The 228047-nt window shown below is 69.2% G+C and carries 212 protein-coding genes, 1 tRNA gene and 1 pseudogene (2 of these 214 only partly in view); 108 read left to right on the top strand and 106 right to left on the bottom strand.

Translation table 11 applies throughout. The annotated features are described in order from the left end of the window. Positions 1–337, bottom strand: the 5' portion of a protein-coding gene (locus AA23TX_RS37655) for a DUF6640 family protein (protein ID WP_155547772.1). The gene continues 65 nt to the left of window position 1, outside the view; 337 of the gene's 402 nt are visible here — the first part of the coding sequence; it begins with the start codon at positions 335–337; its stop codon lies off the left edge, out of view. Between the two features lie 58 nt (positions 338–395). Next, positions 396–1148 carry a class I SAM-dependent methyltransferase gene (locus AA23TX_RS37650; protein ID WP_155547771.1) on the bottom strand — a complete coding sequence of 251 codons (753 nt, stop codon included), beginning with the start codon at positions 1146–1148 and terminating at the stop codon, positions 396–398. Positions 1149–1324: 176 nt separating this feature from the next. On the opposite strand from AA23TX_RS37650, the gene lysS reads away from it, so the two are divergent. Then, positions 1325–2836, top strand: a complete 1512-nt coding sequence (gene lysS, locus AA23TX_RS37645) for a lysine--tRNA ligase (RefSeq protein ID WP_155547770.1) — start codon at positions 1325–1327, stop codon at positions 2834–2836. Positions 2837–2971: 135 nt separating this feature from the next. Further along, a complete protein-coding gene (locus AA23TX_RS37640; RefSeq protein WP_155547769.1) occupies positions 2972–3322 on the top strand; it encodes a histone-like nucleoid-structuring protein Lsr2 in 351 nt (116 codons plus the stop codon). 109 nt (positions 3323–3431) lie between these two features. Here the strand turns inward: AA23TX_RS37640 and AA23TX_RS37635 are convergent, their stop codons facing one another. Then, positions 3432–4265, bottom strand: a complete 834-nt coding sequence (locus AA23TX_RS37635) for an AraC family transcriptional regulator (protein ID WP_155547768.1) — start codon at positions 4263–4265, stop codon at positions 3432–3434. Positions 4266–4330: 65 nt separating this feature from the next. Between AA23TX_RS37635 and AA23TX_RS37630 the strand changes: the two genes are divergently transcribed. Continuing rightward, the gene (locus AA23TX_RS37630; protein ID WP_155547767.1) at positions 4331–4894 is read left to right on the top strand and encodes a TIGR03086 family metal-binding protein; all 564 of its coding nucleotides are present in this window, start codon (positions 4331–4333) and stop codon (positions 4892–4894) included. Between the two features lie 156 nt (positions 4895–5050). Here the strand turns inward: AA23TX_RS37630 and AA23TX_RS37625 are convergent, their stop codons facing one another. After that, positions 5051–5818 carry a (2Fe-2S)-binding protein gene (locus AA23TX_RS37625; protein ID WP_155547766.1) on the bottom strand — a complete coding sequence of 256 codons (768 nt, stop codon included), beginning with the start codon at positions 5816–5818 and terminating at the stop codon, positions 5051–5053. 344 nt (positions 5819–6162) lie between these two features. Between AA23TX_RS37625 and AA23TX_RS37620 the strand changes: the two genes are divergently transcribed. Together AA23TX_RS37620 and AA23TX_RS37615 are read left to right on the top strand one after the other, a co-directional pair. Further along, positions 6163–8721 (top strand): ATP-dependent Clp protease ATP-binding subunit, encoded by a 2559-nt coding sequence (locus AA23TX_RS37620; RefSeq protein ID WP_155547765.1) that lies wholly within the window; start codon positions 6163–6165, stop codon positions 8719–8721. Positions 8722–8851: 130 nt separating this feature from the next. Next, a complete protein-coding gene (locus tag AA23TX_RS37615) occupies positions 8852–10564 on the top strand; it encodes an Hsp70 family protein (RefSeq protein WP_155547764.1) in 1713 nt (570 codons plus the stop codon). Between the two features lie 4 nt (positions 10565–10568). On the opposite strand, the gene AA23TX_RS37610 is transcribed toward AA23TX_RS37615, so the two are convergent. Further along, positions 10569–11027, bottom strand: coding sequence for a YbaB/EbfC family nucleoid-associated protein (locus tag AA23TX_RS37610; protein ID WP_155547763.1), 459 nt, complete (start codon positions 11025–11027; stop codon positions 10569–10571). 134 nt (positions 11028–11161) lie between these two features. Here AA23TX_RS37610 and AA23TX_RS37605 point away from each other — a divergent pair, with 134 nt between their 5' ends. Further along, on the top strand, positions 11162–11824 hold the full coding sequence (locus AA23TX_RS37605) for an Ig-like domain-containing protein (RefSeq protein WP_155547762.1): 663 nt from the start codon (positions 11162–11164) through the stop codon (positions 11822–11824). Here the strand turns inward: AA23TX_RS37605 and AA23TX_RS37600 are convergent. The 3 genes from AA23TX_RS37600 to AA23TX_RS37590 all read right to left on the bottom strand — a co-directional run bounded on the left by AA23TX_RS37600 (position 11821) and on the right by AA23TX_RS37590 (position 14365). Beyond that, on the bottom strand, positions 11821–12234 hold the full coding sequence (locus AA23TX_RS37600) for a hypothetical protein (protein WP_155547761.1): 414 nt from the start codon (positions 12232–12234) through the stop codon (positions 11821–11823). The genes AA23TX_RS37605 and AA23TX_RS37600 overlap by 4 nt on opposite strands. Further along, a complete protein-coding gene (gene pcp, locus AA23TX_RS37595) occupies positions 12231–12869 on the bottom strand; it encodes a pyroglutamyl-peptidase I (protein ID WP_155547760.1) in 639 nt (212 codons plus the stop codon). The genes AA23TX_RS37600 and pcp overlap by 4 nt, the downstream gene beginning before the upstream one ends. 65 nt (positions 12870–12934) lie before the next feature. Beyond that, complete coding sequence (locus AA23TX_RS37590; protein WP_155547759.1) at positions 12935–14365, bottom strand: M1 family metallopeptidase; 1431 nt, start codon at positions 14363–14365, stop codon at positions 12935–12937. Positions 14366–14526: 161 nt separating this feature from the next. Between AA23TX_RS37590 and AA23TX_RS37585 the strand changes: the two genes are divergently transcribed. After that, on the top strand, positions 14527–17703 hold the full coding sequence (locus AA23TX_RS37585) for an AfsR/SARP family transcriptional regulator (RefSeq protein ID WP_155547758.1): 3177 nt from the start codon (positions 14527–14529) through the stop codon (positions 17701–17703). A 72-nt stretch (positions 17704–17775) separates the two neighbouring features. On the opposite strand, the gene AA23TX_RS37580 is transcribed toward AA23TX_RS37585, so the two are convergent. Both AA23TX_RS37580 and AA23TX_RS37575 read right to left on the bottom strand, forming a co-directional pair. Continuing rightward, positions 17776–18582: an ABC transporter permease gene (locus tag AA23TX_RS37580; RefSeq protein ID WP_155547757.1), complete on the bottom strand. Its 807-nt coding sequence runs from the start codon at positions 18580–18582 to the stop codon at positions 17776–17778. Beyond that, positions 18579–19562, bottom strand: a complete 984-nt coding sequence (locus tag AA23TX_RS37575; protein ID WP_155547756.1) for an ATP-binding cassette domain-containing protein — start codon at positions 19560–19562, stop codon at positions 18579–18581. Before AA23TX_RS37575 ends, AA23TX_RS37580 begins: the two co-directional genes overlap by 4 nt. Before the next feature lie 162 nt (positions 19563–19724). Between AA23TX_RS37575 and AA23TX_RS37570 the strand changes: the two genes are divergently transcribed. Next, a complete protein-coding gene (locus AA23TX_RS37570) occupies positions 19725–20684 on the top strand; it encodes an endonuclease/exonuclease/phosphatase family protein (protein ID WP_155547755.1) in 960 nt (319 codons plus the stop codon). A gap of 25 nt (positions 20685–20709) precedes the next feature. Continuing rightward, positions 20710–21801 carry a beta propeller repeat protein gene (locus AA23TX_RS37565; RefSeq protein ID WP_155547754.1) on the top strand — a complete coding sequence of 364 codons (1092 nt, stop codon included), beginning with the start codon at positions 20710–20712 and terminating at the stop codon, positions 21799–21801. 15 nt (positions 21802–21816) lie between these two features. On the opposite strand, the gene AA23TX_RS37560 is transcribed toward AA23TX_RS37565, so the two are convergent. Both AA23TX_RS37560 and AA23TX_RS37555 read right to left on the bottom strand, forming a co-directional pair. Then, the gene (locus AA23TX_RS37560) at positions 21817–22620 is read right to left on the bottom strand and encodes an SIR2 family NAD-dependent protein deacylase (protein ID WP_155547753.1); all 804 of its coding nucleotides are present in this window, start codon (positions 22618–22620) and stop codon (positions 21817–21819) included. Next, the gene (locus tag AA23TX_RS37555) at positions 22613–22924 is read right to left on the bottom strand and encodes an antibiotic biosynthesis monooxygenase family protein (protein ID WP_155547752.1); all 312 of its coding nucleotides are present in this window, start codon (positions 22922–22924) and stop codon (positions 22613–22615) included. Before AA23TX_RS37555 ends, AA23TX_RS37560 begins: the two co-directional genes overlap by 8 nt. 51 nt (positions 22925–22975) lie before the next feature. On the opposite strand from AA23TX_RS37555, the gene AA23TX_RS37550 reads away from it, so the two are divergent. Together AA23TX_RS37550 and AA23TX_RS37545 are read left to right on the top strand one after the other, a co-directional pair. Beyond that, positions 22976–24364 (top strand): AAA family ATPase, encoded by a 1389-nt coding sequence (locus AA23TX_RS37550; protein WP_155547751.1) that lies wholly within the window; start codon positions 22976–22978, stop codon positions 24362–24364. 133 nt (positions 24365–24497) lie between these two features. After that, complete coding sequence (locus AA23TX_RS37545; RefSeq protein ID WP_155547750.1) at positions 24498–25148, top strand: Rossmann-fold NAD(P)-binding domain-containing protein; 651 nt, start codon at positions 24498–24500, stop codon at positions 25146–25148. Between the two features lie 20 nt (positions 25149–25168). Here AA23TX_RS37545 and AA23TX_RS37540 read toward each other — a convergent pair whose 3' ends face one another. Then, positions 25169–26575, bottom strand: a complete 1407-nt coding sequence (locus AA23TX_RS37540) for a M1 family metallopeptidase (protein ID WP_196425759.1) — start codon at positions 26573–26575, stop codon at positions 25169–25171. A gap of 75 nt (positions 26576–26650) precedes the next feature. On the opposite strand from AA23TX_RS37540, the gene AA23TX_RS37535 reads away from it, so the two are divergent. Next, the gene (locus AA23TX_RS37535; protein ID WP_155547748.1) at positions 26651–27397 is read left to right on the top strand and encodes an alpha/beta fold hydrolase; all 747 of its coding nucleotides are present in this window, start codon (positions 26651–26653) and stop codon (positions 27395–27397) included. On the opposite strand, the gene AA23TX_RS37530 is transcribed toward AA23TX_RS37535, so the two are convergent. The 5 genes from AA23TX_RS37530 to AA23TX_RS37510 all read right to left on the bottom strand — a co-directional run bounded on the left by AA23TX_RS37530 (position 27394) and on the right by AA23TX_RS37510 (position 31929). Then, a complete protein-coding gene (locus AA23TX_RS37530; protein WP_155547747.1) occupies positions 27394–28350 on the bottom strand; it encodes a peptidoglycan recognition protein family protein in 957 nt (318 codons plus the stop codon). The two genes, AA23TX_RS37535 and AA23TX_RS37530, sit on opposite strands and share 4 nt — an antisense overlap. Positions 28351–28412: 62 nt before the next feature. Further along, complete coding sequence (locus tag AA23TX_RS37525) at positions 28413–29288, bottom strand: iron-sulfur binding domain-containing protein (protein ID WP_155547746.1); 876 nt, start codon at positions 29286–29288, stop codon at positions 28413–28415. 24 nt (positions 29289–29312) lie between these two features. Then, entirely contained in the window at positions 29313–30170 is an 858-nt protein-coding gene (locus AA23TX_RS37520; protein ID WP_196425758.1) for a hypothetical protein, read from the bottom strand. 67 nt (positions 30171–30237) lie between these two features. Further along, complete coding sequence (locus AA23TX_RS37515) at positions 30238–30729, bottom strand: beta-class carbonic anhydrase (protein WP_155547744.1); 492 nt, start codon at positions 30727–30729, stop codon at positions 30238–30240. A gap of 99 nt (positions 30730–30828) precedes the next feature. Next, positions 30829–31929: a LacI family DNA-binding transcriptional regulator gene (locus AA23TX_RS37510; RefSeq protein ID WP_155547743.1), complete on the bottom strand. Its 1101-nt coding sequence runs from the start codon at positions 31927–31929 to the stop codon at positions 30829–30831. A gap of 178 nt (positions 31930–32107) precedes the next feature. On the opposite strand from AA23TX_RS37510, the gene AA23TX_RS37505 reads away from it, so the two are divergent. Genes AA23TX_RS37505 through AA23TX_RS37495 form a run of 3 tightly spaced genes read left to right on the top strand, consistent with a single transcriptional unit; the run spans position 32108 to position 34752 of the window. Continuing rightward, entirely contained in the window at positions 32108–33019 is a 912-nt protein-coding gene (locus tag AA23TX_RS37505; protein WP_155547742.1) for a metal ABC transporter solute-binding protein, Zn/Mn family, read from the top strand. 2 nt (positions 33020–33021) lie between these two features. Next, on the top strand, positions 33022–33873 hold the full coding sequence (locus tag AA23TX_RS37500; RefSeq protein WP_155547741.1) for a metal ABC transporter ATP-binding protein: 852 nt from the start codon (positions 33022–33024) through the stop codon (positions 33871–33873). Between the two features lie 3 nt (positions 33874–33876). Next, complete coding sequence (locus AA23TX_RS37495) at positions 33877–34752, top strand: metal ABC transporter permease (RefSeq protein WP_155547740.1); 876 nt, start codon at positions 33877–33879, stop codon at positions 34750–34752. Here the strand turns inward: AA23TX_RS37495 and AA23TX_RS37490 are convergent. The 3 genes from AA23TX_RS37490 to AA23TX_RS37480 are packed head-to-tail and all read right to left on the bottom strand — an operon-like array spanning position 34749 to position 38462. Beyond that, positions 34749–35957, bottom strand: coding sequence for a DUF445 domain-containing protein (locus tag AA23TX_RS37490; protein ID WP_155547739.1), 1209 nt, complete (start codon positions 35955–35957; stop codon positions 34749–34751). The two genes, AA23TX_RS37495 and AA23TX_RS37490, sit on opposite strands and share 4 nt — an antisense overlap. Positions 35958–35997: 40 nt before the next feature. Next, the gene (locus AA23TX_RS37485; protein WP_155549318.1) at positions 35998–37173 is read right to left on the bottom strand and encodes a DUF445 domain-containing protein; all 1176 of its coding nucleotides are present in this window, start codon (positions 37171–37173) and stop codon (positions 35998–36000) included. 59 nt (positions 37174–37232) lie between these two features. Next, positions 37233–38462, bottom strand: coding sequence for a DUF445 family protein (locus AA23TX_RS37480; RefSeq protein ID WP_155547738.1), 1230 nt, complete (start codon positions 38460–38462; stop codon positions 37233–37235). A gap of 129 nt (positions 38463–38591) precedes the next feature. Here AA23TX_RS37480 and AA23TX_RS37475 point away from each other — a divergent pair, with 129 nt between their 5' ends. Continuing rightward, the gene (locus AA23TX_RS37475) at positions 38592–39500 is read left to right on the top strand and encodes a coiled-coil domain-containing protein (RefSeq protein WP_155547737.1); all 909 of its coding nucleotides are present in this window, start codon (positions 38592–38594) and stop codon (positions 39498–39500) included. 151 nt (positions 39501–39651) lie between these two features. After that, positions 39652–40302 carry a class II aldolase/adducin family protein gene (locus AA23TX_RS37470; protein ID WP_155547736.1) on the top strand — a complete coding sequence of 217 codons (651 nt, stop codon included), beginning with the start codon at positions 39652–39654 and terminating at the stop codon, positions 40300–40302. Here AA23TX_RS37470 and AA23TX_RS37465 read toward each other — a convergent pair. The 15 genes from AA23TX_RS37465 to AA23TX_RS37395 form a co-directional block, all read right to left on the bottom strand. Then, the gene (locus AA23TX_RS37465; RefSeq protein WP_155547735.1) at positions 40299–40970 is read right to left on the bottom strand and encodes an HD domain-containing protein; all 672 of its coding nucleotides are present in this window, start codon (positions 40968–40970) and stop codon (positions 40299–40301) included. The genes AA23TX_RS37470 and AA23TX_RS37465 overlap by 4 nt on opposite strands. A 73-nt stretch (positions 40971–41043) precedes the next feature. Next, positions 41044–41682: a hypothetical protein gene (locus AA23TX_RS37460; protein WP_155547734.1), complete on the bottom strand. Its 639-nt coding sequence runs from the start codon at positions 41680–41682 to the stop codon at positions 41044–41046. A gap of 2 nt (positions 41683–41684) precedes the next feature. Continuing rightward, on the bottom strand, positions 41685–42698 hold the full coding sequence (locus tag AA23TX_RS37455; protein WP_196425757.1) for a hypothetical protein: 1014 nt from the start codon (positions 42696–42698) through the stop codon (positions 41685–41687). Between the two features lie 182 nt (positions 42699–42880). Then, complete coding sequence (locus AA23TX_RS37450; protein WP_155547733.1) at positions 42881–43462, bottom strand: transglutaminase domain-containing protein; 582 nt, start codon at positions 43460–43462, stop codon at positions 42881–42883. Between the two features lie 73 nt (positions 43463–43535). After that, positions 43536–44141, bottom strand: coding sequence for a histidine phosphatase family protein (locus AA23TX_RS37445; protein ID WP_155547732.1), 606 nt, complete (start codon positions 44139–44141; stop codon positions 43536–43538). Next, positions 44141–44503: a hypothetical protein gene (locus tag AA23TX_RS37440; protein WP_155547731.1), complete on the bottom strand. Its 363-nt coding sequence runs from the start codon at positions 44501–44503 to the stop codon at positions 44141–44143. Before AA23TX_RS37440 ends, AA23TX_RS37445 begins: the two co-directional genes overlap by 1 nt. Before the next feature lie 52 nt (positions 44504–44555). After that, positions 44556–45989: an MBOAT family O-acyltransferase gene (locus AA23TX_RS37435; protein ID WP_155547730.1), complete on the bottom strand. Its 1434-nt coding sequence runs from the start codon at positions 45987–45989 to the stop codon at positions 44556–44558. Between the two features lie 52 nt (positions 45990–46041). After that, positions 46042–46998, bottom strand: coding sequence for a 23S rRNA (guanosine(2251)-2'-O)-methyltransferase RlmB (rlmB, locus tag AA23TX_RS37430; RefSeq protein ID WP_155547729.1), 957 nt, complete (start codon positions 46996–46998; stop codon positions 46042–46044). A 28-nt stretch (positions 46999–47026) separates the two neighbouring features. Continuing rightward, positions 47027–48415, bottom strand: coding sequence for a cysteine--tRNA ligase (gene cysS, locus AA23TX_RS37425; RefSeq protein ID WP_155547728.1), 1389 nt, complete (start codon positions 48413–48415; stop codon positions 47027–47029). Between the two features lie 42 nt (positions 48416–48457). Further along, positions 48458–49144: an HAD family hydrolase gene (locus AA23TX_RS37420; protein ID WP_155547727.1), complete on the bottom strand. Its 687-nt coding sequence runs from the start codon at positions 49142–49144 to the stop codon at positions 48458–48460. 22 nt (positions 49145–49166) lie between these two features. Continuing rightward, complete coding sequence (locus tag AA23TX_RS37415) at positions 49167–49553, bottom strand: PPOX class F420-dependent oxidoreductase (RefSeq protein WP_155547726.1); 387 nt, start codon at positions 49551–49553, stop codon at positions 49167–49169. Positions 49554–49563: 10 nt separating this feature from the next. Further along, positions 49564–49959, bottom strand: coding sequence for a PPOX class F420-dependent oxidoreductase (locus AA23TX_RS37410; RefSeq protein ID WP_155547725.1), 396 nt, complete (start codon positions 49957–49959; stop codon positions 49564–49566). A gap of 28 nt (positions 49960–49987) precedes the next feature. Then, a complete protein-coding gene (gene ispF / locus AA23TX_RS37405; protein ID WP_155547724.1) occupies positions 49988–50455 on the bottom strand; it encodes a 2-C-methyl-D-erythritol 2,4-cyclodiphosphate synthase in 468 nt (155 codons plus the stop codon). After that, positions 50452–51081: an IspD/TarI family cytidylyltransferase gene (locus AA23TX_RS37400; protein WP_155547723.1), complete on the bottom strand. Its 630-nt coding sequence runs from the start codon at positions 51079–51081 to the stop codon at positions 50452–50454. Before AA23TX_RS37400 ends, ispF begins: the two co-directional genes overlap by 4 nt. A 52-nt stretch (positions 51082–51133) precedes the next feature. After that, entirely contained in the window at positions 51134–51625 is a 492-nt protein-coding gene (locus tag AA23TX_RS37395; protein WP_004559016.1) for a CarD family transcriptional regulator, read from the bottom strand. A 275-nt stretch (positions 51626–51900) separates the two neighbouring features. Between AA23TX_RS37395 and AA23TX_RS37390 the strand changes: the two genes are divergently transcribed. Next, positions 51901–52572 carry a hypothetical protein gene (locus AA23TX_RS37390; RefSeq protein WP_155547722.1) on the top strand — a complete coding sequence of 224 codons (672 nt, stop codon included), beginning with the start codon at positions 51901–51903 and terminating at the stop codon, positions 52570–52572. Positions 52573–52611: 39 nt separating this feature from the next. After that, positions 52612–53970 (top strand): DNA repair protein RadA, encoded by a 1359-nt coding sequence (gene radA, locus AA23TX_RS37385; protein WP_155547721.1) that lies wholly within the window; start codon positions 52612–52614, stop codon positions 53968–53970. Here the strand turns inward: radA and AA23TX_RS37380 are convergent, their stop codons facing one another. After that, positions 53971–55122: a hypothetical protein gene (locus tag AA23TX_RS37380; protein WP_155547720.1), complete on the bottom strand. Its 1152-nt coding sequence runs from the start codon at positions 55120–55122 to the stop codon at positions 53971–53973. Continuing rightward, entirely contained in the window at positions 55115–55708 is a 594-nt protein-coding gene (locus AA23TX_RS37375) for an RNA polymerase sigma factor (RefSeq protein ID WP_155547719.1), read from the bottom strand. Before AA23TX_RS37375 ends, AA23TX_RS37380 begins: the two co-directional genes overlap by 8 nt. A gap of 156 nt (positions 55709–55864) precedes the next feature. On the opposite strand from AA23TX_RS37375, the gene AA23TX_RS37370 reads away from it, so the two are divergent. Further along, positions 55865–56458: a C39 family peptidase gene (locus AA23TX_RS37370; protein ID WP_155547718.1), complete on the top strand. Its 594-nt coding sequence runs from the start codon at positions 55865–55867 to the stop codon at positions 56456–56458. Here the strand turns inward: AA23TX_RS37370 and AA23TX_RS37365 are convergent. Both AA23TX_RS37365 and AA23TX_RS37360 read right to left on the bottom strand, forming a co-directional pair. Then, complete coding sequence (locus AA23TX_RS37365; protein ID WP_230863007.1) at positions 56455–57738, bottom strand: alpha/beta hydrolase family protein; 1284 nt, start codon at positions 57736–57738, stop codon at positions 56455–56457. The two genes, AA23TX_RS37370 and AA23TX_RS37365, sit on opposite strands and share 4 nt — an antisense overlap. Before the next feature lie 18 nt (positions 57739–57756). After that, on the bottom strand, positions 57757–58323 hold the full coding sequence (locus AA23TX_RS37360) for an ArsR/SmtB family transcription factor (protein ID WP_155547717.1): 567 nt from the start codon (positions 58321–58323) through the stop codon (positions 57757–57759). A gap of 119 nt (positions 58324–58442) precedes the next feature. On the opposite strand from AA23TX_RS37360, the gene AA23TX_RS37355 reads away from it, so the two are divergent. Together AA23TX_RS37355 and AA23TX_RS37350 are read left to right on the top strand one after the other, a co-directional pair. After that, on the top strand, positions 58443–59246 hold the full coding sequence (locus AA23TX_RS37355; protein WP_230863006.1) for a helix-turn-helix domain-containing protein: 804 nt from the start codon (positions 58443–58445) through the stop codon (positions 59244–59246). 28 nt (positions 59247–59274) lie between these two features. Next, entirely contained in the window at positions 59275–59517 is a 243-nt protein-coding gene (locus AA23TX_RS37350) for a DUF397 domain-containing protein (RefSeq protein WP_155547716.1), read from the top strand. Here AA23TX_RS37350 and AA23TX_RS37345 read toward each other — a convergent pair. From AA23TX_RS37345 to AA23TX_RS37330, 4 genes are all read right to left on the bottom strand, one after another. After that, positions 59495–60022 carry a hypothetical protein gene (locus tag AA23TX_RS37345; protein ID WP_155547715.1) on the bottom strand — a complete coding sequence of 176 codons (528 nt, stop codon included), beginning with the start codon at positions 60020–60022 and terminating at the stop codon, positions 59495–59497. The two genes, AA23TX_RS37350 and AA23TX_RS37345, sit on opposite strands and share 23 nt — an antisense overlap. A gap of 85 nt (positions 60023–60107) precedes the next feature. Continuing rightward, positions 60108–62639 (bottom strand): trehalose-phosphatase, encoded by a 2532-nt coding sequence (gene otsB, locus AA23TX_RS37340; protein WP_439328798.1) that lies wholly within the window; start codon positions 62637–62639, stop codon positions 60108–60110. A gap of 38 nt (positions 62640–62677) precedes the next feature. After that, complete coding sequence (locus tag AA23TX_RS37335; protein ID WP_155547713.1) at positions 62678–64120, bottom strand: alpha,alpha-trehalose-phosphate synthase (UDP-forming); 1443 nt, start codon at positions 64118–64120, stop codon at positions 62678–62680. Between the two features lie 82 nt (positions 64121–64202). Next, positions 64203–65702: a threonine/serine exporter family protein gene (locus tag AA23TX_RS37330; RefSeq protein ID WP_155547712.1), complete on the bottom strand. Its 1500-nt coding sequence runs from the start codon at positions 65700–65702 to the stop codon at positions 64203–64205. A 191-nt stretch (positions 65703–65893) separates the two neighbouring features. Between AA23TX_RS37330 and AA23TX_RS37325 the strand changes: the two genes are divergently transcribed. Beyond that, a tRNA-Thr gene (locus AA23TX_RS37325) sits at positions 65894–65966 on the top strand. Positions 65967–67045: 1079 nt separating this feature from the next. Here AA23TX_RS37325 and AA23TX_RS37320 read toward each other — a convergent pair. Continuing rightward, the gene (locus AA23TX_RS37320; RefSeq protein WP_155547711.1) at positions 67046–67255 is read right to left on the bottom strand and encodes a hypothetical protein; all 210 of its coding nucleotides are present in this window, start codon (positions 67253–67255) and stop codon (positions 67046–67048) included. A gap of 210 nt (positions 67256–67465) precedes the next feature. Between AA23TX_RS37320 and AA23TX_RS37315 the strand changes: the two genes are divergently transcribed. The 3 genes from AA23TX_RS37315 to AA23TX_RS37305 all read left to right on the top strand — a co-directional run bounded on the left by AA23TX_RS37315 (position 67466) and on the right by AA23TX_RS37305 (position 70795). Beyond that, positions 67466–69502 (top strand): NACHT domain-containing protein, encoded by a 2037-nt coding sequence (locus AA23TX_RS37315; RefSeq protein ID WP_155547710.1) that lies wholly within the window; start codon positions 67466–67468, stop codon positions 69500–69502. Next, positions 69499–69753 carry a hypothetical protein gene (locus AA23TX_RS37310; RefSeq protein ID WP_155547709.1) on the top strand — a complete coding sequence of 85 codons (255 nt, stop codon included), beginning with the start codon at positions 69499–69501 and terminating at the stop codon, positions 69751–69753. Before AA23TX_RS37315 ends, AA23TX_RS37310 begins: the two co-directional genes overlap by 4 nt. An 832-nt stretch (positions 69754–70585) precedes the next feature. Continuing rightward, complete coding sequence (locus AA23TX_RS37305) at positions 70586–70795, top strand: hypothetical protein (RefSeq protein ID WP_155547708.1); 210 nt, start codon at positions 70586–70588, stop codon at positions 70793–70795. A 113-nt stretch (positions 70796–70908) separates the two neighbouring features. On the opposite strand, the gene AA23TX_RS37300 is transcribed toward AA23TX_RS37305, so the two are convergent. After that, positions 70909–71205, bottom strand: a complete 297-nt coding sequence (locus tag AA23TX_RS37300) for a hypothetical protein (protein WP_155547707.1) — start codon at positions 71203–71205, stop codon at positions 70909–70911. Positions 71206–71795: 590 nt separating this feature from the next. Between AA23TX_RS37300 and AA23TX_RS37295 the strand changes: the two genes are divergently transcribed. From AA23TX_RS37295 to AA23TX_RS37285, 3 genes are all read left to right on the top strand, one after another. Then, a complete protein-coding gene (locus AA23TX_RS37295; RefSeq protein WP_155547706.1) occupies positions 71796–72002 on the top strand; it encodes a hypothetical protein in 207 nt (68 codons plus the stop codon). After that, positions 71999–72877 (top strand): RNA polymerase sigma factor, encoded by an 879-nt coding sequence (locus AA23TX_RS37290; RefSeq protein WP_155547705.1) that lies wholly within the window; start codon positions 71999–72001, stop codon positions 72875–72877. The genes AA23TX_RS37295 and AA23TX_RS37290 overlap by 4 nt, the downstream gene beginning before the upstream one ends. Positions 72878–73576: 699 nt before the next feature. After that, positions 73577–74047, top strand: coding sequence for a zinc finger domain-containing protein (locus AA23TX_RS37285; RefSeq protein WP_155547704.1), 471 nt, complete (start codon positions 73577–73579; stop codon positions 74045–74047). Positions 74048–74771: 724 nt separating this feature from the next. Here the strand turns inward: AA23TX_RS37285 and AA23TX_RS37280 are convergent. After that, entirely contained in the window at positions 74772–76673 is a 1902-nt protein-coding gene (locus AA23TX_RS37280) for a 2-oxoglutarate dehydrogenase E1 subunit family protein (protein WP_230863005.1), read from the bottom strand. Between the two features lie 53 nt (positions 76674–76726). Between AA23TX_RS37280 and AA23TX_RS37275 the strand changes: the two genes are divergently transcribed. After that, complete coding sequence (locus AA23TX_RS37275) at positions 76727–76918, top strand: hypothetical protein (RefSeq protein WP_155547703.1); 192 nt, start codon at positions 76727–76729, stop codon at positions 76916–76918. A 143-nt stretch (positions 76919–77061) separates the two neighbouring features. On the opposite strand, the gene AA23TX_RS37270 is transcribed toward AA23TX_RS37275, so the two are convergent. After that, entirely contained in the window at positions 77062–77274 is a 213-nt protein-coding gene (locus AA23TX_RS37270; protein WP_155547702.1) for a hypothetical protein, read from the bottom strand. Between the two features lie 113 nt (positions 77275–77387). Here AA23TX_RS37270 and AA23TX_RS37265 point away from each other — a divergent pair, with 113 nt between their 5' ends. After that, a complete protein-coding gene (locus AA23TX_RS37265; protein WP_155547701.1) occupies positions 77388–77765 on the top strand; it encodes a tyrosine-type recombinase/integrase in 378 nt (125 codons plus the stop codon). A gap of 134 nt (positions 77766–77899) precedes the next feature. On the opposite strand, the gene AA23TX_RS37260 is transcribed toward AA23TX_RS37265, so the two are convergent. Next, a complete protein-coding gene (locus AA23TX_RS37260; RefSeq protein ID WP_230863004.1) occupies positions 77900–79012 on the bottom strand; it encodes a LysR family transcriptional regulator in 1113 nt (370 codons plus the stop codon). Between the two features lie 454 nt (positions 79013–79466). On the opposite strand from AA23TX_RS37260, the gene AA23TX_RS37255 reads away from it, so the two are divergent. From AA23TX_RS37255 to AA23TX_RS37245, 3 genes are all read left to right on the top strand, one after another. Then, positions 79467–80054: a hypothetical protein gene (locus AA23TX_RS37255; RefSeq protein WP_155547699.1), complete on the top strand. Its 588-nt coding sequence runs from the start codon at positions 79467–79469 to the stop codon at positions 80052–80054. 4 nt (positions 80055–80058) lie between these two features. Beyond that, positions 80059–80520, top strand: coding sequence for a hypothetical protein (locus AA23TX_RS37250; protein ID WP_155547698.1), 462 nt, complete (start codon positions 80059–80061; stop codon positions 80518–80520). 285 nt (positions 80521–80805) lie between these two features. Continuing rightward, positions 80806–81003, top strand: a complete 198-nt coding sequence (locus AA23TX_RS37245; RefSeq protein ID WP_155547697.1) for a hypothetical protein — start codon at positions 80806–80808, stop codon at positions 81001–81003. Between the two features lie 85 nt (positions 81004–81088). Here AA23TX_RS37245 and AA23TX_RS37240 read toward each other — a convergent pair whose 3' ends face one another. Together AA23TX_RS37240 and AA23TX_RS37235 are read right to left on the bottom strand one after the other, a co-directional pair. Next, positions 81089–82312, bottom strand: a complete 1224-nt coding sequence (locus AA23TX_RS37240) for a hypothetical protein (RefSeq protein WP_155547696.1) — start codon at positions 82310–82312, stop codon at positions 81089–81091. Beyond that, positions 82312–83175, bottom strand: a complete 864-nt coding sequence (locus AA23TX_RS37235) for an RNA polymerase sigma factor (protein ID WP_155547695.1) — start codon at positions 83173–83175, stop codon at positions 82312–82314. Before AA23TX_RS37235 ends, AA23TX_RS37240 begins: the two co-directional genes overlap by 1 nt. Positions 83176–84006: 831 nt before the next feature. Here AA23TX_RS37235 and AA23TX_RS37230 point away from each other — a divergent pair. Then, positions 84007–84180 carry a hypothetical protein gene (locus AA23TX_RS37230; RefSeq protein WP_155547694.1) on the top strand — a complete coding sequence of 58 codons (174 nt, stop codon included), beginning with the start codon at positions 84007–84009 and terminating at the stop codon, positions 84178–84180. Between the two features lie 72 nt (positions 84181–84252). On the opposite strand, the gene AA23TX_RS37225 is transcribed toward AA23TX_RS37230, so the two are convergent. Further along, positions 84253–84636 carry a P-loop NTPase family protein gene (locus AA23TX_RS37225; RefSeq protein WP_230863003.1) on the bottom strand — a complete coding sequence of 128 codons (384 nt, stop codon included), beginning with the start codon at positions 84634–84636 and terminating at the stop codon, positions 84253–84255. Positions 84637–84669: 33 nt separating this feature from the next. Continuing rightward, positions 84670–84960 carry a hypothetical protein gene (locus AA23TX_RS37220; protein WP_155547692.1) on the bottom strand — a complete coding sequence of 97 codons (291 nt, stop codon included), beginning with the start codon at positions 84958–84960 and terminating at the stop codon, positions 84670–84672. A gap of 386 nt (positions 84961–85346) precedes the next feature. On the opposite strand from AA23TX_RS37220, the pseudogene AA23TX_RS37215 reads away from it, so the two are divergent. Together AA23TX_RS37215 and AA23TX_RS37210 are read left to right on the top strand one after the other, a co-directional pair. Then, positions 85347–85907 (top strand): annotated as a pseudogene (locus tag AA23TX_RS37215) (helix-hairpin-helix domain-containing protein); the annotation flags it as partial. 20 nt (positions 85908–85927) lie between these two features. Continuing rightward, entirely contained in the window at positions 85928–86197 is a 270-nt protein-coding gene (locus AA23TX_RS37210; RefSeq protein WP_155547691.1) for a hypothetical protein, read from the top strand. Between the two features lie 183 nt (positions 86198–86380). Here the strand turns inward: AA23TX_RS37210 and AA23TX_RS37205 are convergent, their stop codons facing one another. Next, positions 86381–86782: a histone-like nucleoid-structuring protein Lsr2 gene (locus tag AA23TX_RS37205; protein WP_155547690.1), complete on the bottom strand. Its 402-nt coding sequence runs from the start codon at positions 86780–86782 to the stop codon at positions 86381–86383. A gap of 372 nt (positions 86783–87154) precedes the next feature. Between AA23TX_RS37205 and AA23TX_RS37200 the strand changes: the two genes are divergently transcribed. Next, positions 87155–87688: a hypothetical protein gene (locus AA23TX_RS37200; protein WP_155547689.1), complete on the top strand. Its 534-nt coding sequence runs from the start codon at positions 87155–87157 to the stop codon at positions 87686–87688. Between the two features lie 88 nt (positions 87689–87776). On the opposite strand, the gene AA23TX_RS37195 is transcribed toward AA23TX_RS37200, so the two are convergent. Continuing rightward, complete coding sequence (locus AA23TX_RS37195) at positions 87777–88331, bottom strand: alpha/beta hydrolase (RefSeq protein WP_196425756.1); 555 nt, start codon at positions 88329–88331, stop codon at positions 87777–87779. A 467-nt stretch (positions 88332–88798) separates the two neighbouring features. Here AA23TX_RS37195 and AA23TX_RS37190 point away from each other — a divergent pair, with 467 nt between their 5' ends. Then, a complete protein-coding gene (locus AA23TX_RS37190) occupies positions 88799–89653 on the top strand; it encodes a hypothetical protein (RefSeq protein WP_155547687.1) in 855 nt (284 codons plus the stop codon). Between the two features lie 264 nt (positions 89654–89917). Here AA23TX_RS37190 and AA23TX_RS37185 read toward each other — a convergent pair whose 3' ends face one another. Next, positions 89918–92305, bottom strand: coding sequence for a LuxR C-terminal-related transcriptional regulator (locus AA23TX_RS37185; protein WP_155547686.1), 2388 nt, complete (start codon positions 92303–92305; stop codon positions 89918–89920). Positions 92306–93073: 768 nt separating this feature from the next. Beyond that, positions 93074–93334: a helix-turn-helix domain-containing protein gene (locus tag AA23TX_RS37180; RefSeq protein ID WP_155547685.1), complete on the bottom strand. Its 261-nt coding sequence runs from the start codon at positions 93332–93334 to the stop codon at positions 93074–93076. A 382-nt stretch (positions 93335–93716) separates the two neighbouring features. On the opposite strand from AA23TX_RS37180, the gene AA23TX_RS37175 reads away from it, so the two are divergent. From AA23TX_RS37175 to AA23TX_RS37150, 6 genes are all read left to right on the top strand, one after another. Then, positions 93717–94565, top strand: a complete 849-nt coding sequence (locus AA23TX_RS37175) for an alpha/beta hydrolase (protein WP_196425755.1) — start codon at positions 93717–93719, stop codon at positions 94563–94565. An 829-nt stretch (positions 94566–95394) separates the two neighbouring features. After that, positions 95395–95958: a hypothetical protein gene (locus tag AA23TX_RS37170; protein ID WP_155547683.1), complete on the top strand. Its 564-nt coding sequence runs from the start codon at positions 95395–95397 to the stop codon at positions 95956–95958. After that, on the top strand, positions 95955–96713 hold the full coding sequence (locus AA23TX_RS37165; RefSeq protein ID WP_155547682.1) for a YczE/YyaS/YitT family protein: 759 nt from the start codon (positions 95955–95957) through the stop codon (positions 96711–96713). The genes AA23TX_RS37170 and AA23TX_RS37165 overlap by 4 nt, the downstream gene beginning before the upstream one ends. A 39-nt stretch (positions 96714–96752) precedes the next feature. Next, positions 96753–97259 (top strand): cupin domain-containing protein, encoded by a 507-nt coding sequence (locus AA23TX_RS37160; RefSeq protein WP_155547681.1) that lies wholly within the window; start codon positions 96753–96755, stop codon positions 97257–97259. 92 nt (positions 97260–97351) lie between these two features. Then, positions 97352–97558: a hypothetical protein gene (locus AA23TX_RS37155; RefSeq protein ID WP_155547680.1), complete on the top strand. Its 207-nt coding sequence runs from the start codon at positions 97352–97354 to the stop codon at positions 97556–97558. A 423-nt stretch (positions 97559–97981) separates the two neighbouring features. Further along, entirely contained in the window at positions 97982–98416 is a 435-nt protein-coding gene (locus tag AA23TX_RS37150) for an SH3 domain-containing protein (protein ID WP_196425754.1), read from the top strand. A gap of 445 nt (positions 98417–98861) precedes the next feature. Here AA23TX_RS37150 and AA23TX_RS37145 read toward each other — a convergent pair whose 3' ends face one another. After that, positions 98862–99029, bottom strand: a complete 168-nt coding sequence (locus tag AA23TX_RS37145) for a hypothetical protein (protein ID WP_155547678.1) — start codon at positions 99027–99029, stop codon at positions 98862–98864. Between the two features lie 474 nt (positions 99030–99503). Between AA23TX_RS37145 and AA23TX_RS37140 the strand changes: the two genes are divergently transcribed. Further along, positions 99504–100055 (top strand): hypothetical protein, encoded by a 552-nt coding sequence (locus tag AA23TX_RS37140; RefSeq protein ID WP_230863002.1) that lies wholly within the window; start codon positions 99504–99506, stop codon positions 100053–100055. A gap of 373 nt (positions 100056–100428) precedes the next feature. On the opposite strand, the gene AA23TX_RS37135 is transcribed toward AA23TX_RS37140, so the two are convergent. Next, positions 100429–101079 carry a prepilin peptidase gene (locus tag AA23TX_RS37135; RefSeq protein WP_155547676.1) on the bottom strand — a complete coding sequence of 217 codons (651 nt, stop codon included), beginning with the start codon at positions 101077–101079 and terminating at the stop codon, positions 100429–100431. A 66-nt stretch (positions 101080–101145) separates the two neighbouring features. Between AA23TX_RS37135 and AA23TX_RS49800 the strand changes: the two genes are divergently transcribed. The 25 genes from AA23TX_RS49800 (at position 101146) to AA23TX_RS37010 (ending at position 124073) form a co-directional block, all read left to right on the top strand. Continuing rightward, complete coding sequence (locus AA23TX_RS49800) at positions 101146–101736, top strand: hypothetical protein (protein WP_196425753.1); 591 nt, start codon at positions 101146–101148, stop codon at positions 101734–101736. Next, positions 101730–102749, top strand: a complete 1020-nt coding sequence (locus AA23TX_RS37125; RefSeq protein ID WP_155547675.1) for a hypothetical protein — start codon at positions 101730–101732, stop codon at positions 102747–102749. The genes AA23TX_RS49800 and AA23TX_RS37125 overlap by 7 nt, the downstream gene beginning before the upstream one ends. A gap of 101 nt (positions 102750–102850) precedes the next feature. Continuing rightward, on the top strand, positions 102851–103561 hold the full coding sequence (locus tag AA23TX_RS37120; RefSeq protein WP_155547674.1) for an SAF domain-containing protein: 711 nt from the start codon (positions 102851–102853) through the stop codon (positions 103559–103561). Beyond that, positions 103561–104478, top strand: coding sequence for a CpaE/TadZ family protein (locus tag AA23TX_RS37115; protein ID WP_196425752.1), 918 nt, complete (start codon positions 103561–103563; stop codon positions 104476–104478). Before AA23TX_RS37120 ends, AA23TX_RS37115 begins: the two co-directional genes overlap by 1 nt. Further along, positions 104475–105845 carry a TadA family conjugal transfer-associated ATPase gene (locus tag AA23TX_RS37110; RefSeq protein WP_155547673.1) on the top strand — a complete coding sequence of 457 codons (1371 nt, stop codon included), beginning with the start codon at positions 104475–104477 and terminating at the stop codon, positions 105843–105845. Before AA23TX_RS37115 ends, AA23TX_RS37110 begins: the two co-directional genes overlap by 4 nt. Next, on the top strand, positions 105842–106774 hold the full coding sequence (locus tag AA23TX_RS37105; protein WP_196425751.1) for a type II secretion system F family protein: 933 nt from the start codon (positions 105842–105844) through the stop codon (positions 106772–106774). The genes AA23TX_RS37110 and AA23TX_RS37105 overlap by 4 nt, the downstream gene beginning before the upstream one ends. After that, a complete protein-coding gene (locus AA23TX_RS37100) occupies positions 106771–107664 on the top strand; it encodes a type II secretion system F family protein (RefSeq protein WP_155547671.1) in 894 nt (297 codons plus the stop codon). Before AA23TX_RS37105 ends, AA23TX_RS37100 begins: the two co-directional genes overlap by 4 nt. A gap of 67 nt (positions 107665–107731) precedes the next feature. Next, positions 107732–107932: a hypothetical protein gene (locus AA23TX_RS37095; protein ID WP_155547670.1), complete on the top strand. Its 201-nt coding sequence runs from the start codon at positions 107732–107734 to the stop codon at positions 107930–107932. Beyond that, positions 107932–108408 (top strand): TadE/TadG family type IV pilus assembly protein, encoded by a 477-nt coding sequence (locus AA23TX_RS37090; RefSeq protein ID WP_155547669.1) that lies wholly within the window; start codon positions 107932–107934, stop codon positions 108406–108408. The genes AA23TX_RS37095 and AA23TX_RS37090 overlap by 1 nt, the downstream gene beginning before the upstream one ends. A gap of 49 nt (positions 108409–108457) precedes the next feature. Continuing rightward, on the top strand, positions 108458–109450 hold the full coding sequence (locus tag AA23TX_RS37085) for a hypothetical protein (RefSeq protein ID WP_155547668.1): 993 nt from the start codon (positions 108458–108460) through the stop codon (positions 109448–109450). A gap of 59 nt (positions 109451–109509) precedes the next feature. Beyond that, positions 109510–109914, top strand: coding sequence for a TadE/TadG family type IV pilus assembly protein (locus tag AA23TX_RS37080; RefSeq protein ID WP_230863001.1), 405 nt, complete (start codon positions 109510–109512; stop codon positions 109912–109914). After that, on the top strand, positions 109911–110360 hold the full coding sequence (locus AA23TX_RS37075; protein ID WP_155547667.1) for a pilus assembly protein TadG-related protein: 450 nt from the start codon (positions 109911–109913) through the stop codon (positions 110358–110360). Before AA23TX_RS37080 ends, AA23TX_RS37075 begins: the two co-directional genes overlap by 4 nt. 33 nt (positions 110361–110393) lie before the next feature. After that, on the top strand, positions 110394–110807 hold the full coding sequence (locus tag AA23TX_RS37070; protein WP_155547666.1) for a hypothetical protein: 414 nt from the start codon (positions 110394–110396) through the stop codon (positions 110805–110807). 17 nt (positions 110808–110824) lie between these two features. Next, the gene (locus AA23TX_RS37065; protein ID WP_230863000.1) at positions 110825–113755 is read left to right on the top strand and encodes an AfsR/SARP family transcriptional regulator; all 2931 of its coding nucleotides are present in this window, start codon (positions 110825–110827) and stop codon (positions 113753–113755) included. 999 nt (positions 113756–114754) lie between these two features. Next, positions 114755–115903 carry an AAA family ATPase gene (locus AA23TX_RS37060; RefSeq protein WP_155547664.1) on the top strand — a complete coding sequence of 383 codons (1149 nt, stop codon included), beginning with the start codon at positions 114755–114757 and terminating at the stop codon, positions 115901–115903. Positions 115904–115955: 52 nt separating this feature from the next. Further along, positions 115956–117725, top strand: coding sequence for a vWA domain-containing protein (locus tag AA23TX_RS37055; protein WP_155547663.1), 1770 nt, complete (start codon positions 115956–115958; stop codon positions 117723–117725). Positions 117726–117787: 62 nt separating this feature from the next. Next, the gene (locus AA23TX_RS37050; protein ID WP_155547662.1) at positions 117788–118147 is read left to right on the top strand and encodes a hypothetical protein; all 360 of its coding nucleotides are present in this window, start codon (positions 117788–117790) and stop codon (positions 118145–118147) included. A 79-nt stretch (positions 118148–118226) separates the two neighbouring features. Beyond that, positions 118227–118616, top strand: a complete 390-nt coding sequence (locus tag AA23TX_RS37045) for a hypothetical protein (RefSeq protein ID WP_155547661.1) — start codon at positions 118227–118229, stop codon at positions 118614–118616. Positions 118617–118656: 40 nt separating this feature from the next. After that, entirely contained in the window at positions 118657–119160 is a 504-nt protein-coding gene (locus tag AA23TX_RS37040; protein WP_155547660.1) for a hypothetical protein, read from the top strand. 39 nt (positions 119161–119199) lie between these two features. After that, positions 119200–119715, top strand: coding sequence for a hypothetical protein (locus AA23TX_RS37035; RefSeq protein ID WP_155547659.1), 516 nt, complete (start codon positions 119200–119202; stop codon positions 119713–119715). Positions 119716–120057: 342 nt separating this feature from the next. Then, positions 120058–120546 (top strand): hypothetical protein, encoded by a 489-nt coding sequence (locus AA23TX_RS37030; RefSeq protein ID WP_155547658.1) that lies wholly within the window; start codon positions 120058–120060, stop codon positions 120544–120546. Further along, positions 120543–121361, top strand: coding sequence for a hypothetical protein (locus AA23TX_RS37025; RefSeq protein ID WP_155547657.1), 819 nt, complete (start codon positions 120543–120545; stop codon positions 121359–121361). The genes AA23TX_RS37030 and AA23TX_RS37025 overlap by 4 nt, the downstream gene beginning before the upstream one ends. A gap of 464 nt (positions 121362–121825) precedes the next feature. Continuing rightward, positions 121826–122641: a hypothetical protein gene (locus AA23TX_RS37020; protein WP_155547656.1), complete on the top strand. Its 816-nt coding sequence runs from the start codon at positions 121826–121828 to the stop codon at positions 122639–122641. Next, the gene (locus AA23TX_RS37015) at positions 122638–123333 is read left to right on the top strand and encodes a hypothetical protein (protein ID WP_155547655.1); all 696 of its coding nucleotides are present in this window, start codon (positions 122638–122640) and stop codon (positions 123331–123333) included. Before AA23TX_RS37020 ends, AA23TX_RS37015 begins: the two co-directional genes overlap by 4 nt. 497 nt (positions 123334–123830) lie before the next feature. Next, the gene (locus AA23TX_RS37010) at positions 123831–124073 is read left to right on the top strand and encodes a hypothetical protein (RefSeq protein WP_155547654.1); all 243 of its coding nucleotides are present in this window, start codon (positions 123831–123833) and stop codon (positions 124071–124073) included. A gap of 334 nt (positions 124074–124407) precedes the next feature. Here the strand turns inward: AA23TX_RS37010 and AA23TX_RS37005 are convergent, their stop codons facing one another. From AA23TX_RS37005 to AA23TX_RS36955, 11 genes are all read right to left on the bottom strand, one after another. Further along, positions 124408–124626 carry a hypothetical protein gene (locus AA23TX_RS37005; RefSeq protein WP_155547653.1) on the bottom strand — a complete coding sequence of 73 codons (219 nt, stop codon included), beginning with the start codon at positions 124624–124626 and terminating at the stop codon, positions 124408–124410. 1143 nt (positions 124627–125769) lie between these two features. Continuing rightward, on the bottom strand, positions 125770–126672 hold the full coding sequence (locus tag AA23TX_RS37000; protein WP_155547652.1) for a prolipoprotein diacylglyceryl transferase: 903 nt from the start codon (positions 126670–126672) through the stop codon (positions 125770–125772). A gap of 824 nt (positions 126673–127496) precedes the next feature. Beyond that, entirely contained in the window at positions 127497–128477 is a 981-nt protein-coding gene (locus AA23TX_RS36995) for a C40 family peptidase (protein ID WP_155547651.1), read from the bottom strand. Positions 128478–128582: 105 nt separating this feature from the next. Next, positions 128583–129677: a replication-relaxation family protein gene (locus tag AA23TX_RS36990; RefSeq protein ID WP_155547650.1), complete on the bottom strand. Its 1095-nt coding sequence runs from the start codon at positions 129675–129677 to the stop codon at positions 128583–128585. A 141-nt stretch (positions 129678–129818) separates the two neighbouring features. Next, positions 129819–132377 (bottom strand): type IV secretory system conjugative DNA transfer family protein, encoded by a 2559-nt coding sequence (locus AA23TX_RS36985; protein ID WP_155547649.1) that lies wholly within the window; start codon positions 132375–132377, stop codon positions 129819–129821. After that, entirely contained in the window at positions 132374–134353 is a 1980-nt protein-coding gene (locus AA23TX_RS36980) for a VirB4 family type IV secretion system protein (RefSeq protein ID WP_230862999.1), read from the bottom strand. The genes AA23TX_RS36985 and AA23TX_RS36980 overlap by 4 nt, the downstream gene beginning before the upstream one ends. Before the next feature lie 4 nt (positions 134354–134357). Further along, positions 134358–135635 (bottom strand): PrgI family protein, encoded by a 1278-nt coding sequence (locus AA23TX_RS36975; protein WP_155547648.1) that lies wholly within the window; start codon positions 135633–135635, stop codon positions 134358–134360. An 11-nt stretch (positions 135636–135646) separates the two neighbouring features. Then, a complete protein-coding gene (locus AA23TX_RS36970) occupies positions 135647–137818 on the bottom strand; it encodes a TrbL/VirB6 family protein (protein WP_230862998.1) in 2172 nt (723 codons plus the stop codon). 122 nt (positions 137819–137940) lie between these two features. After that, positions 137941–138261: a pilin gene (locus AA23TX_RS36965; protein WP_155547647.1), complete on the bottom strand. Its 321-nt coding sequence runs from the start codon at positions 138259–138261 to the stop codon at positions 137941–137943. A 224-nt stretch (positions 138262–138485) separates the two neighbouring features. Further along, positions 138486–139568: a sigma-70 family RNA polymerase sigma factor gene (locus AA23TX_RS36960; protein WP_155547646.1), complete on the bottom strand. Its 1083-nt coding sequence runs from the start codon at positions 139566–139568 to the stop codon at positions 138486–138488. Positions 139569–140205: 637 nt separating this feature from the next. Further along, on the bottom strand, positions 140206–140388 hold the full coding sequence (locus tag AA23TX_RS36955; protein ID WP_155547645.1) for a hypothetical protein: 183 nt from the start codon (positions 140386–140388) through the stop codon (positions 140206–140208). Between AA23TX_RS36955 and AA23TX_RS36950 the strand changes: the two genes are divergently transcribed. From AA23TX_RS36950 to AA23TX_RS36910, 9 genes are all read left to right on the top strand, one after another. Continuing rightward, entirely contained in the window at positions 140378–141181 is an 804-nt protein-coding gene (locus tag AA23TX_RS36950) for a hypothetical protein (protein WP_155547644.1), read from the top strand. The two genes, AA23TX_RS36955 and AA23TX_RS36950, sit on opposite strands and share 11 nt — an antisense overlap. Positions 141182–141250: 69 nt before the next feature. After that, positions 141251–142354: a TRM11 family SAM-dependent methyltransferase gene (locus AA23TX_RS36945; protein ID WP_196425750.1), complete on the top strand. Its 1104-nt coding sequence runs from the start codon at positions 141251–141253 to the stop codon at positions 142352–142354. Positions 142355–142490: 136 nt separating this feature from the next. Next, positions 142491–143072 carry a VUT family protein gene (locus AA23TX_RS36940; protein ID WP_196425749.1) on the top strand — a complete coding sequence of 194 codons (582 nt, stop codon included), beginning with the start codon at positions 142491–142493 and terminating at the stop codon, positions 143070–143072. After that, the gene (locus AA23TX_RS36935; RefSeq protein ID WP_230862997.1) at positions 143069–143986 is read left to right on the top strand and encodes a deazapurine DNA modification protein DpdA family protein; all 918 of its coding nucleotides are present in this window, start codon (positions 143069–143071) and stop codon (positions 143984–143986) included. The genes AA23TX_RS36940 and AA23TX_RS36935 overlap by 4 nt, the downstream gene beginning before the upstream one ends. Beyond that, positions 143983–144930, top strand: coding sequence for a DNA cytosine methyltransferase (locus tag AA23TX_RS36930; protein WP_155547642.1), 948 nt, complete (start codon positions 143983–143985; stop codon positions 144928–144930). The genes AA23TX_RS36935 and AA23TX_RS36930 overlap by 4 nt, the downstream gene beginning before the upstream one ends. Positions 144931–145188: 258 nt before the next feature. Further along, positions 145189–145653 (top strand): hypothetical protein, encoded by a 465-nt coding sequence (locus AA23TX_RS50550; protein ID WP_230862996.1) that lies wholly within the window; start codon positions 145189–145191, stop codon positions 145651–145653. 94 nt (positions 145654–145747) lie between these two features. Beyond that, positions 145748–146428, top strand: a complete 681-nt coding sequence (locus AA23TX_RS36920) for a recombinase family protein (RefSeq protein ID WP_155547641.1) — start codon at positions 145748–145750, stop codon at positions 146426–146428. Then, a complete protein-coding gene (locus AA23TX_RS50545; protein WP_230862995.1) occupies positions 146425–147111 on the top strand; it encodes a hypothetical protein in 687 nt (228 codons plus the stop codon). Before AA23TX_RS36920 ends, AA23TX_RS50545 begins: the two co-directional genes overlap by 4 nt. An 840-nt stretch (positions 147112–147951) precedes the next feature. Beyond that, positions 147952–149481: a tyrosine-type recombinase/integrase gene (locus AA23TX_RS36910; protein WP_155547640.1), complete on the top strand. Its 1530-nt coding sequence runs from the start codon at positions 147952–147954 to the stop codon at positions 149479–149481. A 30-nt stretch (positions 149482–149511) separates the two neighbouring features. Here AA23TX_RS36910 and AA23TX_RS36905 read toward each other — a convergent pair whose 3' ends face one another. From AA23TX_RS36905 to AA23TX_RS36835, 15 genes are all read right to left on the bottom strand, one after another. Continuing rightward, the gene (locus tag AA23TX_RS36905; protein ID WP_155547639.1) at positions 149512–151395 is read right to left on the bottom strand and encodes a hypothetical protein; all 1884 of its coding nucleotides are present in this window, start codon (positions 151393–151395) and stop codon (positions 149512–149514) included. Between the two features lie 119 nt (positions 151396–151514). Further along, positions 151515–152018, bottom strand: coding sequence for an NUDIX domain-containing protein (locus AA23TX_RS36900; protein WP_196425748.1), 504 nt, complete (start codon positions 152016–152018; stop codon positions 151515–151517). 129 nt (positions 152019–152147) lie between these two features. Next, positions 152148–154106, bottom strand: coding sequence for an ATP-binding protein (locus AA23TX_RS36895; protein ID WP_196425747.1), 1959 nt, complete (start codon positions 154104–154106; stop codon positions 152148–152150). A 269-nt stretch (positions 154107–154375) separates the two neighbouring features. Then, on the bottom strand, positions 154376–154552 hold the full coding sequence (locus tag AA23TX_RS36890) for a hypothetical protein (protein WP_155547636.1): 177 nt from the start codon (positions 154550–154552) through the stop codon (positions 154376–154378). Positions 154553–154620: 68 nt separating this feature from the next. Continuing rightward, positions 154621–155298 (bottom strand): DUF3558 family protein, encoded by a 678-nt coding sequence (locus AA23TX_RS36885; protein WP_155547635.1) that lies wholly within the window; start codon positions 155296–155298, stop codon positions 154621–154623. A 40-nt stretch (positions 155299–155338) separates the two neighbouring features. Further along, positions 155339–155899 carry a hypothetical protein gene (locus AA23TX_RS36880; RefSeq protein ID WP_155547634.1) on the bottom strand — a complete coding sequence of 187 codons (561 nt, stop codon included), beginning with the start codon at positions 155897–155899 and terminating at the stop codon, positions 155339–155341. 67 nt (positions 155900–155966) lie between these two features. After that, positions 155967–156266, bottom strand: coding sequence for a dimerization/docking domain-containing protein (locus AA23TX_RS36875; protein WP_155547633.1), 300 nt, complete (start codon positions 156264–156266; stop codon positions 155967–155969). 26 nt (positions 156267–156292) lie between these two features. Beyond that, positions 156293–157129, bottom strand: coding sequence for an SAM-dependent methyltransferase (locus AA23TX_RS36870; RefSeq protein ID WP_196425746.1), 837 nt, complete (start codon positions 157127–157129; stop codon positions 156293–156295). Further along, entirely contained in the window at positions 157126–157791 is a 666-nt protein-coding gene (locus tag AA23TX_RS36865) for a DUF3558 family protein (RefSeq protein ID WP_155547631.1), read from the bottom strand. Before AA23TX_RS36865 ends, AA23TX_RS36870 begins: the two co-directional genes overlap by 4 nt. Next, on the bottom strand, positions 157788–158687 hold the full coding sequence (locus AA23TX_RS36860; protein ID WP_196425745.1) for an SAM-dependent methyltransferase: 900 nt from the start codon (positions 158685–158687) through the stop codon (positions 157788–157790). The genes AA23TX_RS36865 and AA23TX_RS36860 overlap by 4 nt, the downstream gene beginning before the upstream one ends. A gap of 402 nt (positions 158688–159089) precedes the next feature. After that, positions 159090–159416 (bottom strand): hypothetical protein, encoded by a 327-nt coding sequence (locus tag AA23TX_RS36855; protein WP_155547629.1) that lies wholly within the window; start codon positions 159414–159416, stop codon positions 159090–159092. A gap of 52 nt (positions 159417–159468) precedes the next feature. After that, a complete protein-coding gene (locus AA23TX_RS36850) occupies positions 159469–160131 on the bottom strand; it encodes a GNAT family N-acetyltransferase (RefSeq protein ID WP_196425744.1) in 663 nt (220 codons plus the stop codon). Beyond that, the gene (locus AA23TX_RS36845; protein ID WP_155547627.1) at positions 160128–161672 is read right to left on the bottom strand and encodes an APC family permease; all 1545 of its coding nucleotides are present in this window, start codon (positions 161670–161672) and stop codon (positions 160128–160130) included. Before AA23TX_RS36845 ends, AA23TX_RS36850 begins: the two co-directional genes overlap by 4 nt. A 49-nt stretch (positions 161673–161721) precedes the next feature. Further along, on the bottom strand, positions 161722–162384 hold the full coding sequence (locus tag AA23TX_RS36840; protein ID WP_196425743.1) for a GPP34 family phosphoprotein: 663 nt from the start codon (positions 162382–162384) through the stop codon (positions 161722–161724). Positions 162385–163573: 1189 nt separating this feature from the next. Further along, entirely contained in the window at positions 163574–164509 is a 936-nt protein-coding gene (locus tag AA23TX_RS36835) for a S1 family peptidase (protein WP_196425742.1), read from the bottom strand. Between the two features lie 530 nt (positions 164510–165039). Here AA23TX_RS36835 and AA23TX_RS36830 point away from each other — a divergent pair. Continuing rightward, positions 165040–166494: a helix-turn-helix domain-containing protein gene (locus AA23TX_RS36830; RefSeq protein WP_230862994.1), complete on the top strand. Its 1455-nt coding sequence runs from the start codon at positions 165040–165042 to the stop codon at positions 166492–166494. Then, on the top strand, positions 166491–167078 hold the full coding sequence (locus AA23TX_RS36825) for a GNAT family N-acetyltransferase (RefSeq protein ID WP_230862993.1): 588 nt from the start codon (positions 166491–166493) through the stop codon (positions 167076–167078). Before AA23TX_RS36830 ends, AA23TX_RS36825 begins: the two co-directional genes overlap by 4 nt. Here the strand turns inward: AA23TX_RS36825 and AA23TX_RS36820 are convergent. Beyond that, positions 167075–167557 (bottom strand): recombinase family protein, encoded by a 483-nt coding sequence (locus AA23TX_RS36820; RefSeq protein WP_155547624.1) that lies wholly within the window; start codon positions 167555–167557, stop codon positions 167075–167077. The genes AA23TX_RS36825 and AA23TX_RS36820 overlap by 4 nt on opposite strands. A gap of 170 nt (positions 167558–167727) precedes the next feature. Between AA23TX_RS36820 and AA23TX_RS36815 the strand changes: the two genes are divergently transcribed. After that, on the top strand, positions 167728–169023 hold the full coding sequence (locus AA23TX_RS36815) for a helix-turn-helix domain-containing protein (RefSeq protein ID WP_155547623.1): 1296 nt from the start codon (positions 167728–167730) through the stop codon (positions 169021–169023). Here AA23TX_RS36815 and AA23TX_RS36810 read toward each other — a convergent pair. The 8 genes from AA23TX_RS36810 to AA23TX_RS49790 all read right to left on the bottom strand — a co-directional run bounded on the left by AA23TX_RS36810 (position 169010) and on the right by AA23TX_RS49790 (position 178706). Further along, positions 169010–169693, bottom strand: a complete 684-nt coding sequence (locus AA23TX_RS36810) for a Type 1 glutamine amidotransferase-like domain-containing protein (RefSeq protein WP_230862992.1) — start codon at positions 169691–169693, stop codon at positions 169010–169012. The genes AA23TX_RS36815 and AA23TX_RS36810 overlap by 14 nt on opposite strands. A gap of 373 nt (positions 169694–170066) precedes the next feature. Continuing rightward, the gene (locus AA23TX_RS36805) at positions 170067–171047 is read right to left on the bottom strand and encodes a thiopeptide-type bacteriocin biosynthesis protein (protein WP_155547621.1); all 981 of its coding nucleotides are present in this window, start codon (positions 171045–171047) and stop codon (positions 170067–170069) included. Then, on the bottom strand, positions 171029–172183 hold the full coding sequence (locus tag AA23TX_RS36800) for a lanthionine synthetase C family protein (protein ID WP_155547620.1): 1155 nt from the start codon (positions 172181–172183) through the stop codon (positions 171029–171031). The genes AA23TX_RS36805 and AA23TX_RS36800 overlap by 19 nt, the downstream gene beginning before the upstream one ends. 32 nt (positions 172184–172215) lie before the next feature. Next, positions 172216–175365 (bottom strand): lantibiotic dehydratase, encoded by a 3150-nt coding sequence (locus AA23TX_RS36795; protein WP_155547619.1) that lies wholly within the window; start codon positions 175363–175365, stop codon positions 172216–172218. Positions 175366–175456: 91 nt separating this feature from the next. Next, positions 175457–175657 carry an FxLD family lanthipeptide gene (locus AA23TX_RS36790; protein WP_155547618.1) on the bottom strand — a complete coding sequence of 67 codons (201 nt, stop codon included), beginning with the start codon at positions 175655–175657 and terminating at the stop codon, positions 175457–175459. Positions 175658–175700: 43 nt separating this feature from the next. After that, complete coding sequence (gene fxlM / locus AA23TX_RS36785) at positions 175701–176948, bottom strand: methyltransferase, FxLD system (RefSeq protein WP_155547617.1); 1248 nt, start codon at positions 176946–176948, stop codon at positions 175701–175703. 769 nt (positions 176949–177717) lie between these two features. Then, positions 177718–178272, bottom strand: a complete 555-nt coding sequence (locus AA23TX_RS49795; RefSeq protein WP_196425741.1) for a DUF4254 domain-containing protein — start codon at positions 178270–178272, stop codon at positions 177718–177720. Further along, a complete protein-coding gene (locus AA23TX_RS49790; protein WP_196425740.1) occupies positions 178269–178706 on the bottom strand; it encodes a hypothetical protein in 438 nt (145 codons plus the stop codon). The genes AA23TX_RS49795 and AA23TX_RS49790 overlap by 4 nt, the downstream gene beginning before the upstream one ends. A 462-nt stretch (positions 178707–179168) precedes the next feature. Here AA23TX_RS49790 and AA23TX_RS36775 point away from each other — a divergent pair, with 462 nt between their 5' ends. The 7 genes from AA23TX_RS36775 (at position 179169) to AA23TX_RS51055 (ending at position 186314) form a co-directional block, all read left to right on the top strand. Continuing rightward, positions 179169–179996 (top strand): hypothetical protein, encoded by an 828-nt coding sequence (locus AA23TX_RS36775; RefSeq protein ID WP_155547615.1) that lies wholly within the window; start codon positions 179169–179171, stop codon positions 179994–179996. A 5-nt stretch (positions 179997–180001) separates the two neighbouring features. Beyond that, positions 180002–180826 carry a hypothetical protein gene (locus tag AA23TX_RS36770; protein WP_230862991.1) on the top strand — a complete coding sequence of 275 codons (825 nt, stop codon included), beginning with the start codon at positions 180002–180004 and terminating at the stop codon, positions 180824–180826. A 774-nt stretch (positions 180827–181600) separates the two neighbouring features. After that, positions 181601–182488, top strand: coding sequence for a hypothetical protein (locus AA23TX_RS36765; protein WP_155547613.1), 888 nt, complete (start codon positions 181601–181603; stop codon positions 182486–182488). Next, a complete protein-coding gene (gene shbA, locus AA23TX_RS36760; RefSeq protein ID WP_277875457.1) occupies positions 182481–183296 on the top strand; it encodes an RNA polymerase sigma factor ShbA in 816 nt (271 codons plus the stop codon). Before AA23TX_RS36765 ends, shbA begins: the two co-directional genes overlap by 8 nt. Positions 183297–183785: 489 nt before the next feature. Beyond that, positions 183786–184049 (top strand): hypothetical protein, encoded by a 264-nt coding sequence (locus tag AA23TX_RS36755; RefSeq protein WP_155547612.1) that lies wholly within the window; start codon positions 183786–183788, stop codon positions 184047–184049. Further along, on the top strand, positions 184039–185535 hold the full coding sequence (locus AA23TX_RS36750) for a sigma-70 family RNA polymerase sigma factor (RefSeq protein WP_155547611.1): 1497 nt from the start codon (positions 184039–184041) through the stop codon (positions 185533–185535). The genes AA23TX_RS36755 and AA23TX_RS36750 overlap by 11 nt, the downstream gene beginning before the upstream one ends. A gap of 545 nt (positions 185536–186080) precedes the next feature. After that, on the top strand, positions 186081–186314 hold the full coding sequence (locus AA23TX_RS51055; RefSeq protein WP_155547610.1) for a pentapeptide repeat-containing protein: 234 nt from the start codon (positions 186081–186083) through the stop codon (positions 186312–186314). A 536-nt stretch (positions 186315–186850) separates the two neighbouring features. Here the strand turns inward: AA23TX_RS51055 and AA23TX_RS36740 are convergent. Together AA23TX_RS36740 and AA23TX_RS36735 are read right to left on the bottom strand one after the other, a co-directional pair. Further along, entirely contained in the window at positions 186851–187453 is a 603-nt protein-coding gene (locus AA23TX_RS36740) for a hypothetical protein (RefSeq protein WP_155547609.1), read from the bottom strand. Between the two features lie 225 nt (positions 187454–187678). After that, positions 187679–191020, bottom strand: coding sequence for an error-prone DNA polymerase (locus AA23TX_RS36735; protein WP_230862989.1), 3342 nt, complete (start codon positions 191018–191020; stop codon positions 187679–187681). Positions 191021–191359: 339 nt separating this feature from the next. Here AA23TX_RS36735 and AA23TX_RS36730 point away from each other — a divergent pair, with 339 nt between their 5' ends. The 3 genes from AA23TX_RS36730 to AA23TX_RS36720 are packed head-to-tail and all read left to right on the top strand — an operon-like array spanning position 191360 to position 194837. Then, positions 191360–192475, top strand: coding sequence for a tyrosine-type recombinase/integrase (locus AA23TX_RS36730; RefSeq protein ID WP_155547608.1), 1116 nt, complete (start codon positions 191360–191362; stop codon positions 192473–192475). After that, entirely contained in the window at positions 192475–192795 is a 321-nt protein-coding gene (locus AA23TX_RS36725; protein WP_155547607.1) for a helix-turn-helix domain-containing protein, read from the top strand. The genes AA23TX_RS36730 and AA23TX_RS36725 overlap by 1 nt, the downstream gene beginning before the upstream one ends. After that, positions 192792–194837, top strand: a complete 2046-nt coding sequence (locus AA23TX_RS36720) for a hypothetical protein (RefSeq protein ID WP_155547606.1) — start codon at positions 192792–192794, stop codon at positions 194835–194837. Before AA23TX_RS36725 ends, AA23TX_RS36720 begins: the two co-directional genes overlap by 4 nt. Positions 194838–194950: 113 nt before the next feature. On the opposite strand, the gene AA23TX_RS36715 is transcribed toward AA23TX_RS36720, so the two are convergent. Next, positions 194951–195814 carry a LysR family transcriptional regulator gene (locus AA23TX_RS36715; RefSeq protein ID WP_155547605.1) on the bottom strand — a complete coding sequence of 288 codons (864 nt, stop codon included), beginning with the start codon at positions 195812–195814 and terminating at the stop codon, positions 194951–194953. A gap of 145 nt (positions 195815–195959) precedes the next feature. On the opposite strand from AA23TX_RS36715, the gene AA23TX_RS36710 reads away from it, so the two are divergent. The 3 genes from AA23TX_RS36710 to AA23TX_RS36700 are packed head-to-tail and all read left to right on the top strand — an operon-like array spanning position 195960 to position 198408. Continuing rightward, the gene (locus AA23TX_RS36710; protein WP_155547604.1) at positions 195960–196817 is read left to right on the top strand and encodes an NAD-dependent epimerase/dehydratase family protein; all 858 of its coding nucleotides are present in this window, start codon (positions 195960–195962) and stop codon (positions 196815–196817) included. Continuing rightward, positions 196814–197476 carry an alpha/beta hydrolase gene (locus tag AA23TX_RS36705; protein ID WP_155547603.1) on the top strand — a complete coding sequence of 221 codons (663 nt, stop codon included), beginning with the start codon at positions 196814–196816 and terminating at the stop codon, positions 197474–197476. The genes AA23TX_RS36710 and AA23TX_RS36705 overlap by 4 nt, the downstream gene beginning before the upstream one ends. After that, the gene (locus tag AA23TX_RS36700; RefSeq protein ID WP_155547602.1) at positions 197476–198408 is read left to right on the top strand and encodes an alpha/beta hydrolase; all 933 of its coding nucleotides are present in this window, start codon (positions 197476–197478) and stop codon (positions 198406–198408) included. The genes AA23TX_RS36705 and AA23TX_RS36700 overlap by 1 nt, the downstream gene beginning before the upstream one ends. Here AA23TX_RS36700 and AA23TX_RS36695 read toward each other — a convergent pair. Then, entirely contained in the window at positions 198385–199275 is an 891-nt protein-coding gene (locus AA23TX_RS36695; RefSeq protein WP_155547601.1) for an AraC family transcriptional regulator, read from the bottom strand. The genes AA23TX_RS36700 and AA23TX_RS36695 overlap by 24 nt on opposite strands. Positions 199276–199458: 183 nt before the next feature. On the opposite strand from AA23TX_RS36695, the gene AA23TX_RS36690 reads away from it, so the two are divergent. The 3 genes from AA23TX_RS36690 to AA23TX_RS36680 are packed head-to-tail and all read left to right on the top strand — an operon-like array spanning position 199459 to position 203013. Further along, positions 199459–200532: an aldo/keto reductase gene (locus AA23TX_RS36690; protein ID WP_155547600.1), complete on the top strand. Its 1074-nt coding sequence runs from the start codon at positions 199459–199461 to the stop codon at positions 200530–200532. 29 nt (positions 200533–200561) lie between these two features. Then, a complete protein-coding gene (locus tag AA23TX_RS36685; protein ID WP_155547599.1) occupies positions 200562–201320 on the top strand; it encodes an SDR family NAD(P)-dependent oxidoreductase in 759 nt (252 codons plus the stop codon). A gap of 31 nt (positions 201321–201351) precedes the next feature. Further along, positions 201352–203013 (top strand): CocE/NonD family hydrolase, encoded by a 1662-nt coding sequence (locus tag AA23TX_RS36680; protein ID WP_155547598.1) that lies wholly within the window; start codon positions 201352–201354, stop codon positions 203011–203013. A gap of 7 nt (positions 203014–203020) precedes the next feature. Here AA23TX_RS36680 and AA23TX_RS36675 read toward each other — a convergent pair whose 3' ends face one another. Then, positions 203021–203860: an alpha/beta fold hydrolase gene (locus tag AA23TX_RS36675; RefSeq protein ID WP_155547597.1), complete on the bottom strand. Its 840-nt coding sequence runs from the start codon at positions 203858–203860 to the stop codon at positions 203021–203023. Between the two features lie 125 nt (positions 203861–203985). On the opposite strand from AA23TX_RS36675, the gene AA23TX_RS36670 reads away from it, so the two are divergent. Next, a complete protein-coding gene (locus tag AA23TX_RS36670; protein WP_155547596.1) occupies positions 203986–204576 on the top strand; it encodes a TetR/AcrR family transcriptional regulator in 591 nt (196 codons plus the stop codon). Positions 204577–204585: 9 nt separating this feature from the next. Here AA23TX_RS36670 and AA23TX_RS36665 read toward each other — a convergent pair whose 3' ends face one another. Next, on the bottom strand, positions 204586–205152 hold the full coding sequence (locus AA23TX_RS36665; RefSeq protein ID WP_196425738.1) for a TetR/AcrR family transcriptional regulator: 567 nt from the start codon (positions 205150–205152) through the stop codon (positions 204586–204588). A gap of 82 nt (positions 205153–205234) precedes the next feature. Between AA23TX_RS36665 and AA23TX_RS36660 the strand changes: the two genes are divergently transcribed. Together AA23TX_RS36660 and AA23TX_RS36655 are read left to right on the top strand one after the other, a co-directional pair. Continuing rightward, the gene (locus AA23TX_RS36660) at positions 205235–206104 is read left to right on the top strand and encodes an aldo/keto reductase (protein WP_155547594.1); all 870 of its coding nucleotides are present in this window, start codon (positions 205235–205237) and stop codon (positions 206102–206104) included. Positions 206105–206107: 3 nt separating this feature from the next. Next, the gene (locus AA23TX_RS36655; protein WP_230862988.1) at positions 206108–208240 is read left to right on the top strand and encodes a DUF6351 family protein; all 2133 of its coding nucleotides are present in this window, start codon (positions 206108–206110) and stop codon (positions 208238–208240) included. Between the two features lie 81 nt (positions 208241–208321). Here the strand turns inward: AA23TX_RS36655 and AA23TX_RS36650 are convergent, their stop codons facing one another. Both AA23TX_RS36650 and AA23TX_RS36645 read right to left on the bottom strand, forming a co-directional pair. Then, on the bottom strand, positions 208322–209746 hold the full coding sequence (locus AA23TX_RS36650) for an amidase family protein (RefSeq protein WP_155547593.1): 1425 nt from the start codon (positions 209744–209746) through the stop codon (positions 208322–208324). A gap of 10 nt (positions 209747–209756) precedes the next feature. Continuing rightward, the gene (locus AA23TX_RS36645) at positions 209757–210287 is read right to left on the bottom strand and encodes a DUF302 domain-containing protein (protein ID WP_155547592.1); all 531 of its coding nucleotides are present in this window, start codon (positions 210285–210287) and stop codon (positions 209757–209759) included. A 92-nt stretch (positions 210288–210379) separates the two neighbouring features. Between AA23TX_RS36645 and AA23TX_RS36640 the strand changes: the two genes are divergently transcribed. Beyond that, complete coding sequence (locus AA23TX_RS36640) at positions 210380–210988, top strand: TetR/AcrR family transcriptional regulator (RefSeq protein ID WP_155547591.1); 609 nt, start codon at positions 210380–210382, stop codon at positions 210986–210988. Positions 210989–211506: 518 nt separating this feature from the next. Here the strand turns inward: AA23TX_RS36640 and AA23TX_RS36635 are convergent. The 3 genes from AA23TX_RS36635 to AA23TX_RS36625 form a co-directional block, all read right to left on the bottom strand. Then, entirely contained in the window at positions 211507–215670 is a 4164-nt protein-coding gene (locus AA23TX_RS36635) for a WD40 repeat domain-containing protein (protein ID WP_155547590.1), read from the bottom strand. Next, entirely contained in the window at positions 215660–216505 is an 846-nt protein-coding gene (locus tag AA23TX_RS36630) for a hypothetical protein (RefSeq protein ID WP_230862987.1), read from the bottom strand. The genes AA23TX_RS36635 and AA23TX_RS36630 overlap by 11 nt, the downstream gene beginning before the upstream one ends. 331 nt (positions 216506–216836) lie before the next feature. Continuing rightward, positions 216837–221015, bottom strand: coding sequence for a caspase family protein (locus AA23TX_RS36625; protein ID WP_155547589.1), 4179 nt, complete (start codon positions 221013–221015; stop codon positions 216837–216839). A 797-nt stretch (positions 221016–221812) separates the two neighbouring features. Between AA23TX_RS36625 and AA23TX_RS36620 the strand changes: the two genes are divergently transcribed. Both AA23TX_RS36620 and AA23TX_RS36615 read left to right on the top strand, forming a co-directional pair. After that, the gene (locus AA23TX_RS36620) at positions 221813–222022 is read left to right on the top strand and encodes a hypothetical protein (RefSeq protein ID WP_155547588.1); all 210 of its coding nucleotides are present in this window, start codon (positions 221813–221815) and stop codon (positions 222020–222022) included. Between the two features lie 820 nt (positions 222023–222842). Further along, a complete protein-coding gene (locus tag AA23TX_RS36615; protein WP_155547587.1) occupies positions 222843–224135 on the top strand; it encodes a sigma-70 family RNA polymerase sigma factor in 1293 nt (430 codons plus the stop codon). Between the two features lie 598 nt (positions 224136–224733). Here the strand turns inward: AA23TX_RS36615 and AA23TX_RS36610 are convergent. Continuing rightward, entirely contained in the window at positions 224734–225273 is a 540-nt protein-coding gene (locus AA23TX_RS36610) for a hypothetical protein (RefSeq protein ID WP_155547586.1), read from the bottom strand. 78 nt (positions 225274–225351) lie between these two features. Here AA23TX_RS36610 and AA23TX_RS36605 point away from each other — a divergent pair, with 78 nt between their 5' ends. The 3 genes in view from AA23TX_RS36605 to AA23TX_RS36595 are tightly spaced (at most 8 nt apart) and all read left to right on the top strand, a layout consistent with a single transcriptional unit that may run on beyond the window. Continuing rightward, entirely contained in the window at positions 225352–225999 is a 648-nt protein-coding gene (locus AA23TX_RS36605) for a serine/threonine kinase C-terminal domain-containing protein (RefSeq protein ID WP_155547585.1), read from the top strand. Next, the gene (locus AA23TX_RS36600; RefSeq protein WP_155547584.1) at positions 225996–227771 is read left to right on the top strand and encodes an AbeC-like domain-containing protein; all 1776 of its coding nucleotides are present in this window, start codon (positions 225996–225998) and stop codon (positions 227769–227771) included. Before AA23TX_RS36605 ends, AA23TX_RS36600 begins: the two co-directional genes overlap by 4 nt. 8 nt (positions 227772–227779) lie before the next feature. Further along, on the top strand, positions 227780–228047 hold the 5' portion of the coding sequence (locus AA23TX_RS36595) for an SEFIR domain-containing protein (protein WP_155547583.1). 458 nt of this gene lie beyond the right edge of the window; only the first 268 of its 726 coding nucleotides appear in the window; it begins with the start codon at positions 227780–227782; its stop codon lies beyond the right edge, outside the window.

Below are 228047 nucleotides of genomic sequence, written 5' to 3'. Positions count from 1 at the left end.
AAGCCACCACGGCCTGGGGGAACTTGGCCGTCCCCGGCGGGTCCACCGCCTTCGAACCCGGATAGGCCAGCGCGGAGATCTGCGTCAGCCAGTACAGGGATGCCAGGACCGCCCCCGCGTCGAGGCTCTCCCGGGTCGGGCGGCGCCACAGCTGCCAGAGGCTGGTGGTCCCGAGCGCGAGCCCGAGGCTCATCGTCTGGCCGTTGTGGAACTTCGCGTGCGGTGGCCAAGCGGGGTTCTTGACGTGCGTTTCGTTCCAGTCGGCGCGGTACGGGCCCACGGCCGTCACCAATGACACCAGCGAGATCAGGGTCCGCCCCAGTGATTTCCTGCTCATCACACCAGTGTCGAACCTCGAGCTTGATCGAGGTCAATGCGTGGTGACGAAAAATGTCTCACCGGCGTCGCGCGCGGAGAGCCCAGGTGATCAGGGGCAGGTCGAACTCGCCGTCCGCCGTCGCCGGATTCGCCGACAGGAACTCGCGCATCCGCGTCAGCATCGCCGACGACTCGTCCGGCGCCGAGACGATCACCATCGAATACGTCCCGATCGTTTCCAGCAGGCTCTCCGCCGTCCGCCGTTGCACATGGCGAAACCGATCGCTTTCGAACGCGGCGAACTCCGGGTGCGCCATCTCTCGCAAATCGTCCGTCCGGGCCGGCTTCCGGGCCCCATCGCGGCCGAGTGAGGTGAACTGCTCGACCCACGGCACCGAATCGTCTTCGTAGTTCCACATCGGCACCAGCACGCCGCCCGGGCGCAGCACGCGCGCGATCTCCGTCATCGCCGCCGGCACGTCGAACCAATGGAACGCCTGGCCGACGAAAACCGCGTCGACTCCGGCGTCGGGCAACGGGATCCGTTCCGCCCGGCCCTCCAGAGACGCCGCCCCGGGCACGGTCCGCGCCAGTTCGGCGCGCATTTCCGGGTCGGGTTCGACCGCCGTGACGTCGAGTCCGAGCTCGGCCAGGCCGAGGGTGAGCTTGCCCGTTCCGGCACCCAGGTCGAGCACCCGGCGCGGCGTTCCGGTCGCGCCCGAAAGGCCCCATTCGATCGCTTCCCGCGGGTAGCCGGGCCGGTGCTCGGCGTACGCGGCCGCTCGGCTGCCGAAGGAAGAAGCACGCTGGGCGTGCGTGGGGTCACTCACCGGGCCAGGTTACCGATCCGGCCGGAAGCGGGCCGACCTTCGAGCGGCGAGCAACCGTTGCCGCGAAAGCCATCGGCCGTGACTGTAGCCGGATCGCTAACGAACGACGCGGTATGGACGGAAAGGAAAGGTAATCCGGTTGGCGTAGCGCTCAGCCGGGTTCGTACCCTAGGGCCATGACCGAAAAGCCCCCTCCCACCAGCGAGCCCGCCGAAGACGAACTGCCCGAGCAGATGCGGGTGCGCCGGGAGAAGCGCGACCGGATCCTCGCGGAGGGTATCGATCCCTACCCGGTCGAGGTACCCCGCACGCACTCGCTGGCCGAGGTGCGCGCCGCGCATGAAGGGCTGCCCGTCGACACCGCCACCGGCGAGACCGTGGGCGTCACCGGCCGGGTGATGTTCCTGCGCAACACGGGCAAGCTGTGCTTCGCCAGCCTCCGCGAGGGTGACGGCACCGAGCTGCAGGCCATGATCAGCCTGGCGAAGGTCGGCGAGGACGCGCTGGCCGCGTGGAAGTCCGACGTCGACCTCGGCGACCACGTGTTCGTGCAGGGTGAGGTCATCACGTCCAAGCGCGGCGAGCTGTCCGTGATGGCCGACGCCTGGCGCATCACGTCGAAGGCGCTGCGCCCGCTGCCGAACGCCTTCAAGGACCTGGCCGAGGAGACGCGGATCCGCCAGCGCTACGTCGACCTCATCATGCGCCCGCGCGCGCGGGACGTCGTGCGCACGCGCGCCGGCGTGGTCCGTTCGCTGCGGGAGTCGTTCCACCGCCGCGGGTTCACCGAGGTCGAGACGCCGATGCTGCAGACGCTGCACGGCGGCGCCGCGGCCCGCCCGTTCGTCACGCACTCGAACGCGTTCGACATGGAGCTCTTCCTGCGGATCGCGCCGGAGCTCTACCTCAAGCGCTGCGTCGTCGGCGGCATCGAGAAGGTCTTCGAGATCAACCGCAACTTCCGGAACGAGGGCAGCGACTCCTCGCACTCGCCGGAGTTCGCGATGCTCGAGTACTACGAGGCCTACGCCACTTACGACACGAATGCGGTGATGACGCGGGAGCTGATCCAGGAGGCCGCGCAAGCGGTGCTGGACACCCAGGTCATCACCCTGCCCGACGGTTCGGAGTACGACCTGTCCGGCGAATGGACCACACTCGGAATGTACGAGTCGTTGTCCGATTCCCTCGGCGAAGAGGTGACGCCGGAGACGCCCGCCGCCAAACTGCACGGATTCGCGCAGGCCAGGGGCCTGGAAGTGGATCCGAAGCTGGGTCACGGGAAGCTGGTCGAGGAACTGTGGGAGCACCTCGTCGGAGATCACCTGCACGCTCCCACGTTTGTCCGTGATTTTCCGCTGGAGACGTCCCCATTGACGAGGCAGCACCGCTCGCGGGCCGGGGTGGCCGAGAAGTGGGACCTCTACGTGCGCGGATTCGAACTCGCCACCGGATACTCCGAGCTGGTCGATCCGGTCGTCGAACGGGAACGGCTCACCGAACAGTCGCTGCTGGCCGCGCAGGGCGATAGCGAAGCCATGCGCCTCGACGAGGATTTCCTGAGGGCCCTGGAGTACGGAATGCCGCCGAGCGGTGGCGTCGGAATGGGGATCGACCGGCTCCTCATGGCGCTGACCGGTCTCGGTATCCGGGAGACGATCCTCTTCCCGCTCGTGCGTCCCGAATAACCCGGCGGTGTCGTTTACCGCAATGAGATTTGCGCTGTCCTCCAGAAGCGGGTACTAATGTTCTAGACAAAGACTTCTGTCCCGGGGCTCGCCCCGTAACCAGATCATTGAGCAAGTCCCCGCAGGAGGAATCGGATGGCACAGAAGGTGCTCGTCTCGCTGGTCGACGACCTCGACGGCAGTGAGGCGGAAGAGACCGTCGAGTTCGGTTTGGACGGCGTGAGCTACCAGATCGACCTCTCCTCGGATAACGCCGAGGAGCTGCGGGACGCCCTCGCCCAGTATGTCGAGCACGCGCGTCGCGCGGGTGGCCGCAAGCGCGCTTCGGTTCGCCCGGTCGCGGGCAAGGGCTCGGCCCGGCCGGCCGCTGTCGACCGTGAGCAGAACCAGGCCATTCGGTCGTGGGCGCGCAAGAACGGTTACGCCGTTTCGGACCGGGGCCGGATCCCGTCCGAGGTCGTCGAGGCGTACCACAAGAAGAACTGAGGATCCTTCGCCTCTCACCCGGTGTCCGCAGGTCACCGGGCGGGGCCGGGAACTCCTCCACGCGGGGTTTCAGTCGAAGCCGCCGGGCGAATTCGCCCGGCGGCTTTCTTCATGTCCGATCGTTGTCCGGTGCGTGTTCGCGGTCCGCCCGGGTCGTGCGGGCGTACTCGGCCGGCGGTTGACCCGTCACGGTGTGAAAATCGCGGATGAAGTGCGACTGGTCGCTATAGCCCAGTCGAACCGCCAGACCGGCGTAATCCGGATCCCCTTCCGCGGCGATCCGCTGTGCCGCGTCGTTGAGGCGGTATATCCGGATCGCCCACTTGGGTGTGCAGCCGACGTGTTCGGTGAACAACCGCTGCACGGACCGGGTGGTTAGTCCAGTATCCGCGCACAGTTGCGCCACCCGGGTAATTCCCGGATCGCGTGCGATTGATTCCACGGCCTCGGCGGCGCGTCGCGCGGACGTCGACAGGCTGGTGGGTTTTGCGATCAGCAAGTTGTCGATCGCGCGGACCATTTGCACGTCATCGGTGGCGGTCCGCACCGATTCCGCGGCTTCGATCGCCGTCGGACCGAAAACGTCGGCGAGCGGGACAGCGCGGTCGGTGATGTCACTCACCGGGCCGCCGAGGAACGCGCGGAAGCACCCGGGCCGGAAACGCACACCCAAGCCTTGGACGCGGCCTTCGAGGCGGTGGGAAAAGACGTCGTGGGCCGGGCCGTACACGCCGGACGCACCGGGGAAGAACGCCGCGTGCACCGCGAGGTTCGGCAGGACGCGCTGTTCGTGGGGTGGTTTGCCGCGCAGGTCCCAGCGCAGCACCCAGTGGTATTCGACGAGGTCCGCCAGCTCGGGGGCGGGCGGATGCCTGGTCAGCGTGAACATCGTGCGCGCGGTGGCCTCGGCCACGATGCCGCGCGGGATCCGGTGCTCGCCCACGGCGTCCACGGTAGCTGTCGCGTTCTTTCAAGACGGCTGCGCCGGCGGGCGGATTGGATCGCGGGATGACTGCCGAGCTGATGCGGCCCGCCGCGGCCGAGTTCCTGCGGGTCGCCCACGCCGTGGCCGACCTGTCCGCCCCGACGCCGTGCGCCGGCTACGACGTCCGCGGGCTGCTGAACCACCTTCTGTATTGGGGCCCGTGGCTGGTCGCCGCGGGACGCCGCGAGGAGCCGCCATCTCCGTCGGCGGCCGAAGTCGTCACCGAGGATTGGCGGGCGGCGCTGGAGAAGCAGACGGAGACGCTCGTGGACGTGTTCGGGACGCCATCGGCGTGGACGGGCATGACGGCGCTGGGGACGACCCGCCTCCCGGCGCCGGTGGTCGGCGACATGGTGCTGGGCGAATTCGTTCTGCACGGCTGGGACCTGGCCCGGGCGAGCGGCCAGGAGCTCCGCTGCGCCCCCGAGGCGGCGACGGCGGTGTACGAGTCCGCGGTGGCCATGGGCGAGCAGGCGCGCTCGATGGGGGTCTACGGGCCGGCGGTGGCGGTACCCGCGGACGCCCCGGTGCTGGAGCGGGCGCTGGGGGCCTCGGGGCGGGACCCGCGGTGGACGCGCTCTCGCTGAGGGTTGTCCACAGGCCGGCTGGGATGTGGACAGCTTCGGCGCTTGAGTGGCGATCCGGCGGGTTTGTCGCAGGTCGCCGATAGAATGGAGTCGGGGTCGCCCCCCTGGGAGGGGCGGGGACTGTCCGGTGAGGCGGGGGCTGTCCTCGCCAGCCGGCTACCGGGCACAGGTGCGCGGGCAGCCGTCGCACTCCGGCTCTGCCGGGAGCAAGTACGAGAAGCAGCAGCTCTCCCTCCGCCGCGTCCACCCTCCGTCCACCCAGTGCAACGTCGACGCCGACGTCAGCGGCGGGTACCGCGAGTCGAGCACCAGGGCCGCGTCCGCGACGCCCGCCCCCTCCGCCTCCGGGGTGCCGCCCGCTCGGCCGGCTCCCCACAGGGCGTTCTCCAGCGCGTCGGTCGCCGCGGCCCAGAGGGTGCGGCGGCCGAAGCGGCTTTGGGGCCCGTAGGCCTGGACGAACCGGGCCGCGTGGGCCGTGTAGCGGGCCCGGAGGACCGCCGCCAGGGCTCGCTCGTCGCGGACCACCGTCGCTCCGGGCGCCGCCGAGGCCGGGTCGGTCGGCAGGCAGCAGAACCCGTCGGCGAGCACCGCCAGGTCGTCCGGGTACGGCTGACCCGCTCCGACGCGGAACGCCAGGTCTTCGGGGCGGAGTGAAGGCACCCGCCGCTCGTGGTGCAGCAGCAGCGCGCCCACCTGGGCCGGGATGTGCAGGTACCACGCGACCAGGTACGCGTCGACGGTCCTGGGTGGCGCCTCGCCGTACTCGCGCGCCAGCCAACCGGCCAGCCGTGTGCGCCACTCGTCGAAGGACCAGGCCAGGGCCGTCGAGCAGCGGATCCAGCCTTCGGGGACGTCCCGCCGCAGGTCGAGCCGTCGCAGGGAGGGCGCGAGGACGTCCGTCTCGCGGGTGCTCGGCTGGGTCAACGACGTCCTCCTTAGGTCTGCCTAACCTAACAGGACTCCGCCGATCGGGTGGCTGTCGCCCCGGTCACTCCCAGGTTGCGGACCTGTTCGCGGTGAGCGGACACCGCGCGGATGGCGGAATCCGAGTGGCCACTCGCACGTTGGGCTTGACGTAAAGGTGCAGGGCAACCTGATGATGGAAGCACCCGGAAGACCCCACGTCCGGGTGCGGGAAAGACCCAGAACAGCCGTAGTGGTACGCCAGCGCGACCGCTTGGCTACTAGAGTGGTCTCACGGTGCTGAATCCATCGCGGTGAAAGCACGATGGAAACGGGCCGCCGGCGCAGCAGTCGAGGGAGTGCACATGTTTGAGAGGTTCACCGACCGCGCGAGGCGGGTGGTCGTCCTGGCTCAAGAAGAGGCCAGGATGCTCAACCACAACTACATCGGCACCGAGCACATCCTCCTGGGTCTGATCCACGAGGGTGAGGGTGTCGCCGCCAAGGCGCTGGAGTCGCTGGGCATCGCCCTGGAGGGCGTGCGCCAGCAGGTCGAAGAGATCATCGGCCAGGGCCAGCAGGCGCCGAGCGGGCACATCCCGTTCACGCCGCGGGCGAAGAAGGTGCTGGAGCTGTCGCTGCGCGAAGCGCTGCAGCTCGGCCACAACTACATCGGTACCGAGCACATCCTGCTGGGCCTGATCCGCGAGGGCGAAGGCGTCGCCGCGCAGGTGCTGGTCAAGCTGGGTGCGGACCTGAACCGCGTCCGCCAGCAGGTGCTGCAGCTGCTCTCGGGCTACCAGGGCAAGGAGTCCACCGAAACCGGTTCCGGCGGCCGTGGTGAAGGCACCCCGTCGTCGTCGCTGGTGCTGGACCAGTTCGGCCGCAACATGACCGTGCTCGCCCGCGAGGGCAAGCTCGACCCGGTCATCGGGCGCGGCAAGGAGATCGAGCGGGTCATGCAGGTCCTGTCCCGCCGGACCAAGAACAACCCGGTGCTCATCGGCGAGCCCGGCGTCGGCAAGACCGCCGTCGTCGAGGGTCTCGCGCAGAGCATCGTCAAGGGCGAGGTGCCCGAGACGCTCAAGGACAAGCAGCTCTACACGCTGGACCTGGGCTCCCTGGTCGCCGGCTCCCGCTACCGCGGTGACTTCGAAGAGCGCCTGAAGAAGGTGCTCAAGGAGATCAAGACCCGCGGCGACATCATCCTGTTCATCGACGAGCTGCACACGCTGGTCGGGGCGGGTGCCGCCGAGGGTGCGATCGACGCGGCTTCGATCCTGAAGCCGATGCTCGCCCGCGGTGAGCTGCAGACGATCGGCGCGACCACGCTCGAGGAGTACCGCAAGTACATCGAGAAGGACGCCGCCCTCGAGCGCCGGTTCCAGCCGATCCAGGTCGGCGAGCCGTCGCTGGAGCACACGATCGAGATCCTCAAGGGCCTGCGCGACCGGTACGAGGCGCACCACCGCGTCTCGATCACCGACTCGGCGCTGGTCGCCGCCGCGACCCTGGCGGACCGGTACATCAACGACCGGTTCCTCCCGGACAAGGCGATCGACCTGATCGACGAGGCCGGCGCCCGGATGCGCATCCGCCGGATGACCGCGCCGCCGGACCTGCGCGAGTTCGACGAGAAGATCGCGAACGTCCGCCGCGACAAGGAGTCCGCGATCGACGCGCAGGACTTCGAGCGGGCCGCCCGCCTGCGTGACGAGGAGAAGACCCTCCTCGGCCAGAAGGGCGAGCGGGAGAAGCAGTGGAAGGACGGCGACCTCGACGTCGTCGCCGAGGTCGACGACGAGCAGATCGCGGAGGTGCTGGCCAACTGGACCGGTATCCCGGTGTTCAAGCTGACCGAGGAGGAGACCACCCGGCTGCTGCGCATGGAGGACGAGCTCCACAAGCGCATCATCGGCCAGGAGGACGCGGTCAAGGCCGTCTCGCAGGCGATCCGCCGTACGCGTGCCGGTCTGAAGGACCCGAAGCGCCCGTCGGGCTCGTTCATCTTCGCCGGCCCGTCCGGTGTCGGTAAGACCGAGCTGTCGAAGGCGCTGGCGGCGTTCCTGTTCGGCGAGGACGACGCGCTCATCCAGATCGACATGGGCGAGTTCCACGACCGCTACACCGCGTCGCGGCTCTTCGGTGCCCCTCCGGGCTACGTGGGCTACGAAGAGGGTGGCCAGCTGACGGAGAAGGTGCGTCGCAAGCCGTTCTCGGTGGTCCTGTTCGACGAGATCGAGAAGGCGCACCAGGAGATCTACAACACGCTGCTGCAGGTGCTGGAAGACGGCCGCCTGACCGATGGTCAGGGTCGCACGGTCGACTTCAAGAACACGGTCCTCATCTTCACGTCCAACCTGGGCACGTCGGACATCTCGAAGTCCGTCTCGCTCGGGTTCGCCGGGTCCAACGACACCGGCACCCGGTACGAGAAGATGAAGCAGAAGGTCAACGAGGAAATGAAGAAGCATTTCCGCCCGGAGTTCCTGAACCGGATCGATGACATCATCGTGTTCCACCAGCTGACGCAGGACCAGATCATCATGATGGTCGACCTGATGATCGGCCGCGTGGAGAAGCAGCTCAAGGCCAAGGACATGGAGCTGGAGCTGACGGCGAAGGCCAAGGCCCTGCTGGCCAAGCGCGGCTTCGACCCGGTGCTGGGCGCGCGGCCGCTGCGTCGCACGATTCAGCGCGAGATCGAGGACCAGCTGTCGGAGAAGATCCTCTTCGGCGAGGTCGAGCCCAGCCAGATCATCCTGGTCGACGTCGAGGGCTGGAGCGGCAACCCCGAGGACAAGGACGACCAGGCCCGGTTCACCTTCCGCGGTGAGCGCAAGCCGTCGTCGGTCCCGGACGCCCCGCCGGTCAGCATCGGCGCGGGCCACGAAGAGCAGGGCGGCGAAGCCGAGAACGAGTGATCGGCTGAGTGGTTCGTAGGAAGGGCGGTTCCCCGGAAGGGGAGCCGCCCTTTTTGCTTGTGTCCGACGCACCGAAAGCCGGGTCGGGGTCCGTGAGACGATGCCGGGCGGAGCTTGGGAGGGTATCCGCGTGGACGTGCTGTCGATCGACTTCGGGACCTCCAGCACCGTCGCTGTCCTCTCCGCCTTCGGGCGCGGGCCGCGGGCCGTCGAGGTCGATGGGTCCGTCACCATGTCCTCCGCCGTCTTCGTCAACGATGACGGCCTGCTCGTGGTCGGGCAGGATGCCGAACGGCGGGCGCGGCTCGATCCCAGCCGGTTCGAGCCCAACCCCAAGCGGCGCATCGACGAAGGCACCCTGCGGCTCGGCGATTCCACAGTGGAGGTCACCGACGCCTTCGCCGCCGTCCTGCGCAGGGTCGGGGAGGAAGCCGAACGGCAGCTCGGCCGGCCGCCCGGGCAGACGCGGATCTCGCACCCCGCCGGCTGGGGTGCCACCCGGCAGGACGCGATCCGCACCGCCGCAGCCAAAGCCGGGTTCGGTGATGTCCGGCTGGTACCCGAGCCCGTGGCGGCGGCCGCGCACTACGCGAGCATCGGCCATCGCAACACCGGCCCCATCGGCGTCTACGACCTCGGCGCCGGCACCTTCGACTGCGCCGTCGTCGGCGTTTCCCGGCAGGGCTTCGCCGTGCTCGCCGAAGGGGGCCTGCCCGACCTCGGCAGCCTCGACATCGACCAGGCGCTGCTCGTGCACATCGGCCGCTCGGTCTCGCACGCCGATCCCGCGCAGTGGCAACGGCTTCTGCGTCCGCAGTCCACCGCCGACCGCCGCACCCGGCGCGCGTTGCTGCAGGATGTCCGTGACGCCAAGGAAAGTCTTTCCCGCCACACCCAGACCCACGTGCCGATGCCCGAGCCGTTCGGTGACGTCCTGGTCAGCCGCGACGAGCTCGAAGCGCTCGTGCGGCCCAGCCTGCTGCGCAGCGCCGAACTGCTCGCCGCGACGATCCACCGCGCCGGCCTGACCCCCGCGCAGCTCGGCGGCGTCTACCTCGTCGGCGGGCCGAGCCGGATGCCGTTGCTGGCCACGCTGCTCGGGCGCCAGCTCGGCGTCACGCCGACCACGCAGGACCAGCCCGAAACCGCCGTCGCGTTCGGCCTCCACCACGTTCCCCTCAGCACCACCGCCGATCTCACCGTGCCCGCCTTCGCGCCGGTCCGGCCGCCCGTGACGCCGCCGCGGCCGCAGCCCTGGCAGCAGCAACCGCCTCCTCGGTACGCGCCGCCGTCGCCGGAGCCGAAGAAGACCACGAAGCCGTGGCTAATCGCGCTCGCCGTGCTCGTGGTCGTCGCCGTCGTGGTGACGGTCGTCGTGCTGGTCACCACGAGCGGCTCCGCCGCTGAGTCCACTGTGGACTGCACGACCACGGCTCAGCGCGACCAGGCCGGGTTCACCCCGTGCCTGCGCTCGCTGGCCGGCACCGTCCCGGACCGCGCCACCTGCCGGACCGCCGACTCCGTGGCCCGGTTGGTGCACGCCCAGACGGCCGTCACCTGCGGGTTCGGCCAGGGCGCCGCCGTGAGCTACTACCAGGGCGTGACCGTCGACGAGATCGAGGCGGGCGCGAAGCTGCAGATGGGCGACGGCACCGTCGAGCGCGGCACCTGGGACGGCGGCGGGCTGCACGGCCGGTACGTCGCCGGGGTCGGCAGCGCCACGGGGATCGTGCTCTTCGGCGCCGACGACCGCCGGGCGGCCGGGCTCTACGTCTCGATCGACCGCGGGCGCCGGACCCCGGACCTCGTCGCCTACTTCACCGGAGAGCTCAAACCGGCCTGACGGCTCACCAGGCCTGGTCCATCCGCGGGCCCTGGCGGTAGAAGTCCTCGTCCGTCACCGGGCCCGGCGGCGGTGCGACGGCCGGTGCTTCGGTCGAACGGTTCTTCAGCACCGCGCCGGTCCGCTCTTCGTGTCGGGGGATGGCAGGCGGCGGCGCCGGTTCGAACCGCATCCGCCAGCGCAGCCGGTCCATCAGGTAGCCACCGCTGCCCAAGGGCGCCAGCAGTTGCCCGGTCCGCTTCGCCGAGTCGCGCTGCGCCTCGACGTAGGTGCGCAGGACGGCGTCGGCGATCTCGTCCGGCGACATCCGCGACACGGCGTCGGTGAGCTGAAGCTGGGTCAGCACGCCGTCGGTGTTGACCGAGAGCGAGACGGCGCCGTCGGCGGACGTCGCCGTCGACGACAGCGCGGACAGCTCGCCCAGGAGCGCATCGCGGTCCGGTTTCGCCGGGTGGTCGGCCATTCGATCATGTAAACACCGTTCAGCTGTCCGGCGGAGGGATTCGCGAGCGGTGTGCCGCAGATCACCGGCGCGTCGCCGTACCGCCGAACGGGCGAACCTCGTACCTGCCCGGGGTGGCCGGCGCTCTTACCTGCATGAGCACCGTCACGAAGCCTCGCGCGCCGAGCGTGCGGCGGCAGCTGCGCGAAGCGAAACGCTTCTCCTGGACCGGGTTCGGCGTCACGGTCGCGGCGTCGCTGCTCGGCGCGCTCGTCCCGGCGGCGATCGGCGCCGGCCCGGACGCGACACTGGTTTCGACGCTGGTCGTCACCGTGCTGGCGGCCGGCGGGTTCACCGCCAAGGACGGCAGCGCGGCCCGCGGGATCAAGGCGATCGCGATCGTGCTGCTGGCCGTGGGCGCTTTGGTCCTGACCGTCACCGGGGTGACGGTGCTCGACGTCGTTCGCGGCCGCCCGGCGACGTTCCCGGTGGTGCCGGCCGGGGACCCGGCGGCGCTGCTGGTCCCGCAGTCGGTCGCCTGCGGCACGACACCGGTGCACACGACGACGACCTGCACGGTGGCGGTCCGCAGCGTCGGCGCGGCCCCGCTGCGGGTGAGCGGGACCGACCTGGACAGCGAGGAGTTCGCGGTGGACGCGAGCGCGTGCGTCAGCGCCGAGGTGGCGCCGGGCAGGCGCTGCACCCTGGTCGTGAGCTTCACCCCGGCGTGGAGCGGCGATCGGGTGGCAGACCTGACGGTCCACCACAACGTCCCGGGCCCGTCGGCGTTCGTGGAGCTCACCGGCCGCGGCGGTTAGCCGCGGACGAACCGGATCCGCGCGGGCCAGGCCACCACCAGCTGCAGCAGCACGGAAACCGCCGCCAGCAGCGGGATCCGGTAGCCGCCGAGCGCTTCGGTCACGTTGAAGACGACCAGGAAGGCCAACGGCGCCAGCATCGCGGTCAGCACCACCGGCAGCTGGGGCCGGATCCGTGTCACGCTCACCAGGAGCAGCGCGATCAACGCCGAGCCGGCCATGGTCGCCCAGAAGACGAGCAAGCCGAGGAACCACTGCCCGAACATGCAGAAGCCCTCGATGGCGTCCGCGCACATCTGCTCGTAGCTGCCGGACACCGCGACCCAGAACCAGCCGGTGGCGGCGCCGCCGAGCGCGCTCGTCACGCTCGCCGCGACGAGCGCCCGCGGATCGGCCTGCAGCGTGGTCAATGCTCCGCGCCCGCGCTGACCGCGAGGTCCGTCGTCGTCCGCAAAGCCGTGTCCACCAGCGCTTCCAGCGCGTCGGCGATGCGGTCGACCCCCAGCGACGGCACCGCCTTGCCGGACGCCGCCACCTGTTCGGGGCTGAACGGGACGTGCACGAACCCGCCGCGCACGTCCGGCCGGGCCGAGAGCAGGTGCATCAGCCCGTAGAAGACCTGGTTGCACACGTACGTCCCGGCGGTGTGGGACACCGAAGCCGGCACGCCCGCCGCGCGGATCGCCGCCACGCACGCCTTCACCGGCAACGTCGTGAAGTACGCCGCCGGTCCGTCCGGGACCACCGGGACGTCCACCGGCCGCGCGCCCGCGTTGTCGGGGATGCGGGCGTCGATCAGGTTGACCGCGACGCGCTCCGGCGTCACGTCGGGGCGGCCGCCCGCCTGGCCCACGCACACCACCAGCGACGGCCGGTGCTCCTCCACCGCGCGTCGCAAAGTGGGCAGCGACGCGGCGAACTCGCACGGCAGCTCCACCGCGGCGATGTCGTCCCGGCGCGCGCCGAGCAGCGAAACCGCCTGCCACGACGGGTTCACCGGCTCGCCGCCGAACGGCGCGAACCCCGTCATCAGCACCCTGGCCATGCACCCTCCCGAAACGCCGTGAAGGCCACCCTACGACGCGGGGTGGCCTTCACGAAGGGATCAACTCAGGCGGCGGGCTTCAGGCCACCAGGGAAGAGGTACTGGTCGGCGGGCTTACCGGCCCCGTACACCCAGGCGTCGAAGAACCCCTGGAGGTTCTTGTGCGCGACCTTCTCGGTGTACTGCTGGAACTCCTGCATGCTCGCGTTCCCGTCCCGGTGCAGCGACGGCCAGGTCCTGAGGACCCGGTCGAACGCGGCCTGCCCGACGTAGTTGCGCAGCGCGTGCAGCATCATCGGGCCCTTCGAGTACACGTACGTGAACTCGTTGCCGGCGCCCATGTCGTACAGCTTGCCGTTCCAGAAGTTCGCGGAAGCCTTCTTGACGTCGTCCGCGTACTGCTTGTTCAGGTCGACGCCCTCCTTGCCCTCGTCCCAGAGCCACGTCGCGTACGACGCGAAGCACTCGTTGAGGCAGACGTCGCGCCAGTGCGAAACGGCCACCGAGTCGCCGTACCACTGGTGGGCGTTCTCGTGGACGATCGTCGGGACCGTGCCGGCCCAGCCTGCGGAGTAGATCGGCCGGCTCATCGTCTCCAGCGAGAAGCCGATCTGCTCGTTGAGGAAGATGCCGCCCGCCGCGTCGATCGGGTACTTGCCGAACTTCGACTCGAGGAAGTCGAGGATCTCCGGCAGCCGCGCCTCGGCCTGCTTCGTCGAGTCGGGGACGCCCGGGGCGAACGCGCTGACGACCGGGGTGCCGTCCTTGCGCTTCTGCCGGTCGAAGGTCCACTTGTCGATCGCGACCGTCGTCATGTACGGCACGATCGGCGTTTCCTCGGCCCAGACGTGCGTGGTGCCGCCCGGTGCCTTGAACGACGGCTTCTCGCGGCCGTTGGCGATCACACCCCACTCGTCGGGCACGGTGATCGCGAGGTGGAACGTGGCCTTGTCGAGCGGGGTGTCGTTGACCGGGTACCAGGTCGTGGCCGACTTCGGCTCGCCGGCGACGAACGCGCCGCCCGCCTGGGCGTACTGCCAGCCGTTGTTGCCGAGCGACGGGTCGTTGATCGGCGCGGGCACCCCGTGGTAGTCGATCTTGACCTCGAAGTGCTCGCCGCGCCGCAGCGACCGCGACGGCGTGACGACCAGCTCGTGGTCGCCGGTCCGGCTGAACTTCGCGCCGCGGCCGTCGACCTTCACCGAGTCGACGGTCAGGCCGCGGAAGTCGAGGTTGAACGAGCTGAGCGACTGCGTGGCCCGGGCGGAGATGTCCTGCGCGCCCTTGAGCTGGTGCGACGCGGGGTCGTAGCTCACCTTCAGGTTGTAGTCGGCGACGTCGTAGCCGCCGTTGCCGTCCTGCGGGTAGTAGCTGTCGCCGGCGCCGTCGCTGCCCGGCTTCGCGCCCCAGTCGTTCCCGGCGGCGGCGACCCCGCTGCTCAAGCAGATGCCGGTGAGCAGCGCGGCGGCGAGCACGACCGGTTTCTGTCCCCTCATGAACGCTCCTGTCTGGGGGTGGACGTGGAATCGCAACGTATCGCCACGAACGTGCCGCCGGGCGGTCTGACGTCGTATTTGTCCGGAAAGTCAACACTTCCGTCGGTGCCGGTCCGGCCATCCGCCCCCGGCGCCCGGGTGCGGTCTGGAAAGCTGGACGCATGCGCGTCGCGCTGCTGGGCCCGTTGCGGGCGACCGATGACGAAGGCACGCCGATCGACATCGGCGGGGCCCGCCTCCGCATGCTCCTGGCCAGGCTCGCGCTGGACGCCGGGCGCGCGGTCCCGGCCGACGCGCTCGTCGACGGTCTCTGGGGTGCCGAACCGCCGGCCGACGCCGCCAACGCGCTGCAGTCGCTGGTCTCGCGGCTGCGCAAGGCGCTGCCGGTGGCCGTCGAGTCGGGCCCGGGCGGCTACCGGCTCGCCGTGGCCCGTGAAGACGTCGACGCCGAACGCTTCGAACGGCTCGCCGCCGGCGGCCGCCGGGAGCTCGCCGCGGGCCGGGACGCGCACGCGGCCGAGCTGCTGACTGAAGCCCTCGCGCTCTGGCAGGGCGGTGCGCTCGCCGACGTCCTCGACGCGCCGTTCGCGCCCGCGCCCGCCCGCCGCCTCACCGACCTGCGGGCCGAGGCGATCGAAGACCGGTTCGAAGCGCTGATCCGGCTGGGCGAGCACGCCGGGGTCCTCGCCGACCTGGCCGCCGCGGCCGACGCCGACCCGCTGCGCGAACGGCTGGCCGGGCTGCGGATCCGGGCGCTCTGCGCGGCCGGGCGGCAGTCGGAGGCGCTGGGCGTCTACACCGGGATCCGCCGCACCCTGGCCGACCAGCTCGGCGTCGACCCCTCGGCCGAGCTGCAGGAGATCCACCTCGCCGCACTGCGCGGCGAGTTCGCGCCGCCGGCCCCGGTGACCGACCGGCTGCCGACCCGGCTGACCACGTTCATCGGCCGCGACGACGAGCTCAAGCTGCTGGCCGAGCTGCTCGGTGGCGCCCGGCTGGTCACCCTGATCGGCCCGGGCGGGGCGGGCAAGACCCGGCTGGCCACCGAGTCCGCGTCACGGCACCCGGCGCACGCCCGCGGGCGCGTGTGGTTCGTGCCGCTGGCCGGCGTCCGCGACCCGGGCGACGTCGTCGGCGCGGTGGCCGGCGCGCTGGAGGTGCGGGACATCCGCAGCGCCGACACCGAGGTGCGGCGGCGGCCGGACCTGCTCGGCCACGCCGTCGAGGTGCTGGCCGGCGGGGAAGCGCTGCTGGTGCTGGACAACTGCGAGCACGTCATCGACGCGGCCGCGACGCTGGCCGACGAGCTGCTGAGCCGGGCGCCCGGGCTGCGGATCCTCGCGACCAGCCGGGAGCCGCTGGCCATCACCGGCGAGGCGCTGTGCCCGCTCGGGCCGCTGCCCGTGCCGGCCGAACGCGCGGCGCCCGCCGAAGCCGCCGAGCTGGACTCGACGCGGCTGTTCCTCGACCGCGCGAGCGCGGTCCGCCCGGACTTCGTGCTCGACGAGTCCACTGTGGACGACGTCGGGCAGATCTGCCGCCGGCTGGACGGGATGCCGCTCGCGCTGGAGCTGGCCGCCGCGCGGCTGCGGTCGATGACGCCGGCCCAGATCGCCGCCAGGCTCGACGACCGGTTCCGGCTGCTGACCTCGGGCAGCCGCACCGCGCTGCCGCGGCAGCGGACGCTGCGCGCCGTCGTCGAGTGGAGCTGGGACCTGCTCACCGAACCGGAGCTGGTGCTCGCGCGGCGGCTCGCGGTGTTCCCCAGCGGTGCGCCGATGGACGCCGTCGAGCGGGTCTGCGCGGACGAGCTGCTGCCCGCCGCCGACGTCCCGTACGTGCTCGGCACGCTCGTCGAGAAGTCCATCGTGGACACCGTGAACCGCGGTGGCGAGCCGCGGTACCGGATGCTGGAGACCCTGCGGGCCTACGCCGGCGAGCGGCTCGCCGAGTCCGGCGAGCAGGCCGCGTTCCAGCGTGCGATGGCCCGCTACTACGTCGGCCTGGCCGAATGGGCGGAACCGTTGCTGCGCACCGGCGAGCAGCTGTCCGCGATCGACGTCTACGAGGCGGAGTCGGCCAACCTGACCGGCGCCCTGCGCACGGCCATCGAGATGTCCGATGTGGACACTTCGGTGCGGTTGCTCAACGGGATGTTCTGGTACTTCACCATTCTCGGGCAGGGCGAGCGGGCCGAGGAGTTCATCGACGCGGTGCTCGCCTTCGGCGACCGGCTGCCGCCGGACGTCAACGCGGCCTACCGCGCGATCGCGCGGCTGTTCCACCAGGTGCCGTCCCGGCTCCCGCTCGAAGGCGTCCACGAGCTGGTCGACGAGTGCGTCCGCACCGGTGCCGTGGGGAAGTACCCGGGCCTGGCCGTGGCGCTGCCGATGCTGGCCTTCCTCGGCGGCGACCGCGAGCTGGCGATGCGGGAGGTGCACCGCGCGCAGGCCGACGACGACACCTGGATCCGCTCGGGCGGCCACTGGGTGGAGAGCTTCCTGCTCGACGACACCGGGGACGTCGAGGGCGCGGACCGGGCCCGTGACCGCGCGTACGCGGGGTTCCGCGAGGTCGGCGACCGCTGGGGCACGGCGATGACGTTGAGCTTCAAGGCGAACGCGCTGTCCCAGGCCGGCTCGGGCGAGAGCGCGATCGAGGTGTACCAGCAAGGGCTGGCGCTGTCGATGGAGCTGCGGTCGCACGAGGACGTCGTGCAGCACTGGTGGCGCCTGGCCGTCGAGCGTGCCCGCCTCGGGGACCTCGAGGGCGCGTGGCGTGACCAGGAGGCCGCCGAGCGCTACGGGCGGGGGAACGAGAACCCCCAGCAGCGGGCGTTCCTGATGTTCGGCCGGATCGAGTTGTGCCTGCGCGGCGGGCAGCTGGCCGAAGCGCGCGCGGCGCTCACCCAGCTCCGGGCGCTGACGTGGGAAGTCGCCTTCCCCGAGGGCATGGGCGAGGAGTGGGTCGGCGCGTTCGAAGGGCGGCTCGCGCTGGCCGAGCACCGGCCGGACGCGGCCGAGGCGCACTTGACCAAGGCCATCTCCGCGACCGGCGACCGCGGTGACATGCCGGACCTCGCCGGCGCGGTGGAGCTGCTGGCCCTCGTGCGCCACCAGCAGGGCCGGCCGGTGGAGGCGGCCCGCATGCTGGGCGCGTCGGCGCTGATCCGAGGCCGGTTCGACCTCGGCAGCCCGGAGGTGCGCGAGCTGATCGCCCAGCTGCGCGCGGAGCTTTCCGACGCGCGGTACGAGGAGCTGATCGCCGAGGCTCGCGCGATGTCCAAAGAGGACGCCATCGCCGGGCTGAAGACCCCTACCGCAAATGGTCGTGAGTGAGAAACAGTGTTAGAACACTGTTTCTCACTCACGACCTCCCCCTGGCGCGGGACACCCCCGTGCCCCCGCGCCTCAGACCCGCCGGCGGTAGGCCCAGGTGGCCAGCGGGAAGAACACGATCACGGCACCGGCCATCCAGGCGAGCGCCCCGGCCAGCGGACCGGCGACGGCGCCGCCGTTCATCAGGCCGCGCAGCGCGTTCGCCATCAGGCTCACCGGGCTGATGTCCGCCCACGCCTTCAACCAGCCCGGCATGGTGCTGGTGCTGACGAACACGTTGCTGCCGAACGTCAGCGGCATGATGAAGACGAACATCAGCGCCGTCGCCGCGCCCGGTGACTTCATCACCATGCCGACGAACACCGAGCCCCAGCAGAAGCACAGCCCGAACGCCAGCGCGAGCAGGATCGCCACGGCGAACTCGCCGGGGCTGGTGGCGATCCGGTAGCCCATGATCGTCGCCACGACCATCAGCACGGTCAGGCAGACCACGTAGCGGACGATGTCGGCCAGCACCGCGCCGATCAGCGGTGCCGACCGGGCGATCGGCATGCTGCGGAACCGGTCGAAGACGCCCTTGGTGATGTCGGTGTTGAGGTTCGTGCCGACCGTGAGGCAGGCCTGCAGGATGTTCATCACCATGATGCCCGGCACGACCATCTGCAGGTACGCGTCGGTCGACCCGGACAGCGCGCCACCGAACAGGTAGACGAACATGACCAGGAAGATGATCGGCATCAGCGTGACGTCGGCCAGCTGTTCCGGGTTCTTGCGGATCTTCAGGACGCCGCGCCAGGCCAGCGAAAGCGCGTGCTGGAAACCCTTGGCGGGGCTGATGTGCCGCGGCGGGGCCGGGCGGTCGAGCGCCAGCGTCGTCATGCCAGGCTCCCTTCGAGGTCGCGGGTGGTGTCTTCGGTCGGCTCGTCGGCGGTGTGCCCGGTCAGGGCGAGGAACACCTCGTCGAGGCTGGGCAGCCGCAGCGCCAGCTCGTCCGCGGTGATCCCGGCTTCGTCCAGCTTGCGGACCAGGGTGGACAGCAGCACCGGGTCGTTGACCGGCGCGGTCAGCAGCCCGCTGGCGTCGTCCCGGGTCGGCTTGACGCCGGACAGGTCGCCGAGGATCCGGTGGACGGCGTCCATGTCGGACAGCTGGGTCGGCCGGACCTGCAGCGTCTGCCCGCCGACGCGGCGCTTGAGCTCGTCGGCGCGGCCGTCGGCCACGACGCGGCCGTGGTCGAACACGGTGATCTTGTCGGCCAGCTGGTCGGCCTCTTCGAGGTACTGCGTGGTCAGCAGCACCGTCGCGCCCTCGGCGACGAGGTTGCGGACGACGTCCCAGACCTCGTTGCGGGCGTGCGGGTCGAGCCCGGTGGTGGGCTCGTCGAGGTAGAGCACCTCGGGCCGGCCGACGAGGCTGGCGGCCAGGTCGATCCGCCGCCGCATGCCGCCCGAGTACGTCCGGATCGGCCGCTTGGCCGCGGGCGTCAGCTCGAACCGCTCGATCAGCTCGGTGGCCCGCGTCTTGGCGTGGGCCCGGGACAGGCCGTAGAGCCGGCTGATGAGCATCAGGTTCTCGATGCCGTTGAGGTCCTCGTCGACCGAGGCGTACTGCCCGGTCAACCCGATCAGGCTGCGGACCCGCACCGGGTCGGTGACGACGTCGAAGCCCCCGACGGTGGCTCTGCCGGAGTCGGGTTTCATCAACGTCGCCAGGATGCGGATCGCGGTCGTCTTGCCCGCGCCGTTGGGCCCGAGCACCCCGACCACCTGGCCGTAGGGGACCTCGAGGTCCACCCCGTCGAGCGCCTTGGTGTCCCCGAAGTGTTTGACCAGGCCCTCGGCCTGGATCGCGTGCGACATGGGCGTTCCTCCTTCGCTGTCGCTGGTGAGCTTCACTGTGGCCGGGTCCGCTGGCAGCGCACGCACAGCGCGCTGGCAGCGGCTGGCAGGCGCTGGTGGAGATCTTGTGGAGGAGTTGTCGGCGCCCGGGCCGGGTGGCGGGCACGTCGGCATACTCGGCACATGACCGTTGCGGAAGAGACGCGGGTCCGGCGGAAGAACCCGCTGGTCACGGCCCTGCTGGTGGTGCCGCTGGTGCTGCTGGCGGCCCTGGTCGCGCTGCGCCTGATCGGCTACGACGGCGACTGGTACACCCTCGTCGCGTTGGCACTGACGCCGTACGTGGCGGCCGCGGGTGCGCTGCTCGGCGGGCTCGCACTGGCGCTGCGGCGCTGGTGGGTCGGCGGGACCGCGCTGGTGCTGGCCATCGCGCTGGCCGTCCTCGTGCTGCCGCGGCTGGCGGCGAGCGACCAGCGTGAAGTGCACGGAAAGACACTGCGCGTGCTCGCGTCGAACCTGCTCTACGGCCAGGCGGACCCGAAGGCCGTCGTCGACCTGGTGCGCGAGCAGCGGATCGACGTGCTGAACCTGGTCGAGCTGACACCTCGCGCGGTCGACGGCCTGACCGCGGCCGGGCTGTTCCAGGCCCTCCCGTACCGGGTGCTGCACCCGGCGCCGGGCGCGTTCGGCTCGGGGATCGTGTCGCGCTTCCCGCTGAAGGAGGTCAACCTGACGGGTGATTCGGCGGCCAAGCAGCCGGGCGCCCAGGCCGACCTCGGCGACGGCGTGGTGGCCGAGATCGTCGCGGTCCACCCGATCTCCCCGGACGTCGACACCCCGCAGTGGGAGCGCGAGATCAAGGACCTCTCCCGCGCGGCCGGCGAGCACGGCCTGCGCATCCTGGCGGGCGACTTCAACGCGACGCTGGACCACGCGGCGTTCCGCACGGTGCTGTCCCGCGGCTACAACGACGCGGCGGAGGAGCACGGCTCGGGGTTGACGCCGACGTGGCCGTCGTCCTCGCCGGTGGTGACGATCGACCACGTGGTGGTCGACAACCGGGCCGCGGTCCAGGACTACCGGGTGTTCGACGTCGCGGGTAGCGACCACCGGGCGGTGTTCGCCGAAGTCCGCCTGCCGTGACGCCGTTCCTGGCAGGGTGACCGGCATGCGAAGACTCGTGTTCGCCCTCGTCCTGCTGGCCGCCGCCTGCGGGCAGTCCACCGCGGCCCCGGCGGACGACGGCCCGAAGAGCGCACTCGGGTTCGCGGCGCACGCTGGAGCGGTGGAGTTCCCGTCCGACACCGACTGGATCCCCACGACCGGCGGGCTGAACGCCCTGGTCCCGCTGAACAGCTGTGTGCTCGGCATCGGCGACTACGCGACCGGCAACCGCATGCTCAACGCGAACTGGACCGGCGGCGCGGACTGCACGACGTTGCGGATCGGCCCGATCGGCGGCGGGCTGCCGGCGGTGGCCGCGGTGGCGGGTCCGGCCGGCTCGGTGCTCGGGGCCGGCGCGAAGTTCTCGCACCGGGACGCCGGCGGAACCGTCACCGAGCTCGGTGAGCTGCGCGGCCGGCGGGAGGTGCGGGGGCTGGCGCGTTCGGGCGCCAACCTGGTGGCGGTCGGGACGGCGTTCCTGGACGGGCGGACGACCCGGCCGGTGGCCTGGGTGTCGGACGACGGAGGCAAGACGGAACGCACGGTCGTCATGCCGCTCGCCGAGGGGGTGACCGGGGCGAACGGGCCGTGGTCGGTGGCGGCCGCCGGGCCGGAGCTGCTCGCGGCCGGTTATTCGAACCCGCGGCTGCAGCTCTGGGCCTCGCACGACGGCGGCGGCAGCTGGACGGTGTCGGAGCTCGCGACGCCGTCGGACGAGACGCTGGTGTACGGGATCCTGCCGGTCGCCGGGCAGTGGATGCTCTACGGCGAGACGACGAACGGCTACGCGCAGCAGCCCTTCGTGGTCACCGGGAAGCCGGGCGCCTGGTCCACAGTGGACACGCCGGGCCCCGGGGGAATCGTGGCGGGCACGCTGGACGGGCGCGGCAACCTGGTGCTGGCCGCGCGGACGATCGAACCGAACCGCGGCGACCAGCGCCCGCGCTCCTGCTCGGCCGTGCTGGCGCGCGACGGTCAGGGCTGGCAGCGCGGCGAGCTGGGCTGCGCGGAGTGGCCGGTGCGGGTGGCCACGACACTGGCCGACGGCCGGGTCATGCTCGCCGGGAACCGCGACCTGTGGCTGCGACCGTCGTGAGTGAGAAACAGTGTTCTAACCCAGTTTCTCACTCACGAGGGCTTGCAGTGTTTCCAGTGCCCCGGCCGCGATCGACACCCCGCGGCCGTGGCGGATCTGCGGCTCCCGCGGGTTGATGCGGATCAGCGCGCCGCTCGCCGCGCTCGCCAGCTCGGCGTAGCGGCGGACCGTCGGGACCGCCTGGCCCGCGCCCAGCTCCACCACCACGAGGTCACGCGCGGTCCGGCGCCACGCCGTCAGCTCGTCGAGCTGGGCCTGGCTGCGGTCCGGGACCCAGTCGAAGTCGCCGAACATGAGGATGTTGGGGCGCGCGAGCCCGCCGCACCGCGGGCACGACGGCAACGGCGGCACGGCTCGCAGGGTTTCGGTGTCCAGCACGACGTCGACGTCGGCGGGCCAGATGTCCGACGTGCACCCGGAAAGGCACTGGAGGTGGTGGATCGAGCCGTGCGCCTCGGCGACGTGCTCGAAGCCCGCCTTCTGGAACTGGCCGTCCACATTGGATGTGAAGACGCGCACGGACGGGGCGAAGCCGAGCAACAGCCGGAAACCCTCGTGCGGCACGGTCTTTCGATAAAGCGAAAGCCGGTGGCCGTAGAAGCCCCAGGCCAGCTCGGGGTCGTCGGCGAAGTGCCGCGGGTCGGCCAGCTCCTCGAACCGCAGGCCGAGGCGGGCGTACGGCGGGTACGCGCGCCAGAACCCCTCGCCGCCGCGGAAGTCCGGCAGCCCGGAGTCGACGCCCATCCCGGCGCCGGCGCAGATCAGCAGCGCGCCGGCGCCGTCCAGGAGCTCCGCGGCCCGCTCGAGAGCGTCACTCACCCGGCTGCGAACCGAGGACGACCTCGAACTCGAGCAGGTTCGCCCCGGTGGACACGGGCTTGGCGCGCTCGCCCGAGTGCGCGGCCGCGGCCGGGCCGCCCTTCGCCCACGCCTGGTACGCCTCCTCGGTCTCCCACTTCGTGTAGACGAAGTAGCGCGTCTCGCCGGAAACCGGGCGCAGCAGCTCGAACCCGAGGAAGCCCGGCTGCTGGTCGACGGAGTGCATCCGCGCGGCGAACCGCTTCTCCAGCTCGGCGCCGGCGCCTTCGGGGACCTCGATCGCGTTGATCTTCACGACACTCATGGCTCCCAGAGTAGTTGGCCTGGCACTGTGACCCGTGCCACTGTGGAGGGCATGGGGAGTACTGAGCGCGACCTCGCGACCGACCTCGCCCGGATCATCCGCGCCACCGCCGACGAAGTCGCGGACGGCCAGGGCAACGAGCTGATCGAGCGGGTGACCGGCCACCTGGGGGCACCGCTGCCGGAGGTGGTGGTCGTGACCCGCAACTGGCCGATGTGGGAGCACGCCAACATCCAGCGGGGAGTCGACGCCTACCTCGCCGAGCACGGCACGGCCGTGGGCTGGTTCGGCATCGCGGGCGGCCAGCGCACGCACGAGGACCTGATCGGGATGCTCGCCACCGCGCGCAGCAAGGGGATGTACGACCTCGGCTCGGTGGACTACACCACCACGGCGACCGGCCCGCACGACGCGACCGAAGCCGTCCAGCTGGGGCTGGTCGGCACGAGCGCGCCGGACGGTGAGCCGGTGCTGCTCGCCATTCGCGGGGCGACCCCGCAGTGGGGGCTCGAGCAGTGCCGGCTGGAGGTCCTCGCGACGTCTCGCGCGATCGCCACCGAAGTGCGCGACCGCGTCGAGCGGCTGATGGCCGAGCACGACCTCCTGCGGGGGCAGGTGGTGGCCTTCGGCACCAGTGAGCACCGCGCGAACGAGCTGCTCACGTTCCTCCCGCGGCCGACGTTGACCGGCGAGGAGGTCGTGCTGCCGGACGGCGTGCTCGACGCGATCGAGCGGCACACGGTCGGCATCGCGGAACACGGCGAGCGGCTGCTGGCCGCGGGGCAGCACCTCAAGCGCGGCCTGCTGCTGCACGGCCCGCCCGGAACCGGCAAGACGCACACGGTCCGCTACCTGATGGGCCGCCTGCCGGACACGACGGTGATCATCCTGACCGGCACGGCGATGCGGTTCGTGGGCAAGGCCGCGGAGCTGGCCCGCCGGCTGCAGCCGAGCGTGGTCGTGCTGGAGGACGTCGACCTGATCGCGCAGGACCGCAGCTACGGACCGATGGTCCAGCCCCTGCTGTTCACGCTGCTCGACGCGATGGACGGCGTGGGCGGCGACGCGGACGTGACGTTCCTGCTGACGACCAACCGGGCGGGCGAGCTGGAGAAGGCGCTGGCCGACCGCCCGGGCCGGGTGGATCTGGCGGTGGAGATCCCGTTGCCGGACGCGACCGGTCGCGAGGCGCTGCTCCGGCTGTACGCACGGGGGTTGAAGCTGACGGCGGACCTGGCCCCGATCGTGGCGGCGACGGAGGGGGTGACGGCGTCGTTCGCGAAGGAGCTGCTGAGGCGGGCATCGCTGCTGGCGCTGGCTTCCCGCCCGGAGGAGGACGTCGTCGTGGGCGACGAGGAGCTGGGGACGGCGCTGCGGGAGATGCAGGAAGCGCACAGCGCCTTGACGCGGTCGTTGCTGGGCAGCTCAGCTGCGCAGTGATGGCCGGGGCGAAGCAGCCCGATAAGAATGTCTCACCGCAGCTCGGATCCACGAAGGTGATGACCCTCGGTCCCCATTCAGTTCGCGCCAGATCGACGCTCGCCAGCTCGTTGTGGCTCTGTGGGAGCTGTGCGTGGCGGAGAAGCTGCAACAAACGGCGTTGAGGGGACTGAAGATGGAACAGGCTGTGATCGCTGAGCTCAGTCGTGCCCGGTCACGGTTCGACAAGGCCGTTCCCGATCTCCAGCAGATGCGGAACGGTTTGCTGCACTTCGACGAGTGGACCCGCGGGTCCGGTGATGGGCCACAGAAGAAGGAAGTGAAGGCTGGGGCGGATCCGAGGATCGTGGCGAGCAGGTACTCGCGCTTCGGTTACGATCCGGCGAAGGACGAGATCGAGTTCGGTCCGTACTCTTTCCAGGTAGCTGCCGCGGTCGAAGCAGCAAAGGACCTTTTTCGCGCCATTCACCACGCCGCGCAAGCTGTCGATTTGCGTGCGGCAGCTGACTTGCGGACCCGGACCGTCGAAGCAGTCGCTGCGTCAGGCATCGCGGCCGAAGGCGCTCTTCGGGTGTCGCCTGGTGCGGATACCAGAGTCTGGGTGTCACTGACCGACGCCACTGCCGAACCTGCTCGCGGCGCCTTGGCTGAAGAGGTGATCAGCGTTCTTGCTGCGGCGAAGCTGCAGCTCCTGTCGTTCAGGGAACCGCAGAGCGACAATCCAGCCGAGCGTCTTTGCGCCGGCGAGTCGTTGTACGTGGCGCCCGTCAAACCGGGGCCTTGACGCGGTCGTTGCTGGGCAGCTCAGCTGCGCAGTGACCCGGGGAAGAGGTCCGCGTCCGCGGGGAGTTTCGTCCCTCGGAACCACTCGTCGAAGAACGCCTTCAAGTTCTGCCCGCTGACCTGCGTGGCCATCTTCTCGAAGTCCGCCCACGACGCGTTGCCGTGGCGGTAGCGGGACGGCCACTCGTGCAGGAGGCGGTCGAACGCCGGGTCGCCGATCTGGCGGCGCAAGGCGTGCAGCGCCAGGATTCCCTTGTTGTACACGCCCTCGAACTCGTGGCCCTGGCCCATGCCGACCAGCTTCTGGTCCCAGAAGTCCGTGCTGCCGCGGGTGATCTCGATCGCCGCGCGGTAGCGGTCGTCCAGGCTCTGGCCCTCGCGCTCGGCCCACAGCCACTGCGCGTACGACGCGAAGCACTCGTTCAGGCAGATGTCCGACCAGCTCTTCAACGACACCGAGTCGCCGAACCACTCGTGCGCGTTCTCGTGGACCAGCGTCGGCAGGTCGGCCCACTTCGCGTATGTCGGGCGGGTCTGCGTCTCCAGGGAAAAATGGACGTCCTCGTTCAGGAAGATCCCGCCCGCCGCCGACTGCGGGTACGGGCCGAACTTGCCGCTCAGGAAGCCGAGCACCTCGGGGAGGCGGTCGCCGATCGCGCGGCGGTCCTCGGTGCCGGGCGCGTACCCCGTGACGACCGGGGTGCCGTCCGGCAATGTCGACCTGTCGACGCTGAACTTGCCGATCGAGATCGTCGTCAGGTAGCTCGCCACCGGGTTCGGCTCGGTCCACGTCCCCGGCGGGCCCTCGCGGCCGTTCGAAAGCACCGTCCAGCCGGCCGGGACGTGCGCGGTGAGCGTGAACGTCGCCTTGTCGCGCGGGGTCTCGTTCACCGGGTACCAAAACGCCGCCGAATGCGGCTCGCCGACCATGTACGCGCCGCCGTCGGCCGAGTGCTGCCAGCCGTTCTCGCTGCCGCCGTCGTGCGGGGTCTTCGCCGGGTCGCCGCCGTAGCGGACGCGCGTGCGGAACGTCGTCCCCGCGCGGATCGGCGCGGCCGGCGTGATGACCAGCTCGAACGCCTTCTCGCGGGTGAAGCGGGCCGGCTGCCCGTCGACCTCGACGCTGTGGACGTCGAGCCCGCGCAGGTCGAGGTCGAACCGGCCGAGGTCTTCGGTGGCCTTCGCGGTGACCGTCGTGTCTCCGTCGAGGTGGCCGCTCGGCGGGTCGTAGGTCGCGTCGACGTGGTAATTCAGCGCGTCGTACCCGCCGTTGCCGTCGTCCGGGTAATACGGATCACCGGCGCCAGGCGCCCCCGCCACCGGGTGTATCGGAGCAGGCGGTGGCGGTGCCGTGACGGCGTCACCGCTGCAGGCCGCGGCGACGATCACCGCGGCGCAGACGGCGAGGGCAGCGAGTCGGCGGCGCATGCCCACCACCATAGGTGATGGATTGCGATCACTTGGTCACGTTCCGCACCTGCGGTTTTGTGGTTAGGTGGCCGCGTGCTCTGTTTCGGCGGCACCGGCGTGCCGATCGTTCTGCTCCACGGACTTATGGGCCGCGCGCGGACGTGGTCGCGCGTCGCGGAGTGGCTCCGGCCCTACGGCGCGGTGTACGGCCTCGACGCCCGCGGCCACGGCAGCGCGCCGCGCGTCGGGCCCTGGACGACCGAGCGGTTCACCGACGACGTCGCCGACGCGCTGCGGACGCTCGACGCCGGCCCGGCGGTGCTCATCGGGCACTCGATGGGCGGCCTGCACGCGTGGACGACCGCCGCGAAGTACCCGGAGCTCGTGCGCGCGGTCGTGTCCGAGGACTTCGCGCCGGACCAGCGCGGCCGGACCGTCGAGACGTGGCGCGGGTACTTCGAGAGCTGGCCGGTGCCGTTCAAGTCCCTCGACCACGTCCGCGAGTTCTTCGGCGCCGCGGGCGACTACTTCGCCGACTGCGTCGAGGAGCGCGAGGACGGCTTCCACCTCGTCGCCGACCTCGAAGACCTCTACGTCATCGCCGCCGAATGGGGCCGCCGCGACTACTGGGACGTCGTGGCCGCGATCCGCTGCCCGCTGCTGCTGGTCGAGGGCGAGCACACGGCGATGCCGCCCGGTCAGCAAGCCGAAGTCGCGGCCCGGGTCCCGGGGGCGACGCACCTGGTGGTCCCGGGATCGGCCCACCTGCCGCACGACGAAGCCCCGGAGATCTACCGGGGTGCCGTCGAAGCCTTCCTGAGCCAGGTCCTGGCTCGCTAGGCGCGAGACAGGTCGGCTCGCCAGGCGGCCGTGGAGCGGTCGGACGGGACGATCAGCGGCCAGACGTCCGCGCCGAGGAAGCCGGTCTCGTCCGCCGCCTTCGTCGCGGTGCACGTGTGGCGCGGCAGCCCGGCCTGAACGGACAAAGCGGCCACGGCGTCCTTTGTGGACTTACCGAACACGCCGTCGGTCGGCACGTCGTACCCGGACGCGCGCAGGAACCGCTGGGCCCGCTGCACCTGACGGCCCGTGTCGCCCGGCTTCAGCAGCGGCCACTCGGCCTCGGCGCGCGCCACCGGGACGCCGAGGACGCGGCCCACCGCCGTCCGCAGCTCCGGCAGCCGGTTGTACAGCACCTGGCCGGGGCACTCGGTCGAGTTGAAGTCGCGGTGGCCCTTGATGAACTCGGGCGCGATGCCGTACTGGTGCGCGATGTAGGCGACCAGGTTCACCAGCGAGTTCCACAGCGCCTGCGGCACGTCCACCGTGCTGTACAGGCCCTCGTTCTCGATGCCGATGACCTCGCTGTTGTGGTTGCCGACGTTCGCGCCCTGGACGTGCTGGGTGCCGCCGCGCAGGATTTCCAGGCTGCGGTGCCTGCCTTCGGTGACGTACCCGCCGCGGCTGTTCGTGAACTGCTGGCCGCTGTCGATCCAGCCGTTCTTGTCCATGTGCAGGTCCTGGATGAACCTCGCGACGTAGAACGCGCGAGCCAGGGAGAAGTCGTTGTTCATCGGCGGATCGACGGCATGGTGCACGACGATGTACGTCGGCTTGTGGTTCTCCACCACGATCGGGCCGGTGGCGGGCCGCGCGCCCCACTCGGAGGTCGGGTGGATCGTCGGCGTCGGCACGGCCGCCGAGGCCGTACCCGTGGTCGTCATCCCCAGTGCGCCGGCCGCGGTCGCGGTCGCCCCCGCCTTGAGCAGGGTCCGGCGGTCTACGTGGACCATCCGGAAAAGGTAGCTCCGCAGCGCGCCGATGACAACTATTGACCAACTTTTGTTGTAGCGCGTTAGTGTTCGCCCGGCAGTGCGAAGAGCCCGCCGCTGGTCTGTTCGAGCAGGCCGTCGGCGAGCAGGGAGTCCAGGCAGCGGTCGCGCTGGCCGCCGTCGTGCCACACGAGGTCGAGCCGGGCCTTCTCCACCGGGCCCTCGGAACCGCGCAGGACGTCGAGCAGCAGCCCGCGGACCTGGCGGTCGGTGCCGGCGAACTTCTGCACGGGCTTGGCCGGGCCGGCGTACTCGGGGCGGCCGGCGAGCTGCCACGCGCATTCGTCGTAGACCGGGCAGTCGGCGCACCGCGGGCTTCGCGCGGTGCAGATCAGCGCGCCGAGCTCCATGATCGCCGCGGAGAACTTCGCGGCGGGCGCGTCTTCGGCGGGCAGCAGGGCCTCGACGTCGTTCATGTCCCGCGTGTTCGACGCGGGCCCGGCGTCCCCGGCCCCGTGCACGGCCCGCGCGACGACGCGCCGCACGTTCGTGTCGACGACCGGCGCACGCCGCCCGTAGGCGAACGCGGCGACCGCGCGCGCGGTGTAGGCGCCGATCCCGGGCAGCGCGAGCAGGGTGTCCACATCGGACGGGACGACGTCCCCGTGGTCGCGCGCGATCACCCCGGCGGCTTCGTGGAGCCGCAGGGCGCGCCGCGGGTAGCCGAGCTTGCCCCAGGCCCGCACGACCTCACCCTGCGACGACGCGGCCAGCGCGGACGGAACCGGCCACCGCGCCATCCATTCGTGCCAGATCGGCTGCACGCGCGCGACCGGCGTCTGCTGCAGCATGATCTCGCTGACGAGCACGCCCCAGGCCGAGCACTCCGGCTCGCGCCAGGGCAGGTCCCGGCCGTGCGCGGAGAACCAGTCGAGCAGTACGTCAGCGTCCACAGCCACGCCGCTGAGGTTAACCCCAGGCGGTCAGCCGGCCTTCAGGCCGGGGAGCAGGACGCCGAACAGGCTCGTGACCAGCGGTGCGAGAATCCCGAACGCGGCCGCCAGGGTCTTGGTGAGAGGCGCGTCGACTCCGGCCAGCTCCCGCAGGCGCGCTCGCCCGTCCGCCCAGTCCTCGGTCGGGCGCGCGTCGGCGGGAACGGGGTAGACCGCCTCTACCAGTGCGACGGCGTGGTCGCGCCACCGCAGATGAGCCGGGACGTAGATCAGGGTGACGATCGCCGTCACGCCGGCGCCGTAGAGCAGCACCGTGGTGGCCGGGAACACTTCGGGCTTCATGCCCTCGGTCAGGTAGGCCTTCCGCAGCAACGCGGTGTTGACCAACCCGGTCGAGGCGATGAAGCTCAGGGCGGTCAGGCACCGGCCGAGCTCGGTCTTGAGCGAAACGACCTGGACCAGGACGTCGCCCGGCTTCCCCCGCAGGAGAGCGGTGTCTAATTGCCGTAGCCGGGTGTGCACGAACCACACGGTGAGCACCGAGGGCGCGGCGGCGACCTCCGCCACCGCGTACAGCGGCGGCATCACCCGCCGCACGGTTTCGAGCCCGCCGGGCGGACCGTGGCCGCTCAGCGCGAAGAGCACGACTCCGCAGACGGCCAGGTAGGCGACGAGCGACATCACGAGTGACGCCCGGGAGAGCGGTCGTACCAGCCGCACAGTTCGCAGGAACACGAACGCATAGCCGATCACGCCGATCGACGCGAACGTCGACCAGGCGAGGAACTCCGGCGCGCGGGCCTGAGCCGCGTGCCCGCCCGCACCCAGGCCGAGCTGGAACGACTCCAGGACGAGAATCAGCCCGGCCAGCGCGGCGATCGTGCTCACTGCGGGCCGGACCTGGTGAGTCAGGGGCATACCGACATGAGTCCGGCGGACCCCGCCGGGATACGCCCTACTTGACCTCGGTGAGCTTCCCGGTCTTGACGTCGTAGACGAAGCCGCGGACGTTCTCCGTGTGCGGCAGGTAAGCACTCCGCCGCACCCGCTCCACCGACGTCCGGACGCTGTTCTCCACGTTGCGGAACGCCTCCACCGCCCACGTCGGCCGCAGCCCGGTCGCTTCCTCGAGCTCGTCCTTGAAGTCGTCCTCGGTGACCATCGAGAGGCCGCACTCGGTGTGCTGGACGATCAGGACCTCGCGCGTGCCCAGCTTGCGCTGGGACAGGGCCAGCGAGCGGATCATGTCGTCGGTCACCACGCCGCCCGCGTTGCGCAGGACGTGCGACTCACCCTGCAGCAGCCCGAAGAGCTTGAACACCCGGATCCGGGCGTCCATGCAGGTCAGGACGGCGACCTGCAGCGACGGCTTGGCCGACGACCGGTCGCCCGGCGTCACTTCGCCCAGTTCCTGGTTGCGCTTGAGCAGTACGTCGATCGAGGTCATCGGTCACCTTCCGGCCAGTGGCCCCGCCACGCGGGCTTGCCACTCCATTTGACCTGGTGAGTACCCCTTCGGGCAATGCACTACGAGCTATGTCACGGGTCAGCCCCCGAACCAGGGCTCCTCGACCGTCCTAGGGGGTGCGGACGTGCGCCCGATGCGCAGCTCGGTCGGCAGCGTGATGACCTTCGGCGCGCTCCGCTCGCCCGAGCTGAGCAGCAGCCGGCCCGCCGTCTTGCCCTTCTCGAGCACCGGCTGGTGCACGGTGGTGAGCCCGATCCGCTCGGCCTCCGAGATGCCGTCGAAACCGGTGACGGTCAGGTCCTGCGGCACCCGCAGCCCCCGCCGGTCGGCCTCGGCCATGGCGCCGAGCGCGAGGATGTCCGAGGTGCAGATCACGGCCGTGATCTGCGGGTACGCGTCCAGGAGCTGGCGGGCCGCGGACGCGCCGTCGTCCACCGTGTGGTCGAAGCGCTCGACCACCGGGACACCGGCCCAGTCGACGCCGGCCGCCGAAAACGCCACCGCGAGGGCTTCGAGCCGGGTGCGCTGGACGTGGAAGTGCGCGCCGCTCTGGCGCGCCGGGGAGACGAAGTCGTCGTTGCGCTCGCGGGCCAGCCGCATGCAGATCACGCCGACCTGCCGGTGGCCGAGGCCGACCAGGTGCTCGGCGATCTTGCCGACGGCGGCGGCGTCGTCCGGGCCGACGCGGTCGATGCCCTCGATGCTCGGCTGGTCGATGATCACCGTCGGCACCGGGCGTTCCAGCACGGCGGCCAGGCTCGGGTCGTCGTCGGGCACGGAGTAGACGACGAAGCCGTCGACGCCCGCGCGGTGCACCGCGGCGACGTCCTCACGGCCCGGGCTCGCCGGCACCAGGTGGAGGCCGACACCGGCGTCTTCGCAGGCCAGGGCCAGTCCTTCGAGCACGCCGACGGCGGCGGGGTCGCGGAAAGCGTAGGAGAGGTTCTCGGTGAGCAGCAGCCCGACGGCACCGGCCCGGCGGGTGCGCAGCGAGCGGGCGACGGGGTCGGGACCGGGGTAGCCGAGGCGGCGGGCGGTCTCGAGGACGCGGCGCCGCAGTTCAGGGGACAGCTGGTCCGGCCGGTTGTAGGCGTTGGACACCGTGGTCCTGGACACACCGAGCTCCGCCGCGAGCGACGCCAGCGTCGCCTGCCTCCGGGTGCGAATAGGACGTCCCATCAGCAAACCGTAACGGTTCAGAAGGAATTCATGAAGAGACACCCCGGGTGGTCGATGTCTCGATCCGCATGCACGAAGACGCATACACCAAACCGAGCGCGGATGGCCAGGAAGTCATCCGGATGGGGTAAGGTGAATCTGACAACGGTTTCCATTAGCGTCTGCAGGAGTCCTTGAGATGAGTTCCCGCCGCACCAGGAGCGTGCTCGCCGCCGCTTCGGCCCTGTCCGTGCTCGTCCTGGCCGGGTGCTCCGGTGGAACGTCCGGCTCCGACGGCGGCTCGCAGTCCGGCGGCTCGGGGAAGATCAAGGTCGTCGCCTCGACGGACGTCTGGGGCAGCGTCGTGAACGCCGTCGGCGGCGACAAGGTGGAGGTCAAGTCGATCATCCACGACCCGTCGGCCGACCCGCACTCCTACGAGACGACGGCTGACGACGCGCTGGCGGCGAAGGACGCGAAGCTGCTGCTGTCCAACGGCGGCGGCTACGACGAGTTCTTCGACAAGCTGACCGCGCAGGCCGGCGACGCGAAGAAGCTCGTCGCCTACGACATCGCCGCGACCGGCGACGAGAACGAGCACGTCTGGTACGACCTGCCCGGCGTCGACAAGGTCGCCGACCAGGTCGCGGCGCAGCTCGGGGAGCTGGAGCCGGCGTCGAAGCAGGCGTTCGCCGACAACGCGACGGCGTTCAAGGCGAAGGTCGACGCGCTGGAGAAGCGCCTCGGCGAGCTGGGCGCGTCGCACCCGGGCACGAAGGTCGTCGTCACCGAGCCGGTGGCGCACTACCTGCTCGAGAGCGCGAAGCTGACGGACGCGACGCCGAAGGCCTTCTCGGACGCCGTCGAGAACGACACCGACGTCCCGGCCGGCGCGGTCAACGAGTACAAGCAGCTCATCGCCACCAAGCAGGTGAAGGCGCTGATCAACAACGCGCAGACGGTCACGCCGCTGACCCAGGACGTCGTCGGCCAGGCGAAGGCCGCCGGGATCGGCGTCGTCGACGTGACCGAGACGCTGCCGCAGGGTGTGACCGACTACATTGGCTGGATGACCGGGGAAGTAGACGCGCTGGCAGGAGCGTTGAAGTAGCCATGCCTCCTCTCTCCGTCTCCGACGACGTACGCCCCGCGGTCCGGGTCCGCGGGGCGGGGCTCGCGTTCGGTCCCCGGACCCTCTGGTCGGGGCTGGACCTCGTCGTCGAGCCGGGCGAGTTCCTCGCCGTGCTCGGCCCCAACGGCTCCGGCAAGAGCAGCCTGCTCAAGGCGCTGCTCGGCATGCAGGGCCTGTCGGCGGGCACGGTCGAGATCGCCGGCGGCCGCCCGGGCGGCGCGAACCGCAAGGTCGGCTACATCCCGCAGCAGCGCGCGATCGACGAGTCGCTGACGCTGCGCGGCGTCGACCTGGTCGGGCTGGGCCTCGACGGCCACCGCTGGGGCCCCGGCCTGTTCGGCATGGCCGCGCGTCGCCGCCGGGTTTCCGAAGCCATCGAAGCGGTGGGTGCGACTCGGTTTGCGAAGCAGCCCGTCGGGCGGTTGTCCGGCGGCGAGCAGCAGCGGCTGCGGGTGGCGCAGGCCCTGGTCGGCGACCCCGAGGTGCTGCTCTGCGACGAGCCGCTGCTGTCACTGGACCTCGCGCACCAGCGCGCGATCAGCGAGCTGATCGACTCCCGGCGGCGCACGGCCGGGACCGCGGTGCTGTTCGTGACGCACGAGATCAACCCGGTGCTGCCGTTCGTCGACCGGGTGCTGTACCTGGTCAACGGCTCGTTCCGGATCGGCAAGCCGGACGAGGTCATGACCACCGGCACGCTGTCGGAGCTGTACGGCACCCGCGTCGAGGTGCTGAAGGTGGGCGGCCAGATCCACATCGCGGGCGCGCAGAGCGCGTTGTGCGAGGACGAGCCGCACCACCACGAACACGACCTCGAAGAACAAGTGGGCTGAGTCTTGGACCTGTTCGACTTCGGCAAGACGTGGGAGCTGATCACCGAGCTGGACGGAGTCCAGACGGCGCTGCTCGCGGCCGCGATCCTCGGCCTGGTGGCGGGGGTGCTCGGTCCGCTGATCGTGATGCGGCGGATGTCGTTCGCGGTGCACGGGACGTCCGAGCTGGCGTTCACCGGCGGCGCGGCGGCCCTGCTGCTCGGCATCGGCGTCGAGTACGGCGCGCTGATCGGCGCGGTGGTGGCGGCCCTGCTGCTGGGCATCCTCGGCGCGCGTGACGCGGACCGCGACTCGGTGATCGGCGTGATCCTGTCGTTCGGGCTCGGCATGGGCGTGCTGTTCCTGTCGTTCTACAAAGGACGGTCCGGGAACAAGTTCGGCATTCTCACGGGCCAGATCATCACGATCGACTCGACGAACCTGACGTTGTTCGTGGTGTCGTCGGTGGTCGTGCTGGCGGTGCTGGCGGTGGTGTACCGGCCGTTGCTGTTCGCTTCGGTGGACCGGAACGTGGCGGTGGCGCGCGGGGTGCCCGTCAAGACGCTGACCGTGGTGTTCGCGCTGCTGGTGGGTGTTTCGACCGCGTTGAGCGTGAAGGTGGTCGGCTCGCTGCTGGTGGTGGCGCTGATGGTGACGCCCGCCGCGGCGGCCGCGCGCGTGACGGCGTCACCGTGGAAGGCGACGGTGCTGTCGGTGGTGTTCGCCGAGGTGGCGGCGATCGGCGGGATCGTGCTGTCCCTGGCCCCGGGGCTGCCGGTGAGCGCGTTCGTGACGGCGATTTCGTTCTTGATCTACGTGATCTGCCGGATCATCGCCTGGCAGCGGGACCGCCGGACGCGGGTGAGCGCGGTGGAGCCGGCGCTCGTCGCGGCGGCCTAACCCAGCATCAGCAGGACCTGCAGCTCACCCACCACGAACCCGATCACCCCGCCGACCGCGATGAGCTTCCACTCGTCCTGCCGGAACGCCGGCCGCAGCAGTCCCTCGAACTCCAACGGCGTCAACGCCAGCATCCGCTGCTCGATCATCTTCGCGACGTCCATCGCCTCGGTCAGGTACCCCTCGGCGTACCGGGCCGTGTCCGGCAGCTGCTCCAGCGCCTTCCGCGCCGCCGCGTGCTTCATCTCCCGCAGCCGCGTGCCGCCCACCGCGAAGGACAACGGCATCTGCCTGTCCACCGCCGAGGACACCATCTGCTCCACCAGCGCCGCCAGCCGGTCGGCGCGGGGGCCGCGCAGCACCGCGTCCAGGAGGTTCTGGACCGTCAGGACCTCGGTCGCGATCAGCTCGCCGTACTGGCGCGCCACCTCCGCGCGCCGTCGCTGGAACTTGCCCTGGAAGATCACGCGCCCCACGCGGACCGGCTCGCGGGGGACGAAGATCAGCTTGATCGCCAGCCAGTCCGTGCACAGCCCGATCACGCCGCCGAACGCCGGGAGCACCCACGGCTCGCGCGTGAACGCCCACACGATCGTCTGCACCAGGCCGAGCCCGAAACCGAAGTAGATGCCCATCCGCGCGATGAACGCCATCTCCGGGCGGGACGTCTCGCGGATCAGCCGGACCAGCAGCGCCTTGTCCCGCGTCAGCCGCTGGACCGTCATGTGCTGGACGTCGAGGACCTCGTCGAGGTTCTCGCGGACGTCGTCGAGGAACTCGCGCACCAGCTTCGGCGCCGACGCCTGGACCTGCTTGATCAGCATCTCCTGGGCCAGTGTCGGCATGACCTCCCACAGCCGCGGGTGGTGCTCGGCGAGGACCTCGCGCGCGATGTGGTCGACCGCGCGCAGCAGCGGCTGCTCCAGCTCGCTCGTGATGATCACCGGGTCGATCCGGCCGAGCACCTCGCGCAGGTCGAGCAGGTTCGCCGTCAGCAGCTCGGTCGCCACCGCCGCCATCCGGCCGCCGTGCTTCGGGACGACGCCCTGCCAGCCGAGCAGCGGCGGGATCCCGAGGAAGTCCAGCGGCCGGAACATCATCTCGATGGCGACGCGCTTGGTGACGTACCCGATCAGCGCCGCGATGAACGGCATCGCCGCGTACAGCGGCCAGTGCAGGGCGAGGTCGTCCAGGACAGCGTCCATCCCGACCTCCCTCGCACACCCGAGAGCGAAACCGTACCGGCTACCCGAGCAGCGCGAGCACCTGCAGTTCTCCGACGAGCCCGCCGATCACCGCGCCGACCGCGATGAGCTTCCACTCGTCCTGCCGGAACGCCGGCCGCAGCAGCTGCTCGAACTCCAGCGCGCTCAGCTTCTTCATCCGGTCGACGATCGTGTTCCGCACGTCGAGCGCGTTGATCGCGTACTTCTCGGCGTACCGGATCGTCTCCGGGACGCGCTCCGCGGCCTTCGCCGCCGCCGTCTGCTTCATCTCCTGGAACTTCCGCGTCCCGACGGCGATGGCGACGAACGGCTTGACGACGCTCGCCTGCGCGTCGATCGTCTTCTGCACCTCGCGGGTGATCATCGCGAACAGCTTGTCGGACTTCGGCCCGCGCAGCACCGCTTCCAGCAGGTGGGGAATGGTGATGATCTCGCGCGCGATCATGTCGCCGTAGTCGGCGGCGACCTGGTCGCGGCGCTTCTGGAAGATGCCCTGCCAGGTGTAGAGCCCGAAGAACCGGCGCGGCTCGCGCGGCAGGAAGATCATCTTCAGGGCCAGCCAGTCGGTGAGCCAGCCGATGCCGAGGCCGAACAGCGGCAGCACGATCGGCGACTTCGTCAGCGCCCACACCACGAGCTGCACGCAGCCGAGGACGAACCCGAACCCGATCCCGGAGCGGGCGATGAACCGCATCTCGGGGCGGGAGATGTCGCGGATCAGCCGGTTGAGCAGCGCCTTGTCGCGGACGAGGTTCGTCACGACCATGTGCTGGAGGTCGAGGACGTCCTCGATGTTGTCGGCGATCTCCCGCATGATCTTGGTGATCGCCTTGGGTGCCTCGGCCTGGACGCGCTTGAGCAGCAGCTGCTGAGCGCCGTTCGGCAGCACCTCCCACAGCCGCGGCTGGTAGGTCTCCATGACTTCGCGGGTGACCTCCTCGACGACCCGCAGCAGCGGCTGCTCGATCTCCTTCGCGACCTGCTCCGGGTCGAGCCGGGCGAAGATCTCCTTGGGGTCGACGAGGTTCGTCGTCAGCATCGTGGTGGCCGTCGCGGCCATGCGTTCGGCGTTCGCCGGCAGCACACCCTGCCAGCCGAGGAACGGCTTGACGCCGACGAACTCCACCGGCTTGAACATCATCTCGATGGCGACGCGCTTGGTGACGTAGCCGATCAGCGCCGCGATGAACGGCATGGTGACGTACACCTGCCAGTGCGTGCCGAAGTCCACCCGCGCACGCTATCGGCCCGTGATCAGTGCAGCAGGAGCAGCACCTGGAGTTCACCCACCAGCCCGCCGATCACCGCGCCGACCGCGATGAGCTTCCATTCGTCCTGCTTGAAGGCCGGACGCAGGATGCCTTCGAACTCGAGCGGCGTCAGCTGCTGCATCTTTTCGACGATCGTGTTGCGGACGTCGAGCGCGCCGGTCGCGTAGCTCTCGACGTGTTTCACCGTTTCGGGGAGGTAGGCGATGGCCTTCTCGGCGGCCGCGCGCTTCATCTCCTGGTACTGCTTGCCGCCCATGGTCAGCGCGACCAGCGGCTTGGCGATGCTCGCCTGCGCGTCGATCGTGCGCTGCACCTCGCGAGTGACCAGCGCGAACAGCTTGTCCGCGCGCGGACCGGTGAGCACGGCCTCCATCACGTTCCGCACGGTCAGGACCTCGTCGGCGATCAGCGCGCCGTAGTCGGCGGCGACCTCCTGACGGCGTTTCTGGAACATGCCCTGCCAGCGGAAGAAGCCGAACCCGCGGGGCTCGCGCGGGTAGAAGATCATCTTGAGGGCCAGCCAGTCCGTGACGAAGCCCGTGACGAAACCGAAGATCGGCATGATCAGCGGCTCCTTCGTCAGCGCCCAGGCGACGAACTGGACGAGCCCGATCACGAACCCGAACCAGATGCCCGAGCGCGCGATGAACTTGAACTCGGGCGCGGCGACCTCGCGGATCAGCCGGCACGTCAGCGACTTGTCGCGGACCATCGCGCCGATCAGCATGTCGTTGACGTCGAGGACGTCGTCGATGTTGGTCGAGACCTCCCGCAGCAGCCGCTTGACGACCTCGGGGGCCTGCGCGCGGACCTGGTCGACGAGCATGCGCTGCGTTCGCGCGGGCAGCAGCTCCCAGAGCCGTGGCTGGTAGGTCTCCATGACCTCCCGCGTGACGTCTTCGACGGCCTTGAGCAGGGGCGCTTCGAGCTCTTTGACCATTTCCTCCGGGTCGAGCCGCGAGAAGATCTCCTGCGGGTCGACGAGGTTGCGGGTCAGCAGATCGACGGCGGTGGTGGCCATCCGCCGCGCGTTCGCCGGGATCACGCCCTGCCAGCCGAGGAACGGCCTGATGCCGCGGAACTCGAGGGGCCGGAACATCATCTCGATGGCGACGCGCTTGGTGAGGTAGCCGATCAGGGCGGCGATGAGCGGCATGGTGGCGTAGACGTGCCAGTGCTCGCCGATGTCCGCGAGGACTGCCTGTATGTCCACAGTGGCCTCCTCGCGTCAACCGCTGGTCAACGGACGTCAGGATGCCATGTGTTACCGGGGGTTCCCAAATTCGTGATGCATCCGTTTGGCGGTACGTCCTGAAGGTCCCTTGCTCATTAAGGTGGCCCGATGGTCGCGCCCGAGAAGCCCCACTCCGCCCCGAAGACCGCCCAGTTCGCCGTGGGTGTCCGCGGCTACAACCAGCGTCAGGTCGACGAACGCGTCGCCGAGCTGAGCAAGAACCTGCGTGAGACGTCCCGCAGCCGCGACGAAGCCGTCGCGACGTCGTCGGACCTCTCCAAGGCTCTCGCGTATGCGCAGAAGGAGCTGGCCGAGACGAAGGCCGCCCTGGCCAGGATGAGCTCGAGCCCGTCCGGCGCCGGCGCCATGGCCGAGCGCGTCCGGATGATGATGCAGCTGGCCGAGGAGGAGATCGCCGACCTCCGCTCGGCGGCGGAGGCGGACGCGGCGTCGACCCGCGACCAGGCCGACAAGTACGCGCACGAGACCCGCCGCACGGCCGACAAGCTGGCGAAGGACGCGGAGGAAGAGCGCGCGCGCCTGCGGTCCGAGGCGAAGGGCGAGATCGAGAAGCTGAACGCGGCGGCGGGCGCGAAGAGGGTCGAGCTGGCGGCGGCGGCCGAGCGGGCGCGCAAGGAAGCGGACGCGGCGGCGGAGGCCGCGGCGGCGGAGGCTCGCGCCGCGGCGGACCGCAAGGCCGCGGAGGAGCTGGCCGCGCGGAAGAAGGCGTTCGACGAGGAAAACGCCCGGAAGAAGCAGGAGACCGAGGCGGCGCTGGCGTCGGCCCGGTCGCAGCAGGCGACGGCGGATCAGAACCGGAAGCTGGCGCTGGACCTGCGGACGAAGGTCGCCGAGCGGATCGCGGCGACGGATGTGGCGGTCCAGGAGGCCATGCGGCTGCTGGCGCCGGTGGAGGAAGCTCCCGCCACCGCGAACGGGGACCGGAAGCCGACGCCGGCTCCGGCGTCAGCCCCTGCTCCTGCCGCGAAGGCTCCCGCCGCTCCCGCGAAGGCCTGACGCTCCACCCAGACGCCGGCGCCTCCCGGATCCTCGGGAGGCGCCGGGCCAAACTCACACAAATCCCCCGGCCGGGTAGGTGGCCGAAGCTCGTCGGTGGCTGGCAGTCTGCACTGCAGCTGCTTGATCACCCACGAGACGGGACCCACGCATGATCCTCGAGACCGAGCGGGCCGCCGTCTGCGCCTATGCGCGCCGGATGGTCGGGGACGGCCTGGTCGTCGGTACCTCCGGGAACGTCTCCGTGCGGGCCGGGGATCTCGTCGCCGTCACCCCGACCGGCGTGCCCTACTCCAGCATGAACCCGGCCGATGTCGTCGTCGTCGATCTCGGGGGCCAGGTCGTCGACGGCTCGCTCACGCCGACCAGTGAGCTGCCCGTGCACCTGTCCGTCTACTGGGACGTGCGCGATCCCGACCGCGAGCCCGTCACCGCCGTCGTCCACACGCACTCGCCGCACGCCACCGCCGTTTCGACGCTCGTGCGCGAGGTGCCGCCGATCCACTACATCGTCGCCACGATCGGCCCCTCGGTGCGCGTCGCGCGCTACGCCACCTACGGCACCCCCGAGCTCGCGGCGGCCGTCCTCGAGGCCCTGGAGGGGCGCCGCGGCTGCCTGATGGCCAACCACGGCACCCTCACCTACGGCGACGGCCTCGAAGCCGCCTACCACCGGGCCCAGCAGCTCGAGTGGGCCTGCCGGGTGTGGCTGCTCGCGCAGAGCGCCGGCCGGCCGAGCCTGCTGCCGCCGCCCGAGGTGGCCAAGGTCGTCGACCGGCTGCGCGGCTACGGCCAGAACTAGGACGCCATCGCGTCGACGGCGTGGACCGCTTCCAGCAGCTCCGCCACCGTCGGGTCGTCGACCGCTTCCTTGATGCACTGCCACAGCTGGAGGTTCGCCGTCGCCCAGCGCGAGTACGTCGCCGCCGCCTCGGGGTTGTAGAAGTAGTACCCCTCGTCGTGGACGTCGCACTGCTCGCCGACGATCTTGTGCGCCAGCTCGCGCAGGCTCAGCCCGTTCTCGCGCAGGTACCGGTGCGCGAGCACCACCGGCGTCACCGGCAGCGCCTTGAACAGCGTGTCCGCGTCGCTCAGGGCCTGCGCCTCCAGCGAAATGTCGCGGCCGCGGGTGGCCATTTCGGCTTCGTCGACGATCGCGTCGATCCAGCGCGCCACTCGCGGGGGGACCTCGCACTCCGCGAGGATCTCCAGCCGCAGGCTCCGGCCCGCCGCCGCGGGCGAGTTGCGGAGCACCAGGTAGTTGACGTCGTGCACCAGTGCCGCGACCTCGACGACGGCGCGGTCCGCCCCGTTGTGCTCGGCGAAACCGGCCGCCTTCGCGCGGACGAAGCTCACGTGGTGCCAGCCGTGGAACTGCAGCCGTTCGGCATATCGGCGGCACAGCCGGTGAACCCGGTTTTCGACGGCGTCGATGATCACATGGTCGATCGTGCTTTCCTGCGTGCGCATACACCTCTCCGATCCCGGCCGTGGTGTTCAGACGGGTGGAGTAATGGTAAGCGCCGCTGACGCCGGTGTGTAGCTAGATGCGGTCGGCCAATTCCCCCAATCGGACCTCTACCGGAACGTGACGATGGCCGATTCCCGTGGCGGGATCGAAAGAAAGGCTGAAACTGCTCACCGGGCGTGATTTCACGAGGAAAGTCATCGTGCCGTCGGCCGCTTCGGGGATGCGGTGGAACTCGTCGGCCAGCATGGTGATGCTGGTGCCGGCCCGGCACACGGTGCTGCGCCGCCGTCGCGCGGAACTGATCAAGCCGGTGCCGGCTTCGATCGTCGTCTCGTACCTCTCGTGGCGGTAGTCACCCCGGAGAATGGTGGTGCAGAAGTGGTACCTGTGGTTGTGCACGGAATCCGCGTACCCCTCCCGCCAGTCCTCCTGCGCCTTGTATTCGTGCAGCCAGAAGGAAAACGGGTCGGACGGCGAATCGAGCAGGCACCAGGCGAAGTGGGTCGTCGTTTCCCGGGACGAGCGCAGCACTTTCCCGGCTTCCGCGGTGGACAGCGCGCGAAGCTGCGAGCGCAGTTCCTCGCGCAGGCCGGACTGGGCGGCCCACGGGCGGAACCACTCGTCGACGGCGCGCCAGTCCGCGGCGAGCGGGTACCGGGCCGTTCGCAGGCGCGTGGCCAGTTCGGACAGGGGGGACAGGCGGGTGAGCAAGGTCAGCTCCCTAGCTCGGCGACTTCGGAGAACTCCGCGCGGAAGGCGTGGAACTTGCTTTCCAGCTCGTGGAACTGCTCCTCGGACAAGGGGGATCCGGTGATCTTTTCGAACAGCGCCAGGAAATCCGTCCGCGTGGTGGCGGACGTGATGCGGAAGTGGCGGCCGGTCCGGGACTGCGAGACGCGCACGAACTCGGCGCGCTCCATGTTGTAGAGGAAGGAACCTTCGGTGAACCGCAGGGTCCGCGGGTACAGCTTCGTGGCGCCGCGGACGTCGCTGTAGAGCGACACCCACACGCTGTCGTCGAACATCTCGAGCCGGTCCAGCGGCGGGTCGGCGACCACGGTGATGTCGACCTGCGCGCAGCGGCTGCGCGCCAGGAAGAGGCCGACGAGCCCGATCCGGATCTCTTCGTCGAGCCGGGTCTGGATCTGTTCGGAGTCGACGTCGCCGGCTTCGCGGCGCAGCAGGTAGCGGGCGCGCCCGCTGATCGCGCTGGCGTCACGCGGATCGGCGATGACGGCCCGCAGTTCGCGTTCCGTGCGGGAAAGCAGCAGGCGGGCGGCCGCGTGCCGCCCCGAAAAGCCGCGGAAGAAGTACTGCCGGGTCGCGTTGAGGTCGGCCATCAGCGCTCGGTTGAACGCGGGATCGGGGTCGGTGGTCGCCTCGAACACGTCGGTGGGGAAGAACTCCTTGTTCAGCGCGCGGTATTCGGAGCTCAGGTCCTCCAGCGCGCGCCGGCTTTCTTCGATCACCGGGGTCACCAGCGCCTTCTGCGAAGCGCTGGCGGTGATCAGGGTGGTGCCGAACCCCACGATCGCGGAGATCAGGGTGCCGGTGCCCAGCGACGTCACCAGGTTCTTCCCGGTGCCGGGGTCCATCAGGCCGGCGAGCCACAGGCTGAGGCCGGCGACGACGACGAGCACCGTGAGGAGCAAGCTCGTCCTGGTCCAGAAGATCTCCTGCAGTGGGGTACGGCGGCGGGATCCGCCTTCCGCGGCCACTTGCTTCACCTCCCTCGAGCCACCCGAACGGACGAATGCGTAAAGTGTCTGTTCGAGCGCGGGGAGTCACTTTACGCGCCTGACGGGACGTGCGAAATAAGAAGTTCGGGGGACAAGGATGACGGACAGACGTCACTCTCGGCAATAATTAACCAGGTGCGCGAGGTTTCCGAAAATCGCGGAAAACTGCCTCAAAGCGTGGCTGGGAGATCTTTTTCGTACCAGCCGGGACCGGGTTCGGCCGTCATCAGGAAATCCACGACGACCGGTGCGGGCGCCGGGTGGATCTCCGGGTGATCGCGCTCGCCGCGTGCGGTGTCCACCGGCCAGGCCAGTTTTTCCTCGCCGAGCGAAAACTCCCCGCCGGCACCCGTGCGGTTGCCGCGGGCGTCGAGACGGGCCCACCCGCCGTGCAGGTACACGGCATTCAGCCCGTGCAGCGCGGAGAGCTCCTGGTAGCAGAACCCGGCCGGGATCCCTTGTGCGCGCAGCAAAGCGGCGAGCAGGTGGGCCTTCGCGTAGCAGATCCCGACGCGCTCGCGCAGGACGTCCGACGCCCGCCACGTGACGCGGGTGTCGCCGGCGTCGATCACGTGGTCGACCTCGTCCCGGACGAAGAGGAAAGCGGCTTTCGCGCGCTCGACGGGATCTTCGCTCGCGGCCGCCAGAGCTTCGGCTCGCGCCCGGATGGCGGAGTGTTCGTGATCGACGACGGCGTCCGCGACGAGGTAGTCGCTCAGCCGAACGGACGTGGGCGACGGAACGGGACTCATCCGGCCATCGTGACAGGCTCGGCCATTCGGGCGAGAGTCATTTTCGGAGGCGGCAACGCTCCGCGTTCACCGATTACGGAACGTAGAAATCGGGCGGAAAGCCGGTCCAGCGCAGTTCGGCCGGAAGGTGGCTGAGGTCGTTGTACGTCAGCAGCGCCGCGGGCCGTCCGGGCGAGTACCGGATGACGGTGAGACCGGCGTTGGCGTGGTTGAGCGCGAGCCACCGCCACCGCGGCGCGTCCTGCGAAGCGCTCACGAGCCAGCCGACGAGGAAGTTGTGCGTGACGACGACGTCGTACCGCGGCTCGGCGGCGGGGACGGGTCCGGTGAACCGCCGCTCGGCCTCGGCCGCGAGTTCTTCGTCGGCCGGCGGGTGTTGGCGGGCGAAGGCCAGCAGGAGGTCTCCGGAGGTCTCGGGGAGTTCCTCGCGCCTGGGCAGGTAGGGGACGAAGTCGCCGGCCGCGCTTTCTTCGTGGACCGCGACTCCGGGCAGCTGGGCGGCGATGAGCTGGGCGGTCTGGGTCGCTCGGGGGAGCGGGCCGTGGTGGACGGCCGTGACGGGGACGTCGCGTAGGCGTCGGCCCAGCAGGACCGCCTGGCGCTGACCGGCTTCGGTGAGCGTGCCGTTCGGGCCGGCTTCGCCGTGGCGGGTGAGGAAGAGGAATCTCGTCGCGAGCATCAGGCGATGGGGACCAGCGTGCCTTCGGGGCCGTGGCTGGGCGCGAATTGCGCTACGAGCCGCATCGGCGCGGGGTGGGGCGGCAGGATCGTCGAGGCGAACGGGGTGATCGTGTAGTCGCGGCCGCTGTTGGTCTGGAGGTGGACGCTCACGTGGACGTTCCGGTCGGCGGGGATCTCGAACGAGACCGACCCCCAGGAGACGATGTACTGGCGGCCGTCGATGCTGGCTATGGGGGCGTACGCGCGGACCGTGTGGCCCAGGTGGGGGATTTCCACCGCCAGCAGGCGGCGGGGGCCGGTGTGGTGGTCGACGTACGGGATTACGCCGGGGAGTTTGGCCAGGTCGGGGGGCTCGGTCATAGGGGGATTGTCGCTGATCATGGTTGTCGGGTCTTGGGAACTGCCGCGTTCGTCAGAACTGGTAGTACAAGAACGGGCTGAATGTTCCTGTCGCTATCAGGATTGCCGCGTACAGCAGCCCTACCGTCATCACTCCGATGCGTAGCGCCGTCGCCGGCTTGCTTCGGGACGACTCCAGCAGGGGCCCGGTCACCGGGTGGGCCGGTAGCAGGAACACTGCCAGTGCGGCCAGGAGGAGGACCAGGCGCTGGTTCGTGAACGCCTCCTCGACTCCTGCTCCCAGGCCGTCGAAGTCGGGGATCAGCATGTGGCCGATCATCGACAGTGCGTGGCCCAGGTCCGGTGATCTGAAGAACACCCAGCCGAACACCACCAGGAGCATCGTCAACGCCCTGCGCAGGTAGCGCTTCCACCTCACCGCCGGGTCCAGGTCCAGGCCGAACCTGCGCTCGATCACCAGGAGCGCTCCGTGGTAGCAGCCCCACACCAGGAACGTCCACTGCGCGCCGTGCCAGAAGCCCGTCAGGACGAACACTATGCACAAGTTGCGATACGTGTGGGCGGCTCCGTTCCTGTTGCCGCCCAGAGGGATGTACACGTAGTCGCGGAACCAGCGGCTCAGGCTCATGTGCCAGCGGCGCCAGAACTCCGTGATCGTCACCGACGAGTACGGCCTCGCGAAGTTCTCCGGCAGCCTGAAGCCCAGCATGCGGCCCAAGCCGATCGCCATGTCCGAATAGCCCGAGAAGTCGAAGAACAGCTGGAGGGTGTAGCCGATCGCGCCCAGCCAGGCTGTTGCGAACGTCATCTGGTCGGGTGGCACCTTGAAACACGCCTCGACCAACGGGCTCAGGGAGTCGGCGATGATCGTCTTCTTGCACAGGCCGAGCGCGAACCTGGGGAAGCCCGCCGCGAGGTCGTCGAGGCGGTGGGAGCGCAGCTGGGGCAGCTGGTCCGCGATCTCCCGATAACGCACGATCGGGCCCGCCACCAGCTGCGGGAACATCGCGATGTACGCGGCGAACGACACCGGGTTGCGCAGCGCCTGGCGCTCGCCTCGGTAGATGTCGACCACGTACGAAATGTGGTGGAACGTGTAGAACGAGATGCCGATCGGCACCACCAGGCTCGCCACCGGCACACTGCCGCCGAACCAGTGCGCGACCGCCGCGATCTGCTGGGTCGCGAACCCGGCGTACTTCCAGATCAGCAGCACCGTGACGTCGAGCGACACCACCGCGATGAGGATCTTGCGCCGCCGGGCGCCGTTGATGTCGAACGGGTCCGGTGCCAGCAGCGGGCCGGCCAGGAAGTTGACGACCATGCAGCCGAGCAGCAGGAACACGAACGCGCCGGCGCCGATCGTGTAGAACAGCAGGCTGCCGACCGCGATGATGCCGTTCCGCCACGTCCGCGGGCACACCAGCACGGCGATGAGCACCGCCGGCATGAAGTACCACAGGAACAGTGGCGAAACGAACGACATCGGGTCCCCTCGAGTTATCCGACGGTGACCTTAACCCGAGTGGGTGGTGGTGTCAGACCCGACCGGCGACACGGCGGCGTCGCGCCACCTCGGCCAGCAGCACGCCCGCCGCCACCGACGCGTTGAGCGACTCCACGCCCGCCGCCATCGGGATCGACACCGTGGCGTCGCACGTCTCGCGGACCAGGCGCGACAGGCCACGGCCCTCCGAGCCCAGCACGATCACCAGCGGATCGGCGGCCAGGTTGAGGTCGTCGATCTCCACCGAGCCGTCCGCGTCCAGGCCGACCAGCATCAGGCCGTCGTTCGCCCACGACTTGAGCTGGCGGGTCAGGTTGGTCGCGACCGCGATCGGCAGCTTCGCCGCCGTGCCCGCGCTCGTGCGCCACGCCACCGCCGTCATGCCCGCGCTGCGCCGCTCCGGCAGCAGCACGCCGTGGGCGCCGAACGCGGCCGCCGAGCGGATCATCGCGCCCAGGTTCCGCGGGTCGGTGACGCCGTCGAGCGCGACGAACAGGGGCACCTCGCCCGAGTTGCGCGCCGCCGCCATCAGGTCGTCCGGGTGGGCGTACTCGAACGGCGGGACCTGCAGGCCCAAGCCCTGGTGCACGGCCCGGTTCGTCTTGCGGTCCAGCTCCTCGCGCGGGATCTCCAGGATCGAGATGCCCTTGTCGCCGGCCAGCCGGACGGCGTCGTTCACGCGGTCGTCGATCTCGATGTTCAGCGCGACGTACAACGCGGTCGCGGGGACGCCCGCGCGCAGCGCCTCGACCACCGGGTTGCGCCCGGCGATCAGCTCCGGCTTGTCGGCCTTCTTCTGCCGCGCCTGGTCGCGCTTGGCCTGGGCGTTGTTCTGGCGGTAGGCCTTGTGCCCGGGGCGGTCCTCCGCCTTCGGGGTCGGGCCCTTGCCCTCGAGGGCCTTGCGGCGCTGACCGCCCGAGCCGACGACGGCACCCTTCTTGGTGCCCGTCTTGCGGATCGCGCCCTGGCGCCGCGAGTTGCCTGCCATGGTGAAAGTTCCTTGCTTTGTAACGGGATCAGTCGGACTTGACTGTCCACTGAGGACCGTTGGGGGTGTCCTCCACCACGATGCCCGCCTGCTGGAGGCGGTCACGGGCGGCGTCCGCGCGGGCGAAGTCCTTCTCGGCGCGGGCCTGCTGGCGCTCGGCCAGAAGCCCTTCGACGATCCGGGACAGCGCGTCCTTGGTGGGCGAGTCGGAACCGCCCGCCTCCGACCAGCGCGCGGACAGCGGGTCGAGGCCCAGCACCTCGGTCATCGCGCGGACGGCCGCGGCGAATTCGAGTGCCTTGGAGGTGTCGCCCGCGTCGAGCGCGGCGTTACCGTCGCGCACCGTGTTGTGCACCACGGCGAACGCCTGCGGGGTGGCCAGGTCGTCGTTGAGCGCGTTCGCGAACGCCTCCGGGATCGTGCCCAGCGTCACCTCGCCGGACTGCGCGGCGCGACGCAGGAACGTCTCGATCCGCCGGTAGCCCTGCGCGGCTTCGGACAGCGCGCCTTCGGAGTACTCGATCGTCGACCGGTAGTGCGGCTGCACGAGGTAGTAGCGCAGCTCCGGCGCGCGGTAGCGCTCCAGCATCGACGGGATCGACACGGTGTTGCCGAGCGACTTCGACATCTTCTCGCCCGACATGGTCACCCAGGCGTTGTGCAGCCAGAACCGCGCGAAGGCGTCGCCGGCCGCGTTCGACTGGGCGCGCTCGTTCTCGTGGTGCGGGAAGACCAGGTCGATGCCGCCGCCGTGGATGTCGAACTCCGCGCCGAGGTACGACGTCGCCATCGCCGAGCACTCCAGGTGCCAGCCCGGCCGACCGTTGCCCCACGGCGTCGGCCACGACGGCTCGCCCGGCTTCGCGCTCTTCCACATGGTGAAGTCGCGCGGGTCGCGCTTGCCGCGGGTCGGCGTCTCGCCCTGCTGGACGTCCTCCAGCACCTGGCCGGACAGCTTGCCGTACTCGTCGAACGACTTGACCGAGAAGTAGACGTCGCCGTCCGCGACGTAGCCGTGGCCGCTCTCGATGAGGCGTTCCATCAGCTCGATCATCTGGGTGACGTGCCCGGTCGCGCGCGGGTTGACCGACGGCGGCAGGCAGCCCAGCTGCTCGTACGCGGTTTCGAAGGCGCGCTCGTGCGTCGCGCCCCACTCCCACCACGGCCGGCCGGCTTCGGCGGCCTTGGTGAGGATCTTGTCGTCGATGTCGGTGACGTTGCGGACCAGCAGCACGTCCAGTCCACTGTGGACGAGCCAGCGGCGCAGGACGTCGTAGTTCAGGACGCCGCGGACGTGCCCGATGTGCGGAACGCCCTGCACGGTGGCACCACACACGTAGATCGACGCCGTTCCGCTACGGACGGGGTGGAACTCCCGCACGCTCCGGGTCGCTGTGTCGAAAAGGTGAAGGGCCACCCTCAAAGGGTACGGGGTAGGCGTGAGCGAGGTCGCAGGCGGTTAGGCGACGCCGTGGGTGCGCAGGGCCGTGAGCAGGGCGTCCGGCCGGTCGACCGTGGGCAGCGGGTCGACCAGCGCGAACTCGCAGCCGAGCGCGCGGGCGCCGCCGTCGGCCTCCTCGCTGTCGCCGACCATCAGCGTCTCGGTGGCCGGGACGCCGAGCGCCTGCACGGCCTTGCGGAAGATCTCCAGCTCCGGCTTGATGGCGCCGACCTCGAACGACAGCACGAACTCGTCGACGTAGGCGTCCCACCCGCGGGCGGTGAAGGCCGGCCGGATGTCGAAGGCGATGTTGCTCAGCACGCCCACCTTGAGCCCGGCTTCGGAGGCGGCCTTGAGCGCGGCCTCGGTGTCCGGGTACGGCGTCCACTGGCTCGGCGTGATCAGCCGGTTGTAGAGGGCTTCGGCCTGGTCGGCGTGCGGGACGCCGGACTTCTTGAGGACCTCGAGGTAGACCTTCCGGTGCAGCCCGGGGTCGCGGTCGCGGTTGTGCCAGGCGTGCACGTGCTCGGCGTCGAGCTCGACGACCTGCCCGACGGGCGCGGTCATCCGGCGCATCAGCTCGGCCTGCGCCTCGATGTCGAGCGGCTCGCCATCGTGGTTCGTCAGTTCGGTGAGCCAGGACTCGTCCTGCTCGAGCCGGAACAACGTGCCGGAGAAGTCGAACAACACCGCGCTGATCGTCATGGGTTTCAGCCTAACGGGATCATCAGGCCGAATGCCCTGTGATGTGTTCGGGAACAAGCCGCACGAGCACGCGCACGACCTCCGGCGGCTCGGGCGGGAACTCGGTGCCGGTGTACTTGCGGGCCAGTTCGTCGTTCAGCTCGGCACCGCCTTCGACGGTGACCTCGGCGCGCCCGCGGATCTCGACGTAGTTCTCGGGATCGGCCAGGTCGAAGACGGAGAGCGAGACGCGCGGATCGCGCCGGATGTTGCGCTCCTTGCGCCGGCCCTGGACGGTCACGAAGACGACGGTGTCGCCGTCCCGCTTGGCCCAGACGACGGAGGTCTGCGGCGAGCCGTCGGCGTTCGTGGTGGCGACGACGGGGTAGTTGGTGCCGTCGAGGAGGGCCTTGGTGGCTTCGTTGAACATGGTCCGGACCCTATTTCACGTTGCCGGCGATCTTGTCGGTTTTCAGCCGGACGATCACGCGCTCGGTCTCGGGCCCTTCGGGTGGCGGGTCCTGGGCGAGGTACTTGTGGCTGAGGGTCTTCGGGAGGGCCTTGTCCGGGTCGGGCTCGATGGTGACCCGTCCGCGGAGCTGGGTGTGTCGGTACGGGTTTTCGGCGTCGCTGATCGAGACGCTCACGCGCGGGTCGCGGCGCAGGTTGCGGACCTTCCGGCGATCCTCGGTCGCGCTGAAGACGAGATCGCCGTCGTCGAGCCCGATCCAGACAACGGAGGTCTGCGGACCACCATCGGGATCCAGGGTGGCGACGGTGGCGAAGTTCTTCCCGTCGATCAGGGCGCGGACGGCGTCCGAGAGGGTGAGGGCCATATCACGCCGAACCGGCGCCGGCGTGGGGCTATTCCGCGGCCAGCAGCAGCGCCGTCGCGAAGGCCGCGATCCCCTCACCCCGCCCGGTCAGCCCCAAGCCGTCCGACGTCGTTCCCGACACGCTCACCGGGCCGCCCACCGCCTCCGACAGGACCTTCTGCGCCTCTTCGCGCCGCTTCCCCACCCGCGGCGCGTTCCCGACGATCTGGACCGAAGCGTTCCCCACCCGCCAGCCCGCCGCGGAGATCAACTCCCGGACCTCGACGAGCATGTCCGCCCCGTGAGCGCCGTCCATCCGGGGGTCGCCCGTGCCGAACACCGCGCCCAAGTCGCCCAACCCGGCCGCCGACAGCAGCGCGTCGCAGAGCGCGTGCGCGGCCACGTCGCCGTCCGAATGGCCCGCGCAGCCGTCCACTCCCGGCCACAGCAATCCCGCCATCCAGCACTCGCGGCCCGCCTCGACCGGGTGGACGTCGACCCCGTTGCCGATCCTCACAGCGTCTCCTCGTTCTTCGGTGCCGCCGCTATCGCCTCGGCCAGGGACAGTTCGAACTCGGTCGTGACGCGCATCGCGTCCGGGTGGCCGTCCACGAGAGCCGCGCCGGTCGTGTCCCACGGCGAAGCCGCCAGGAACGCCTCGAGCGTGTAGCCGATCGGCGTCTGGGCCGTGCGCAGCCGCGTCCGGTCCTCGGTTCCGACGATCAGGGACGAATCGGTCACCTTCACCGTGTCCGCCATCGGGAGCACCGGCACCACGACGGGGGAGTCACCGACCGCGTTCAGGACACCACGCACGGTTTCCGCAGGAATGAAGGCCCGCAGCGCGTCGTGGAGGAGTACAACTGTGTCACGGGCAAGATCGGGCTCGACGGTGGCGAAAGCCTCCCGGAGCGAGCCGGGCACGACCCGGCACGGGAGACCACGCTGTTCGAAGACACGGAGGGCCTCCGAAAACAACGAAGCACACCGCTGGGGGGCCGCCACGAGCACCAGATCGATCTCCGGTACTCCGAGCAGCCCCCGCACGGTGTGCGTGAGTAGCGCCTCACCATGGACCGGCGTGAGAGCGAGCTCTCCGTCGGAGGCATGATGTGCGACGGTCACGATCACGACGACGTTCATCGGTTCGCGATCGTAGAGGCACTCACCCGCCCGTCGGGCGAATGCCCTGGGCTCAGACCGTCGCGGTTTCCAGAACTTCGTCGAGGAGGACTTCAGCCTTGTCCTCGTCGGTGCCCTCCGCGAGCGCGAGCTCGCTGACCAGAATTTGCCGCGCCTTGGCGAGCATGCGCTTCTCGCCTGCCGAAAGCCCGCGGTCCTTCTCTCGCCGCCAGAGGTCGCGCACCACTTCGGCCACCTTGTTCACATCGCCGGAGGCGAGTTTCTCGAGGTTGGCCTTGTACCGACGAGACCAGTTCGTTGGCTCTTCGGTGTGCGGAGCACGCAGAACGTCGAAGACCTTGTCCAGTCCTTCTTGCCCGACGACATCGCGTACGCCTACGATCTCGGCGTTGTCAGCGGGCACGCGAACCGTGAGATCCCCTTGCGCGACCTTGAGGACGAGGTACTTCTTTTCCTCGCCCTTGATCACGCGGGTCTCGATGGCTTCGATGAGTGCGGCACCGTGGTGCGGGTAGACGACGGTCTCTCCGACCTTGAAAACCATGTGTCCTCTGCCCCTTTCGCTGACTCCATCCTATCACGGTCCGCCAGTGCCCACCTAGCGGGCCGGACTCGTCCTCGCAGGTCAGCGGCCTGGGCGGGGGTTGACAAACGTCCGACCCCCATGCTCACGCAGGTGGCCGGGGCGGGTGTCAACGGGCACAACGAATTCCTTTGTGGACGGTTGATCTTGGGCGCAACGCGGACCGGTTCGGTGCGGGAGATCGACCCCGGCTAGTCTTCGCGGGGACGAGGCCGTGAAAAGGGAAGGACTGCGACGTGAGGCTGCAGAATCGTCGCGTGCTCGGCGCGGGCGTGCTGGCGCTCGGTGCCGCGCTCGTGCTCGCCGGGTGCGGGGCCGGCCAGATCACTCAGACCGACTCGCAGCAGCCCGCCGTCAACGGCACGTATGCCCAGGTCAAGACCATTGTCCTGCGTGACGCCGCGGTGCAGTACCCGACTTCCGGCCCGGGCTACCCGGTCGGCGCGACCCCGGCGCTGACGCTGACGATCGTGAACCAGGGCGCCCAGGACGACTCGCTCGTCTCGGTGACGACCGAGGACGGCGCCCAGGCGACCATCGGCGGCTCGAAGGCCATCGTCGCCGGGCACTCCCTGGTGATCGGCCCGGACGACGCCGTCGAGTCCACCAACGAGGTGCAGACCACACCGCCGTCCTCTTCTTCGGAGACCCCGACCGCCACCGGCACCAGCTCCACGGGCACCAGCTCCACGGGCACCGCGACGTCGTCTTCGTCGGCCGAAACGCCGTCGACCAGCGCGACCCCGACCGCCGCCCCGGCGACCGTCGGCAAGGGCACCGTGACGCTGCCCGCGCTGAAGCAGCCGCTGTGGCCGGGCCAGACCATCAAGGTCACGTTCGTCTTCCAGGTCGCCGGCTCGGTCACCGTCGAGCTGCCCATCGCGGCGCCGGCGCACGTCAAGGAGTAGGTCCCCGGTTTTGTCGGTGGTCGCCGATAGCCTCGCGGGGTGAAGAAAGGGACCACCTACCGCTGCGCGAGCTGCGGGTACGAAGCGGCCAAGTGGCTGGGCCGGTGTCCGGAGTGCCAGGAATGGGGCTCGCTCGAGGAACGCGGCGCCCCGTCCAGGCCGGCCATCCAGCGCGTCGCCGCCGGAGCGCCGAGCGCACCCGCCCGGCCGATCGGCGAGGTCGACGTCGAAGCCGCGCGAGCCCGGCACACCGGCGTCTCCGAGCTCGATCGGGTGCTGGGCGGTGGCCTGGTGCCCGGCGCCGTGGTGCTGCTCGCGGGTGAGCCGGGCGTCGGCAAGTCGACCCTGCTGCTCGAAGTCGCCTACCAGTGGGCGAAAACCGTCGACCGGTCCCTGTACGTCACGGGCGAGGAGTCCGCGGGCCAGGTCCGGCTGCGCGCCGAACGCACGGGCAACGTCCACGACCGCATGTACCTGGCCGCCGAGAGCGACCTCGCGGCCATCCTCGGGCACGTCGACGACGTCAAGCCGGGCATGCTGATCGTCGACTCGGTGCAGACGATGGCCTCCCCGGCGGTCGAGGGCTCACCGGGCGGGGTGACGCAGGTCCGCGCGGTGACGTCCGGGCTGGTCGCGCTGGCCAAGGAACGCGGGCTGCCGGTCGTGCTGGTGGGTCACGTCACGAAGGACGGCTCGGTGGCCGGCCCGCGCGTGCTGGAGCACCTGGTGGACGTGGTGCTGCAGTTCGAGGGCGACAAGCACTCGACGCTGCGGATGCTGCGCGGCATCAAGAACCGGTTCGGCGCGTCCGACGAGATCGGCTGCTTCGAGCTGCAGGAAGAAGGCATCGTCGGGGTGCCGGACCCGTCCGGGCTGTTCATCAGCCGCACGGCGGAGCCGGTGCCGGGCACGGCGATCACGGTGTCGATGGAAGGCAAGCGGCCGCTGCTGGGCGAGGTGCAGGCGCTGGTGTCGTCGACGTCGGCGCCCCAGCCGAGGCGCGCGGTGAGCGGGCTCGACTCGGCTCGGGTGGCGATGGTCCTGGCGGTGCTGGAGAAGCGCGGTGGCCTGAAGCTCGGCGACAAGGACGTCTACACGGCCACGGTCGGCGGCATGAAGATCACCGAGCCGGGCATCGACCTGGCCCTGGTGCTCGCGCTGACGTCGTCGTTCGAGGACGTCGCGCTGTCGCCGCGGCTGGTGTCGGTGGGCGAGGTCGGGCTGGCCGGCGAGATCCGCCGGGTGCCGAGCGTCACGCGCCGCCTGGCGGAGGCCGCCCGGCTCGGGTTCACGCACGCGCTGGTGCCCCCGGACTCCGGGAAACCGCCGGCCGGGATCCGGGTCTTGGAGGTGGCCAACGTCGCGGACGCGCTGAACGCGGCCAGCCACGCCCGCTGATCATCCGGCGGTCCGGGTGATCGCGAAGGAGTACAGCGTCTCCTGGACCTGGAGCAGCTGCGGAGGCAGCGGCGCCGAGATGACGGTCGTCGTGGCCTGCGGAGCCCCGATGTCGCTCGACGAGGTCGGCCCACCCGTGGTGCCGCTCGACGGGGGCCGGTTCTTGGACGTGCTGACGGCCACCTCGCTGCGGGGGGTGACCGGCGTGAACATGGGGCCGGCGTCCCAGGCCAGCAGCTGCGCCGTCGCCGGTTCGAGGAAGACCCGCTGGCCCGAGTCCTTCGCGATGAGGACCGTGGCGGTCCGGCCGTCCGAGGTGTGTCCCGGTGTCACGAACGCGCCGGTGATCTCGGCGAACGCGTCGCGCAGCCCGAACCGGATGTCCTTCCGGACCAGGCCCGTCTCCAGCACGCTGCGCACCATGGCGAGTGACTCCGTGGCGGTGTGGGCTTTCCCGGAGTCGTGGAAGCTGATGGTGTCCAAGCCCAGTCGCTTGACCAGCTTCCGGCGGTCGGGCGTGAGCGAGGCGATGAAGGCCGCGTCCGGCGTCAGCCAGTTCTGGAACGGCGTGTTCCAAGTCGGATTCATCGTCCCGCCCGCGTTCGGGGAGCCGGGGAACGAGCCGCCGCGGCCGTACTCGTCGAAGGGCGAAAGGTTCACCCGGACCTTCCGCTGTTCATCGGACGAGAGCCCGTAAACGGCACCGGTCCACTTCGTGCGCCGGTGCCAGATGCCGGTGGGGTCGGCCGGGATCCACAGCTCGACCGACTGCTGCATCTCCGCCGGGCGCCCCTCGAGGCTCTCCGGCAGCCATTGGAGTTTCTGCGCGTAGTGGAACTCGCCGGGTTCGAGCGGGCGGTCGAGGTCGGCGAGCGTCGCCGCGGGCTGGGCCGGCTCCGGGGCCGGCGTCCGCAGCGACGTCACGACCGCGAGCCCGCCCACCAGCGCGACGACGGCCGCGGCCACCGCGATCCACCGCCAGGTCCCGCGGCGGGGAGTGGCCGGTGGGGTCTCGTACGTCTCGGCCGCCGCCATGAGGGACGCGCGGGAGAGGGCCAGCCCGTCGTCTTCGTCGACGTCGTCGTGCAGGTCCGACAGTGCCGCGTCGAGTTCGGCGTCGGACCAGATCTTCCGGACGTTGTCTTCACGCAAGGTCCTGCACCTCCTCTTGAGCCGGGGCGTTCGTCCTGAGCCAGCGTCTGATCCGGTGCAACCGGGACCGGACGGTACCCGGCGGGATGCCGAGCGCTTCCGCGACCTCGGCCGGTTCGAGCCCGGCCCACGAGACGAGCAGCAGCGTGTCGCGGTCGGCGGGGCTGAGCTTGGCCAGCGCACCGGCGAGCTGGGCGGCCCGGACCTGGGCGTCGACCCGCTCGGCGACGCGACCGTCGTGGCCGGCGTGGCTGGTGTCGCCGGCGCGGGCGAGCCGCGCGGTCGCCTGCAGGCCGCGCAGCTCGGACCGGATGTGGTGGCGCAGCAGGTTGGTCGCGATGCCGTAGAGCCACGACCGCGCGGTGCCCAGCTCCGGCCGGTAGCTCTCGCGGCGCCGGAGCGCGACGAGGAAGGTCTCGGCGACGAGGTCGTTCGCCGGTTCGGCCCCGACCCGCCGGGCGAGGTACCGGCGCAAGGCCGCGGCATGGGCGTCGAAGAGCCGGCCGAACGCCGGCCCGGGCTCGGCTCCGCCCAGGTCAGGGCGGTCGTGCCCCCAGATCTCCGATCCCTCGTGGATCACCTGCATGCCCCCAGTTGCCCGCAGCCCCCGCGAGCGTTCACGGGCGAACCTACCTTTGTCGTGATCCATCCGGGGTGGGTGAGAGACGGCGGGCGAATTGTGCCGAGATCATGGCTCGGTGAGGCGTTGACTCACTGGCGCCACAACTGGGGAAGGATAGTCATGCGCAGATTCCGCCTGGGATTCGTCACGCTCGTCGCCACCCTCGGGCTCGTCGGCCTGCCCGCCGTTGCCCAAGCCACCACCGAAGCCGTCCTCAACATCCAGTACCAGGTCCAGCAGACCGGGTACTGGTGCGGGCCCGCCGCGACGCGGATCGCCATGTCCGCGCGGACCGGGAACCTGCCCAGCCAGGGCACGCTCGCCTCCCAGCTCGGCACCACCACCAACGGCACCGACTGGGTCGGGCAGGTCACCGGCGTCCTGAACTCCGACCTCGGCACCTCCTGGTACGAGACCAAGGAAATGCCGAACGACCCGCCCACCCAAGCCCAGCGCGACCTGCTCTGGCGGGACATCACCCTCGACATCAACAACGGCTACGCGATCGTCGCCAACATCGTCGCGCCCGCGAACAACCACCCGCCCGGCTACCCGAACTACACGATCTACCACTACTTCACGATCATCGGGTACGACAGCTCGGACATGACCGTCAAGATCGCCGACCCGGCGAGCTTCGGCGGGAACCAGATCTACTGGCTGAGCTTCAACCAGCTCGCGACGCTGATCCCGCCGAAGGGCTACTCCGCCTAGATCCCCAGCAGTCCCCAATAAACCGCCCAGGGGACGAACACCACGCCGCCGGCCAGGAGCACGCCGAGCCGCGGGGTTCGGTGCCGCCACCACGCCACCGCCGTGCCGATGGTGGCGGCCACCACGCCCAACGACAGCAGCTGCAGGGCCAGCCACGGCAACGGCCGTCCCGCGAGAACCGGGCCCAGGTTCCGGCCCAGCGTCACCTGGATCAGCACGTCCACGACCAGGAAACCCACCACCGTCAGCAACCCGGTCGCCGCCAGCCAGCGGGACGGGCGGGCCGCGCCCCTGCCCAGTCCGAAGCCGAACGCCACCAGCAAGAACACCAGGACGGCGAGCTGCAGCCACGTCGACTCGTACCAAGCCAACGGCGTGACCACGAAGCTCGGCCGGTCCTGCGGGGGCGGCGCGTCGGCGGAAGACGCGGCAGGCGGGTGGTTCACCCACGTGCCCACCAGTTCCAGGTACCCCGGCGCGTACCCGGGCAGCTTGTCGTAGCCGTCCGTGGTGCGGCGCAGCTGGTGCTGCGCGTCCGGGAACACCCGCAACGTGTAGTGCTGCAACGAATCCCGGAAGATCGGCACCGCTTCACCCGGCGGCGTCAGGACGTCCTTCGCGCCCCACAACCCGAGCACCGGCTGACGCAGGCTCTTCAGCACCGCCACCGGGTCGTAGTGCGCCTCCGGGAACACGCCGCCGCCGACGAGCTGACGCATCATCGTCGACGACGCCATCCGCACCATCGACCCGTCCATTCCCAAGCGCCGCAACTGGTTCTCGATCGCCCACGCCTGCTGCCGCGACGGTTCGACGCCGTTCGCCCCCAGCGTCACGACGAAGGCGACGTGCGCGGAACGAGACGCCGCCAGCGGCGCCACCCAGCCGCCTTCGCTCAACCCCCAGACGCCGACCCGCGACGGATCGACGTCCGCCCGCGTCCGCAGCACCTCCACCGCCGCCAAAGCGTCGTCCGCCAGTGTCGTATACGAGCGCGAGAACTGCGAGTAGCCCTCGGTGCGCTTGTCGTAGATCAGCGTCGCGATGCCTTGCCGCGCAAAGGCTACCGCCTGCTCGCGGTAGTCCTCCCGGCTGTGTGCCCCCGAGCCGTGGATCATCACCAGGCCCGGCAGTTTCGTCCCCCCGGGCGGTGCGACGACCGTGCCGTGCAACGTCACCCCGCCGTTTGTGAACGTCACGTCCGAGCTGTCCGCGGCGGACGCCGGTGGCGCCGAAAGAGCCAGGATCACCCCGGCCAGTAGTAGAGCCCCTCTTCGCATACGAGATCCCCTGTCATGTCATTCCCCTGGTTCCGGGAACGCGAGCAGGCGCACGAGCACGCGCCGCGCTTCCGGTGACCGGTCGTCCTCGGCTCGCCAGTACCGGCGGAACAGCTCCATGTAGTCGTCCCAGAACTGCTTCAGCTCCTCGGCGGTGAGCCAGGTGCCGCCACGCGCGTAGAACAGCGAGTCCGGCCAGTCGCCAGGCAGTTCCTCACGTGTTTCCGCGAACCGGTTGAGCTTCGCGAGGTCTTCCTCGAACCCCTGGCGCTGCATGTCGTCGAACAGCACCCGGGATTCGGCGCTCTGCTCGCTGCGGCGCGGCCAGCGGATGTCCCGCGGCCGCGTCCGCCACCACCGTTCCTTGCCCCGCGCGAGCTCCGGGACGTCCTCGACGAACCCGAACCGCGCCAGCTCCCGCAGGTGGTAGCTGGTCGCGCCGCTGTTCTCGCCCAGGGCTTGGGCGAGCTTCGTGGCTGTCGCCGGCCCGGCCGACAACACGCCGAGTATCCGGCGACGGAGCGGGTGCGTGACGGCCTTGAGGGCGTCCGGGTCGAGCTCTTCCGGTGGTGGAGCGCTGGTCATGATGTCACTGTAGCCGTGCAAAGAAAGTTGTGCAAAGAAATCTGTGCACGCGGGAATCCCAGATTGTCAGACCCGGGTCTTACTATCCGTGCCCATGTGGTTCCGAGGGGTCAGACGTCGTGGGTGAGCCGAACCTGCCCGCCCGGCAGATGGGGCGCCAGCTGAAGCGCATGCGCGAACGGCTCGGCATGACCCAGGACGAAGCCGGCGCGCCGCTGCGCATGTCGACCAGCAAGATGTCGCGGATCGAGATGGGGTACCTGCCGCCGTACCACGACTTCCGCGCGCTGCTGGACCGGTACAACGTCGTCGTTTCGGGCTGGGGCGAGTACATCTCCGCCTACGACCGCGCCAAGGAAAAGGGCTGGTGGCACCACTACGGCGTGGGCAACCGCGGGTTCCTGCCGATCGAGGCCGAGGCGAGCAAGGTGAAGGTCTTCCAGTTCGGTTACATCCCCGGACTGCTGCAGACCGAGGCGTACATGCGCGAGGTCTTCGCGGCGGGGCGGCGGCCGATGAAGCCGAAGGTGCTGGAAAACGAGGTCACCGTGCGACTGCTGCGGCAGCTGCGGCTCACCGACGCGCCCATCCTGAAGTACCACGCGATCATCGACGAGCACGCGATCCGGAAGCCGATCCTCGGACGGGCGGACCAGGAGGAGCAGCTGCGGCACCTGGTCGAGCGGGCTCGGCTGCCGAACGTGACGCTGCAGGTGGTGCCGGAAGATGTGGGTGCCTACGACGGGCAGTTCGGGAACCTCATCGTCGCGAGCTTCGAAGATGCCGAGGAGCCGGATATCGCCTACGTGGAGCACATCTTTGGCTCGATTCACGTGGAAAGGAGAGTGAGGTCTCCGCTGCTAAGCTGGCGTTCAAGGATTTCGCCGATCGGGCCTTGGATGCGGAGGATTCGATCGCGCTGATCGAACGGCTCTGAGCGGGGAGGCTGCGATGTCCACTGTAGACGCACGGTGGTTCAAGAGCAGCTACAGCGGCAGCGGCCAGGGCAGCGATTGTGTCGAGGTCGCGTGGCTGAAGAGCAGCTACAGCACCAGTGGCAACAACAGCAACTGTGTTGAGGTTGCGTCCGGTGCGCCGGTGGCCGTGCGGGACTCCAAGGCGCCCGATGCGGGAAACCTGCAGGTGAGCGCCGCCGCCTGGTCGGCTTTCCTCACCAAATCGGGTGATCGCTGAACTTCCGGAGCGTCTGCATCGACGGTCGCACGTAGAACATCCCCACCAGGAAACCCATGGTGGCGAAGGCGAGCGTCGAGAACGTCGTGAGCAGGTCCGGTGCCCGCAACCGCGGGTTGTCGTGCCACACCCGGAACACGATCGGGACCGCGAACGACCCGAGAATCAGCACGAGCGTCAGCACGTACGTGAACACGAGCGCGTTGCGCGCCGATGCCGCGCTGGCGACCACCAGGTAGTTCCCGCGCAGGCACCGGCGGCTGCTCAGCACCAGCACCGCGATCGCCAGCACGCCCAGCGGGGGCAGCACCGTCGCCGCCTTGCCGACCAGCGCGTCCGGGAAGGCGTGGCCGTGGACGATGCCCTGCAGGAACGTCGTGAGCCCGAAGAGCAGCACCATCGCGGCGATCATCGAGCACCCGACGACCACCGAGCCCCACCGCACGCGGTCGGCGAACCGGGGCGGCAGAGGCACGAACTCGACCTGTCCGAACGTTCCCTGCATCCACCACCTCCGAACGCCGTCAAGGCCACCTTACGGGCGTCGGACGCTCGCAAGGTGGCCTTGACGTCAGTTCGGACCGAAAGGGCTAGCCCGCCGCCAGCAAGTTGGCGCACCGGATCAGCCCGATGTGCGAATAGGCCTGCGGATGATTGCCGAGGGACCGTTCGGCGATGGGGTCGTACTGCTCGGGCAGCAGCCCCGTCGGGCCGGCGGCCGCGACGATCTGGTCGAACAGTTCCTGCGCCTCGGTGCGCCGCCCGGTGAGCAGGTACGCCTCGATCAGCCACGCCGCGCAGATGTGGAAGCCGCCCTCGCCGCCCGGGAGGCCGTCGTCGCGGCGGTAACGGTACACAGTGGACCCACTGCGCAGCTCCGCCTCGATCGCGGTCACCGTCTGCTGGAAGCGCTCGTCGGCCGGGTCGATCAGGCCGGTGAGCCCGACGAACAGCGACGCCGCGTCGAGGTCCGTGCCGTCGTAGGCCGTGGTGAAGGCCTGGACCTCGTCGTTCCAGCCGTGCTCGAGGACGTCGTTCTTGATCTCGTCGCGCAGGGTCGGCCACGCGCCCGGCACGCCCCGGCCGTACTGCTCGCCGAGCTTGACCGCGCGGTCGATGGTCACCCAGCACATGACGCGGGAGTAGACCCGGTGGCGCGGCACGTGCCGCTCCTCCCAGATCCCGTGGTCGGGCTCGTTCCAGCGCCGCGTCACGGCTTCCGCCATCGCGCGGACCATCTGCCAGTCCTCGTCGCGCAGCTCGCCGCGCGCCGTGGCCAGGGTGCCGACCAGCTCGACGACCGGGCCGAAGACGTCCAGCTGGACCTGGTGGTTCGCGAGGTTGCCGACGCGAACCGGGCGAGAACCGGCATAACCGGGCAGCGACTCGATGACCGCTTCCGCGCCGATCACGCCGCCGGACAGGGTGTACAGCGGGTGCAGCCGCTCGGGGCCGGCCAGCGTGGCGAGCACGCCGTGCAGCCACTTGAGGTAGCCCTCGGCCTCGTCGACCGAGCCCAGGTGCGCGAGCTCCCGCACGGTCATCGCGGCGTCGCGGATCCAGCAGTAGCGGTAGTCCCAGTTGCGGACGCCGCCGATCTCCTCCGGCAGCGACGACGTCGCCGCGGCGAGCACGCCGCCGGTGTCGGTGTTGACCAGGCCGCGCAGGGTCAGCGCCGAGCGCAGCACCAGGTCGGTCTGCACCTTCGGCAGCTGCAGCTTCGCCGTCCACTCGCTCCAGTAGCGGCCCGCGCGGTCGCGGCGTTCCACTTCGGACAGTTCGTGGTCGCCGAGGTCCGTGGTGCCGCAGCGCAGCTCCAGCACCACCGGCTTGGTCGGCGTCGGCTGCACGAGCGCCGTCGCGGTGTCGTGCAGGCCGTCGGAGGTGAGGGTCCACTCGACGCCCGGCGAGTAGAGCACGAACGGCTCCGACGTGCCGAGCACCCGTAGGCCGCCCTCGACGATCTCCAGCTTCACCGGCACACCGCCGAACTCCGGGCGCGGCGCGAACTTGACGCTCGCCACCGCCTCGCCCGAGATGACGCGGACGAGGTCCGTCCGGTGCTGAGGGCTCTCCGGCTCGAGGTAGTCGGTGACGAGCAGGCGCGACCAGCGCGTCTCGACCGTCATCGTGTTCGGCAGGTAGCGCTGGCCGAGCGGGAGGCCGTTGCGGTGCGGCTTGATGGAGAAGTGGCCCGCGCCCTCGCCGCCGAGCAGGTCGGCGAACACCGCGGGCGCGTCCGGGCCGGGGTGGCAGAGCCAGGTGAGCTTGGCGTCCGGCGTCAACAGCGCGACCGAGCGCTCGTTGGCCAGCATCGACAGCCGCTCGATCGGCGGCGCCGACTCGCCGTAGAGCCAGTTGCGCCGCTCTTCCAGCAGGAAGCCGAGGACCAGCGCGACGTCGACGGTGTCGGGCACGCGGTAGCCGGCCAGCGTCTCGCCGTCGCCGACCTTGATGCCCAGGTCGGGGCCGGAGAGGCGGGCGAAGGCCTTCTCGTCGGTGACGTCGTCGCCGAGGAAGATCGCCGCGGTGGCGCCGACCTGGTGGCGGAGGATGTCGAGCGCGCGTCCCTTGTCCGTCTGGACGACCGCGAGCTCGACCACCTCCTTGCCGTCGGTGGTCGACACGCCGTCCCATGTGGACGGTCCGGAGTGGACGGCCGCGAGCACGCGCCGGCCGGCCTCGTGCTCGGCGCGGCGCACGTGCACGGCGATGCTCGCCGGCTTGACCTCCAGGGACACGCCCGGGACGTCCAGCACGAGCTGTTCGAGCTCGGACTCGAGCCGCCGGTGCAGCTCCCGCGCCTTCTCGTCGAGGGCGTGGATGAAGCCGATGTCGAACTCCGAGCCGTGGCTGCCGACGAGGTTCACCTCGGACGGCAGCCGCGACAGCGTGGCGAGGTCACGCAGGGCGCGACCGGAGATGACCGCCGTGGTGGTCTCGTGCAGACCGGCGAGCGATCTGAGGGCCCCGACGGACTCGGGCAGCGGGCGTGCCTCGTCCGGGTTGAGCGTGATGGGTGCCAGCGTGCCGTCGTAGTCGCAAGCGACCAGCAGACGCGGAGTACGGGCGATCTGGACGATCGCGCGCCGCAACTCGGCGGGCAGGGCCTCGGCAGTCAACACTCCTCCTCGGGAGCTCGTGCATGGTCGGGACTATTTCAGTCGACCGCTTCGGCACCCAGAGCTTGGAGGAACGAGCGCGCCCATCGATCGACGTCATGAGTGAGGACCTGGCGACGCATGGCGCGCATCCGGCGACGGCCCTCAGCCGGGTCGAGCGTAATGGCAGCCACCAGAGCGTCCTTCACCCCGTCCAGGTCGTGGGGGTTGACGAGGAATGCGCTAGAGAGCTCGGCGGCCGCGCCGGCGAACTCGCTCAGCACGAGCGCGCCCCCGAGGTCGTGCCGGGCCGCGACGTACTCCTTGCAGACGAGGTTCATCCCGTCACGCAGCGGCGTCACGACCATGACGTCCGCCGCGGTGAAGAAGGCGGCCAGCTCGGTGCGGTCGACCGATTGGTGCAGGTAGTGGACGACCGGGTGGCCGACGCGGGAGAACTCGCCGTTGATCCGGCCGACCATCTGCTCGATCTCGCCGCGCATCCGCTGGTAGTGCTCGACGCGCTCGCGGCTGGGGGTGGCGAGCTGGACGAACGTGACGTCGTCCGGCTGCAGCCTGCCCTCGTGGAGCAGCTCGTGGAGCGCTTGCAGGCGCAGGTCGATGCCCTTGGTGTAGTCGAGGCGGTCGACGCCGAGCATCACGATCTTCGGGTTGCCGAGGTCGCGCCGCAGCTGCGCGGCCCGCTCCTGGACGCCCTTCGTGCGGGCGAGGGTGTCGAGGCCGGCGGCGTCGATGGAGATGGGGAAGGCGCCGACCCGGACGGTCCGGTCGCCGACCTGCATGGTGCCCGGCCGCGACCGGACACCGACCGCGCCGCGCGTCGACTCGAGGCCGATCAGCTGGCGGCACAGCCAGAGGAAGTTCTGCGCCCCGCCGGGGCGGTGGAAGCCGACGAGGTCGGCGCCGGTGAGGCCGCGGATGATCGCGGCGCGCCACGGCATCTGCATGAACAGCTCGACCGGCGGGAACGGGATGTGCAGGAAGAAGCCGATGCGCAGGTCCGGTCTGAGCTCGCGCAGCATCGCCGGCACCAGCTGGAGCTGGTAGTCCTGGATCCAGACGGTCGCGCCCGGTGCGGCGACCTCGGCGCTGGCCTTCGCGAACCGCTGGTTCACCTTGACGTAGCTGTTCCACCACACCCGGTCGAACACCGGGCGCTCGACGACGTCGTGGTAGAGCGGCCAGAGCGTCGCGTTGGAGAAGCCCTCGTAGTAGTCGCGGACCTCGTCGGCGCTCAGCGAGACGGGGTGCAGCACCAGGCCGTCGTCGTCGAACTCGTCGACGTCGACGTCCGGGATGCCCGGCCAGCCGACCCAAGCGCCCTTCCTCGACCGCAGGAACGGCTCGAGGGCCGACACCAGGCCACCCGGGCTCGCCGTCCACCGGCGCTCGCCGTCGGTGCTGCGTTCCAAGTCGACCGGTAGCCGGTTCGCCACCACGACGAAGTCGGCCTGGTTCCCGTTCTCCTTCTGGTCACTCACAGCTGCTGCTCCTCGCGTCCTGGGTCGCGGCCCCAGAGTGAAACCCTATCGCGTGACCGATGAACAGCCGGTGACCGTCGGGTTACTCCAAGCGTCGATCGGCCGCTTCGAGCGGACCAGCCATGCGTGGTCCGGCGAACCGGCGCTCGAGCCTGCCCAAGCCGGTCCGTACCGGTTGGGCGAGCCATTCGCCGAGTACCACGCCCGCTGCCAGCGCAAGCCCGATAGCGACGGCCGTCATGAGCGTCGAGATGTTCCCGCCGGGCTCGACCCCGATCTGATACAGACCACGGTAGGTCGAGAGGCCCGGAAGCAGGGGAGTGATCCCGGACACGGCGACCACCAGTGGAGTAACGCCGAGTCGTCGCGCGAGCACGCCACCGCAGAAACCGACGAGCGTCGCGGCGATCGCGGACGAGCTGACGCCGTCCAGCTCGGACAGCATGAGCGCGCCGTAGACGGCGGCGCCGATGGTGCCGGCGGCCGCCGCGACCAGCATCGCGCGCATCTTGGAGTAGGAGGCGAGCGCGAAGCAGGCGGAGGCGCCGGCCCCACCGAGCACGACGAGCGGCAGCTGCTGCGGCGTCGACCCGCTGACCTCGGGCAGCGGCGTCCGCGGCAGGCCGAGCATGACGGCGATCCGCAGGGCGAGCACGACCCCGGCGATCAGGCCGGCGGACATCAGCGCGGTCTCCATGGTGCGGCCGGCGGCGGTGACGTTGTAGCCGGTGATGGCGTCTTGGACGGCGGAGACGGTGGAGAGCCCGGACAGCAGCACGGTGACCGCGGCGGCGACGACGAGCGTCGGTTTGTCGGTGGTCAGGAGGTTGCTGCTGACGATGGCCATCGCCGAGAGGGTCGCGACCAGCCCGCCGATGACCTGCTGGAAGAAGAAGGGCAGCCCGTAGCGGTTGACGAGCCGTCCGATCCGGTCGATGACACCGCTGATGACGAACGCGACGAGCGCGATGTCGATGCCGCCCCCGAGCAGGATGGTGATGAAGGCGGCGACCCCGCCCCACGACAGCGTCGCGACCCAGCGCGGGTAGGGGTGCGTCGCCGAGGTGATCCGCTCCAGCTCGGTCTGCGCCTGCTCGGCCCCGACGTTCCCCCGGACGATCTGCCGGATGAGCTTCTCGGTCTCGGTCAGCCGGGTGTAGTCGAGACTCCGGCTCCGCACGACCCGCAGCGCGGTGACGGGCGAGAGGTCGGTGCCCCGGTGACAGGTGACGGTGATCGAGGTGAAGATGACATCGACCTCGCAGTGCGGCAACCCGAGAGCGGCGGCGATGGCGATGATCGTCGCGGTGACGTCCGAGGCCCCGGCGCCGCTGGACATCTGGACCTCACCGATGCGCAGGGAGAGGTCGAGGACGAAGTTGACGGTGGCCTCATCGGGCAGCTGGGGCCCCATGGCCTCATCGGCGTCGACGGCGGGGAACTCCCCGGTGGGGGCCTCGAGAACGTGCCAGGGGCGGCGCTTGAGGAGGTTGGGGCGGTGGGTTTTCGCTTGTTGCGGCGGACCTTCGAGGAGGGGCCATCTGGTCACGGTGCCCCCGTTGGTGCGCTCGTTGATCTTCAAGATCCACCTCCTCGCTCTACGTGTCCTTCCACGTGTCTCTACGTGTCTCTCCCGGACCATCGACGACAGTGTGTCGTTCGTTGCAGTGGCGTGCACCACGTGGCTCCATAGTGGCCTGGAGCTGGGGATCATGCCTCTCGAGAGGATCTTGCGGACAGCCCGATACACTGGTGCTGGCGCTTGGGCGCTAGGCCGCTATAGCTCAGCTGGTAGAGCATCTGTCTTGTAAACAGAAGGTCAGGGGTTCGAGCCCCCTTGGCGGCTCAAGAAGGCAAGCGTTTGACCTGCTCGTTTCGTCGGCGGGAAGGTCTACTGGTGATAGCGGGTCCACTTGGGGGCTCCGTTGCGTCTCCGTTTTCACTCGCGTGCCGAAACCGGCCCAACGAACGCGACCAGCTGCTCGGCATCAGACGGGCAGTGGACCGAAGCGATGACCGCCAGCGTGCGTGGACTTCATCCGAGGCGGGTTTGACCTGAGGTCCGATGCCCGTGTGGTCAGAGTCGTGGGTGCCCGCGTGATCTGATGCAGTATCAATCGCCGATGTGTGCTCGACGCTCAACCGGCTCACCGAGCCTCCGGTTCGTCCTGCTGCGCGTCTGGGACGGCGGCGTCCGTGGTGCGACGACATCGGCGCCGGCAGAGCCGGAAGCTGGCCCAGACGATCCCGCCTGCTCGGCGCCCGCTACTCGTCCCTATGGCACCGGACAAATCGATCTTGGAGGGGAGCACTCGGTTTGCCGGCTCTCTCCCATCAAGGGCGTAGGTCGATTTGACGCGTCGTTGCCGGGATAGGAGCCGAGGCCTTCCGGCGGTGGAGCGCCGTGGCCTTCCAATCGAGGAACCTCGACGCGCCTGACGCTACCCCCACCAGACGGGTTCAGCCGCACAAATATGATCGCCGACTGCCACTCGATGGCCTCCGCTTGAAAGTCGTTAGCCAGCGGCTTGAGGCCCGGTCCTCGTCTAGGACCAGTGCGGTGAGGCCCGCTCCTGCTTGCCGTGGTTTTCCGCCGCTGCCCGCGGCATCGCCGCCGAAGCGGCTTCCGGAACCTGACGTTCGTTCGCCGCGTCGTGATCACAGATCAGGCATCGAGCGCCGGCACCCACGTTACGAGGAGACTCACGAGTTGGTGGTCGTGTCTCTGCCCGCGGTCGGTCGATGCCACCAGACCCGGTGACAGCCCCCCGGATCATGGGTTCGATTGGGGGTGCAAGTCATGCCGGGCCTGGTGACCACAACTCCTTGATCTGGAACTACGAAAAAGGTACGGGGAGAGCTGGCGGGTGAACGCGGAGGGGGGACGTACGCGCACCCGGGCGGCGTGATCGAGCTTGACCGCAACTAGCGGCGTCGCGTCAGCCCGATCACGGCGAGCGCAAGCCCCATGGTTCCTCCGAAACCGATACCCCCGGTGATCACCGCCGCTGCCGCCCCCTGGCCGCTGAGCCAACCGAGCACACCGGTTCCGGTGCCGATGAGCAACGCGACGACGGCGCTCAAGGCGAGCCACACAACGAGCCAGGGGTCGTGGGACGGGGGTTGGACGGACATGGTGATCCTCCTGGATCCCTCGAAGTGACTCGTAGCAGCATGTCAGACTCTGTAAGAAGTTGTAAACCTCGGGAGGTCAGGTAGCGTATGGGGGTCATACGGAACGATCAAGTGGGAGAGATGTCTAACCCCAGTGGCCGCGGTGATGATCTTGGCGAGACGTGGCGGCAGCTGCACGGCGCCTTGGAGCGCCTTCGTTTGGAGGCGGGCATGCCCAGCACGCGAGCAGTCGCGGAGGGCGTAAGAAACCGTGGAACAGAACTTAGTCATACGACGATAGCGCAAATATTCAGTGGTTCGCGTGTGCCGCGTTGGGGTGCCCTCAAGGCGGTTGTCGAGTTCCTTGGAGGAGCGGAAGAAGAGTTCCGACAGCTGTGGATATCTGCAAAAGGTGGCGATGATGCCACAGATGATTATCTGCGAAATTACCGCGAATTTGTGCGCATGGAATATGGTCGAACAACCGTTCCAAACTTTGCAGAAAGACAGCGCGCGCAGCTTCGTGACATCTTTGTGGCGCCGTTGTTCTCAAAGGGCGAGGGCGACAGCAGGGACGGATCAGTTTATCTTGATGATCTCCAGTCGACAGTTTCGGCGCCGGGTTCAAAGACGGTATTGCTAGCGGATCAGGGCGCTGGCAAGACGATGACGTGCCGCTTCCTGATGTTGCAGCACGCTGGTCTGGATAGCTCCTTCGTTCCGTTCTATCTGTCTGGTCGAGAATTCTTTGATCTTTCCTTGCCTCTTGTCGATCTTGTCGAGGCGTCTCTACTTCGAGTTATGCCATTGCGTCCGCCAAATAATTTTGTGCAGGGGTTGCTCGTTAAAGGTTCGGCGTTGATAATTATCGACGGCCTAGACGAGGTGTCTGATTTGGCGGTGCGAAGGACCTTGTCTTCGCAGATTGAGTCTTTCTGCAACGTCTATCCGATGACGCGTGTCCTGGTTACTTCACGATTGACTGACTATGGTGTCGTTCGGCTGGACCCGGCATTATTTCTCGAGTATAGAATACTTCCTTTGAGTCGTATGCAGGCTGGCGACCTTGTAAATCGGATATTTGCCCTGGATGATGCAGGTCATCCTGGCAAGCTGACTGCGGCGGAGTTCTTTGGTCTTATTGACCGAGTCACGGATATTTGGCGGACGCCGCTGCTCTTGTCGCACGCGGCAGCTCTCTCAGGGAGACTTCCTTCTGGGGAATTTCGATATCACTGCGCCGAAATCGTCAACAAGGTGGTGGAGCTAGCGACGTTCGACTGGGACGTTGTTCGCGGTATTCAAACCGCTGCCCTGAGCCGCTATCTCGTTCGCCGGGTCCTCGAAGATCTTGCTTTGTGGTACGCAAAACGTGGTGGTCAGGCTGTCGCATTAAGTCAAGTCAGTGATTATATAAGTGATACCGTTGCTGAAGCCGAGGGGCGTCGCGGATGGGCGCTTGTCGACAATCTTGTGGAGTATTTTTCTGGTCGAGCAAATGTGATTAGTGTAGTAGGTGTCAATGATGTCGGTGATGAGCTGTACTCGTTCACCCATACTGCAATTCTTGCTCACATGGCGGCTTCTCGTATAGTTCGTGAAGATCGCAATCCGAATGTGATTGCGCGATTCCTCGTCGAAAATTTGCAGTTGGAGCTACCGGCATCGGTGTTGGTCTTTGTGCTGCAAATTTTTGATGACAGCGTGATGCGCGGCGGCGAAATTCTTTTTGCTGAAATGGCTGACATTATCGCCCGGCTGCCGCCTGGTGAGGATGGTAATCTGGGAGCCATGCTGCTGGCAGCGTCTCGCTTTGTAAGGATGTCGAATCCTTCTGTTCTCAAATCGATCGCTAAAAGGATTACTCCAGCCGGCGCGGTCGTCGAGGGCTACTCTTTGCCTGAGGTTATCGAAAAGCTGGAACTATTACCGGGGCAGGCTGAACGCTGGCTTGATAGTGGAGAGATCGCAGCATCTATTAACGGTGTGCACCCCGGTGGTCGATATGCATTTAAAGATGTACTAATTCTGGCGGTCGCAGTGCGCCTTTGGGATTTGGGAGTTCGCGAGGATAAGATACGAGACGTCCTGAATTTCCTGAGGCAGATGCCATTGGAGCAGATAAGGAGCTCGTTTCTAATCGGAGATAGTTCGGGAATTCACGTAATGAAACCAATGCTGGCAATGTCTGCGGTTAAACGAGGTCAAGGTTTTTTCGGTATCGACCTCGAGCTCGTTGCAAAAAACGTGGGTGAGCGGCTCGCGTGAACCCGACCGAGGTGGCGTGCGATGCCAGCCCCGGCCGGCTCATCCATGCCAGCTTGCGCTTTTGTCAGCCATGCACGGCCTTCCTCCTCGACCGCGGACTGGTCGGCGGTGTGCAGCAGCGCGCGAACCCGTGCCAGCGGGCGTGTTGCGTCTCGTCGTCGAACAACCAGCTGGTACGCCACGACCGGCTCGCCGACCCCGGCCAGGGACACCTTGCCCTCGCCGTCGTTGCCGAGGCCCGGCGGTTCTAGCAGCGGGGCGACGTCGTCCTGCTGTACCCGGTGCCCTCGTAGCTCTCGTCTAGGTAGGACAACAGGTGGACCAGGGCGTCGTCGTAGCCGCCCAGCTCGCTGGCGCGGTTGTCGAGCAGGTTGATCCGGCGCGGTCTAGTCGTCGCAGGTGGTGACCTCCCACCGCGCCGTCGTGCGCCGCTCCCGCCGGATCGCCTCGAAAGCGTGGTTCCCCGCCAAGATCACCCACCAGCTGTCGCCGGTCTGCCGGACCGCCAGCGCCCGATACTGGCCGTTGATCGACTCGCGGACCTTCCCGACGTCGCCGCGATTGGTGTTTCCCTGGGGTCTTCGTCAGCTCGCCGAGCGGGATGTCTCTAGTCGCGACGTACGTTCTGCTCACCGGCCACCCCCTTGCTCGAGATTAGGTCCCCGGGCCGGCGGGGTGCCATCCGGCGGCTCTGAGGTTCGTGGTGCGTCGCGAGGTCGGCGGCGACGTGGGCGCGGTGCTTGGCGAAGTGGCGACGCAGCTGGCATCGGGGCCAATGAGACCAGCCCCAGGCGACCGACACCTACACGTTCGCAGCCAGGTATGGCCACACCGCAGCCCAGAGAAAGTGCAGGTCAAGGAGGTCGTGGCCTCGATTGCGTTATGCGGGTAAGGTGGAAAAAATGCCTCGGCCGACTACTGAACGTGTGGTGTGGTCGACACACCGCGTCAATAGGACCAATTCGGGGCACTGGGCTTTACATTCACTCCGCTTTGTGTATCAGCCAGGAGCACGGAACCCCGCCTGTGCCTGTCCTGAAAGCCGAGCCCAGCGGTTTCCAGGTCAGGTCGAGTGGAGACACTGTGTTGGCCTGGATCCTCGGCGGCTACGCCGTGCTGTTCCTGCTACTACTCGGTTGCGCCGGCTTCGTGGCCCTGTTCGTGAACGACCCGGACAAACGCGCGGATGCCTACAAGGTGCTCAAGTTGTTGACCGGCATCGTGCTCGGTTCCGGTGGCGCGGGCGGTCTCGTCGGTCTGCTGCTCAAGCTGCACGAGATGGGTGTCATCTGACCCGTTGGTCGGACGCGGTCGGCTACCCAGCCCCTCCAGGTAGCCACCCGCGTCCGTTGAGGCTGACAAAGTCTTCACCGGCACGGTAGCCTTGCCCAAAGGCCAGGGCGCGGTCATCGCGCGCCCGCTGCTGTATGGCGGTGGCTTCGCCGAAGCTCGACGCGATGGCCAGGCCGGGTGAGCTGGCCGGGTCGAAGAACAAAATATTGCACGATCAAATAGGTACACTGCACCGACAGAACGAGCGAAGTCGCTTGGGCGACGACGGCGGCCATGTCAGCCAGGACGTGCGTGTGGTCGGGCAACGCGGCCAGGATTTCGAGGAGCGTGTCGAAGCTGATTTCGGGCGAGGTGGCAGCTTGCTCGAGAGCGCGCAGGGGCGGAGCGGGTTGCTCGACGCGCACGGCCACCCGGACAGCTGCAACTAGCAAGCCCGGACGACGCACGCACAGCGACACCAAATTTCCTCAGCTCGAGGCAGCACGACGCCGGCGCCCAGGTGCGCCTGGGCGCCGGCGGGCTCGAAGCTCTAGAGCATCCCCGCTTCGTGGAGCTTCCAGAGGATGGTGGCGAGTTTGACGGCGAGCCAGCTCAGCCGTCGCAGCACCTTGTGGGCCTGCACGCGCTGGGTCTCCGTGGGGCGCCGAGAGGGCGATGTGTGTGGCGTATGCGATCAACACCGCGAGGTAGACAGCGCAGCTGCCCAAAATCCAAGCCCACATGGCTTGTATCCCTTCAATTCTCATTGAAGGGGGGTCGGCGGGCCACCTTGTGGCAGCAGCAGGGAGCGCCGACCCTATGTTCCAACGAGCGCCCTCCTGGAAAGTTCCCGGGCCCCGGGAGAAGCTGGGATTAAGCGGCCTTCCGCAGGTCAGACGCAGTCCTGCCACCGGAGGAGAAAATCGTTGAAACTCGCAGTGAGCGTTTCGCGACTCCATGACCACTCAGTCAGTAGAAGGCTGCTCAACCCGCGCAGCCGGTGAGACCGGAGGAAGTCGTCATGACGCTTGAGATCGTGGTCGCTGCGGGAGCGGCGGCGCGCTGTGCGCTGTCGCTCGCCCAGGCAGTGGCCTACCGGCACCGGTCGCGGGCACGTGCTGAACTGCTGACTGCGGCGGCGTCGCTGCCGGCCGGTTCCGAAATCGCTGAACAGACTGCCGGGGGCGACTGGTGGAGTGTCATCGTCTGCGGTGGGAAGCCCGCATGACTGGTGAAAGCTTGGCACTCCGACTCGGCTTGGATCCGGACGTGGGTCCGCGCGAACTGCTACGTGCCAAGGCGGCCTTGTTCGAAGACCAGTGCCCGCTCTGGAGCCCAGGAGGCGTCGAGCGGCGCAACCTCGAGGCGGGAAAGGTGGTGCTTTCGTACGAGCTCAGCCGCCCAAGCCTCGTCAACCACGGACCGGTCGGGACGCCGCCGGAGCCGATCTCCTTGACCGAGGCATTTCGGATGTGGGCGCCCGGCTTGATCCGGTTCGCCAGAACGATCGCGGTAGAGCGAGGACTGCCGGAATCGTATGCGGGCGCCGAGGACGTGGTGCAGCAGACGTTCGAGGCGGCATCGAAGATTGAGTGGGACTCGATCGTCTGGCAGCGTGCATGGCTGTACACCGTGGTGTTGCGGAAGGTCGTCGCTGAAGCCGACCGTTACAGCCGCGCCCGCGATGGGTTTGCGGAAGGACGCGGAATTCGGACGTGGTCCTCGCTCGTCCCGGAGTCGTCGGTCGAGACCCACCTCGACGTGCGGCTGGTGCATGACCTGCTGGTGCAGATGCCGACGCAACGCAAGCGGATCGCTTACTTGAACTTGTTCGAGGGGTACAGGCCTGTCGAGATTGCGGAGATCCTCGAGATCAGTGCTTCCAACGTCCGGAACGTCCTCAGTCGGGTTCGCGAAGATCTCAGCGAGCACGTGTCCTATCCAACGAACCGGCACGCCGTCGGCGACGAGAGGCGCTCGCTGCATGTTGATGGGAAGCGCATTTATGCGAGTGATCGGCGGAGGGTGCGCAGGATCGCGCTGGTGGCGGCGGTGATCGTCGTCGTTCTGGTGCTGGGAGGTCTGCTCGGCCTCGTTCTGTAGCTGAGGTTGTCGAGGGCTGGGCGGCGGTTGATGTGCAGGTTCTCCCACGACCGCCGCCCAGACAGCCACATTGCACAACGCCGGGCAACGTTGCGGCCCCTTTGGCCGTGCTGCGCGAAGCCGACTCGGCGCGGCCTGAGAGTCAACTCCACTCGTTGCGGCAGCGAACGGCAATGGGGGCTAGCGGCCATGAGCGGTGAGGTCGCCGGGCGGGTTGATCACCGCTTGGTCGTGCTGCCAGCACAGCAGACGCACTCGAGGTCGCCGGCCGGGCAGGCGCTCGCCGGAGACAGCCGGCCGGCCGCAGATCCAGCACACACCCTCGGCCGCGGGAATCCGCTGAACACCTATCTCTCGACGAGCGATCGTGCTCATGATCGGCATCGTCTCGCTGGGCAACGTGCCCGCGCGACCTCTGTCACCTGTTCGGGTGCCCAACGCCGTGTCACGTCCCTGCGCGGCTCACGATCATCACCGGTGGACCGATGGACCGGGTAGTGCACTCCTTTACGCGCCCCGCCCGCTCCGCCGCAGGCAAGGCGAGGCTCCGACCGAGGACCAGCAACCCGCCGTGCCGCCGGAAGCGGTGTCCACTCTTTCGTGTGATTGAACCTCGCGAATTGCGGCGCCGTGGCGTGATGAGGGTGATGGGCGCAGGTGCTGAATGTGCCCCGGTCCCTGAACTGGAAGGAGTCGCCGGTGTCGTACCTGGTGACCGCGGTCGCCGCTATCGCCGCGTCGCAGGTCCGGTTCGATGCGGACGACGAGGTAGGCGACAACCTCCTGCGGAGTCGCGGGCTCGGTGGCCGTGGCCTGCGCCAGCCGGACGGCGGTGATCTGCTCGGTCACGCCCAGGCGCTGCTGGTGACCGACTACTTCACCCTCGACCCGACGACGAAGGCGACCCGCGATCCGGCCGTCGTCAAGTCCGCGCTGCGCCGGGCCTGGAACGCCTGCGCCAGCGTGCCCTGCTCGAAGTGCGGCGTCGCGGCGGGGCAGTACTGCCGGAACAGGACGCGGGGAACCTGGTGGGTCACCCGGTTTCACCGGCCCCGCCAGGACGCTGCGGGCGCGACGCGCATCCTGGCCAAGGTCTGGATTCACGGGCTCAGCTGGGCGAAGGGGAACGGGACGTTCGCCTGGGACGACCGCGCCGTGCCGACGATGTAGCCGGGCGAGAGCCGAAGCAGCAGCTGGGCCCCGGATTCCTGGGTGACGATGCAGTTCAGCAGGATGTTCCTCGCCCTGGACAGTCAGGTTCGGGGTGGTGGGTAGCGGTCTCCGGTGCCCGGTCTGGACCGGGCACCGGAGACCAAGCCGCCTCGGATGCTCGGCGTGGGGTTCGCTCCGAGGGCTTCGCCGCCTGAGCGCGGATCGTCATCGATGACCAGTTGATGCTGATGGGGCGAGGCCAAGAACCAAGCGCAATCTCGGTCTGCAGTCGCTGAACGCCGAGACGGTGATGCTGGTTGCCGAGCGGGATAGCCGCGAGGAGATCGTGTTCGACGGGAAGACGCTGCCGCTACTGCCGCACGCGCTGCGCGGGTTCGAGGAGATGGCCACCGGCGCGCTGACCGCGTCGATCATGGCCGACGGGTGGCGGCGTGCCGGCCGGAAGCTAGCTCTCGTCCCGGCTTCAGCTGTCGAAGCCGATCGCGAACGACGTGCGCGACCTGATGAAGAAGCTGGCGACGGGGAACGCGAAGCTCGTCGTCGGCGAACCGGAGGTCGTCGAGCAGGCGCCGGTGATGCCGATGCTGAGCCGCGCCCTGTAAATCGAACGTCAGCGAGGCCCCACACCCGAGCGTGGTGTGGGGCCTCGCTGACGTTTCTCGAGGTCGAACACGCCTTCGACCGTGCGCCACCGGCGGTTGATGCCCCGGCACGACCTCACTCAAGGGGTCTGCGGGACAGCGAGCGTCGCGTACGGCAGCGGGCGCTCGCTGTCCAACCGGGAGAGGATCAAGGAAGCGGCGTAGTTGCCCTCCTGGCGAGCCTCCTTGAGCAGGATGCGAGCGGCGTCGTCCGGGGTGGCCTCGTTCTCGGTGTTCGTCGACAGAAGGTGGTATGCGCGCCGAACGAGAGGGTGGCCCGCCCTGCTCTTGTCGTTGATCAAGTCCAGACCGTGCCCCGGGTACTGAGCTTGGATGCCCTTGAGCTTCTCAAGGGCATCGTGTGGGTCACCTTCGATGATCGCGTCCTTGAAGGCCTCAACAGCTTGTTCGATGTTGCCGCTCGCCAGGTGTTTTTGCCCCAGGGTCAGCGCATGGTTCGCGCGTCTGCTCGACTTGTGCACCCAGTCTGTCGGAAGTGGACTGTTTCTCGTGCGGTTAGCGAGCTGACTTGCCGGGTCCAGGGTGCTCCACCTGTTGATTCGCTTGCTCGGCCCGGTGGGTTTTCCGTGGAGGGCGAGGAGCTCGGCAACCGTCCTCTGCCTCTGGTCCGGTTCTGGTGTTGAGCGTTTCGTCAACCCGAGCAGTTCGCCCACAGTCTTTTGCCCCTCTGGCACGGGCACGTGCGGGGTGCGGCGCACAGCGGCCAGAAACTCGCCGACAGTTTCAGCCGTCCTAAGCTGGGAAGGCTCGGCCTTCGCCTCGTTGTCGAACGGGTTGCCGAACGGCGCGAGGATGCTCTTGAAGGGATCCACAGGCATCGTGGTGCCGTCGGCAGGGAGATTCTCGGCCGGTATCACTTCCAACACCTCGGTACGCGGCCACTCGATGGCGTCCTCCTGGTCAAGCGCTTCCGCGCCGGACTCGGAGGCCACCCGGGTGGCTGCAGTTGCGGCTACGGCTACGGCCGACGGTGTGAACTCGGTGAACAGCTCTGCCCAGGCTGGGATGACCGAGGTCGGATCGGCGAGAAACTGCTCGTGCCTCTCTGTGAACAGCTCTGCCCAGGCTGGGATGACCGAGGTTGGGTCGGTGAGGAACTGCTCGTACATCTCTTCGACGAGCCATTGGTTGACCCCGAAGTCGGTGTCGGGCTTGGCTTTAGCGTCGAGGGGAACCTTCACCGCGTCTTCCTTAGTCACGACAGCGATGTCGGTGCCGTCGGGTTCCACGGTTACCGCGTCGGCACTGAAGGTCTCGCCGTCGTCGTTCCGCTTGCTCTCGCTGGATGACGCGTTCATTGGTGGGCTGTCGTTGGTCCGGCTTGGTGCTGACGGCTGTGCTTCGTCGACGGCGCCGGGTTCGACAGCTGCGGCTTCTGCTTCTCGATGCTCCGCCGCGGTGAGGGCAGGGTCCGGAGACGGTTCCGCGGTGATGGCGTTGTGCCAGTCGAAGGCCTGGACATATAGCTGTTCGATCTTGTCGCGGAGCGGGCGTCCGTCCCCGTCTCGGAGTCGGCCGAGCGCTATGAGCGCCTCGACCACGCCGATCATGACGGCCCGGTTGGGCAGTTCCGGCTTGATGAGGATGCCGTGCACCCGGGTGTGCGACGGCGAGGGCCAGTCGCCGTCAGGATCAACCTCGCTTCGGGCTTTCAGCCACGCTGCGATCCGGTAGCTGCTGTGGTGCCCGGTGAACGCGTGGAGTCGGTGCAGCTCGTCGTTCAGCTCACGCAGCGGGCCGGCGGGTAGGTCAGGTCTTCGCCACTTGCCCACGGCTCTCCTCGGTGCGCCTCTAGCAGCATGCGGAAGGCAGTGTAAAGCGCCATAAATGATCACTCTTTGCAGGGCCTGTTCAGGTGCCCTGCTGTACGGCCGAAAATCGGGCGAAAACTCTTTATTCAGGCATGGCGTGTTGTAAAGGATCAGCATTTTGATGGGTTGAGCTGCGTAGACGTTCTGCATCACCTCGCGCCGGTCGGGCTTGCGAGGGCAGGCAAACTCGGAGGACGACGGCGATGGGTAACTGGCTGTGGATCGGCTCGTCGATCGCAGCGGTGGGGGCCACGGTGACGCGATGCGTGCTGGCCAAGATCCGCGCGGAGAGCCGGCGTCGAACGCTCGAGGTCACCTTGGAGAACGCGACGCCGACCGAGCGTGTGGCGATACTTCGCGCCTTGCGTGACTGGGAAGGACGGGAGCGAAGGTGATGCGCGGTCGCGCCCCTGAGGCGTAACGCGACTGCTCCCTGAGCGTCTTTCCAGGTAGCGGCTTCACCGCGGCTGGCACGTCGGCGGGCTTCCCCCACCCGCCGTCGTACCGGTTCTCAGCTTCGGCGGAGGGTTACAGGGCCTCAGAGTGCGTCGCGCGGTTCGCTCGCTTCCCGGCGGATCCGGCGGACGTAGGCGGGCGCCTCGCCCCGGCGAACCTCATCGGGGCTGCGTTTCACGATCTCGTGCATCGCCCAGTACGACCCTGGCATGGGCTCGATGGCCGCGAGTTTGGCAGCCTGGCCCTGCTCGGACGCCGGCACCGGCGGATGCCCCGGGTTCTCCATCTCGTCCACGTCGAGCACCTTACGCGGCTGGCTGACGAAACCGCTGGTCAGCCGGTTCGCACTGTGTCGTCCTGCTCGTGCGAGGTTCGCTCACAGACGTTCGCCGGGGACGGGGAGGGTTCTTGGCCGGGGATGTAGCCGAGGGCGGCGGCCAGCTGATCGCCCGGATCCTCCGCTCGCTGTGCGCGAGCCTGCTGCGCGTCGCGGCGGCCAGCGGCTCCTCGACCATGCGGGCCCACGCCGCCGCGCTGCGGCCGATCGCGACGACGATCCACCCGCACTCCGCCCGGCACTTCTACGCCCGCGTCGCCCAAGCGAACGGCGTGCACATCCGCCAGATCGCCGCCAACCTCGGCCACTCGTCCGTCGCGGTCACCGAGGCCTACCTCGCCGCTGCCGACACGCTGGAGAACTCCGCCGCGCCAGTGCTGGCCGACCTCATCACCGCCGGTGAGGAACTCGTGCTCTTCCCGTCCGCTGCCGACACGACGACGGCATGACCATCGAGAAGGACAGCGTCCCCAGTGTGGTCAAAAGCTGGACAGTTTCGTGACAACCCGCGTCTGCCGGCCGGCGGCGGCCCGAGGTGCGTTTCCACCTCGGCTCGTCGTCGGCGGGAGGACGGCGGCACACATCACTGCTGGGGGCGGATCCCGTCCAGGTAGCGGCTGCCACCTTGCGGGTGCTTCTCCAGTTGCCGGTCACGGACTTCCTCCTGCACGAGCCGGAAGAGATCCTCGATGGCGTTGGCCTTTGACTTGTGCGGCCTGTCCGAGTGTGAGGCGAAGACCTCTTGGTAGATGAAGGTCCCGTCGGGCAAGCACACGGGCACCCACTTGAAGTCCGCGGTTTGCGGGCCGCCGTGGATGTTGCCGGCGAAGAACGGGTTGGCGATGTCGGAGGGCACCACCGGAGTACCGATGCCAGCCACCCCGTACTCGTGCAGCACCTTGGTGCCGAAGGCCTCGCGCTTCACCCGCAGGTCGGGGCGGCCCGCGGTCGGCATGTGCCCCAGGTGCTTCTCGATCTCGCGCTCCAGGACCTGCCGGGACCGGGTCTGCGGCGGCGGCACGAGCATGCGTCCATCCTCGACGAGCTCGGCCAGTCCGATCTGGTCCCGCGGGTCGCTCTTCGGGAGCATCGCCACCTGATGGGAGGAGTACAGGTAGCGGGTGGTCAGCTTCCGGGCCGTGGGTGATCCCTTGGTCGGTGGCATGCCGACCACGAAGTCCAGCGCGTGCCCGGCCAAGGCCGCGAGCACGACGCTCTCGAACCGGTCGACTGCCCGGTCTTCCTCGCTCAGCGGCCTCGACCGCACCCGGACACCGAGCTGACTGCGCTCCAGGCGAGCTTCCACGCTGGCCATGAAGAACACGTGCTGAGGCAGATAGCGTATGCGGAGCGTGTCGTCGCGCAGCCTGTTGATCGAGTTGTACTCGAACACCATCAGCCGCGCGCGCTCCAGCAGCTCCTGCGCGAAGGGATCGCTCGCCAGCCGCTGGACATCGCCCTCCTTGACGAACAGCCGTCGCCCGTCGACGTTGCGGTTGAGGGATTTCTCCAGGTTTTTGATGTTGTCGGAGACCGCTTGCCGCGTGATGCCCAGTTCGTCAGCAGCCTTCAAGTAAGTGCCCACCTCGGCCAGCGCAACGAAACTGAGCAACTGCGGAAAAGTGGACGCCGTCTTCTGGTCGGAACTGTCCAGTATCGACTTCTTCCGGCCGTTGTCATTGCTGGCCGCGGCCACCACGGAAATGATGTCTGTACTGTCTGGTTCGCCCGAAGGCCCAGGTCTCAGGAGGTCTGGGCCTGCACCGTTGCTCTGTGTCATCCGAGCACCTTGCGCCTTGCAAGCTGATCTGACTGCGCCCAGATGGGTGAAGTTGCATACCAATGCTCGTTACTTTTCTTGCAGCACAACCGTGATTTGAGTTGCGTAACACGTTAGAAGAATTGCACCCGGATGGCGCTAGCAGAACTGCACCACGTAAGCTTTTTCCGTATTGCGAAATTTTGAGGTATGCCTGTAACCTCTGATTTACCCGACCCCCATTTTAAGAGCGGAACTCCTGGTCAGAGGAGTTCCGCTCGGGTGTCGGCCAACCAAGAGGGAGCGCCTCATGAAGCAGCCGACAACCCCCAAGGGTAGGTCGAAGAAGCGCATCGCACGAGTCCCCGAACGCCCCCATTTTCAGGAGCTCGTGGCTCTGCAGGGCCTGTGGACCCTGCAGAGCATGGTTCTGCCGGGCAACGCGTCCGCCCTCGTCGCGTGCGTTCCGCTGGCCTACGTGATCGCCTATCTGGCCCGCCGGCGTCACGGCCGCGTTCCGACGCTGCTGAGCCAGTTCGCCACCTACATCCAGCTGTACCTGGCCGAGGCGGGCCTGAGCCAGGCCCACTGGGTGGCCGGGGGCGGCGCCGCGATCACCCAGAAGCTCGTCATCATGACGCTGCTGGGCGCTCTGCTGGGCGGGCAGGAAGTGGCGAGCCGACGCCGGGCCAACCGACAGGACGCGGCGGAGCCCGAGGACGGCGGCCGGCCGGCGCCGGGCGCGCCGACCATCGTGATGACCACGCCGGCGCGCGTACGCCCCCGGCGCCCGCGTGGCACCACCAAGCCGCGCCGGCCGCGGCGCACGCCGCGCCGAGTGGCGGGCCGCCCCGGCATCCCGCCGCGGGAGAACACCCGGCCGCGGCCGCGGCCCGCCGCCCCTCACGGTCCCAAGCCGAAGAAAGCCAAGCTGGCCGGTGACGCCACGGCGCGCACCGCGAAGAAGAAGAGGAAGTAGCGACATGCGCGTGCACGTGGACGTGGACAACGAGTTCGACGAGACCAGCGCCGACGCCTGGCGCGACGAGCAGTTCGACCAGCGGATGGGCGACCTCGGAGAGGACATCCGGCAGCGGATCTACCAGGGGTTGTGGGACGTCTGCATCATCGGCGGCGTCGCCCTCGACCTCGGGGAGATCGCCGGCCGAGGCTGGCTCTGGCGCGAGCACCGCGGCTGCGACCCCGACGACGAGTTCGCTGCCATGGTGCGCAGGCTGGCCCGGCGATCGCCGACCGCCGTGGAAGAGCGGATCGTGCTCGAGCGGGTGCAAGACAGGTTCGCGCTGAAGCAGGCGAAGATCGAGCTGCTCGCGGCCAGCGTCAAGGACGCCGGGGGGCTCTTCGGCGTCGCTATGTCCACCGACCTGATCTGCGGCTCCCGGATCACGATGGTGATGGCCGAGCTCGAGCGCATCGATCTCTGAGTTCACCTGGTGCGTGACAGGGCCGCTCCGGCACAGACTGCCGGAGCGGCCCTTGTCGTGAATCTTCCCGCAGCGGTGGTGCTCACGGCGACGCCGACCGCGCCGTTGGCTCGACGTCGACGAGCTCCGGGATGTCCTTCCGCGTCTGCGACCCGATCGCCCGCTGGGATTGCCCGCCGCCATTGGGTAGGCCGCCCTGCGAGGCCGTGGCGAGGGGGTTGCCGGTCGGCGCCGGCCTAAGACCTCGATAGCAGCGCGGGTGCGCTGGGTGAGGAGACGGGATCGATGGCAGGCAACAACTCCCCGGGGCCGGGGCAGCCGTTCACGGTGCGGACCGCGCTGGTGATGTTCATGGCGCTGGTGGTGGCGGTCGTGGCGGGCGCGCTGTTCTACAGCGCGGTCCACTCGGCCGGGCTGGCGGTGATCACCGGCGGCGCGGCGTTCGCGGGCGCCTGGCGGTTCTTCGACTGGCTGATCCGGTGACCGCTCGGCCGGTCCAGGGCGGCCGGCCATCGCTGATCTGCTGGCGGGACCGGCCTGGTGCGCAGGCCGGTCCCGCCAGCCGCATTCAGGGCAGGTGCCGGGCGAGCAACAGCAGGACGCCGAACAGCAGGATGCCCACGCCGCCGCTGGTGAAGGCGAACGAGAACCCGGACCAAGAGCCGACCGCGGCCAGCGCCTCCGGCTCGCGGGAGACGAGTCGAGCCGGAGCACCGGCGGGGCGCGCGGGGGCGCGCCGAGCCGATCGCCGCTGCCGCACCGATCGGTGCCGTCGCCGTGTCCCGCTGAAGGGTCTCCAGCGTGGTCGGCGCCGCGCGGCCGGTGTGTCCACTGAGGACACCCGATGCTCGGGTTGGTTCCGTTTTCCGCACGTGAGGGCCGGTCGTGGAGTGCCGAGCGGGCCCCGCTCGATCGCTTTCCAGCTACCCGCGCCCGTGAGGCGCACGAGCCAGTTCCTGGCCAACAGGTCGGTGTAGAACAAGGTCGTGCTCCGCCAGAACGCCACCTCCTCGTGCGCGGTGCCCGGCTCCTCCCGCGGCAAGGTGATCGCCGAGACCGGGAACGCGCTGATATCGGTCAGCTCGTCGGCGATCCCGCTGGAGGACACCGCCAGGCTGCACGCCAGCAGCAGCGCGACGGGTGTGTCCTCGTCGGTGCGGTCGAACCCGAGCTCGACGATCGAGCGCGCCACGTCCGGGCGCAGGTCGACGAACACGCCCTGGTACACCATCTTGTTGAGCAGCGTCACGGCCCAGGTCCGGTAGCGGGGAACGTGCGCGCTCAACCGCAGGTGGTAGGCGAACGTGGCGACTTCGCGGCAGGAGATACGGTCCTCGGCCGCCGCGTTCGGCGGCCACACCCACGGCAGCTGGGTGTAGATCGACAGTGAAGAGTGGTCACCGAGGACGCGGTCGCAGCCGCCGACGAGCTTCATCCAGGTGTCCGGCTCGATGTCCGGCAGCTCGTCGCCGACCGCCGAGCGCACGACGTCCAGGACGACCTCGTCGGTGTCCGGGCCGCCGCGGGCGGCAGCGGCCTCGTCCGGGTCGGCGGCGAGCCGCTGCAGCTGGGTGCGCAGCCGCTTGTGCACCCGGTCCGGTGTGAGCGCCTGGTAGGCCTGGGCCACGGGCGTGCCGAGGCTCGACTGGTCCAGCAGCTGGTCGAACTCGGCGTCTAGCTCGTCCTCTACGCGGTCGTTCGGCTCCTTCGCGCACATGTACGACACGGTGGGCCTCCATTCCTGCGTGCGGTCGCCGCGACGGTTCCCGGCCGGAACGTCCTGGTCGGGCATTACGGCCTCCCCTGGTCGTCGTCATCACGCATGTTCTTGCGGTGGGTGTGCAGGCGGCGCTCGACCGCCTTGGGGGTGAGGTCGACCGCGGTGGCGGCTTCGGCCTGGGTCTGCCCCAGGTAGGAGCGCCGCAGCAGCACCTCTTGGATCTTCGGGTCCTTCACCTGCGCCATGGCGCGGGCCGCCGAGTCGCGCAGCACGACCGCGTCGGCCGGGTCGACCGACGTGTCCGCGATCCGCTGGAGCAGGTCCTCGCCCTCCTCGTCGGCTTCGGCCGGCGAGGACAGCATCGCCTCGGCGAGCACCTTGTCCTTCCACCACTTGTTGCAGAACGAGGCGAAGCAGCAGGCGCACGCGCCGACGAAGTACGTCCCGGAGCTGGCGCCCTTCTGCGGGTCCCAGTTGCCCTTGCGCAGGCCGTAGTTCAGGAAGAACTGGACCCCGCCCTGCATCGCGTCGGTGCCGATGATCGAGTCGATCGCGAAGGCCTCCTGCTCCTCCAGCGTCCACTCGCTCGCCGCGGCCCGGGCCTGTTTGATGATCGGCCGCCGGAACTTCAGGCACTCGTCGAAGATGTGGCCGCTGCCGATCCAGTGCCGCATGATCGGGAACGCGTACCCGACGAGCCGGTGCGCCATCTTCCCGAACAACCGCTCGAACCGCGGCCCGGTGAACTGCTCGGCCCGCAGGATCTCCAGGATCCGGGCCTCCGCGGCCCGCTGGGCAGCGGGGTCGCCGGCAGTGCTCCCGCCGTGGGCCGCCAGTTCGGCCTCGACCTGGGCGAGGATCCCTTCCGGCAGCTCGACCAGCGAGGGCGCTCTGTCCGGGGCCGGATCCTCCGTCGGCGGCAGCTCCGAATTCATCGTCTGGCTCCCTCAGTAGGCGGATCCCCGACGCCCCAGTTCGTCGAGGTCTGACACTTCTCGTTGTAGGCAGCAACGCTGGAACACCCCCCACGGCTCCTCAAGATTTTTCCTGCGCCGCCGTCCCAGTAACCGAATCGGCTGTGTTCTCGCAGCTCCACACGCACTGGAAGATCGAATACGTGTGCGGGATTCGGGGTCGCAGGCGACGCCACGATGAGGCTCTGCTCGACGGATAAGGCGAGGCGATCGCGAACGACGCGCGGTTCCCGTGTGCTCGCGGCAGTTCGGGCTCGGTGAGACAAGGCGCTGCCGGGTACCAGGCAAAACAGCCGCTGAACGGTGAACCGCGTCCGTTCATCGAGCGCGGTCAGCACAGCCGAACTCCCATTTCCTTCGACCGCTCGGCGATTGCCGACCGCTTTTCGACCGTCCGTGACCGGTTGCCGAACGGGGCCGGAAGAGCCGGGACCAGCGGTGGTGTTGCGCTCTAGATTCGGCGTGACGTCGGCGACGCATGGGCGCGGGCGACCCCGGGGCAGGCACCCCGGAGCCGCCGGTGCGCCTCGTCGACGTCGATCCGTACGTCTTCCCGGACGGTGGCAGCTCGGTGAAAAGCAGCCGGCCGGGAGGGCCCGACATCGAGAGGAACGTGGTGACCCTACGACGAGAAAAGAGCCGGTTGCCAGGGCTGGACGCTGACCCGTACCTGTCGCGCGTCCGGCGGCCCCCCGGCCTGGACGAGCGGTCCGGCGAACGGCGGCAGCTGCCCACCCTCGCTGGTCAGCAAGCGACTAGCCCGGCCGAAGCCTTAGCCGTTGCGAGGCCGAGATGACCGGTGAGGGGCCGCAGAGCCTCCCGGGCGGTGCTGGCGATGACGAGACGGCGGCGCCGACGGACCCTGATGTCCGCTGGGGGCGCCGGGCTCGGCGGACGGTGGCGATCTCGCAGATCGTCATCGCGATCGCCCAGGTGGTCGACGTGGTGGTGAAGATCTTCAGCTAACCCGTGGAGGTGGCATGAACGCGTCGGTTCGTCCCCAAGTCCAGGGACGAACCGACGCCCTGCCTCCCATATTCAGGTGAGGTCGGCCGACAGGCCCCGCTTCAGGACGTAGCGCACGGTGTTCTCCATCGACAACGATGCTGAGATGATCAGTTCGTCGGCGACGCCCAGGCGGTCATCGGGCACGTACCAGCCGCGCATGTCCTCCGGCGTGAACTCGACGGCCTGGGGACGGCCGGTGTGGCGTCGCACGGTCTCCGCGAAGGGCACGTCGAGGTAGAAGAAGGTGCTGCAGCCGCGGTGGTCGGCGGCGAGCTGGCGCAGCATCGGCCCGTAGCGGGCCGTGCTGAGGATGCCTTCGAGGATGACATGGTAGCCGGCGTCCAGGCTGAATCGGCAGATCGTCGCGATGAGCGCGATGTTCAGCCCGCCGGGGACGTCGTGCTCGCGCAGCACGACCCGGCGCAGTGATTCCTCCCCTGCCGCGATTCACGCCAAGAGGTAACCGAGGATCAAGAAGCCGATCCCCACGGTCGCTCCGCCGGCCGAGCCACCGGTCACCAGGGCTTTCGTCCAGGACGCGTGCGTGAGCCGCAGCACGCATCCGGTTCCCAGGGCCACGATGAAAGCCGTCAGCAGCAGCACGAGGACCAGCAGGAACTTGATGCCGGTCGGGTACGCCAACAGCTCTACCGCGCTCGATTGGGTGACCTCCGCCAGCACACCGGGCAGCTGGCGGAGCTTGTCGTTGATCATGAAAAGCAGCGCGAGGATGGGCATAACCGGTCCTTCCAGTAGTCCCGCGCCGACAACGAGGGACTGGATCACCAGGAGTTCGTCATGCCGATACGGCGCCCTCGCTGACGGCGCATGACCAACCCTGGTATGTCAACAAAGTTGACGAGGACGGGTTAGCTCAAGGACGTCCGACACAGAGTGACGTGAGCGAGACGATTCCTGCTCGCTCACTGGACTGCGAAATGCGCTCGGGCGCAGGGAACCCCACGAAGAACCCGAGGAAGCAGTACTTGAAAACCTGTAGCCATTTGAAGAAGGCGCTGCGACCTGGCTGCAGGCAGAGGGTCCACGAGTCACGCCTGAAGCGCCTCTTCGTTGCCTTCGACGGTCGACCCACGGTGGACATGATACCGACTTTAGTCCGGTGAAGGGTCATGCAGATGGCCCGCGACGTCGCGAGCTTCACCGCGGCCGAGGCCGACCAGTTGCGCCGCGCGATGGGCGCGAAACGCTCGGACGCGAAGATGAAGGCCTTGATGGGCCGGTTCTTCGCCGGGTGCGCGGCCAACGGCATCGACCGCGAGCTGGCGACGCGGATCTTCGAGCAGATCCACGCCTTCAGCGGGTACGGCTTCCCCGAAGCCCACTCGATGTCCTTCGCGCTGCTGGTCTACGCCTCGGCGTGGTTCAAGCGCTACTACCCGGCGGCGTTCTGCGCCGGGCTGCTGCGCGCGCAGCCGATGGGCTTCTACTCCCCGCTGTCCCTCGTGGCTGACGCACGGTGGCACGGCGTGGTCACCCGCGAGCCGGACATCAACGCCAGCCTCGTGCACGCGGCGTTGGAACCGGGTCCGGCGGCGACGGGCGGGGTGGCGCTGCGGCTCGGGCTGGCCGCGGTCCGGCAGGTCGGGGCTGATGTCGCCGAGACGATCGTCGCCGAGCGCGAGGCCTCCGGCCCCTACGGGAGCATCGGCGACCTGACCGAGCGGGATTCGACATCGAATCCATCATGGATCCGCAGTATCTGAGTAGGCAGGGACGTCGACGCGGCGCAGGAGTTCAGGAGTTCGGGCCCGCCGCGGTCTTGGCCGAGATCCGCACCATGCTTGCCGAGATGGCCGCGGAAGAGTTGAGTGACGCTGAGGCCGCTCATGCCCGGCGGTATCTCGCGGATGAGCCACAGCCGCGGACGTTTATTTCCGAGCGTCGACCGGACCGCGCGAAGATGCCGACGGCCTTGATGCAGGTGTTCGGCGAGAAGGATGTCCCAAGCATCTAGGCGCCGCAGGGGTGCTGCAAGTCTGTGCGACCGGCATCACCCCAGTAGAGCCATCCGATTGCAGCGCAGGTCTTCACCCACCCCCGACCAATTCGTTTGGCAGGGCACTACGGCAAACGGATTGGCTCATCGGTGTTCCGGTGCGGGGCGTGCAACTGTCGTTCGCGCGCCCCGCACCGGGTTCTACCTCTTGGACGCGGCTACCTTCTTGCGCGGACGTCGCGTTCGCGTGGGCGCCGGGACAGGAGGAGCGGTCGTGGCCTGCTCGTAGGCTTCGATGATTTCCGTCGAGAGCCTGCCTCGATCTGACACGTTGTGGCCGTTCTCCTTGGCCCAAGTGCGGATCGCTGTCGACCGCTCGCGGTCTGCGGCTGCGCTGGGTGGTGCAGTGGCCTTCGTGCGCTTGCGTCCGCCGGTGCGCCGTGCCGCCTCGACGTAGCGAGCGAGTTCCTCGCGTAGCGCTGTTGCGTTGTCGTCGGACAGATCGATTTCGTACTCAACACCGTCCAGCGCAAACTTGACGGCCTGTGTCGCCGGAGTGCCGTCGATGTCGTCGAGTAGTTCGACTTTAACTTTCTGAGCCACAATGCCTCTTCGATGTGGTTGAACGTGGTCTGTGACAATGTCGAATATAGCGTACGCGGAATGAAAGTTGTACATGAACGGCGAACAAATGCGTGGGCGCTGCCATGGGTGGGCATGACCGGTCGAGAAATTTCGGTACGTCTCACGTTTTCTGCTTGAAAATGGCGCGAGACAGATTTACGGTCCGTGTGTTGGACCCGTAGCGCCTAGGGCGCGGATTGCGGCGCTACGCCTGGGCGCGGTCTCACTTGGAGGGTTCGTCAACGCCAGGCGCCCCGGGTTGGGCCGCCGTCCCATGGATGTGATCTGGCTGATTCAAACGTCACTTAGCGCGGCAGTGCCACTAGGCGGCCGTGCGAAGGGGGTAATCGAATGAGGTTTCGCACGCTATGGACTGCATTGGCCGACGGCGAACCCGGCATCATCCTCGGCACGTCATTGCTGGTGGCGGCGCTCATTGGGGTCGGATTGCTGATCGGCCGCCAAGTAGTGTCGTCACGCAATGTGACTGCCGACCCCGATCACCCGACGGTGTGGCAGTTGATGCGACAGCAGCCGCGCAACCACGATGAATGGTTGCGCCAACGCGTCGAGGCGTACCGAGCAGAATGCCACTCGAAGACTGACGGGTGCACACCCGATCGTACCGCCGAGCAAGCGATCGACGATCAGTTCATCGCGCTGGTGAACGCGGACGATTGGCCGACGGTCGCCGACCACGCCGCTGCTGTCGCGCAGTCAGGCGAGATGGCTCCGCATCCGCGGCATCCCATTGCAATACCCGGCACATGCCGACCGGCTGGTGGCAGGGTTGCCGGTCGCCTGTCGACGCAGTTGCAGCCTCGCGCACGTCTTCAGCGTCATTATTGCGCGGAGTACTGGCTGCAGGGGCAGATTCCGGCGTGACAGAAAGTTGCAGCTGGAACTCGGGGGCCGCCCTGGGGTGCTGCAGGTCGGCGCGTCGCGCCAAGTGAAAGCTGGCTCAACTCACGAGTTATTCCAACGTCGGTGTATCGACGTCCCAGCTCGGCCCGCGCCGAGTGCTGGCGACGTCGAGCGAATCGGTACCTGTTTGTCGAGTTATCGACAAAGAAGGCTGTCTGGACTGCTCACCTAGACGAAGCGTGGGCGCTGTCCTCGCTCCGGAGTTTGTTTCGAACTTCCCTGAAACAGAACGAGGCGGTGGCACACTGTGTCCGGCGAAGCGGAGGGGCGGCGGCGCGCAGAGTTGGAATCGAGACACGAAGCCTTGAGCATCCGGTCGCTCATCTCGCGGCAGCGCCGGTCTGTTCGGGCCGAGGGTCTCGATCACGGCGGGCAGCTCGTGGCGGGCGACATCGAGGATGCTGCGACTGAGGAACTCCGCGGCCGGGAGCCGCTCGGAGCGGCCGTGGTGCAGCCAGTCGAACACGACGACGTCCCAGCCGTCCTCGGCGAGGAAACGGGCGTAGCGCTCCCACACCCAGCCGGCCTCGTTGCCACCGTGGACCAGAACCACCGGAGCCCGCCGGACGTCGGAACCGCCCACGGCGTAGCGGGTGATCGCCACCCCCTGGTGGGCGTGGTGGGCCTGGGTCACAGGCGGAGGACTGTCGTTGCCGAGCCGCCGACGTCGACCAGGCCACCCGTACCGACCAGCTCCGCCAGGAACGGGCCGGTGGCCGGCACCTCACCGTCCGCGTCGACTGCTCGGCCTGCCCGAGCGCCTGACGGCTACCTGTGGGTCGATATCGCCGGCCACGAGGCCGTTACCGACACCGCCGGGCGCAGAATCACCATCTGGCTCCCCGGGGTGGCCCGATGAAGTCGCCCTTCCCCGCACCGACCGCTTTCCGTACCGGCTGTATCGGCATCTCTCCGATCTCGAAGCCTGGACCAGCGACTACAGCTCGTGATTGCGAGGCCGAAGAGCCAGGCACTACGCTGACGCGGCTGCCGGATCGGGGCCGCGCTATTCACGTCTTCCCCCGTAGGCTCGCCGGGAAAGTGCGTCACCCCACTCCGGAAGAGGAACTCGTGACCGACCTCGGTTTTGATTTTACGGCCGACAGCCTCCTGAGGGATGTGGACGATCTCTTCCATCCGCAGCGCACGGTGAACAGCGTGAACGAGCTGTGCGCGCTCTTCACGTTCTGCCTAACCAAGCTCGGCGAGGACACCACCCGGCTGTCGACCGAGTTGGGATCTGCGGGCCGAATCGAGCAGGCCCGTCTGATCCACGCGCTCACCGACACCTACGCCGCGCTGGGCGTGCATCTGTCCGCCCTCGGCACCGTGCTGATTGACGACATCGATCTCACCACGACGTTCGTCGAGGCGTTCGAACCTGCCCGCCTGGCCGGCGAGCAGCTCACGTCCCTCGCCGGGAAGCTCGATCCCGGGTGGTGTCTCCTGCCGCTGACCGACGACCAGCGACTTCACGCACCCTGCCGACCCGGTCAGTTCGCCGAGAAAACACGTTATCCCTTCACTCCTGAGGAGAAACGTGCGTACACCATCAGCTTTCTTTTTACGGCCAGCAGACTCCTGGGGGATGTGGAAGACATCCACCATCCGCAGCGCACGGTGAACAGCGTGAACGAGCTGTGCGCACTCTTGACGTACTGCCTCACCAAGCTCGGCGAGGACACCACCAAGGTGTCGACCGAGCTGGGATCTGCGGGCCGGATCGAGCAGGCCCGTCTGGTCCACGCGCTCACCGACACCTATACCGCGCTGGGCGTGCATCTGTCCGCCCTCGGCACCGTGCTCATTGACGACATCGATCTCACCACGACGTTCGTCGACGCGTTCGAAACCGCCTGCCTGGCCGGCGAGCAGCTCACGTCCCTCGCCGAGAAGCTCGACCCGGCCGGTCTCTCCCGCATCTGAACGACCAACGAGGACCCCAGTGGCCGATGGAGCCGGGCTCCTTCGCGCCGAAGGCGCTGAACGATCTGGTGGTCATGGCGGGCCTTCGCGAGGGGCGTCGGGTGGGCGGCGGTGAGTGCGTCGATCGGGTCGGTCTCGGGTGTTGGTTCCCGTCGGGTCATTGCCCCCGGCGGCCGGGGGCACGGCACTGCGGCCGAGTACAACTCGGCGACCGCCCCGCGATGGACCAGGTGCCCGGCGACCACCTGACGCACGGCGGCGGGCCTAGGACGTGGGGCGGACCAGCCGATGTCGCAGAACGTAGGCGGTAATCTCGGATCGGTTGCGGGTGTGCAGCTTGGTGTTGATGTGCCGGATGTGTTGTTCGATAGTGCGCTCGGACAGGACCAGCTTCGCGGCGATCTCGCCGTTTGTCTTGCCCTCGGCCACCAGATCGGCGACCTCTCGTTCCCGATCCGAAAGCACACTATGCAACGGGCCCGCTTGCGAGAGATTTTTCGTGCTCAAGTTCAGGGTCACCAGGTCGATGGGCTCGTCGGATAGAGCCAGTTTGAACGACTTCGCGGACTTCATCGCGTGGCCCGCCGCGACCAGATCCTCGAAGAGGCCGTCGCCCAGCTTTTTGCGTGCGATCGAGACGATCTGCTGCTGGACGCGCAGGAAGGTCCGCATCCCGGCCACATTGGCTTGGGTGGTCGCCTGCTCTCGGTCCGCGCCGCCGAGCAGTACCGCACCGCGTTCTATGTTGCCGTCCTTGAGCGCGCACAGGGCCAGCAGCCAGAGCGCCCAGATCCGGCCCCACCTGTCGCCGATCTCGAGCAGGATGGTGAGCGCTTCCTGCGCTAGGCGGGTCGCCGCGGCAGCGTCATCGCCGTGCATCAGCTCGGCCACGGCGAGGCCCCACAGCCCCCAGGCGATGCACAACGGTGACTGGGCGGCCTGGGCTGTGGCCAGGACGCGCCGATTCACGGTGAACGCGGTGTCCTTGTCGAGGTCGAACGCTGCGACGATCCCTTGAAACGACGCCGGCATGAACGCTTCACCGGGATTGCCCTCGCGTTGCAGTGCGGTCTCCGCTCGTGCCAGCAGGTCGATGGCGCTGCGTGCGTGCGTGGCGTCTGGTGCGGTGAGCCCGAGCAGGGTGCCGCGGGCGTAGAGCACGGACCCGGAAGTTTCCCAGCAATCCAGCTGCGTGGCCGCCTTCTCGATCTGGTTCAGCAGGGAGTCGGCGAGCGCCCGCTGACCTTTCATCACCGCCACCCAGAGCGTGATCGATAGCGCGGCGATCTGGCTCTGACTCGGTTCGGGGGGATGCTGGGCCAGGCCGGCCTCCAGCATCTGGAGGATCTCCTGAAGACGGCCATCGAAGACCAGCGCCCGCGTGGCTGCGGTGTTGAGCGCCAGGATTAGCCCCAGCGGCGCGGTATCCGGACGGTCCAGCAGACTTTGCTGGGCTGAGCGGATGTTCGGCCGGTCGAGGGCGACAGATCGCATCACGATCGGTTCGCGCGGGCCGAACCAGCTCCGGCGGGCTCGGGCGCTGGCTTCGAGGAAGTGATTGGCGTGAGCCTGGTCGAGCCGGGCGACGTCGACCTTGTCGGCCTGCAGGCGCTGCTGCGCGAACTCGCGCAGCACTTCCACCATCTTGCACCGTTTGCGGCCGTCGAGATTTGCCGCCACCAGCAGTGATCGCCTGATCAGGCGGGGGATCGCGCGTTCGATGTCGGCGGTGTCGATGTCGAACCGGGCCACCACTGCGACGGCGGCATCGAGGTCGAATCCCCCGCGGAAAACGGACAGCAGGGCGAAAACCTGTCGCTCGGTGGCGTTCAGCAGTTCGTAGGACCGGCTGATGCTGTCTGCCATGGTGCGGTGGTGTCGTTGCTCGGAGGTGCCGTCCACGAGTACAGGCAGAAGATTCTCGGCCTTGGCGCGGTCGACCAGCTTGTGCAGCGTCAGCACATCCAGCTGACCTGCAGCCAGTTCGACAGCCAACGGGATGCCGTCGGTCGCCTCGCACAGCCGCCGGACCAGAGGGTATTCCTCCGGCGCGATCGGCTCGCCGAGCGCTGCGGCTCGGTCGACGAAGATTTCCAGGGCGTCGTCGACTCCCAGCGGCGGGACGGTCACTTCCCACTCGCCGACACTGCCGAGACGCACCTGGGAGGTCGTCACCACGTACAGCTGCCGAGCCGAGTGCAACAGGAGGTTGAGCAGCCGCGGCAGCGGGCCATCACCGGCCAGCTGCTCGCAGTTGTCCAGTAGTAGCAGGGCCCGTTTGTGCTCAAAGTGCGTGATCAACCGGGCCAGGGCTGATTCGGGCTCGTGGTCGGCTCCCAGTACCCGATGTGCGATCGTCGATGCGACCGCCTCCGCCGAGGGGGGCACGTGAGCGAGCCGGACCATGGTGATGCCATCCGGATACGCTTTGGCGTCGTGCAGGTCGCCGGCCAGGTGTTCCAGTAGTCGGGACTTGCCTACGCCACCGATTCCGCGCAGCGTGACCAGGCGCTTTCCCTCGTGCAGGAGGAGATTCCGCGCTGCCTGGATCTCTGCCTCGCGCCCGACGAACGAGGTCATGTCGGCGGGTACCACGCCGTCGTAACCCAGCAGGTCGAATTCGTCGCCTCCGCCTGCCGCCTGCCCGTTCATACCAGGTCTCCCCGTCGATCTCCGCCGCTGGCGTGCGAGACCTTCTGCCCCGGTACCGCCATTCCGCGCGCGTCGTGCGCGTCAGCGCAGCGAAGACTGATACGCCCCGTTACACGCCTCGCTGCCGCCGGCGCCGCTTGCTGCGTTCACCCACGAATTCGGTCATGCTTTCACTGATCGCGTGTCGACTAATTCGACCGCTGACCAGCGTTGACAGGTAGTCGGCAACCGTGCCTGACCCTAACTGACAACGTCAGCGTGAGAACATGGTGAATTTCTCCCAGATCGTCGGCCGTGATCAAATTAGCTCGAATGGACTAGTTGAACGTTACCTAGAGTGGCCGCGGTGACGAAGTGTTGTTACCTCGGCGAACGAGCGTTGCCCAGGGCTTGGAGACTCAAGATGGCGGGCGGATCTTGCCGACCAGCGATTTCGGTGGTCGGCCGCGTAGGGGCTCGGTGCAGAGAACACGGACAACCCCGAGCAGTAGCCGACGCCAACGCCCGAGAGTCTCGCCGCCAAGTCGCACGGGGCGGATCTGGAGCAGCTGCTGCGCGCGTGGTTTGAGCAACATGGCGGCCGCGCGGCCGCCTGACGTCTGCAGGTTGCTCCGGGTCGGGAGCAGGGCCGCCCATCGCCGAGGTCGAGCTGTGGTTCGACGAGCACACGCCGCAGGTCAGGGCCTGCATCGCGCACGAGATGTGCTTTCCTCCGCGCCGGACATCTGACGGCACGTGACCATCTGGCTGGCAGCTCGGGCGGTGCTGCTACTCGTCGGGGTCCTTGCCCGGCGGCGGGGCCGGCAGCGCGGTGGTGAGCGAGCCGAGATCGACCTCCAGGGCGTGCGCCAGGCGTCCAGCAATCAGCAGGCTGGGGTTGACCTCGCCGCGCTCGACCTGCCCGATGTAGCTCCAATGCACCCGGGAGCGGCGTCCGAGCCGTTCCAGGCTCCATTTCGGCGTTTTTGCCAGGCGGGCAGCGCGTAACCGCTCACCGAAGGCGCGGGCGAAGTCAGAAGGTTGGGGCACGGCGAATGACTATCGACATTAGGTCTTTCAACACCAGAAGTGATAGACCTAATGTCAATCAACACTATGTCTATAGTCATCATTATGATCAGCACGACGCCTCCGAAACCCACCCGGCTACCGTGGCTACCTGCTGGCTCGCTGCCGCCCGGCTCCGCCACGAAGCGGCGCTGCCCGGAGGACGCCGGGCCTGCGAGTCCGCTCACGTCGTCCACCTGATCCCCTGCCGCCCGCGGCCACCCTCGCCGAGCCAGCGATAGTGGCTGCGCTATGCGGACTGCAGGTCGGGCTCGGGATGGCTGAGGTCGCCGAACGGCTCACGGAAGTGCCGTGCTCCGCCTGCCTGCTGCGCGATCATCGCCAAGTCAAGAAGGAGCCGTACATGCCCGTCGGCAACGACAGCCCTCCGCCTGTGACCCAGGCCCACCACGTCCACCAGGGGGTGGCGATCACCCGCTACGCCGTGGGCGGTTCCGACGTCCGGCGGGCTCCGGTGGTTCTGGTCCACGGTGGCAACGAGGCCGGCTGGGTGTGGGAGCGCTACGCCCGTTTCCTCGCCGAGGACGGCTGGGACGTCGTCGTGTTCGACTGGCTGCACCACGGCCGCTCCGAGCGGCTCCCGGCCGCGGAGTTCCTCAGTCGCAGCATCCTCGATGTCGCCCGCCACGAGCTGCCCGCCGGAATCGAGACCCTCGGCCCGAACAGACCGGCACCGATCCTGGTCGGGCACTCGATGGGCGCGCTCGCCGTGCTCGCCTTCGCCGCGGCCGCGCCGGTGCGGGCGGTGGCACTGCTTGCACCCACATGCCCGGCCCACGTTCACGCCGAGCCGCTGGTCGTTCCGGTGGATTCCGGCGTGCCGTTCCCGCCGCCGCCCCTGGACATGGCCCGGGAGATGTTCTTCACCGGCCTGGGCGAGGCCGAAGCCGCGCAGTGCTACGCCCGGCTGGAGCCGGAGTCACCGCGGGCGGTCCTGGAGGCAACCCGCGGGATGCTTCGTCCCGACCTGGACGCGGTGACCGTCCCAGGGCTGGTCTTGGCCGCTGAGCTGGACCGGCTCACCTCGCCGGTAGTCGCGCGGCGGCTGGCGGCGCTGCTGAGCGCCGAGTACGCGGTCGTTCCTGCGGTCGGGCACTGCGGCCTTCTGCTGGCCGAGGATGGCTGGCGCGTCGGGGCGCAGCTCCTGCGGACATTCGTCCGCGCCCATGGAGAAACGCCCACAGCCACATAATCGGCGAGCACGCCCGCCGCACTATGCGTGGAACCACGCATTCCGCCCGACCTTAGTACGCCCTTTGTCGGCGGCCGGTACGCACCCGACCTGCTTCGCTCACCTGCGTGCCGGTTTTGTCAATCCGTGAAAACGCGAGTTGTACTACCGTTTACGCAGGCGAGATTAATCGTCGATGCGGTGTGCGGTTTGACGGAGGGTCGCTGGTCAGTGGCTGATACCGTCAGGCAACGTTTTGAACTGAAATGACTACTGAGTGTTTCTGATTTGTGAAACTCTGTGTGGTTGCATGCGTGGAACCACTTGCCTTCCTGTCGTAGTGGTACGCATTTTCCGAAAATGCGTACCACTTGAGCGTTGACGGACAGAAATCCTGACCTAGTGTTTCGGGTGTCGACGGGAACGCTGAATGCCCGCCTCCTTCGCAGGGCAGGCGGACCCACCTCAACCCGGCAGGGAAATCTGGGACGAGTGAGGGAAACCCGCGACAGGGGAGCACGAAGGGGTGAATATGAGCAGGCGAGACAGCGTAGGACTCCCGGTCCATCCTGGCGCACTCGACCGGCTCGGCGTCATCGCAAGGGGGCGCAACACTCACGTGCGGGGGATCCCTCCTACTGGCCGCCAGCGGCCAGTAGGGATCCAGTCGGAGGAGCGCACGCTCTGGGCAGGGGCGCGCGCTATTCGGCGAACGGCCGGGATTCGGGATGTCGGCGGTAGAAGAGGCAGTCGCCCGGTCGAACCCGTTCACGCCGCTGAAGGGGATCGGCCGGATTGGCTCCACATGCCGGAGCCGCACGGTGGTGCGGCGGAGAAGAGGTACACCATCATGATCCACTTCGACGTGCGCGCGGACCTGGGCCTGGACCTGCAGCACCGGGCCGCCATCCTGACCCGGATTGTGCGCGGCAGCCCGTCCTTCACCGGCGCGCTGCGCTGGTGGCTGGGATTCGACCTGGTCCGGAACTCGAGCGAGCCCGATGCCGAGCACGAACTCGGCGAGCGCGACGCGTTGTTGCTGGACGCGCCGCCCGGGACGCCCGCGCTGATCTGCAAGGGTTACCTCGTCTCCCCGTTCCGCAGCGTCCAGCTACGCCTGGCCAAGGTGACCGCGCTGGTCCACATCTCCGTCCCCGGGCTGGATTTGCAGCAGAAGGCCGCGCCGCACGACGCGACCGTTCCGCTGGGGAAGTTGCTGCTCGACGCCAACCGCCACGCCCACTACGCCTACCGTCTCGACGGCCCTCCCATCGACGACCAACCGGGGCTGCGTTCGCGCGCGACGCTGCTGCGCGCCGGCCGCCCGGTCGCGCTTCTCACTCGCTGCGACCGGACCCCCGCCGATCTGCCCGGCTACGTCCAGGCGCCGATCCGGATAGGGCTGGCCTCGTGACCGGTCTGCGGCGGCGGTTTCCCTGGGTCCGGCTAGGCCGCCTCGGCCTCGGCACCGTTGCGATGGGCGTCGGGATCGCGTTGCTGGTCGCCAGCCGGCTGGGCGTGACCCCGATGGACGGTCTGCACCTGGCGATCGCGCACGCCTGCGGCTGGGACCTCGGCCGCGGCATCCTGCTCACCCAGGCGTTCCTGCTCCTCACGTTCATCCCGCTGCGCATTCGGCCCGGGGTCGCCACGATCGTCGGCTTCATCGTGCCTGCCTTCACCGCTGACGCCGTTCTCGCACTGCTGCCGACCCTGGCCAACCTCGCCGAGCAGCTGGCCGCGCTGGCCGTCGGCGGAGTCCTGTTCTGCGCCGGGGTCGCGATCTACCTGCTCAGCCGGCTCGGCCAGCTGCCACGCGACGGCTTAATGCTCGCCCTCGGCGGTGACCGGAACGTGGCCGGCCGTAACAGTCGACGCCTGGCGCTGTCGCGGATCGGCATCGACAGCGTCTTCGTCGGGCTTGCCACCCTGATTCTTGGCCCCTCGAACGCGGTCCACGCTGGCATCCTGAGCGTCGGCACCCTCGCGCTCGCCGTGCTCTGCGGTCCCATGATCGCTCGCGGCCTCATCGTAATCGCCCGTGTTCCCGGTTTCTCGCCCCAACCCGTGCGGACTTCGCCACGTCATGGAACCGATCGTCGCCGGCCCGTGGACCGCGCCAAACACCGGCGGCGACCGGGTCCACCCCAAACCGCTCCAGTCATCTAGCCAGACCGGAAAACACCCGCACACGCATAGGAGACGAACATGACTCAAGTCAAGCCGCACAACGACATCCGGATCACTACCGGGAAACTCGGCGAGCCCGTCATGGGACCACAGCGTCAGCAGCTCACCGTCGCGGTGCACTCCGGCCTGGCCCCGATCCGGTCCCTGTCGTCCGGGTTTGTGCGCATGCCCGGCGGCCACCACGCACTACCGCACATCCACGCCGACTCCGAGATTCAGGTCTACGTCGTCCGCGGCAGGATCGCCTCCCTGGTCGGCCCCGAGATGACGCCGACCGTGCACGGCCCCGGATCCCTGATCTACATCGCGCCGGGAGTGGAGCACGTGGGCGTGAACCTCGATCCGCACGAGCCCGCCGACTTGGTGGAGTTCCGCACCGATCCGGCGTTCAACGAGGACGTAGTCCCCATTGCCGGCCTCGACGCGCTCGCCGACACCCGCGTCACCCAGCTGCGCCGCCACTACCTGCTCGGCCGCTGCGACGAGCAGCTCGCCCTCCCATCCGTGCACGCCGTGACCCGCTGAGACCCACGGCCACCCACAGGCGCCCGCACCGTCTCGTGCGGGCAGCGGAAAACCCACCGCGGCCATCGCCGCATCAACCGAAAGGAACCGTCATGCAGAACAACCAGATCGTCCGGGCCATCCTCGCCGGAACATTCATCGTCGCCGGGATCGTCGCCGGAGCGGGCGCCGCCTCCGCCGCGACAACGCACCAGTCCGCTGCCGTCTCGGTTGGCCCCGACACCCGCGAAGGGTCGATCACCGACGCATTCGCCGCCGGGGCGCCGGCAGTGGCTCCCGACGGCACCCGAATCTGGTAGTAGAGCCCAGCTGTCCCGCTGGAACCTCGGGGCACAGCTCTCCCGCAGGTCGCGGCCAGGGCGCATCGAACATCTAGCGAATTCTGTCGCGCAATCCGCACTTCTGTTGGCGATAAATGATGCCCATAATCGGGTTTGCGATAAGGCGGGAAATTCGACCAGTTGCCCTTGGCTTTAATCGTTTCTCTGGGCAGCGTGGACGACATCAGCACTCACAGGCGCTGATCGTGGGGATCATCCAGCTAGTCCTGGGCTCGCGAAGGCCGTCAGGTTGGGGAATCTGGCAGTACGGCGTTCGCCCCGAAATGGAATTCAGGCGCATTTGTCTCGCGCATCCACATCGTGGCCGGTCCGGGTGATGGCTCCCTGCGACTTTCATTCCAAGAGAGTTCACAAGGAGATTCAATGTCATTGACTCGAATAGTGAGAACCGGGCTGATCGCCGTTGCCGCGGTCGCGAGCCTGGTCGGCGGGACAGGGCCCGCGTCGGCGTCCTACAGTTCGGCTGTCGCTTCCGGACCGGGCGGCACCCGCATCGCCGCGCTGCCGGGTACTCGCGAAGGAGCGGCGCCGCACGCCACCGCCGCGGTGAACGCCGCCCGAGCGGCCGCGGCAGCCGCACTGCCGGCGAGTTACATCGCTGGCGACGGAGTGCGCATTCGGACAGGCCCCGGTACGAACTACCGCATTGTCGGCCTCGGCTACTACGGCCAGCGATTCGTGCCCTACTGCTTCCGCACGAATCCCACCATGGCCGGCGTGTGGGTCTGGGGGCAGGTCAACTCCGGGCCGATCGGCTATGTGCACTCGTCCTACCTGCACATCGGCAACTGGAACATCGTCGGTCTCTGCGGCTGACCCGCGACCGCGTCGATGGGCTCGCGCCGCGCTCGTAGTGCGAGCCCATCGACGCCTGCCGGCCAGCGCTGGTGCCGAGTCCGCTGCGGTCCATGGTCCACCGCCTACGGCAGGTCACCTCGGGGCTCGTGAGCCGGCGGCCACCTCTCCCCACGTCGATGGTGGCCGCCTCCCGGGAGGCGGCCGGCGAATCCACCCTCCACCGCCGGCCGTCTCCCACCCCCTTCGCTCAACGAAAGTGCAGCCATGACCGAATCACGCGGCCACGCCACCTCACCGCAGTCGCTGACGCGACCCACTAGATCCGTGCTCACCGCGGCGGCGGCGTCGCGCGAGCTAGTGCTCGTTCTGCGCCCCAGGCCGCGGACTGCGGGCGTCGCCGGGAGGCACCTGCAGGCCGTGAGCGCAGGGGCTCGTCTGCGCGGCGTCGTTGCCGCGGGTGGCTTCAGTCACCGGCGAGGACCATCACGAGTGCCCTGCCGAACAGGCATGGCCCGAACGGCACCGTGGAGTGGCCCCGTTCGTCGCCACCGGGCGCCGCCTCCGCCGCAACGACCGCCCAGTCCGTCTCGGCCGCCGCGCTCAGTCCGGACACCCGCGATGGCTCGATCACCGCCGCATCCCCCCAGGGGCGCGGCGGTAGCGGCGCCCGACGGCACCCGGATCTGGTGATAGCGGCCGGAGCCAATTGCTGCCGCGAGCCGAATCTCTCTCGCCGGTCGCCGCCGGAACATTTACGCCGGCAAGGTACGTCACGCAATCCGCGTGTCGGATGGCAATAAATGTTGCCCTTAATCGGATGGCTTGACAAAACTAAATATCCGTCCTGGGTCCCTTGACTTCGGTTGTTTTCTTGGGCAGCGTGGACGGCATCAGCAAACACGGGCGCTGATCGTGGGGTCACCACAGCAACACCGAGCCTCTGCATGTGTCGACAGGTTGGGGAACCTGGCAGCTCGATGCACGTGATCGACGATGTATTGCCATTCTTATCCGCGGAGAGCAAAAATCAGTTCTCCGTGAACCGTCGGCTCGGGTGGGACTCCTCGAATTTCGGACAAGAAATTCCATCAGAGGAGCACAAATGATGTTGTCTCAACGAGTCCGTCTCGGGATCCTCGGCGCCGTCGCGGCGGCGACGGTGGTCGGGAGCGCCGGTCTGGCCGAGGCGGCCACCGCCCACGCGCCGGCGACGTCGCCCGCCTCGCCCAGCGCGAACCGTGACGTCGGGGTCCCGAGCGAGATCGATTCCTCGGCGCCGGCGATCGCACCGGACGGCACCCGGATCTGGGGGCTGACGGCCCTCCCGTTCGGCGGGCACCCCACCCGTGCCAAGGGCATGACACAGGACGGGCGGGCGCTGACGACGCAGAGCTCGATCGAGGTCGACATCCTCGCCTCGGGCGCCCGGCTCCGCAGTTCGGTGCCCAGCGGTTCCGTGATCGCTCTGGCCTACCCCGGCCAGACCGCCTGGGGAGGTTGCCAGATCCCCGGTCGCGACGGCTGGGTGTGGGGCTGGCTGACCGTTCAGACCTCGGCCGGCTGGCGATCCGGCTGGATGCGCCACGACCTGTGGTCGATCACCCAGCACACCTACCCGGGCGGCGGTTCGGATCCGAGCAGCCTGCCCTGGTGCTGAACCCGCAAAGGTCGATGACCCACCGGCAATGGTGACATCACCTCTGGGCTCGTGAGCCCGGCGGCCGCCTCTCCCCACGTCGATGGTGGCCGCCTTCCCCGGGAGGCGGCCGGCGAAATTCACCCACCACCGCCGGCCGTTTCCCCTCACCCCTTCCCACGAAAGCGCAGTCATGAACCAGCCTCGCAGCCACCCCGGTATCGCGCAGCACCCGCGGACGCCGCACACCGGATCCGGCCTCGCCGCACCTGACGCGTCGCGGCAGCCGACGTCGGCCCAACGCCCCGTGCTGCGCGTCGCTCGGGTGAGGGCGCGGCACTTGCAGGTCGTGCGCCCGCGGACGGAGTCGCGAGGCCCCGTCGTTGCGGTCGGCTCAGCCGCCGGTCAGGATCATGACCAGTGCGCCGCCGAACAGGCATGGCCCGAACGGCACCGTGGAACTAGCCCGCGTGGCGCCGCGGTGGGCGCCGGGGACGACGAGCAACAGCAACGCCAGTCCGGACGCCACCACCAGCGCACCTGCCACCTGCGGCCAGCCAGTCCAGCCGGTCACGGCTCCGACGACGGCCGCGACGACGATGTCCCCGGCCCCGACACCGCCCCGGGTCAGCACGGCCAGCACCAGGACCAGACCGCCGGCGGCCAGCAGAGCGCCGACAGCACGCACCCCGGGTCCCAGGTCGCGATGAGCCAGGCACACGACCCCGAAACCGGCGACCACGCCCGCCAGCTGAGGCACGGCCAGCCGCCGCGGGAGGCGGTGCTCGCACCAGTCGACGACGGCCAACGGCAGGCCGAGCACCGCCGCGAACCCGTACACCGCGAACTCGCCGTGATCACCGACCCGCCACGCCAACAGCGCCAGCAGCACCGCAGTGATCACCGCACCCAGCCACCACGAACCAGCGATCTCACGCGTGTCCCGCAACAGCCGACGAGTGGCGCCGCTCGCGGCAGCGCCGAGCCCGAGCCCGAGGACGGCAGCTCCGATGACCCACCACAGGCCGAACGCCGACAGCTGCATGACCCCTCCTGCTCGCGCCTGATCACTCTGCCCGCCATCTTGCCTGGTCGCACCGTCGTCCCGCTCGTGCGCAACCGGAGGGGGAGCGCACCGACGCGCGACCGCCGGCGCCTCATCGCCGTCACCGTTGCGGTACTCGGGTTCGCTGTGAGCGCCTGCAGCTCGGGCAGCGCCGACGCTCCGACATCGTCGGCAAACACCCCGACGGCCGGGGCTGCGACAGTCACCACCGCGTCGCCTGCCGGCACGGCCAAGCAGAAGGCGGTCGATGCCTACCTGGGTATGTGGCGCGACGTCGCCGCCGTCGCGACGACGTCGGACTGGCGGTCGCCGCGACTGGCCGAGCACGCCACCGGCGACGCGCTCTCGGTGCTGTCGCGTCAGCTCTACGCCGATCACTACAACGGCCTGATCAGCAAAGGCGCCCCGAGTAATTCCCCGGTCGCCCAGTCCGTCGACTCACCGTACGAGCCGAAAACGGTCGTGATCCGCGACTGCTCGGACGCGACCACCTGGTTGAAGTTCCGGGCGGAAACCGGACAGCCTGCCGACGACGAACCCGGCGGCAAACACCGGATCGATGCCGAAGTCAAGCTGGGCGCCGACGGTGCGTGGCGGGTGGCCCGGTTCGCCGTGGAAGGAACCGGATCATGCTGACCGCCGCCCGCAGGTTGGGCATCGTCGCCGCGTCGGCGTCGGCGGTGATGCTGATGAGCGTCGCGCCCGCGGTCGCGGGGGATTGGTACGGCGACGTCGACTGTGGACAGAGCTCCTACCCCGGCTGCGAGCTCGGCGCGGGCCAACGCACTCATGACGCGCCGGCACCCCGGCCCGATCCTCACCCCGGCGCGCCGGCGCCGAGAGGCGGGCAGCGCGACACGCTTTCGCCGCCGGGCGACCGGATTGTCGGGGGCGAGGACACCCGGGCGGCGTGCTCGTATGTCCGAAGCGACTACCAGCCACCGGCGGACGGAATCCAGACTGCGAGCCAACGCCTCCGCCGATCGAGGGTCGACGGCATCCAGTTGGTGGGCCTGTCTCAGGTCCGCTCGTCAGGCGTTCGGCTGGTACAGGAGCCTGGTCGGGGCGGGGCGTGGTACGTCTACCGCTGCTCCGGGCCGGGCTCGCGCGATGCGCTGTTCAGGGCGCCGGTGTGGATCGCCGACGGACAAGCCGCCGGCGCGGCCCCGCTGCCCTCGCCGCAGCAGCTGGCCGAGCAGGCCCGCTCGCAGCTGCGACTGCCCAGCCCGGTGATCGCGTCCAGCCCGGCCGGCACGCAGCTGGTCCGGCTACCGACGTGGCTGTGGCTGGACCGGGCGATGTGGCAGCCACACTCGGCGACGGCAGCAGTGCCCGCGGTGTCGGTCACCGCGACCGCCACCCCGACCTCGGTGTCCTGGTCCACCGGCGACGGAACCACCGTGACCTGCGCCGGTCCTGGAACCCCGTTCCCCGCAGGCGGTGCCGCGCAGGCCGCATCGCCCGATTGCGGACACACCTACCAGAGGTCCTCGGCAGGCATCCCCGGCGAGCGGTTCCCGATCACCGCGACGGTGTCGTGGCGCATCACCTGGGCCGGCGCAGGCGCTACAGGCGCCTTCCCGGACCTGACCACCACCGCCGCCGCCTCGCTGCGGGTCGCCGAAGCACAGGCGCTCGGCACCGGATAGATCCAGCCCGCTGTCCTCGCACCACATTCGTTTCCTGACCCCGATTTCGCGTACATCGCCGATGGCGCGGTACGGGGCGAGCGGCACCTTGGAGGGCTCCCGTGGCCAGCACCGACACTCCCGCACGCGGCCAGACGCCCGCTGGTGCATCCATGCAGGCGTCGTGGCTGGGCCGTACCGGCGAACCTGCCGCACCGACATCCGGGCGCGGCCCGCGGAAAAAGCCGCACCTGGTTGCCGGGTTGCTGCTGGTCGTGTTCTGCACCGGCGGAACCGTCTGGTGGACCACCAGCACCCAGGACCGAACGCCGACCTTGGCCGTGGCCAGGCCCGTCACCGTCGGGCACGTGCTGACCAGCGCGGACCTCCGCATCGTTGACGTGGCCGCGGCGCCGGGCCTCGCACTTGTCCCGGCCGAGGACGCTGCGACCGTCTTGGGCCGTCCGATGGCGACCGCCCTCGGGCCCGGAGCCCTGCTGACCCCGGATGCCGTCGGCGCCGCCCGGCTGCCCGCACCCGGCCGCGCGATCGTCGCGGTCGGGGTGAAGCCCGGGCAGTTCCCGCCTAACCTGACCGCCGGCGACCCGATCTCCGTGATCGTTACCGCCGCTGCGACTCAGCCCACGGCCACCGTTGTGGCGCCGGTGGTGGGAGCGACCTGGCGCGCCACCGTGGTCGGCGTCGCACCCGCGGGCATGGACCAGACCACCGTGGTCTCGCTCGACCTCACCGCGACCGACGCCGTGGCGCTGGCTCAAGCGCCGGCCGGTCAGCTCGCCGTGGTGCTGCAGCCCGCGGGCGGTGACCGCTGATGCTGATCGCCTTGTGCTCGGTCCACGGCTCGCCGGGGGTGACCACCCTGGCCGTCGCCCTCGCCACGCACTGGCCCGACCTGGCAGACACCCGCCGGCTGATCGCCGAGATCGACCCAGCCGGCGGCGACCTGGCGATCCGGTTGCGGGTTCCGACCACCCCCGGACTGGCCAGCCTCGCCGCCACCGCACGCCGGCACCCTCGACCCGAGGTGGTGTGGGACCACACCCACGTGCTGCCCGGTGGTACGCGAGTGCTGATCGCCCCGCCCGGCAGCGGGCACGCGCGCGCCGCCCTGCACCTCCTGACCAGCGCCCAGCCGCAGCTGCTGCCCGCGGCCGCCCGCGAACCCGGCGTAGCAGTACTGGCCGACTGCGGCCGGGTCGATCCCGGCACACCAGCCGAAGCGATCGCGCGCCAAGCGGACGCACTCATCCTGCTCAGCGGCACTCACGGCGAGGACCTCGCCCACACCGCGGCACGGCTGGGGGAGCTAAGCCGCTGGACGCCACGGCCCGGACTGCTGCTCACCGGCGAGGGCTACCCGACCGCCGAGGTCGAGCGCGAGCTGGGCGTGCCGACCATCGGGCGCCTTCCTCACGATCCGACGGCCGCAGCTGCTCTGACCGGCCATGCAGCGCCATCCGGGCGTCGCCGCCGAACCGGCGGACTGGCCCGCCACGTCGCCGCGCTCGCTCGCGCTCTCGCCGCCCCGAGCGCCGCAGCCCCACCGCCAACTGCCGTCGACACGCGCAGCGCAGACGCACCATCGCCAGACCCCGGCGCCCGCGGCGGCAGCGCGACCGCTCCACCGCCGCGCACCGACCTGGCTCCTGGACACCAGGAGCCACCGGCAGGTGACCTTTCCCGGGGCGGTCGCCCGTCGCACCCGACCGTCACGGAGCCACACACATGACCGCGAGCAGGAACCCCACGCCCCCGTCTCCGCCCCCGTCCATGGCCGCGCAGCGGCTCCGCACGCGACTGCGGCACGCACTCACCACCGACCTGCCTGCACGTATCGAGGCGATGACCCGCCCGGGCGAGGGCCCGCTGCCGCTTGCGCGGCGGCGGGAGATCGGCCGCGAGGTCCTGGCCGGCGCCCTCGCTGCGCACAGCGAGGCCGAGCTGGTCGCCGGCCGGGAACTGGCGGACTCCGGCACCGAGGCGCGGCTTGTCGAGCAGGTGCTGGATGAAGTGTTCGGGCTCGGCGGCCTGCAGCCGCTGCTGGCCGACCCGCAGGTGGAGACCATCGCGGTCAATCGCCACGACCGGGTGTTCGTCCAGTACGCCGACGGCCGCCGCGTCCAAGCCGCTCCCGTGGCCGCCTCCAACGACGAACTGACCGACCTGATCCGCACCCTAGCCGCCCGTGCGTCCTCGGAGGAGCGCCGCTTCGACCGCGGCTCACCCGCCCTGAACCTGCAACTGCCCGGAGGCGAGCGGCTCTTCGCGGTGCTCGGGCTGACCGCCGGCGGATTGACGGCGTGCACCATCCGCCGGCACGGCTACCTCACCGCCACCCTCGCCCGGCTGCGCCGCCGCGGCACCCTCGACGCCGGATTGGAGCGATTCCTGCGCGCGCTGGTCCGAGCACGCAAGAACGTGCTGATCACCGGCGGCACCGGCGCCGGGAAGACGACCATGTTGCGGGCCCTGGCCGGGGAGATGGATCCGCTGGAGCGGCTGGTGACCATCGAGGACGCCTTCGAACTGGGACTCGGGCTGGACCCCGCACGGCACGCCGACGTCACCGCGCTGCAAGCCCGCGAACCCAACGTCGAGGGCGAGGGCGCCATCGATCAGGCCGAGCTGGTCCGCTGGGGCCTGCGGATGAGTCCGGACCGGGTGATCGTCGGGGAGATCCGCGGGCCCGAGGTCATCCCGATGTGCAACGCCATGTCCCAGGGCAACGACGGCTCCATGGCCACCCTGCACGCGAGCAGCTCGAAGATCGCGTTCACGCGACTCGCTTCCTACGCCGCGCAGGGCCCGGAGCGGCTGCCGCTGGAAGCCACCGCGCTGCTCGTGGCGAGCGCAGTGCACTTCGTCGTGCACCTGGACCGCGCGGCCGACCGGACGACGCGGGTGATCGCCTCGGTCCGCGAGGTGGTCGACGCCGAGGCCGGGACGGTGATCTCCAACGAGGTCTACCGCCGCGGCCCCGACCGCCGAGCAGTGCCGGTCGCCGGGGCGCTGCGCACCGACACCCTCGACGACCTGGTCGCGGCCGGATTCGACCCGGACCTGCTCAGCCGCCCAGAGGGCTGGTGGACGCCATGAGCATCGACCTCACCTGGAGTGCCGGCGCCGCGCTGGGGCTGGGGACGGCCGCCGGCGTGCTGCTGATCGTTGCCGCCTGGCGCCCCGCCGCGGCCACGTCGGCACACTCACCCGGTGCGAGGCTGGTCCAGGCCTTTCGCAGGCAGGCCGGTGACCGGCGGGCACTCGCGCGACTGACGACGGTGGTCGCCGTGAGCGCCGGAACGGGATTGGTGACCGGATGGGTGGCCGGGGCGGCGCTGGCCGGCACGGCGGTGTGGTTCCTGCCCCGGCTGGTCGGCCCGGACCGCGCCCACGCCCGCCGGATCGCCCGGATCGAGGCGATCGCCTCGTGGACGGAGATGCTGCGCGACGTGCTCTCGGCCGCAGCCGGGCTCGAGCAAGCCATCCTCGTCACCGCCCCGCTCACCCCCGCCCCGATCCGCGCCGAGGTCGCCACGCTCACCGCGCGGCTGGGCAGCGGGCAGCGGCTGGCGCCGGCACTGCGCGCGGTGGCGCGTGAGCTGAACGACCCGACCGCCGACCTCGTCCTCGCCGCGTTGATCCTCGCCGCCGAGCGCCAGGCCCGCCAGCTCGGCGACTTGCTCGGCTCGCTGGCGACCACCGCCCGCGGGCAGGCCGCGATGCGGATGCGGGTGGAGGCAGGACGAGCTCGGACGCGCACGTCGGTGCGGCTCATCGTCGCCACCACCGTCGCGTTCGCTGCCGCAGTCGTGGTGGGCAACCGCGCCTACCTCGACGTCTACGACACCGCCACCGGCCAAGCGGTCCTGCTCGCCATCGGCGGTTTGTTCGCCACCGGGTTCGCCTGGCTCGCCCGCATCGCCGCCGGCAAGAGACAAGCGAGGGTGCTGGCGTTGGATGCCCCCGCTACGACACCCGCCAGCGACGGTGCCCAGGCCATCGCCGGGGAAGGCGAGCAGCCATGATTCCCGCACTCTTCTTCGGCGCTGGCGCCGGCGCCGGGTTGTGGCTGCTGCTGACCTGGGTCCTGCCGCCGCGCCCGGCATTGAGTGACCGGCTCGCCCAGGCCAGCACCCATGCGTCGGCCGCGCCGATCCCAGCCGCAGACGAGGTTCCCTGGCCCGCCCGGTGGGGCCGGATATTCGTGCCAGGCCTGCGAATGCTCGGCCCGCCCGGCGCCGCGATCGAGAATGATCTGCGGATCACCGGCCGCGATGCCGACACCCACCTCGCCGCGACGGCGCTACTCACCCTGGCCGGCCTGCTGATGCCGTGGCCGGCGCAGGCCCTGCTAGCCCTGGCCGGGCTGTCGGCAGGGGTGCAGGCACCCCTGCTGGTCGGGCTTGTCCTTGCCGGGCTCGGCTTCCTGATCCCTGATCTCGACGTCCGCGCGAAGGCCACCCGGCTGCGACGGGAGTTCCGCGCCGCGCTCTCGGCGTTCCTCGATCTCGTCGGGATCACCCTCGCCGGCGGCGCCGGCGTCGAGGCCGCCCTCACCGACGCCGCCGCCGTCGGAACAGGACCGGCGTTCGGCAAGATCCGCCGTGCGCTGCGTGCCGCGCAACTGACCCGCACCACACCCTGGGAGACGCTGCGCCGCCTCGGTGAGGAACTCGGCATCGCCGAACTGGCCGAACTCGCCGCGTCGATCTCCCTGGCCGGCACCGAAGGCGCCCGGGTACGGGCATCCCTCACGGCGAAGGCACAAGCACTGCGAACCCATCAAGTCACCGACGCCGAAACCGACGCCCACTCCGCCACCGAACGGATGGCGTTGCCAACAACCCTGTTGTTCCTCGGCTTCCTCGGATTCATCGCCTACCCAGCGATAGTCCAAGTCCTCAACGGACTTTAACCGCGAACCCGGCCGCCGACTGCAACCGACGAAAAGCATTGCCCGACAACCGAAGGAGGTTGATGCCATGGTGCACTTCATTCGCAACGCCTGGGAATTGGTGCGCGCGCGTGTCACGCTGTTGCGCGCCGATCCGGAGCGAGGAGAGATCACCACCACGGTCATCGTCACCGCCTTGATGGCCATCGCCGCGATCGTCATCGTCGCGATCATCGTCGCCAAGCTCACCGCCAAGGCGGAGTCGATCGACTTGGGGCTCGGCCGATGATGCTCGCCTCGCCCCCCGCAGCCCTCCGCACTGGTACGCAATCGCGAGATCGCGTACGACAGCTGTGGACGCGCCTGCGGCAGGCGGCGCGCGGGGACCGCGGCGAGGTCACCGTCGAACTGGTCATCGCGACTCCGCTGCTGCTGCTAACCCTCCTGACGATCATCCAGCTCGCGGTGTGGTCGCACGCCACGCACGTCGCCCAGGCCGCCGCTTCCGAGGCGCTGGCCGCCGCCCGCACCCAGGACGGCACCACCGGCACCGGGCTGGCAGCCGCCCGGGGCCTGCTCGACGACCTCGCCGACGGCCCGCTGCGTGACCCCGTTCTCGACGTGTCGCGCGGCGCGCAGATGGTGTCGGTGAGTATCCGCGGCGAGGCCGCCGGTGTCCTGCCCGGCGTGCACTTGCCGGTGCACGCCGAAGTCTCCGGCGCCATCGAGCGTTTCGTGCCGGACCTACCCGCCGCCGCTCCCTGACATTCCCTCGAAACCAGGACATCCGGTCCCAGGGCCGAAAGGACACCCGATGACGCGCCACACACCGCCCCGACCGGCCACCCCCGTGATCACGGGCTTATTCCCCGACGGGCCGGATTCCGTGCTCGTGAACCCCGCCGTCTCCGATCGGCGATGGCGCACCGAGTATGCGCGCGCAGGGCTGACTTTCCGCATTGTCCTCACTGGACTTCTCGGTACGGCCCTCGCAGTACTCGGCGGTCTTGCGGCTAGTTCCGGCGGAGGCGCCGTAGCGGGCGACGTCGTGGCTTTCGGAGTCCTCACCGTCGGCGCGAGCGTGGTGATCGGCCGGCACCGAGCCACCCGGCTGCTGGTCGATCACCGGCACGGCGCGGCGAGCCCGTGCCGTCTCGACCGCACGCGCGGCGAGTTCTTTATGCGTAGCCGTGACTTCGCCGACCTCGGCTGTCCGGGCGCAGCGGCGGTGCGGGAGCTGATCTGCGGTGTGGACGAACTGCATCGCAGCCCGGCGAGAGGCTGGTTCGGCCCCGAACTGTGTCGCGAGGTGCATAGAGTGGTGTGGGAATCCTTGTCTGTGCTCGAGCGCACCCGGGAGGCCCGCACGCTGGCGAGCGAACTCGCGCGCGACCCCGATACCGAGGTCGGTGACCTGGCCGCCGCGGCGCGCGAGGCTATCGCCGTGATCGACGCCGGCCTGGCCGAGGTCGTGGGGCACATGCGCGGCTGCCTCGCCTTGTCGCGGGCGTGGGAAGCGAAACTCCGCCACGCCGAGCTCGCCACCCGCACTGACCGCACACTTTCCACCGTGCCCGGACATGACCACGTCCTGGCCCTTGGACGGGCGGCAGAAGCGTTGCCGCGGACCCTGCACGCCTTCCTCACCGCTGCTCGCGATCTCACGGGAGCCGGACCGTTCCCCTGGGAACGGCCGGCCTCGTCGTGGCTGCAGGTCCCGGGCAGCCACGACGGCAGGGGAGGAGCCGCGACCGCTCGTCGCAAGCGGTTCCGCCGCGACGGACCAGATGAGACGAAGCTGCCGTGACCACGCAGGCTCCGGGACGCGCGCCGGCGCGACGGTGGTGGTGTGCCGAGCGTGGTTCGGTGACCGTCGAGGCCGTGCTGTTCGCCCCGCTGCTGGTCATGGTCGTGGTGTTCGTGGCCGTGGTGGTGCACCGCGGCGTCGATGCCCGGCTGCGGCTCGACGACGCCGCGCACCAAGCGGCCCGCGCCGCCACACTGCAACGCAGCGCCCCTGCCGCCGTCACCGCCGCGCGCGAGACCGCAGGCGCTGCGCTCGCGCACGCCGGAGTGGTGTGCCGCGACCTGGTCACCACGATGTCGGGCACCCTGGCCCCGGCCGCGACGATCACGGTCAGCGTGCGCTGCACCGTCGACCTCAGCCAGGCCCTGCTCCTCAGACTGCCTGGCGGGAAGACCCTGGAATCGACCGCCAGCGAGGTGGTCGACGCCTACCGCTCGGCCCCCGCGATCGGAGCGAGGCCATGACCGGTCGCCGAAATAAAGGCCGGTGGGGTGTGTGGTGGCGCGCCGAGCGGGGCCAGGTGTCGGCCTTCGCGCTGGTGCTGCTGATCGGGCTGCTCGCGCTGGCCGGCCTGAGCCTGGATGGCGGCCTCGCGCTGGCGAGCAAGGTCCGCGCCGGCGGGCAAGCCGAGTCCGCCGCCCGGGCCGGCGCTCAAGGCCTCGACCTCGCCGCCTACCGCGCCACCGGCGCCTTCCGGCTCGATCCCGTCCTGGCCCGGGAGCTCGCGCAGCGGTATCTGGCGAACATCGGCGCCACCGGCACCGTCGCGGTCGCCGGGAACACCGTCACCGTCGAGGTCACCGCCACCTATCGCACCCAGCTGCTGTCCCTGATCGGTGTCAAGGACATCCACACCCACGGGCACGCCACCGCCCACCCGCAGCGCGGGATCACCGGCATCGAGCCCTGACCCGCGAGCGAGCAGCAGGACAAGGAGACAGGCATGGTCACCTCGGAAGACGAGATCACCCGCCGCATCGAGCAACGAGATTCCCAACGCAGCACCCGACGGGCCCACGCGGCCACCCTCGTGGGCAAGCTGGCCCGCCAGCACACCGAGCTGGCCGGCCAGCTCGCCGAGCTCGAACGCGAACTCGGGACTGTCCTGACCGAGGCCGGCGACGTCATCGACGTGGCTGAGCTGGCACAGGTCACCGACGTCTCCCTCGCCGATCTCACCCGCTGGCTAGACCGGTCAGCCAAGCCGGCCCGCGGCGGCAAGCGCACGCGTGTGAAGTCCCGCGCCGCTGCCGGCCCGGCGATAGCCGCCGAGCCACGTGCCTCACGGGCGGCGCCACCGGCCCCGACCGCGTCCGGCGACATCACCGGCGCCGCGGTCGGGTCGGCGAGCAGCTGATGGTCGGCCCAACGCGGGTGGCACGCACCGTCCGGCTGCTGGTCCTGGGCGTGCGAGGGCTGCTCGCGCTCGGGCTGCTGGCTGCGCTGGTGGCCGGGCTGCCCTGGGCGCTCGTCTACGGCGTCGGGTGGCCACTGCCGGACCACCTGCCGAGCCTGGACGAACTCGGGTCCGTGCTGATGGCCCCGATGTCGACAACGCTGCTCCTCGACAGTCTCGCGTGCCTGCTGTGGGTGCTGTGGCTGGTGTTCGTCCTCGACGTCGCGGCCTGCGCCCTCGACGTCGCCCGAGGTGCGCGGTGGCCGCACGTACGCCGACAGGCAGGGCCGGTGCGGCGCGTCGCGACGGTGCTCGTCGGGGCCCTGCTCGTGGCCATGCTGGGCCGCACCGCTACCGCAGCACCAGCGGCCCTGCCCGAGGCCGGCCCGTCTAGCGGGGCCGCGCCGGCGGCCGCGAGCCGCCCCAGCACGATGCCGTTCGCCGACCAACACCCTGCCAGCCGGCCTGCACTTGCGGCCCAGCCGGGTACCGAACAGGTCCGGCCGCCGCAGGACGGCGTGCACGACTCACTGTGGCGCATCGCGCAACGCTGCCTCGGCGACGGGGACCGCTGGCCCGAGATCTGGTCACTCAACCGGGGCAACACCCAGCCCGGTGGCCGCGTGCTGAGCTCACCGAACCTGATCCACCCCGGCGACCTCCTCCACATCCCCGCGCCCGGCCCCGTGGCCGCCCCTGCCGTCCCGCCGCCCCCTCCCCGCGCCGTACCAGCACCCTTCACCGAACCGGCGCCCGCGGCGCCGGGCACGACCACCTCACCGCCTCCAGTGCCGGTGCCCTCTGGCCTGAATGTCGGTACGGACACGGCAACGGGCCACTCGGGTTGGGGCGCGGTGACATGGGGCGGCGGTGAGGTCTTCGTCAGCCTCGGCCTCGCCGCCGCGGTCAGTTCTCTGCTCGTGCTCGCTCGGCGCCGTCGCCAGGCCCACTACCGGTCGAGTAGCGGCCGCGGCGAGGACGGCGTACCGGTATCGCCGGTGGTGTATCAGCTGCGGCTAGCTCATCTGCGCGCACGCCACCACGACGAAGACACGGCCCTGGCCGTCGACGGGCTGCCCGACGACACCGGCGCTGCCGACGCCGACATCCCTGTGCTGCCGCGCCGCCGACGTCGTCCCGTTTACCGGGGCGACGAGGGCCCGGCGCAGGTGCGGCCCGCACATCGCCGTCGTGTGGTCACTGCAGCGGCCGTCGGTACCCGCACAGGACCGGAGACGCCGTCGTGGGCGGTCGACATCGCCCTCGACGCGACCGCACCGCACACCGATGCCGGGGGCACCGACGGCACAGCGGGCGAGGCCACCCACGTCGCACTCGACCTGGCCCGTGTGCACGGCCTCGGCCTCATCGGGCCCGGCGGCTACGCCGCGACGCGCGCACTGCTGCTGTCCATCCTCACCACCGCACGCGCCGGAACATCGGCACCGAGAGTGCTGGTGCCCACCGCCGACTTGGCCCGCCTGCTGGGCGTGCCGGCGCCTCGTGCGGGCCTGCCGCAGGCGCTCACCGTGGTGACCGATCTGGACACCACGTTGGCCGCCCTCGACACCCCAGAACCGCCGCCCCGGCCCGCCATCCTGATCGCGACACCACCCCGCGAACCGAAACAGCAGGCGCGGCTGCAACACCTGCTCGACAATGGCGCCCAACACGGCGTCACGGCCCTGCTGCTGGGTCAATGGCGCCCCGGGGTGACCGCCTATGTCACCGCCACCGGAATCATCTCCGCGACCGATCCCGGGCTCGGCGAACCCTTGCGCGGTACACGCAGCTTCACTCTGCCCGAGACCGCCACCCGCGAGCTGCTGCGCTTCTGTCACACCACGCAAGCGGCCGACCCTCGCGATGCTGCGAACAACGACACTGAGCCATACAGTGGGAAACCAGTGCCCGAGCGGTCGGCGACATCACCACAGGCCGCGCCAGCGCAGCCGGAAGCCAGCGGCGATAACTCCTCTGGCCGCCTGGAAATCACCGCTGGCCGGCACGTGCCCGAACCCGCCATCGCCGGCCCCGCAATAGCTGGCCGCGAATCCCGCCCGCTACCGAGGACTGAGCGCGCGCAGGCACCGAGACTCGCATCGCTGAGACTGGCAGTCTTCGGCACGCCGGCCCTGCACTGGCGACCCCACCCGGCTCGACCCGACTCCGACACGCGAGACCTGTCCGGAGAACTGAGCAGCCGGCCGGTCGAACTGCTGGTGTACCTCGCCGTACACCCCGGCGGAGCATCCCGGGACGGCATCGTCGACGCTCTCTGGCCGGACCAGCCGCCCCGCAACCCCGCCAGCGTCCTGCGTACCGTTATCTCCCGGGTCCGCCGCACACTCGACGCTGCCACCCTCGGCGCAGCCGGAAACCCGATCCACGCCGAACACGGCCACTACCGGCTCGACCCGGCCGTCGTCGAAGTCGATTACTGGGACTTCGCCGACGCGGTCACCGCCCGCCGCGCCGCCACCACACCCGCGCAGCGCACCGGCGCCTACGAGGCCATCGTGGCGCACTACGGCGGATCCCTGGCCGAGGGCCTGGACGCCGAGTGGCTCGTCGCCTCCCGGGAAGCCACCCGCCGCGACGCCCTCGAAGCCGTCGCCGCACTCGCGCGCGCCCGGGTCGCCGACGACCCGGACTACACCCTCGACCTCCTCGAAACCGCGCGCGCGTTCGACCCGCACAACGAACTGCTCTACCGCGACATCATGCGCATGCAACACGCGCTGAGCCGACACGACGAAATCTCCCGGACACTCACCCTCTTGCGGACCCGACTGGCAGAAATCGGACTCACACCCACCGCGGACACCGTCACCCTCGCCCGCCGGCTACGCGAACGCGAGACCGGAATACCCCTCGGCGAACCATCGCCCCGATTCACGGCACGATGAATGAACACGCCGACGTCTCGCGCACACGCGCGTCCGCGCCGTCGCCAACGATGCATAACTCGTTCCGAAGAGAGGCAATTCGCGGGAACAGCGAAATACCTCGGTATTGTGCCGCGACCTCTCCTGTGTCGATGCTAGCGTCGACTGTGGCAGCACAATCGTCGACGCCGAAGAAAAAGAATCCTGTGCGCACGCTCCATCTGTTCGCCGCAATGGCGTCACCGGTCCGCATCGAGCGTACTGCGCAACTACCGCACGCCGCGACAACGGCTCCGGATCGCGCGAGCGGTCACGGCATCGACCGCGACGCCAGTGCCCCCGGTGGCGATCGGAACAATCACTCGTGGACACCCACTGCCACGGCCGCACGCAAAGAGGATGCAGAGAGTGGTTGCCGAGCGGGGTTCCGTCCCGACTGCCGATCCGTGTCGCACTCCGCTATCCGCCTAAGCCGGATCCTCTCGTGTTACCCGTTATCGCAGCTCAGGGCAACCGTCGGGGGATCCGTCGGTATCCCAGACTCGCTTGACACCAAGCAGGTAAGCACATCAGGCCCGGCGGTGGTGCCATGCTGCCTCATCATCGTCTTCACCCGTCTCGCCAGAGCGTGCCAGTCACCTTCGGCAATCCCCTCCTCCTATTTATATTTTCTCAATGAAGTCGATTCATTCGCGGTGTCGTTTTGGGCCGGCGTCGACGTTCTTCAATCTGGTGACACCTGCCTGACCTGCGCAAACGTCCCGGGAATTCCATTGTTGTCGGCAAATTCCCTGGAATTGACCCCGGAAACCTATTGTGCGGGCAGCCGGGATCGAGCTACGTTTGTTGCGTCACCGGAGAAACGAAATCGAAAAACATTCGCCCGGCACGGCCGCAGGTTATCGATTCGGGAACCGGTAATTCACGATTGGGGACCGCTGTGTGCATCATCGAAAACGACGACGTGACCACGAATGACGACAGCACCGTGCCCCACCCGCTGCGAAAGGACCCGACACGATGACCACGCCAGCCACGACTCCGGCCCCGGCAAGTGCGCCCGCCGCGTCCGGCGCGGCCGCCCGGCTCCGCAACGGCGAACTTCGGCGCATGGTGGCCGAACAGCTCGCCAGCGAACCCGCCGCCGAACTCACCCCCGGGGCCATCGCACGCAAGCTCGGCCATTCGTCCGGCGCTGTTGGCAACGCACTGGCCAAGTTGGACGCTGACGGCGCGGCAGAACGCGTAGGCGTCAGCCCCGCCACCTACCGCGCGACGCCCAAAACCGCCGATGCCGCGACAAAGGCGACCGTTTCCCCACCGACCACCCCGCCACCGACCACACCATCAGCCCCCGCTGAGCCGCCCTTGGTGACCGGTCCGGTGCGCCGCCCGAACGGGCAGATGTACCACCCGCGCAAACTGTCGAACCTGCCGGACGTCACCGCGCTGCAGCGGCTACGCACGGCCGGGGTGGCCGCGCTCATGTACGGCCCGCCCGGGACGGGCAAAACCTCGGTTGTCGAGGCAGCGTTCCCCGACATCGTGACCGTGCAGGGCGACAGCGACACCATTGTCGACGACTTCGTGGGTTCTTACGTGCCGACACCGGACGGAAGTTTCGAGTTCGTGGACGGCCCGCTGGTGACCGCGATGCGCGAGGGACGCGCGTTGTTCATCGACGACGCCACCCTCATTCCGCCGCCCGTGCTGGCCGTGGTGTACCCCGCGATGGACGGCCGCCGCCAGGTCACGGTCAAGGCGAACAAAGGCGAAGTGGTCAACGCTGCCCCCGGGTTCTACGTCGTGGCAGGACACAACCCGGGCGTGCACGGGGCCATCCTGTCCGACGCGCTGTCGTCCCGGTTCGCCGCGCAGATCCACGTGTCCACCGACTACGACCTCGCCACCAAACTCAAGATCGAACCCAAAGCGGTACGCGTGGCCAAAAACCTCGCGCTAAAGCAGGAGAAGGGCGACATCGGATGGGCGCCGCAGCTGCGTGAGCTGATCGCGTTCGGCCGCATCGCCGACGCTCTCGGTACGAAGGCCGCCGCCGGGAACCTCATCGGAGTCGCGCCCGACGAGGACCGCGACATCGTCGCCGAGGCGGTCCGCAGCGTGTTCGGTCCCGACATCGCGCCGCTGTCGCTGGGGCCGCAGATCTGACACCGCGCCCACCACCCCGACGACCACGCCGACATCGCGAAAGGACGCCCCGATGACCGCGCACGTAGCCCCGCCCGCAGCCACCCCCACCGCCGTGTTCCCCGCCCCGACCGGGTGGCTGAGCATGTCCGCCGCGTTCGGGGACGAGGTCCCCGCCATCGCCGACCGCGACGACCTCGTGGTCACCGTCGCCCCGGGGGCGGGGCACGGCGCGCCGGCATGCTTTTTCCCGGACCTCGCCACGATCGAGGTCGACGGCATCCACCTCGCCCCCGGGGTCGACCCGGCAACGGTCGCCCCGCACCGCATCGGTGACCGCAAGCGCTACCGCACCCTGTGGGGGTTGTTGACACACGAATGCGGGCACGCCGCCCACACACGATGGCGCGCACCTGACGACGCCCCGCCCGGAGCGGTAGCGGCGGCGGACCTGTTGGAAGAGTCCCGCATGGAAGCGCAACAGCTCCGGCGCCGCCCCGCAGACCGGTACTGGCTACGAGCTAGCACCATCAACCTGATCCTCGCCGACACCGACGCGAAGGATCCCGCGAAAGCGCTCACCATGTCCAAACCCAGCGCGGCACGGACGGCGGCGCTGCTGATGGCACGCGTGGACGGCGGAGTCCTCAACGCCCGCGAAACGGCCACCGTCGCGCGGACGGTCGAGTACATCCTCGGTGCCGACACCCTGGACACCCTGCGCGAAATCTGGCGAGAAGCACACCGCACCGCCGACGACGACGCCGACACGATGATCGAACTCGGGAGGCGCTGGTGCGCCGCCATCGGCACCGACCCCGACGACGCCGACCCGACGAGCCCGACCTGCGGCGACGGCGACCCGGGCGACGCTGACCGTGGGGACACCGGACCGTCACCGCTGGCCACGGCGGTCACCGACGCTGTCAGTGCCATCGCGGCAACGGTGAACGCCGACACCGCACCCACCGACCCGATCACCGAACGGCTGGAAGCCGCCGCCCGCGACGAGGCGGCCCGCGAGGCCGCTGCGCGCACCGCGCGCGCGGTGTTCTCCGGCGGTGGCAGCCGGACGGGCAGCACCGCCACCCGGGGCACCCGTGCCCCGAGCAGCGCCGAACGCGCCGCCGCGCACCACCTAGCCCGCACGTTGGACACCGCCGGAGTGCGGCAACGGGCCGAGACCAAGACGACCTCGGTCATCCCCCCGGGGCGGCTGCGGGTACGGGGGGCGGTGGCCGCGTCCGCGCAACGTGCGGCGGGCACGATACCCACCGCCGAACCGTTCATCCGCACCAACCGCACGACCGTGCCCACGCCACCACTTCGGCTTGGCATCGCGTGCGACGTGTCCGGCTCCATGAAAGCCTTCGCCGGACCGGTGGCCTCGGCCGCCTGGATTCTTGCCCACGCCGCCCACAACACCCGGGTGCCCGCCACCACGGCCACGGTGATCTTCGGGCGCTACGTCCGGCCGATCACCCACCCCGGAAGTCCGCCCCGCGCGGTGACGGAATTCGCCGCAAGTGACGGTGTGGAAGCGATCGACAAAGCGATCAACGCCCTCGACGGTGCCCTCAACCTCTCGCACGCCGACGCCGCACGGTTGCTGATCATCGTGACTGACACCTACATCGTCGACGCGACCTACCGCCGCAACGCCCAGAAACACCTCGTGCGATTGCGCGCGACCGGGTGCGCCGTGTTGTGGCTGACCCCCGAAGGTGCAGCGCCCCTGCCCGACCTGGTCGGGAGCGACCTCGTGCACACGCTCACCGATCCGACAACCACCGCGAGGGAAATCGGGCGCGGCGCCACCGCCGCGCTACGCGCCACCCGCTGAACCAGTCCCGGGGGCGGGCAACCACCCACCCCCGGGGATACCGACACCGCCAGGAGGCAACCGTGTTCGCCACCACGCATGCGACACCACCCGCCAACGTCGACTCCGTCCCCGACAAGACCGGACGCGCCGATGCCGTTACCGGACGTGCTGCGTTCTTCCTCGGCCGGGGCCACCGGTCAAACCCCATCGGACTTGTCTCCGTCGGTCACCGGGTGGCATGGAACGGGCACGCTGCCACCGTCTGCGCGGGTGGGGCACTCACCCCGGGCCCTGAACCCTGTGAACTGGGGACTTCCGCCGTCTCGACGCTGGCCGCCAGCCTCGCGACTCCGGTTACGGTTGACGGTTGGCACCTGTGGCGCCACGAGCGCCACGACCGAACCCCGGCCCAGTTGCGCGCCGACCTCGCCAACGAGTGACGCCTTGCATTGCCCCGCCGAGAAAACCCCGCCCGCGACTCCGGACCCGATCCGGCATTCCACACAGGACGGTCACCCGATGCCCGAGCCTCAACATGACCTGGTTTCCCCAGCGCCAACGACGACCGACGCGCCCGCGTCGCGGTGCGGCGACGTCGTCGACCACGCCGCAGGGCTTCCACGGACGCTGGAGGACAAATGCCCGACCTGTATCTTCCGGCCCGGCAACCTGATGCACCTCGCCGACGGCGCAAGGGACGACATGGTCCGGGCCGCGCTCGCGCGCGGTAGCTGGATCGTGTGCCACACGACCCTGCCCGACGCCGGAATCCCGAGGGGGCAGCAGGCGATCTGTCGAGGCTTCTGGGACGTGCATGCCCGCGACTCCTTCGGCTGCCGCCTCGCCAACGCCTTCGGCGGCCCAGTCGTCGTCTCGCTCCCTGCGGCACCCGACCAATTGCACTCCTGAGGACCACCTCAGCTCCACGACATCAAGGGACTTCTCCACCATGACAAGCACAACTGTTAACGCACTGGCCGAGCGGGCCGTCACTGTCGCCCGCCGCTACCGCGAGGCCGCGCCGCGCGAATTCGCCGAACGCCATGCCGTGCCCTCGCGATGGTCGCGGCGAACGTCGTCCGTGGCTAACCTCGCCTCCGCGCTCGGGATTCCCGCCGACACGATCCTCGTACGCGACGATCCGCAGCGCCGCTACGGCATCGACGCCAGCCTGACCCCCGGCGACCTCTACGAGATCGCCAGTGACAGCGGCCACCGCTGGCAGTTCATCCCCGACTTGACCGGATTCACTCCGTCATGGGGGTGGCTGCTGCTCGGTGCGTGCCCGCACTGCGAGGCACCGTCAGTGCCGGTCGCGCGCGTCGCCGGCCTCGCCGACCTCGGCGCGCACCTCGACCCCGAGTCCGAACATCACGGCACCGACACCGCACCTTTGGAATTCGACGGGGATCCCGGCCACCACTCGCACTGTCCTTATGCGACCCGCGCATAGAACACCGCACCGTGCACGATTGCTGAAAGGAATTTGGCGATGACATTCGACGGAACGCCCGCGCACGTCCCGCCTCTTATGGTCGGCCACTTCTATGAGTCCTCCTACACTGAAGTCTTCACCGGTATCGGCGAGGGAGCGCTTTTTCGCGGCTACCTCGGATCGGCGTGGCCGGACAGGGTGGCCGACCCGGCAACGGTCTTCACTCTCCCCGTGGGGCGCGAGTTCCTGACCGCCGCGACCGAGCCCGATTTCCTCACCGCATTCGACAATGTGGTCAAAGCGTGGCCGTTGTGCGGCTTTGGGTGCGCGGAGTCTGGTCGCGCCGATGAACTCGCGACGCTGGACCGGTGGTGGCGCTCCGACCTCTACGTACACAGCGCCTACACCCTCCACGGCGGCGATGTCCTATATCTGCCGCATGGCCGTCCGCAACGCGACGACAGCAACAACGACTGGCGACGCGTCCGCCTCAGCCGTGGCGGCGCGGAGGCCGTCGCCGTAGATCTCATACCCAGTAACGCTCAGGACACCTCGGTGGGCGCATCGAGCTGATCCGCGATCGGCCATCCAGAATTCCAGCTCGTTCAACCCGACCGCTGGTTTTCTATCCGCCCGGCTAGATTCAAAGATTCTCGGCCTCGTGCCGTATTCGAGGAGAACCGTGAAGAACAGGAAAACAAGACTCCTGTGGACCGTGCTTGCCGTGCTCCTGCCAGGTCCGTGGACTCCGGCGATCGTATTGGCCTACCTCCTCGGCCGTGGCGCTGAGCGCAACCAGGACGCCGACTGCGTCTACTGGGCACCGCCCCACCGGCCGCCCGATCCCTACGCCTGCGTCTCGGCCCCCACACCACTCAACCCCTACGCGCCACCACGATAAGGAAAGAACCGCCGATGTCGAGCTACACCGACTTCTACCTCGGACGCGGCGAGAAGGCCGACTGGATCGGGTCCCTACGGGGAGAGTGCTACCCCGAGAACTTCCTCGTCGTCGCACCCCTGCGGATGGCCCTCACCGCGACCGACGCACGCACCTTCCGCGCAGCGGTCACCAACACCCTCAACTGCTGGGAGGCCGAACACCTCGGGCAGGCCTACCACCGCGAGCTCGGCTGGCCGTGGCCCTGGTACAGCAGCCACACCAGCAGCTGGATCATCACCTTTGACTCCGACACCGAGGCGGTGTTTGTCACCGTCGGCGGCGGCATCCGGTGGCACCGCATCAACCCGCACGCCCCCCGCTTCCCCGAAGGCGAGGACCCGCTCGGGCCGCCTGACATCCACGCGTGGCTGCGTGATCCGGCCGCCCCGCCGTCGGTGCCGATGCCGCTGATGCGCGAGAAGCCCGCCGACATGCCGATCATCGGCGGTGACGCCCGATGACGTGTGCGACTACCCATGACTTCTACCTCGGACGCGGCCCGGACGCCGACCGGATCGCCTCGATCGACCTCAACCACTGCGCCTGCACCAGCCTTGCCGCCATCGAGGACGCGCGCACCGCGGACGAGTTCCGCCGGCGAGTCGAGCGCCTCGGCGACACGGTCCACCGGCACGAACTGGGCTACGTCACCAGCACGCCGTCGGCGTGGTGGCCATGGTTGTGGCCGACCAGCCACGGCACCGACCTCACCTACGCCTTCGACGGCGACGCCGTCTGGACCTGCCAGCGCGGACAGCGGTGGTCGGCCTGCGCGGGCCACTATGTCCCGCCGGGACCGGACGAGGCACCGGTGGTGTTCCCGCCCGGACGCGATAGCTGCGGCTACACCGGGGTCGATGCCGCCGACACGATCAGCCGCCGCTACGGGCCGATGCTGGGTCGAACCCACGGCGACCGAGTCGAGGAGCTGGGCATGCGGATCCTGGCCGACCTCACCCTGCCACCAGGGCCTGGAACACCCGTCGAACTCGCCGCGCTCCACTCGCGGCTGGCACCGGATCTGCGCTACGCCGTCACGGTCGACTCCTCCGCGGCGGAGCTGGAGATCGAGGTCTTCGGCTATCGCGGCGGCGGCCTGGCCAGCGACCTCGCCCGCGACGCACTGGCCAGCGTGCCCGCCCTCTACGGATGGACCGACCTCGACGGCGGGCCGCCGCGCTTCGGCGTGCGCGTGCTAATCGCCGACGACAACCGCAGCCGCTCGCATCTGATCCTGGCCAACCCGCACATCCACGCGATCCTCACCACCCACTGAGCTCAGCAGCAGCCCACAACAACGACCGGAGGACCCCCATGCCCCCGAACGACCCTGCACCCGGCTCACCCGCCAGCTGGAACGACTTTCTGGAGGAGCGTCACAGCACGACGAGGAGGCCGCAATGACTCCCCGCCGCACCGCAGCGAAGGCAGCGTCGCTGGAACCGTCCTGCCCCGACTGCTATGTCGGGATCGGCCAAGTCCATCTCGAGGGCTGCGACGTCGCTCGCTGCCTGGCCACCGGACAGCAGCGACTCGGCCATGCCCGATCGTGCCGCTGTCCCCGCGACGTCTGGACCGGTCGATGGCCCGGAGAGGCCGAGTGCGAAGAGTTCGGCTGGATGCGCGGCCCGGGACTGCCCGACCTCAACCGCCTGCTCACCACCGCCACCTGGGACCCGGTCGCGTGCCGCTGGACGCGCCCCGGCACACCGCGACCTGACTGCTGAAGGGACCACGACCATGACCACGCTCAACACGACCTCGGATATGTCCGCGGTCGGCGCCCTCGCCACCGGCGAGTCCTGGATCGAGCTGGTGCCCGCAGTGCACGGCGATCCGCGCCAAATCAGCTTCCCCGCCGTGATCGAGCCTCGCCGCCACCACGGCGTGTGGGTCCGGCCACGGCTGCGCCGCAACGTCGCGGAAGCGATGTGCGAGTGGCTCAACCTCGTCTACCCCACCGATCCCGACTGGTATCCGCTGGCCCGCTTCGAAGGTGACCTGCTGGTGGTGTTCACCGGCGATTCCGCGCACCACCGTCACGAGATTGCCGCCGAGGTCGACGGCCGATATCCGCTGGGGGAGCTGGGCCGCTGGTTCCTGTCCGGCCCGACCCGCGCGCGCCGCAGCCGGCGCTGCGGCGCGCGGCGCCATCCTCGCCAGCCGAGCGAGGGCGAAACCCTGGTCAGCTGCGACCCTCGCACGCACAGTCGCAACGTGTTCCCGGGACGTGTGGAAATTCCGGCCGACACCGGACGCTGCGTTGTGATCCTGCGGCCTGAGGTCGCCGACGCCGTGGCCGACTACTGCACCCGCGCGAATCAGGACCTCCCCGACGACTATCCGCTGGTCCACTTCGACGGCGACACCCTGGTCCACGTCCATCAGCACCTCCGGGCCCGCGAGGGCTATCTGCCCTGGCGGATCGAGCCCGGCGCGGATGGCACCTACCGCATCGACAGCGACGAGTGGATTTTCCGCATGGCGCCCAGAAAATCCGAAGGAATTCCGTTCTCCTTCCGGCTACACCAGCCCCGGCGCGGGACGTGGGCATGACCGCACCGAGATTTGTCGACGAGCGGGTCGCCACCAACGGTGAGCACCACATGCTCGAGCGGCTCTACCACCACGGCCCCGACACGCTGCGCGTCCAGGTCGTGCGAGACCTGCACTCGGCGGCGCGATCCCGCGCCATCACCGAACGCCTCGACCGCCGCCGCTGGGTCCTGCTGGCCGAGCTGCCCGCGCAGGACTGGTACTACGCCACCGCCGCCTGCACGCTGGCCACCACGACGAGTGTGCTCGGCGGCGTCGCGGGCCGCGTGCTGCAGCAAGCGCTGCGCACACACGTGGCGGGCACGGTGATCGGCGCTCACTTCGAGGACACCGCAGGAATCGACCTTCCGCAGTTGGCCGTCTGGCTGACCGCCGAGGTCACCGCGTTGCTGAGAGATCACCTAGATCCGGTATGGCAGCGGGTGCGGTGCGCGACCGTGGCCCGGCTGACGCCTCGGGAAATCCGAGTGAACCTCCACGGCCTCGATGCGTCCGGTGAATGCGAACGCTGGGAGCCCAGCGAGACAGACCAGCGGGTCCTCGATGACATCTGGCAGCTAGCTGAGCAGCACAACTGGCACCGAGGCGACGAGCGCCGCTTCGATCTCGTCTTGCACGTCGTCACCGGTCGATCTGCAGCACGGATGTTCGCGCTAGGAGAACGTCCAGGCACGATCTGCACCGAGCCTTAAGACGAGGATCGCGACGGTGTAGGTCATGGTGATGCCGACTTCAACCTGCGGACCCTGGGCCTGCGGCTGCTGAAGACCACCGTGAACTTCGACGATCCGAAGGCGTAGTTCAGCACTCCTCCACACAGATCACAACCTCGCGACCCCGTCTGCTCCTACTGGAGGCGGGGTCGCTTGACGCGTCCGGTTCGAACGGAAGCTGGCTGCATGGAAAGAGCTGAAGTTCAGTCAAGTCCACTGTAAGGCTTGAAGTACCCTGGAACAACGAAAATGAATCGGCCTTATCCGCTTGGTGTCAGGAAGTTCGTTCGGGCGGAACGTTTTAGTTCCGGCTTCAACGGGTCGCCGATCGTGACTTTAGATTAAGAGCTACGCTTCTGTGTGCGATCGTCTCTGCTGGCCCCGGCCAGGCCAGCAGGGGTATACACCGCGACCGGCTTGTAGAAGGCCGCGATTTCTTCCCAGCGACATGAATCTGTGGGTGCTCGCGTGCCTACATGCTGGTCACAGACGAGGAGAAGGTCGTGGACGTCTTTGGAATCGTCGCGTCGAGCGCGATGATCGTGCTTTTCTGTGCGGTCGTCGTCGTCGCGCTCGTGCGAAAGGCGCCTGTGATGGCTGTGCTCGCGCTCGTTGGCGCCTTCATGTTCGGCGTCCTCGCCCTCGAGCTGAAAGATCCCGAGATGGTCCGGGCAGCGGCCGAGTTCGTGGAGACGGTCTTCAAGGAGCTGTTTGAGTGATCGCTGGGGCGGCGGGCTCGCCGTCGGTCGCGAGGGTGTGGCCCTCGCACCGGAAAGTCTCGCCCATGTATTCCAAGACCGGCATGATCGTAGGGCCCTGCTCGAAGGCGGGCCACTCGCGGGGCCAGCCGTTGTCAAGGGCGGCGGATGAACCCGGCGCAGCGGCTCCACGCGGCGTCCCATTCGACGCCGAGCGCGTTGAGGCCGAGCTGCCGGGCTGCTACGCCCCGTCTTCCGGCGCCACCGAAGACGTCGGTGGCACGAGGCTCTTCGCTGTGAGTCAGGCATTGCCGGTAAGTCTGCGCGACCTTCCGGGGCTCACTTTGTGGACCCGTTACTGGCCTGCGCTGGTTGAGGTACTGGACTCGCCGCCCTCGGCCTCGGCGGTCGGAAGCTTCTCGGGCGACCTGGTCTTGTCGGTCACCGTTGGTGGCCTGCCGTACTCGAACACGAAGAGACCGAATTTGATCCTGATGTAGCCGTTGTCCTTCCCCTTGACCAGGTGAAGAGACGCGAGAGAGAGGGTGGAAAGTACGACCACCAAGACGATCATGCCGACGGAGATACCTGACAACTGAGGCCCCAAGCGACCGGCCAGAACCCGGAGCCTGCTCGCCGGCCTGTGGAGAGACCGCACTAATGAGGGGATCGCGAACAATGATGTCGGCGTCCACACGTGGCCAGGCTCCGGTAGCTCGCAGCTAGACAGGCCACGTTGCTCAGAAGTCGAGTGTCGGTTCTCCTATGTTGCCCGGACGTGGCACCACGGGTTGGGGCCAGTCCGCATCAGCATTACACGTATCTCCACATGATCGCCAGCTACGCCGCGTCTCGAACTAGCGTTCTTTCCTCGTTCAGCTAGTGACCGCCGCGAGGATCGCGCGGGCGGGGCCCGGCGGGATCGCGTTGCCGATCTGCTGCAACGCCTTAGTCCGAACGCCTGCCACGGGTAGGCCGCAGGGCGGGGCTGGAGGGCGGTGTCCACCGCGACCCGTGACGCGGACCGGCTACGAGTCAACTTCCGTCCTTACGGCGAGCGGAGTCGGCTTCTGGCCTTCTCGGTGATGGTTGAAGGGCTCGGGTTGAATCGGTGCCCGGCGAGTACGGGCGCGGTTACTCGGTGCCGTTGATCGTGATGGCCCCGGCCGCCCTTGGCTCGACGATTCTGTGGGGAAAAGCCCCGGGCGGAGAAGCCGGCCAGCCAGCCGACCGCCTCGGCCATCGAGACGAAACGCAGGGGCCGGGTCGTCGTCGGCCCGGGGGCCCTTAGCTAGTGGTCATCGGTGGGGTCACCTCCGTTCATGTCTTTCGTGACCCGCCGTTGCTGGCCAGCCAAACCTCGGCCGACCAACTCGCGCGCGCGTTCGAGACAATCGATCGGTGGTAATCGCCCGGTTGACCACCGGGAAAGCAGGCAGCTCCAGCTCGATATCGACGAGGTCGCCCGTCGTCGGCTGCAGCACCGACTTCTGCTCGGCCGTGGTCGGGGGTTTACCGGCTCGCCCGATACGCGGTCTCGGAAGCCCACGAACGCCCCAAGGGGCTTGTCGCGGCCGTTCAGAGTTGACGACGCGAGTAATGATCGCGGTGCTGCGCCCGCCGACGTCCCCTTGACCTACGGACGTGAGAAGGCCGCCGCCAACCGCATCGGTTGGCGGCGGCCCAGGGTGTACCGGCCGTCGTCGGCTTGGTGGTCTTACCCGGCGGAATCGGTGGTCGGCGACACGTCGACCTTGTCCGGGTTGATCTTGAACCGTTTCGGTGCCTCGCAAGTCTTGATCGCGTATCCGTCGGCGACCAGCTTCTCCAGGGCGTTGTTGACCGCGCCGCCCGAACGACTGAGCTCCTTGCCGATTTTGGCGGGCCCGAAATCCTCGTGCGGGTGCTCAGTCAGGTACTCCTCCACCATGGCGCGCAATCCACCCTTGGGCAGGCGAGTCTTGTCCGTTGAGGTCGTGCTCGCTGGCTCATCGCTCTCGACGTTCGTGTCCGGCACCGGCGCGACCGTAGCCGGATCGGGAGGCGGGGTGGCTGCGTCGACGTCCGTGCCAAGTCCATGGGGCGCAGCCGGGCTGCCCTTCACGATCTTCTCGTCGCTAGGCTGCTGACCGTCGGCATCCGATGCGTCCGTTGGCACCCCCGTCGTTGATTCGGGCTCATTCGAAGGATCGTCGCCCGGCACGGCATGCGTGTCGGTGGTGTCCGGCCGCGTGCCCGTTTCGTCGGTGCCGCTGCTGGGGTCGGGGCTCGCCGCCACATCCGTGGGGGTGTCGGTGGCATCTCCTGCGGGGGCGGCGTTGTCAGACACTGCCAGCGTCCAGGTGTCAGGGTTGCGGGGTCCGTCGCCTGCGGTGCGCACTGCGCTGCCGTCGCGGCCCCAGCTCGCCAGGACCTTCGCGGCGGTGGAACGGCCGACCCCGGCCGCTATCGCCAGCGCGGCGGTGGTGGCGCCGGGATTGTCGGCCAGTGCCGCGCGAACTTTGTCGTTGGCGGTCACTGCGGTCTGCTGTGCGTGCTGTTCGGGTACCGCCTGCAGGTGACGGTCGCTGTCGGTGACGTCGGTGGCAGCTGTGCGGGTCTTACGGTTCTTGGTGGACATGACGAACTCCATAGGCGTATCGCGGAATGGGTGGTCATGCCCCGGCCGGGGCGATGGCCCGCCGGTGCGCATCCGGTGTTTCGGGCCACAAGTCTATGAACGCTTCGTCTCTGCCTTCGTGTCAAGTGATTCATCGAAAAAATCGTCTCTTGTGGACAGTGCAACAGCGTCGATCGAGACATATTGGAAGCCTTTCGGTGATCGGTAGCGTGACCGCTTGACATCGACCTACGCACGGAGCCTCGATGGACCCCGTCATGAGCCGATCCGCGGCCCGTGTGTCGCCAAGAATGGAGCGTTCGTGGACAACGACCACACCGCACGCGTCGGCGCCGTGCTATCCACCCGGCGAGGACTCTGTCACAAGGCATAAGCAACGACGAGATGCATGATTCCCATGCAGGTCGCGACTCCGATGCGCTGTCCCGATGGATTCAGTGCGTTGCTCGTGACCTGCGTCGACATCGCCGACGGGCCTGACCTCGACCACAACGGCGACGTCGAGTTCCTAGACGGACACTTGATGACTGCCGTCCCCCAGCCCGACCACGCCCACGACGGTGACGTCATCCTTCTGCTGCACGAGCCGATAGCGAACCGCATGCGACCGACGATGCGATCATGGCGGAGACGGGCCTGCCTTACGCCACAACGGAGGATGCGGGTGTTCTTGCCGACCAGCTGGCTCGCCCCGTGCCATAGATAGAGACAACGACTGAACCGTGGCCGTCGGGCTCGCGGCAGCTGCGACGCCGCCCGAGTCCGGCGGCCACACCGATCCAGGTTCCAGCGCATACTTTTGGACGGCGTCTGTTTCCCAGTGATCAGCGCGCGGGGCGTGTGGCGCCCACGTAGTTATCGCCCGGATAGCGGTAGTTGCCGACCTGTACGGGTTTACCAAAGTCCGGTGCATTCACCATTTTGCCGCCTCCTATGTAGACGCCCACGTGCCGGATTCTCGACGGTGCGCCGTAGTAGACCAAGTCCCCCGGCAGCAGAGGCTGCCCCGCGGCGACTCGCGGCCCGGCTTGGTACTGCGCGTGCGCGGTGCGCGGCAGGGAGATCCCAGCCGCGTCGTACGCGGCCTTCGTCAGGCCCGAACAGTCGAACCCTTGATCCCCGTTCAGGGGGCCATTTCCGCCCCATTCGTACGGCAATCCTCGTTGCCCGCACGCGTAGTTGATCGCGGTCATCGCGGCGGCGGTGGCGGCCTCGACGGCGCCGCAGTCCCCGCTGCCGACCGTCGCAGGCGCGGGTTCGCAGCGGACACCGGACACGGCGGCGACAATCGCGCGTGCCTCGTCCTCGTGCTGGGCATAGGCGTTCGGGAATCCCGATCCCTGAACCGCTTGCGCTGCGTCGTTGACGCTCATGGTCTGCCAGTGGGGTGTGGCGATGAGGTGTTCGAAGAACGTCGATGCCGCGTACGCCGGCGTGGTGACCTGCTGCGGGCTGCCCCAGCCCATCGAGGGCCGCTGCTGGAAAAGCCCGAGTGAGTCCCGGTCGCCGTAACTCAAGTTGCGCAACCCGGATTCCTGCAGCGCAGCGGCAATCGCAACCACCCACCCGGACTCGGGCACCCCCATCTGCCTGCCCACCGCAACGACGGTGGCCGCGTTGCCCAGCTGTTCGGCGGTCTTCCCCGGCGCTGCTCCGGTCGCTGCCCCGCCGGGCGCGCACGTCAGCGGTCCTGCAGATGAGCCGCTGGAGAACACCTGGATGGCGACGCCGATGATCAGGCCGCCGACGAGCAGCGGGATGACGAAGACGAGGGCGGCGACACCGGCCCAGACCTTGCTTCCCATGGCAGGATCGCGCTCCTTTCCGTTGTCGACGACGAACGGCCGATGGCGTCCCTGCGCGCGGGACGGCGGCCGGTTGGCAGAACGGGGTCCGCGGCCTCGCGTCCGTTACCGCCTCGAGCGACGCCGGTTGGGGGTGGCCGGTGGTGGCACCGAGCTGGGCGGCGGCAGCCGGTACGGCGAGGCCGCCGCGGTCGCGTCGACGTCGTGCTCCCCGGCAGCGGGTGAGGCTGGGTCGGCCGGCGGTGGCGCCAGCCCGGGCCAGGCAGCGGGGAGGTCGGCGAGCCGGTATCGCGGGCCGGCGTGGTTCGCGGGAGCCGAGGTCAAGGGCAGCCACATCGCCTCAGCGGGGCTGGGGTGCGGGACGGCCGGGTCGAGCAGGTCGGCCGCTGCGGTGGCCACCGGCACCGCGGCCGGGTCGTCGAGGCCGGCGTGCACACGGGCGAGGGCGGTGCGAGCCCCGGCTTCACGGCGGGTCGTGGGCAGCCACACCAGCACCGGGGTCGCTATGCCAGTGGATTCAGCCAGCCGCGCGTAGCCGTGCAGCTTGCGGCCGACCTTGGTCAAGGACTCGGTGCCGGTGTCGAACTCCAGGAACCACTCCACCTCGCGCAGGGTTTTGTCGCGGCCGGCGCGCCAACGGCCGTAGCCGTCGGGGATGACGAGGTCGCCGAAATGTCGCGCGCAGCGGGACTCCGACCACCACGCCGCCAGGGCCTCCCCGGTGGAGGCGCGGGCGTAGCGGGTACGGGCGATCAGGGACGTAAAGAAGTTGTTCACGCCGATGGTGTGGGCGAGGCGTTGGTTGTGGGCGATGCCCATGGCACGGTCGTGCCGGTAGCCCAGCTCTTTGACCTCGAGGCCGTGTTCGGCGGCGAGCACAGCTGCCCCGGCCGGGCCGAGGACGTAGTGCATTCCGGCCGAGCCGATCTGTCGGAAGGGCTGGAACCGCGACACCGCGCGCCACAGATAGAGCTCGCGCAGCCGCTGACGGGCCGAGCGGTCGGACGGGAACGCGGCGTCCTGGATCTGGCTGATGGTCAGGACCCGATGCTCGTGGAGGAGTGCCAGCAGCCATTTGTCACGGGCGGTGAGCCGGGAGGCGAGCATCGCCTGATGCTCGACCGAGCTCGCGGCCAGAGCGGTGTGGCGGCCGGGCAGGTGGGCGCGCAAGGTGTGCTGGCGGGTCGTGGTCGTGATCACGAGCGCATCCTTCGAGGAGTTGTGAACAGGGTGTGGATAGCTCCTGTGGGCAGCTCGAACTCGGGTCCCGGACGGTCAGGGCCCTCGCTGCTGTGCCGGGCGGTTCCGTGTGGTGCGGCCGACAGCCGCGTCGTCTCAGAGTCAGGGGCGGGTCCGACGCGGGTCGGTCTTGGGCGGGCGGGTCGGCGGCACTCGCCACTCGGTCGGCGCGGACCGGGTCCTGGTGACGGCGGCATGGACGCGAATTCCGGGATCGCCGTGGTGGTCCGCGGTACGCCGCGCGCGTAGCGCGGCCCGGATCTCGCGTGCCCGCCCGGGAATGGGGTCGGGCAGGGGAGTGGTGGTCATGGTGAACGGTTCGGTCTCTTCGCCGCCGACGACCAGGCGGGTAGCGGTGTGGTAGACGCCGAGGTGGGACAGGTCGTGTTCGGACAGCCGTGGTGTGGTGTGGCGGGCGAGTTCACGGGCGTCCTCGGGGGAGGCGGAGAAGAAGATCTTGTTGCGGGCGTTGGTGGAGATGCCTTCCTTGAGTTCGCGGGGGAGCTGGCCAAGGTGCTGGTGGGCCAGGGTCATGCCGACCCGGAACCCGCGGGCTTCGGCGAGCATGTCTTCCATCGGGTAGGGCAGGTTGAGAAAGTTGTGGCACTCGTCGATCACGAGGCTTGCGTCGGGGCGCAGGCGCTGGGGAATACGGGCCCGCGCGGTGGTGGCCTGCCATGTCCGGGCGACGACGAGTGATCCGACGAGGCGGGTGGTTTCCTCACCGAGGGACCCTTTCGGGATTCGGACCAGGCAGATCCCGCCGTCGTTGAGGACCTGGGCCATGTCGACGGTGGAGCGCCCGCCGGCGATGGCCGCTTTCACGAAGGGCCGCAGCAGGAACGCGCGCAGCTTGTTCATCAGCGGGGAGGTGACCTGAGAGCGGGAGCTGTCGGTGAGCTCGTCGTACCACTGCCAGAACCCGGTGAGGATCGGGTCGGCCAGGCCGGTGGTGATCCGGGATCGGAACGCCTCGCTTGTCAGCAGCGTGGGCAGGTCGGCCAGGGTCGGGATGCCGTCCTGGGCGCGCAGGGTGAGGCAGGCGGCGCGCATGAGGTCGTCGGTGCGAGGGCCCCAGAACGCGGAGTAGACCCGCCGGAAGACGGAGACGAGGTTGTCGACCTCGCGGTCGGTCTCGCCGCCTTCCAGGACGTTCAGGCATGGTGGCCGGTGCAGGGAGTCGGCGTCGAAGAGCACGACCCGGTCTGCGGCCGACAGCGGAATCCGGTTGAGGGTGTCGGTAACCAGGTCGCCTTTGGGGTCGATGAGCACCAGTCCGCGGCCGGCGTCGATGTCGTCGAGGATGAGGTTGCCCAGCAGAGTCGACTTGCCCGAGCCGGTGGCGCCGATGACGTGCAGGTGGTGGCGGGCATCGGCGACCCGCAGCCCGACGGGGCGGGTGTGGCCGGTGTCGGCCTGGCCGAGGGGCTTGACCTGCGGGCCGGGGGTGGCGACCCCAGGTGGCGGAGCGACGGCTTTCGCACCGGCGCGTTCGACACCAGGGATCTCCGCGTCGGTGGGCAAGTGGGCGAGCGCGGCCAGTTCCGGCACCGAGAGCAGGTCGCCGCGGTCGATTCGGCGCTGGGCGAGAGTTTGGGCGGGGTGGTGCAGGCGGGTGCGGGTGTAGTGGTTGTGGTCGGTGTAGGCGGCGAACGCGGCCGCCAGCGCGTGGGCTCGGCCGCGCGCGGTGTCGCGGGCCTGGCGGAGGATCTCGTCGGTGGTGTCGGCGGGCAGGTCGGTGGCGACGGCGTAGCGGATGAGGGTCTCGTACTGGGAGCCGCGCTGTTTGCTCACGATGGCCTTGTTCTGGGCGGAGTACTCCAGCGACAGCTGCGGGTCTTGGCTGATGCGCCGCGCGTCGGTGGTCCGCCCGGAGCGGGATGCCTTCGCGCCCGGGGTGATCAGGTCGAGGAGCCGTCCGCCCAAGTGGCGGGAGGTGCCGTGGTGGACGCGGCGGGCGGCGCGGCGAGCGTGGGCGACGCGGCGGCCGGTGACGGGGCGGGCCAGGATCTGCACGCAGGCGCGCTCGTTGCGGCCGAGCCCGACGGGGGCGCCGAGCAGTCCACGGATCGGGTCGGCGTCGAAGGCGGTCCGGATCGGCAGCGACTCGGGCCGGGCCAGGCGCAGTTGCCCGCCGACGGTGATGCGTCGCTGCCCGGAGCCGAGGCCCGGGAACGGTGCGGTGGCCGGGCTGGTGCGGGTGTGCGAGCCGGGCCATGCTGCCTCGATGGCGCGTTCGACCAGGCTGGGTGGGATGACGCCCGGTACCCAGAACTGGATGGTGACGCCGTGCTCACCGAAGAGGTACTCCAGCGCCAGGTGTGGCTGGCCGGCCCACCATCTCCGCCACGCGGGCCGGAACAGCCCGACGAGGTTGGACCAGACCGCGGCTCCGCCGGCCGGGTCCACGCTCGGTGGCGCGAGCACGGTGATCCGGCGCGCGTCGGCCAGCAGCGCCCGGTGCCGGCGCACGAGCCGCCATCGGCGGAGGACGACCCGGCCGGTGGCGGCGAGCGCGACGGCGGGAACGATGACCGGACCCCAGACCAGTACCCACTCCCGCAGCGCGGCGAGCAGGACACCGGTGGCGCCGCCCGGGTCGCGCAGGTAGTCCCCGACCCAGCCCGCGTGCACGCCCGCGACCGCGAGGTGTGTGGTCACGGCTGACTCGCCTTCCGGGCAGTTGGGCCGGGAACGGCGGTCGCGCGGGGCCCGACGTCGACCTGGCCGACGGTGGCGGGCTCGATGTCGTCGACGTGCAGGTCTGAGTCGTCGTCCAGGGCCGGCGGGTGGCTGCCCGTTGGCCCGAGGTCGATGTAGGTCTCGGCGAGGGCGCCCTCGACGGCGTCGGGGTCGGCGGCAGCGAACTGTGCGAGCTCGGCGGGGTCGGTGGTGACCAGGAGGTTCTCCGCTGGCGACGCGAGCGTTTGGAACGCCACTCGCTGCGCGCCGGCCGCCAGCAGCCCCTGCCCGCGGTCGGCGGAGAGCAGGAACTGTCGTTCTCCGGCGGAGAGGTCGAAGGCTGCGGCGATCTCGTCGATGGCCTGAGGCGCCTGGCGCATCAGAATCTGGGTGGCGGCGTTGGCGACGATGGCTTTGCCGAGGTCGCTGCCGAGTACGTCGCCGGCGTCCTGGCTGGCGACGATCAGGCCACCCCAGTGTTTGCGCAGCGCCTTGGCCATTCGGAACAGGTAGCGGGCGCCCTCGGGCTGTTGCATCAGCAGCCACGCCTCGTCGACCACCACCAGCCGGGGTCGCCGGTGCGCGGGGTTGGATACCCGCTGCCACACCGCATCGAGTACGAGCAGCGTCCCGACCGCGCGGAGTTCGTCGGGCAGGTCGCGCAGCGAGAACACCACCAGGTGCCCGTCCGGTGCTGCGGAGGTCGGACCGCCGAATGGGGCGCTGAAGGCGCCGTCGACGAACGGGTGAAGCCGCGCGGCCAGGTCGCCCGCGATGGTGTCGCCGTGGTCGCCGGAGTCGGCGAGGACGTCGCGCAGGTCGGCCAACAACGGCGCGGGGCGGGTCCAGGTGCGCGAGTCTGCGGTGATCCCGACGCGGGCATAGGTGGCGGTGACCGCCGTGTCGAGCACCGCCCGTTCGGCCGGGGTGATCGCGGCGCCGAACAGGACGGCGAGCACGGTCTGCAGGAACAGGCTGCGCCGAGCCAGCGCATCCTGCGGCGCGGTGCGCCGCCCGCCGGGGTCGGTGTTGATGGGTAGGTCGAACGGGTTGAGCCGGACTCCGTTCACGCCGAGGTGCAGGTAGGTGCCGCCGACCTGAGCGGCGAGGCGGGCGTATTCGTCTTCTGGGTCGATGACGAACGCCTGCACGCCGGTGTAGAGGCTGCGCAGGGTCTCGAGTTTGACCAGGTAGCTTTTGCCGGATCCGGAGCGGCCGAGGACGACGGAGTTGTAGTTGTCGCAGGCGAACCGGTCCCAGTGCACCAGCCCTGACGAGCCGACGTTGTACCCGTACAACACGCCCGAAGGCGCGGCGGTGGTCGGGTCGGTCGGCGCGAGATCGGGGGAGGTGAACGGGTAGGACGCGGCGACGGCGGGGGTGTCGAACGTCCGCGTCAGCCCCAGGGAATCCAGGCCGAGCGGCAGGGTGGACACCCAGCCTTGCAGGGCACGGTAGGTGGCGGGTTTGGCGTCCATGAGCAGCGACGCGCACAGCGCCCGCAGCGCCGACACCTCCTCGGTCAGCGACGCTTCGTCGGGGGCGTGCACCGTCAGGTACAGCCCGAACTGGAAGAGGCGTCCCTCACCGCGGGCGATGCGCCGGGACAGTTCGGCGGCGTCCTCGGCGGCGGCGTCGAGATCGGGGTCGTCGAGCCGGTCGTGGCGGGCGTTGTAGCGGCGGGAGGACTCGAGCCGTCCGCGCTGGCGGCGCAGCCCGCTGGCGGCGGTGGCCGGGTCGACCGGTGCGACGTGCACCGACACGTCGAGGCGGGCCGGGTAGGTCAGCAGCGGCGCGAGCCACCCGGGATAGACCTCCTGCGGATATCCGGTGATCCCGAAGGAGGCGACGAACTCGTTGCCGACCTCCAGATGCCGGGCCGAGACCGACAGCGAGTCCGGGGTGAACGCGCCCGCCGACCCGCTGTGTGCACTGTGGTGTGTGGTGCGAGCCATGGGGTTACCTGCTCTCGATCTCGTCGTCGTAGTCGAAGTCGTCGTCCTCGGACAGCCACGGACCCGACCGCGCCGGCGACGCGGGGGATGTCGCCGGTCGCGGTCGAGCCGTGGGGGCCTCGGTGGCGGGTGGCGGGACCGGGGCGCGGTGCTGCGGCTCCTGGCGGTGCACAGACGGCAGCTCCGGGACGTCGGTGTCCGGGGTGGCGCCGTAGAGGTCGGTGAACGTCGTCGTGCTTGTGACGACGTCGTCGGCCGCGGCCAGCTGTGCCGAGGGCGGCAGAAAGGTGTCGGGATTGCACGCTGCGGCCAGCACCCCGGTCGCCGCGGCCGCATCCAGCGGGGTCACCACGATCCCGGCGGAGGACAGCAGCTCGGTGGCCTCGTCGAGACGGCGCACCAGTCGCTGCTCGGCTGCCTCCCGCACTCGGCCGTCCACCGGCTGCGTGCTGCGCCGGCGCCAGCGCAGCATGCTCGAGAAGGTCGGCGCGGGCGTCGTGCGTAGGGGTTCGCGCAGCACGAGCAGGACCTGCCGGCGCAGCAGATCGGCGTGGGTGGTGAGCTGGGCGAGGTAGTCGGCGTGATCGAGCGCTGCGGCCTCGAGCGCCGGGTGCGGCAACCCGCCGGCCCGGGCCCGCAGTTGCGCGATCTGCGGGGTGAGGTCGAGGCGTTCCGCGCGGACCAGGATCTGCACCGGCGCGGTCAGGCTGTGCAGATAGCGGGCGAACGAGGCGACCAGGGCCTCCTGCTCGCCCGGTGTCCGCAGGGAGAAGTTCACCGTCGAGCAGACCGCGATGAGGGCGAGCCCGTCGACGCCGAGGTCGACGATCCCGGCCCGCGCGCCGGTGTCGGCGACGCCGCTGGCGGGCAGTTGCAGCGCCACCGGCGACACCGATGCCGGACCAGTCAAGGCCGGGCGCCGCGTATGGCCCCGGGTTCGGGTTGGCGGTTGCTGCGCAGTCAGCCATGCCGGGGCCGGGCGCACGCCGTCGGGCGCGGCGACGCGATGGCGAGGGGAGAGGTGCTGGCGGATCGCGGCGAGAACGAGCTGGTCCAACGGGACTCCGTCCCGCTGTCCGAGGGCCAGCGCGGTGACGGCGATCCCGATCGGCGCCGCGACGATCAGGAACACCGGCAGCGGCAGCCACGAGCGGGTCAGCGAGTACAGGCCGGTCAGCAGCAGGCCGGCGACGGCGAGGATCCCGAGTTGCCGGGCGGTTAGCGGCCCCAACACGCGGTCCGGGCGGTTGACGTCGGCGGGGACACGCACAGGACTGGACACGACAAGGGTCCTCATTTCTTCTTCGGGGACGGGGACGGGGACGGGGACGGGGACGGGGTACGGCGCGGCCGCTTCGGCAGATCCAGCGGCAGCGGCAGCTGCACCCCGACCCGCTGCGGCGGCTTCGCCGCCGGTGGCGGTGTGGTCGCGCGATCGGGTGGCGGCGGTTTCGGTTGGCGGCGCACACCCAGCGGCAGCGGGTACTGGCTGGAGGCCAGTGGCCGGTTGCCGGTGTAGGCGTCGCGGGGGCGGCGCCGCGGGGCACGGGCGGTGCGGTTGATCCGCCCGGACGGGGTGATCAACCCGGGCCCGGCCTGCCGCGCCGGCGGCGGCGCGGGTGTGTCGGCGAGGGTGTGCCGGGGTGGGCGCGTCGCGGTGGGGCGCAGATAGATCGGCAGCATCCCGGTTTCGGGTGCGATCAGCGCGTTCGGCAGCGAGGCGGGTGGGCGGGCGTTGCGGTTGATCCGCCCGTCGGGGGTGAGCAGCCCGGTCTGGCGCACCGGCGCAGCGGGTGGCCGGTCGGCGAGGTCGTCGGCCAGCGACCGGCGCCCGACCCGGTCCGGGTCATAGCGGGTGGTGATCGGCAGCCCGAGCTGATCAGCCGAGAGTGCGTTCGGTAGCGACTCCGGCGGCAGCGCGCGCGGATTCGGCGCCACGCGGCGCCGCTCGCCCGACCCGCTCGCGGTGAACAGCGGCAGCTGGCCCGGGCCGGGCCGGCGGTCGCCGAGCGGCTCAGCCGGGGCGAGGTCACCCAGCCGCGGCGACCGCGGCGCACCCGGACGCGTCCGGCGGACTTGCATCGGGAGCATGAACTGGCCGGCGCGGGTGGAGGGCGGATCCATCGGCGGCGGGCCGCCCTGGCCGCCGCGACCGCGTGGCCCGGTCCCGCGTCCTCGACCACCACCGCCGCCGAGGGCGGCGGTGGCGCCGCTGAGCAGCCCCATCGTCTTGTAGGCGAGCACGCCGCGCACGACCCGTCCGAGCAGGGAAGGCCGGCCGGATCGCAGCGGGGCGAGGAACCAGAACGGGATCTTGATCAGCACATAGATCAGCGCGATGCACAGCAGCAGGTTCACCAGCGCCGAGGGGGTCGGGCCGAGGACGGTGAACCCGCCGGTGGCGAAGAAGATCCTCACCGTGACCACCAGCGTCAGCGACTGGCCGACCTGGATCGCCAGTACCCCGCCGTAGCCTTTCCACCAGAGGATGGCGATGCCTTCGGTGTGCGGGAGGGCGTGGCACATCAGCGCGATCGGCGCGGCGGCGATCAGCAGGATCGTCACGATGACCCGCACGGTGAATACGACGAGCAGCACCAGCAGCAGAGCTACCAGCACCAGGCCGAGCACGCCGAGGAACAGGCCGCCGCCGTGCAGCGACCCCTGCACCATGGTGATCAAGCTGCTGGTCATTGCCGCGGGATCGACGCCCTCGCCCAGCATGGCGGCGGAGAGCGCGTTGGCGATCTGGATGCCCTTGGTGGCCAGGAACAGCGACAGCGTCCCGGCGAGAAACCCGGCCACCAGGCGGGGCGCGAGTTCTTTGACGGTGTAGCGGGTCTGCAGGGTCTGGTAGGCCATGATGATCAGCCCGGCCAGCAGCACCAAGATCACGTAGGCGGTGAGCAGGATGTGCCACGACCCGGTCCACGCCGCGCCGAGCCCGGGCAGCTGATACGGCTCCGGGGTGGACAGCAGGGTCTTGCCGAGCAGGTCCAGCAGCGGGTTCAGCCCGGCCGCGACGATTGCGGCGAACATCGCGCTCGCGGCGACCACCATGCAGCCGGCGAAGTCGGTCAGCCCGCAGGTCGCAGCGTCTCCGGTTCCGTTCGGTATCGGTTGCTGGAGTGGGGTGCTCGGGGCGAGGGTCGAGGGCTGGGGGATGCAGTCCGGTCCCGCACACGGTCCCTCGAGCGAGGGTGCGCACCCGGGCAGCACCGAGCCGGGGAAGCACGACGGCCCCGGGTCGGGCAGCGTGGTGACCGGCGGCAGCGGCGTCGCCGGGACCGTCCCGGGCGGGCTTGCCGTGGGCAGGTGACAGGCCGGTTCCAGCGAACCGGGCGCGCAACCCGGGTTGGGCGGTAGCGGCAGGGGCGGCACCTGCTGCGGCGCGAGCTGGCCCGACGCCGCCGCCGGTGCCGGCGCGGGTGCGGCGTTGGCCGTGGCGAGCGCGCCGAGGGCCATCGCCAGTAGCGCAGCCAGAAGGATGAGGATCCGGCGTCGTCGAGGCCGGGCGGTCCTGCGGCGGTGCGTGTCGTCGGCCGGTTGGACTATGCGGCGGTTCGGCCGGGCAGGGGTGGCCATGGCTACAGCCCGCCGACGAGGGTCTTGAGGATCTCGACGACCAGCGGCGCCAGCGCGGCCAGGCCGAACCCGATACCGGCGGCCTTGAACGCGCCCTTGGCCTTCTCGACTTCCCCGGGGTTGTCGCCGGCCATCAGGTAGCGCAGCCCGCCGATCGTGAAGAACACCAGCGCGACACCGGCCAGGATGCCCATGATCCAGTTGCGGATGTTTCCCAGGACCTGATCCACGGTCTGGGCGAGCGCGACGTACTGGACCGTCTCCGCCCGCGCCGCCGGCCCACTCAGCAGCAGCGCTGGGACAAGGACTCCGACGAGGAGCACCGTTCGGCGGAGCCGCGGGCCGCGCCTCGCCCGTCCCGCGGGATGTGTGGTCGCGAGATGCGTGGCGGGCTCGGCGGAGCCTGGACAGCGGTCCCCGGCACGGCATGGTGTCGCCGTCGCGCGGGGTCCCGGTGTGGTCCGCGATCGCGACGTACGGGCTGGGGAGACCAGGCCTGGCAGGAGGGCGCGGCGGCGTGGGGAACGGTGACGACGGTGAGGTGGTGTCAGTCGCATGAGCGGACCTCCCGACGGGGATGTGCGGCCGGACCGGAACCGGCGCGGCGAGCACGGGGACGGCGGTCTGCGGTCACGCGGGTCCCGCATAAGGCAATGCGGGATTTCGGGTCAGGTGGAGACACCTGCGCGCTGACATCCGCCGCCGAATCAGCCGCCACCTTGGCTACGTTGCGTAACGTCGTGCGGTGGGTGGAGGCGGCTGGCGCAGTGGCGGGCGACGGGTTCGCCCGGCGCTGCGCCGGGTGCGCGGGAGCGGTGTCTTGTCGCTGGTCGGCCTGCGTTTCGAAGGTCGCGTCGTTCTGTTCGTTCAGGAAAGCGACGAGGCGGTGCTCGGCCCGGTTGCGCCGCTGTTGCGCTGCCTTGTAGCGCAGGCCGCGGGCGTGCGCGGCCTCGGCCAGCGGCACGTCACCGACGCGGGTTTCGGAGATCAGGTCCGCTTCTTCGGCGGTGACCGCGTCGGCCTGGACCGCTGCGGTGAGCACCAGATCCGGGTGCTTTTCCTGGCGCGGTGGCGGTGCGGAGCCGAACTCGAGATGGTCGGTCGGGACCGGGCACCCGATGGCCTCGCGCAACGCCAGCTGTCCCTCGCGGCGGGCCGCCCAATACAGGCGCGCGAGGATCGCCGGCCGGACCAGATCGACCTCGTGCAGCCCTTGCAGGAACCCGGTCAGGACGGCGGCGTTGAGGTCGTGGGTGTCGCCGGTGAACCGGTGCGTCACGAGCGCCCCGACGCGCAGCAGGACCGGCAGCGCCAGCCCGACACAGGCCACCGTCCAGGTGCCCCGCTCGGCGCGGGCTCGGGTGATCAGATACGCCCATGCCGCGTCCCGGGTGGATTGCGGGCAGTCATCGGCGAGCAGCAGGGTGCCGAGCTCGTCGAAGGGCACCGGACGCGGCGGCAGCCCCGGAATCTCGCGGCCGTCCACGCCGACCGGCTCCGGCCCGGTGACCAGCCACTCGAAGCTGGCACGCGCCATCGTGAACACATCCGGAGTGGTGACGAAATCAGGAGTGGCGCGCAGAGAGAACGCGGGCTTTTCATTGGCGCCTTCGAGAGAGGGAAAATCCATGACGGCTCCACGGGTAAGACGAATGTGCGGTGAGGCATCAGTGAGCCATTGGCTGCGCCTCAAAACCGCCTCAAAACCGCCTCGCAAGCGCGACAAAAGCGCCTCAAGTCCACGTATGTGAAAATTCACCTACCCGGCCGCGCTCGGTTCGCCGGTCCGAGCTCGAACGTCGAATCGTGTCGTCTCGTGTGCCTTGAGCTGGCGGTGAAGCGACAAATCATCGCCTAGCGTCTCAGCGCCTCTCCGTAACATTCCTCGTTGAGGCGCTTGCTGAAACGGGGGCAAAGAAACCGAGCCGGTTCGGGCTGGTGGTCGTGCCGTCGGCGGCCGCTGCTTTCCTGGCTGCCGCTAGCGTGTTGTGGCGCCGCGTTCTGGAAATCTTCCCTGGGTGGCGCTCCGGAAAATCGGTTGGTTCGTGTTGGTGGCTGTCTCCAAAACAACGATTTCTCGGTATTGCCTTATGACAGCACCAGCCAAGCCGGGCACGCCCACCCCGGCTGTTCGCGCCCCATGGAGGACTTCACATGGCCCAGCGCTCGCCGTCCCCGGACGGCCATCCCCGCCGCTGCGGGGACTCGACCCACCCGCCGCGCACCCGGCGCGGCGGTGACCGCGCTCCCTACCCCGGAGCCCGCACTCACCCCGCCACCGCGGGCCCCCGCACCACCGCCGTGAGCTCGCGACCGGAAGGCACGCCACCGCAGTCACGGCGGCGCACGAGCACCGCGTCGCCGGAGCCGACCCCGGCCTCGGTGTGGACGTGCGGACCCGACCCGATCGACGCCAACGTGACGTGGCCGGTGCCGATCGTGGAGCGCATCACGACCGCGTTCACCGCACCCGGCGCGCACGTCGTCCTCATCGGCGCCGGCGCCCCCTCGGCGGCGAGAGCGGCCACCGGCACCGGGGTCACGGTGGCGACCGGTGAACGTGTCCCGGCGCCGGTACGGGAGGCGGTCCGCGCCCTCGGCCGCACCGTCACCTCGACCGTCGTAGACACGCGCCCGGATGCCGCTGTCACGCCGTCGCGGCCGTTCTGGGCCGACCTCGTCCTCGACGCGGCGACACCCTCGGCCGCGCTCGCCGGCCCGGCGCCCGTCCCCGAGCGCGGTACCGCCTCCGGCAGCGGCGACGCGCCGGGGTCGTTGCCGGCGGGGTCGGTGGATCTGGTGCTCGCCGCGCTGCCCGCGCACGCGGCCGAGTGGGTGCCGCTCGACCGGCTCGCGCTGCTGGCGGCGGGCCTGTTGCGCTACGGCGGCATCTTCGCGGTGTATACGCACAGTGACGTGAACGGGGGTCGGTTGGTCGACCCGACCGGCGCGGTCGTCGCCGCTGCGCAGCACGCCGATCTGCTCTATCTGCAGCACATCGTCGCGCTGTACACCCCGGTCCGGTCCGGGCGTCTGCACGCCGCGCCGAGCCCGACGGTCGCCGCGGAATACGACCGCACCGCACACCGCGCGACGGTGCGCGGGCTGCCCGCACCGCACCTGCGCGCCCACAGCGACATCCAGCTCTTCGCCCAGCCCGCCAACCCCGCATCCCCGCCCCCGGACCCCGCAACCGGGGCACCCGCCGCGGAAGACGAGCCCGGCCACGGAGGCCTGCGGTGAGCACGCCGTCGCCCCGTTCGCACGCGGCCGCCGCGGCCGTTCCCGCTCCCGTCGAAAGGCAGTCCAATCATGTCCCACTCACATCCGTCCCGCCCGAACCCGAGCGCCACGGCTGGCCCCGTTTCTCCTGGCGGTGACGAACTCACGGTGCCGATTTCGCGTGCGCTCATCGACGCGCTGGACACCAGGACCCGCGCCGCGACACGTGAGGAGACGAGCGTCGGGGCGAGCGTGCCACCCGACCTCGGTGCCGCGGCCGATCCGGCAGGCGGCGGCGAGGTGCCGCTGTCGGTGTGGGTGACCGCGCAGACCTCCCCGGCCGCGCAGCGCAAGGGCCGCTACGTGCCCGACTCCACCGCGCACCCGGCCAAGATGCTCCCCGCCGTTGCCGCGCACGCGATCCGCCACTACACCGGTCCCGGAGACCTGGTGTTCGACCCGATGGCCGGGTCGGGCACGACGCTGGTCGAGGCGATCGACGCCGGGCGCCGCGCGGTCGGGGTGGAGTACGAACCGCACTGGGTCGACGTCGCCCGCGAGAACCTCGAGCTCGCGCGGAGGCGCGGCCACGACCACGACGCCGAGATCGTGCGCGGCGACGCCCGCCGGCTGCCGCAGCTGCTGCCCGAGAAGTACCGAGGGCAGGTCGCGCTTGTAGTCACCTCGCCGCCGTACGGGCCGTCGTTGCACGGGCAGGTCGTCACGGCGACGACGGATTCGCCGGACGGGAAAGTGCACAAGTACCACCACCGCTACGGCAACGCCCTGGACCGCGGGAACCTGGCCAACGTCGGCCACCACCGCCTGCTCGCGGGCTTCACCCGCATCCTCAGCGGCTGCGCCGCGGTGTTGCGCCCGGGCGGGCACATCGCGATCACCGTGCGCCCGTGGCGCGAACACTCCGAGCTGATCGACCTGCCCTCGCAGATCATCGCCTGCGGCCAAGCGGCCGGCCTGATCCCGGTCGAGCGGTGCGTCGCCCTGCTGGCCCGCGTCGCCGACACCGGCCTCGTTGCGCGGGGGTCGTTTTTCCAGCGCGACTTCATCCGCAAGCAACGCGAGCAAGGCCTGCCGCTGCACCTGATCGCACACGAGGACGTCGTCGTCCTCCGTGCGCCGTCGGCCCAGAGTTCGGCGGCGACTGCCCGCTACGGCCGCGGGGTGTCGGCGTGAGTGCCCGCGCGCGATGCACCGCCTGCGGGTGGACCGTTCACTGCCGGTGGCCCGATCCAGCGCGCCGCGCCGCCGACCGTCACCGCTGCCCGTCACGACGCTCGGAGCACGGGTCGCCGGACGCTGGCGGGCGAGCATGACTGCGGCGGCGAACGTCAGTGGCGCGCTCGCTCCCTCGCCGTTGCCGGCGGGCCGCCTCGGAGTGCGCGAGTCGGCAGCGTCGGCGGCCGGGTGGATATCGGCAGGCTGCTACCTCGCGGCGGTGGCCGGGGCGAATTGGGCCAGCACCTACCACGTGCTCGTCGCGGGACCGTTGGTCATTCCGCTCGGCGCGTGCGTGGCGGGTGCGGCGTTCACCGCCCGCGACGTCGTGCACGACGCGTTGGGTGTGGTGGGCGTGTTCGCGGCCATCGCCGCGGGAACGGTGCTCTCGGCGGCCGTGGCCACACCACGGATCGCGGTGGCCAGCGCGACCGCGTTTCTGCTCTCCGAGCTCACCGACTCGTGGCTGTATCGCCGGTGGCAGCCACGCGGGCAGGCGGCGGCGATCAGCGGGTCCAACCTCGGCGGGCTGGTCGTGGACAGCGTCGTGTTCGTGCCGTGCGCGTTCGGGACGCTGACCCTGCTGCCTGGCCAGCTCGCCGGGAAAGCACTCGCCACCCTCGCGGCGGTCACGGTCGCGATCGGGGTAGCGCGACGGCAGGGGGTGCGGTCGTGAAGTTCTATCTCGGCATCCATCAGCCGGCGTGGCTGGAACGCGATCTCGGGATCCCGCTGCTGGTGTCGCACCGGCGCCTGGCCGGCCGCCGAACCCTGCCCCGCGCGACCCACCCGTGGGCCGTGGACTCCGGCGGCTTCTCGGAACTGTCGCTGTACGGGCGGTGGCGTAGCGACGCGCGCAGCTACGTCGCGGCGGTCCGCCGCTACGCCGAGGAGATCGGCAACCTGGAGTGGGCGGCACCACAGGACTGGATGGTCGAGGCGGCGGTCCGGGCCCGTACCGGGCTGAGCGTGCGCGCCCACTTGCAGCGCACCGTCCGCAACTACCTGCAGCTGCGCGACCTGGCGCCGGAACTGCCGATCATCCCCATCGTCCAAGGGGATCAGGTCACCGATTACCACCGCTGTGCCGATTTGTACGAGCGTCACGGTGTCGATCTGGCGGCGCTGTCGCTCGTGGGCGTGGGCAGCGTGTGCCGGCGAAGTCACACGGGCGAGGTAGAGCGAATTGTGCGTTCGCTGCACGCACGCGGCCTGGTTCTGCACTGTTTCGGCGTCAAGATACTGGGGCTGGCGCGCTATGGCGAGGCGATCGCCTCGAGTGATTCGGCCGCGTGGAGTTTCAGCGGCCGGTACGTGGCGGGCTGCACTCCCAGTCATCGCAGCGAGGCCAACTGCCTGCGCTACGCGCTGGACTGGCACGCACGACTGCACCAGAGGATCACCGCTACGACCGTAGCTGGGCCGGTCCGATCAGACCCCGAGGCACGCGCGGGGACGGTCACGCGACGATCCCCGCAGCGTCGTCGCGGATACACCCATCCGGACACCGCCCGCCCTGCCTCTCGACCGGCGCACGGACGCGCCGACGACGTCGCGGGTAGTTCGCCGGGGAGAGGGGCGCGGCGATGAGCGCACCGTATGGCGGCGACGCCGCGCATTTCGTGGCGACCGAGGGGCCGGTGATCGGGTCGCTGTGCACTGGGCTGGCGGGTCTGGATCTCGGGGTCGCCGCGGTTCTCGGTGGCCGGATCGCGTGGTACAGCGAACTCGACCCGCACGCCGAGCGGATCCTCACCGCCCGCCTGCCGGGCGTGTCGAACCTGGGTGATCTGCGGGCGGTCGACTTCTCCGGCGTGGAGCGGGTGGACGTGCTCACCGCCGGGTTCCCCTGTCAGGACATCAGCGCGGCCGGTCGGCGCGCGGGTATCGAGAAAGGCGCTCGAAGTGGACTGTGGAGCAGCGTGTTGGACGCCGTTCGCGTTCTACGACCCAGCCTCGTCGTCGTGGAGAACGTCGCCGCCCTCCGCTGGAGAAACGGCGGGCTCGACCACGTTCTCGGCGGGCTGGCCGAAGCGAGGTATGACGCGGTCTGGCGTTGCGTACGAGCCAGCGACATCGGAGCCGCGCACCGGCGGGAGCGGGTGTTCGTGTGTGCCGTCCCCCGGCCGGGACGGGATGCGGATGATGCCGACGCCGCAGGCTCGCGACGGCGAACCGCGCGGTCCGGTCGATCCGGCGCGGCGCCGCGCGGGCGGGCATCAGGTCAACCTCAACGACGCCGTCGACTCGGTGATCCGCCCGGCACAGCTGCTGCCGACACCGACGGCGGCGGACTCGCGGTCAGCGGCGATCCAGACTGTGCTCAAACCGGGCCGACCGATCCCGGCCGGGTGCGTGACACTGACCGACTCGGTACGGCTGCTGCCGACGCCGACGGCGTCGGATGCGAAGAACTGCACCCACGACACCCACGACGGCGGACCGTCGCTTCCCGACCGGGCACGCTCCCTCACGACGCCGGACCTGGCACGCGAGGGAACCTGTTGCGCAAAAACAAATTCCGGGGGTCGTAGCTGTCTTTCCCCCGGAGCGTGGGGCGCTGTTGCCGACACCGACCGCGCACGACGGTTCTTCCAACGGAATCTCTGCTGCCTCACGCCAAGGAGGTCCGTCCCTCTTGGACACCCTACGCCTGCTGCCTACGCCCCGGGCGACCGACGGGACAAAGGGATGCCCCGCGCAACGCGGTTCGAAGGGCGACCTGATGCTGCCGTCGGTCGTCATCGCCGTCACCACACCCCGCCCGAGTACGAGTGCACGGAAGGAGGAGGGTGATCGTGCCACCTGCCCGCGTATCGCGCGCCCGCCGCGGCACACGCGCTGAACCGCCACCGGTCGAGTGGGGCGAGTACGCCGCCGCCGTGCACCGCTGGGAACTCATCACCGGCCGCCCCGCGCCCTACCCGACCCAGCCCGGCCGCCACGGACGCCCCGTCCTCGCACCCGCCTTCGTCGAATGGCTCATGGGCCTGCCCCCGGGCTGGGCCACCGCTGACCACCTCGACCTGCCCCGCACCGCCCAGTTGCGCGCCCTCGGCAACGGGGTCATGCCCCAACAAGCAGCCCATGCCCTGCGCCTGCTGCTCGCCGACCTCACCCACCTCAACCATCCGCCGGCCGGCGTACCGCTGCCGGTGCCCGCCCGCCCGAGAGGCACCGCTCGTCCGAGCACGGGCACGTCCCGCCCTGCAGACGCCGCGCGTGCGCGCCGCGCCGGCACCGGCGCGCGTCCCTGAACTCGCGGCGCCGCGGGGTGGTGAGCCGACCCGCCACCGGCCCGTCCCGCAGCGCCGCATTCCACCCGCTCCGCCCGGAAAAGGAGTTCTTGCTATGCCCGCCCGCAGCACAACGCGCCGACTCAGCCTCCTGCGCCGCTGGGCCCGCGCCATCGGTCATCGCCTGACGGTGCGGCACCAGCGGTCGCCGAACCGAACCGGGACCCGCCACCACGTCGGTGTGCCGCAGCACCCGGTGACGCGGCGGTCCGCCGAGGCACTCGCAGCCCTGATTCGCGCCGGCTGGAACGTCCACCACCCGCCGTATGGCTACACCACGATGACCGTTGGCGAGGCCGCGGCGAGCCGACGCGGCAACCCCCGCACGCGCCTCACCCCAGACCCGCGCCGGGCACTGGTGGTGCAGGCGATCTTCTACTGGCGCGCGGTCACCGGCCTGTCGGTCGAGCGCATCACCGCCCGCCTCGACGCCGACCCCGACCGCTACCCGCCGCCGGGCACGCACACCTCGTGGCCGCCCACCGGGGTCACCGCGATCCTCACCAACCTCAAGTACACCGGTTACCAAGCTGTCGGCACCCGCGACGAGCACGGAGCCCTGCGGCCCGCCGAGCACTGGGTGCTCTCTGATCTGCCCGCGCACCGCGCCCTGATCACCCCTGCGTTGTTCTGGGCGGCCCAAAGCCCGGCGACGAGCGTTCGGCGCATCCCGCACCGTCTGCTCACCCCGGACCACGACCACACCACCGGTCACAACCGGGAGGAGACACCGTGACCACCACCTCCCGCGCATCCGCCAGCCAACACGCCGCCACATCACACCCGAACAACCTGACCCCGTCGCGGCGCCGCCCACCCGCAACCCGCCGACCCGCACGCCCGCGCCGCGAGCGCTACCGCGGAGCACCGCGAGGCCGGTACCTCAGTCTCGGCGCTGGAGTACAAAGCCTGTGCACGCTTCTGCTCGCGTGCGACGGGGAGATCCCGCTGTTCGACGCCGCCCTCTTCGCCGACACGGGCTGGGAACCCAAACAGGTCTACGCCCAGCTCGACACCGCCCGACGCATCGGCGCGCGGGCAGGGATCCCGGTGCGGACGGTGTCTCAGGGCAACATCCGCCGCGACGCGCTCAACCCGGCGTCCCGGTTCGTCACCATGCCGTTGTTCGTCAAGAACCCCGACGGGTCGCGGGGAATGGCACGGCGCCAATGCACGAACGAGTACAAGATCCGGCCCTTGAAGAAGGCAGTGCGGGAGATTCTCGGCTACCCGCACCCGATCCGCGTACCACGCGGGGTGTTCGTCGATCAGGCCATCGGCATCTCGACGGATGAGTTCCACCGCGCCAAGGACTCCGACGTCAACTACACCCGCAACATCTTCCCCTCCTCGATCTGGGGATGTCGCGTTCGGACTGCCTCGTCTACCTGCGTGACCGGGGGCTGCGGGAGGTGGTGAAGAGTTCGTGTATCGGCTGCCCGTACTCGGGAAACTCGCGGGTTCGGTTCATTCGGGACACCGATCCCGGTGCGTGGGCGGACCTGGTCGAGTTCGACCGGGCGATCCGCAACGGCAGCCCACGCGCCACCGTCGAAGGCAAGCCGTTACGGGGCCAGTTCTTCATCCACCGGTCGCTGCGTCCACTCGCCGAAGTCGACCTCGACGCCACCCGCGGCCGATCCGGCGCCGAGGAAGACGATCCTGACGGCTGCTCCCCGTTCTCCTGCCGTAGCGGCGCCGAGGCGACCGTTCCGGGCCCGGTAGGACTCTCCATCCGTCAATCGGACGCCGTTCCGGCGGCCTGACAGTGCCACACACCGGTCGTCGGCGACGCCGACGACAACCCGTTGCCGGAAGCGCATCGGCGCGGGGGAACCGCCGCGCAGGAGAACCGCATTCCAGGCTCGCACTTGTCTGGCAGTGCCCAACCACGAGGAATATTGCCATGCACGGTCTCGACCGCCTCACTCACGTTGACCCCGACACCCCGCTACCCGCCACCGCCCGGGCACGCGCCTCCCAACAGCTGGGTCACCTGGGTGTCACTACCGACTTGATGACCGCCGCACGAGTCCTGAAGATCGGACGAACCACCGCGTACAAAGCCGCTCGGAACGGAACCTTCCCCGTTCCCGTCGTCCGGGCCGGCCGCCAGTACCGCGTCGTCGTAGCCCGACTGATCGAACTTCTCGGCCTGGACGAAGAGCCTCGTAGCTAGCGCTTCCCCTCGACGGCCTATCAGAGCGTCGATGGCCGCTGTCCGAACCGACCCACCGGATTGCGGAAGGAACGAATCCGATGAACCAAAAGAACTTCTCGGGAAGCACCTTCAAACGCTGCTCATGCAAAAACCCCACAACCGGCAGACGGCTCGGCACCGCGTGCCCGAAAATCAAGCGACGCAACGGAGCCTGGAGTTCCGATCACGGCACCTGGTTCTTCCAAGCCGAGCTTCCCCATCAGCACGACGGAACCCGGCGCACCCGCCGCCGCGGCGGATACGCCACCCAGACCGAAGCCCAAGGCCAACTGGACAAAATGGCTTCGCTGGTCAAGGCGGCCGAGCCCCACGGATCCACCGCGGTCACCAGGGTCGGTGACTTGATCGACAACAAGCTGCAGACCGGAGAACCCTTTCCTCCGCCGGCGGACATCGCCAAGCAACTTCATGCCGAGACCCAGAACCTCGGGAACATCCCCACCGTCGCCGAATGGCTCACGACCTGGCTTTCGCGACGAAAGAAGCTCCGTGGCGCAACCAAGCTCTCCTACAGCGGCCATATCCGCCTCTGGCTCGAACCTCACCTGGGCCACTACCGCCTCGACGCGCTGACGGTCGAACACATCGCCAGCATGTTCGACGCCATGACCGAACGCAACGAGGCGATCATCGCCGCCAAGGCCAGCGACGACCCTGAGATCCGCAAGAGCGTCCGCGGCGTGCGTGTCATGGGACCGGCCACGATGCAGCGGTACCGCGCGACCCTGCGCACCGCACTCAACGCTGCCATCCGCGATCCGAATATCAACATCACGTTCAACCCTGCAGCGTATGTCGAGCTTGACTCCGGAAAGCGACCCAAGGCGCTGCTGTGGACACCATCACGAGTTGAACGCTGGCAGCGCACCGGGCAGAAACCGTCACGGGTGATGGTGTGGACACCCGACCAGGTAGGACGTTTTCTGGACCACGCCGAGGGGCACCCGTACTACGTGCTGTTGCACCTGATCGCCTACCGGGGCCTGCGGCGCGGGGAGGCTTGCGGCCTGCCCTGGTGGGACGTCGACCTCGCCGCCGGATCGATCACCATCACTACCGCGTTTGTCCAGGTCGGCTGGAAGGCTGAATTCGGCGAGCCGAAGAGCGAAGCCTCGGGCCGCACCGTCGCCCTCGACAGCGCGAGTGTCGAGGTCCTGCGAGCCCAACGGCGACGTCAGGAAGCTCTGCGGCAGCTCGCGGGCGCCGATTGGGTGGAGCAGGGAATAGTCTGTACCGAACCCGACGGCAGGCCCTTGCAACCAGCAAAGCTCTCAGACGCCTTTCACGTCATCGCCGAGGCTGCCGGGCTGCCGCCTGTTCGCCTGCACGACCTGCGCCACGGTGCCGCCACCCTCATGCTCGCCGCAGGAGCCGACCTCAAGGTCGTACAGGAACTCCTCGGTCACTCCAGCATTACTATCACCGCCGACACCTACACCCACGTCCTGCCTGAACTCGCCCATCAAACCGCCGAAGCCGCAGCATCCATGGTGCCTCGCGGCAAGGAGCGCAAGCTGCTACCCGCGCCACCGCGACGGCCCGGCAACGCAGGCGGGCACCGGCGTTGACGGAGCTGTCGACGAGACGAGAAGGGCTGCTTATCCCAGCTTTTCCCTGAGCCTCCTGATCTCGGTCCGGCAAGCCTCTACCGGGGCGCCGGACTCCTCGTCCAGGGCGATCAGCAACTCACCGCACAGCGCGTCAGCGGCCTGGAAGTCTCCGTACTGCTCGTAGACCCGGGCGACGACCAGTCTGGCTTCGACCAGATGGCGGACTGCGCCGGTCTGCTCGAAGTAGACGATTGCGCGGTAGGCCGCGTCCTGGGCACCCCTCAGGTCGCCGGCGGCGAGGTACCCCTGGGCGAGGTAGGTCAGCGAGCGCGCGTGTCCGGCCCGGTCTCCGGCGGCGCCCATCTCCTCGACCGACTCCCGCAGCAGCGGGATAGCGCCCCGCGGATTCATGAGGGCGAGGTGGGCCTCGCCCAGCCGGCGGAGCCGCAGTGCGACGCTGCGCCGATCGCCACGCTGGCGGTCCAGCACGAGCGCATCGTTGAGGTCGTTGATCGCGTCCTGAATCCACCCGGCCGCGGTGAGCGCGCGGGCCCGCGTCGACAGCGTCATGGCCTGGGCCCAGGAATCGCCGGTGCTCTGGGCGAGCTCGACCGCCTCCTCGGCTTCGGCGTGCGCCTTCTGGTTCTCGCCGAGTGAGGTCAGGGCGAAGGCGGCGCGTGCGGTCACCACCGCGGCGAACGCGGTGCTGACGGTTCGCGCGGCGGCCTTGGCGCGGATCTGGGTCGTGGCGATGTCGTCGAAGCGGTAGCTCGTGCGCAGCGGGTCCCATACCGCCTCGGCAGCCTCGGCGACCAGTTCGTCGAGGCCGAGATCGGCGGCGGTTGCCAGCGCGGCCATGATGTTCTGGCGCTCGGTGTCGAACCACTCCTGCGCCAGAGCCGCCGACGGATGCCGCCGGTGGTCGGCGCGGCCGGTGGTGAAGACGGGGGTGTAGCGGCGGGCCGCGGTCTTGATGGTGTCGGCGGCCCCCGCGGCGCCCTCGACGTACCAGGCGATCATTCGACGCACCTGTTCGTCGCGGATGGCGATGCCGTCGACTTCGAGGCGTTGGCGCTCGGCGTGTTGGCGGACGCTGGGTCCCAGCGCGTAGCGTCCGGCGCCGGTGTCGGACACCACGTGCGCGCGAAACAGTTCGTGCATCGCGTCGTCAACCTGGTGGTGCGGTTGGTCGAGCGCGTCGGCGAGCACGGGGACGGTGAAATCCGGGCCGGGGTGGTCAGCCAGCAGCCGGTAGAGCTGCTGGGCGAGCGCGGGCAGGTCGTCGTAGACCACGGTCAGCAGGGCTCCCAGGGATGAGCCGCCGACGGTCAGGGTGTCGGCGGAACGGCGGGCGAGGACATCGACGAGGTCGGCCGGAGTCGTGTGCCGGCGCATCGCGAGGAACGCGGCGGCCAGGCACAACATCAGGGGATGTCCGCGGCACTGCGCCGCGAGCTCACGCCAGCGGGACTGAGTCGGTAGGGACGGGGCGTCGCGCTGGTAGGCGGCAAGCAACGCCGCGGCGTCGTCGGCAGGTAGTTCGGCCACCGGGTAGAGCGCGAAGCCGTCCACGATCAGTTCGCCGAGCAGCAGTGTACTGGTGGCGACGACGATGCTCGAGTCTCCGCCCGGGAGGAGAGCGCGGACGTCGGTGACGTCAACGACGTTGTCGATGAACGCGACGACCGGTGTGTTCTGCGTGCGCTGCTGGAAGGCTGCGCTGCGCTGGGCGAGGCTCGGCGGGATGCGTTCGGGGGCAACGCCGAGGGTGCGCAGCCACTCCGCCAGAACCTCGTGAGCGGTGACTGCGGGCCCGGGCCCGGACTGCAGGGTCGCGATCAGCGGCACGCTTCCAGCCGGTGGGTCGAGGCCGGCCAGCCACGTCGCCGCGAGCGCGGTCTTGCCGATGCCCGGCAGGCCGTGCAGCAGCACTCGCGTCTGCCCCGGCTCACTGACGTGTGCTTGCAGTGCGACGAGGAGGTCACTGCGATCCACCCAGATTCGAGGTGCGGCCAGCGGGAAACGGATCGACCTGGACGACGGCTGCCGGATCAACGCGACCGCCTCCCGCTCGGGCGAGCCGGTGCCCGTGTAGGCGCCGGACGGGTGCCTGTGCTTGAGGTGTTGCGGTACTCGCCGTAGTGCCGCCCCTCAAGGGCCAGACCGACCAGGTGCCGGTCGCCGGGGTGCAGCAGCGTCATCGCCTCGGCTTGGTGAATCCAAGCGGTAGCCACGATTTCCGCGCGTTGCATGGTGATAGACAGTTCAGCGCCGCGGTGAACGCCGCAGTCGAACAGGAAGTTGACACGCCCGCGGCCGTCCTGCTCGGGACGGAGCGGCACCGTGAACGTGGTGACCATCAGATCTCCCGGCGTCAGGTGCAGGCCGAGTTCCTCGTGCAGTTCGCGGACGCAGGTGTCGGCCGGAGATTCGCCGGGTTTGCCTCGTCCACCGGGTATTCGCCAGCAGGAGCCACCGTGTCGGGGCCTGACCAGCAACCACTGTCCCTCGGTGTTGGTGATCAGACCCCGAGCGCAGGTTGGGTGGCCGAACACCGGCCCTCGCCGGGCCGTCACGAGGCCGCCGTCACGGTCAACGGCTTCCGGGTCGGCGTGGGCACCGCTGCGCGCGTGTGCCGGCCATCGCGAAGGAGACAATCTAGAAGCGACATCTTCGGCAAGTCCTTACTCGGATTCCTCTGTAGACGGCGGGGCTGTCGTGGGTATCGCTGGTTGCGCGGCAGGAACGGCGCGGTCCAGGGCCGCGAGGGCGTCGCGGGCTTCCTCCAGCACCGGTCCGCCGAGATCGCGGAGGAGCTCGACCGCCTCGGTCAGGAAGCCGCGCGCCTGCTCGGGGCGGCCATGGTGTTCATCGACTTCGGCCAGGGCGAGCAGCACGTACGCCTCGTAGACCACCGAGCCGGAGCGGCGCAGTACCTCACGCGCGGCCAGCAGAAGCGCGATCGCGGCCTCGGGCCGGCCGAACTGCCCCTCGAGCCGGGCCTCGCTGATAGCGACGCGGGCGAGGTCTTTGTCGTCCCCGGCCGTGGACAAGATCTGCCGTGCTGCGGCCAGGTGTGGTCCCGCCTCGGCCGCGCGGCCGGCCTGCAGCAGGGCGTCGGCGATCCGGCGATGCCGGTTGGCTACGCCGCGGTCGATGCCGAGTTCGGCTTCGATATTCAGACTCGTGGTGAAGTGCGTGATCGCGGTGTCGACGTCGCCGCGGGCTTGCCACGCCCGCCCGAGTTGTTCCAGGGCTGCGGACTCGTTGCGGCGGTCGGCTGCTTCGCGTGCCAGCTCGATTGCGCGCAGGGTCTCCGCCTCGGCCGCGTCCGGTTGCCCGAGGTCCAAATAGGCCCGGCCACGCTGGTATCGCAGCCGGGATTCGGCGACGGTGTGCCCGCAGCGCTGGGCCGCGGTGATCCCGAGTTCGTGCGCGCGCAGCGCCTCCGGCAGGGGCTTGCGGTAGAGCATCGGTTCCCAGAGCGCCTCGCACAGCTGCCACGCCAGCTCGTCGTGCCGGTCGGCGGCAACCTCCTCCAGCACTGCCAGCACGTTCGGCAGTTCGCGGGCCAGCCAGTCCAGGGCTTTTCGGTCGGAGGTGAACGCCGGGGGTTCGCCGGACAGCTGCTCGGCGGTGGGGCCGACCCGCCAGCGCAGCGTCGCCGGGATTACGGCCAAGTTCGCCCGGGTCATCGCCTCCAGGTACCAAGCGCCGGCGCGGGCAATGACCTCGAGCCGGTGCTGTTCGGGTTGGGCGCGGGCGTGCAGCCGGACCAGGTCGTGGAAGCGGTACCGGTCGGGACCGACTTCTTGGAGCAGGCTCGCATCGACCAGCGCCTGCAGACCCACGCCGACCTCGTGTGCTGCCAGCTGGGTCACCGCGGCCGCGACGCCGATCCCGAACTCGGCCGCGGGAAGTTGCCCCAGCAGGCGGTACAGCTCGGCTTCGTAGGGCTGGAGGTAGTGGTAGGACCAGTCGAACAGGGTGGTTATTGAGTCCTCGGGGCTGGCAGGGATCGAGAGCGCGGCCAGCCGCGACCGCTCGTCCCGTAGCTGCGCCACGACCTCGGACACCGCCAAGTGCGATCGGGTGATCAGCCGGGCGGCCGCTACTCGCAGCGCGATCGGAAACCGCCCGCACAGCTGGGCCAGTTCTGCCACCGCGTCCGGCTCGGCCCCGGGACGGTCTCCGCCGACGAGCTTGGTCAGCAGCGCGACCGCTTTGGCCTGCGGCAGCGGCGGGACTTCGACCAGCTGCGCGCCGTCGCCGACCAGGCCGTCCAGCCGTATCCGGGTGGTGACGAGAACGACGCTGCGGATGGAGGTGGGGATCAGCGGCCGGACCTGCTCCGCCGAGGCGGCGTTGTCCACCAGCACCAGCAGCTGCAGCCGGCGCCGGGCGGTGATCGTCCGGTACCGGCCCAGCTGTTCGGCCAGGGTCGCCGGCACCTGCTCCGGCTGGACACCGAGGGCGCGCAGGAACCTGCCGAGGGCGTCGAAGGGTGTCAACGCGGTGTCGGGGGAGAAGCTGCGCAGATCGACGTAGAGCTGGCCGTCGGGAAAGCGGTGGGCGTGCTCGGTGGCCCACTTCACCGCCAACGCGGTCTTCCCGACGCCGCCGGGGCCGATCACCACCGCCACACTGGCCCCTGACCCCGCGCCTCGCGCGGCGTCCGCCACCAACTTGTCCAAGCCGGCGAGCTCGTCGGTGCGACTGACGAAATGTGTCGCGACTGGCGGAAGCTCGCGGGGACCGGCGGGCGGTGGATCTGCCGAGCGCGAGGACCCCATCGGTGCACCCGGTCCTGCACGGTTGTCCTGGCGTTCGTCACCGTGGTCGTCGTCTCCGGTGCCGGCGAGCCGGCTTCCGCCGGATGCCGCTGCTGCATGATCGGGCCTGCCGGTGTCGTTCATCGCGTCTCACTGCCTTCGGCCTGCGGGCGGGTGGAGAGCACGCGTGGGGCGGTGGCTGTGCCTATTCCGGATACGGCGTCCGGGGGCAGCGATTCGAGGTTGGCGCTGAAGCCGGGCGTCGGCGGGATCGCCTGGCTGGCGGGGTAGCCGGTGGGTGGCAGAGGGTGCAGCATCGGTCGAGAATCTCCTTCGTGCCAGGGAATTGCTGCGACGGTCGGCGGTTGCCGATGTCGGAGAGCGGTCAGGTGAGCAGCCCGGCGAGGATGCTTTCGGCGAGATGTCTGGCTCGGGCGCACGACTTCTCGATGGCTTCTCCGGCGGGGCCGTTGACCAGGACACTGAATCCCTGGCCCGGGGCGACGTCGACGATGCTGTGGCAGGAGGTGGCACTGCCGTCGCGTCCGGTGCTGAGGATCCATTGCGCGGCGGGGTAAGCGCCCACGGACGTCGGGGTGGGGGCGGGGGTGACTCCGGTGAGCAGCGGCAGTGGCCGGGATGCCGGGTAGAGGCGGAGTTCGGCCACACCGGTCAGCGGCGGCGCGGCGGATATACGGCACTGGGCTTGGGTTCCGGCGCCGATCAGGACGTTCTCGTGGCGTTCTTCTCGTCGAGTCAGCCCGAGGCGTTCGGTCAGCGCCACCGGGACCATCGAGCACGGCGCAGGGACGTAGCGGGTGAGGTCGAGCGGCCGGGCGGTGATCGGAACCGGGGGCGGTGTGGTGCCGGGCGGGGCGGTGTCGGTGGGGCCGGCGCACGCGGCCGCGGACAGGACGGCTGCGAGTCCGGTCAGCGCCATGCGCTGGCGCGAGCCGGACCGATGCGCGGCGCGCGAGCGTGTTCCGCGGGGGTGACGACGTCCGCGGCGGTCGTCCTGAGCGCGCGAGGCGGAGGCGGTCAGCAGTGGCAGTGGCAGAGTCATGATCAGGTCGTCTCGTGGTCAGGTGGCGGATAGGGGACGGTCAGCGGCAGCCGAGGGCGGCCAGGATGGTGCGGGTCGGCTGGTCGGCCGGAACGACGCCGAGGTCGCCGATCTCGGCCCGGTCCGGCGAGGGCCAGGAGTAGCCGGTGATGGCGAACCGCAGATCGGGCCCTCGGCGGGGCACGACGGTGATGGTGTCGGTGTGCAGGGACAGCAACCGGACCGCGGCGCGGCCGTAGTCAGTTCCGCCCAGACAGCCACCCCGGTAGTCGTCGAGCGAGGCACGGTAATCGGGAACGAGGGCGTCGCCCTGGCCGTAGCCGATGCCGGCCAGCCACAGCGCCAGCAGGAGCGGGATTCCGGTGAGCAGGTATCTGCGCGCCCACCCCGTCGGCAGTCGTCGCCACGACGCCAGCAACCACCCCACCCCGGTGCCACCGCCACCGCCGGCGAGGACGACGCCGAAGTACTGGGGGAACGGGACGTACACGGCGCCGCTCCAGGTCAGCAGACCGGAACCGATCGCGCAGTACAGCCCCCAGACGTTGGCTACGATGCGCCGCTCGGCCGGTTCGTGCACCGGAGATGGGGCGATAGTCATCGGCGGCTTCCCTGCGGTGTTGGAGGAAGGAGAACGAGCACGAGCCAGGACTCTGGTGGCGATGGGGTCATCGCAGCACCATGGACAGGGCGAACGTGGCGCCGAGGATGCGCCAGGCCAGGCGGATGACCGGGTCGATGGGACGGCGTCGGCACAGCCGGGCGGGACCGGCGGTGAGGCCGACGAGAACCGCGGCTGCGGTGCCGTACGCGGGCAGGAACTGGTCCAGGTGCAGCCGCACCGGCCAGCAGCCGTCGCTGCCTGGGCCTGGATAGGTGAGGCAGCGCCCGTCGAACACGAGCAACGCCAGCGCCGACACGCCGCAGGCGGCGCAGCCTACGCAGGCCAGCAGTATCAGGTGCTGCACGAGCCGGACGCTCGGCCTCACGTGAGTCATGGGGTCCGCCCGGTCGACGCCGCTGCGTTCGCGGTCAACAGCATCGTCTGCATTCCCGGGGCCGTCGACGGTGACGGTGTCTCCGCGGCGTCGCCCTCGTCGACCGTGCTGCGGAGCCGGAACGGAGCTATCGCCGCGTCGAAGGCGCGCGGGGCGGCGACCGCGATCGGGATGCCGGCATCGGCGAAGCGGGCGGCAACCCCGGCGATGTCGTTGTCCGGGTGTCCGGTGGTGAGCTGGGTGAGGGCCAGCCAGCTGCCGGGCGGGGCCGCGGTGAGCAGGGACAGGATCGTGGCGAGGGTGATGCCGGCGGGCCGCAGCAGACCGGTGGCGAGGATGCCGACCGGCGTGCCGGACGCGAGCAGCTCCGCTACCTCGGGCAGCTGCGGCAGGACGTGGTGCCGCTCGGCGGGCACGTGCAGCACGAGCGCCCGGTCGGCGGCGTCACCACCGTCGACGAGGTCGTGCAGGTGTCGGGTGATCGGGTCGTGCTCGAGCACCACGATGCGCGCCCGCGCGGCGTGCAGGCTCGCCAGGGTGGTGTGGCTGGCCCAGAGCGGCATCCCGCCGGTGCCCAGGATCAGAAAGTGCCCGGTGCCCTGGTCCAGCATCAGCTGGGCGGCGTCGTGGTCCCAGCGCGCAGCGGTGGCGGTTAGCTGTGGGAGCTTCGGGTGGGCGGCGACGAGGTCGGCAGCGAAGGCTCTGTCGGCGGCGGAGTTGATGCTGCCGCCGAGCAGGTAGTCGCCGACCGGGTCCCGGCGCGGGCTCTCGAGATCGACGCCCACTTTCTTGTGGTGCAGGCCGGTTGTGGTGGCGTTGCCGGGGGCGGTCACGGTCGGCCCTTCGCGCGCAGGGTGGTGATCACGAGGTCGCAGATCTGCTGGAGCGGGTCTCCGCAGGGGTCGGCGATGCCGCGTTTGCTGCTGCCCAGGTGCAGGCTGATGTCGACGGAGAGGGTGTCGGTAAGCCCGACGCTGGCCTGGCAGAACCCGATCGGCGGTGTCTGCCCGCGGGTGCTGGCGTTGGCGACGGCGGGCAACCCTTGCACCGGTGGGAGGGGCCGCCAGATCGCCGACTGGGGTTGGGTGTTGGTGTAGACGCCGCTGAGACCGGTGTGGGTGTTGCGGGTGTAGGAAACGCTGACGGTGCCACCGGTCGTGTGGTTGGACCACGTGCACGCCGGACCGACCGCGGCCAGGTCCTCCCGCGTGCCCGGGACCCGGACGCCGGTCGCCGTTTCGACCTGGTCGGGCGTGAGGGCGTCGGTGCAGGGGTCGCCGTCAAGCACGGTCGCCGGGAGAGGGGCGGTGACGGCGGGTGCGCCGCCGTACGGGACGGACGGCGACGACTCCGCCGGGACGGTTTGCGGGAGCGGCGCCGGCGACGCGCACGCCGCACACGCCAGCGTGGCAGCCGCAGCGACGCCGAGCCGGGTGATTGCGGTCGGCGTGCCGCCCGCCGCTGAAAATGCCGCGCCGGAGGCGATGCGCGTCATCGGCGAGTCCCCAGTGAGCTCGTTGCGGCGTCCGTGGGCAGGGTTCTCGTTTCAGGGACCACCGCCACAGCGGCCAGGAACAGCGATTCGGCGTGGCGACGGGCCTTTGCCGACTGGGCGGGGCGCCAGCCAGTGGTGTAGGTGATGCCGGGGTCGATGAGGTCGAGTCCCGAGAGGATGTGTCGGAGCTCTTCGGCGGTGCGGAGGTGACGCTGAGGAGCGTGTTTGTCGGCGTAGGCCTTACAGACTTCGCGCATCGACTCGGCCAGTGCGCGGTCGGTCGCGTCCTGCGGGTCCAGGCCGTCGACGGTCGCGTGGGAGACGATCACCAGGCTCCCCGCGGGAAGCCGGTCGGTGTAGTCCTGGACCGCGGCGGCCAGCTCGTCGGTGTCCTTGACGGTCTCGAGGACGCCGCAGAGGACCAGGCAAATCGGGTCCTGGGGAGCCAGCAGCCGTTGGGTGGCGTCGTCGAACAGGACCGTGCCCGGGACGAGGAGGGTCCCTGCGACGGCATCGATCTCGGGCCGCTTGTCGGCGAGCAGATCGAGGTGGGCGAGGACGATTTGGTCGTCGTCGACATACACCACACGGCCGGAGTCGTACGTGAGCACAGGATCGTGAACGGCGTCGACGTAAGGCAGCCCGGTACCGATGGCCAGAAACCGGCGCAGGCCTCGCTCCTCCGTCGCGAAGCGGACGGCCCGCTGGAGAAACGCACGTTCCTCCCGGTACACACACTGCAGGCTCGGCAGTGTTCGCTTCTGGTTGGCACACCAGGTCCGTTCCAGCGCGTAGTTGTGGTCTCCGCCGAGCAGGACGTTCTGGATCCGCGCCCGGCTGCGGCAACACAGGTCCGACGTCGACTCCCACTGCCGCGCCGCGATCCTCAACGCCACGTCCGAAGTGGACGGTAAACTCACCAGCAGCCGGTCGGTGACTCGCGGCAACTGGTTCTCGGACGGCGATGTGGACGCGCCGCAGGTGTGCGTGCTCGGTTGAGATAGGCCTGCGTGGGCGACCGTTCGACGATCAGCGCCCGTTCGCTGAGTCGGTTCGGCGGGGTCGCTCGGCGGCGTTGGCATCGCGGTCATCACTGTCTTTCGAAAGGAGCGGTCTCGACTTCGGCGGCCGGTGGTCAGGGACAGCCGGACCGGCGAAGATGGTCCGGGTGAGGCGGTCGGCGGGCACGGCGCCCTCACCGCCGAACTCACCTCGGACCAGAGACGGCCAGCCGTGGCCGGTCCGGCCGAAACGCAGGTCTGGGCCGATCCGGTCGCGCAACAGGATTGCGAATGCCATCACCAAGGCACCCAGCTGAACAGGAGAACGAGAAGCAACTCGCTGAGGACAGCCGTCTGCGCTTGACCACTACCGGGCGCGCCGTCATCGGGGCCGCCGGCGGGCACCAGGTCAGCACCGATCGCGCTGACGTCCGTGGCGGTTGCGAGGTCGCTCCGGTGCGGGCTCCGGAACTCCGGAGGGAACTCCGGTGGGCTGGTATAGACCGCGGCACCCGCGCAGGCAAGCTCGGCGGCGCGCCAGTCCCGAGACCCGAGGCTGGTGGGCGTCGGCGGCTCGCCGGCGGGGACGCAATGCGCCGCGATGATGAACGAGGCGTCGGTCATCTCGGTCCTTCGATCATGAACAGGGGGATCATCTGCCCGAGGTGGACGGCGTCTACGGCCGCAACACGCTGACCTCGGCCTCGCCGCTCGGCGGGACGGCCGCGGGCGGATGGCGACGCATCGGATAGACGAACAGCTGGCCGCTGCCGGGGACCTCGGCCGGGTCGCCGGTGTGGAAGCCGAGGCGGGCGTAGAGGCGAGCGGCGTTGCCGCTGCTGGCGTGCAGGTGGATCTCCGGAAAGCCACGCTGCCGGTCGGCCCAGTCGAGATAGTTCTTGACCAGACGGGTACCCATCCCTTCGCCGCGGGGATCGGCGGCGAGCAGTTCAAGGTGATGATGCGGCGCTTCGGACGTCGTTTCCCTGAATGTGCAGTCCAGAGCACGGAACCGGCCGTAGTGGACCCCGGTGATCGCGCGCAGCGCGGCGTCGTAGCCGGGCGACTCGGTGACAGGACCCCCGGAATGGATGCTCCACACGGCTGCGGCGTCCAGCCGGCCTCCTCGCCGGATGCCCTGGACGCGGCCGCCGCTGTCGAAGGCGGCGCGGATCACCATGGTGAACTGCTCACGCAGGAGCCGAGTCCGTGTCGCGATGTCGTCCGGCACGAGCCACCAGGTGATCTCGACCTCGGCGGCGAACACCCGAGCGATCAGCTCGGCGATCTCGGCTGCGTCGGACACGTGCAGGTCAACGATCTCGTCGGAGGGGGTCATCGGGTCGCCTCCGAGCCCGAGGTGGCCCTGGCCGCCGGGGGTGGCCGGTGCCAGAGGTTCCATCCGACTCCGGCCAGGAACACGACGAGGTAGCTGACCCGCATGATGGTCGGCGCCGGCGAGTCCGGCGCGACGCCGAGCAGCGTGTCGAGCTTGATCATCACCGTCACGGTCAGCGCGCCGATCAGGAGTGTCGCGGCCAACGCGGCGACTACCCTCCACACTCGTCGGGCCGGGCTGGCGGTTCGGTCGTCGTCGATGGCCGGGCCGAGCCCTGCAGCCGCGGCGACGATGCGAGATTCAGCGGTGCGGTGATGGCGCCGCAGGATGATCACGGTCGACAGCGCGGTGAAGCTCAGCAAGGCGAGGATCGCCACGGCCCCGCTGGTGCCGCCGAGATAGAACAGCACCTGTACCGGGTCGGCCCCGGTGACCCACACCGCGGCGATGGCGGCGAGCGCGAGGATGGTCTGGGCGACCGAGGCGGCGGTGGGGCTGCCGTGCTTCGTGCCGGTCCTCTCAAGTATCGCCGGGGCGGCGGAGTCGCGGGCCAGGCGAACGCAGTACAGCGACGTGGTGCCGTGGAAGCTGATTGCGCCGGCGAGAACGCTGGTGGCGAACAGGATCTGCAGGATCGCGGCGAACTGCGGGCCGAGGTTGGCCTCCGCGGTGCGGACGAACAGGCCGGCCGGGTCGGTCTGGGCGGCGGTGACCACGCCGTCGATGCCGAGGGTCACGCTCAGCCCGGCCGGAGTGAGGACGTAGAGCACGGTCAGGATCGCCAGGACGGTGATGGTCGCGCGGGCGACGCCGCTGTGGCGGCCGCGGGCGTGGTCGGCGTGGACCACGGTGAGCTCGGTGCCGATGTAGCCGAGGACGGCGAGCGCCAGTTGCGCGGCGATCACCGGGGTGCCGACGGTCAGCTGGTGGGGGTCCAGGGCGTCCAGCGGCCGGGTGCCGGTGGCCGGGTGGAGCCAGTTGGCGACGGTGGCCGCGCCGATCATCGCCACCTCACACGTCACCAGGACGACGAGCACCTGAGTGGGGGTCTTGAACTTCAGCAGCCCGAGCCAGCCCACCAGCGCCGCGGCGGCGATGGCGACGGCCTGCCAGGGCAGGGCGATGCCGAACAGGTCCGACAATGGCGTGCTCAGGACGGAGCCGATCAGCCCGTAGAGGCCCAGGGTGAGTGCGGTGTAGGCGACGACGGCGAGCCATCCGGCGCCGACGCCCACGGTTCGGCCGAGGCCGTTGCGGATCAGGGCGTAGAAGCCGCTGCTGGCGTCCTGGGATTCTTCATCGCACACGCGGGCGGCCGCCAGGTAGCCGTTGGAGAACAGGCCGTACACGAGGGCGATCAGCAGGAAGACCAGCGGGAAGTTGTTGCCGGTGACCGCGATCCCGACCGGGTCGACACCGGCGACCACGGTCAGTGGGGTCGCGGCGGCGATCACGCGTCCCGCGATGGACCAGGCGGAGAGTTTGTCGGAAGCGTCCAGCTCCCCGGGGATGGGCGAGGTTGAGCCGCGGCGAAGCGACATCGGGGCTCCTTGGGGCCGTTGGGATCGGATGAGCGTGGAAGCGGGAAGGTCAGAGCGGGGTGGCCAGACGTGCCAAGGTGGTGTTTAGCGCGCTGAACAGGGGCTGCAGCTCGGCGGGCAGCGGTGTAGCGTCCAGCCGCTGCCCGATGGCGAGGTCCATCTCGAGGGCGCGAGCATCGAGGCGCAAGGCCTTCAGTCCGTGCCAGAGCGCGATCGCCGGTTGCGGGATGGCGTCGTCGACAGTGACGTTGCGGCTCAGGTAATGCGGTGCCCACGCGGTTGCCAGCAGTTCGGTCATGACGCGTCGTGGCCGGGATCGCCACCGCCTCTTTTCGGCCGGGGCGGCCACTCCGGCGTCGACCAGCCGTTGCCAGACCATCGTGATGGCGCGGTGCTGCTGGGTGAGGTAGTGGAGCCAGGAGAGAGCGGGGCGCGGCGGCAGCGCACCCCTGATCGCCGTCAGCAGATCCTTGAGTGCGGGGTCATCATCGGACGTGGTGCCCACCGGCCGGATCCTCCCGCCGGCGTCGACGCCGATGTTCCCGTCGAAGTACAGCTCGAGCAGCAGCATGCACCCGACGACACAGGCGATCCGGTCGTCGTCGTGCACGAGGGGACGGTTGCTGTCCCGGCACCACGGTGCGGTCAACAGAACGGATGCCAGACGATCGGAACCGTGGTAGCGCGACACGGTGAAACGCAGCGCCTTCACGGGGGCTGGATCGAGTTGCGGCGGATAGGCAACCGCGGAGTGACCAGATTGCGTTGCTGGTGCTGCGGACAGCTGGGGAGCAGGCTCTGTTCCGGTCCTCGCGGCGTGGTGACCGCCCGCGCACTGAGGTTGAGCGGATCGCTGGACAGGGACCGGCGCTCGGCCGCCTCGCACGGTTCCAGCTGCGAGCGCGGGGAACTGCTGCGTCGCCGCCTCGGCGAAGGACTGCGCGCCGCAGGGGAGCGGCGGTTCGGGGATCGGCTGGACGGCGTGGCGTCCCAGGGCCCAGTCCATCGGATCGTGAGCGCTGTGCGGGGACCTCGTGGAGCTGGCGTCGGCGACGTTCGGGGTCATCGAACACCTCCTGCCGGAGAAGCCGCCCCAGCAGGTCGGCGCCCGACCGGATCAGGCATGGTCGCTGGCGCGGGCCGTGCGGCGTCGAGCGCGGGGCGTCGGCGTTGCGCACTCAGGCTGCCGCGCCGTCTGGTGACGCGCGTTTTCCTGAGCTCCGCATCGGCGCGTACGCGCCGGATAACGCCGAGGGAGAGCACGACCGTGACGAGAACACAGGCGAGGCCGGGAATGTGACCTGGACGGCGTGTCCCCGCGTGGGCGGCGTAGTGGACGGGCGTGTTGAGGCAGCGGCTATCCTCTGCCGGACCACCTGAAAGGCTGATTGCCAGCAACGGTGGGCGCTCCTCTGTGACCGGGTTTCCGCGGAATGGCTATGAATTCGGCAGTTATTTTCGTGGCAGCTGGCACGGGAGGGAATGAGTTGTTGCTCCAGCGGTGCTACACCGACGTCATCGCGTCCGTTACCATTTGGTGACCTTGTGCTCGGCGCGGATTCGCTGAGGTGACTCCGGATTGCGATCGCGAAGTGGAGTTTTCGTTAGCACGAGGGCATCGGTTCCACAGGTTAAGGGTGGACGCTCCCGGCCGGTCGTAACCGCGCCTTGAGATCGACGACTTGACCGGGAGCGCCGGCCCAGTGAACTGTTCGACGGTTCCCAGAACCTGCTCACCGGGCGGTGTGCGGTCACCGCCGCTGAGGTGACCGCACACCGACCCTCTCGTTGACCGACGGACTGAGAACTTCGACCCGGGAGGGGATGTCCTTCGGCTCACGCTGGAGAAGCGTGCAGGTTGCCTTCGGACGAGCTGGCCTTCAGCCGTGCCGGAGGCTGTCTTAGCGGATCGGTGTGCCGTGGGCCAAAACCGGCGCGTTGCCGCGCATGGCGTCGTCCAGTTCGTCCCTGAATTCCGACGCCGAGGTGGCGACGTCGGGGGTCGCGCCGCAGATCGCGGAGCCGCCGCGGCTGGTCGGCCCGGCGTTGTAGAGGACCCCGTCTTGCTCGACGACATTCGGCCCGCCGGAGTCGCCGTTGCAGTCGCCGCTGTCGCCCGCGGGGTTGCCGAGGCAGATGTCGCGCGAGGTGATGCCCGCGTCGACACACTTCTTGGCGGGGACGACCTTGCGGTTGAGCTCGTGGATCTGGGTCGGCAACTCGCCGTTGAAAACCTGCTCGGTGCCACCGAACCCGAGGGTGAAGACGGTCTCACCGGACCGGGGCTTCCGGGGCGCGATCGGCAGCGCGTAGCCGTTGACGTACTCGTCGGCCCGCAGGAGCGCGATGTCGTCGCTCTCGGGGCCCTGACCCCAGTTCCAGCCGGGGTGCACGTAGAAGACCGACGCTCCGACGACGGTGCCGCCGGCGGTCCGGTCGGGCGAACCGACCCGGACCCTGAACTTCTTATCCGCGGTCGGGATCGCCGCGCTCGTGGCGTCCAGCCCGTAGAACCGCATCAGCGCGGCCTTGAGCGCGGCCGGAGGGTCGGTCACGCAGTGCGCGGCGATCAAGAAGAAGCGGCCGTTCAGCTGCGCGGTGGTGCAGGTGAAATGATCCTTGATGTCGTGGGCGGGGGCGTCGTAGATGAGCGCGGCGAACGCCCCGGCCGGGTACTGCAGGGAGGGCGGGTGTCCTCCGACGATGTTCGGCTGTACCGGGCCCCCGGTCGGAGGAGGCGGCGCCGCCTCGGCCGAAGCAGCGACGCCGCTGAGGGTGAGGCCTATCGCGACGGCTGATGCCGCGATTGCGACGGCCCATCTGCTGAAACAGTGCAAGAAACTAGTTCCTTCGATTGAGTGCGTTTACCTGAGTGCTCGCTGCCTGTTCCAGGCAGCGCTTCCCCGTCTTCCGGCGGATTCAGAAGTTGAAACCGGGAACGGAGGAGTTCGATCGGCAGCCGCGCCGGTCTGCGAGTGAGCGTGAGGAGCGCGGACCGGACGGGACGAAACGCTCGTGTTACAGCCGACTGCCGCCCCGCGTACCGCTCGTCAGAGGCAGTGGCCGCGGCGGGGATGGGGCCGCGACCTCCACCACTCGCAATGCCGCAGAACACCTTGGCGCGCAGTTGACGGCCACGGTGTTCTGACGAAGGAACGTGCCGCCGCCTCGCTCACCCAATAGGTTGTTGGTAGGCAACGGTGCGTGCTCCTTCTGACAGAGGTTTGGTGTTGAGATGACCTCGAATGAGTGGCGGGGGTTAGTTTCGTGGTCCAGGCGTCGCATGGGAACAACGTGCTGCCACAGCCGTGCTACACCCAAGCCACCCTGCTTCGTTACCTATCAGTGATCTGACGAAGGTTTGGACATGACCCAGCTGCATTGGACCGGACGTGAAGCGGCGATCCTGCGCGCCGCGATGCGGATGACTCTTCGCGAATTCGCTTCCAGACTTGGCGTGGCAGCCACGACGGTGAGCGGCTGGGAAGCTCGCGGAGAAACCATCACGCCGGCACCCGTGTCGCAGGCGATCCTCGACACGGCCTTGGCCAGAGCCGGAGAGGACGGGCAGGAGCGTTTCGCGCAAGGAGTGCGTGAGCATCGGCAGGCGACCGCGCTGTCAAAGGCGTCGGTTACTACCGTTGACAGCGCGCTGCCTGCCGACGTAAGTCTGGAGGTGCCGGGAGGCGAGTTCGACGCCTCGCTTGACGACACGGTGCGCACGATCGAGGAATTCGCGGCGAGGGACATGGCGACCAGGCGGTCGGTTCTCGTGGGGCTGTCGCTGCTGGCGGGTGAGCAGCTCGTCCAGCAGGTCCGCCGGTGGACGGCGTCGCTCCCGCTCGTGCAGGTGCAAGCCGATCAGCTCGGCGACCCGGAGATGGGAGGCTTGGAGCAGTCGGTGGTCTTCTTCCGACAATGGGATTCCTCCGGCCGCGGCGGGCTACACCGCAAGGCGGTGGTCGGTCAGCTGGTCGCGGTGGCCGAGGCCGCGAGCCAGCCGGCATCCCCAGCGACGCACCGGCGATTGCTGCAGGTGGTCGCCGAGCTGGCGCAGCTGGCCGGCTGGATGACCTACGACACTGGCGCTTTCGGGCTGGCCCAGCGCTATTACCTCCTCGCGCTCGACGCGTGCCGGCACGCGGGCGCCGCCGACCTCGGAGCCAAGATCATCGGCGACATGACGCAGATGTCGACGGCACTGGGGTGGTACGACGAAAGCCTGTCGCTGGTGCGTACGGCGGTCGCGACCCTGCCGCGCAACGGGAACGCGCTGGTCCGATCGGAGCTGTTCGGGCTCGAGGCGCGAGCCTGCGCGCAGCTCGGGCCCGCGGAGGCCTCATCAGCGCGGCGCGCGATCGACGCCTGCCTCGACACGTTCGACAACGCGTCATCGGACAAGCCGGATTGGGTTCACTACCTCAATCGCGCCGAGGCTGAGTGCCTGGCGGCCAATGCCTTCACCGAGCTGGCGCTGGCAGAACGGCGGCACGCGCTCTCGACCACCTACGCCGCTCAGGCTGAGCAGCATGTCGCCAACACCATCGACGCCCGCGGAGGAATCTACCTGCGCAGCCGGATCCTGGATGAACTCCGGCTGGGTCGAATCCGACTCGCTCAGCATGAGCCAGCGGAGGCAGCCCGGATCGGAATCAGTGCTCTGCGGCAGGCCAGTGAGATGCGGTCTACCGTGGTGACGAAGTGGTTGATTGGTCTGGCCGGTCCACTGAACAAGGACTACGGGGCCGTTGCGGAGGTCTCCGATTTCGTTGAAGCTCTGACTGCCTACGTTCAGGACTCCGCCCAGGGAGGGACTTCGTGACCGCTCCAGCCAGCGAAACGCCTACGTCGATCGACCAGGTCGCCGACCAGGCGGCGGGACTGAAGTCCACGTTGACCGACATCTACTCGAGCGTGTACGCCGAGCCGCCCTACTTCTGGGGTAAGGAGCACGCTCAGTTGTTCGCCGAACGCTTCGCAGCCCAGCGCCAGGCTCCGGGGTTCGATCTCGTGGTCGCCCGCGCCGGCGGCGACGTCGTCGGCTACGCGTTCGGCGTCACGCTGCAGCCGAACACTCCGTGGTGGACGACGGTGACGACGCCCGTCGACACTGAGCTGGTGACCGAGTGGCCTGGCCGGACGTTCGCGCTCGTCGAGCTGCTGGTGTCACGACCCTGGCGCCGGCGGGGTATCGCCAAGCGGCTGCACGATCGCCTGCTGGACGGACGACCTGAACAACGGGCCACGCTGACCGTGCTGCCCGACGCGCATCCTGCCCAGCACGCCTACCGTGCTTGGGGGTGGCACCGCGTGGCCCAGAAGTCCAACCCCTTGCCCGGCGCACCGACATTCGATGTAATGCTTAAAGATCTTCACGAAAGGCCGTATAACTCCGGCGGTCGCTAGCCGACGCGGCTCTGCGAATGGCTGGCAAGGCGTCTTTCTCGACTGCCCCTCCTTGCACTGGGGATCTCGACGTCTCCCAGCTTCGTCGCCGGACAACCCACGTTCTCGTACTCCTCCAGGTCAAGAACCCCAAGGCCTTGGTCACTATCCCAGCCCTCTAGTTGCAGGATCATCTGATCCTGCAAAAAGGGGTTGATGGCGAGATGGCGCAGGTTCGGCACGACAACCGTTCGCGACGGCGCGGACTCCAACGCGGTGAGCAGCTCGTCGAACGCACTGTGAGAACCGCAATTGAACTCCGAGAAAATTTGAGCCAGCGTCCAGCCGTGTCGATCCGCGAGGGCACGCATGCGCGCCTCCATCGCCTTGACCTTGCGGTCCGAAATCCTGCATGGAACTCGCATGTAGCCGTAGGCGACCTCTCCTAAGGGGCCGTACGGAACAGGCATTTCGGTAGGGTTGTTGTCGAAGTTGGTCACTCTGTCTCCGCCGTCTTCCCTCGTGCTCGGAAGGTCTCCGTCGTCGGGCTGTAAGCGCAGTGTGGGTGGCCCGGCTCGTCGGAGTGCCTGACCTGCACGATTGTGTGTTTCACTGGATGTCGTCGAGCAGACGTCGACAGTTGTCATAAACAGTCATGTGAGGAGACGCGATGCCGGGAGATACCGCCTTGGGTGCGGTGCTGCGGCAACTGCGTGTAACCCGGAATCTCACTCAGGGTTTTGTGGCCCGGCGTGCCGGGTGCGACCAGTCGCTCTTGTCGAAGATCGAATCAGGCCTACGCGCGCTGCCGCGCTGGTTAGCCATAGCGCTAGACGAGGTCTATCTGACAGGTTCGATGGTCACGGATCTGCTGCACAACGGCGACGTCACGAGTCACCTGACCGGCGGGCGGGTATCACCGGATGGATTGGTGTTGGTCCAGCTACCGGGAGGAGGTCCGCCGATGGCGGTATCGCGACGGCAGCTCCTGGCCACCGTTGGAGTGGGCTTGCTCGGCAGCTCGGCGGCCATCGCGCTCGAGCAGACTGTTTCGGCGCTGACGCCGACTCAGGGTCTGCTTGCCGACTACACTGCAGCGTTCGAGGGCTATCAGATTGCCGTCCGCACGATGGCGCCGACGCGGCTCATCGACGCTATGGCCGGGCGCGCCGTTGTGCTGGACCTACTGCGCCGACGCACTTCTGGCGCGCTGAGGCGAGCCTTTCTTGCCCTGCAGGGTCGCTACGCAGAGTCACTGAGTTGGCTCAACGAGGAGGCGGGACGGACGGAGGATGCGCTGTTTTGGCTCGACCGTGCGGGTGAATGGGCCCAGATCGGCGGTTGGAACGGCTTAGCCGGCTACACCTACGTCCGCCGGTCGATGCTGGTGCTCACAGCTGCGGATGACAGCGGCCGGGCAATCGAACTCGCCGAGACCGCGCTGGCCATGCCAGGCGTCCCTGCGCGCATCCGCGGCCTGGCGGCCAAGCAGGCCGCGTTCGGCCACGCCATCGCGCACAACGCCGACGCCAGTGCCCGCGCGCTGGATACCGCGATGGAACTGCTGGCTGCGGGCCACGACGAGAGTGCTGGCGAACTGGGCCAGCGAAGCGTTCCTGGCGACGACCTCTACGCAATCTTCCAGGCGACCTGCGCCGTCCATCTCGGTCGCGGTGAGCAGGCAATCGACGTCCTTCAGCCACGGCTGTCCCGACTGTCGGCGGCCTCGCCGCGGACTGCGGCGATCACTACCGGAAAGCTTGCCCACGCTTACGCGAACGTCGGTTTGCCGACTCAAGCAGCTCAGCTGGCCATGAACGCTCTCGAGCAGGCCAAAGCCATCGAGTCGCAGTCGACGTCGCGGGAAATTCGTCGCGCGCTGGTGCCGCTGCAGCAGTGGCACCGTCGGGACGACGTCGCCGAGTTGCTGCACCGGATGCCGCTGGGTGCCGTCAAGCTCGTTTGAGTCGACGCACTTCCAGTTGCGTTTCGTGCACACGCCCATCCGGGCCGCGGTGAACCTCGTAAGCGCCGGCACGCGGGCGGTCGCTGATCGCCGTGACCAGCTTGGCGCCCTCGAAGTGCAGCCCCGCACCGGCGTCAGTGGCATAGCCGGTGGTGATGCTGCCGTCGGCGAGTAGGTCGTGGAACTGTTCGCGCCGGTCGCCGTAATGCACTGAATTGGCGAATGGCAGGAGCCCGAGCCCGTCGTGATGCGGGCGCACTGGTCCGAAGGAGTCGGTGGTCGAAGCGCTGAACCAGCACAGCGAGCCGGCGGACTCACCGCCGAGTACAACGCCTTCTTCCCAGCACTCGCGTAGTACCTTGTCGAGACCGTGCGCGCGCCACACCGCGAGCAGATTCACCAAGCTGCCGCGGTCGCACCAGACGACGTCCTGAGCGCGGAGATGCTCAGAGACGTCCGTGACACTGGGACGGTCGAACAGCGCGAGAACGGAGAGCTCGACGTCATTCTCGGCGAAAGCCTGTTCGAACCGGGTGATCGTTTCGGCTTGGTCGCCGCCAGCCGTTGTGATTACGCACAGTTTCGGCGTCTTCGCCGGCTGCGCGAGTTCGATGGCGTAGCCGAAAACAGGGCCGGGAGCCCAAGGCTCGCGTGCGCGGTTCAGCCCCATGGACGTAGCGATGAGAGTAGGTTGACTGGCTGCCATAGGCACCCATGGTGCCGCATAGACGTGGTCATCCGCCTGGTGAATGAGCAGCGTCTGGCTAACCCGCGCGGCTCAGAGGTTTGCCCATCAGAGTTTGGTTTCGCGGACTGGCCGAACCAGCGGCCGAAATTGGTCCTGCCGAGCAATGTGTGGCGGTCGACGAGCAGGTCGATGCCGACGGTCAACCGCTGAGCAGGTTGCTGCCCGGCGGCGTGCGCGATGTCGGCGATCTGCGTGATTCGAGCGGTAGGAAGGGGCAGACGGGGCGGGGCCTTTAACAGCGGAAAGGCGAAGATCACGGCGGTCAACGTGGACGCGTTTGGCGTCGGATTGATGATTAGTTCCGGGGCAGGAGCGCTGTGGCCGCCGCGCGGGCGAGAATGCCCTGGCTAGTGGCGGAGAGGCCGAAGCGGTTCCAATGGAAGATCACCACGTGACTGATGATGGCCCGCAGGCCGCGGTCCAAGTGCCCGGCGGCGGCCGCATGACCGAGCCGTCCGCTAGCGGCGCACAACGCAGCGAGCCATGGCTCGGCGTGCGCTCCCGGCCCATCGGGGGCGAACAACGCGCTGTCGGCCAGGTCGGGGATCGACAGGAGCACACGCACGTTGTCCGCCAGCGTGTCGGTGCGCGCGGCGTCGGCTTCGGAAGGTGCGGGGCGCAGCCGTGCGACTCGGTCGAAGACGTCACCGCACTCGAAAGCGTCGAGCCCGGCGGTACGCATCAGTCCGCTTAGAAGCAGGATGGACAGTTCCCGGCGGCCGAGGCCGGGCGTGTCCTGGCGCAGATAGTCGAGCACGCCTGCACTGTCTGCGCAGAAGAGGTCGTGAACGCTGTCCATGGCGGTGGGGCCGCCAAAGGCGGCGGTCTCCGGCTCGTACATCGTCGGCCACCAGCGAGCAAGGACGCCGCTGCTGGTCAGTTCGTCGAGCGCACTGTCGACGGCCGCGGCGTCCGCGCGCAGCAGGCGCAGCCGCCAGCAGGGGTGTTTGCGCAGAAACCACCAGCCGGCCGTCGCGCCGTCGGCGCGGAGCCGGTCGAGGGCCGGGCCGAGAGTCGTCGCGCCGGCCGTCTCAGCGGCCGACCAGTCGGTGAACTGGACACGCACCTGGTACCAAGCGTCGTCAGCTCGTTTTTCCAACGATGCGAGTCCGGCGGCCTGGTAGGTCGCTACAGCGTCGTCGAGGTCGGCCAGACCCAGCGCGTGGCGGGTGGCGACGGCGGCTGGGTCGGCACCCGCGAGCACCGCCAGCACGGCTGCGTTGAGGCCGGTGGGCGGGGTCGTCTGGGGCGGGGTGGCTAGGTGATCAGCAGGCATGCGTCCCATCCTGTGTGAGGCGGCGTGCTGTGCCGCGCGGTCTCGAGTGCCAGGTCCACGCCGGCGCGTCCAGTGAGCAGTCCGTTCGCCTCGTCGCCAAGCGACCGCGTGTGCCTGGCGATTCGTTCGGCGAGCGCCGGAAGCCGTCGGGCGAGGGCAGGACTGCGGGCGTCAAGGCAGGCGCGGAAGGACGTCTGGAACACCCCGGCGATGCCGTGGCACAGACCCGGCTCGGTGATCCGGTCGAGCTGGGTGTCGGTCAGGCTCGCGGCCAGGGCGTTCTCGGCGGCTTCCTGACGCTGAGTGTCGCCAGTGGCCAAGGCGGCCAGCTGCTGGGCGCGGGCGATGCCGACCGTCCCGTAGCACCAGGAGGCCCGACCAGAACCGTTAAGGACCGGGCGGCCCGTGCGCAGCTCATCGCGGGTGATCCATTGCGGCCACCACGGTCCTTCCGGTCCGTCCTGGCGCCACCGATCGAACCACTGAGTGAGTGCGGCGATCGCGTAGTGCTGGCCGTCGACCACGCGGCAGCGCAAAGTGGCCAGGGCAATCAATGACAACAACCCTGCTGCACCGTGGGCCATGCCGAAGTTCGCGTGACCGCCAGGAGTCGGCAGGATCTCGTCCGGGTCGTGAGCCACCCACCAGCCCGGCAGCGCGACGCCGTCCTCGTGGCGAGGCCGCGTGACCAGAGTGACCACGTACCGCAGAATCCCGGCCAGCTCGTCGCTGTCAGGGTGACGGCGCAGCAGCAGAGCGCCGATGCCGGTGAGACCGTAGAACAGGTCGTATTCAGCGAACGTTGCGGCTTGGCTGCGGTCGATGCGGGTGGCGGCGGTGGCCAGCCGCCGGCGGGTCAGCCGCAGCACGTGCTCGTCCATCGTTTGGCTGGCCGCGTGGTAGCTGGGGTGGCGGCTGGCGGCGGCGTGCAGCAGGAACGCGACCGCGGGCGCCCCGTAGTACAGGCCGGTGTGGTCGGCGGCGTCGACCGGCCCCGCCGCCACCCGGCGGACGTGGGCCTGCGCCATGGTCCAGCTGCCGGTGCCGATCCAGGCGCGTTCGACGTGCAGCAGCGCCTCCGCGACCGCGCCGCGGGCCAGAGACTGACCGGCCACCTCGTCAAGGGTCAACGTCACCCCATCGTCCGAGCTCCGGTTCGGTTCGTGCGTCACCGGGCACCGGCCAGGGCGAGCAGACGCAGGGCGACGACGCGGGCAAGTCGGCCGGTGTCCTTCTCAAACGTCGGATCGACGCCGACGGCGCGGACGTGGTGCTCGTGCAGCAACGTCCGCAGCACTCCGCCAGGCTCTCGCCCCTGCTGGACAAGGGCGTCGTGGTAGGCGTGCAGCGCGGTGTCGCGAGCCCGCCAGGCGGTGCCGACCACGTCGCCACCCGACATCGCACGAACCGCGCGGTATTGCTGGTCAGGGTCGGCCAGCGTGAGCGCGTGGTCGCGCAGCTCACGGTCCAGCGGCCCTTGCTCCTGCGGTAGGCATCCCAGCAGTGCCCGGTACCCGGTCTGTGAGTCAGGTGCGAAGGTCCTGGCCAGGTGCGCCATTGACGTCGCTGCCAGCGCTTGGGCGGGAATCCCGGACACCTGCGCCGCGCTGAGCTGAGCGACAGCGGCTGCGGTGTCGGCGGCGAAGACCTGCTCCGCGGCGGTGCGCGCGGGGCCGTCGCCGTAGCGGGCGGGGTGCTGCGGCGCGGGGGCGAGCGTGAGCTGGCCGGGAAGCCCGCGGGAATCGAGGTCGGCCGCGAACGCGGCCAGCCGCGCAGCGACGGCGCCGTAGTGCCGCGGATCGGTCAGGCGCAAGAACACCGCGAGATGCTGGTCGGCCTCGGGCCGGATCATGTCGCGGTGCCGTCGCACCCACCACGACGCGACCAGGCTGTTCGAGTCACCGGCGTCGTGGAGTTCGGCGGCGAACCGGGGCAGGTGCGCGGTGAGGATCTCGTCGAAGCGTGCCGGGTTGCCGACGATCTGCGCGTGCACCAGGGCGGAGTCACCGGGCTGCAGGACGGCACCGGAAGCGGCGGTGGCGGGTAAGGGCCGGTCTGGCGGAGCGATAGCGGTCATCGGGATCAGCAGCTCTGCCGGTCGCCCGATCCACCCTTGCCCGTCCGGCGGGCCGTCTTCGTGCAATTCGACCCGGCCCGCTCGCGCCAGGCGGGAACGCAGCAGCGCGCGGTCGAGGGCCAGGTCGAGGTCTACGGGCAGGCGGAGCTCGCCGTGGACAAGCACCACCCGGGCCGGTACCCGCCATCGCTGCCGCCACGCCCGCAACGCCTCGTCATCATCTGCCGCAACGGGACGCACGGCCAGGTCGGTGTCGGAGAGGAGCCAGCGACCGGCGGCCAGGACCGAGCGGCGGTAGCGGATGCGAGGAACGTAGGGCAGAACCCGGGCGGCGCCGAGATCGAAGCCGCGAAACACCGCGCTGCGCGCGTCGGCGACCTCGGCGAGGAACCGGGCCAGCGGCGGGCTCTGCACCGAGGTGTCCAGCGCGTGCGGAATCCGAGGTACCACCCGCCGACCGGTGGAGAGCTGCACCAGATACAGCTGCTCGGCGTCGGCAGTGACCGCCAAGTCGTCCACCCCGATGGCGGTCAGGTCAGGGCGCATCGGATCGGGATGCTCCGACAGCGACACGACGTTGTCCAGCTGTGGCGGCACCCGCGCCACGTTCTCGTTGTGCGGTCGGCGCGGCGGGAACGACAGCTGCACGGCCACCACGTTCATGGCCGCCGTGGCCGGAACGTCCTGATGCGACGGAGACTGTGGTGCACTGTAGGTCGCGACCAGCCGGGCCTGGTCGACGTCGTCGAGCAGGTCGGCGAATCGGCCGGCCATGCTGGTGTACGCGCGGGGCGCGGCCATGACCTGCAACTGGAACTCGCCGCGGTCAATCGCCGCCGTCGATGTGGCATGGACGGCGACGCCCAATTCGATCCGTTGAGGCGGATTGGTGTCGGCGTGCTCCCCGACGGTCAGGGCCTCGACGTCGCTGTCGGTCAGTTCGATCTCCTGCGCTCCGGACAGGGTGGCCTGCTGGATCAGCGCGAGGAGGGCGGCGTCGCGGTCGGTCAGCGCACGCCACGCGGGCCGGGCTCGGGGTGCGCCGAGGTAGCCTGCCGGGTAGCCAAGGCCGGACTCGGCGATCAGGTCCCGCACCGGTACGAGCGCGCCGGGACCGTAGCGGGCGAGGAAGCGGGCCTGGTAGTCCAGCCATGCGGCCGTCCCGAACGGCTGTGTCGTGGTCTGCAGCAGCACGGTGGCGGCCTGCGTGGCCTCGTAGAGCACCCGCGCGGGCAGGGTGATCGCCGCGTCGAGGCGCACGTCAACGGCCAGTACATCGCGGGCATCGGGGACTAGGGCACGCATTCGGATCGCGATCGCCACGCGGATGTCCCGTACCTGATCAGGGTCCTCAACGCGGTTGTGCCGGGCGAGGTCGACGTTGAGCGCATCGAGGTCACGCAGGACCGCGGCGACGTCGTCGAGAGTGTCCGCTTCGGCCGCGCGCAAGGCATCGATCAGGTGGGACACGGTGTCGACGCTGGTCATCGGCGGCCGCAGGCTCGTGATCAGGGCGCCGGCGTTGACCAGGCCGTGCAGCAAGGCGTCGATCTTGCCGGGCGACGCGGACGGGAACTCGCCGGTCATACGATCGGCGAGGGTGTCGAAGCGGGTCGGCGCACCGGCCGCGGCCAGCGCGAACCGCACCGGGCGGGTGAGTCGCACCGAGGACTCCCGCAGCGGCCCGGGTGTAGCGGCACCGACCCCGGCCCGGCGATGCACGATCACCCGTTCATCGCGCACGATCCGCGCGTCGTCCACCACAACCGTCAGACGCCGGCGCAGGGCGGGATGCCGTTCGAGCCGGTCGATCAGCGCGGTGAGCCAGTCGCCGTCCACCCGTGCCACGGCCCGATGCCGCGTGCCTACGGCGGACCTCGCGGGACCGATGTCGACAATGCCGACGCCAGCGAACAGGCCGAACGGCGTCGACCGCCGCTGCCAGCGCAACAAGTAGGACGCCACAGACACCACGGCACGACGTAACTCCTTTACCGTGCCCCCGATGGCGCCGTCGCTGACGATGCGGTCGACGCGGGCGCCGAGGACGGGGCTAGCCAGCGCCACCGCGTCTCGCACCTCCGGGCGCGCCCACACTTTCGCCAGCCACGCGCGGCCTTCCTGCTCGACCGCGGCTGCGTCGGCCGGATTCAGCTGGGTCGGTGGGTCGAGGTCACCGGGGTCTGTGGTGACGCGGGCCAGGAGGATGCCGGCATGCTGGTAACGCGGGGACACGGTCATGGCGGTCGGCTTTCCTCACCTGGTCACGATCAAGGGCACCCTTTGCCGTCGGCGCCCGGGCCAGACCCGGACGCCGACGGCAGGGGGTGGATCAGTACGGGTCGTTGGAAAACGTGGTGCACGCGCTGGTGCTGCAGGTGCTGCCGCAGCCGTCGCTCGTGTCGCACATCGTGATCACGAGCTTCGTGGTGGACTCCACCACGCGCAGGTCCAGCTCGAACTCCGCGTCATCCACGGGGCCGGCCGAGGAGTCCGGGGACTCAACGTGCTCAAGTACCAGTGCTGCCGACATTCGATTCACTCCTTCACTTCTCGGGTTGTGCAGGGCGACCTGGTCACCGAGTGGCGTCGGCCGCCGGTGACCAGGAGATCGTGGCCACACCGTGCGTTTTGACCATCACGGCCGTGTCCTTGCCGAATTCGGGACGGTCGGCGCCGTTTGGCCAGTAGGTGAAGGTCGGCTCGACGGCGCGGGCCTGGCGATTCCACGCCTGGATCTGGTTGACCATCGCGGCGGCAGCAGCCTCACCGTGCGCGCCGTAGGCACGTGCGCCGAACTCCGCTTCGCCGCCTTCGGGAATGGGGCGGACAGCCAGGTAGGCGAACGAGTCACCGTGCACCATGCCGAAGGGGAACCAGCCCTTGCGTTCGGCGGCCAGGTCGGTGCCTTCGTCCACGGCCAGCTTGCAGAAGCCGGGCAGAGACACCGCGAGCCACAAGTGCAGGTCGGCGAAGGACACGCCGTGCTTGATCGTGACACCGGACCATGCCTCGGTGCGTTCGGTCGCCAGCACTCCGTCCAGCAGGTTCACCGCGTCCGGCACCTCTCCTTCGAAGCGCAGCTTGACGTGGTGACCGTTGCGGTCAGGTAGCAGGAAGACTCGCTCGTCGCGGGCGCCCTCGCCTTGCATCGCGACGAACCCGGCGACCTCGGACGACGTGCTCACCAGGTGGTCGCGCTCTCGGCGAAAGCCGATGACGCGGGTGATCCCGTTCATCCGCAATGGAACGACGATCGTGCCGCCCGCGGATAGGTGTTCCAGCCACGCTGGCGCCAGGTCCCAGGCCCCGACCGTCACCAGGATCGCGTCGAACGGTTCGTCCAGCCCCAGCAGCGGGTTCTCCGCGTCTGCGAGCACCACGTCGACCCGGTCGCTGTATCCGGTCTGCTTCAGCAGGTCGCGGGCGCGGTCGGTGACCTCCGCGTCGATGTCCACGCTGACCACCCGCCCCTGCGGACCGACGATCTCGGCCAGCAGAGCGGCATTAAAGCCACCGGATCCGATCTCCAGCACGCTCATGCCCGGACCGAGGGCGGCCTGCTCGATCATTCGGGCCTGGATGTAGGCCGCGCTGGTCGAGGAGATGACCACGCCGTCCGGGTCGCGCTTGATCGCGACCGAGTTGTCGACGTTATAGGTGACTTCCAGCGGTGTGCCCTCGACGACAAACAGGTGCCGGGGGACCGTGCGGAAGGCTCGCTCCACCAGCGGCGAGGTGATCATCTTGTTGGCGAGAAGCGTGTCAACCAGAGCATCGCGGAACGTCGCGGCGCTAGCGTCGTCGTGTCGGAGTGTGTTCACGTGGTTACTCTCTCAAAGAGGGGTGACAGTTTTGCGGCCTGCGCGCTCGGAAAGCTGGGGTGCGCCACGAGTGGGGGATGCGGTGTGCCCCGGGTCACGAAGCTTCCAGCGTCGCGACGGCCGACCGACCGGTGACAGTGGCACGTCTAAGTTTCGGGTCGCGGACGGACTGTCGGCTGCGAGCAAGTGCTGGTGGGCGATGGTCCACACGGAACAGGGATGGCGCCGGGGCTGGCGGCGGCCCGAGCACTCCGGGCACCGGCCGCGCTTGTCCGGCTGGTGTGCGGCCAGCAGGCTCCGCCACGCCTCAGTCAAGCGGGTGATCTCGGTGTTGGCGAGCGCGGCCTTGGACTGCTCATCGCCCTCGTGGCAGAGCCGGTCGAGGTAATCCAGCCGCCCGCACACTGCGCTCTGCAAGGCTGAGCTCAGAACTTCATCCACGGTCGGTCTCCTAGTCAGGGGAGTTGGATGGCCATGCATTCGTCCCGGGCGACGCAGAATTTGCGCCCTGCGGCCACAAGCGAGGGTGCAATTCCAGCGGGACCACGTCGCCGACTCGCAGCCGTGCGGTGTGCAAGCGATGGGCGGCGTCGTGGAAGTACGTGCAGGGCCAGAACCGGCCCGCGCACGTCGGACAGACCGCAGGTGCATCGGGTTCCGGCAGGTGCCGTGTCAGCTCGTTGATCGCCTCGGCAGCTCGCCCGGCCGGGCTGTCCGCCGCGACCATCACTCCGGCCATCGGCCGGATGTTCGCCCCCTCCATCGAGGTTCACGCCATTCCCTGTGGCCCGGTAGGCGTCTGCAGCTCCGGAAGACGGCGCCGCCCCAACCTCAGGTCGGTGATCAGGTCGTCGTAGGCGCGGCCCAGCTCACCCAGCTGCGCCGAGGCGACCCGCACCTGCGCGTCGGTCGCGGAGGTGCAGGTGTCGGCCAAGAGTTGGCCGCGCATCCAGACCGTCACCATCCGGTTGATGAGCTGCCCGAGCGACTCGGTGTGCAGCACCCCTGCGCGGCCTTCGGCGAGTTTCGTGGCGGCCCACCGGTCTATCCGGTCGACCAGCACAGCGCACTCGGCGTCCCGGGAACGCACAGTCCGCGCGGCCGAAGCGACTATCGGATCGTCGGCCCGGGGATCGCAGACGATCCGATAGTCGCTGGCGCGTAACCGGGATTCGGCGGCTAGCGCCGCAGCAGCCGCCAACACTGGGTGCTGGTAGCCGCCGGGCGGAATGGTGGTGAATGCACGGACCACAGCTGTCGCGTGCGGCGGCGCGGGCGAACCGCCCGCTGGCGTGCCCGTCGGGACCTCGGTTGCGAGAGTCACGAGGCCGATCCATGCGTCCTGGTTGTGACCGGAACCGGACGGCCATTCATCTCCCACTGGGTGAAGAGGACGACGATGCGGTCCCACAGGTCCGGTTCGCCGACCTCGGCGACTTGCATCCGCACGCGGTGCGCACGGTCGTCCCAGCAGGCCAGGATTCGCACTCCTGTCCGGGCAGCGACGTCGAGGAACAGGTGCTCGTCGATGCGCGGCTGCAGCGGGCGGCGGTGGTGTTCGATGGCGGGCAGGCCGGCGCGGATGATCGCTGCGGCGGCGTGGTGCTCGATGCCCGGCACGAAGCATGCAGGGGTCAAGCTTGATCGCCGCAGATCGGCGATCAACTTGGCCTCGTGATCGAGCCGGTGGTTCACACGCTTCATACGGGTGACGAGATCGGACAGGGAGTTCCTGGATGCAGTCAGGATTGCGGTCATCAAATGGGCTCCTTTCGCGATCGAACTCGCTGGGGGCTGAGGATGCGAGTCGGCAGGCGGCTGCATGTATTGCGACGCCGTGGTCTGCGGTCTTCTGTGTGCCGACTTGACTCTCCCTCGACTCCGCCGCTCGTCCGTGGTCGGAAGGTCTCCGTCGTCGGCTGGTCGATACGGGCAGCCCAGCCTCGTCGGATTGCCTGACCTGCACGATTGTGCGTCTAGTGGATGTCGTCGAGCGGACGACGCCAGTTGTCATAAACGGTCATGGAGTAGAAGGCGCTTTGGTGGGCGGTGCGGTCAGGTGCGCGTGGCGCAGTCGTCCTGCTCGTGTCATCCGGGTCCCTTCGCTACGGTTGATACCCCTCAACTCGATTCTCGTGTGTCTCAACTGCTTGGTTTAGGGGTGTCAACCAGATGCTAGGCGTCGGTGAGCGAGCTAGTCAAGGGGTCTAAACTCGCTGGGTGAGTATCGACCGCGAGTTCGATGAGCTGCGTAGTGACCCGGATCCGCTGCGCCGTGGGCGCCGTGCGACCGAATTGCTGACGTACTACAACCAGTTGGCCGCTGAGCTTGCCCGCATCCGCCGACACGCGATCGAGTGCGCTCGAACCGACCTCGACATGAAGGACAAGGACATCGCCCCGGAAGTCGGGCTGACCAAGAGTCGGCTCTCACAGCTGATGAAGACAGCACCGGTTGCCGAACGCCTCTTCTATGGCCATGGCCCGGTCAGTATCAGCGTCCCGTTCCGCTATCAAACCACCGATCGGGAAAGGCCTCTGATTGCAGCCGAAGACGCCGAGGCCGCCGGCCAGTTGGCCGAGCTGCTCCACTCCTTGTCCTTCGTTGTCACCCGTCGTCAGATCGAACCCGAGCAGGCAGCGCTCCCTGACGGCGACGCCGTTGTCGTGTGTGGACCGAAGTCGGCACCAGTCGGTGCGCATCTGCTCGACGCCGGCCCGGCGCTGCGCATGGTCCAGTCCGGATCTCGCTGGTGGATCGAGGAGGCAGGCAGCAGTGTTCGGCACGGCTCTCCGGCGGATGAACCCGCGCCGCAATCTGGCGACATTGCCTATCTTGCAAGGCAAATCCGGGACGGGCGAGTGGTCGTGCACATCGCCGGGATTCACACGATTGGCTCGCTCGGTGCCGCTCATTTCCTGGCCAACAATCTCGCAGCGCTGTTCGCCATGACCGGTGACGCGTCCTGCTCGATGGTGATTCGTTGCTTCGTCAACGACCGGCACGTCACTGCCAGCGAGCTCCTCGCCGGCCCCTTCATGTGGTGAGCCACGTGGAGACAGCATCCGCTCAGCTTCCTGCAATCCACACTAGCGACGACAAGATCGTCACCATGGCCAACGGGGTAATCATGCTCGACGGGGCCTCGGCGTTCGTGCCGGTGCCAGTTCCTCCGGCGGTCTATGCCGCGGAGCTCGGCGCACAACTGAAAGACCACCTCGTCCACGCGCCCGGGGCAGATCTTGTCGAGGTCCTTGAGGAGGCAATCCACGACGTCGCGGCACGCCTGGATCTTTGCCCAGGCAAGTCGCCCTCGAGCACGGTAACGATTCTGCGTGAGCACGACGGTTGGCTCGATCTGTTGCTGCTGGGTGACAACCTCGTCGTGCTGCCCGAGGCGGAAATTACGGACAGGCGACTGAGCCTGCTCGATCTTGAGCCAAGCAGGCGGTACCGGCGGCGCCTCGCCCGTGGCTTCGGGTTCGACGCGGCTCACCGAGCTATCCTGCGCGAGCTGCAGACGCAGCAGGCCGCTTGTCGCAACCGGCCGGGGGGATACTGGATCGCTGAGGCGGAGCCTGCTGCAGCCCGGAACGCCCTCGTTCACCGCTTCCGAACAATCGACGTTCCGTGGGTCGGTTTGGCCACCGATGGCGCGTACAGGCCTATGCAGCACCTTCACCTGGACGACTGGCCGCAGCTGGCATCCGTTGATCCTGAGGTCCTCGAACAGATCCTGCGTCGATGCGAGAACTGGGAGGCTCGGGACGACCCTGCGGGGGTGAACCTGCCGCGTGCGAAACGGCACGACGACAAGACCATCGCGATCGCGATGCCCACACCGCAACTTGAAATAGCCGGTGCGATCACTCAGTGACCTCGGCTGCACGAAGATCAAAGGCCTGCCCGCGCGATCGTCATCGAGGAGTCAGCGCAGCCCGATCGCCCCGTTCCAGCTGCGCTGGTTCCAGCTGCGCTGGCGGCAGGAAGCCTGCCCGCGTCGGTGTCCGGACCGGACAACCCCGATGGCGTCGCGGCCGGGTGCATCGACCCGCCTCCCCTTCAGGGGGCAAGCTCGCCCTGCAGGAGGACGACGTGGCCACCGCTAGATCGGCGACTGACCAGAACACCGGCGTGGCATGCCGCGAACGGCTGCCCGGCTAGCCTCCCAGTCCTGGCTGTAGCGAGCCTCGCCGGAACGGATCGACGCCCACGCCGTCGCCGAGCACTCCGGTCAAGGTCCCCAGCGGATCCCGCCGCTTCCAAGGATGCGCTCCCGACCGATGACATCGTCGCGCTCGCACTGTTGACGTGGCCCGCCGACATCATCCTCATGCCGTACCCCACGGGTTTAGAAGTCGACGTCATGGCTCGACGCTGGCACGAAAGCCGACGACCGCTCACAAGCGATGATCACGGATTGTGACGCGGTACGCACTTAAGCTCTGAAACCCCTCCAGCGGGGCCAGTCGCTAGAAGTGACTACATCAGGCTTGCGTTCGGTTGTTACAAGTAGAATATAACGAAAGAGTAACGTGATGGGCTGGCGTGCGTTCGAGCGCACCTATAAAGCTGACGTCCGGGTTTACCGAGGTCTTCGCGGGCGCCGGTAGCCGCCATGTCACCGCTCATCCACCGGAGAGCAACTTCTATGACGTTCGAGAAAGATCATGCGCTCGAAAGGGCGCCTCGCGGGCGGGGCCTGCCGCCACTGCGGCAGGTAGCGCCCGTGGCGGAGACTCGCCGTCGCGCAGAGCTGGAGGAGTTGCTCGACCTGGTGCTGCCGGACGGCCCCGCGCCGGCCGATGAGCTGTGGATGGGGCAAGGCCCGGCGCGGCGAATGTCGGTTCCCGACCTGGAGCTGCAATGCGCGCTGGAAGCCGACGGCTTCGACGGGCTGGTGTGGTCGGAGCTGGAGAACCGTCTTGCCGGCTACGGCGTCGGAGTCATCGGCGCCTGGATCAGCACGGGGGAGATCTACCGCCGGGCCACCGAGAAGGGCCGACCGGTACGGCCGCCGCGACCGGAGTTCGCCCGGGACGAGCAGATCGAGCTGGCGTACGAAACAGTCGGCGCAGGGGTTCGGCTGTTCCAGGAACGTGCCCTGCAGGATGACGGCTGGCGCCCGGACCGGGGCGCCCGGCTGTCCACCTACTTCCTCGGCTCGTGCGTGCTGTGCTTCGCCAACTCCTGTCGCAAGCAGCTGAGCACGCGCCGACGCGCCGAGCGTGACGTGTTCGTGTCCGGGTTCGACTGGCACGAAGCCAGCGTCCCATCGGCCGAGCGCGTCGCCCTCGCCAAGATGGACATCGACGTCGCGCTGACCGGCAAGCTCGGGAAGCTGGGCAAGCTGGGAGTGCCACCGGATGTGGCCCGCGTCGTGCTGAACTACCTGGTTCTCGGCTACGACGTCCCCGCCATCGTCGAGCTGATCAACAGCGAGACCGCGACTTACACACTCAAGGCGGTGCGCGGCGTTCGCGCCGCCTACCGCTCCTACATCAAGGAATTGCAGCGCGAAGGAGACCTGCATGCCTGAATCGAGTGCAGCGGTGATTTCCCGGGAACACGCGGAAGCACTGGTGAACCGGTCCTCGGTAGGCACCCGCGGCGCGCGCCAGCTGGCCGCGAAGGTCTCGCCCGATGCGGTGGCGGCCGTGCTGGATCGCGCACACCGGACCGAGCCCTCCCCCGGCACGGCCCGCACAACCGGTCACAGCGAGCAGTACATCAACGAGCGGTACGCCACGCTGGAGTCGCGACCCCGGCCCAGCGGGCGCCTCGCCAAGGAGGACCTCGATCCGGTAGTGAAGGACGCCGGTGAGGGCAACCCGGCTGCGATCCACTGCCTGCTCCAGATGATCGAGCCCGTGGTAGTCCGCTACTGCCGCGCGCGGATGGGTGGCCGCGACCTCTCCTACCTGTCGGCCGACGACGTGGCCCAGGAGGTGTGCCTGGCCGTGCTGAAGGCGCTGCCGGACTATCAGGACCGCGGTGGCTCGTTCCTTTACCTCGTCCACGCGGTCGCCGCCAACAAGGTCGCCGACGCCCGCCGCGCCGTCGCCCGCGACCGCTCCGAGCCCGTCCCCGAGCTCCCGGACCGTCCGCTCGTCGCAGGCAACGAACCCGAGACCCACGCGCTGCACCTCGACCTCGGCGCCCGCCTCGGCCGCCTGCTCGCCTCGCTGCCGCGGGTCCAGCAGGAGATCCTGACCCTGCGCATCGCGGTCGGCTTCTCGGCGCAGGAGACCGCCGAAGCGCTCGGCATCTCCGCGGGCAACGTGCGAGTCACGCAGCATCGCGCGCTGACCCGGCTGCGCGGCATGATCCGCGACGACGAGTTCTAACTTGGAAATGCCCTGCGGCTGGGCCTGGCACATCGGCCGGGCCCAGCCGGGGAAGCTCGGTCCCGCCGCCTCGAATGCGTCTCTGGCCGGAGTGCAGGAGCGGCGGGACCACCATCAACGGGAGTGACCCGTTGCACAGAAGTCTCGCTACCCGAAACCCCGTGCGTCCAGTAGTGCGTCGCGGGATGAGCTTGCACCATTAGTCCCATGTGATGTGAACCACATGCGAGAGTTCCGCCTCGGCTGGAGGGGTCAATCGACCCTCCGCTCGGAGGTGTCTCTCAGCAGGGGAAACAAGCATCAATGATCACCTTCCGCGGGTGCGTCAACCGCTTGTGATCCTTGCCACCCATTAGCTTGTGGGGGATCTTGTTGCCTTCCCCGCGAGCGGCTGAGGAAACTCAGAGTCACCAAACGCGGTTCGTCATGTCGACTTCTGGCCGGAGTGCAGGGGTGGCGGAGCGTGAACACCATCAACAAGGAGATGCTGTGCCCGACAACTCGGACGGCCCTCAGGGCCGCCGCTTCACCCTACCCGGCTTCATCGCCGCGCTCCCCACGCCGGGAGGCGGCTCGGAGCCGTCGCCGTGGCGGGACATCGTCCGAGCGATCCCGTGGCTGCTGATCGTTTTCATCGGGATGATCGCCCGCTGGTCGGTCACCGAGATCACCGGGCTCATCGCGTTGCTGATCGGCTACACCGCCCTCCCCCAGGGCGGGGCGAGCTCCACCGCAGCGGCCCATGGCGCCTGAGCAGCCCGGTCTGCTCGGCGCTCACGCTCCGTCGGTGGTGCCGGCCTCTCCCAAAGCCGGCACCACCTGGCGGGCGTTCCGGGAGACCGTTGGCCACCTCGTGACGAGTGTTCCTACGGACCCGTCAGCGCTTGAGCAGATCATGAGCCATACGCGCCGCGTGATCGCTGCGAACCTGCGGCGGCTCGGCTGGCCTGAGGACGGCATCGAAGACGCCCTCCTGGTCGCATACTTCGAGCTGAGCCGCAGGGCAGACACCATCGGCGACCCGGTGCAGGTCGTGGCCTGGCTCACGTCGGTCGCCAAGCGGCACCTTATGCGCGTGTCCACCCCCCGCGAGCTGTCGGCGGGGCTGAGCCAGGACCTCGACGAGGTCGCCGGACGGCCGATCACCCACCCGGTCTCGGACCCGGCCGCGTTTAGTGGGCTTCTGGATCATCTCAAAGCCGGGTTGTCCGAGACCGAGCTGGAGGTTGTCCAGCTGCTGGCCGCCGGGTGGAAAGTGCATGAGGTGGCCGCCCTGGTCGAGATCGCGCCCAAGCAGGTGGCTTGGGCGCGAGACCACGCTTGGCGCCTAGTCCAGGGCACAGAGTGGGACACTCGCGGCCGCGCCGCGGCGATCATCGCCGACCCCCAGCCAGAGGTTTCTCAGCACTCGATCGTGGAGAACACGATCCGGACGCTGCCACCCCGGCAGCGTGAGGTGCTGAACTACGCCGTTTACGGCGGGCTGTCGCCCAGCGCGATCGCGGATCAGCTGGGCATCACCCCCAACAGCGCCCGCGTCAGCCTGCATCAGGCCCGCCGGTCGCTGGCCGGCCGGCTCCAGCTGGGTCTCGACACCATCGACGACATGCTCGCGATGCTGAGCGAGATAGCGGCGGCAGAGCCGGACACGACCAGCGCAGCGGTCGTCACGCACCCCGAGATGATCCTGATCGCCTTCGACATCGCCCGCCTGAGCCAGCGCTCCAAGCGCCAGCGCGAGTGTGCCCGCGACCGCCTCGAGGAGATCGTCGCGGATGTCATTCCCAGCCCCGCCGGCGTCGTCCCGGCCGGTGACGCCCTGCTTGTGCTGCTTCCGCTGGACGCGTGGGCTCCCGGCTTCGTCGCGTCGTTGGCGATGCGCACCCAGCGGGCGCTGGAGACCAGCAACACGCGGCACACCGACCAGCTTCAGCTGCGGGTCCACATCGACGTCGGCGTCGTGAACGGCGGCGGCCGGGCCTTCTCCAGTCAGCTGGTCATCAACCAGCTGCGCCTGATCGAAAGCGACCCGGTCCGCAACGTCACCAACGTTGTCGGTGGTGCGCTGGCCCTGTTCACCTCGCCCCGCGTGCATAAGCGCACCGTCAGCGCCCCGGGCCACGCGCTCCCGCAGAACATGGCCTTCGGACAACCGATCACCGTCATCGACAAGAGCAACCAGAGCTTGGAGGCGTGGCCGCTGGTAGTGACCGCTGCAAGCCGGGCAATGCCAGCCTGACCAGCCGTCGGCGTCAGCTCCGCGGCGACGACTGTCGCCACCACATCGGCGTACGGAGTCCGAAGCACACCCAGGTAGCTTCTCGGTGCGAGCACGGGCTCGCCGGTGCTGGTGGGACTGACACTCGGCCTTCAACGCGGCACCGTCCTACTCGTCCGCCGGTTGCGTTCCAGCTGAAATTGTCACCCGGTGCTCTAGCTGTTCTGCTCGGCGAGCGCTGGGGGACTCATGGCGCCGGGCGCTTCGAGCGGCCGAGTTCCGTCAGTCGGTGTCCGGTGTCGACATTGTGCAAGTGCGCTGTCCGGGCGACGCGAGCGAGTTGGCCGGGAGGCCGTGGGTGAGCAGGTCCCACCCGGTGCGGTGCTGGTCGAACAGGACAGTGTGCGTGCCGACGCAGGGTTCGACGAGGCGGCGTTCGGCGGCTACGCCCGGTTTGAAGGGGTGAAGTTTGGCGGCGACGCACGGTTCCGTGGGGCGGGTTCGGCGGCGACGACCGATTCGACCAGCCAGAGTTCGGCGGTGCGGAGTTCGGTGGCGACGCTTGGTTGCCGGGGGCGGCGTTCGGCGGGGCGGAGTTCGGCGGCGACGCCTTGTTCGAGGGGGCGAAGTTTGGTGGCAACGCGCGGTTCGACGAGGCGAAGTTCGGCGGCAACGCGCGGTTCGAAGGGGCGGTGTACGGTGGACGCGCATTCGATCCGGCTGAGCATGGTGTACCGCGGCGGGCTGATGAACCTGCCGCTGCTGGAGATCCGGGACCGGGCTGGCAGAGCTTTTGCTAGCCGGCGTTAACACCATTTCTGCCTGCGGAGTGCGATGTGCAGCCCGGCGGCTTCCTGGTGCGAGCACGGGCTAGCCGGCGATCGCGGCGTCGCGATCTTCGCCCAGAACGCGGCTGCACCGGGTTCCTCCGGTCGATTCGCGCTCCAGGCGAACCCGGTTCCTCGGGCGGCCGCCGCGTGGGCCAGGACGCGGCCGACGCCGCGTCGACGGAGTCGGACCTCGACGTACAGGCCGAGCAGCAGACCGCATCGATCGACCGGACACAGCGACAGCTCGACCTGATCGTAGATCGTGGCACCCCCACCGCAGCTGGATCAGCCCGACCCCCGCCCGGACGTCGGGCGGGATCGCCACGAGCCGCGCCCCGACTCCAGCGCCGAATCGGCGCCATTCGTCGCCGATCTGCCGCTACCTCCGCTCCCGCCAAATCAGGCGTCGAGCCGGCCGGGTCGACACCGCGGGCGAGCTCGAGCGCGCAGGCATCGCCTTCGACCGGATCCCGATGGTGGATCAGCGCCCACCCGCGGCTGTTTACTCAAGCAATTCCTTGCACTTGCTTCATGTGCGAGCAGTAAACGGGATCACTGAGCTGCATGTTCTCGGGCAGGTGCTGCGCGGACCAGAACGCGCGAACGGTGGCTGACCTGCCGATGTCGGTGGTGGCCCAGCGGTAGCCGGGGCGGTGGTTGAGCGCTGCGAGGACCAGTGCAGTCCCGAATCGGCGAAGACGGTACGACGGGTTGACCTCGATTCGGGTGATGAGGCCGCGCTGGTCGACCCCGCACAGCGCCACGCCGAGGATCCCGACGGTCTGTCCGTGCAGATCGAGAACGACGTCGCCGATAGCCGCCGGCCGGCTCGGTGGCCGGGCCCGGATGATGAGCCCGGCTCGGTCCCCCGGTGGCTGGTGGGCGATGCGGAGATCGAGCTCGAGCCACGTCGCCCGGTCCGCGTGGGCTTCCAGGCAGGAGTTGCAGCTGGTGGTGTGCAGCCCGAGCGAGTGGTCGTAGCTGACGGTCTGCCCGCTCACCGCCAGGTGGTGCTTGCGGTTCAGGCATCTCGCGTGCGCACCTGCGGGGCGGACTGGCAGTCCGCTGTCGGTGCCGGGGCTGTGCCCGCCAGCCTTCATCGTGGTCAACGGTCACGCTCGAACCGGGTCCACAAGCACACGAGCTCGCGTAGGTGGTAGTCCTGGTTCGGGGTTTCCTGCACCAGTCCGGGCTGCAGCTGGTGCCCTGCGGGGCAGCGCCGGGGCAGGTTTTGCGGACCGTCCGGCGGGCGGACCCACGACCACAGCGGGACGTCGAGGTAACGCCCGGCCCGCGCGGCACCCGCCCCTGCACCGTCACGGCGGTCAGCCGGGTCAGCGGAAGTCACGGGACTTGCTGGCGAGGGCGCGCAGGTCCAGCGGGGTGATCTGGTCGGCGACTACCGACGCGGTGCCCTGGGTGACCTGGGCCTGGCCGCGGATCACCAGCGCCGAGCTGGTGGCCAGGATTTGTCGGAATTTTGTCCAGGTACTGGGGTGGACGATGACGTTGATCATGCCGGTCTCGTCTTCGAGGTTGAGGAAGGTGATCCCGCCGGCGGTCGCGGGGCGTTGCTTGTGGGTGACCGCGCCGCCGACGCGGATGCGGCTGCGGTCGGCGACGTCGAGCACGCGGGCGGCCGGGACGACGCCGAGCTCGTCGAGGTGTTCGCGCACGAACTCGACGGGGTGCCGGTCGGGGGTGATGCCGGTGGCCCACACGTCGGCGGCGGCGATCTCCAGGGCCGTCATGCCCGGCAGTGCGGGCGCGTCGACGCCGGTGGCGATGCCGGGCAGGTGCCCGGCCCGTGTCCGCGCGGCCGCCCCGGCGGCCCAGAGCGCCTGCCGGCGGTCCGGGCCGAGCGCGGTGAACGCGCCGCTGGTGGCCAGAGCCTCGGCCACGGGCTGCTTGAGCTGCACCCGTTCGGGCAGCTCGCCGATGCTGCCGTACGGGCCGTTGGCCTCGCGCTCGGCGACGATCGTCTCGGCGACGTCGGTGCTGACTTGGCGGATCCCGGCCAGCCCGAGCCGCAGCGCCACCCCGCCCGTCGACGCTGCGTCGGGTTCGAGCGTGGCGTGCACGAGGCTGGCGTTGATGTTCGGTTCGCGGGTGAGGACGCCGTGCCGGCGGGCGTCGGCGACCAGGGACTGCGGGGAGTAGAAGCCCATCGGCTGCGCGCGCAGCAGCCCGGCGCAGAACGCCGCCGGGTAGTACCGCTTGAACCACGCCGAGGCGTAGACCAGCAGCGCGAAGGACATCGAGTGGGCTTCGGGGAAGCCGTAGCCGGAGAACGCGTGGATCTGCTCGAAGATTCGCTCGGCGAGCGGGCGGTCGATGCCGTTGGCCGCGCAGCCGGCGAAGAACCTGCTCATCAACGCGAACATCTTCGCGTCCGAGCGTTTCGAGCCCATCGCGCGGCGCAGCTGGTCGGCTTCGGCCGCGGTGAACGAGGCGACGTCGCGGGCCATCTGCATGACCTGCTCCTGGAACAAGGGCACACCGAGCGTGCGGTCCAGGCTGTCGGCCAGCAGCGGGTGGGCGTGGCGCCAGGTCTCCTCGCCGCGCCGGCGCCGGATGTAGGGGTGCACTGATCCACCCTGGATCGGCCCGGGACGGATCAGCGCGACCTCGACGACCAGGTCGTAGAACTTGCGGGGCCGGAGCCGGGGCAGCGTGCCGAGCTGGGCGCGGGACTCGACCTGGAACACCCCGATCGCGTCGGCGTCGCACAGCATGTCGTAGACCGCCTTGTCGGCCAGGTCTAGCTCGCCGAGGTCGACCCGGCGGCCGTGGTGCTCGGCGACGAGGTCGATGGAGTAGCGCAGCGCGGAGAGCATCCCGAGGCCGAGCAGGTCGAACTTGACCAGCCCGATTTCGGCGCAGTCGTCCTTGTCCCACTGCAGGACGGTGCGGCCTTCGGCGCGGGCCCACTCGACCGGGACGATCTCCGAGACCGGGGTGTGGGCGATGACCATCCCGCCGGAGTGCACCCCGAGGTGGCGCGGGGAGTCCTCCAGCCGCGCGGCCAGTTCGCGGACGTCGTCGGGGACGCCGTGCCCGCGCTCGCCCGGGTTGTCGGCGTCGGCGACTGTGCGCCACCGGTCGATGGCCTTGGCGAAGGCGTCCTGCTGGCCGGGGCTGTGCCCGAGCGCCTTCGCCGCGTCCCGGACCGCCGAGCGCGCGCGGTAGGTGATGACGTTGGCGACCTGCGCGGCGTGCAGCCTGCCGTGCCGTTCGTAGACGTACTGGATCGCCTCCTCCCGACGGTCGGACTCGATGTCGACGTCGATATCCGGCGGCCCGTCCCGCTCCGGCGCCAAGAACCGCTCGAACAACAAGCCCCACCTGACCGGGTCGGCATTGCAGATCCTCAACGCGAAGCACACCGCGCTGTTCGCCGCCGAACCGCGGCCCTGGGCGAGGATCCCGCGGTCGTGGCAGAAGCGGACGATGTCCCACACCACCAGGAAGTAGCCCGGGAAGTCGAGGTCGGCGATGACCTTCAGCTCGCGCTCGAGTTGTTCGTAGGCCTCCGGCGCGTCGGCCGGCGTGCCGTAGCGGGCGGGCGCGCCCTCCATCACGAGGTGGCGCAAGTACGCGTTCTCGTCGGCATGGCCGTCCGGCACCGGAAACGGCGGCAGCTTCGGCGCGACCAGCGCGAGGTCGAAGCTGCACTCGACCCCGAGCACGGCGGCGCGGGCGACCGCGCCCGGGTAGCGGCGCTCGAACGCGCGCAGCTGCTCCTGCCCCGAGCGCAGGTACGCGGTCCCGGCCGCCGGCAGCCACCCTTCCAGCTCCTCGGCCGACCGCCGCGCGCGGATCGCGGCGACGGCGTCGGCGTGCCACGCGTCGTCCGGGCCCGTGTAGTGCACGTTGTTCGACACCACCGTCGGCAGCTTCAACTCGCGGGCCATCGCGGCGAGGTGGTCGTTATGCGTGGAGTCGAGCGGCTGGCGGTGGTCGATCAGCTCCACCGCGACGTTGCGGTGCCCGAACCGGTTGACCAGCAGCGCGAGTTCGTCGGCGGCCGCGGCCGGGCCGCGCTGGACGAGGGCCTGGCGGACGGCGCCCTTGCGGCAGCCGGTCAGCACCTGCACGTGCCCGGCCAGCTCGTCGACGACCTCATCCAGGTCGTAGACCGGGCGGCCCTTCTCCTCTCCCGCGAGCTGAGCGTGGGAGATCACCCGGCACACCCGGCGGTAGCCCTCGATGTCGCGCGCGAGCACCAGCAGGTGCGTCCCTTCGGGATCCGGGACGCCGGCCTGTGGGGCGGACAGCCCGAGGCTTAGCTCGGCGCCGTACCCGGCGCGGATCCCGAGTTCGCGCGCAGCAACGCTGAAGCGGACGGCGCCGTACATGCCGTCGTGGTCGGTGAGCATGATCGCGTCGAGCCCGAGCCGGGCGGCCTCCTCGACCAGAGCTTCGGGCGCGCTCACGCCGTCGAGGAAGCTGAAGTAGCTGTGGGCGTGCAGCTCGGCGTAGGGGCGCCGCAGCTCGCCCGCGCCGTCGTCGCGGCTGCGCCGCACCGGCACGTCCGCCGGCGCATGGTAGCCGTCGCGCTTCCGGCTCCAGGCCGGCGAGTCCCCGCCGTCGCCCTGCACCGCCGGGGCCCGGCCGGAGGCGATCCGTTCCAGCTCCCGCCAGCTTCGTCCCGCACCGCCGTTGAATCTGGACACCACGTACTCCCACACGCGCCACGAGCACCGCGGGGAAGGCGGTAGCCACACCGTCACAACCTGCTCGAACACTTGTTCCAGAGGTGTCGTCATCATGCGTCGGACCAGCAGCTACAGTCAAATCGAGACCGGGCAGAGTTGCATCAGTCACAACATGGCCAGATGGCCGGAAAGCCGCAGCTCACGCGCCTGGTAGCGCCACCCGAGCTGCGACCCGACAGGCGCGAAAGGTGGCAGCTGAGGCGGCGGCCGGCGCGTCGGCCTGCGGTTGTCACTCGTTAGGCTATCCGGATGGCGATCCGCTGGCTCGTTGCCACAATGTTGTGTTAAATGCAACGCATGGAGAACGGCACTGAGTTGACGGGCTCCGCCGGCTTGATGCTCGTCGACGGGGTCGCCTATCTCGATCCTGAGACGTCGGTCTTCGAGGCGATGTTGTCCGGCTGGGACCGACAGCAGCGTGTGCGTGCGGTCAAGCCGCAGGTGATCGAAAACCGGGTCGGTTTCGTGCGCCGTGTCGCGCGGGTGTCCAACCAGTACCCATGGCAGTGGACATCCGCGGAGGTCGAGGCGTTCTTCGCTGATCTGACCTCGAATGGGCGACCTTTGGCGATGTCGACGATGCGTGGCTACGAGTGCGTGCTGCGGCTCTTTCTAGGCTATGTCACGGATCCGCGGTATGGCTGGCCGGTGGTGTGCGAGCAGCGTTTCGGCTCCGCGCCGCAGATGGTGCTGCACGAGTTCAACAGCATCCGGCATGTCGCAGACGTGGAATGCCGGCCAGGACGGCGACCGCTGAGTTACGACGAAGTGCAGGCGCTGTTCGATACCGCCGATGGCCTGATCGAGCAGATCCGAGCGCGAGGCCGCAAAGGATCTGTGACTGCCATGCGCAACGCCCTGGTGCTGAAAGTGGTCTACGCGTTCGGTCTGCGGCGCCGTGAAGCGTGGGGAATTGACCTGCCGGACTTCCGGACCAACCCACACGTTCCACGGTTCGGCACCTGCGGTGGACTGTTCGTCCGGTGGGGCAAGTCGTCCAACGGCAGCCCGCCAAAACCGCGCACGGTACTGCTGGTGCCCGAGATGGACTGGGTGCTCGAACCGCTCGAGCAGTGGCTCGAAGAAATCCGTCCGACGCTGATTCGTAGGTCGCAGTCGGCGCTGCTGGTCACCGAACGCGGCAGCCGGCTCGCGCGGCGCGGGATCAGTGAGGCGTTCCAGGCCGTCAGGGATGCTGCAGGGCTGGATCCGGAGCTTGACCTGCACTGCCTACGGCACTCCTACGTCACCCACCTGGTGGAGTTCGGCTACCCGCCCCGGTTCGTGCAGGAACAGGTGGGCCACCGGCATGCCAGCACCACGGCGATCTACACGGGCGTGTCGGACGACTACCGGAATCGGCTGATGCAGAAGGCTGTCGCCTCGTGGGCACCGGAGCTGTGGGAGACCTGATGGCGAAGACGATGACGTTCGAGTGGCATCTACGGTTGCGGATGGCCGAACGAGGCATGTTTCAGACCTCTGACCTGGTCAAACCGCTGCGTGAGCACGGTATCTCCCTCTCGCGCGAACAGGTCTACCGATTGGTGACGTCACCGCCGCAACGGTTGTCGATGGACGTGTTCGCGGCGCTGTGCAACATCCTGGACTGTCAGCCCAACGACCTCATTGAGGTCAGGCCGGCAGCCGGCGGTCAGCGCAAGGCCGTGGGCGGCTCTAGTGCGGCGCCGACTGTGCGACGGAGCAAAATCCGTCGACCTGAGCCCTCATGACCGCCGACGCGATCACCTGGTCTCCGCCGGCTACCGGGCGGCTTTTGGCCGTTTTGCAGCTGCACCTGCCGCAGGCCGGTCGGCGGGACCTCGAAGCCGCGGTTCGCAGCGTCCTAGCCGATGTCGGTGACGTCGACGAGCTCGTCGCGTTTCTCCGCGCACACGACGATGCGCTCACCCTCTCGCGGTCGGCGGTTCCCGCGGGCTTTCCGGCGCTGGCGCACGTTCTTTCCAGAACCGTTGGCTCTTCGATTTCGGCACCGCACTGCGTGCGGTGCCGAAAGCCCAGCTTCTTCCTCGCGGAGCCGTTCGAGGACGGGCGAATCTGCCTGCGGTGCACTGAACTCGTGCGCCCTTGCAGCGACTGCGGCGCCACCGGCGGCGCGTGGCGCGCCACCACCCGCGGCCCGCTGTGTCCGACATGCCTGCACCGGATGCGTCATCCGCCGCGGCCACCTCGTCCTCCGCAGCCGCGTCGGCGCCCTTTGGTGACGTGCGCGCTGTGCGACACGTCGCGGCCTCCGGCCGTGCAGTGGCCGCTCGGTGTCGTCTGCAAGCCTTGCTACTACAGGACAATGCGATCCTGGCGGCCGTGCGACATCTGCGGAGAAACCCGTCCGCTGATCGCGCGGTCACCTTCTGGGAGCGAGCGGTGGTGTGGTCGATGCTCGGATTCCGCCTTTGATTACGCCTGCCTCCACTGCGACGCCAGGAACGACCTTTACACCGGGACGTGCTGCGCCGCCTGCGCGTTAACCGCCGAGGTGCAGCAGCTATTCGCCACGGCGGGCAGCTCGGCAGATCAATGGACCCCGCTACGCGAGGCACTCCTGACCACGGACGAACCACTGAAGATGATTAACTGGTTCAAACGCAGCCGTGTCGCGCGCTTGCTGCGTGAGGTGATCGCTGCGCAGTCGCCCGTCACCCACGAGATGCTCGATGAACTGCCGCACCGGTCTCCGGTGCACGACATACGGGATCTGCTGATGTCATGCGACATTCTTCCTCTGCGCGATGCGGAGTACCTGCAGCGCATCGATGCCTGGCTCCGGGACGAACTCGCATCTCTTCCCGCCTCCCATGTTCGCATTCTGACGCAGTATGTTCGCTGGTACGTGCTGCCCAAGGCGCAACGTGTTGTGGCACGCCGTGGTGTCGGTGGCAGTGTGCCGGCGCCGATTCCGCCGCTGTTTCGTGCCGCGGCACGGCTTCTCACGTGGCTTGACGAAGTGGGTGTCGGCCTTCCGGAGCTGACCCAGTCGCTCCTGGATGAATGGCTGACTGAGGGCCGCGGCTACTACCGCCACCTGTATCCTTTCCTGAACTGGGCCCGGACCCAAGGCATTACGGATCCGCGGGTCCGGGTGCCGCTACCGGCCTACCCGCAACGAGCGAACTATCTCGATTCCGGAGAGCGGCTGGCCCAGCTCCGGCGCTGTCTCGACGACGAGGCTCTGCCACTACACGTGCGAGTCGCCGGAGCGCTGACTCTGCTGTTCGGCCTGTCGATCACCAAGGTCGTCCAGCTACGCCGAGATCACGTCCGCGTCGACGACGGCGCAGTGTCGCTGCATGTCGACTGCCACCTCCTGGCGATACCACCAAAGCTAGGCAAGCTCCTGACGCAGCTGGCCACGCAACCCACAAGCGGAACACGGGCGCTCAGCAAATTGTCGGGCGTATCACCTCTGCCTTATCCCGGTAAGGCCGCTCACCGTCCCGTCCTGCCCAGCACGCTCTACAACCGGCTCCGTGAGCATGGCATTCCTGTCCTCTCCGCGCGCAACACCGCACGGCTCGCGCTCGCCGCGGAGCTGCCGGCGGCCGTGCTTGCCAGCATGACCGGTATCGAGGTCACCACTGCGGACGCGTGGAACAAGCGAGTCGGTCACCACTGGACGCCCTACATCGCGGCCAAAGACGACGCTCAGGGCGGTGCCTGTGCGGCGAACTCGTCAGCGTCGCGCGAGGAGGCCGAACGGCCGCGCCCGTCGTCAGCTGACCGGTCTGCGGCGTTCAGCCAGAGCGGCGACCGCTGAGTTGCGAGAAGGTGCTGGGCCTGTCCGAAGCGGATTCGATGACGCGGTGTGATGCCAGACATCGTCGCGCTGAGCGGTGCGTTCGCGGAAGCCGACTGGCGTGCTTGCCAGGTCTAGGGCACCAGGCTTGCAGCGGCGTCGAGGAAGGCGTCGATCAGGGGTGACCGGCGCGTCGTGAGCCAAGCCAGGCAAACCTGGTTCGGGCCGACGTCCTCGACCGGGATGGCGATGACGTCCGGGCGGGTGTAGAACGTCGCCGTCGACAACGGGATGACGCTGATACCCGCTCCGGCGGCCACCAGTTCCAGTTTCTCTTCGACACTGTGGATGCGCGGGACCTCGGGGCGGTCCGGCTTGCGCAGTTCGAGCGCGATGTCCCGCCACTCCGGGACGGCGTCGGGGTCCTGCAGCAGGTGCTCGTCGGCGAGTTCGGTGACCGACACGGACTCCTTCCCGGCCAGCCGGTGCCCGGCGGGCACCATCACGACGCGGGGTTCGGTGAACAGCGGCCGCACGGTCAGCCCGCGCTGGTCGATCGGCAGCCGGACGATGCTGACGTCCACGCGGCCGTCGTGGACGACCTCCACCTGGTCGTGCCAGCTCGTGCGCAGCAACCGGACGCCGACGTCCGGCCGCTGCCGGGCCAGCACCCGCACCGCCGGGGTGACCACGATGCCCGGCATGAACCCGACCGTGAGCACCGGCTTCGCCTCGCCCGCGGCTGTGACCCTCCGGTGCACGGCTTCGGCCGCCGCCAGCAGGTCGCGGGCGTCGGCCAGGAGCTGTTCACCGGCCACGGTGAGGACCGTGGTCCGGCGGTCGCGGACGAACAGGAGCGTCTTCAGCTCGTCCTCGAGGGCGCGGATCTGGCGCGACAACGCCGGCTGGGCGATGTGCAGCTGCGCGGCGGCCCGCCCGAAGTGCAGCTCTTCGGCCACCGCGACGAAGTACCGCAGCTTCCGCAAGTCGAAGTCCACGTCGGCGCACCTCCCGCTCTCGTCACCCATCATCGCAGGTCGGTGATGCCGTCAGGGCATCACAGCGCACGAAACGGGTCTTGGACGCACAGCGGGTGCCCGGGCCACCGTGGAGGAAGAACGGATTCCGGTTGAAGGGACAGCGATGAAGATTTTCCTCACGGGCGGTTCGGGTTACATCGGCCGGGCGACGATCGGCGAACTAGTGGGGCGCGGGCACACCGTCGAGGCGCTCGCGCGCAGCGAGCGTGCCGAGGCGGCCGTGGTCGCCGCCGGGGCGAGCGCGGTCCGTGGTGGCCTGACCGACCTCGGCGTGCTCAACCAGGCGGCGGCGCGGGCGGAAGCCGTGATCCACCTCGCCCAGGCAACCAGCGGCGAGGAGGACCTGGCGGCCGCCACCGCGATGCAGGACGGCGTCGGCGGCGGCACCTACGTCCACACCGGCGGCAGCTGGGTCTACGGCGACACCGACGGCGTGCAGGACGAGAGCGCACCGTGGAATCCGCCGGCCATCGTGGCGTGGCGCCGGGCCGTCGAGGACGCGGTGCTGGCCCGGGCGGCCGGCGGCGGGCGGCCGGTCGTCGTCCAGCCCGGCCTGCTCTACGGCGGCGACAACCGCCTGATCGACATCTTCGTCGTGCAGCCGGGCAAGGAAAGCGGGGCGATCCCGTACATCGGCGACGGCGGCAACCACTGGGCGCTGATCCACCTCGACGACCTCGCCCGGCTCTACGCGGCGGCGCTGTCGGCTCCGGCGGGCTCGGTGTACCTCGGCGTGGGCGGGGTCAACCCGACCGCCAAGGAGGTCGCCGAGGCGTGCGCCCGCGCCGCCGGGCTCGACGGGAAGACCGTCTCCCTCACCCTCGAGCAGGCCCGCGAGCAGATGGGTCCGATCGCCGACGCCTTCGCCCTCGACCAGCAGCTCACCTCGGCCAAAGCGCAGCGTGAGCTGGGCTGGACGCCCGCGCACACCGACCCGCTGAACGAGCTCGCCGCAGCATGAACCGGGAACCGGGGATGGACCGCGGGGCGGTGCTGTGGTCCGAAGAGGAGCGTGCCCGCGGGGCACGGCCGCTGCTGGTGATGCTGCACGGCTGGAGCTACGACGAGACGCACCTGTACCGGCTGGTCACGCCGCGATTGCCGGAGGAGGTCGTGGTCGCCTCGGTGCGGGCGAGGATTCCCGAAGCCGGTGGCTATGCGTGGTTCCCCAGTACGGGCAACCCGATCGGTGATCCGCGGCCGGCGGTGGCGAACGCGGCGGCGCTGGACGTGCTCTCGTGGCTGGAGACCATCGAGGCGCCGTCGATCGGGCTGCTCGGCTTTTCGCAAGGCGGCGCCATGGCCCATCAGCTCATGCGGTTGGCGCCGCACCGGTTCGCCTACTGCGTGAACCTGGCGGGGTTCGTCGTGCGGGACGAGCAGCCCGGCGACGCATCGCTCAGCGTCACGCGGCCGCCCGTCTACTGGGGGCGGGGGCGGGACGACCGGGTCATCCCGGCCGGCGCGCTCGTGCGCACCGAACGGTGGCTCGCTCGCCACGCCACCGCCGAGGTCCACGTGTATCCCGGGCTGGGCCACGACGTGCGCGGCCGGGAGATCGACGACGTAGCCGGCTTTGTCGGCAAGCAGATCCGCCAGCGGGTTTTCGAGGAGGAATGATGCGTCACGACATCGAATTCGATGCCGAAGGAGCGTTGCTGCGAGGCTGGTTCTACGAGGCCGAGGGGGCCGGCGGGCGGGCGCCGTGTGTCGTGATGGCCCACGGCTGGAGTTCGACGAGGCGGATGTACCTCGATCGGTTCGCGGAGGTGTTCGCCGCCGCGGGGCTGGCTGTGCTGGTGTACGACAACCGCGGCTGGGGCGATTCCGAGGCGGCGCCGGGGCAGCCGCGGCACGAGATCGACCCGTGGGTTCAGGTCGGCGACTACCGGCACGCCATCACTTACGCCCAGAACCGGTCCGAAGTGGACCCCGACCGCATCGGTGTGTGGGGGACGAGTTTCTCGGGTGCGCACGCCTACGTCGTCGCGGCGATGGACCGGCGGGTGAAGGCCGTGGTCACGCAGGCGCCGTTCGTCAGTGGCCGCGCGACCTACGCGAACCTGGCGCGGGTGGACAACCAGGTCGTCGGCCCGGACGTGTTCACGGCCGACCGCCGGGCTCGCGCGCGGGGCGAGGCAGCCGCGACCATCCCGGTGGTCGGGGCCGACCCGGGGCGGCTGGTCGGGCTGCCGACGCGGGACTCCCACGAGTGGTTCACCCACGCGCGGGCCGAGCTCGATCCGGCGTGGCCCAACGAGGTCACGCTGCGCAGCCTGGACAACTACTACTGCTACGAGCCGGCGAAGTACCTGCCGGAGGTCACGCCGACGCCGCTGCTGATGATCGTCGGCAGCGAAGACGGCCTGACCGGCGGCAACCTCGCCGCCGTCGCCTACTCCAGCGCCGCCGAACCGAAGGACATCGTCTTCCTGCCGGGCGGTCATTTCGACGCCTACACCGGCCAGGGCTTCGCCGTGGCCTCGCAGGCGGCGCGCGACTGGTTCGTGCGGCACCTGTCGGCTCCCCTATTCGCGGACGATCACGGCTGACTGGAGGCGGAGGGCGTCCTGTCCCGGTGGGGCGCCGAACGTCCGCCGGTACTCGCGGCTGAACTGCGACGAACTGTCGTAGCCGACCGCGTGGCCGATTGCCGCGACGTCGTGCGGTGCGGCGATGAGTTCCATCCGGGCTTTCTGCAGCCGGATCTGCTTCTGGTACTGGAGGGGGCTCATCGTGGTGACGGCGCGGAAGTGCCGGTTGAGGGACGAGGTGCTGGTGCCGATGTCGGCGGCCAGTTCGTCGATGTGGATCACGCGGTCGTAGCGCGCGCGGACCCATTCGGTCGCGCGGGCGACGAGCGCGACACGGCTGTCGGCCAGGCCGGCCTGCCTCATCAGGGCGGCGTGGGGGCCGTTCAGCAGTCGCCAGTGGATTTCGCGCCGGACGCCGGCGCCCAGGACTTTGAGGTCGCGTGGGTCGTCGAACAGCCGCAGGAGCCGGACCAGCGCGTCGAGCAGGTCGTCGTCCGCGTCGCTGATCGCCATTCCCGATCCGTCGTGCGGGCCGGCCGGGACCGGTCCGCCGTCGATCAGCAGCTGCGCGATCGTCGCGGGCCGCAGGCGCAGGCCGAGTGTGAGGAACGGCTTGCGCGGGCTGGCGTCGATGATCTGGGAGATCAGCGGCAGGTCGACGGTGAAGACGACGGCCTGGCCGGGGTGGTGTTCGAAGACGCGATCGCCGAGCGCCGACCGCTTCGCGCCCTGCACGACGAGGACGAGCATCGGTTCGGTCACCGAGCTCATCGGTTCGGTGACGTGGGCGGCGGTGAACAGCAGCACGTCGCCGAGCCAGGCCGGGCGCAGGTCGTCGCCGGCCAGCCGCGTGATGCGGCGTCCGAGCTCCGCGAGATGACTCACCGTTCGAGTGAAGCACAGCCGTGACTGGCTGGTCCATACCCACTATCGGGGCGAACTTGAGCGGATCGTGCATCGAGTCGAGCGCATCGGTCTAGGTGATCGACAGCGGCGGGGGTTCACTGGCGGTGCCGGGGGGATGACCTCGCCGGTGTGTCCCACCGCCCAGCAACCCGGAGGTCCACAGTGTCCCTGGACGACTACGTCACCCTTGGCCGATCAGGTCTTCGGATCAGCCCGTTCACGCTGGGCACGATGACGTTCGGGGAAGATTGGGGCTGGGGCGCGAGTCCCGATGAGTCGAAGAAGATCCTTGAGGCCTATGTGGACCGTGGTGGCAACTCGATCGACACCGCGAACCTCTACACCAACGGCCATGCGGAACACATCATCGGGGACTTCCTGACCGAGCGGCTGGGGCTGCGTGACCGGCTCGTGCTCGCCACGAAGTTCTTCGGCAACCTGTACGAGAACGACCCGAACGGCGGCGGACCCAGCCGTAAGGCGATCGTGCAACAGCTCGAGAACTCGCTGCGGCGCCTGCAGACCGATTACGTCGACCTCTACTGGCTGCACAACTTCGACCCCGCCACGCCGGTCGAGGAAACCCTGCGCGCGCTCGACGATCTCGTCAGCGCCGGCAAGATCCGCTACGTCGGGTTCTCGGACATCCCGGCCTGGGCCACCGCCGAAGCGGCCACCATCGCGCAGCTGCGTGGCTGGGCTCCGGTGATCGCCCTGCAACTGGAGTACTCCCTGCTGGAACGGACCTCGGAAGGTGAGCTGATCCCGATGGCCCAAGCCATGGGCATGGGCGTGCTGCCGTGGTCGCCGCTGCGGGGCGGGTTCCTGTCCGGCAAGTACTCCAGCGCCACCAGGACCGACGTCGACACCACGCGGGCGCGGATGCCCGGCGACGCCGAGCTGGTCGTGATCGACGCGCTCAACACCGTCGCCGGGGAAATCGGTGTCCCGGCCGCTCAGGTCGCCCTGGCTTGGGCGCTGCGGCGGCCAGGGATCAGCTCCGTCGTGATCGGTGCGCGCCGGATGGACCAGTTCGAGACCAACCTCGGTGCCCTGGCGGTGACGCTGGACGAGGCCCACCGCGCGGCGCTGGACGAGGTGTCGGCTCCGAGACTGAACTTTCCCGCCGAGAACAACGCGGTGCTGGCGCCGAGCATGCAGTTCGCGGGAGCCACCGTGGACGGCCGGCCTTCGGCGGTGTCCCCGTTGCTTCGCGCTGCCGACGTCCGGTACTGAGCACCGTCCCCGGCAGGAGGAGAGGCGACATGACACAGCAGTTCGCAGGCAGGACGGCGCTCGTCACCGGCGGCGGTTCCGGCATCGGGCGCGCGACAGCGCTCGCACTGGCCGCCGAAGGCGCGTTGGTCACCGTCGCCGGTCGCACCCGGGACACGCTGGACGAAACCGTGCGGCTGGTCCAGGCCAACGGGGGAGCGGCCCGCCACGTCGTGGCGGACGTGACCGTCGAGTCGGCCGTCGAGGCTGCGGTCGCAGCCGCGATCGGGGACACCGGCCGGCTGGACATCGCTGTGAACAACGCCGGCTACGACGGGGAGTACCAGCTCACCGCCGACTATCCGACCGACATGCTGGACAAGATGATCGCGATCAACGTCCGCGGTGTCTTCCTGTCGATGAAGCACGAGCTGAAGCAGATGGCGGCGCAGGGCTTCGGCTCGGTGGTGAACATGTCGTCGGGCGCGGGACTGGTCGGTGTGGCCGGTTTCTCGGGGTACACCGCGACGAAAGCGGCGGAGATCAGCATGACCAAGAGCTCGGCGCTCGAGGTCGCCCCGCTGGGTGTCCGGGTCAACGCGCTGTGCCCGGGTCTGGTCGAAACTCCGATGATCGCGTCCATGGATCCCGCGGCCGAGCCGATGAAGTCGCTCCTCGCGGCGCACCCGGTCGGCCGGATCGCCCAAGCCGCCGAGATCGCCGACGCCGTCGTCTGGCTCTGCTCCGACAAGGCCGGCTTCATCACCGGCGTGGCGCTGCCGATCGACGGCGGCTACACCGTGCCCTGACGCGCACCCGACCACGACCAAGGAGACTTTCATGCGCAGCGGTAAGCCACTCGGACCCGTCCAGAGCTTCCTCGGTGCGGCCGCCGGACGGCAGTGGCGGCTGCCCGCCAAGCGCAACCGGGTTCGGGTCGAGCGGAACGTCCCGGTGCGGATGCGGGACGGCGTGACTTTGCTCGCCGATCACTACATCCCGGTGATCACCGAGCCCGTTCCCACCATCCTGGTCCGCTGCCCGTACGGCCGCGGACTGCTCTACGCGCTGCTGTCGGCCCAGCTCTACGCCGAACGCGGCTACCACGTCCTGTTCCAAAGCACCCGAGGCACTTTTGGCTCCGGAGGCGCCTTCGAGCCGGGCGTCAGCGAAGCCGACGACGCCCACGACACCGTCGCGTGGCTGCGCACGCAGGACTGGTTCGACGGACGCCTCGCCACCGCCGGCGGCAGCTACCTGGGCTTCACGCAGTGGGCACTGGCAACGGATCCTCCGCCCGAGCTGAAAGCCATGGTCGTCATGATCGGCGTGCACGACCTCGCCGACGCCGCCTACCAGCAGGGCCCGCTCGACCTGTTCAACATGCTCAGCTGGGCCGATCTCCTGTCCCACCAGGAAACCACCGGCCCGGTCACCGGTCTGATCCGGATGGTGCGCGCCGAACACCGGCTGCGCGGCGCACTGAATCGGCTGCCACTGCGCGGCGCGATGGACGACCTGGGCGGCAAGGGCGCGCCCTGGTACGACGACTGGATCGACCACCCCGACGTCCACGATCCCTACTGGGAACGGTTCCGCGTCACCGAAGCGCTGACGCGGACCACGGTACCCACGCTGCTGATCGGCGGCTGGCACGACTACTTCCTCAACCAGACGCTGGAGCAGTACCGGACCTTGCGCTCACGCGACGTCGAGGTCGCGCTGACCATCGGCCCGTGGACGCACCTCACCGTCGACAACAAGGTCTCGATGCCGCAGGCGATCGCCTGGCTGGACACCCACGTCGCGGGCCGTTCCGCCGAGACCCGCGAAGCGCCGGTCCAAATGTTCGTCGGCGGAGCCGGCGAATGGCAGCAGCACCAGAGCTGGCCGCCCGAAAACACGACGCCGACCACCTGGTACTTGGGGGCGGCGCGGCAGCTCACCCCGGCGCCGCCCGCGGACGATGCCGGAACCACGCGGTTGCGCTACGACCCGGCGGATCCGACGCCGTCGGTCGGTGGACGTCTCATGGCTCCCAGCGGCGGAGCCCGGGACAACCGGAAACTGGAACAGCGCGCCGACGTGCTCACGTTCACGACCGCGCCGCTGATCGCTTCCGTCGAAGTGCACGGCCGGCCGGTCGTGGAGCTGCACCTGGCCTCCGACAACGCACACGCCGATCTCTTCGCCCGCGTGTGCGACGTCGACCCCGCCGGTCGCTCGACCAACGTCACCGACCGGATCATCCGATTCGCCGAGGCGGATGCGACGCCCGGCGAAGTCCGCAGGGTCGAGATCACGCTCGACCCCACGGCCCACCGGTTCGACGCCGGACACCGCATCCGGCTGCAGCTCTCGGGCGGCGCGTTCCCGCGGTTCGCCCGCAACCCCGGCACTGGAGAAGCACCGGGGACGGCGACGACGCTCACCCCGGTGACACACACCGTTCACCACGACGCGGCCCACCCGTCGAACATCGTCCTGCCCGTGGTGAAGTAGCCGGCGGTCAGTCGCGGAGGAAGTCCAGCGCCTGCCGGACGAACAGCTCGTGGTGCTGGAAGAGCGCCCCGTGGCCCGAGTCCGGGTAGATGCTCAGCCGGGCGTTCGGCAGCGCCCGGGCGAGGGTGAACGAGCTGATCGTCGGGATCATGACGTCGTTGTCCCCGTTGACCACCAGGACGGGCTGCGAGACGTTCGCGAGGCCGGCCGGTGTGCTGCTGCGCTCCCACTTGGCCAGCGCGGTGACCTGGGCCCCGATGGTCTCGTTCGTGGCCGCCGGGTCGCGGTCGGCGGTGCGCTGCTCAAGACGGCCGAGGAACGCGTCGGCGGCGGCCTGGCTGGTCTCCGTGGGGGAGAAGAACAGGAAGTGCTTGGGGTGCTTGCCCGCGCCGGTTGCCTTCTCGATGGCCTCCTGCAGCACCGGGAAGGCGTTCGCCGGTCCGGCGTCGCCCGCGGGTGAGGTGCCCGCCAGGATCAGGCGGCGGACGAGGTCCGGTTCCTGCCGGACGAACGCTTGCGCGACCATGCCGCCGAGGGAGAAGCCGAGCAGGTCGACGGTCGCCAGGCCGAGCGCGCGAACGAAGGCGACGGCGTCCGCGGCCATGGCCTCCACGCTGTCGGGTGTGCTGCCGCCCGTGGCGCCGACGCCGCGCAGGTCGACCAGGATGACCCGGCGTTCCGCGGCCAAGCCGTCGACCACGGCGGGGTCCCAGTCGTCGAGAACCGCCGTGAAGTGGTGCAGCAGGATGACCGGAACGCCCGATCCGGTGCCGAGTTCCCGGTAGGCGAAAGCGGTTCCGTCGACGTCCACCGTGCGGGTGGGGGCTTCGTTGTGGCTCGTGGACATGGGGGTGTCTCCTTTCTCTTCACGATCCGAGGAGCGATCCGCCATAGAATAACGATCGCTATATAACGATCGCTATCGTATGGTGGCGCCAGCGCGAAGGCAAGGGCGGAAGGTGAGGACCCGGCGTGCGGTACCCGAAGGACCACAAGAAGACGGCGCGCGCCGCGATCCTGGCCGCGGCGGCTCGCCCGCTGAAGGAGAAAGGTTTCGGAGGCGTCGGCGTCGACGGCCTCGCGGCAGCCGCGGACGTGACGTCCGGAGCCATCTACTCGAACTTCGGCAGCAAGGAGGCGTTCCTCGAGCAGGTGGTGGCCGAGCAGCTCGGGGCCGAGTTCGCGGTGATCGACGACCCGGACCCGGCTGAGCGGCGTCGCCGCCTCGCCGAGTTCCTGCACTTCTACCTGAGCGACGAGCACTGCGCGGCCGTGGCGGACGGCTGCCTCATGCCGGCGCTCACCGCGGACGTCTCCCGCGCGAGCGAGGCGGTCCGGGAGGCCTATGAGCGTCGCATGGCGACCCTGGTCGAGCTGCTCACCCCGGCGATGGCCGGCTCCCCGGCGGAACAGGCCGAGTCCGCGTGGGCTCTGGTGGCCTCGGTCGTGGGTGCCGTGACGATCGCCCGCGCGCTTCCCTCGGGCGAACGCAGCCGGGCGATCCGCGCGGCCACGCTTCGCAGCGTCACGGCTGCCCTCGGTGGTGCCCCTGTCGCCGGCTGACCGCCCGTGTCAGCTTGCCGCGGGGCGGATCCCGTCGAGCACGATCCCGATGACGCGCTTGCGCTGCGTGTCGTCGACGTAGATCCCGGCGGTCACCGCGAACACCAGGCGCATGACGTCATCGGCGTTGACATCGGCACGCACCACCCCGGTTCGCTGGGCCAGCTCGAACAGCGGGTCGGCGACGCCGTAGATCGCTTCGCGGCTGGGCAGGTACGCCGGGGACTCGCGGGTGAGGACCGTGGTGAGCACGTGCTTGGTCGCCAGGTGCGTGACGAACCGGCTCAGCCAATCGGAGAGAGCCGCCCACGGGTCGGACTGGTCGAGCTGCCGCCCGTAGCGGACGAGTTCGTCGACGGAGGTCAGGTAGACGTACTCCATCAAGTCCGTGCGGGTTGGGAAGTTGCGGTAGAGCGTGGCGATGCCGACGCTGGCGCGCCGGGCGATTTCCTCCATGGGCACGTCCGCGCCGAGCTCGGTGTACGCCTCGGTGGCGGCGGCGACCAGGGCGTCGAAGTTGCGCCGGGCGTCGGCGCGGTGTGGGCGGCGTTCGGCGAGCAACTCGGCGAGCGTCAACCGGGATACCTCCAGCTCTTGTAAGTGATAACTGGACTCCGTTAAAATGAGAAGTCGTCTATCACTCTATCAGGAGGTCCGGATGACTTCGAGAGTTCTCACCATCGGCGGTGACCTGCGGGTCGGCCGGATCGGTTTCGGTGCCATGCAGCTGACCGGAAAGCAGGTCTGGGGCGAGTACCCCGACCGCGACGGCGGCATCGCCGTGCTGCGCGCGGCCGTCGACGCCGGTGTCACGTTCATCGACACCGCCGACGTCTACGGGCCGCACACCAACGAGGTCCTCATCCGCGACGCGCTCCACCCTTACCCGGACGACCTGGTCATCGCGACCAAGGGCGGGTTCGTGCGCGGCGGATTCGACTACGCGACCCTCGGCGCGGTCGGCAATGCGAACTACCTGCGGCAGAGTGCCCACCTGAGCGCGCGCCGGCTGGGGGTGGACACGATCGACCTCTACTACCTGCACAGCGGTCGCGCCACGGACGTGCCGTTCGAGGACCAGGTCGCCACTCTCGCGGCGTTGCGGGAGGAAGGGCTGATCCGGCACGTCGGACTGTCCAATGTGACCCTCGAACAGTTCCGGGCCGCCCAGGACATCGTGGAGATCGCGGCGGTCACAGCCCATTTCAACGCCAGTGCGCGCACCGGCGCGGACCTCCTGCGGGCAGCCGAGAACAGCGGTGCGGTCTTCTCACCCTGGCACCCGGTCACGCTCACCGAAGGGCCGGACACGGACAAGGTCATGGCGGTGATCGAGCCGATCGCCGCCCGGCACGGGGTGACGGCCCGGCAGATCGCGCTGGCGTGGTTGCTGCACCGTTCGCCGGTGATGCTGCCGATCCCGGGCACGACCAGCGTCGCGCACCTGCAGGACAACCTGGCGGCAGCGGAAATCGAGCTGTCCGGCGAGCACGTCGCGGCGATCACCGACCTCGCCACGGAGGCGTGAGCCATGCAACCCGCACACAGCCGAACCTGGTCCGCCGCGGTGGGACTGGCGAGCGTTGCCCTGCTGGCCGCCGCGGTACCGGCGACCGCGTCAGCACACGACGGGCCCGGCGTCACCATCACCACCGTGTCCAACTCACGGCCGGACCTGGTCAGCGGCCCGGACGTGCTGGTCCGGATAACCGCACCCGGCTCGGTTGTCCTGCGGGCCGACGGGCACCCGGTGGAGGGCCTGACGCGACAGGCGGACGGGAGCTTCCTCGGGCTCGTGCGCGGGCTCCGCCCCGGAGTGCACCACCTCGTCGCGGAATCCGGTCGTCGTCAGGCCGCGGTGACGGTGATCGACCACGCCGCCTCGGGCCCGGTGTTCTCGGGACCCCAGCAGCAGCCCTTCTACTGCGAGACCACCGCGTTCGGCCTCGCCCCGGCCGCCGGCCCGTCATGTGCCGCATCGACCGTGGTCAGCTACCAGTACCGCACCACCGGCGGCGCCTTCCGTGCACTGACCGACCCGGACGACCGACCCGCCGACCTGGCCACCGCCAAGGTCGACGGCCACGCCGCACCCTACGTCGTCCGGATCGAAACCGGCACGATCGACCGCGCCGTCTACCAGACGGCCGCGCTCTACGACGGGCACGAGCCGTCCCCGCTGCGGCCGGACACGAGCTGGAACCGGAGCCTGGTCTACTCCTTCGGCGGCGGCTGCAACGGCGGGCACCACCAGGGCAGCAGTACCGGAGACGTCCTCGACGACCTGTTCCTGTCGCAGGGATACGCGGTCGCCTCGTCCAGCCTCAACGTCCTGGAGAACAACTGCTCCACGATCATCTCGGCCGAGGCGGCGATGATGGTCAAGGAACACTTCATCACCACCTACGGACCGGTGGCGCACACGATCGGCTGGGGCGGATCCGGCGGATCGATCCAGCAGTACGACATCGCCGACGCCTACCCCGGCATCCTGGACGGCATCATCCCAGGCTTCTCCTTCCCCGATCCCTTCACCGTGCTCGACGTCGCCGGAGACTGCCGGCTGCTCAACCGGTACTTCGCGAAGCCCGGCGTCGCGTTCACCGCCCCCGAACGGCAGGCGGTGGCCGGGTTCCTCGACTACGACAGCTGCACCTCCTGGGACAACAGCTACGCCAGCCGGCTCACCGCGGCCGGCAGCTGCAACCACGGGATCGCCACCGACGACAACACCGCGATCCCGGCGTCGGCGATCTACGACCCCGTCACCAACCCCGGCGGCGTCAAGTGCAGCGTCGCCGAACAGTACGCCAACCAGTTCGGCCGCGACCCGAAAACCGGTTTCGTCCGCGGCCTCGCCGACAACACGGGTGTCCAATACGGACTGACCGCACTGGAACAGGGCCGGATCAGCCCCGCGCAGTTCACCGCGCTCAACGCGGGCATCGGCGGGTACGACGCAGCCGGCACACCGGTCGCCGAGCGCAGCAAGGCCGATCCCCGGGCAGTCCACGCGGCCTACCGCGACGACATCGTCCCCAGTGGCGGCAACGGCCTGCGCACGACACCGATCATCGACCAGCGGGTCCACATCGACACGGCCGGGCCGCTGCTGGACATCCACACGAGCGAGTGGTCGTTCGTCATGCGCGCGCGACTGGAGAAGGCCAACCACACCGCAGCCAACCAAGTGATCATCGAGAACCAGTACACGCCCGACCAGCTCGCGGCGGCCAACGCCTACGAACTGGCGGCGATGGACCGGTGGCTGACCGCCATCGAGGCGGACCACTCCCCGCACAACCGCCAGGCCAAGGTGATCGCGAACAAGCCGCCCGACCTGACCGACGGCTGTTACCTCTCGGCGGCCGAACGCCTCGGGCAACCGCTGACCTACCCGGCCACCGGCCGGTGCGGCACCGTCTACCCGACCGGGGCCAACCCCCGGCTCCAAGCAGGCGGGCCGCTCACCGAAGACGTCGCTGCCTGCGCCCGCAAACCCCTCGATTTCGGCGACTACCCGGTGTCGTTCACCCGCACCGAACGCGCTGAACTGCGCGCTGCCTTCCCCAGCGGTGTGTGTGACTACGGCAAACCGGGAATCGGACCGCACGGAACGGCAGGCACGTGGCTCGGGTACGACAGCCGGCCTGGCGAGAAGTGAGCCGGCCCGCGGACGGGATGACCGCCCTGGTCACGGCGGATCATTTCGTCCGCGGCCTCGGAAGCAGCGCCTGAGCGCTTCTCACACGGGCGCGGGCAGAGTGCCGAGAACGGCCTGCGCTCGACGCGTCAAGTCCAGGAGCGCACGGTCGTGGCCGGGCGCGCCGTCGAACTCGATGCCGATCGGGAGCCCGTTTCCGGTCAGCCCGAGGGGAATGCTGATGCCGGGCAAGCCTGCTCCACTGGCGGGAACGGTGTTCTTCGCGAGGAACAGGTCACTGACCTCTTCACCCGCGACCGTGAACTTCGCCTGCCGGTCGATCAGCGGAGCGGGGCAGGGCGTCGTCGGGAGGATCAGCGCGTCGAATCCCTGCCGGGTGAACACTTCTCCGAACCTGCGCTGGAGTTCCGGGCGATCGATCGACAGCGTCGCGTCGTAGTCCCCTTGCGCCAAGAAGCCTGCTCCGGTCGGCAGGACCAAGTGGCTCCACACCTCCCTGAGTTCCGGCTTGAGGTCGTCATAGATCTGCTCGAAGGAAACTGGAAAACCGTTGTCGCGCAGGAACTTCGACACCGCGTCTCTCGCCTCGCGGAAGAAGACGTTCCACGTCGTCCGGTCCGCTAGTGCGGAGAAGTCGTCGCCGAGGTCGATTTCAGCGACTTCCGCACCCGCGTCCCGCAGCCGCCGAAGTGCTTCCCTGAACGAGGATTCCGTTTCCGGGTCGACCAGCTCGAGGTACTGCCTGGGCGCATAGGCGAACCGTGCTCCAGTCAGATCGGAACGATCCGAGGGAGGCGGACCCGTCTCCTTCGTGACGATCCGATCGATCAGCGCGCAGTCTTCGACGTCGCGAGCCAGGATGCCTGTCGTGTCGAGCGTGTGCGAGATCGGCGCGACGCCACGGCCCGGCCAGCGGCCCGTGGTCGGCTTGAAGCCCACTACGCCGCACAGCGCCGCGGGAACCCTGATCGAACCGACCGTGTCGCCTCCGAACGCCGCGGGCACGATCCGGGCCGACACAGCCGCTGCGGAGCCACTCGAAGACCCGCCCGGCACGCGATCGGGAGCGTAAGGGTTCTTCACCTGGCCGTAGCGCCGGTTGCTTCCGGTCAGCCCGAACGACATTTCGACGAGGTTGTTCTTGCCGAAGACGATGCCGCCTGCGTCCTTGATCGCGCCGACGACGACGGCATCGTCGCCCGGCTCGAAATCTGCGAGGGTTTCCACGCCCAAGGTCGTACGCAGCCCGCGCGTCGCGTAGCTGTCTTTTACTCCGAGAGGGACCCCGAGGAGTGGCGCGTCGGAGCCGGCTGCGCGTGCCTTGTCGGCGTCACCGGCCGCGGCCAGCACGGCGGAGTCGTCGATCGTGATGAACGAGTTCAGGTCGGCGTTTTCCCGAGCGCGGCGGAGAAGCGCGGAAGTGTAGGACTCGGAGGTGGTGTCGCCGTCACGGATCGCGGCGGCTGCCGCGGCGACACCGAGTTCGGCCAGGTTGTCGTCTGCCATGAGTACCTCGCTAGTCCTGGTGAACGGTGAGAGCGGCGGGCACCGGGACGTCCAGCACTCGCAGGAGGTTGACGACCTTGTGGTCCAGTTCGAGCCCGACGGACGTGATGTCCGGGTCGCCGAAGCTGGAGAAGCGGCTGCTGGGCCGGTCGATGGAGAACCGCGTGACGCCTTGCCGGTCTTCGTGGATCGTCGTGCGCAGCGGCGCGTAGAGCATCACGGCCGGGTCGTGCCGGTACATGCGTTCGGCGATGGTGTGGTTTCCCATCAGGTAGGTGGCGCAAGAGCTGTGATGGCCCGCGAGGCGCATGAGATCCCCGACATCCGTGCTCCAGAACCGCAAAAACCCGTGCGGGGCGCTCTCCGCGGCGTCGGCGAGTACTGCGTCCCAGCTCGCGTGCCCGGCGCGCAGCCGCGTCATCCGCTCGAGGTCCACCGCCGGCACGGCGGCCTCATAGCGCGCCCGGAATTCGTCGAAGGGTGCCTGGGTGTCGATCGACCACCGGACCACCTCGTGGCGGGTCTCAGTCAAGTGCTGCATGGGGTCGTGCTCCTCTCATCAAGTACAACGATCGCTGTACTTGAACGTAGCAGGCACCTCCGCAGAAGTAAAACGATCGATATACTTGCGTCATGGAGACGAGTGAAGCGACGGCCGGCGCCACCCGAGGTGGACGCGGAGCGCGCGAGCGCATCATGCGCGCGGCGGTCGAGTTGTTCGCGAGCGAAGGCATCCACGCCACCGGTGTCGCCAAACTGGCCGACGTGGCGCATGTGTCGACGCGGACCCTCTACCAGCACTTCCCCAGCAAGGAAGCGCTGGTCAGCGCATATTTGCAGCGCATCGAGTCCGACGGGGCGATCCTCGGGGAGACCGTTCTGGAGCGCCGTGACCTCGGCGCGCGGGAGCGTCTCCTGCGCCTGTTTGCCGAACGCCCGGCCGGCTCGCCTTCGGCGAAAGTGGTGCGCGGCTGCCCACTGCACAACGCCGCCGTCGAATCGGCCGGGACGCTGCCTGAGGCCTCGGCGGCGGTCGAGCGGCACAAGCGGGAGTTCGCCGCGCGGCTGGTCGAGACCGCCGCCGAAGCAGGCGCGCCCCAGCCCGAAGCCCTGGGTCGGCAGCTTGCGGTGCTGTTCGAGGGCGCTCGCGCACTGTCCACCTCGCTCAACGACATGGGACCGCTTGACGACGCCGAAGAGCTGGCGAAGACGCTCATCGAGAGCGCGAGCGAACCCGTCTGACCAAGGCCTTGATCCCACAGAAATGCGTACAAAATAGGCTAATTCGCTATTCTTATTTCGTGACGAGGCTCGCCGCCGCGCGGTACGGCGTCCCGTCAGCCCCGGGCGTGCTGGGGTTCGTCCACGACCTGCTCAACCCCGGTCCACCGGCCGCCTCCGACGGCCCGGCCTGCTCGCCGACGTGGCGTCGGCGCAGGCAGTGGGCCGACCCAAGGCGCTGGCGTCCCGGGCCGGGGCAGGACGTGTCCGCGGTCGCTGGTGGATCCCGACCACCAGGACGCTGATCGGCTAGTAATCCTGGTTGGAACGGGGACACGCTAATGCTGCTCGGCTTCGCTGCTGAGCGGCCACCCAGGCCGACGCGCCGACGGCTCATGCTGCTTCGAACACCTGGTCGTCGAAGCTTGTATTTCGCACCCTCGAATATGTGCATTACCCCGGCACACTGGGCAGAGGTATTGTCGGCGCGACGTGCTTCGCTGATACTTGCTTACCTTCTGCGGTGCTGCGACGGAGGGTCAGTGTTGCGCAACGCGGTCGAACACGATGAGGTCCCATCCCGCCGCGATCATGAGAACTCCGCCAGGCCCGAACGCCACGGCGCCGATACCGCGAATGTCGAAGACTGCGACCTCCTCACCTGTAGAAAGGTCCCAGATCCGCGCGGTCCCGTCGTGGCTTGCGGTGACGGCGACTGGGCGCCCGTCGAGGGTGTTGCAGGCCGCCGCCAGTACCGCGCCGGTGTGGCCAGTGAAGTCGGTGATGGTGGTGCCGGTGGCGAGGTCCCAGACTCGCGCGGTCCTGTCGTGGCTGGTGGTGACGGCGACTGGGCGCCCGTCGAGGGTGTGGCAGGCCACCGCCGTTACCGCGCCGGTGTGGCGGGTGAAGGTGGTGACGGTGGTGCGGGTAGCCAGGTCCCAGACTCGCGCGGTGTCGTCGGAGCCGCCGGTGACGGCGATCGATCGGCCGTCGAGGGTGTTGCAGGCCACCGCCAGTACTGCGCCGGTGTGGCCAGTGAAGTCGGTGATGGTGGTGCCGGTGGCGAGGTCCCAGACTCGCGCGGTCCTGTCGTGGCTGGCGGTGACGGCGACTGGGCGCCCGTCGAGGGTGCTGCAGGCCACCGCCCCCACCGGGTAGCGGCTGGTGAAGGCGGTGATGGTGGTGCCGGTCGCGAGGTCCCAGACCCACGCAGTCCCGTCGGAGCCGCCGGTGACGGCGACCGGGCGCCCGTCGAGGGTGCTGCAGGCCACTGCCCCCACCGGGTAGCTGTGGCCGGTGAAGGTGGTGATGGTGGTGCCGGTGGCGAGGTCCCAGACCCGCGCGGTCCCGTCGTAGCTGGCGGTGACGGCGACCGGGCAGCCATGGAGGACCGTGCTTGCCTGAGCATGGATTGCGCCTGAGTGACCGAGTGCGGCGGACGCCCGGAATGCCTCGGCCAAGAATGACCAAACCCGCACGGTCCCGTCGTAGCTGGCGGTGACGGCGACCGGTCGGCCGTCGAGGGTGCCGCAGGCCACCGCCACCACCGAGTCGGTGTGGGTGGTGAAGGTGGTGATGGTGGTGCCGGTAGCGAGGTCCCAGACCCGTGCGGTGTTGTAGCTGGCGGTGACCGCGATCGGTCGGCCGTTCAGGGTGCTGCAGGCCACCGCCCCCATCGGGTAGGTGTGGCCGGTGAAGGTGGTGATGGTGGTGCCGGTGGCAAGGTCCCAGACCCGCGCAGCGTCGTGGCCGACAGTGACGTCGACTGGGTGGCCGTTGAGGGTGCTGCAGGCCACCGCCAGTACCGGGCTGCTGTGGCCGGTGGTGGTGATGGTGGTGCCGGTAGCGAGGTCCCAGACCCGTGCGGTCTGGTCGGAGCCGCCGGTGACGGCAAGCGGACGCCCGTTGAGGGTGCTGCAGGCCACCGCCACTACCGCGCCGGCGTGGCCGGTGAAGGTGGTGATGGTGGTGCCGGTAGCGAGGTCCCAGACCCACGCAGTCCCGTCGGAGCCGCCGGTGACAGCAACCGGACGCCCGTTGAGGGTGCTGCAGGCCACCGCCACCACCGCGCCGATGTGGCCGGTGAAGGTGGTGATGGTGGTGCCGGTAGCGAGGTCCCAGACCCGCGTGGTGTCGTCGTCGCTGGTGGTGACGGCGACCGGTCGGCCGTCGAGGGTGCTGCAGGCCACCGCCACTACCGCGCCGGCGTGGCCGGTGAAGGTGGTGATGGTGGTGCCGGTAGCGAGGTCCCAGACCCACGCAGTCCCGTCGTGGCTGGTGGTGACGGCGACTGGGCGGCCGTCGAGGGTGCTGCACGCCACCGCTACAACAGCGCCGGTGAGGGTGGTGTGGAGGGCGTGGGTCGTTTGCCCTCCGGTCGCCCAGCGTGGCCGCCACACCAGCGGTGCAGATAACTCGTGGTGAAGCCGTGTGGCCCGGAAGCGGGCGGCATCGGCGGCCAGCAGCTGTCGACGTCCTAGCGGCGGCAGCTGGCGATGGGTATCTGCGGAGCAGCGGTAGACCGCAGCGATAAGCGCCGCGGCATCTGTGCTGGTCCGGTGCAGGGCCGGCAGGAGCGTGCCAGGCTCGGCGTGGACCAGGTACTCAGTGTCGGCGACGAGCGCGTCGATCTCACCGGCGAGGGCGGCGTGGGTGGCGAGGTGGCGCAGCGTGTAAGGGTGCGCGCGCGTCCAGTCCCGAGACCCGGCGAGTGCGCGCGGTACCCGGGTCAGCAGTACGTCGACGATGGCCTTGTGAGCGGCGGTCGCGTCGACGTCCTCGCGAAGGTAGTCGGCGAGGGCCCGGTGGTAAAGCCGGTAGGTGGAATGGCCGCCTTCGGTGGCTTCGACGACGTAGGACCCGGCATGCCTGCGCAGCCAGAACAGGTCGTCGTCGGTATATGAGGCGCCGGCCGCACGGGAGGCGACGGCGGCCCAGATGTCCTCCCAGGGCAGGCCTTGGCCTTCGGCGAAGGCCAGCGGGCGCAGCAGGTCTCGCACCATGGCCGCTTTGCGGCCGAGTCTGGTATCCAGGTCGCGGCGCATCGCCTCGCCCGGCAGCCGCGGCAAGCTCCGGCGCCAGGCCGGATCGCGTGGGTCGGCGGCGTCGGGTTGCGCAGCGAGGGTGGCGCTGGTGATCCGTGCGACCAGGAACGAGGGGTGCGCGGCCGTGGCGACGGCGTCGGCGACGGCGCGCAGCAGCTCCGGTGGCTGATCGCGGTAGGGGCTGTCGGGATGGGCCTCGAGCAGGCCACGAGCGGCGTAGGTGGTCAGGGCGAGAGGGTCGGCGTAGCGGTCGGCGTCCAGATCGATGGCAGTGTCGCGGCGCAGGCCGAGCAGGTCGAGTAGGAAGTCCCGGGTGCCCAGCAGCAGCCGCAGCCGTCCTGCCGCGTGTTCGGCTAGTGGGCGCAGCAGGCTGCGAACGAGGTGGTCGGGGTCGCTGGCTTCGTCGAGGGCGTCGACGAGAACCGTCAACGGTGTGTCCCGGCCGAGGAGGTCATCCAGGAGCCGGCCGGGGGTGTCGGCGCGGGAGTGCACGGCGGCGGCGATCCCGGCCAGCACCTGGTCGGTGGTCAGGCTCTGCGCGTAGATCGCGACATCCACCGCCCCGACCTGTGGGACCGCGGCAGCGGGGAGCGCGAGGCTGTGCAGGGGAACCGTGGCCCGGCGCTCGGGGTGGGTGAGGGTGGCGATGAGGCCGAGGACGGCGGTCTTCCCGGATCCGGGGTTGCCGGTGACGACCTGCAGCGGCCGCGCCGGGTTCGGATGCCGCAGCCAGGCGGTGACTTCGAGCAGTGCGGCGTGCCGGCCGGCGAACCACCAGCCGCCGGTGCCGTTGCTACTGCCGCCCATCGCCCGCACCAGCAACCGGGTCCGCAGTTCGGTGTCGCGGCGGTCGGCCTGCGTCTCGAACTCCCTGGCCTGCTGGATGGCCAGGTCGACCTCGGTCATCTGCAGGTCGTGGCGGGGGTTGGGGAGGAACGGCGGGATCTCGCCGGTCAGCCCGGTGACGCCGTACCCGATGGTCTGGTAGCCAGGCCGGCTCGCGTTGGTGTTCATCGCGGCCACGAGAGCGTCCAGGGGTAACGCGGCCGGGTTGGACCCGGCGGTCGGCAGTGCTTGGATCGCGTCGCGCAGCAGGCGTGGGAAGGCGCCGGTTTCGGCTTGCTGGGCTGGCTGGGCGGAGGTGATGACGGCCAGCCCGGATCCGGGTTCGTCGCCCCACCTCTGCGTCATGGCGGTGATGGCTGCGGCAGTGAGTTCGTTGCCGCCGTGGCCGGAGTAGCAGGTGTCCAGCATCAGCAGCACCCGCCGGACCCGGGTTCCGTGGAGCATTTTCTGAGCCAGGTGTGCGGTGCGCATCGCGTCTTCGACGTCGTCGGGATCGGCGTCGGAGGTCAGTAGGACGTGTTCGTGGGTGTCGTCGAGGACTTCGCCGTGGCCGGTGATGTAGACGGCCACGATGTCCTCAGGATGCCGGGCCTCGTCACGGCAGAAGGCGCGCAGCAGGCGGGGCAGCTGCTCTCGGGTCGGGTCGAGGCCGAGGGTGTGGACGTGCTCGTAGCCGAGATCCTCGGTGAACAGGGTGATGATCTGGTCACGGGCCTCGACTAGGCCGGGTTTGTCCAACTGCGGGGCGTTCGGGTAGTGGGCGATCGCGGTGGCGATCAGGTAGCGGCGCGGTCGCGTGGTGTCAGCGGACATGCAGGCCGTCCGCGATCGCGGTTCCGGTGAGCTTGTCGGTGAGGTAGGCGGTGACGGCGTGGGCGTGGGCGCCGTTGTGCACGACGGCGTTGTCCACCCGCGGCCCGAACCGGGGGCGCAGGTCTTTTTCCAGCGCGACGACGTCGCCGTGGTCGGCGATGTTCGTCCAAGTCAGGTCGTCGGAGCCGGGCCAGGCGCCGAGCCCGTCGCGGGGCGCCGGTTCTAGCCGGTCGAAGATCAGGTTCGCGATCCCCAGCGGCGACCCCAGTGTCACCAGCGCTCGCACCTGATGGCCGGGCATCGCCGCGAGCGTTTCGTAGGCCACCACCGACCCCAGCGAATGCGCCACCACTACCCGGGTGTCCTCGGTGATCAGCTTCCCCACCGTGGCTTGCGCCGCCTCCCGTAGGTGCGGATCGCGGAGGTAGCGGCTGACCTGTTTGAGGTCGAACACCATCGCTCGCAAAGCCAGGCCACCGAAAAAGCGGGAACGGGACAGCTGCCGGAGCGCCGCCTGCACCGAGCCGGGTACGCGCACGAGCGTGTCCGCTCCCGGTGGCGCGACTTTCGGATCCACCCGCGCGGCCTCCGTCCACCACGCCAGCAAGAGGTCCTCCTCGAGGCCTGTTTCGACGTCGTCGGCGGTGAAGAACGGATCGCCGACGGCCAGGCGTTCCCCGGCTGGGCGGAACAGATGCCCGTAGAACGCCATCGCGACGTCGCTGGCGTTAACGGCGTCGCGATGGTCGGCGCGAGTGAGTCCGTCCAGCAGGGCCGGCTGCCAGTCGCGGAGCAGCAGTTCCTCGCCGACCGCGTGCTGGCCGATGCCGTGCACGCAGACGATCCGCCCCATCATGCCTCCCAACACGAGTGCACACCACTTCACGGCACGCTACGGCTAGTGATCGTCGGCTACGGCGTACCCGTTCCTGCCCGGACTATCGAACACTCGAATGGCCCAGCGTTTCGATAGCGCGATCGAGGTGCGCCGTGTCGAACCAAGTGCCGCAGGTGCCCAGGGCACCCTCAGGGAATAGTGCACGCTCGAGTATAGGCCCGACCCCAGCGCAATCTGCAATGATTCGAACAACGTTCCGTTCGAGAGTAACGGTTTGCAAACATGAAACGGGAAACTGGACTCGTGGCCATGTATTGACCGAGTCAATTCATGAGTTCCCGATACGGTCGAGGACGACGAGGTCCCAGCCTGCTGTGATCATGAGTTCACCGCCAGGTCCAATCGCGACACGGCCGATATTGCGGAGGTCGCAGACGGCGAGCTCCTTCGCGGTGGCGAGGTCCCACACCCGCGCGATCTTGTCGCTGGCGGTAACGGCTATCGGGCGGCCATCAAGAACGCCGGAGGCCACCGCGTGCACCGAGCCGGTGTGGCCGGTGAACGTGGTCAGTTCCTCCGCGGTGGCAAGGTTCCACACTCGCACGATCTTGTCATCGCCGGCGGTGATGGCGACTGGGTGGCCGTCAAGCTCGGCGCAAGCCACCGCGTGGACGGAGCCGGTGTGGCCGGTGAAAATGGCAAGCTGACTGCCGGTGGCTAGGTCCCAGACCGGTACGGCCCCGTCGCCCCCGACGGCAACGGCGACCGAGCGACCACCGAGCTCAGCACAAGCCAACTGCTTCGCCCAACCGGTGTGGCGGCCGGTGAAATAGTCGAGTTCCTCTGCCGTGGCTATGTCCCACACATGCGTGGTCTTGTCGTCGCCGGTCACAGCGACAGAGCGGCCATCAAGCTCAGCGCAGGCCACCGCGCGGACCGGGCCGGTGTGGCCGGTGAAGGTGGCGAGCTCGCTGCCGGTGGCGAGGTCCCAGACCCGCGCAGTCTTGTCGCTGCTGGCAGTGATGGCGACTGGGTGGCCGTCAAGCTCAGCGCAAGCCACCGCGCGGACGGAGCCGGTGTGGCCGGTGAAGATGGCGAGCTCGCTGCCGGTAGCGAGGTCCCAGACCCGCACGGACTTGTCGTCGCCAGCGGTGATCGCGACCGGACAGCCATCAAGCACGCAGCTTGTCTCAGCACGGATATCGGCAGAGTGACCGGGACCTGCAGGCAAAACGACAGCTTCGATGGGCAATCGCCAAACCCGCGCAGTCGCATCGTCACCGACGGTGACAGCGACCGGGCGGCGGTCAAGGGCAGCACATGCCACTGCGTTCACCCAGTCGGTGTGGCCGGTGAATGTGGTTAGTTCCTGTGCGGTGGCGAGGTCCCAGACCCGCACGGTCTTGTCGTCGCTGCCCGTGATGGCGACTGGGCGGCCGTCAAGCTCAGCGCAGGCCACCGCGCGGATGGAGCCGGTGTGGCCGGTGAATGTGGTTAGTTCCTGTGCGGTGGCGAGGTCCCAGACCCGCACGGTCTTGTCGTCGCTGCCCGTGATGGCGACTGGGCGGCCGTCAAGCTCAGCGCAGGCCACCGCGCGGATGGAGCCGGTGTGGCCGGTGAATGTGGTTAGTTCCTGTGCGGTGGCGAGGTCCCAGACCCGCACGGTCTTGTCGTCGCTGCCCGTGATGGCGACTGGGCGGCCGTCAAGCTCAGCGCAGGCCACCGCGCGGATGGAGCCGGTGTGGCCGGTGAAGGTGGCGAGCTCGCTGCCTGTGGCGAGGTCCCAGACCCGCACCGTGTAGTCGTCGCTGCCGGTGATGGCGACCGGGCGGCCGTCAAGGGCGGCACATGCCACTGCGTTCACCCAGTCGGTGTGGCCGGTAAATGTGGTCAATTCTCCTGCGGTGGCGAGGTCCCAGACCCGCACCGTGTCGTCGTCGCTGCCGGTGATGGCGACCGGGCGGCCGTCAAGGGCAGCACATGCCACTGCGTTCACCCAGTCGGTATGGCCAGTGAAGGCGGCGACCTCGCTGCCGGTGGCGAGGTCCCAAACCCGGACAGTCTTATCATCACCGCCGGTGATGGCGACCGGGCGACCATCAAGGGCACCGCAAGCTGCTGCCCTCACCCAGTCGGTATGGCCCGAGAAAGTCGCGTGCAGGGCCGGGTCGGCTTGCTGTCCAGTCGCCCAGCGTGGTTGCCACGTCAGCAGCGCGCACAGATCGCGTTGGAGTTGTGTGGCCAGGAAGCGGGCGGCGTCGACAGCAAGAACCTGGCGACGGCGTGATGCTGGCAGGTGACGATGGATGTCGGCGGAGCAGCGGTACACCGCGGCGGCGCGCGAGCAGGTCTCAGTGGTGGTCTTGTGTAGAGCCAGCAAGAGCGCATCGGGCTCGGCGTGCACGAGATACTCAGTGTCGGCGACCAGATTGTCGATGTGGCCGGCTCGCGCGGCGTGGGTCGCGAGGTGGCGGAGGGTGTACGGGTGGGCATGCGTCCAGTCGCGGCGGCCGTCGAGCGCACGCGGAACTCGGGTCACCAGAACCTCTGCAATGGCCCTATGCATCGCGGTGGCGTCGACATCGGCTTGGAGGTGGTCGGCAAGGGCCCGATGGTAGAGCCGGTAAGTGGAGCGATCGGATTCGGCGGCTTCCACGACGTAGGAACCGGCGTGCTCGCGCAGCCAGAACAGATCGTCGTCGGTATAGGTGGTACCGGCCGCGCGGGAGGCCACGGCAGCCCAAATGTCTTCCCAGGGCAAGCCCTGGCCTTCGGCAAAAGCAAGTGGACGGAGCAGGTCGCGCGCCTTGGCGGCATTGGCGCCGAGCCGGCTTTCCAGGTCGTGGCGCATCGCATCGCCGGGATAGGCCGGCAATGATCGTCGCCAAGCATCATTGGCTGGGTCGACGGCCTCGTCCTGCGCGGCGAGGGTGGCGCTGGTGATCCGTGCGACCAGAAACGAGGGGTTGGCGGCCGCGGCGACAGCGTCTGCGACGGCTCGGATCATCGGCGGCGGTGCGTCGAGGTAGGGGCTGTTGGGGTTGGCTTCGAGTAGGCCGCGCGCGGCGTAGGCGGTGAGCGCGTCGAGATCGGCGTAGCGGTCGGCATCTAGGTCGACACTGTCTTCTCGGTCCAGGCCGAGGCGGGCGAGCAGGAAGTCCCGGGTGCCGACCAGCAGCCGCAGTTGCCCTTCGGCGTGATCGACCAAGGGGCGGAGCAGTCGGCGAGTGAGGTGGTCGGGGTCGGCAGCTTCGTCGAGGGCGTCAATAAGCACGGTCAGCGGTGTGTCCCTGCAGCTGAGCTCCTCCAGGAGCTGGCCAGGTGTGCTGGCGTGGGAACGCACGGCGGCAGCGATGCCGGCCAAGACTTGGTCGGTGGTCAGGCTCTGGGCGTAGATCGCCACGTCGACTGCGCCTAACCTGGGCACGGCTGCAGCGGGAAGTCTGAGGGCGTGCAGCGGAACGGTCGCGCGGCGTTGGGGGTGGGTGAGGGTGGCGATCAGACCGAGAACAGCGGTCTTGCCGGATCCCGGGTTACCGGTAACAACCTGCAATGGCCGCTCCGGATCAGGGGCGTGCAGCCAGGCGGTGATGTCCAGTAGCGCGGTGCGGCGGCCCGCGAACCACCAGCCGCCGTTGCCTCGGCTGCTGCCGCCCATTGCGCGCACCAGCAGCCGAGTCCGAAGCTCCGTGTCGCGGCGTTCGGCCTGAATCTCGAATTCACTGGCGTGCTGTATCGACAGGTCGACCTCAGTCATCCGCGGGTGGCGCCGCGGATTGGGCAGGAAAGGCGGGACCTCCCCGGTCAGGCCAGCGATGCTGTGTCCGATTGTCTGATAGCCGGGTTTGCTCGCGTTCGCGTTCATGGCCTTGACGATCGAGTCCAGTGGCAACGTAGCGGGGTTGTATCCAGCCACAGGCAGGCTGCGGACCGCGTCGCGCAGAAGCAGTGAGAAGGCGCCCGTTCCGGCTTGCTCGGACGGCTGTGCGGACGTGATGACGGCCAGGCCTGCCCCGTCGTCATCGCCCCAGTTGCGGGTCATCTTGGTGATCGCGGCCGCGGTGAGTTCACTGCCGCCCTGGCCGGAGTAGCAGGTGTCCAGCATCAGGAGCACCCGGCGGACCTTGGTGCCGAGCAGCATCTTGCGGGCCAGCTCCGCGGTCGGCAGCGCGTCCTCGATGTCGTCTGGTGTCGTGTCCGTGGTGAGTAGGACGTGCTCATGGGTGGCGTCGAGGACTTCGCCGTGCCCGCCGATGTAGACGGCTAACAGGTCGTCTTCACGACGGTCCTTGTGCCGGCAGAAGTCTCGCAGCAGCGTTGTCAGCTGTCCGCGAGTCGGGTTCAAACCTAAGTCGCTGATGTGCTTGTACCCGAGATCCTGCGTGAAGAGCCAGACGATTTCGTCGCGTGCTGCGCCGAGCCTGGGCCGGTTCCAGCTAGGCTGATTCGGGTAGTTCGCGATAGCGGTTGCGATCAGATACCGCCGCGGCTCGCTGTCATCGCGCATGCGAACCTCCCGCTATGGCGGCGCCGGTGAGTCTGTCGGTGAGGTAGGCGGTGACGGAGGGCGCATGGGCTCCGTTGTGGACCACGGCGTTGTTCACATTGGGGTCGAACCCTGGCCGGAAGTCCTTCTCCAGGGCGACGACGACCTTCTCCGGTACTGACAGTCGGTCCCACACGCTCGGCACCGTCGCCCCCCCGTTCCGGCCGGATGTAGGCAAGTCGCATGCCGGGGCTGCGCCGTTACGTCCGGCAGCTTGTGGCGCCATTACGTCATTCTTCGCGCTCGTGGGTTCACGTGGTCGGCGAGTGACTGCCGAGCCCCACAGGGCGTTCACCGGTCACCTCCTCGAGTAGTTGGTCCTCGGGCCGACGGGAGTGTCGCCCGGCGGCCCCGAGGGCGTGGTGGACCGCGATGTCAGCCGCCAAGTGGGCGCGGTGGTCGGCGAAGTGGTGGCGCAGGTGGCATCACTGCCAGAGCGACCGGCACTCACGGCACATTCGCGACCAGGTTCGGCCACACCGCGGCCCAGAAGTCGCGAAGCTAGGCACGGTCCTCCCTCCTGACCTGCAAAGAGGTGTGCCCGGAGTAGAGTAAGAAAAAATGCCTCAAAGCGATTACTCACCGTGCGTGATATCGCGTCCTCTGCAACCCGAATGGCCTAATATTTCGGCGAATGGCGGTATGAGGTACTGGGTTACACGAGTTCACAGCGCGCCCGTTTGCCGGACCAACCCCGCCTGTGCTTGACCGAGAAGCCGAACCCAGCGGCGTCCTTGGTCAAGCCGAGTGGAGAGATTGTGCTGGCCTGGATCCTCGGCGGATACGCCGTGCTGTTCCTACTGTTGCTCGGCTGCGCTGGGTACGTTGCCGTGTTCGTGGACGATCCGGATCAACGAGCCGACGCCTACAAGGTGCTCAAGCTGTTGACCGGCATCGTGCTCGGCTCCGGGGGAGCAGGCGGCTTGGTCGGCTTGTTGCTCAAGCTGCACGAGATGGGCGTCATCTGACGGGCCGGGCGCGGGCGCTGCCCAGGCCTCACTGGGGCAGCAAACCCGCGTCCGGTGAGGCTGACAAAGTCCTCCTTGGACACCGTAGCGGCCGGTACCGACAGGAAACGGCTGCCTCTGGGCTGAGTACGGCCGTTCGCGCTTTGGGTACACGTCTCCGTCATGTCGAGGCCTATTTGGGCACGCGGGGGGTCGACCGCGCCACGGCCGAGACTTTCGCGGCATGTGGCGGCCGCCGGTCCGCGTCGGCGTGGTGAGCGCTAGGTGGACGACGTCGCGTACCGAGTAGAGCGGCCAGCCGCGGTTGTTGCGGCGCCGGGCGACGAGCCAGCCGTTACGTGCCCGGGTATGAACGGTCAGAACGCGACTGCGTCGCGTCGTCGAGCAGGCCCTGGCGGCCGAGCACGGCGACGGCGCCGTCCCGTTGCTCTTGCGGCGGACGTTCGAGCGGCTCGTCGACGGGCTGATGAGGGTCGCTGTCGGCGCCGCACGGCTCGACGGCGACACCTAAGCGCACCTCTCTGACCTGCGGAAATTCCAGCCAGAACTGGGAACTTGCGTGAACCTGAAAATCGGCGGTAAAGGATCCGGCTCGCTCGCGCCACTTACTGGTGACGGCGCCACCACTCGGCTGGCGCCCAGAGCGCTCGGAGACCAACCGAAGTGAACGAAACGCTCATCGAGACCATTCTGGCTCTCGTGAACACGGTCCTTACTCTGACCACCGTGGTCGTGCAGCGCCACACGCTTAAGGACGACCGTCACGATAAGGGTGTAGACGAAGGGCAGGCTCAGGGTGACTAGCGCCGTAGATGGGCCAATGCAGCACTCAGCCGACCCTGCGGTCGCCTGCACCGTGTGCGGGTCGTTCAATTGCGACGCGGAGCAGGCCCGCATCCACGCCACGCTGGCGCGCCATGGAAATGAGTTCGACGCGGCGTATCGCGAGTATTGGGGAACTCTGCTTGCCTTTGCTAAAAACACGGCACGGAAAGCCAGGGCGAGCGACGTGGACGTGGACTGCGAGGGCGTAGTGCAAGACGCGTTCCTGGCACTCCTGGCCGGCTGGTCCAAGGTGGAAGAACCACACGCTTACCTGTTTGGTGTCGTCCGCAACCTCGTACGCCAGGGTGTTCGCTCGTCGTCGCGCCGTTGGGGTCACAGCTTGTCCGAGGTGCAAGACCAGGTCAATGTCTGGTGGACCTCTCAGGTTCTGCAGCCTCCGGTGCCGAAGGTCGTCGCCGTCCGACGAGTGTTCGAAGTGCTGTCAGAGTTGACCGAGAAGCAGCGGGTCGCGACGTACCTCAGCCATGTTGAGGGGATGAGCCACCCCGAGATCGCTGCGCTGCTGAAATGCGATCCAAAGACGATCGCCGTGCACGTACACCGCGCCGTGAAGAAGCTACGCGATGACCCCTTTGTCGTGGCGGCACCGGGCCGGGACTTGGACCGGGAGCCGGATCGAAAGCCGGAGCAACAGCGGCGCATCCGGTTGTACTTGGGCTGGCCGCGGCGACTGGCGCGACGCGTGGCCGGAGAGTTGCTCCTGCTGGCCAGGCGATCGTTCGTCTGGTTGGTGCAGGTGCCGCAGTCGTTGAGCCGTCGGATCGGCTTGCTCTACCCCAACCTCGCGATCCGAGCCCTACACGCCCACGAACCCACACTCCCGTCAGACTCCGCGGCGTTCGTTGCCTTCCGGCTGGCCGGACCGGTCTTGATCACTCAAGCGAAACTCCTCGCGCCGCGCTGGTTGACTCAAATACCTGGGGTGCCGCAGTGTGCCACCTGTGCGGCAGGCTGGTTGCGGTCGGACGGCACCTACGGCTGCTGGTGCTGCCGGTACCGCGCCAATGTCAGACCGGGAGTGCGAGTACGGGTCCACAGCGCGCTTCGGCGGGCTGCGGCACGCTCCCAGCCAGCCCGCCGACCAGCACGCCACCAGATGCTGCTCGATCGCACTCGCACGGAGCTCGCGGCTCTGCCCCGCTACCAGCAACCCTTTTACACAGGAGCCGTGCTGAGTCTGCTGCTCAAAGAGGGCCGCACATGCCGCCCGCCAAAGCGACGACGTGATCGCACCCCTCAGGAACCGACCTGGACACCGCCGGGCTGAACACTGGCTCGTTCATGCTTGAAGGGCGACGAGAGCGACCCGACTACAGCGAGCCGCCTAGCCGGTGTTACAGCAGCGGCGTGGGAGAGGTCGTGGGCGTAGGTCCACGACCAGTCTCGCGCCGGTCGGCTATCGATCCGCGGTGTAGCCGCCGCCGTTGGCTGCGCGCGCAGCCAACGGAGTGACTGAAAGTGATATAAATCACATCGCTGTTCATTGGGGTGCGGGCTGTTGACGAACCGAACTGATGCTCGACGCTGATGCTGATGGCCACTCGTGGACGCGGGTGTGTGGCTGGCTTGGATGATGTGGATGAGGCTCTTGGGAGCTGTCGCGGTGGTCCGGAATCGCGGCCAGCGCGTCTCCGTTGGGGCTCCGGTGCTGGACCAGTGCTCGGCACTGTGCGATACCGGGCGGCACTTGGCGAGGGTGAAGAGGTCGGTTGACCTGTACTTATTGGCAGATTGCGACCGATGGTGACACTTGTCGACATCGTTTTCCAGTGGACTTGTAAACAGAAGGTCAGGGGTTCGAGCCCCCTTGGCGGCTCCGAAAGGCACTACGCGCGCTTACGTGATCGTCGCGTTCGGTGCCGCTGCTACAAGCCGTTGCGGCAGACGAGCGCCGCGACCCGGTCGGCTTCGATCTGCCAGCGCCGCGTCCGGTGCCGCAGCGTCACGATGACGAGCGCGACACTGCTCAGCACACTGGCTGTGGCGACGTCGCCGACGTCCCCTTGCAGACCGCCGGTGACCGCCCAGACCAAGCCGATCGCCGCGGCCGCCGTGCTGAGCACGAACGCGTTGGTCGGCGCGCGCCACGTCCACGCCTCGCCTGCCTCGATCTCCTTCCGGAGCGATCGGGCCGCCGACTGAACGGCGTTGCCGCCCGCGCCGAGCTCGATGATCCGGTCGGCCGCGGCCGCGCAGAACTCCCGCTGCCCCCGCGTGGTCATGACCGGACGGCGATCGCGGGTCAGGCTCCGTACCCGCACGGTCGATTCCGCCAGCGCGCGGGCGAGCCGATCGCGGATTTCCTCATCGCCAGGATCTGCGGTCATCGCGTCTTCCAGACGTTTCAAGTCGACGAAAAGATCTTTCAGGGAACTGTTCACGGGAGGATTCTCCAATGTGTTCACATCGGGTCGGGGGCACCATGCTACGGTCTGCGCCCTCGGCTACGCGGCCAGATCACAGTTTTGGGGAGGATCTTGGAAATGTCCGCGAGCAACACCCGGTTCGCAGCTGTTCTCGGCGCGGCGAACTTCCTTGTTTGTGCGGCGGTCGGAACGGTACTGCTGCTGGTGAACGGAAGCGAAGGGCAAACCGTCCAGTCGGTTTCGGCAACGGACTCGGTTTCGCCCGGAACCACCACGGGCTACGAATCTTCGACCCCGGCGGCCGGGGTTTACCCGAGCACGCCGGCGCCGGTCGGTGAGAGCTACGAAACCGTCACCGCACCCGCGGGGTTCAGCACCGTCGTCCCGCGAGGCTGGCTGAGCGAACCGAAGAATCCGGGCTCCTTCCAGGCCAATGATCCGGTCGACGAATCGCACTACGTCCGCTACGGCGCAAGCGAAGCGAGCGGTGATCTCGTCAAAACGCACGTGGACGCGGAGAAGAGCGCGGCGACTCGGCTCACCGGCCTGCACCGCGTCCGGATGGACCGGACCGACGTGCGCGGCAGCGAAGCCGTCGACTGGGAGTTCACCTGGGAGTCGTCGACGGAGGGAACGCGGCACGTGCGCGCGATCTATTGGCGCACCGGAGGAACGGAGTACTTCGTGTACGTTTCCGCCCTGGACTCGGCGTGGGGGCCGATGCCGGAGCTGCTGACCACGATGGTCGACCGGAGCCGCCCGTGACCATCCACGAGCCGTCGACCGACTGGACACGCTTCGCCGCGGCCGAGCACACCCAAGCCGAACTGCCACCGCTCGACGAAAACACCCGCTACCTCGCCGCGGCGGCCCACCTGGACCGCCGTTATGCCGACGACGTCGTTCGCGAACTGCTGGTCGAAGACACCCGCCAGGTGCCGTTGACGCCCGGGCTGGACACCGCCACGGTGCTGACGGAAGTCGTCGCGGCGCGGACCCGGCGCAAGTTCCGCGACGGTGCTCTCGGGCTGCTGACGATCGCCTTCGTGACGACCAGCTTGGGAGGCCCTGGCCTGGCCGCGTGGCTGACCTGGGCCGCGTTGCTTTCGATCAAGCCGATCTGGAAATCGGCCCGGTGGGGCCGGCCCGGCTCGGGACTGGTCGTCTTCGGGAAGTTCCTCGCCGTGTTCTGGCTGCTCACGGTGGCCGCCCTGCTCCCCGTGATCGGTGAACTGGAGTCCACGCTGCAGAGTTCTTCGAGCCGGTACGCCCGCGGTAGCTCGGAGACCAATCCGCTCGATTTCGCCAACCTGCTTCCCGGCTGGTTCGGACTGGACGCGGACGTGATCTCCGGCTCCTCGGCATTGCTGATGCTGGTCATCCTGGTCGCGGACCGCGTCGTCGTCTGGCGGACGGTCAGGCGGTACTTCGGCCGCCGTGCCCGGGTGCCGGGCGCGGTGGAACGCCCGTCATCCGATCGCCTCTCGCTCCTCTGCAGCCCGCCCCGGCTCCGCCGGGCACTCGATCGCCACCGCGCCGGCCGAGTCGCCGAGTCGCCCGACGCCCGGGTACCGCTGGTCGTCTACCGGGGGCGCAACCCGTTCGTCGGCGCCGGGACCAGTGTCACTCCGTGGTCACTGGCGTTGCCGCTGGAGCGGCTGGGTGACGTCGCCTCGCCGGCCGTAGAGCCACTCACCACCGCGCGGTTCTACGAAGAAGTCGGGAAAGCGGTCGAGGAACTGCAGCGGCACGCGGCTCTCTCACCGGACGAACGCCTCCGGGACCTGCGGGTCGAAGGCATGGTGTTCAGCCCGGCCGAGGGCCTGATCGACCACGTGCACGAGCCGGTCACGAAGCCCTACCTCGGCAGCGTTTCCCAGCCGCCCGCGCACTACCTGCCGACGGAGGAGGCGGAGCGGATCTACCACCGCCCGAGGGAGTGGGCGCGGTACTACCTCTGCTTCCAGGTCGAGACGTGGAACCGTGAACTCGTCCTCTCCGCGTTCCTGCACGCGGCCGTCGAGGAGAGCACCCTGTACATCGAGTGGACGCCGTGTGTGCTCCCGCCGATCCGGCAGGAGTTCCGCGCCGGGGACACGATGACCGCGGACTGGTGGCGGCCGGTCTGGCAAGGCGTCCTCCGGTGGCTGAAGCTCCCGGTGACCGGCCCGGGCCGCTTCTGGGCCGCTCTCAAGGTGATCCGGCCGCTACCGCACGACGGGCACACGCTCAACGCCGATCGCTACGGCTCGGCGCGCACGTTGCGGGAACTCGGCGCCGCCGAGGCCGCCCGCGACTACTTCCAGGTCGTCGACGCCGAGCGGTACACGAAGCTGCTGGAAAGCCGGCTGGTGCCGGCGATCAGCAAGGTGCTCAGTGATTCCGGGTATTCGCCGGCGTCGTTCGAGCGCCGGGTCGCCGCTGTCACGACGAACAACGTGACCATCCACGGCAGCAACACCGGTCCGATGGTCTTCGGCGGCGTGGTCGAAGGCGATGTTTCCGGCGGAACTTCCGCGCCGGCACCCCGGATTTGAGGTCTTCCATGCCCGAGCAGAACTCCTTCACCAACGCCGGGACGAACACCGGGCCGGTGATCTTCGGAGGCACCATCCACGGTTCCGTGCGCGGGGGTGATGTCCAGCGGGAAGTCGCCGAACGCGAGGTGGCCGAGGAATCGCGGCCGCCACGATCCGTGTCCTCGGGTTCGATCGCGGTGACGCCGGGCGTGGGGAAGCCGCCCAGGGTTTTCATCACCTATTCCCACGACGACGAGCGGCACCGTGACCTCGTTCGTGAGTTCGCGACGTTCC

It is taken from the genome of Amycolatopsis camponoti, assembly GCF_902497555.1.
Lineage (GTDB): Bacteria > Actinomycetota > Actinomycetes > Mycobacteriales > Pseudonocardiaceae > Amycolatopsis > Amycolatopsis camponoti.
The sequence above is the reverse complement of the archived record's forward strand: the minus strand, read 5'-3'. Positions and strand labels throughout refer to the sequence as shown.

Excerpts from the sequence above, each read along its gene's own strand:
- lysS (WP_155547770.1), top strand. The coding sequence starts at position 1,325 with ATGACCGAAAAGCCCCCTCCCACCAGCGAGCCCGCCGAAGACGAACTG.
- AA23TX_RS37640 (WP_155547769.1), top strand. The coding sequence starts at position 2,972 with ATGGCACAGAAGGTGCTCGTCTCGCTGGTCGACGACCTCGACGGCAGT.
- AA23TX_RS37630 (WP_155547767.1), top strand. The coding sequence starts at position 4,331 with ATGACTGCCGAGCTGATGCGGCCCGCCGCGGCCGAGTTCCTGCGGGTC.
- AA23TX_RS37620 (WP_155547765.1), top strand. The coding sequence starts at position 6,163 with ATGTTTGAGAGGTTCACCGACCGCGCGAGGCGGGTGGTCGTCCTGGCT.
- AA23TX_RS37610 (WP_155547763.1), bottom strand. The coding sequence starts at position 11,027 with ATGGCCGACCACCCGGCGAAACCGGACCGCGATGCGCTCCTGGGCGAG.
- AA23TX_RS37605 (WP_155547762.1), top strand. The coding sequence starts at position 11,162 with ATGAGCACCGTCACGAAGCCTCGCGCGCCGAGCGTGCGGCGGCAGCTG.
- pcp (WP_155547760.1), bottom strand. The coding sequence starts at position 12,869 with ATGGCCAGGGTGCTGATGACGGGGTTCGCGCCGTTCGGCGGCGAGCCG.
- AA23TX_RS37590 (WP_155547759.1), bottom strand. The coding sequence starts at position 14,365 with ATGAGGGGACAGAAACCGGTCGTGCTCGCCGCCGCGCTGCTCACCGGC.
- AA23TX_RS37585 (WP_155547758.1), top strand. The coding sequence starts at position 14,527 with ATGCGCGTCGCGCTGCTGGGCCCGTTGCGGGCGACCGATGACGAAGGC.
- AA23TX_RS37580 (WP_155547757.1), bottom strand. The coding sequence starts at position 18,582 with ATGACGACGCTGGCGCTCGACCGCCCGGCCCCGCCGCGGCACATCAGC.
- AA23TX_RS37575 (WP_155547756.1), bottom strand. The coding sequence starts at position 19,562 with ATGTCGCACGCGATCCAGGCCGAGGGCCTGGTCAAACACTTCGGGGAC.
- AA23TX_RS37570 (WP_155547755.1), top strand. The coding sequence starts at position 19,725 with ATGACCGTTGCGGAAGAGACGCGGGTCCGGCGGAAGAACCCGCTGGTC.
- AA23TX_RS37565 (WP_155547754.1), top strand. The coding sequence starts at position 20,710 with ATGCGAAGACTCGTGTTCGCCCTCGTCCTGCTGGCCGCCGCCTGCGGG.
- AA23TX_RS37555 (WP_155547752.1), bottom strand. The coding sequence starts at position 22,924 with ATGAGTGTCGTGAAGATCAACGCGATCGAGGTCCCCGAAGGCGCCGGC.
- AA23TX_RS37550 (WP_155547751.1), top strand. The coding sequence starts at position 22,976 with ATGGGGAGTACTGAGCGCGACCTCGCGACCGACCTCGCCCGGATCATC.
- AA23TX_RS37540 (WP_196425759.1), bottom strand. The coding sequence starts at position 26,575 with ATGCGCCGCCGACTCGCTGCCCTCGCCGTCTGCGCCGCGGTGATCGTC.
- AA23TX_RS37530 (WP_155547747.1), bottom strand. The coding sequence starts at position 28,350 with ATGGTCCACGTAGACCGCCGGACCCTGCTCAAGGCGGGGGCGACCGCG.
- AA23TX_RS37515 (WP_155547744.1), bottom strand. The coding sequence starts at position 30,729 with ATGACCTCGATCGACGTACTGCTCAAGCGCAACCAGGAACTGGGCGAA.
- AA23TX_RS37510 (WP_155547743.1), bottom strand. The coding sequence starts at position 31,929 with ATGGGACGTCCTATTCGCACCCGGAGGCAGGCGACGCTGGCGTCGCTC.
- AA23TX_RS37505 (WP_155547742.1), top strand. The coding sequence starts at position 32,108 with ATGAGTTCCCGCCGCACCAGGAGCGTGCTCGCCGCCGCTTCGGCCCTG.
- AA23TX_RS37500 (WP_155547741.1), top strand. The coding sequence starts at position 33,022 with ATGCCTCCTCTCTCCGTCTCCGACGACGTACGCCCCGCGGTCCGGGTC.
- AA23TX_RS37490 (WP_155547739.1), bottom strand. The coding sequence starts at position 35,957 with ATGGACGCTGTCCTGGACGACCTCGCCCTGCACTGGCCGCTGTACGCG.
- AA23TX_RS37485 (WP_155549318.1), bottom strand. The coding sequence starts at position 37,173 with ATGCCGTTCATCGCGGCGCTGATCGGCTACGTCACCAAGCGCGTCGCC.
- AA23TX_RS37475 (WP_155547737.1), top strand. The coding sequence starts at position 38,592 with ATGGTCGCGCCCGAGAAGCCCCACTCCGCCCCGAAGACCGCCCAGTTC.
- AA23TX_RS37470 (WP_155547736.1), top strand. The coding sequence starts at position 39,652 with ATGATCCTCGAGACCGAGCGGGCCGCCGTCTGCGCCTATGCGCGCCGG.
- AA23TX_RS37465 (WP_155547735.1), bottom strand. The coding sequence starts at position 40,970 with ATGCGCACGCAGGAAAGCACGATCGACCATGTGATCATCGACGCCGTC.
- AA23TX_RS37450 (WP_155547733.1), bottom strand. The coding sequence starts at position 43,462 with ATGAGTCCCGTTCCGTCGCCCACGTCCGTTCGGCTGAGCGACTACCTC.
- AA23TX_RS37445 (WP_155547732.1), bottom strand. The coding sequence starts at position 44,141 with ATGCTCGCGACGAGATTCCTCTTCCTCACCCGCCACGGCGAAGCCGGC.
- AA23TX_RS37440 (WP_155547731.1), bottom strand. The coding sequence starts at position 44,503 with ATGACCGAGCCCCCCGACCTGGCCAAACTCCCCGGCGTAATCCCGTAC.
- AA23TX_RS37435 (WP_155547730.1), bottom strand. The coding sequence starts at position 45,989 with ATGTCGTTCGTTTCGCCACTGTTCCTGTGGTACTTCATGCCGGCGGTG.
- rlmB (WP_155547729.1), bottom strand. The coding sequence starts at position 46,998 with ATGGCAGGCAACTCGCGGCGCCAGGGCGCGATCCGCAAGACGGGCACC.
- AA23TX_RS37420 (WP_155547727.1), bottom strand. The coding sequence starts at position 49,144 with ATGACGATCAGCGCGGTGTTGTTCGACTTCTCCGGCACGTTGTTCCGG.
- AA23TX_RS37415 (WP_155547726.1), bottom strand. The coding sequence starts at position 49,553 with ATGTTCAACGAAGCCACCAAGGCCCTCCTCGACGGCACCAACTACCCC.
- AA23TX_RS37410 (WP_155547725.1), bottom strand. The coding sequence starts at position 49,959 with ATGGCCCTCACCCTCTCGGACGCCGTCCGCGCCCTGATCGACGGGAAG.
- AA23TX_RS37400 (WP_155547723.1), bottom strand. The coding sequence starts at position 51,081 with ATGAACGTCGTCGTGATCGTGACCGTCGCACATCATGCCTCCGACGGA.
- AA23TX_RS37395 (WP_004559016.1), bottom strand. The coding sequence starts at position 51,625 with ATGGTTTTCAAGGTCGGAGAGACCGTCGTCTACCCGCACCACGGTGCC.
- AA23TX_RS37375 (WP_155547719.1), bottom strand. The coding sequence starts at position 55,708 with ATGCAGGTGATCCACGAGGGATCGGAGATCTGGGGGCACGACCGCCCT.
- AA23TX_RS37370 (WP_155547718.1), top strand. The coding sequence starts at position 55,865 with ATGCGCAGATTCCGCCTGGGATTCGTCACGCTCGTCGCCACCCTCGGG.
- AA23TX_RS37365 (WP_230863007.1), bottom strand. The coding sequence starts at position 57,738 with ATGCGAAGAGGGGCTCTACTACTGGCCGGGGTGATCCTGGCTCTTTCG.
- AA23TX_RS37360 (WP_155547717.1), bottom strand. The coding sequence starts at position 58,323 with ATGACCAGCGCTCCACCACCGGAAGAGCTCGACCCGGACGCCCTCAAG.
- AA23TX_RS37350 (WP_155547716.1), top strand. The coding sequence starts at position 59,275 with ATGTCCACTGTAGACGCACGGTGGTTCAAGAGCAGCTACAGCGGCAGC.
- AA23TX_RS37345 (WP_155547715.1), bottom strand. The coding sequence starts at position 60,022 with ATGCAGGGAACGTTCGGACAGGTCGAGTTCGTGCCTCTGCCGCCCCGG.
- AA23TX_RS37320 (WP_155547711.1), bottom strand. The coding sequence starts at position 67,255 with ATGTCCGTCCAACCCCCGTCCCACGACCCCTGGCTCGTTGTGTGGCTC.
- AA23TX_RS37315 (WP_155547710.1), top strand. The coding sequence starts at position 67,466 with ATGCCCAGCACGCGAGCAGTCGCGGAGGGCGTAAGAAACCGTGGAACA.
- AA23TX_RS37295 (WP_155547706.1), top strand. The coding sequence starts at position 71,796 with ATGACGCTTGAGATCGTGGTCGCTGCGGGAGCGGCGGCGCGCTGTGCG.
- AA23TX_RS37290 (WP_155547705.1), top strand. The coding sequence starts at position 71,999 with ATGACTGGTGAAAGCTTGGCACTCCGACTCGGCTTGGATCCGGACGTG.
- AA23TX_RS37280 (WP_230863005.1), bottom strand. The coding sequence starts at position 76,673 with ATGCAGAACGTCTACGCAGCTCAACCCATCAAAATGCTGATCCTTTAC.
- AA23TX_RS37275 (WP_155547703.1), top strand. The coding sequence starts at position 76,727 with ATGGGTAACTGGCTGTGGATCGGCTCGTCGATCGCAGCGGTGGGGGCC.
- AA23TX_RS37250 (WP_155547698.1), top strand. The coding sequence starts at position 80,059 with ATGCGCGTGCACGTGGACGTGGACAACGAGTTCGACGAGACCAGCGCC.
- AA23TX_RS37245 (WP_155547697.1), top strand. The coding sequence starts at position 80,806 with ATGGCAGGCAACAACTCCCCGGGGCCGGGGCAGCCGTTCACGGTGCGG.
- AA23TX_RS37240 (WP_155547696.1), bottom strand. The coding sequence starts at position 82,312 with ATGCCCGACCAGGACGTTCCGGCCGGGAACCGTCGCGGCGACCGCACG.
- AA23TX_RS37235 (WP_155547695.1), bottom strand. The coding sequence starts at position 83,175 with ATGAATTCGGAGCTGCCGCCGACGGAGGATCCGGCCCCGGACAGAGCG.
- AA23TX_RS37230 (WP_155547694.1), top strand. The coding sequence starts at position 84,007 with ATGACCGGTGAGGGGCCGCAGAGCCTCCCGGGCGGTGCTGGCGATGAC.
- AA23TX_RS37220 (WP_155547692.1), bottom strand. The coding sequence starts at position 84,960 with ATGCCCATCCTCGCGCTGCTTTTCATGATCAACGACAAGCTCCGCCAG.
- AA23TX_RS37210 (WP_155547691.1), top strand. The coding sequence starts at position 85,928 with ATGGATCCGCAGTATCTGAGTAGGCAGGGACGTCGACGCGGCGCAGGA.
- AA23TX_RS37200 (WP_155547689.1), top strand. The coding sequence starts at position 87,155 with ATGAGGTTTCGCACGCTATGGACTGCATTGGCCGACGGCGAACCCGGC.
- AA23TX_RS37185 (WP_155547686.1), bottom strand. The coding sequence starts at position 92,305 with ATGAACGGGCAGGCGGCAGGCGGAGGCGACGAATTCGACCTGCTGGGT.
- AA23TX_RS37175 (WP_196425755.1), top strand. The coding sequence starts at position 93,717 with ATGCCCGTCGGCAACGACAGCCCTCCGCCTGTGACCCAGGCCCACCAC.
- AA23TX_RS37170 (WP_155547683.1), top strand. The coding sequence starts at position 95,395 with ATGATCCACTTCGACGTGCGCGCGGACCTGGGCCTGGACCTGCAGCAC.
- AA23TX_RS37160 (WP_155547681.1), top strand. The coding sequence starts at position 96,753 with ATGACTCAAGTCAAGCCGCACAACGACATCCGGATCACTACCGGGAAA.
- AA23TX_RS37155 (WP_155547680.1), top strand. The coding sequence starts at position 97,352 with ATGCAGAACAACCAGATCGTCCGGGCCATCCTCGCCGGAACATTCATC.
- AA23TX_RS37140 (WP_230863002.1), top strand. The coding sequence starts at position 99,504 with ATGTTGTCTCAACGAGTCCGTCTCGGGATCCTCGGCGCCGTCGCGGCG.
- AA23TX_RS37135 (WP_155547676.1), bottom strand. The coding sequence starts at position 101,079 with ATGCAGCTGTCGGCGTTCGGCCTGTGGTGGGTCATCGGAGCTGCCGTC.
- AA23TX_RS37125 (WP_155547675.1), top strand. The coding sequence starts at position 101,730 with ATGCTGACCGCCGCCCGCAGGTTGGGCATCGTCGCCGCGTCGGCGTCG.
- AA23TX_RS37115 (WP_196425752.1), top strand. The coding sequence starts at position 103,561 with ATGCTGATCGCCTTGTGCTCGGTCCACGGCTCGCCGGGGGTGACCACC.
- AA23TX_RS37110 (WP_155547673.1), top strand. The coding sequence starts at position 104,475 with ATGACCGCGAGCAGGAACCCCACGCCCCCGTCTCCGCCCCCGTCCATG.
- AA23TX_RS37105 (WP_196425751.1), top strand. The coding sequence starts at position 105,842 with ATGAGCATCGACCTCACCTGGAGTGCCGGCGCCGCGCTGGGGCTGGGG.
- AA23TX_RS37100 (WP_155547671.1), top strand. The coding sequence starts at position 106,771 with ATGATTCCCGCACTCTTCTTCGGCGCTGGCGCCGGCGCCGGGTTGTGG.
- AA23TX_RS37095 (WP_155547670.1), top strand. The coding sequence starts at position 107,732 with ATGGTGCACTTCATTCGCAACGCCTGGGAATTGGTGCGCGCGCGTGTC.
- AA23TX_RS37090 (WP_155547669.1), top strand. The coding sequence starts at position 107,932 with ATGCTCGCCTCGCCCCCCGCAGCCCTCCGCACTGGTACGCAATCGCGA.
- AA23TX_RS37085 (WP_155547668.1), top strand. The coding sequence starts at position 108,458 with ATGACGCGCCACACACCGCCCCGACCGGCCACCCCCGTGATCACGGGC.
- AA23TX_RS37075 (WP_155547667.1), top strand. The coding sequence starts at position 109,911 with ATGACCGGTCGCCGAAATAAAGGCCGGTGGGGTGTGTGGTGGCGCGCC.
- AA23TX_RS37070 (WP_155547666.1), top strand. The coding sequence starts at position 110,394 with ATGGTCACCTCGGAAGACGAGATCACCCGCCGCATCGAGCAACGAGAT.
- AA23TX_RS37060 (WP_155547664.1), top strand. The coding sequence starts at position 114,755 with ATGACCACGCCAGCCACGACTCCGGCCCCGGCAAGTGCGCCCGCCGCG.
- AA23TX_RS37055 (WP_155547663.1), top strand. The coding sequence starts at position 115,956 with ATGACCGCGCACGTAGCCCCGCCCGCAGCCACCCCCACCGCCGTGTTC.
- AA23TX_RS37045 (WP_155547661.1), top strand. The coding sequence starts at position 118,227 with ATGCCCGAGCCTCAACATGACCTGGTTTCCCCAGCGCCAACGACGACC.
- AA23TX_RS37040 (WP_155547660.1), top strand. The coding sequence starts at position 118,657 with ATGACAAGCACAACTGTTAACGCACTGGCCGAGCGGGCCGTCACTGTC.
- AA23TX_RS37035 (WP_155547659.1), top strand. The coding sequence starts at position 119,200 with ATGACATTCGACGGAACGCCCGCGCACGTCCCGCCTCTTATGGTCGGC.
- AA23TX_RS37030 (WP_155547658.1), top strand. The coding sequence starts at position 120,058 with ATGTCGAGCTACACCGACTTCTACCTCGGACGCGGCGAGAAGGCCGAC.
- AA23TX_RS37025 (WP_155547657.1), top strand. The coding sequence starts at position 120,543 with ATGACGTGTGCGACTACCCATGACTTCTACCTCGGACGCGGCCCGGAC.
- AA23TX_RS37020 (WP_155547656.1), top strand. The coding sequence starts at position 121,826 with ATGACCACGCTCAACACGACCTCGGATATGTCCGCGGTCGGCGCCCTC.
- AA23TX_RS37015 (WP_155547655.1), top strand. The coding sequence starts at position 122,638 with ATGACCGCACCGAGATTTGTCGACGAGCGGGTCGCCACCAACGGTGAG.
- AA23TX_RS37010 (WP_155547654.1), top strand. The coding sequence starts at position 123,831 with ATGCTGGTCACAGACGAGGAGAAGGTCGTGGACGTCTTTGGAATCGTC.
- AA23TX_RS37005 (WP_155547653.1), bottom strand. The coding sequence starts at position 124,626 with ATGATCGTCTTGGTGGTCGTACTTTCCACCCTCTCTCTCGCGTCTCTT.
- AA23TX_RS37000 (WP_155547652.1), bottom strand. The coding sequence starts at position 126,672 with ATGTCCACCAAGAACCGTAAGACCCGCACAGCTGCCACCGACGTCACC.
- AA23TX_RS36995 (WP_155547651.1), bottom strand. The coding sequence starts at position 128,477 with ATGGGAAGCAAGGTCTGGGCCGGTGTCGCCGCCCTCGTCTTCGTCATC.
- AA23TX_RS36980 (WP_230862999.1), bottom strand. The coding sequence starts at position 134,353 with ATGGCTCGCACCACACACCACAGTGCACACAGCGGGTCGGCGGGCGCG.
- AA23TX_RS36970 (WP_230862998.1), bottom strand. The coding sequence starts at position 137,818 with ATGGCCCTCGGCGCGCTCGCCACGGCCAACGCCGCACCCGCGCCGGCA.
- AA23TX_RS36960 (WP_155547646.1), bottom strand. The coding sequence starts at position 139,568 with ATGGATTTTCCCTCTCTCGAAGGCGCCAATGAAAAGCCCGCGTTCTCT.
- AA23TX_RS36955 (WP_155547645.1), bottom strand. The coding sequence starts at position 140,388 with ATGCGCTCCACGATCGGCACCGGCCACGTCACGTTGGCGTCGATCGGG.
- AA23TX_RS36945 (WP_196425750.1), top strand. The coding sequence starts at position 141,251 with ATGTCCCACTCACATCCGTCCCGCCCGAACCCGAGCGCCACGGCTGGC.
- AA23TX_RS36940 (WP_196425749.1), top strand. The coding sequence starts at position 142,491 with ATGACTGCGGCGGCGAACGTCAGTGGCGCGCTCGCTCCCTCGCCGTTG.
- AA23TX_RS36930 (WP_155547642.1), top strand. The coding sequence starts at position 143,983 with ATGAGCGCACCGTATGGCGGCGACGCCGCGCATTTCGTGGCGACCGAG.
- AA23TX_RS36920 (WP_155547641.1), top strand. The coding sequence starts at position 145,748 with ATGCCCGCCCGCAGCACAACGCGCCGACTCAGCCTCCTGCGCCGCTGG.
- AA23TX_RS36910 (WP_155547640.1), top strand. The coding sequence starts at position 147,952 with ATGAACCAAAAGAACTTCTCGGGAAGCACCTTCAAACGCTGCTCATGC.
- AA23TX_RS36890 (WP_155547636.1), bottom strand. The coding sequence starts at position 154,552 with ATGCTGCACCCTCTGCCACCCACCGGCTACCCCGCCAGCCAGGCGATC.
- AA23TX_RS36885 (WP_155547635.1), bottom strand. The coding sequence starts at position 155,298 with ATGACTCTGCCACTGCCACTGCTGACCGCCTCCGCCTCGCGCGCTCAG.
- AA23TX_RS36880 (WP_155547634.1), bottom strand. The coding sequence starts at position 155,899 with ATGACTATCGCCCCATCTCCGGTGCACGAACCGGCCGAGCGGCGCATC.
- AA23TX_RS36865 (WP_155547631.1), bottom strand. The coding sequence starts at position 157,791 with ATGACGCGCATCGCCTCCGGCGCGGCATTTTCAGCGGCGGGCGGCACG.
- AA23TX_RS36855 (WP_155547629.1), bottom strand. The coding sequence starts at position 159,416 with ATGACCGACGCCTCGTTCATCATCGCGGCGCATTGCGTCCCCGCCGGC.
- AA23TX_RS36850 (WP_196425744.1), bottom strand. The coding sequence starts at position 160,131 with ATGACCCCCTCCGACGAGATCGTTGACCTGCACGTGTCCGACGCAGCC.
- AA23TX_RS36845 (WP_155547627.1), bottom strand. The coding sequence starts at position 161,672 with ATGTCGCTTCGCCGCGGCTCAACCTCGCCCATCCCCGGGGAGCTGGAC.
- AA23TX_RS36830 (WP_230862994.1), top strand. The coding sequence starts at position 165,040 with ATGACCCAGCTGCATTGGACCGGACGTGAAGCGGCGATCCTGCGCGCC.
- AA23TX_RS36815 (WP_155547623.1), top strand. The coding sequence starts at position 167,728 with ATGCCGGGAGATACCGCCTTGGGTGCGGTGCTGCGGCAACTGCGTGTA.
- AA23TX_RS36810 (WP_230862992.1), bottom strand. The coding sequence starts at position 169,693 with ATGGGGCTGAACCGCGCACGCGAGCCTTGGGCTCCCGGCCCTGTTTTC.
- AA23TX_RS36805 (WP_155547621.1), bottom strand. The coding sequence starts at position 171,047 with ATGCCTGCTGATCACCTAGCCACCCCGCCCCAGACGACCCCGCCCACC.
- AA23TX_RS36795 (WP_155547619.1), bottom strand. The coding sequence starts at position 175,365 with ATGACCGTGTCCCCGCGTTACCAGCATGCCGGCATCCTCCTGGCCCGC.
- AA23TX_RS36790 (WP_155547618.1), bottom strand. The coding sequence starts at position 175,657 with ATGTCGGCAGCACTGGTACTTGAGCACGTTGAGTCCCCGGACTCCTCG.
- AA23TX_RS49790 (WP_196425740.1), bottom strand. The coding sequence starts at position 178,706 with ATGACCGCAATCCTGACTGCATCCAGGAACTCCCTGTCCGATCTCGTC.
- AA23TX_RS36765 (WP_155547613.1), top strand. The coding sequence starts at position 181,601 with ATGACGTTCGAGAAAGATCATGCGCTCGAAAGGGCGCCTCGCGGGCGG.
- shbA (WP_277875457.1), top strand. The coding sequence starts at position 182,481 with ATGCCTGAATCGAGTGCAGCGGTGATTTCCCGGGAACACGCGGAAGCA.
- AA23TX_RS36750 (WP_155547611.1), top strand. The coding sequence starts at position 184,039 with ATGGCGCCTGAGCAGCCCGGTCTGCTCGGCGCTCACGCTCCGTCGGTG.
- AA23TX_RS36730 (WP_155547608.1), top strand. The coding sequence starts at position 191,360 with ATGGAGAACGGCACTGAGTTGACGGGCTCCGCCGGCTTGATGCTCGTC.
- AA23TX_RS36725 (WP_155547607.1), top strand. The coding sequence starts at position 192,475 with ATGGCGAAGACGATGACGTTCGAGTGGCATCTACGGTTGCGGATGGCC.
- AA23TX_RS36720 (WP_155547606.1), top strand. The coding sequence starts at position 192,792 with ATGACCGCCGACGCGATCACCTGGTCTCCGCCGGCTACCGGGCGGCTT.
- AA23TX_RS36710 (WP_155547604.1), top strand. The coding sequence starts at position 195,960 with ATGAAGATTTTCCTCACGGGCGGTTCGGGTTACATCGGCCGGGCGACG.
- AA23TX_RS36705 (WP_155547603.1), top strand. The coding sequence starts at position 196,814 with ATGAACCGGGAACCGGGGATGGACCGCGGGGCGGTGCTGTGGTCCGAA.
- AA23TX_RS36700 (WP_155547602.1), top strand. The coding sequence starts at position 197,476 with ATGCGTCACGACATCGAATTCGATGCCGAAGGAGCGTTGCTGCGAGGC.
- AA23TX_RS36685 (WP_155547599.1), top strand. The coding sequence starts at position 200,562 with ATGACACAGCAGTTCGCAGGCAGGACGGCGCTCGTCACCGGCGGCGGT.
- AA23TX_RS36680 (WP_155547598.1), top strand. The coding sequence starts at position 201,352 with ATGCGCAGCGGTAAGCCACTCGGACCCGTCCAGAGCTTCCTCGGTGCG.
- AA23TX_RS36675 (WP_155547597.1), bottom strand. The coding sequence starts at position 203,860 with ATGTCCACGAGCCACAACGAAGCCCCCACCCGCACGGTGGACGTCGAC.
- AA23TX_RS36660 (WP_155547594.1), top strand. The coding sequence starts at position 205,235 with ATGACTTCGAGAGTTCTCACCATCGGCGGTGACCTGCGGGTCGGCCGG.
- AA23TX_RS36655 (WP_230862988.1), top strand. The coding sequence starts at position 206,108 with ATGCAACCCGCACACAGCCGAACCTGGTCCGCCGCGGTGGGACTGGCG.
- AA23TX_RS36650 (WP_155547593.1), bottom strand. The coding sequence starts at position 209,746 with ATGGCAGACGACAACCTGGCCGAACTCGGTGTCGCCGCGGCAGCCGCC.
- AA23TX_RS36645 (WP_155547592.1), bottom strand. The coding sequence starts at position 210,287 with ATGCAGCACTTGACTGAGACCCGCCACGAGGTGGTCCGGTGGTCGATC.
- AA23TX_RS36640 (WP_155547591.1), top strand. The coding sequence starts at position 210,380 with ATGGAGACGAGTGAAGCGACGGCCGGCGCCACCCGAGGTGGACGCGGA.
- AA23TX_RS36635 (WP_155547590.1), bottom strand. The coding sequence starts at position 215,670 with ATGTCCGCTGACACCACGCGACCGCGCCGCTACCTGATCGCCACCGCG.
- AA23TX_RS36625 (WP_155547589.1), bottom strand. The coding sequence starts at position 221,015 with ATGCGCGATGACAGCGAGCCGCGGCGGTATCTGATCGCAACCGCTATC.
- AA23TX_RS36615 (WP_155547587.1), top strand. The coding sequence starts at position 222,843 with ATGCAGCACTCAGCCGACCCTGCGGTCGCCTGCACCGTGTGCGGGTCG.
- AA23TX_RS36605 (WP_155547585.1), top strand. The coding sequence starts at position 225,352 with ATGTCCGCGAGCAACACCCGGTTCGCAGCTGTTCTCGGCGCGGCGAAC.